This window comes from Comamonas sp. SCN 65-56, from assembly GCF_001724135.1.
Taxonomy (GTDB): domain Bacteria; phylum Pseudomonadota; class Gammaproteobacteria; order Burkholderiales; family Burkholderiaceae_C; genus Comamonas_C.
The window spans coordinates 392,023-610,097 of record NZ_MEDS01000025.1 but is presented as its reverse complement, the minus strand read 5'-3'; the positions used below and the strand labels follow the sequence as shown (position 1 = coordinate 610,097).

Below are 218,075 nucleotides of genomic sequence, written 5' to 3'. Positions count from 1 at the left end.
TTGCTTGAGCTTGTCGCTCTTCATGGCGGCGGCCAGCACCGCTCTGGCGCCCAGCACCAGCAGGCTGCGCAGGTAGGCGTCGCCCGCCTTGGTGATGCGTCCCAATCTCTGCTTGCCACCGGAGCTGTATTGCCCGGGCACCAAGCCCAGCCAGGCGGCAAAGCTGCGCCCGCAGGCGAAGTCGCGGTCATTGCCCACGGTGCTGATGAGTGCCATGGCCATGGCGGTGGTCTGACCGATGCCGCCCAGGTGCATCAACCGTTGCGCCTGCGTGCTGTGGCGGGCCATGAGGGCGATGTGGCGGTCGTACTCGGCAATCCGAGCTTTGCCACTGTCAGCAAAGTTGCGCATGCCCTCGGCTTAAAAATCACGGTAGTCCCCGCCTAACTGCTCGTCGCAGCCGTTCGCTTGGCGTCGGCTGAGCTCATTCGTCAGGCGTAGAGTAGATCCCATGCTTGCAGTACCGCGCGTCAAGATTTGCTGCATTTCCAGTGTTGAAGAGGCTCGATTGGCAGTCCGGATGGGTGCATCCGCGCTGGGTCTGGTTTCGCACATGCCCAGCGGGCCAGGTGTCATTGCGGACGAACGCATTGCCGAAATCGCCCGTTCGGTTCCTCCGCCGGTGGCGACCTTTCTTTTGACGTCTCTGCGAGAAGCCGATGCCATCGTGCAGCAACATGCCGTCTGCCAGACTTCAACGCTTCAACTCGTTGATTCGGTGGCCATCCCCGAGATCCGGAAGCTGCGCCGCCAGCTTCCCTCCGTGAAGCTCGTTCAGGTCATCCATGTGATGGGTGAAGAGTCGCTGGAAGAAGCCAAGGTCGTTGCAGGGTTTGTCGATGCACTTCTTCTTGATTCCGGCAACCCGACCTTGGAGATCAAGGAGCTGGGCGGCACCGGGCGAGTGCATGACTGGGAAGTCAGCCGAAGAATCTGCCAGCAAGTGGATTGCCCCGTCTTTCTGGCAGGCGGCATTCGCGCCTCCAACGTCCGTGAGGCCATCCAGGCAGTCCAGCCCTTTGGCCTGGATTTGTGCTCCAGCGTGCGCAGCGACGGCCAGCTCAGCGAAGAGCGGCTTGGCGAGTTCATGCAGGCGGTGCGCAGCGCGGCCTGATTTTCAACCTGCGGGTCTCGCATTCGTTGGGTCGTAGATTCCGGTGATCGGCTGCCACAATCCGGCCATGCTTGCGCGCTTGATCTCGTACTGGGTTTATGGCGGGCTGCTCGCCGGGCTCTTGCTGCTGGTGTTGTCGCCGCTTCTGCTGGCGGGCTGGCCGGGGCCATTGGCGGCGGCCTTTTTTCTGCTGCCGACGTACATGATTCATCAGTACGAAGAGCACGATGACGACCGCTTTCGGCGGTTTTTCAATGCCACGATCGGCCAGGGGTTCGATGTCCTGTCGCCGTCGGTGGTGTTCATCACGAATGTGCCGGGCGTCTGGGGTGTCATTGCCCTGTCTTTGTATGGCGCAGCTCATCTCGGCCTCGGGTGGGCGCTGGTGGCGGTGTATCTGGCGCTCGTGAATGCCTTCATGCACGTGGTTCATGCCATCGTCTTCAGGCGCTACAACCCGGGGCTGGCCACGGCCGTGGCGGTGTTTCTGCCGCTGGGCTTTCATGTGCTGCATTTGATTGATGAGGCTGGCGCCGGCACGGTGGCGAGCCACGCCATCGGCCTGGTCATTGCGATCGCGATTCATGCGGCACTTCTTGTGCTGGTACGGCGCAAACTGGCAGTCATGCGACGCGCCCAGCTCGGCATGGCTGCCCCTTCTTTCGAGACGGGCGGGGGCAATTCATCATGATTGGAGCGATCGCGGCGCTGTTGCTGATGCAACTGGCGGGCACCTTGCTGGTGCAGTTCCTGCGCCTGCCTCTGCCGGGGCCGGTGCTGGGCATGTTCCTGCTCTTCGCCTGGCTGGCGTGGCGACGCCGCGTGCCCGAGGCGCTGTCGGGCACGGCGCTGACGCTGCTGGAAAACCTCTCGCTGCTGTTCGTGCCTGCCGGGGTCGGCATCATTGCCCATTGGCACGAGGTGGCGGGGCAGACCGGGCGGATTGCGGTGGTCTTGGTGCTGGGCGCAGCGGTGACGCTGGTGGTGACGGCGTACACGCTGCATTGGCTGCTGGCGCGTGCCGACTCGCGTGCGGCGGGGAATTAGGCCATGCGGCTGAATGCGATCTGGGTCTATCTGGCCAGCCAGCCGCTGCTGTGGCTGGCCGTGACCGTCACGGTGTACTGGCTGGCCCGGCGCTTGTACCTGGCCACGGGCGGCCTGGCTGCGTGCAATCCGGTGCTGGTGTCGATTGCGGCCATCGTCGGCTTGCTGCTGCTGACGGGCACCGACTACCAGACCTATTTCGACGGCGCGCAGTTCATCCACTTTCTGCTGGGGCCGGCCACGGTGGCACTGGCGGTGCCTTTGATGCAGCAACTGCCGGTGCTCAGGCGCAGCCTGCTGCCGCTGTCGGTGGCGCTGCTGGTGGGTGCGCTCACGGGCATCTTGTTGACGGTGGCGCTGTGCTGGGTGATGGGGATCGAGGGCCGCACGCTGCTGTCGCTGCTGCCGCGCTCGATCACCACGCCGATCGCGATGGGGGTGTCCGATCAGATCGGCGGCAGCGCCGAGCTGACGGTGGTGTTCGTCGTGATCACCGGCGTGCTGGGCGCGGCCTTTGGCGTGCCGCTGCTGGGCCGCTTGATGCGCAAGGACGCTATCGCCACCGGTTTTGCGTTGGGGGTGACGGCGCACGGCATTGGCACGGCGCGCGCCTTCGAGGTCGACGAGCAGGCAGGGGCCTTTGCCGGGCTGGGCATGGGGCTCAATGGCGCCTTGACGGCGGTCCTGATTCCGCTGCTGGTGTGGGCGCTGAGTTTGTGACCCCGCCAGTGCAACGGGAACGGTGACCAGCGATGTCTGGTCGCCATCCGCTGGTCGTCTATGGCCTGGTTATCCAGGGTTTGTGCATCGACCGAGCACTCACTTGCCAGGCAACACCAACGTCGTGAAGTTTCTGGCTTCGCGCACGCCTGGGCCCAGACCGATCTGCCCCGAGCCATTGCTGCCGGCAGCCCGAACGCTGCCGTCATGCCCCAGCAGCAGCGTGTGCGAGCCGCCGGCGGCGATCTGCGCGACGCCGCTGGCCACCTGCCGGGGCGCGTGCTGATCGAGCGCATCGCCCGTGCCCAGGCGGCCGCTGTCGTTGTAGCCAAAGGCCCAGACCGTGTCATCTTGCGCCAGCAGCAGGCTGTGCAATTCGCCCGCGCTTACCGCCGCAACGCCGCCCTCGCGCAGTTGGAAGGGTGCATTGCGGTTGGTGTTGCCGCCATCACCCAACTGTCCGCCACCATCAAAGCCGAAGGCCCAGAGGCTGCCATCCTGGTTGCGCACCAGGCTGTGCGCGCCGCCAGCGCTGATTTGCGCGACGCCGTCCATGATCTTCACCGGCTGGCTGCGGTCGTTTCTGTCCCCCGTGCCGAGCTGGCCGTTGCGGTTCTGGCCCACGCTCCATAGGCCGCCGTCGCGCTTGAGGATGAGGCTGTGCGAGCCGCCCAGTGCCACGGCCTGCACGTCGGCCATCACCTTGACCGGCGTGCGTTTGGCTGTGGTGTCGCCATCGCAAAGCTGGCCGTAGGAGTCGTGGCCCATGGCCCAGAGTTCTCCGCTTTCGGTGATCAGCATGCTGTGCATGCCGCCGGCGGCGATGGCGGTGATTTTCATGGCAGGGGCCTGAGCCGAAGAGACTGCGGCAGTGCCCAAAGTGCACAGCAGCACAAGGGCGCGCAAGGCGGTGCGGCGGGGTGGATGCATGGTGGTTTTCTCATGGTTTGCACGGGACACGTTGTCTTCCCTGCTCTACAGTTCGTTCAAAATGGTCGCGCGCTTGGCTTCGTATTCGGCACTGCTGATGAGGCCCTGATCGCGCAGCGCTTGCAGTGCCCGCAGGCGGCTGGCGGCATCCGGCGCGCCGCCCGTGATGATGTGCGTGCCGCCGTCGATCACGATCGGCTTGCCGTTGCGTGGTTACTTTTTCGCCTGCTCCAGCGCCACGCCCACCATGCCGGCCATTTTGCCGCCCAGGGTCTGGCGCAGCACATCGCTCAGGTCTGCCAAGCCTTGCAGTTTCACCGCATCATCGACGGAGACCGTCGTGCGCGTGGTGGTGAAGACGCCGGGTTCGCGGGCGCCGGTGGATGGCGAACCGGTGAACATGGGGCTGAAGGGTGCGGCCGGTGGAGTGCCTGCGCCCGGCAGGCTGAAATCCTGCGCGCCGTCGCCCTTGCGCGCGATGGCGCCGCTGAGCAGGTGCCACAGCGAAAGCGGCACGAAGATGAGGGCCGAATACAGTAGCCAGGCCACGCCCATGGTGGCCAGCGTGATGGACTCACGGCTGCCATCAGCCCGGGTGCAGGAAATCAGATGACTCACGCCGCGCTGGCCGGGTTTGTATGAATAGCTTTGCGATTGCAGCTCGACGCTGCCGTCGCAAATCAGCGATGCGGCGGGCAGGACGACGGGCGGGAACACCGCGCCGACGGCGGTGGCGATCATCAGCCCGGCAAACAGGCTCAGGCCCGCGCGCATCACCCAGCGCCATTTCGGAAACAAGTTGCCGAGCAGCGAGCCACCGGTGCGCAAACCCGAAAAGCCGAATACGCGACCGAACACGCGCCGCATCACCAGCGCGATGACGAGCCAGATCAGCACTGGCATCACCAGGCCGATGAGGCTGAGCCATTCAAAGAGGTTGCTGTCGCCCATCTCGTCCTTTCCTTGTCAATGCTCAGCGGCGCGGCATGTCGAGCACTGCGCTGCACTGCTGCGGGCCCAGCTGGTTGCCGCCTTCGGTAATGCCGCACAGGCGCGGGCTGCTCCAGGTCAGCAGCCGGGTGGCCGGGTTCCAGGTCAGAGGCAGATCGGCCATCGCGGTCTGGCGAATGCGGTGCGCGCGACCACTGGCCAGATCGAGGAGCATCAGCCCGTCATCGCTCGGGTAGATCAGGTGGCCCTCGTCGTGCAGCAGGTGCACCAGCTCCCAACTGCCGCGCTGCACATCGAGCGTGCCGGGCGTGCCCTGCAAGTGGGCGCGCAAGATGACGTTGCCCCGGCCCTGGTCGCTGAGCCAGACGAGGTGCTTGCCCAGTTGCAGCGCGGTGCCCGCGATCAGGCCTTCGTCGCCCAGCGCCTGAACGGCGGCATAGGCTTGCGGGGTGCCGAAGCGCGGCGGCAGGGCGTCGTCGGGTGTGGCGGCATGGGCGCTGCGGCCTTGCAACTGCGTGAGGTGGATGTCGGGCGCCACCTGACCGCGCAGCAGGCGGATGCGCGCGCCGTAGCGCTCGCGCAGGCAGGTGTCCACGGCCAGCTCCGCGCGTGCTTGCATCAGCGTTCGGCCTGCGGTGCAGTCCTGGTCGCGCTGGCGCAGCCAGTCAAGCTGCTGCTTTTTCAGCGCGCCGGGGTTGGCGCTGCGCTCCAGCGCCTGGCGGTACAGCCCGGCAAGCTCCACGTCGAGCGCAGCCAACGGCACGCGCGCGCACAGCAGTTGTTCGGTGATGCCGCGTGCCTTGGCGCAGTCAAAGCTCGGTTGGGCCGACACTTGGGCGGGAGAAGGTGCGGGAGGGTCGTCCGCCACTGCGGGCAGTTGCATCAGGCAAATGTATTTGTCGGGGATCTTGGCCGTGGCACGGTCGCACCCGCCCAGAACGCGACGGACCACGAGCCAGCGGCTGGCAGCGTCGAAGGGCATGGCCTGATCGCCGTCTTTCGTACCGGCTATGGGCTGGGGTTCGCCCCCTTCCAGCGGGTGCATGATGAGGCCGTCAAAGCTCGCGTAGATCATGCGCGAGGCCGCGTAGTCAAACACGGCTCCCGCCAGTTCCCAGTTGCCCGCAACCAGCACGCGCGGCTTGCCTTGGCGCGTGGCGGTCATCAGCGCAATGTCGCCATGGCCGCGGTTTTGCCACCAGACGATGTGGCGCGCGTTGGCGTGGATTTCGTCGGCGTAGTCACGGTCGGGGATGGTGTAGTCGGCAGCCCAGGCGGCGTTGTCGTCCGGCCAGTGCTGCGGCACCTGGGTGCCCGAATGTCGGGGGCCAGCGCCTTGATCGATCGCGGCCCCGTGGCCAGCGTGGCCGCGTAGTGGCGCGGCTCCCAGGCGGGGTCGATATCGGCTTGCTTTTTCCTGCCTTGCTCGGTGGTGAACACGTAAAGCGTGTCGGCCACCCAGAGCAAATCGGTGCCGGAGCTGAACACGGCTTCTGCATTCGGGTCGCTGGCGTCCAGCTCGGGCGTGGCCGCGACTGCGTGCTCGCCACGGCCGAGCAGCCACACGCGCCGCCCCCGGCCTGCGGCTTCGCAGTTGACTTCAATGGCCAGGGTTTGGCCGGTGGCATCAAAAGCCGCTTGGGGTGCGTTGCAATCGGGCTTGTCCAGGCCGATCTGCGCGAGCAGCGCGGGCGCAGTGTCTTGCACGTCGGTGAGTGCGGGTGGCGCGGCCTGTGCAGGCAGATTCAGCCAGAGGAGGCTGGCTGCAAGCAGCGCGCCGGGAAGAAGGGGAAAGCGTTTCATTCGTTCTCGGGCTCGCTCTCGCGCTCTTGCACGGTGCAGGTGGCCTGGCCGGGCGTGAGGTCAATGAAACTGGCAATCGCCGCGCTCTGCCCGCAAAAGCTGCTGATCAGCATGTGCGCCATGTTCAGCGCGTAGGCCCTGCCCTCGCGCGTGAGGCGCAGGCTGGAGGCGCTGTCTGCCACGCCGGCCTCGCCATCGGGCCAGGTGATGGTGGTCGCATCCGGCGCATCGCGCCAAGTGGTGGCGCCGTCTTTGCGGTCGGCGTCCACGCTGCAATTTCCGCCGGGCGTCGCGGCGGTGTAGCTCAGGGCTTGCACGCGCTCTTGCGCATCCACCTGCAAGGTGAGGAAGTGCGCGTTGCCGGTCTCCTCCAGCTTGCATTCCAGCGTCTTGGCGCTGGCCGTGGCGCTTGCTGGCGCGTCAGCCAAAACCGGCACGGCGGGCACGGCAGGAAGGCTCTTGAGCGCCACCGCCTTGCCCGTGCTGCTCACGAGCACCGGCCCGCCCTCGCCCCAGGCGATGCGCATGCTTTCTTCATCGCCGCTTTCGTAGCTGCGCACGCTCAGGCGCAACTGGCCGTCGGCAAGCTCGCCGCTGACGAGGCTGCCGCCGCGCTCTTGCGCCAGATCCTGGATGAACCAGCGGTTGGCACAGACCTGGGTTTGCGCCGGGTTTTCGCCCAATTCGTTGACGATGGCCTGCGCCATGTCGGGCGGCAGGCGCACCGCTTCGGAAAACGTCTGACCGCGTAGCGTGAGGGTGAAACGCAGCTCATAGCGGCGATCGTCGGCGCTGTCGGTGACTTTGAATTCGCCCTTGCCTTGTGCCTGCCAGTCGCGGGCCGACAGGCAGGTGGCCTCGGCCTCGGATGCGGTCGGGGCCGCAGGTACGGGTGCAATGGCGGTGGCAATCGGGGGCTCGGCCGGTTTGCCGCAGGCGCTCAGGGCCAGCGCGGTGGCGACAAGGCCAAGGCCAAGGCCAAGGCCAAAGAGGCGGGGCATGGGCAAGGTGTTTCCCTTCAAACCCGTATCCTAGGCAACCTCGCCGGGGTGCACCAGTGACTTTGGTCACTGCCTCTACGCCTCAGTCGTGCGGCGTCAACAAACTCAGCCACTGGTGCCCGAGTGCGCGCATGCCGCGCACCTTGCCCAGCTCGTCGACTGCCAGCGCCAGGCCCACTTGCCCCGAAGAGCGCGCCGGCGCGCCAAAGCTGATGCGCCAGCACGCCTCGCGGGCATGCACAACCAGTCCACCCTTGAAGTAGTACCACGGGCTGTGGATGCGCAGCAGGGCCAGCGGCTGGCTGAACACCACGGCGGGTCTGCCGTCGGCCAGGCATTCAAGAAATTCGTCCGGCGCCGGTGCCAGCCGCGCGAGCTTGCGTAGCTGCCAACCCCAGGCCGATCCGGTGTCGCTGGCGGCAAACGACAGCACGCCATCGCGCAGCCGCAGCGTGCCGGGCAGGCTGCTGATGCCGCGCAGCAGCCAGGCGCGAGAGTGAAACCGCGGCGTGATCCGGGCACCCGCCGGCGCCGTGCTGGCAGCGGGTGCCAGGGCGCGCTGCAGTGCGCGCGCCGCCTCGCGCTGGCGCATGCGGGCGGCTTGCTTGATGGCGTTCAGCGGTTTCATCGGTGGGCGCTGCAGGGGCGGGCGGGGCTTGCATCGTAGGCGGCCAGCGCCCGCGGCTCAAGCGGGGGCGCTCATTGCACGCCCAGCCAGCGGCTTCGCGCCGCGGAGTCGGAGACGAAATCGGCCATTCGGGCGTGGTGCACCACGCGGCCCTGCTCCAGCACCACCACGCGATCGGCGACGGCCTGTGCGAAGGCGAGGTTCTGCTCCGAGAGCACGATGGCCAGGCCCTGGCGCTTGAGCTGACGCACCGCGCGCGCCATCTGCTGCACGATGACGGGCGCCACGCCCTCCGAGGGTTCGTCCAGCAGCAGCGCCAGCGGCTGACCCATCAGGGTGCGCGCGACGCTGAGCATCTGCTGCTCGCCGCCGCTCATGCGCGCGCCCAGGCGATCGGGCATCTCGCGCAGGTTGGGAAAGAGGGCGAACAGGCGCTCGACGCTCCAGGGTTCGATCGGCGTGCCGTTCGAGCGTGCGCGGGGGTGCTGGCGGCCGGTTTCCAAGTTTTCCAGCACCGTCAGGTCGCCGAAGATGCGCCGCTCCTCCGGCACGTAGCCTACGCCCGCGCGGGCGATGCGGTGGGCGGGCCAGCCATTGATCGCCCGGCTGTTGAAGACGACTTCGCCCGTGGTGCGCGCGAGCAGCCCGGCGATGGCCTTGAGCGTGGTCGATTTGCCCGCGCCGTTGCGCCCCATCAGTGCCAGTACCTCGCCGGGTGCGACGGCGAGCGAGACGCCGTGCAGGATGTGGGCGCCGCCGTACCAGGCGTGCAGGTTTTGCACATCCAGCAGCGCTACCTGAGGGGCGCCGTCTGGCTCCTTCCCCCGCTGGGGGAGGGCGGGGATGGGGGCGGCTTGTGCGTGCACAGGCTCTGGCGGGTGTGGTGTCGGCTGGCCCCCACCCCCGCCCTCGATTTCAAGTGTTTTTGGCCTCTCGCCCTTGTCTGGCAAGCGCGGGCAGATCTCATTTTCAGCATCATCAAACCCGCTGCCCAGATACGCCCGCTGCACCCGTTCGTCCTCGCGGATGGTCTCGGGCGTTCCTTCGGCTAGCAGCTCGCCGCGCACCATCACCGCGATGCGGTCGGCCTGGCCGAAGACCACATCCATGCTGTGCTCGGTGAAGAGCACGGCCATGCGCCGCTCCTGCGCGAGCTGGCGCGTGAGCTGCATCAGCGCGATGCGCTCGGCGCTCGCCATGCCGGCGGTGGGCTCGTCCATCAGCAAGAGGCGCGGCTCGCCCGCCAGCGCCAGCACCAGCTCCAGGCGCTTGACGTCGCCGTAGGCGAGCTCGCTGCATGCGCGCGCCGCCTGTTCAGCCATGCCGACCTGATCCAGCAGAGCCTGTGCGTCGCTCGCCCGGTAGTGGCGCGCGCCGCGCCAGGCGCGCCAATGGCGGCCGTCGTGTGCCAGCAGCGCCATCTGCACGTTTTCCAGCGCGGTGAAGCTGGCGAAGGTCTCGGCGATCTGGAAGGTGCGCCCCACGCCCAAGCGGGCGAGCGCGCGCGGCGTGCGGCCCGTCACGTCCTGCCCATCGAGCAGCACCTGCCCCGCATCCGGGCGCAACTGCCCGCCAAGCATGTGAAAGCTCGTCGTCTTGCCCGCGCCGTTGGGGCCGATCAGCGCCAGCAGCTCGCCCGGCGCGACGGTGAGCGACACGCCCTGCACCGCATGCACGCCGCCAAAGGATTTGCGCAGCCCGGTCACGTCCAGCAAGTTCACCGCACGCCTCCAAAAACCCTTGTTTTGATAGCTGCCAGCGCTTGCCGGTATTGCGCCAAACCCGAAATTCCTTGTGGAAATGCCAAAATCAAGAGCAGCATCACGCCGCCCAGCAGCGCACGCCAGTAGTCGGTCGATCGCGCCAGGCTGTCGTGCAGCCAGGTGAAGGCCGCCGCGCCCGCCACCGGCCCGGCGAGCGCGTGCACGCCGCCCAGCAGCACCATCACCAGCGCATCGACCGAGCTGCTGACCGACAGCGCATCGGGTGCGACGCCGCCCTTGGAATACGCAAACAGCGCGCCCGCCAGCCCGGCGATGAGCCCCACGATGACGAAGGCCGCCCACTGCACGCGGCGCACCGGCAGGCCGATGGCCTCGGCCCGGGGGCTGGAGTCGCGCGCCGCGCGCAGCGCCCAGCCCAGCGGCGCGTGCAGCAGGCGCCGCAGCCCAAACAGGCCGAGCGCGCACAGTGCCAGCACCAGCCAGTAAAAACCCGCGCCGCTCGCCAGCCCCTCGGGGGGCCAGACACCGGTCAGGCCATTGCTGCCGCCCGTCACGCCATCCCACTGGAACGCCACCGCCCAGGTGATCTGCGCGAACGCGAGAGTCAGCATCGCGAGATAAATACCCGTCAGGCGCATGCAGAACCAGCCATAGACCAGCGCTCCGGCAGCGGCCACCAGCGGCGCGAGCAGCAGCACCGCCGCCATCGGCAGTCCGCTGGCGCGCGCCAGCAGCGCCGCCGCGTACGCGCCCAGGCCAAAGTAGGCCGCATGGCCGAAGGAATGCAAGCCGCCCGGCCCGACGATGGCCTGCAGGCTGGCGGCAAAGAGCGCGGCGATCGCGATCTCGGCGAGCAGCACGGTGGCGTAACTTTGCGCGCCCAGCGCCACGGGCACGAGCGCCAGCAGCGTCAAGAGCGCGAGCCACGCCCGCACCGTGAATCGCGTGCCGACCTTGAGCCCCGGCGCCGCCAGCGCATCGCCGCGCCCGAGCACCGGCGCGCGCCCCATCAGCCCCCAGGGCCGCCAGATCAGCACCAGCGCCATCACCAGAAATTCAGCCACCAGCGTGAGCTTGGGAAAGGCAACCGTCAGCGCCCCGACCTGCACCACGCCCAGCCAGATGCACACCGCCTTCAGCTCGGCGATGAGCAGCGCCGCAACGAAGGCGCCGGGCAGCGACCCCATGCCGCCGACGACGACGATGACGAAGGCCGTCGCCACCATTGGCAGGTCGAGCTCCAGGCTGGCCGGCTCGCGCGGCAATTGCAGCGCGCCCGCCAGGCCCGCCAGCAACCCGCCGAGCGCGAACACCGCGGTGAACAGCCAGGCCTGGCGCACGCCCAGCGCCCCCAGCATCTCGCGGTCTTGCGTCGCCGCGCGCACCAGCGTGCCCCAGCGCGTGCGCGTGAGCAGCAACGTGAGCAGCGCCAGCACCACCGGGCCGACGGCGATCAGGAACAGGTCATAAGTGGGAAAGCGCCGCCCGAGGATCTCCACCGCCCCCGCGAGCCCCGGCGCGCGCGGGCCGAGCAAATCCTCCGCGCCCCAGAGCCAGAGCGCCGCATCGCGCAGGATGAGCACCAGCGCGAAGGTGGCCAGCAGTTGCAGCAGTTCGGGTGCGTGGTACAGGCGGCGCAGCAGCAGCACCTCGATCAGTGCCGCCAGCAGCGCGACGACCAGCGGCGCCAGCAACAGCGCGGGCCAGAAGCCGATGGCGCCACCCAGGCGATCGACGCAGGTGTACGCCACGTACAGCCCCAGCACATAGAGCGAGCCGTGCGCGAAGTTGACGATCCGCGTGACGCCGAAGACCAGCGACAGGCCGGCCGCGACGAGAAACAGCGTGGCGCCGCTCGCCAGACCGTTGAGCAACTGGACGAGCAGGCCCGAGAAATCCATGCGGCGCGGCGATTACGGCCCGGCCGGGCGCAGCTTCTTCACTTCTTCGTCGGAGGGCTGGAACTTCGCGCCATCCTCGTAGCGGAAGTCCACCATCACGCCCTTGCCATCCTTCACCGCCGTCGTGCCCACATAGGCGCCCATCGTCGATTGGTGGTCTTGCGCGCGGTAGGTGATGGGGCCGAACGGCGTATCGACCTTCAGGCCCTCGAAGGCCGCGATCAGCTTTTCGGTCTCGCTGCTGCCCGCCTTCTTCAGCCCTGCGGCGATCGACAGGATGGCGTTGTAGCCCACGACCGAACCGGCGCGCGGGTAATCGTTGAAGCGCTTCTGGTAGGCCTGCAGAAATGCCTGGTGCTCGGGCGTCTTGATCGCGTACCAGGGGTAGCCGGTGACGATCCAGCCCACCGGGGCCTCGGCCTTCAACGGGTCGAGGTAATCGGGCTCGCCGGTCAAGAGGCTCACCACCTTGCGGCCCTCGAACAGGCCGCGGGTGTTGCCCTCGCGCACGAATTTCGCCAGATCGGTGGCAAAGAGCACGTTGAAGATCGCATCCGGCTTGGCGTCGGCCAGCGCCTGCACCACGCTGCCTGCGTCCACCTTGCCCAGCGGCGTCGCCTGCTCGGCAACGAACTCCACATCCGGTTGCGCCGCTTTCAGAAGCTGCTTGAAGGTGGCCACCGCGGATTGGCCGTATTCATAGTTGGGATAGACCAGCGCCCAGCGCTTCTTGTTCAGCTTGGCCGCTTCAGGCACCAGCATCGCCACCTGCATCCAGGTCGAGGGGCGCAGGCGGAAGGTGTAGTGGTTGCCGTCCTGCCAGACGATCTTGTCGGTGAGCGGCTCGCTCGCCAGGTAAAAGCGCTTCTTTTGCTTGGCAAAGTCGGTCAGCGCCAGGCCCAGGTGCGAGAGAAAGCCGCCGGTGAGCACGTCCACCTTCTCGCGCGTGATCAGCTCCTCGGCCGCGCGCACCGTCTCGCCCGGGTTGGCGTTGTCGTCGCGCGTGATGAGCAGCAGCTTCTTGCCGTGGATGCCGCCTGCGGCATTGATCTGCTCCACCGCCAGCTCCATGCCCTGCTTGTAGGGCATCAGGAAGGCGGGCTGCGCCTTGTAGCTGTTGATCTCGCCAATGGTGTAGCTGCCTTGGGCATGCACCGATCCAGCCACCAGGGCCAATGACGCCAGCACTGCGGCCGTCCACTGCTTCATGTCAGCACTCCCTGTGTCTCTGCAAAAGTTGCGGGAGCGGTAATGTACCCCTTGACCACCGGAGGTGCTGCGCAGGTACTGCAAGCGCCGCATGCACGACAATCCGGGCTTTCCCGATTTCCCAGTCTGCTTGGCGACAGGGCGCGATGGCGCCCCTTTTGCCTTGCCCGGCTGCCTTGACCCAGACCACACGATGTTTTTCGAAGAGCGCGTCCTGACGGTGCACCACTGGACGGACAGACTGTTTTCCTTCACCACCACGCGCAACCAGGCCCTTCGCTTTTCCAACGGCCATTTCGTGCTGATCGGCCTCAGGGTCGACGGCAAGCCGCTGCTGCGCGCCTACAGCGTGGTGAGCCCGAACTGGGAGGAACAGCTCGAATTCCTCTCGATCAAGGTGGCGAACGGCCCGCTCACCTCGCGCCTGCAGCACATCGCACCGGGCGACACCCTGCTCATCGCCAAGAAGCCCACCGGCACGCTGGTGACCGACTACCTGCTGCCCGGCAGGCGCCTGTACCTGTTCTCGACCGGAACGGGGCTGGCGCCCTTCATGAGCATCATCCGCGACCCGGACACCTACGAGCGCTTTGAGCAGATCGTGCTGGTGCACGGGGTACGCGAAGTCTCTGAGCTGGCCTACCATGCCTACCTCACGCACGAGCTGCCCAAGCATGAAATCCTGGGCGACATGGTGCAAAAACAGCTGCTGTACTACCCGACGGTGACGCGCGAGCCCTTTGTGCACCAGGGGCGCATCAACGCATTGATCCACAACGGCACGCTCGCCGCCGACTTGGGCCTGCCAGCGCTCGATCCGCTGGAAGATCGCGTGATGCTCTGCGGCAGCCCGCAGATGCTGGTCACACTCACGCAGCTGCTGCAAAAGCGCGGCTTCGAGGAAGGCAGCACCAAGCAGCCGGGGGACTTTGTCGTCGAGCGCGCGTTCGTCGAGAAATAACCGGGGCGTTCGCGAAATCACCCGCTCGTTCCTTGTCAATTGTTGCCTTATGGGCAACAATCGTTGTCTTATGGGCAACGCTCAAAACGCGGTCGATCTGCTGTTCCCAGCCAACCGCCAGCAGGTTCTGGCGGCGCTGCTGCTGCAACCCGACCGCAGCCTGCATCTGCGGGAGCTGGCGCGCCTGACAGGAAGCAATGCCGGCACGCTGGCGCGCGAAGTGGACAAGTTGACACAAGCGGGTTTGCTGCTGCGCAGTGACCAGGGAAACCAGGCGCGCTACAGCGCGAACGTGCAACACCCGCTGCACGCCGAGCTGGCCGCGATCTTTCGCAAGACGCACGGCGTGCTGCCCGCGCTGCGCGCCGCGCTGGAGCCGCTGGACGGGCAGATTGACCTGGCCTTCGTCTACGGTTCCGTGGCCAGCGGCACGCACACCGACCACAGTGATGTGGACGTGCTGCTGATCGGCACGGCGGACTTCGTGGCGGTGGTGCAGGCGCTGTACCCGCTGCACGCATCCTTGGGGCGCGAGGTGAACCCGGTGGTGTGGGCCGCGAGCGAGCTGGCAGCCAGGGCGCGGGCGGGCGACGCCTTCGTGCGCGACGTACTGCGCAAACCCAAACTCTGGATCAAGGGGAGCGAACATGAGCTTGAGCAACTTGCAAGCCATTGGGCGCCTGCAAGCGCAAGCACCTGACCCGGCGAGCATCGTCAAGCTGTTGCAGGCCGCGCACCAGAATCTGGCCGACGCGCGGGTGCAGCAGATCAGCGCCACCAACCGCTTCGATGCGGCCTACAAGTGCATCATGCAGTGCGCCATGCTGGGGTTGTGGGCAAATGGCTGGCGCACCAGCACCAGCCAGCCGGGGCATCATCAGACGGCGATCCAGACGCTGGATCAGACCTTGGAGGTGGACAAGGCTGACTTGATCGTGCTTGACGCCCTGCGCCGCCAGCGCAACCTGAGCGACTACGAGGGCGATCCGATCACACAAACCACGCTGCTGGCGGGCCTGCAAGCGGCAGAAAAACTGTTGAGCCACACCGAGCGCTGGTTGCGTGAGCATCATCCGGAATGGAATCCGGCGTGGCCGACTTCTACATGGGAAAAATAAGGATGCGCACGCGGCCAAAGAAGCAAGACGAAGATGAGCGTGTACGAAACACGGTCCGCTAAGCTCGACGACAAGACGGCGTGCGCACCGGGATCATATCTGGCGATCTCAACTCAGACAGGGAGTGCCGCAATGACGATGCCGGACGACACCACCACGATTGGCGCGCTGATCGAAGCGGGCGCGGCGGGCCTGGCGGAGGCGGGCGTCGTCTTCGGTCACGGCACGACCAATGCCCGTGACGAGGCCGCGTGGCTGGTGCTGTGGAGCCTGGGCCTGCCGCTGGATAGTCCCTTGGGTGATGAAGTAAATTCAATAAAAAATCAGGCTTTAACGCCCGACCAGAAAGCGCTAGCAGCTTCTCTTTTTGAAGAACGCATCGCCACCCGCCAGCCCGCCGCCTACCTCACGCGTGAGGCCTGGCTGGCGGGCGTGCCGTTTTACGTCGATGAGCGCGCCATCGTGCCGCGCAGCTTTATCGCCGAGCTGATCGCCGATGCGACCATCGACCCCTGGCTGAGCGATGAAACCCGTCAGGTGCTGGACCTGTGCACCGGCAACGGCAGCCTCGCCATTCTCGCGGCCATGGCCTGGCCCGAGGTGCAGGTGTGCGGCGCCGATCTCTCGCCCGACGCGCTGGCGGTGGCGCGCATCAATGTTGAAAAGCACGGCCTGCAAGTGCGCGTGCGACTCGTCGAATCCGATGGCCTGGCGCGCTGCCCCGGCCCGTGGGATTTGATCCTGTGCAATCCGCCCTATGTGAATGCGCAGAGCATGGCGCGGTTGCCGCTGGAATACCGGGCCGAGCCCGCGCTGGCGCTGGAGGGCGGCTTGGACGGCATGGATTTCATCCGCCGCCTGCTGCATGACGCCCCGGCCTGCATGAGCGAGGACGCGGTGCTGGTGCTGGAGATCGGCAACGAGCGCGCGCACTTCGAGGCCGCATTCCCGCAATTGCCCGTGTTCTGGCTGCCCACCAGCGCAGGCAGCGATCAGGTGCTCCTGATCACGCGCGACGCGCTGCTGACGGCTTTTCCGCAGCGCTGAAAGGCACGTCTCGGCGGGCTGCTGCGCTGCACCGCACCCGCCGCTGCACTGTCCACTTCCGAGACACTTTTCCCGCCTGAGCCAAAACGATACACGCCGGTTGCGGACGTAGCACAATGGGCTGGACTGCGGCTCGGATGGGTCAAGGTAGCCAGAGAGCGAACACCGTCACCCGCGGTGTGCAACGGGTGGCACGGATTCTGCATATACCCCTCACCTGCTCCATCTGCACGGCTGCAGCACAAGCAAGGGTTTCACCTGTCGCAAGGTGGAGCATGTTGTTATCCAATGGTAGGGTTTCGCTTAGAAACTTCTGTTTTTCATAACGAGGAGACACTTCCGATGAAAGTCGAGCTCAAGGTCAATGGCCAGGCAGTCACTGCCGACGTGCCGCCCAACACACTGCTGGTGGAATACATCCGCGAGCATCTGCGCCTGACCGGCACGCACCAGGGCTGCGACACGGCCCAGTGCGGCGCCTGCACCGTGATCGCCAATGGCCGTTCCATCAAGGCCTGCAACACGCTGGTGGCGCAGATGCAGGGCGCAGAGGTCACCACCATCGAAGGCATCACGCCTGCCGATGGCTCGCTGCACCCGATGCAAGCCGCGTTCAAGGAGTGCCACGGCCTGCAATGCGGCTTCTGCACCCCCGGCATGGTGATGAGCTCGATCGACCTGATCAAGCACCACCCCAACGCCACCGAGCACGAGATACGCGACCTGCTCGAAGGCAATATCTGCCGCTGCACCGGCTACCAGAACATCGTCAAGGCCGTGCAGACCGCCCAGAAGACCATGACCGCCTGACGGCACGAAAGGAGACACACCATGGGTGCCAATGAATTTGCCAAGCTGCCGCATATCGGCGAATCCCTTTTGCGCAAGGAGGACGTGCGCTTCCTGACCGGCCAGGGCAACTACACCGACGACATCAACCTGAACCACCAGAAGTACGGCTACTTCGTGCGTTCCCCGCATGCCCACGCCAAGATCAAGAGCGTGGACATCTCGGCCGCCGCCAAGATGCCGGGCGTGGCCCGCATCTTCACCGGGGCCGACCTCGCCGGCAAGATGGGCGGCCTGCCCTGCGGCTGGCAGATCCACAACCCCGACGGCAGCCCGATGAAGGAGCCGGCCCACCCGGTGCTGGCCCACACCAAGGTGCGCTACGTGGGTGACCATGTTGCGCTGGTCGTTGCCGACTCGCATGTCAACGCCAGAAACGCCGCTGAAGCCGTGGTGGTTGATTACGAGCCCCTCGGCGCGGTGATAGACATGGCGACGGCCAAGAACGGCCCGGCGCTGCACGACGAAGCCCCCGACAACCATTGCTACAAGTGGACGCTGGGCGACAAGGCCGCGGTCGATGCCGCCTTTGCCGGCGCCGCGCATGTCACCAAGCTTGACCTGGTGAACAACCGCCTGGTGCCCAACGCCATGGAACCGCGCGCCGTCAACGCCTCCTACAACCGCGCCACCGACGAGAGCGAGCTGTACGTCTCCAACCAGAACCCGCACGTCGAGCGTCTCCTGATGACCGCCTTCGTGCTGCAATGGCCCGAGCACAAGGTGCGCGTGATTGCCCCCGACGTCGGCGGCGGCTTCGGCTCCAAGATTTATCTGTACGCCGAAGACGTGGCCCTGACCTGGGCCGCCAAGGAGCTCAACTGCGCCGTCAAGTGGACGGCCGACCGCAGCGAGGCCTTCGTCTCCGACGCCCACGGCCGTGACCACGTCACCCACGCCGAGATGGCGATGGACAAGGACGGCAAGTTCCTGGCGCTGCGCGTGCACACCAATGCCAACATGGGCGCCTACCTGTCGACCTTCGCTTCGGCGGTGCCGACCATCCTGTACGGCACGCTGCTGGCCGGTCAGTACACCACGCCGCAGATCTACGTCGAGGTCGATGCCTGGTTCACCAGCACTGCCCCCGTCGACGCCTACCGTGGTGCCGGCCGCCCCGAAGCCACCTATCTGCTCGAGCGCATGGCCACGCGCTGCGCCTGGGAGATGGGCCTGTCGCAGGACGAAATCCGCAAGCGCAATTTCGTCACCCAGTTCCCCTACCAGACGCCGGTGGCACTGCAGTACGACACGGGGGACTTCCACCAGGTGATGAACAAGGCCAATGATCTGGCCGACGTGGCCGGTTTCGCCGCGCGCAAGGCAGCGACCGAAGCCAAGGGTCTGCTGCGCGGCATCGGCTATTCCAGCTACATCGAGGCCTGCGGCTTGGCACCATCCAACATCGCCGGTGCGCTCGGTGCGCGTGCCGGCCTGTTCGAAGCCGGCGAAGTGCGTGTGCACCCCACCGGCAGCGTCACGGTGTTCACCGGCTCGCACAGCCATGGCCAGGGGCATGAGACCACGTTCGCGCAAGTCGTCGCCGCCCGGCTGGGCATAGACCCCAGCCAGGTCGATATCGTGCATGGTGATACCGGTCGCATCCCCTTCGGCATGGGCACCTACGGCAGCCGCTCGCTGTCCGTGGGCGGCGCCGCCATCATGAAGGCACTGGACAAAATCGAGGCCAAGGCCAAGAAGATCGCGGCGCACCTGATGGAAGCCTCGGATGCCGACATCGAGTTTTCCGGCGGCGAGTTCAAGGTCAAGGGCACCGACAAGAAGATTCCCTTCGGTCAGGTGGCGTTGACGGCCTACGTGCCGCACAACTACCCGCTGGACAAGCTGGAGCCCGGCTTGAACGAAACCGCGTTCTACGACCCGACCAACTTCACCTACCCGGCCGGCACCCACATCTGCGAGGTCGAGATCGATCCGCAGACCGGCGTGGTGCGCGTGGACCGCTTCACCTGCGTGGACGACTTCGGCGTGATCATCAACCCGATGATCGTCGAAGGCCAGGTGCATGGCGGCGTGGCCCAGGGCCTGGGCCAGGCGCTGCAGGAGGCTTGCGTGTACGACAAGGAATCCGGCCAGCTCCTGACCGGCAGTTTCATGGACTACACGATGCCGCGCGCCGCCGACCTGGTCAACCTCAAGATCGGCCATGTCTGCACCCCCTGCACGCACAACCCGATCGGCAGCAAGGGCTGCGGCGAAGCCGGCGCCATCGGCTCGCCCCCGGCCGCGATGAACGCCGTGCTCGACGCGCTCAAGTCGGTCGGCGTGCATGAACTTGACATGCCCGCCTCGCCCAGCCGCGTCTGGGAAGCCATCCAGAAAGCCAAAGCCTGATAGGAGACAGCACATGTACGCATTCACTTATGAGCGTCCCGCCAGCCAGGCCGACGCAGCCAAGCTGGCACAGGCCGGCGGCAAGCTGCTGGCCGGCGGCCAGACCCTGCTCGCCTCGATGAAGCTGCGCCTGGCGGCGCCCGAGCAAATCGTCGACCTCGGCGCGATTGCCGACCTCAAGGGCATCCGCCGCGACGGCAACGCCATCGTCATCGGCGCCATGACGCTGCATGCCGACGTCGCCGAAAGTGCCGAAGTCAAGGCCGCCATCCCCGCGCTGGCCGCCCTGGCCAGCGGCATTGGCGACAAGCAGGTGCGCGCCCGCGGAACGATCGGCGGCTCGGTCGCTAACAACGACCCGGCGGCCGATTACCCGGCGGCGCTGATGGCGCTGGGCGCCACCGTGCGCACCAACAAGCGCGAGATCAAGGCCGACGACTTTTTCCAAGGCTTGTTCACCACCGCGCTGGATGAGGGCGAGCTGATCACCGCGGTGAGCTTCCCGATCCCGAAGAAGGCGGCCTACGTCAAGTTTCCGCAGCCGGCTTCGCTGTTCGCGCTCATCGGCGTGTTCGTCGCGCAGACCGACGGGGGCACGCGTGTCGCCGTCACGGGTGCAGGCAATGGCGTGTTCCGCCATGCCGGCATGGAAGCGGCATTGAATGGCAGCTTCGCACCGGCGGCGGTCGCCAACGTCAAGACCGATGCGGGCGAGATGTCCAGCGACCTGCATGGCTCCAGCGCCTACCGCGCCCACCTCGTGGGCGTGATGACGCAGCGTGCCGTCGCCAAGGCCCTCGCCTGATGGCTCCTCCAACTCTTCCTCCGGGCGGAGGAGGGGTTCTTCAGGCGGCCCCTGCCGCCTGACTTTTTGAACAAGCCTTTTCAATGGGCCGCGAGCAGATAGAGTGGTTTTCGGCTTTTGCACCCGTCAATGCTGCGCACACAGCTCATGATTTGATAGTCGACTCGCTTCGGCCGTAATGTCCCATGAATGCCTCATCTGCCCCTCTGGATCCTTGTTCGTGCGATTCGATCGATGCATTGATCGCATCGCTGGAATCCGTCGGCTACTACGCCGACCGGCGCCTCGCCACCGCGGTCTTTCTGGCATTCAAGCTGCAGCGTCCCTTGTTGCTGGAGGGCGAACCCGGCGTTGGCAAGACCGAGCTGGCGAAAGCGCTTGCGCGCGTGCTGGGCCGGCAGATGCTGCGCCTGCAGTGTTTTGACGGCCTGGAGCAGCGCGAGGCACTCTACGAATGGAATTACGCCGCGCAGTTGCTACACCTGCGCGCGGCCGAAGGCACGGCGTCGACCTCCGAGCTGGAGCAGGAGGTCTACCAGCCACGCTACCTGGTGCGCCGTCCGCTGCTGCAGGCGCTGGAAACCCCCGAGCCCGGCGCACTGCTGTTGATCGACGAGGTCGATCGCGCCGATGAGCCGTTCGAGGCCTTTCTGCTGGAGTACCTGGGCGAATACCAGGTCAGCATTCCCGAGCTGGGCACGGTGCGCGCCAAGGTGCCGCCGGTCACCATCCTCACCAGCAACCGCACGCGAGAGCTCAATGACGCAGTCAAGCGCCGCTGCCTCTACCACTGGCTCGACTACCCCGAGCGCGAGCGCGAACTCGCCATCGTGCGCGCGCTGGTGCCCGAAGCCCCCAAGCGCCTGGCGGATCAGGTCGCGGGCTTTGTGCAGCAGCTGCGCGGCCAGCCCTATGGCGAACGCTTTCAGCGCGCCCCGGGCATTGCCGAGACCGTGGAGTGGGCGCGCGCCCTGGTGGCGCTGGACACCGTGGTGCTGGACCCCGAAGTGGCGGTGGAAACCGCCGGCATCCTGTTCAAGCAACGCGACGATGTCGCGGCGCTCAACCGCGAATTGGCCAGCGATGTCTTCCAGGCCGCCGAGCAGGCGGCGCAGCTGGCGCAGGCCGGCTGATCCGCCGCGCTGACGCCCCTGGACGCCACCATGAACGACGACGCGCTTGACGACAGGCTGGCCGAAGCGCCGGCGGCGGGGAAGGGCGTGTCGCAACTGGGTGACGCGCGCACCGGCAAGCTGGCGGGCAACCTGAGCGGCTTTTGCCGCACGCTGCGGCGCGCCGGCCTGCCCATGGACGCGGCGCGCATGGCGCTGGCGCAGCAGGCGCTCGACCTCGTGGGCGTGCGGCACCGGCAGGATTTCGCCGCGGCACTGGAGTCCGTGCTGATCAGCCGCGAGCAGGACCGCGGGGTGTTCCGCGAGCTGTTCGAGGCGTTCTTCAAAGACCCGCGCCTGGCCAACAAGCTGCTGGCGCAGATGCTGCCCAAGACCGAGGGCAAGGCCAAGGGGCCCAAGCAGCGCCCGCGCGTTTCCGAAGCCCTGGCGCCGCCCAAGCCCGAGGCCAAACCCAGGGACGAGCAAACCATAGACCTGGATGCGGCGATGACCGCCAGCGAGCTGGCGCGCGTCAAGGCGGCCGATTTCAACCAGCTCAGCGCCAGCGAATACACGTTGGTCGAGCGCTTGGTGCGCGACATTCCGCTGCCCCTGCCCACGGTGGCGGCGCGGCGCACCCAGTCCGGCGCGCGCGGCGCGCGCATTCACTGGCGCCGCACCATGGGCGCGGCCGCCCAGTGCGGCGGCGACGTGATGGCGCTGCACCGCCTGCAGCGCCGCCGCCAGCCGCTGCCCTTGATGGTGCTGGTCGACATTTCCGGCTCGATGGAGCGCTACACCCGCCTGCTGCTCGCGTTTTTGCACTGCGCCACCATGCGCACCCAGGTCGGCGGTCAGGCGCTGGCGCTGCGCCGCGACGTGTTCGCCTTCGGCACCGGGTTGACGGATCTGAGCCCCGCCTTTCGCCTCGCCGATACCGACGACATGCTGGTGTTTGCCGGCCACAGCATCCAGGATTTTGCCGGCGGCACGCGCATGGGCGCCTCGCTGGCCACGCTGCGCCAACACCACTGGCGGCGCATGGTGGGGCGGCGCACGCTGGTGCTGCTGGTGAGCGACGGTCTGGATACCGGGGAACCCGAAGAGCTCACACGCGAGCTCGACTGGCTCAAGCGCCACACGCGCAAGATTCTCTGGCTCAACCCGCTGCTGCGCTTTGACGCTTACCAGCCGATAGCGCGTGGCGCCGCCGTACTGCACAAGGCCACCGATGGCATGGTGGCCGTGCACAACATCACCCGTCTGCAGGAACTGGCAGGCGCCATTGCCAAGCTTTTGAAACAGTAACTACTGAAACCGAGGAGTAAACACATGGAAATGCAAGGCTCGCGGCAGCTCGCCGCCACCCAGCAGCAGGCCTGGGACGCGCTGAACAACCCCGACGTGCTCAAGGAGTGCATTCCGGGCTGCGACAGCATCACCGCCACGGGCGAAAACGCTTACGACGTGGTGACGGCGATCAAGATCGGCCCCGTCAGCGCCAAGTTCAAGGGCGCGATCCAGCTGTCGGACATCCAGGCGCCGAACAGCTATACGCTTACTTTCGAAGGCAATGGCGGCCCGGCCGGTTTTGGCAAGGGCACCTCCAAGGTTACTTTGACGCCCAAGGACGGCGGCTGCGAATTGGGCTATACCGTCACTGCCAGCGTGGGCGGCAAGATCGCGCAAGTCGGGCAGCGGCTGATCGACGGTGTAGCCAAGCAGATGGCTGAAAAATTCTTCGCCCGTTTCGATGAAGAGCTGCAGCGCCTGCACCCTGCGCCGGCACCGGCCGCAGGCGCGCCGGCCGCCGTGCCGGCACCGGCCGCACCGGAAAGCGGCGGCGGCATCCCGGCCTGGGTCTGGATCGTCATCGCGGTGATCGTGATCGGCGGCTATTTCGCGCTGCGTTGAAAGGCGGGTGAAAGGAGTGTTGCATTATGGAAAATCTTGACGTCACCGTCCTGCGCGCCGTGCACGACTGGCGCGAGAAGGGCCAATCGGCCGTGCTGGCCACCGTGGTGCACACCTGGGGCTCATCACCGCGGCCCGTGGGCTGCATCATGGCCATGCGCCAGGATGGCGCCGTGGTCGGTTCGGTTTCAGGCGGCTGCATCGAATACGATTTGATCGACCGCTACACCAAGCCCGGCACCGCCGACCCGCTGCCGCATGCCGGCCCGCCTCAGTTCGTCAAATACGGCATCTCCGCCGACGAAGCCCACCGCTTCGGCCTGCCCTGCGGCGGCACGCTCGAGGTGATGCTGGAGTTCGACCCCGACGGTGCCAAGGTGGGCGAGTTGCTGCAGTCGCTGGATGCGGGCCGCCTCATGCACCGGCGCGTCAGTCTGGCTGATGGCAGCGTGACGCTGGAACCCAGCGAGCACCCTGCCGACCTCATCGTCAATGACCACGAGTTGGTGAACACCTTCGGCCCCGGCTACCGCATGATCATCATCGGTGCCGGGCAGATGAGCGAGTACCTCGCCACCATGGCGCTGTTCTGCGGCTTTTCCGTCACCGTCTGCGATCCGCGCGAGGAATTCGCCGGCAGCTGGAGCGTGCCCGGTGCACGCCTCGTCAAGACCATGCCGGACGACACCGTCGCCGAGATGAAGCCCGACGGCCGCACCTGCGTGATCGCGCTCACGCACGACCCCAAGCTCGACGACCTGGCGCTGCTGCAGGCGCTGGAGACACCGGCCTTTTACATCGGCGCCATTGGCAGCCGGCGCAACAGCGCGCTGCGCCACCAGCGCATGATCGAGCACCTTGATCAGACCGAAGAAAGCATGCAAAACCTGCGCGGTCCGGTCGGCATCTACATCGGCAGCAAGACCCCGCCCGAGATCGCGGTGAGCGTGATGGCCGAAATTCTCGCGGTCAAGAACGGCGTGCCACTGCCACGTGACCTCGATGTGGCGCACGTGAAGGATTTGCAAGACATCACGCCCAACGACGCGGCCAACGTCTGTTTCGTCGTGCACGAGAACGCCTGAGCGCAGTGATGGACCCGTTCGGCGCCGTCGTGATGGCCGCCGGTGCCGGGCGGCGCATGGGAGTGCGCCCCAAATCGCTGCTGCTGCGGGGTGACGAGCCGCTGTTGCTGCGCCAGATACGGTTGCTGTCGCTGGCGGGTGCCAGCGCCGTCGTGGTCGTGCTCGGCCACCACCAGGAGGCGCTGCGCGCGGTACTGCAGCCCACGCAAGCCCGATTCCCGCAGCTGCGCTGGGCCGTCAATCCAGCACCCGACGACGGCCCCGCGTCCTCGCTGTGCCATGGCCTTGCGGCATTGCCGCCGTCGCTGCAGGCCATCGTCGTCACGCTCGGCGACCAGCCGCTGCTGGAGGCCGACGATTTCCGAGCCGTGCTGCAAGCCTGGCATGCGCGCGCCTCAGGCATCGACCTGGTCGTGCCCAGCTACCAGGGCCAGCCTGGCCACCCGCTGGTGTTGGGGGCCAGCGTGCGCGCGGCCATAGAGCACGGTCGCGGTGCCACAGGAGTGCGCGAATGGCGCCGCGCGCACGCCGGCGAAGTCCAGACGCTCACGCTCGATCATGGGCGCTGCACCACCGATATCGACACCCCGGACGATGTGGCGCGGCTTGCGCGCGAGCAGGGCGTGGCACTGCGCTGGCCGACACCCGTGCCCGGCGGCGGGTTGGGTGGCGGAGCTCCACCACCACCGCGCCAACCGCAGGGGTGATCCGCTTTGGCATAATGGCTCGCATCACGATGCGCCGATTTGCACCGCTTGCGGGCGCTTTACAAATCCTGCTAAAGACGTGACCGATCCGCAGCAAGCCCGGCCCCGTTTTTGGCGATGCCGGGTTTTTTCATGCCGCTGATTGCACAGTCCCAGTCCATGCACTTTGCCGAGGCGCTGGCGTTGACCTCGGGCGCGGTGCTGCGCGAGTACGACCTCGCCTTCGAAACCTACGGTGAACTCAACGCCGACAAGAGCAATGCCGTGCTGGTCTGCCACGCGCTCAACGCCTCGCACCATGTCGCCGGCAGCTACGCCGGCAAGCCGAAAAGCGAAGGCTGGTGGGACAACATGATCGGCCCGGGCAAGAGCGTGGATACCAACCGCTTCTTCGTGATCGGCATCAACAACCCCGGTTCGTGCTTTGGCTCGACCGGGCCGATGCACGTGAACCCCGATACCGGCCAGGTCTATGGCGCGGATTTCCCGGTGATGACGGTGGAGGACTGGGTCAACGCGCAGGCGCTGCTGCTCGAGCGCCTGGGCATCACGCAGCTCGCGGCGGTGATGGGCGGAAGCCTGGGCGGCATGCAGGCCTTGAGTTGGACGCTGCAGTATCCGGAGCGCGTGCGCCACGCCGTGGTGGTGGCCAGCGCGCCCAACCTGACGGCCGAGAACATCGCCTTCAACGAAGTGGCACGCCGCGCCATCGTCACTGATCCGGATTTTCACGGCGGCAATTTTTACCAGCATGGCGTGGTGCCCAAGCGCGGGCTGCGCATCGCGCGCATGATCGGCCACATCACCTACCTGAGCGACGACGTGATGAACGCCAAGTTCGGGCGTGCACTGCGCGAGGTGGTGGATGGCGTTGCGCGCGAGGACTACCACTACAGCACGCAGGAGGTGGAGTTCCAGATCGAGAGCTATCTGCGTTACCAGGGCGACAAGTTCAGCGACTACTTCGACGCCAATACCTATTTGCTCATCACCCGCGCGCTGGACTACTTCGACCCGGCGCGTGCGCACGGCGGCAAGCTGGCGCAGGCGCTCGCCGTGGCGCGCGCCAGGTTTTTGCTGGTGAGCTTTTCCACCGACTGGCGCTTCGCCCCGGCGCGCTCGCGCGAGCTGGTGCATGCGTTGCTGGAGAACCGCCGCGACGTGAGCTATGCGGAGATCGACGCCCCGCATGGTCATGATGCGTTTTTGCTTGACGACGCCCGCTACACGAGCGTAGTTCGCTCTTGTTTTGATGGCATCGCGAAGGAGCTGACATGAGCGACCACGCCACCATGCAGGCCATCGCCCAGCTGGTACCGGAAGGCAGCCGGGTCCTGGACCTGGGCTGCGGCGACGGCGCGCTGCTGGACTACCTGATCCGCCAGCGCCGCTGCAGCGGCTACGGCATAGAGATCGCGGATGCCAACGTGCTTGCCTGCGTGCGCCGCGGCGTCAACGTGATCCAGCTCAATCTGGACGAAGGCCTGGCGATGTTCGCCGACGACAGCTTTGACGTGGTGCTGCAGATTGACACGCTGCAGCACTTGCGCAACGCTGAAACCATGCTGCGCGAGACCGCGCGCGTGGGCAAGACCGGCATCGTGGCCTTTCCCAACTTCGCGCATTGGCCCAATCGCCTGTCCATCCTGCGCGGGCGCATGCCGGTCACGGCGCGCCTGCCCTACGAGTGGTATGACACGCCCAACATCCGTGTGGGCACCTTTGCTGATTTTGAGGTACTGGCGCGGCGCAACAAGCTGCGCGTGCTCGATGCCTTCGGGCTGGAGGGCGGGCGCGAGGTCCGGCATTGGGTCAATCTGATGGCCAGCACGGCGGTGTTTCGCTTTGAGCACGATTGAAGCGGTCTTGGCACAACGGCAAATGTCTTCGCCGCGCGGACATCCACATTCGCAAAGCGGATAGCGGCGCGCCAGCCGCGCGACGACACTGCCATACTGCATGGGTTCACGATAAAAGGAGACAGACATGCACGACATCAATCGGCGCGGCTTCGTCGCGCATACCGGCCTGAGCATCGCGGCGCTGGGCAGTTTCGGGCCGCTGCAGGCGCTGGCACAGACCAGCAACACCCTGACGATGGCCTACAACGTCGACTTGCCCACTTGGGACCCGACGGTCGGCCCCTCGGCGGTGAACCCCACGATCCAGTCGCTGTACAAGGCGGTGTTCGCGCAGTTCATCGACCAGAACCCCGACCTGAGCTTCAAGGGCGACCTGCTGACCGAGTGGGGCTGGAACGCCGACAAGACCAAGATCAGCCTGACGGTGCGCCAGGGCGCCAAGTGGCATGACGGCAGCCCGGTGACGGCCGAGGACGTGGCTTGGTCGCTGCAGCGCGCGGGCGATCCGGCCACCGGCAACCCGATCCAGTTCATGTGGGGCAAGATCACCAACATCAAGGCCGAGGGCAACAAGGTCACGGCCGATGTGAAGGAGTTCGATCCGGCCTTCTTCAAGTGGATGGGCTATCTCACCGGCTACATCCTGCCCAAGGCCTATTACGAGAAGGTCGGCAAGGAAGGCTTCGAGAAGAAGCCCGTGGGCAGCGGCCCCTACATGGTCGAGGAATTCGTGCAGGGCTCGCACATGAAGCTCAAGGCGTTCAAGGATTACTTCGGCCCCAAGCCGACGTTCGAGAACGTGGTGATCAAGTTCGTCACCGACCCCAGCGCCCGCGTGGCCGAGGTGGAGTCGGGCCGCTCGGACATGACGGTCGAGATTCCGATCGAGGAATACGAACGCCTGACGAAGAAGGGTTTTGGCGGCACCAACGCGCCGGTGACCGACATCGGCATGATTTTCATCACCAACGTCGAGCCGATGCTGGACGAGCGTGTGCGCAAGGCGCTGGCGTTCTCCATCAACAAGAAGGCGCTGACCGAGAAGCTGATGCGCGGCGCGGCGCGCCCGATCGACACGCTGGATGCGCCTGGCTACGCGGCCTACGACGCGAGCATCAAGGTGCCCTACGACCCGAAGAAGGCGGCGGCGTTGATGAAGGAAGCTGGCTGGTCCAAGGAAAAACCGCTCAAATTCCGTGTGCAAACCACGCGCGGCTTCAAGCCCAAGGACTACGAGGTGATGCAGGCCATCCTCGGCATGTGGAAGCCGCTGGGCGTCGAGGCCGATCTGGAGGTCTACGAGATTGCCAAGCACTTTGAGCTGCGCGCCCAGCACAAGCTGGCGCCGGCCGCTTTCTACAATTGGGGCGATGCGATCGGCGATCCGTCCACCTCCACCGGTTTTGCCATGTTCGGCCCCTCGCCGCACTCGGCCTGGAAGACCAAGGACCTGGACGACATGATCGCGCCGCTCTGGGGCGAGAAGGACGAGACCAAGCGCATTGCCGGCTACAAGGCGGTGAACCGCTACATCGCCGAGCACGCGCTGGTGATTCCGCTGTTCCAGTACTACCAGACGGTGGTGTTCCGCAAGGGCTTGAGCGCCAAGCCGCACGGCGCCGGCTTCGTGCTGCCGCAGGCGGTGCACAAGGCCTGATGGCAGGGCGGGGCAGGCGCCCCCTCTGCCCCGGTTGACTTTTCCGCATGAATCCGCGCTCCTTCCTGCGGCGCCTGCTGCTGGCCGTGCCCACGCTGTTTGGCGTGGCGCTGGTGGTCTTCGTGCTGATCCGCGTGGTGCCGGGCGATCCGGTGGCGATGATGATCCCGCCGGGCGCCACGCCCGAGGACATCGCGCGCCTGCGCGCGTTCTACGGCCTGGACAAATCCATCCCCATGCAGTTCTGGCTCTGGCTGCAGGCGGCGCTGACCGGGGAATTCGGCACCTCCATCACCTACAAGCAGGATGTGATGGACCTGATTGGCGAGCGCCTGCCGGTCACGCTGGAGCTGGGCATCGTCGCCATGCTGGTGGCCTGCCTGCTGGGCGGCGCGGCGGGCATCGTCTCGGCGGCGCGCCAGGGGCGCTGGCTCTCGACCCTGATCGACAACCTGGCGGCCGTGGTGCAGGCGATTCCGGATTTCCTCTGGGGTCTGATCTTCATCCTGCTGTTTGGCGTGGCGCTGCCGTGGCTGCCGATTTCCGGGCGCATCGACACCGCACTCAGCGAGCAGGCCGGCGGCGGCTTCGTGCTGCTGAGTGGTCTGCTGCACGGGCGCTGGCAGATCGTCGGCTCCGACCTGCTCTACATGATCGCCCCCGCACTGGCGCTGGCCTTGCCGGTGGCGGCCATGATCGCGCGCGTGCTCAAGGCCTCGATGCAAGAGGCGCTGGCGAGCGACTATGTGCGCCTGGCGCGCCTCAAGGGCCTGAGCGGCGTGCGCGTGCTGCTGGCCGAGGCACTGCCCAACGCCTTGATTCCGGCGGTCTCGCTCTCCGCCGTGCAGTTTGCCTTTCTGCTCGGCGGCACGGTGCTGGTGGAAAAGCTCTTCAGCTACCCCGGCCTGGGCAATCTCGCCATCAGCGCCGTCGTCGGGCGCGACCTGCCGCTGATCCAGGCCGTGGTGCTGACCTTTGCGGTGCTGTTCATCGCCATCAACCTGGCGGTGGACGTGCTGGTGCTGCTGCTCAATCCGCGCCTGCGCGGCGGGGGGCATTGAGGTGGCCGAACGCCAGAATGTCTCTACGGCGCAGCGCCTGCTGCGCGATCCGCGGGTGCTGATCGGTGGCGCGATCTGCGTGCTGCTGCTGGTGCTGGCGCTGTTCGCAGGCTGGATCGCGCCGCTCGATCCCGAAGACCAGGACCTGGGGGCGTCGTTCGCGGCGCCGCTGCTCTGGAGCGGCGGCGACGCGGCGGCCGCCGACGCTGATGCCATGGACCCCGACGCACCGCGCCACTGGCTGGGCACGGACAATCTCGGGCGCGACGTACTCTCGCGCCTGGTGCATGGCGCGCGCACGGCGGTGATCGTGGCCACGGTCTCGGCGCTGCTGGCAGGCGTCGCCGGCACGCTGCTGGGGTTGCTGGCGGGCTACTTCGGCGGCAGAGTGGATGCACTGATCTCGCGCATCGTCGATGTCTGGATGTCGTTTCCGCCGGTGCTGCTGGCCATCGTGCTGGTGTCGCTCATCGGCACCGGCCTGACCTCGGTGATTGCCGCCATCGTGATCGTCGACTGGACGCGCTTTTGCCGCGTGGTGCGCGCCGAGGCGCAGGCGCAGACGGCACTGGATTACGTCACTTCGGCGCGCATGCTGGGGCTGCCCGCGCGGCGCATCCTGCTGAGCGAAATCCTGCCTAACGTGGCGCCGCTGCTCATCACGCTGGTGACGCTGGAGATGGGCATCGCCGTCGTCGTCGAGGCCATGCTGAGCTTCGTCGGCCTGTCGGTGGCATCGGGCGCCACCACCTGGGGCGGCATGATCGGCGAGGGGCGGCTGTACATCAACCAGGCGCCCTGGCTCATGCTGCTGCCCATGGTGGCGATGATCGTCTCGGTGCTGGGGCTCAACGCGCTGGGCGACGGCCTGCGGCGCCAGCTTGATCCGGTGGTGCGGCGATGAACGGCACCAGCCCGGCCGAAGTGCTGCGGGTCCAGGACCTGCATCTGGAAATCCGCCAGGCGGGCCGCGCCTCCGTCATCCTGCGCGGGGTGGATCTGGCCGTCACGGCCGGACGCATCCACGCGCTGGTGGGCGAGTCGGGCGGCGGCAAATCCATGGTGACCAAGGCCGTGACCGGCCTGCTGCCAGAGACGGCGGTGATCACCCAGGGACGCATCGTGCTTGCCGGGCAGGAGGTGACGGCCTGGCCGCCGCGCCAATGGCGCAGCGTGCGCGGCACGGTGGTCAGCATGGTGTTGCAAGACCCGATGACCGCGCTCAACCCGGTGCGCCGCATCGGTGCGCAGCTCGCCGATGTGCTCAAGCTGCACCGCGGTCTGCGCGGCGCGGCGCTGCAGCAGGAATGCCTGCAGCTGCTCGAACAGGTGCAGGTGCGCGATCCGCAGGCCGTGCTGCGCCAGTACCCGCACCAGCTCTCGGGCGGCATGCGCCAGCGCGTGGTGATCGCCATCGCCTGGGCCTGCAAGCCACGGCTCATCATCTGCGACGAGCCGACCACGGCGCTGGACGTGACGGTGCAGAAACAGGTGCTGCGACTCATCAGGCAGCTGGCGCAGGCCGGTCAGGGGGTGCTGATGGTGACGCACGACCTGGGCGTGGTGGCCAAGCTCTGCGACACCCTGTCGGTGATCCACGGCGGGCGCATCCTGGAGAGCGGCACGGTGGCCGAAGTCTTCGCCGCGCCGCGCCATCCGTACACGCGGGCATTGATCGCCGCCGCACCGCGCTTTGACCAGCCCGGTGAAACGCTCACGCCGGTGGACGATGCGCTGCTCGAACAGCTTGACCAGGAAGAACGCGCCTACGACGCGCAACGCAAAAAGGTGAGCGCATGACGCATGCCCAGCCTGCGCTATTGGCCGCAAATGGCCTGCATCTGGCACTGCCGGACAGTGCACGCAAGCCGCTTCTGGGCGCCGCGCCGCTCAAGCCCATCCTGCGCGACATTTCACTGGCGCTGCCCGCTGCCGGCGCGCTGGGCGTGATCGGTGAATCGGGCAGCGGCAAATCCACGCTCGCGCGGGTGCTGACCCTGCTCACCGCGCCGCAGCAGGGACAGGTGCTGTACCGCGGGCAGGATGTGGCGCGGTTTTCCGCGCAGCAACTGGTGGAGTACCGCACCCAGGTGCAGCTGGTGTTTCAGGACCCGATGTCCTCGCTCAACCCGCGCCGCAGGGTGCAGGCCATCATCACCGAGCCGCTGCGCGCGCGCGGCAAGCTCGCGGGGCCTGCCGATGCCGCGCGCCAGGCCGCCGCGCTGCTGGAGCGCGTGGGTCTGAACCCCGCGCTCGCAGCGCGCTATCCGCATGAACTCTCGGGCGGTCAGCGTCAGCGCGTGGGCATCGCTCGCTCGCTGGCATTGCAGCCCGCTGCCTTGATCGCCGACGAGATCACCTCCGGGCTGGACGTTTCCGCGCAGGCGCGCATCGTCGCGCTGCTGCAGGAGCTGCGCCGCGATACCGGCCTGGCGTTGATCTTCATCAGCCACGATCTGTCGCTGGTGCGCAGCCTGTGCGATGAGGTGCTGATCCTGCGCCGCGGCGTGGTGGTCGAGCAGGGCGCATCGGCGCAGATCTTCGCCCAGCCGGCGCACGACTACACACGCGCCCTGCTGGATGCGATCCCGCTGCCGGTGCCCGATCCGCAGTGGCTGGCGCAAGGCGCGCTGGAGGCTGCCGAGGAATAGCGGCCCGCGTCGGCCGGCCGTTCAGGCGCCCGCCAGGTCGCGCGCCAGCATGAAGCCCGACGCAGCGCCCGTGCCCGCGCCCGGCCAGGTGCTGGCACCGACGTGGTAGAGCTGGCTCACCGGCGTGCGCCAGCGCGACTGCCCAAAGGCCGGGCGAAATAGAAAGAACTGATCCAGATGGTGGCTGCCCGAAAGGCTGTCACCGCCGATGAGGTTGGGATTGGCGCGCTCCAGATCGAGCGGCGAGACGACATGGCGCGCGAGGATGTGGGACTGCAAACCCGGTGCGTGGCGTTCCAGCAGCGCCAGCGCCCGATCGGCGTAGGCGTCCTTGATCTCGTCCCAGTGGCGTCCCTGGATTTGCCCAGCGGCATCGCCCCGGATATCGGCGGGCAGCACGCGCACCTGCACCCAGAGCACATGGCTGCCCTCGGGCGCGCGGCTGGCATCATGCGCCGTGGGCTGGCCCACCACCAGCACCGGCTCGGCTGGCAGCAGGCCGGCCATCGCCTCGGTATAGGTGCGCGCCATGGCGTCCAGCGACGGCGCCACGTGCACATAGGCAAAGCGCTGCAGCTCGTCGCTCGCGCGCCACTGCGGCAGTGCATCGAGCGCGAGGTGAATCATCATCGTCCCCGGCCCGGGGCGCAGCCGGGCGGCTGCAGCCGGCGGCGAGGTCCCGCCGCTCAGCAGGGCGCCGTACAACTGGCGTGGATGCACATTGGCAATCACCGCCCGACGGGCGCCGAGCTGGCTGCCGTCCGCCAGCGTCACTGCGCTGGCGCGGCCTTGTGCTACGTCGATGCTGCGCACGGCGCTGCCGGTGCGCACTTCGCCGTCGGCCTGTGTGATCGCCTTCACCATCGCATGGATGACGGTATCCGCACCGCCCTGGCCCAGCGCCATGCCGAAGTTCTGGTTGGCCATGGATTCAAGGTAGGGGAACAGCGCACCGCCAGCCACATCGGGACCGAAGTCCAGATGCAGGCCCCAGGCTCCCATCAGCGCGCGCACGCCGTCGTCCTCAAAATGCGCGCTCAGCCAGTCGCGCGGGCTGGAGAGCAGCATGCGCGCGGTCTGCATGCACCACGGCAGGCCCTTGGCGCGCCACATGCGCCAGAGCGCGCGCGCGAGCTGCCATGAGGGCATGGGTGAGCCCATGAGGGCGAACAGGTGCGGCGCATCGGCGGCAAATGCGCGCGCCATGGCCTGCCAGGTCTGTGCATCCTCCTCGCTGCGCGCCGCGATGCGTGCCGTGGTGGCGGCCAGATCGGTATCCACACCGAGCCAGCCGCCATCGGCCAGCACGGAAGAAAAGCTGTGCGTGACGGGCACCAGCGCCAGCCCGGCCTGCAGCAGCCGCTCCTTGTGCGTGGCAAAAAAGGGCGAGCCCGCGAACATGCTGAGGTTCATCGCGCACAGATCGTGGCGAAAGCCCGGCAGCGTCACCTCGGCGGTCTGCACCGCGCCGCCGGGTACGGCCGCCTGCTCCAGCACCAGGACCTTCCAGCCCTTGGCGCTCAGGTGCACGGCGGCGGCCAGGCCGTTGATGCCGCTGCCGACGACGATGGCATCCCAGCTCATGCGACGCTACCTGGCAAGCCCATCATTTCTTCGCGAGAGAATTGGCGACGTGAAAGCCCGACGCCCCGCCCAGGCCCGGCCCGGGGTGCGTGGAGGCACCGATGTGAAACAGGTTTTTCACCGGCGTCGCGTGGTCCTTGGTGCCGCGCAGCGGGCGCCAGAACATGTACTGGTCGACGCTGCATTCGCCGGAATACGGGTCGCCGCCGACGAGATTCATGTTGAGCTTTTCCAGGTCGCCGGGCGAGATCACCGTGCGCGCGACGATGCTTTGCTGCAGATTAGGGATGAATTTGCCCAGGCGCTCCATCACCCGGTCGGCGTAGCGTTCGCGAATGTCAGCGTTCCATTGGCCATCGGCGGGTGCGGCAATCTGTCCCAGCGCGTCGCCCTTGACCTGGCGCGGGCATTCGGGCAGCTGGATCCACAGCACCGCGCCACCCGCCGGCGCGCGTGAGGCATCGAGTTGCGTCGGGTTGCAGACGACGATGGTGCCCTCGGCAGGCAGCAGCCCGCGTTCGGCCTCGTTGACCGCGCGCGAGACGCCGTCCATGCCCGGCGTCAGGTGCAGGTAGACCACCTCGTCCAGCGCCTTGTTGGCCCATTGCGGCGCCGCGGACAGCGCCACATGGATTTGCATGTTGCCCTTGCCGTAGCGGTACTGCGCCGCCTGCTGGCGTATGGTGTCCGGCGTGCTGCTGGCGGGGATCAACCGGCCATAGAGCTGCGTCGGCGTGACGTTGCAGATGACGTTCTTGGCCTGCCACTGGCGGCCATCGGCGCAGCGCACGCCTTGCGCCTTGCCGCCCTGGATCAGGATTTCGGCCACATCGGCGTTGGTGTGGAATTCGCCGCCGGCCTTCTCGACCACGGCCTTGAATGCATCGACGGTGCGCGCGTTGCCACCCTGCACCAGCGGCAGACCGACGCCTTCCAGCGTGAAGGCGATCACCTGCGCCATCAGGGCCGACATGGGCGACTCGGGCCCGAGGCCCGTGTGCAGCACCCAGGGCGCGAGCACCGCCTTGACCAGGTCGGATTTGAAACGCGTATCGAGCCAGGCACGTGCGCTCTGCATCGCGGGGCTGAAGAAACCCACGGTTTCGTGCGCGCCCTGCTTCCAGACGCGGCCCAGCATCATCTTGCCGATCTGCGAGCTCCACAGCTCGTTGCCCAGCAGCGCGAAGATCAGCTCGGCATTTTTCTCGACGAAGGACAGGCCCTCCTGATAGGCATCACCATCGCCCTGCGCCAGTGCATTCATGGCGCGCACGTTTTCCTCGCGTGAGCGGCGCAGCACGAAGGAGCGGCCGTCGCTCAGCAGCACGCCGGTGGGCGCGTCGCTGTTCACGTAGGTCAGGCCGTTGGCATGCAGCGCGTCCTTGAGCTCGGCATAGCCCGGCGAGGTGACGAACAGCGGGTGCGCGGTGGACATCGTGTCGTGCAGATAGCCCGGTGCGGTGAGCGCCTCGGTGCGGATGCAGCCGCCCAGCACCGCCTCGCGCTCCAGCACGCAGACCTTTTTGCCGCGCTGGGCCATGACGGCGGCGCAGACCAGCGAGTTGATGCCGCTGCCGACGATGATGGAATCGAACTTGCTCATGGCGTTGACGTGGTTTCAGGTATCGAGGGTGAGTTTCACGCGCTTGTGTTCGGCCGACTGCTCGTACTCGGGCACGGCGTAGCGTCCGCGGTAGAACAGCAGCGGTGCGGTGCTGCGCGTGGTGAGATGTTCGACGCGGCCGACCAGAATGATGTGGTCGCCGCCGTCGTAGCGGTGCTCCACCGAGCACTGGAACACCGCCATGCAGCCGGGCAGCAGCGGAGTGCCGCCCACGCCTTCGCTGATCTCCACGCTGGCGAACTTGTCCTCGCCTGCCTTGGCGAAGCGATCGGACAGCGCCTGCTGGTCGTGCGCCAGCACATGGATGCAGAAATGCCCCGTCGCCTCAAAGGCCGGCAGGCTCCAGGATTTCTTCGCCAGGCTCCAGAGCACCAACGGAGGATCGAGCGAGAGGGCCGCGAAGCTGTTCACGGTCACGCCGATGCGCTCGCCCGCCGGGCCCAGCGTGGTGACCACGGTGACTCCGGTGGCGAAGTGCCCCAGCGCGTTGCGCAGCTCGCGGGCGTCTATCACTTGCTGCCCTTGGCCGCGGCTTCGGCGATGGCGCGCTTGTTCGATTCTTCATCGAACCAGTAGTTGGCGTAGTCGCGCGGGTCGTTGAAGCCGTTGGCCAGGCGCGAGGCCAGTGCCGGGATTTGCGTGGCGGCGCCCATCATGTTCACGATGTACTCGGGCGGCGGGAACAGCATGCTGTTGGTCCAGCGCGTGACCTTCTCGGCATAGCCGTTGTACAGCGCATCAAAGGTCTGGTTCATCCAGGCCTCGTCGAACGGCTGGTTGCCGCGCGCCATGATGGCATCGAAGTAGTGCTTGGCGCCCATGGTGGCGTTGTTGGAGCCCTGGCCGGTGATCGGATCGTTGACGATCACCGCGTCGCCCAGGCCCATCACCTTGCGGCCGGACGGCAGGTGCAGCACCGGGTTGCGGATGCAGGGGCGGAAGCGCCCGGCCAGGATGCCGTTGTCGTCGGTCAGCTCGCAGTCCTTCATGCGCTCGTATTCCCAGGGCAGGAACTGCTTCATGATGTCGCGGCTCATCTGCAGGTGGTCGGCTGCGTCCTTGCACTCGTGCCAGCGGTCCATCGGGCCGCCAGGGACGCCTTCCATCACCATGATGTCGCAGGGCTTGGTCTTGCCCGAGCCATAGGGACCGTCGACGGTGAGCGAGGGGAAGACGAAGTATTCGCCCACGCCGGGAATCAGGTTGAAGTTGACGCACTCGATGTAGTCGTGGCGCTTCATGCCCGTGAGGTAGGTCAGCGCCAGGCTGCGCATGGGCTGCTTGACCGGCGAACGCTCTTCGTTCACCGTGAGCATCTTGACGATCTCGCCCTTGCCGCCGGCCAGCAGCACCAGGTCGTGCGTGCCAGCCAGCTCTTCCATCTCGGCCACGCCCACGTCCACGATGTGCAGCTTGCCGCCGCGGCGCACGAACTCGTCCATCCAGCCGGGGTACTTCAGGCGCTGGTCTACCGCCTGGCCGGGCTTTTCCAGCGCCGCATACCAGTGGATAGCCTTGGTGCCCGAGCCGTCGGGGTTGGGAATCACGAACGAGATGCCGTTGGTGTTGGGGCAGTCCTTTTCCCACTGGTTCATGTTCCAGTCGCGCTCGATCTGCAGCTTCATGTCGAAGATGAACTGCGAGGACATGACCTTGCCGTTCCAGAAGCTGGCCTGATCGCGGTTGGTGTAGATGGTGACCTGATGGCCTTGGTCGAGCAGGCCGGCGCCCAGCAGCAGGCCGGCCTGGCCGCCGCCGATGATGGCAATGGTGCGAGGGGTTTGTGTCGTCATGGTGTTGTCTCCGAAAATTGGATGAAAACGGCTGCAGCGCCCGCCACGCAAACGGGAGCCACTATGAAAATCAGCTCATCAGGCGACCGATGGCGGCGGTACGCGCCTCCGGGCCCAGCGCCTGGTAGCCGCCGTCACAGGCGTAGGTGGCGCCGGTCACGAAGCTCGCCTTGTCCGACAGCAGGAAGCTGACCACGTTGGCCACCTCCGCCGGCATGCCCAGGCGCCCGAGCATGTGAAAGTCCGCCGCCACGCCATCGGCCTTGGCCTTGTCGCCGCCGGCCATGCCTTCGATCACCGACGACCAGGTCCAGCCCGGCGAGACCGCGTTGACGCGGATGTTCTGCGGCGCCAGGTCGAGCGCGGCATTGCGCGTGAACTGCACGATGGCGGCCTTGCTGATGGGATAGAGCCAGCGGCCGGTCTGCGCGGCAAAGGCCGAGATCGAGGCGAAGTTGACCACCGCACCGCCGCCGCGCTTTTGCATCTCGGGCGTTGCCGCCTGCAGCATCATGGCGGCACCGATCAGGTTGACGTTCAGCGTCGTGTTCCACTCGGCGCGGGTCGATGCGGCGCCGTTGTCCACGTAGGAGGCGGCGCAGTTGACCAGGTAGTTGATGCCGCCGAATGCGGCGACGGTGTCCTTGATGCAGGCGGCGATGGAGGCATCATCCGACACATCGGTGCGGATGAAGCGACTGCCCGCATGGCGGGCCTCAACCTGCGGGCCCTTGGTGGTATCGATGTCGGCAATGACGACCTTGCAGCCTTCGGCCACAAGCGCCGCGACCACGCCCTCGCCGATCATGGTGGCGCCGCCGGTCACGATGGCGATCTTGTTGTGCATGCTCATATGTCTCCTGTCTGTGGATTCCGGGACGCCGGAACGGGAGCCCTCAGTATGCGAAACCGCCGCAGAGAGTGATGTCCGGAATGCGCGGCCGTGCTATCCGTCATGCGCAAGCCCATGCTGCATCGCAATATGGGCACCGACGTTCAGCGGCGTGCCAGGGTGGCCGAGGGAGGCTCGCCGAAGCGCTCGCGGTAATAGGCCGAGAAGCGGCCGAGGTGAAAAAAACCGTAGCGGTAAGCTTCTTGCAGCACGGTGATGGCCTCGCCATTGGCGGCTGCCTGCCGCAGTCGCTCATGGATGCGCTGCAGCCGGACCTCGCGCAGGCAGGCATTGGGGGTGGTGTCCAGATGCCGCCGAAAACCCTCTTGCAGCGTGCGCTCGCTGACGCAAGCCGCCCCTGCAATGTCGGCCAGCGTCAGCGCCTGCTCGGCATGGGCCTCGATGAATTCGCGTGCGCGCTGTACATGCCGGGGCAGCGCTGGCTGGGCATCCGTCGGCAGCAAGGCGCTGCCACTGTGCGGCTGCAGGCTGAACAGGCTCTGGAGCAGGAATTCCTGCATGGCCCCTGCAGCGACTCCCATGCTCAGCCAGGCGGCGCCGTTGGCATTGATGTTGCGCGCCAGATCCAGCACCGCCTTGCACCAGGCCGCGGCCGGGCCCGATTGCTGTGCCAGCGCTAGCGCAAAGTCCAGCGGCGCGCTCGGCGCGCCTGCGCTGGCCGCCAGGCGTTGCTCCATCAGCGCCCGCGGTATGTGCAGCAAGAGCTGCGCGCAGCCGGTGTACCAGCGCATGGTGACCGGCTGATGCGGCGAGAGCACCACCGCGGTGCGTGGGTCGGATTGCACCTGCTCATGCCCGTACCGGATGTCGGCCTGCCCGGCGACCGGAATCTGCACCAGATAGAAATCCTGCAGGCAGCCGGGCGTGATCCGGACATCCGCCCCATAGGCCAGGTAGTTCAGTGACAGCGCGCCCACGCGCACGCTGTGCATGTGGCAATCCATGCGCTCGCCCGCCGTGAGCTGCTGCAGACCATGCGCGCAGAAGACCCGCGCGACCTCGTCGCGTGCCTGCTCGACATCATCGCTGGCAAAGACAGGGTGCCGCCCGAGCCATCGGGCAGGTGCGTGCAACATGGTGCAAGGTGGCGCGGACCCTGCGGTCCGCGTTCATCGTTCGGAAACCTTTACTGTGCACGCTTGCCGACATTTTGACAACCGCACGCCCACCGGTGAAAGGGGTAGAGCGTGCAGCTCCCGATCAGGCGAGTCGTTACGCCGCGACCTTGGTGCGCAAGCCGAGCGCCATCTCCTGCTCGCCCAAGGCCTTGCCCTTGGGGTCCAGCAGTGCCGCAGCCCGCAGGCCGGCCAGCTTCACGCCCGCATCCGGCTGACCTGCGAGTTGTGGCACGGCGTACATCAGGCGGTCGAATTTGCCTTCGCCGCGCGCATGGGTATCGCTGTAGCCCTTGATGAGCTGGCGGCAACGCAGGATTTCCGCCGCCAGAGCAGCATCTCCGGCGTCGAGCGCCCGCTCGGCCACCGCCATCCATGCCTGCCAGTGCGCCTGCTCCTCGGCGTGGCGGCGATTGCCCCGGCGCCAGCGCACCAAGCCGGCCACCATGTGCAATTGCAGGTGGCCGCGCAAAGTGTGGGTGTGGATGCGCCGCCCCTTGTCCAGGCGCGGAGCGAGCCAGCCCTTGACGCTGGGCGAGCGATCCAGCCAGTTGGCCCATTTCACCGGCATCAGACCCATGATCTCTTCGAGCCGCGGGTGGAAGAACTCTTCCATGCCAAAGACGTCGCCGTCCTTGCCACCGACTTCACCGCGGATGCGCGCAAAGCGGTCGGACCGGGTCTTGAGATTGGCCACGCGGATCACGTCGTCGTAGGACATGGCCACGGCGATCCAGTGCGCCGCCGCAATCGTCAGCGTCGCTTCCTGCGGCTGCGGATCGCGCTTGGCAAAGCGCGCCACATTGTCCAGATAGTCGTTGCCATAGGTCGCGTCCTGCCAATCGACCACGCGCGCCAGGCCTTCGCCGAGCCAATTCCAAGCCGCCTGCGGAAAATCACTGCGGATGCGCACCAAAAGCGGCGCCAGCGCCGGGCTGGCCGCCTTCTCGGGCAGCGCGCGCGGTGCAGTCTTCATGGCTTCGGCCTTGGCCACCAGTGCCGGCGGCATGGTGCGCGTGCGCGCCAGCTCGGCCGCGGCGCGCAGCGCCTTGAGGCTGGCTTCCACGCCCTTGCCGCTGTGCTCCACCACCTTCTCGAACGCCTGCTGGTGAAACGGCAGCACATCGCAACCGGCCAGCGCGCCAAACAGGCTGGATGAAATCACGCTGCCGTTGGCGATCGCCAGTTGCTGCATGTCGTCCGCCACCAGTTTGCGCGAAGACTTGCGCACCAGCGCCAGCACCTCGGCGCTGTCGGCTGCGCCGTCGCCCGGGACGACCTTTTCCTGCACCGCAAAGGTGCGGTGGGTGCTGGTGATGACGGTGGTGCGATTGGGCGTGACCAAGCCGCGCGCCACGGCGCGGCCGGCTTCCATCAGTTCGGCGGAGATCAGGATGTCCACCTCGCCGGGAATCGGCATCTGCGCCAGCACCGGCGTTTTGCCTGGCGTGGGCTCGACCATCTCGACGTAGTAGATGGTGGCGCCGGTGCGCTGTGCCACGCCCGCCACGGACGTGGCCTGCGCGGTCCAGCCGGCGTCTTCGGCGAGCGTGACGATCCAGTCCTGCAGCACACCGCCGCCCTGGCCGCCCAGGGCCATGATGGCCACGGTAATCATGCGGGGTTTCATGCGAGCACCTCATCGATGGTTGCGGCGTAGAGCTGCTTGGCGGCGCGCTCTCGGTCGCGCCTGCCTTGCAGCCAGCCGACGGCGCTGGTGCGCAGGCCTGCCAGCCACTTGTCCCAGCCGGTGGGGTTGTTGACCTTGTGCGCCTTGTAGAACGATGGGCAGAGCACGGCGGCGTCGGCCACCTCGCCGCAATGGCCGCAGGCGACGCAGTCTTCATCCACGCGCGCCACCGGGTCGGGCTTGAGCGCATCGCCGCTGGGCGCCAGCGTCAGGCTGGGGCAGCCCGAGACACGCATGCAGGCATGATCGCCCGAGCACACCGCGGCGTCGACGCCGAAGCGCTCCTTGAGGATGCGCTCTCCGTTTTTGATAGCTGCTCGCGCAAGTGGTTTCTCGCGCCGTTGGCGATTGAGCATGCATTCGCTCTGCGCGATCACCACCTTGGGGCCGGGCTCCTCGGAAGTGAGCGCATCGTGCAGCGCCTGCTTCATCGCGTTGACGTCGTAGGTACGGCCGACGAAGCGCACCCAGGTGACGCCCACGCCGCGCACCGCCGCCTCGATCGGGTGCAGGGTACTGCGGTTGGGATTGGTGTTGCGCGACGAGAGGAGGTCCTGCCCGCCGGTGGCCGCCGAGTAGTTGTTGTCGACGATGACGAAGACGTTGTTCTGCTTGTTGAACACCGCGTTGCCTATGCCGGAGGTGAGGCCGTTGTGCCAGAAGCCGCCGTCGCCCATGAAGGCCACGGCCTTCTTGCTCGCGCCCAGCTGCCCGCCCGCATTGAACGCCGAGGCGCTGCTCACCCCCAGGCCGTAGCCCATGGTGGTGGCGCCGATCTCAAAGGGCGGCATGATCTGGAACAGGTGGCAGCCGATGTCCGACGAGACATGGTGCACGCCCAGTTCCTGCTCGACCAGCTTGTAGGCCGAGAAGATCGGCCGCTCGGGGCAGCCCACGCACAGGCCGGGCGGGCGCGGCGGCAACAGCTTGCCGATGGCGGCGGCAATCTCGGGCACTTCGACCTTGTCCTGCTCGGCCTGGGCGGCGGCCTGCGCCGCCAATTCCTCCGCGCTTGGCGCTGCAGCGGCCGCGGCGGCAGGGGCGGGCTCATCCTTGCGGCGCGTGACCGTGGCCGAAGTCTTGCGCTCCAGCAGGTCGGGGCGCTGGCGCTGCAGGAAGGCGCGCACGCCCTTGCGCAGCACGTCCACGGTGTAGTCGCCGCCCATGGGCAGCACGTCCTTGCCGTGCACCTTGGTGTTCAGATTCAGGCGCGCCAGAATGGTGTTCAGGTGCTGCTCGTGGTAGTCGGGCTGGCCTTCCTCGACCACCAGCACCGCCTTCTTGCCTTCGCAAAAGCGCCGCACCTCTTCTTCCACCAGCGGGTAGGCGACGTTCAGGATGTACAGCGGCACGCGCGATTCGCCGAACAGGTCGGCCAGATCCAGCTGCATCAGCGCGCGCAGCGTGTTGTTGGTCATGCCGCCGAGCATGATGATGCCGACGTCCTTGATCTCGCCGTCGCCATCGTGCAATTCGTTGAGCTGGCGTTCCTGGATGAATTTCACCGCGGCCGGCCAGCGCTCGTGGATTTTTTCCTTCTCGTGCAGAAAGGAGGCCGGCGGCAGCACGATGCGGTTCACGTCGCGCACCGGGTTTTCCAGCGCCTGCTTGAGCGTGAAGGCGGGGCGGCGGTTTTCCTCGGTGATGAAGCTGCCGTGCAGGTGGCAGGAGCGGATGCGCAGCTCCAGCATCACCGGCGTGTTGGTGGCTTCCGAAAGCTCGAAGCCGTCGTGCACCGCCTTGACGATGGCGGGCAGGTTGGGCTGCGGATCGAGCAGCCACATCTGCGATTTCATGGCAAACGCGTGCGTGCGCTCCTGCATGATGGAGGAGCCCTCGCCGTAGTCTTCGCCGACGATGATGAGCGCGCCGCCCGTCACCCCGCCCGAGGCGAGGTTGGCCAGCGCGTCTGACGCCACGTTGGTGCCGACGGTGGACTTCCACGTCACCGCGCCGCGCACCGGGTAGTTGACCGATGCCGACAGCGCCGCGGCTGCGGCCGCCTCGCTGGCGGCCGGCTCGAAGTACACGCCCAGCTCCTTGAGGATGGGCTGCGCGTCCGAGAGCACATCCATCAGGTGCGAAATCGGCGAGCCCTGGTAACCGGTGACGTAACCGACACCCGCCTCCAGCAGCGCCTTGGTGACGGCGAGAATGCCCTCGCCACGGAACACGGTGCCGGCGGGCACCCTGAGTTGTTCAACTTCCTTGACGAAGGAACGCTCTGCCATGTTTGCTCTCCTGCACGCGCGCGCCCGGCGCCCGGGCGCGGACGGCTCCTATACGCTAATCCGCCAGAACGGCGGTGGCTTCAATCTCGATCAGAAAATCCGGCAGGGCCAGCGCCTGCACACCCAGGAAAGTGTTGGCGGCTGGCTCTGCCCCGGCGTAGAACGCCACGATTTCGGCGCTCACCGGCCCGAGCTTGTCGGGGCTGTGGTTGACCACATAGGTGCGCAGTCGCACCACATCGGCCGGCGTGGCGCCGCAGGCGGCCAGCACCTCGCGCAGATTGGCCAGGGCTTGGCGCGTCTGCGCGACCAAGTCGCCTGCGCCGACCAATTCGCCCTTGGCATTCCAGGCCACCTGGCCGGCCAGGTGCAGCGTGCGGCCACCGCTTTGCTCCACCGCATGGGAGAAGCCAAACGGCACCGAGGCGTACATGGATGGCGGATTGACCGCCTTGCGCCGCGTCGTCATTGCACTACCCCTCAAGGCACCAGGGCCAGCACGCGCAGCGGGCTGCCCGAACCGTTCTTGAGCTTGAGCGGCGCGGCCAGGATGACGGCGCCGGTGGCTGGCAGCTGGTCCAGATTGTTCAGGCACTGCAGGCCGTATTTGTTGGCACCGTGCATCAGCGTGTGGCAGGGATAGGCCACGGGCCAGGCATAGGACTGGCCGGCGTCGGTGTTGATGGTTTCCACGCCAAAGCCGCGCACGTCGCGCTTGACCAACCACTCCACCGCCGCCTGGGTGGGGCCGGGGGTATGGGCGCCGTCTTCCTTCAGGTTGACGTAGGAGGCCGGGTTGGAAAGGCGCTTGGCCCAGCCGGTACGAAACAGCACCCAGGCGCCTGCCGGGAAGCGCCCATGCTTGGCTTCCCAGGCCTCGAGGTGGTGCACGTCAAGGTTGAAGTCCTCATTGGCTGCCACCTCGGCCGTGCAGTCGATCACGCAGGCCGGGCCGATGAACACCTTGGGGTCCAGCGTATCCACCGTGTTGTGCGGATAGTCCTTGCCGGAAATCCAGTGCGCCGGGGCGTCGAAGTGCGTGCCGGTGTGCTCGCCGCAGGTGAAGTTGTTCCAGTACCAGCCCGGGCCTTTGTCGTCGTAGTGGCTGATCTGCTCCTGCTTGAACGCCGCCACCTGGCCGAACTGGGGCGGCAGCACCAGCGGCGGAAAGTCTTCCGACAGAACATGTGTCAGGTCAACGATGCGCAGGGCGCCAGAGGCGATGTCCTGCGCGAACTGGGCGAGGGAAGTGGTCATGAAATGCTCCTTGAATGCTGGCAGATGGGGGCTCAGGCGGCAAAACCCGGGCAACGGACTGCAGGACGCACCGCCGAGCGCCTTGCCATATGCTGCGGCAAAACCCCTGTTCATCGCAAGCCATTTGGCGCATGCCCCTATCCACTTTGCGATCAAACCGGTGGCTTTCAGGGGAAACCAAGGGAAAGCCCTATGGACGGGCACACTGGGATATCAGATACTTCAAGCCTAAACTATTTATTTGCCGGTCATGTTCATGCCTTCGCCTGCCACATCCGACATCCGCTTGCTGGATTCCTTTCCGCTGATCCGCTCGCGCTCGATCGAAGAGGCACAACAGCGCGTGGGCGACGTGTTCTCGCGCCATCGCCTGCAGGTGCAGGGCCGGACGCGGGGGCTGGATCTGTGGCACAACCGGGTGACGCTGGGTCAGTCCTCGCTCAACGTGCTGCACTACGGGGCCGAAGTGGACATTGACCCGGGCGAGCGCGGCGACTTCTATCTGGTGCAGTTGCCACTCACCGGCTGCGCGCGCATCACCAGCGGCAGCCACGACGTGGATGTCAACGAAAACGTGCTCAGCGTGCTGCAGCCACGCACGCCCAGCCGCATGCGCTGGGGCCCCGACTGCACCATGCTGCTGCTGCAGACCCCCAGCCATGTGGTGCAGGAATACGTCGGCGAGGGCGAGCGTCCGCGCATGGCGCTATCGCGCCGCCGGGGCGAGCCCGAAGTGGCCGCCTGGTGCCAGGCCATGCTGGACATGGCGCGCAACATCGACCAGTTCGCCGCGCAATGGCAAGCCCATCCCACCGCCACCGCAGCCATGGAGGGCTTTCTGCTGACGGCCTTCTCCTGCCTGCTGCACCAGCCCGATGCCGCCGCCGCGCCCGATGCCCCGGTGCAAGCCCGCAGCCTGCGACGTGCCAAGGAATACATCCACGCGCACCTGGACCGCCCGCTCACGCTCGCGGACATCGCGCGCCATGCCTGCGTGAGCCCGCGCACGCTGGAACTGGTCTTCAAGCGCCATGGCGAGCCGACACCGCTCGCCTACGCCCGCCAGCAGCGCCTGCAGGCGGCGCACGTCATGCTCAGAAGCGCTGCCCGAGATGGCCAGGCCGTGGGCGTGACCGATGTCGCGCTGGCCTTTGGCTTCGTGCACATGGGCCGCTTCAGCGCCCAGTACCGCGCGCAGTTCGGCTGCCTGCCCTCGCAGACGCTCAAGGCGGCTTGAGCCCATGCAGGCAAAACCTGCGTGCGTCGTGCTGGTTTGACGCGGCTGCACCCTGCAATCGCAGTCGCGTGCATAGACTGGGCGTTTTCCCGGAATCGGGTTTACGGAGAACACCATGCACGAACAACGGCTTTCCTACAAGGAAGCATCACCCGAGGCCTTCAAGGCGCTGCTGCATACCGAGATGCAAGTGCACAAGACGGGCATCGAGGAATCGCTGCTGGAGCTGGTGAAGATGCGCGCCTCGCAGATCAACGGCTGCGGCTATTGCCTGGACATGCACAGCAAGGACGCGGTGGCGCAGGGCGAGAGCCTGCAGCGCCTGGTGCTGCTCTCGGCCTGGCGCGAGGCGCCCAGCTTCTACACCGAGCGTGAGCGCGCCGCGCTGGCGTGGACCGAAGCCATCACGCAGATTTCCACCCATGGCGCGCCCGACGACTTGTACAACGAGGTGCGCAAGCATTTCGACGAGAAAGCCCTCGTCGATCTGACGCTGGCGGTGATTGCCATCAACAGCTGGAACCGCATGGCGATTGCGTTTCGTTCCACGGTGGGCGACTACGTCAGCCCGCACCCCAAGAAGTAGTTGCCGGCGTGTGTTCAGGGCGAAGCATCGCCCTGAGCCTAAATCCGGCAGTCGACCGCTTGCGAGCCTCTGGAAGTTGTTGTGAATACTGATTTTTGTGACTTCGGCACAGTTCACCGGGAAGGTGAGAGCGCTATGCACCTGCCAGCACCATGCTCGACACGCCATGCGGCGTTGTTCGTCCTTGCGCACAGGAGTGCGCTGCGTTCTCACGCCTTGCCTGGCATGCCGATCACGGTACTGGCAGGCGCATCCGACTGCCGGATTTAGGCTAAGCAAACAGCGTGCACTCGGCGCGCAGCTTGTGTTTGTCGCCGACGCGCCGGGTAAAGCCGATGCGATCGAAGTACTCCAGGATCTGGATGGCGCGCTTGCGCCCGAGGCCAGTCGCATCGCGAAAATCGGCCGCCAGCGCCACGCCCTCGTGGGCCGCGCCCACCGTGCGCGCGATCCGTGCCAGTTGCTGCATCGCAGCGGGCGGGTAATACAGGTCCTTGACGATCTGATGAAGCTCGCCGCGGCGCGCCAGGCGCGCCAGCGTGGTGCGCACCAGCGGCTCGGGCTCCTGCGCATGGCGCGCGATGTCGCGCGCCCAACTGCCTTCAAAGCCGGCGGCGGCCAGCAGCGGCGCGATCTTCTGGGCAATGCGCGTTTCCGTCTCCGACAACTGCGCGCCATGGGCTGGCAAATGCGCTACGGCGCCCTGCAGCACGAGCTGGCCGGCGGCCGCCAGCCGCGCCAGCAGCGCCTGCCACAGTGCGGCGGGCAGGCGCGGTGCCGTCAGGCGGCGCAGACGCGCGCTGTCGGGGCCGAGCTCATCAGGCTGGCGCGCATGAAACGCCTCCAGCGCCTGCAGCACGGCAGCGCTGATAGCTTCTGTTTGCATAGCGCCCAGCGCTTGATTTGTCTGCGTCAAAGCGGTGTTTGGCACGTATTCATGAGGCAAGGCCCGCAGACCCTGGGCCGCGGTAAAGCGGGTGAGATCGACCCCGTAGGGCGCGACGGCGAGCAGGGCTGATAGCCGCGCCGCCGGGCTGGCTTGCTGCAGCGCGGCCAGCTCGGCCAGCCGCTGCGGCGTGCGGCGGAAGCGCGTGGGGGCCAGCGGGTCGATCACCCGACCGCCCGCGAGCGTGCGGCTGGCCGCGCTGTTGCGCAGCAGTACGCGCTCGCCATGCCAGGCGCCGACGGGCGCCTGCAGCACCAGCTGTGCCAGCGCGCTGGCGCCCGGAGCCAGCAGATCGGTATCCAGCAGCGCAACGCTGGCACTCACCTGCGCGGCGCCGATATGCGCCAGCACATGCGCGCCGGAGCGCAGCGCCTGCGCCTCGCCGCGCCAAAGCGTGAGCTGCACGTCCAGGCGCTGCGTCGCCACCGCCATGCCGGGCGCTGTCAGCCACTGCCCGCGGCCGACCGCCTCGCGCGCGACGCCGGCCAGCGCCACGGCGCAGCGCTGGCCCGCATGGGCGCTCTGCACCGCCTGGTTTTGCGCATGCAGGCCGCGCACGCGGACCGTGGCAGGCGTGCCGGCGGCGGCGGGGACCAGCGCAAGCTCATCGCCCACGCGCACGCTGCCGGCGTGGATGGTGCCGGTCACCACCGTGCCCGTGCCTGCCAGCGTGAAGGCGCGGTCAATCGCCAGCCGAAAACCTTGAGCGTCCAAACCATCAACAGCGCATGCTGCGTCTGCGGTGGCAGCTTCGAAAAGCAGAGTGCGCAGGGCGTCGATGCCAGCGCCAGTCTGGGCCGAGACGGTGACGACCGGGGAATGCTCAAGACAGGTGCCTGCCAGCAGTGGCGTGATCTCGCCGCGCACCTGCGCCAGGCGATCGGCGTCCGCGCGGTCGGCCTTGGTGATGACGACCGCGCCGCGCGCAATGCCCAAGAGCGACAGCACGGCCAGGTGCTCGCATGTCTGCGGCATCACGCCGTCGTCGGCTGCCACCAGCAGCAGCGCGTAATCCACCCCGCTGGCGCCCGCCACCATGGTGTGCACCAGGCGCTCGTGGCCGGGCACATCGATGAAGCCGATGCGCGCGCCGCCGGGTGCGTCCAGGTAGGCGTAGCCGAGCTCGATGCTGATGCCACGCTTTTTTTCCTCGGGCAGGCGATCGGTGTCCACGCCCGTCAACGCGCGCACCAGTGTGGTCTTGCCGTGGTCGATGTGGCCGGCGGTGCCTACTATCATGGAGATAGCTGTTCGCGCATGTCTGTCAAGCGCAAATGGCCAATTTGACTGATGAAATCCTGCACCTCTTCCAGGCAGCGCATGTCCAGCAGCAGCCGGTCTTCATGGATGCGGCCTATGACTGGCAGCGGCAGATTGCGCAGCGCCGTGCACAGCGCCTCCAGCGCACGTCCGCTGCCTTTTTTGTCCACCGGCGCCAGAGCCAGACCGCTGGAAGGCAGGCGCTCCACCGGCAGCGAGCCGGAGCCGATCTGCCCTTGCAGCGCCACCGACTCGACCGTGTAGCGCGGCGCCAGTGCCCGATGCAGCACCGGCAGCACGGTGCGGGCGGTGGCCTCGATATCGGCCAGCGGGCGGGTCAGCAGTCGCAGCGTGGGCAATTCCCTTGCCAGGTGCTCGGGGCGCACATAAAGCTGCAGCGTGGCTTCGAGCGCCGCCAGCGGCAGCTTGCTCATGCGCAGCGCCCGCTTCATCGGGTGCGCCTTGATGCGCGCCACCAGCGCCTTGCTGCCGACAATCAGCCCGGCCTGCGGGCCGCCGAGCAGCTTGTCACCGCTGAAGGTGACGAGATCGCAGCCATCCTGCAGCATCTGGCGCGGCGTGGGCTCCGCAGGCAGGCCATGCAGGGTCATGTCGATCAGCGCGCCGCTGCCCAGGTCGGTCACCAGCGGCAGGCCGTGGGCGTGCGCGATGGGCGCAAGCTGTGCCTCGCTCACCGCGCTGGTGAAGCCCTGCACGCGGTAATTGCTGGTGTGCACTTTCATCAAGAGCGCGGTCTGCGCGTTGATCGCGGCTTCATAGTCGCGCGGATGCGTGCGGTTGGTGGTGCCGACTTCCGCCAGGCGCGCGCCGGCGCTCGCCATCACGTCGGGCATGCGAAAGGCCCCGCCGATCTCCACCAGTTCACCGCGCGAGACGACCACCTCGCGCCCCGGTGCCAGCGCCGCCAGTGTGAGCAGCACGGCGGCCGCATTGTTGTTCACCACCGTGGCCGCCTCGGCCCCCGTGAGCTCGCACAGCAAGCCTTCGACGAGGCTGTCGCGATCGCCGCGGCGCCCGGTCTGCAGATCGAACTCCAGGTTGTTGGGCGCGGCCATCAGGGCCTGCACCCGTGCGATCGCCGCCTGCGGCAACACCGCGCGGCCCAGGTTGGTGTGCAGCACCGTGCCCGTGAGATTCAGCACCTGGCGCATGCGCGGCGCCAGGCGCTCTGCCACGCGCTGCGCGAGCTGCGCGCTCAGTGCATCTGGTGTGATGGCCGGGAATGGCAAAGTGCCTGCCAGCGCCTGGGTGCGCAGCGCCGCCAGCAGCGCACGCGCCTCGCCCGCGACCAGGGTGTGCCCCTGCTCGGCAATCAGTGCCGCTACGCCGGGCACGTGCAGCAGTCTGTCCAGTGCGGGCAGGTCTTTGGGGGTGGCGGTATCGGAGCTGTTGGAAGCCGACGAACCGCGCACCGCGGATTCCTCTGGCGCGCTCATCAGGCGCCTTCAGGTTCGGCTTCGGGGTCGCCAAACAGCAACAGCAGGTTGGTGCCGCTGCGGATGTAGCCCTCCTCGGACACCAGCAGATCCAGCGTCAGCGAGGCCAGGTCGTCAGCCACCGGCTCCACGTGCACCTCGCGCGCCATGTGCATGGTCTTGAGGTAGTGCTTGCATGCGTCGCAGGTCTCGGCCTCGATCGCCGGGGCCTTCTCGGGGTCGGCGACGGCATCCGCCGGCTGCAGGCCGCGGTAGCGCACCGATTTGTCCGAGAGGCAATGCGTGCATTGCACGCGCTCCATCAGCCACTGAGTGCCGCACAGGCTGCAGCACAGGTAGCGCTGGCCCTCCTGCTTGCCGCCCACGCGCGTGAGGCTGGCGGTGGGTGCACTGTTGCAGCAGGGGCAGCGGTTGCTGTTTTCGCGCGGCCTGAACACCGTCGGACCGAGTTGGCTGGTGCTCGTCACCAGGTGCACCCAATAGAGCTGCAGCCCGGCCGCGATCAGCGGTGCGGCCGCCAGATCCAGGCCCAGCGTGATGCCGGCCAGCAGCCGGTCGGCCTGCTGCTCCAGCATGTCATCGGAAATATCCATGACCGCCTGCACGCCCGCGCGTGCCGGGCTGTCGGCAGGCAGCTTTTGCAGCACCTGCGCGAGCAACGCGCGCAGCTCGCCGCGCCACGCCGGGTCGCGCGGCCAGCGGTCGGTGGCCAGCAGCGCCGTGCCCTCGTGCGCCGCCGCATCGATCTGCGCCTGCGTCGGGATCGGTACCTGGGGGAACTGCGGCAGGCGCGCGTGCTGCGCCTCGCAGACCACGGCCATGAACATCAGATAGTCGCGCATCGCGTGGTCTGCGGCCTTCTGGCGCAGGCGCAGTGCGCGATCGGCAAACACGCTGCCGCGCTTGGGCAGCAGCAGCAGCGGCACGTCGAGCGAGGAACGCAGCGCGATCTCTTCCGGCGTGTGCTGAAACGGTTGGTATTCGGGCGAGTTCAAGATCGGTCAGCCTAAAAACGGCAGTTGGATGCGCCCGCCAGCGCCGCGATCGGCGCGTCAGGCAAGGCGAGAGGACGCAGCGCACTCCTGTGCGCAAGGACGAACAACGCCGCATGGCGTGTCGAGCGTGGTGCTGGTGGGTGCATAGCGTGGTCACCCCATAGGTGAACCAGGCGAAGGGCAAAAAACACAACCTTCATAAGACCTTATCGAAGATAACAAGCGGTCAACTGCCGTTTTTAGGGCCAGCTTCTCAGTGAGAAAAAACAGGGCGAAAAAAGGCCGCCTCGGTGCAGAACACCCGCAGGCGGCCCGGATTTCAGAAAGACAAGCTCACTTCTTGCCGGCCACCTGGTCGCGGTACCAGAGCGGATGGTGGTGCTTGGCCCACGCGGCGCTGACGGTACCACGCACCATGGCGCCCAGCGTGCCCTTGACCCAGATGGCCGCATAGGCATGCACGATCACGCCCAGCACCAGCACGAAGGCGGCAATGGCGTGCAGCAACACGGCAATGCGCTGCAACGGGATGGGCACGCTCGCGGCAAACCATGCCTGCCAGAACAGCAGCCCGGTGGCCAGCAGCACGATGAGGCAGAGCGTGAACACCCAGAACACCAGCTTCTGCCCGCCGTTGTACTTGCCCACGGCCGGCATCTTCGCGGCGTTGCCCTCGGAGATCAGCCGGCTCGCACTGCCCAACCACGCCGAATCCTCCTTGCGCCAGACGTTGGCGCCCACGAACATTAAGAACATGCCGAGGAAGAGGATGAACATCGCAATGCCGATGTAAGGGTGCAGGATGCGCGTCCACTGCGGTCCGCCCAGCAGGTTGGTCAGCCAGAACAGCGCCGGGTGAAAGAGCGCGAAGCCCGATACCCCCGCGAGCACGAAGCAGGTGACGACCGCCCAGTGGTTGGAGCGCTGGCCCGCGCTGTAGCGTTGCAATTGCGGTGATTTCATTGCTGCTCTCCTTCGGTTGCATCCTCAGGCGCTTCCAGCGGACCCTTGCGCAGGTAATGGAACCACCCGGCAAACGCCGCCCCCGCCATGATTGCCAGGCCGATCGGCTTGGCCAGGCCCTTCCACAGGCCGACCGCCGCGCTGATGTGCGGATCACGCGGCAGGCCGGTCAGCTCGGGCTGGTCGGCATGCTTGAGCACGTACATCACGTGCGTGCCGCCCACGCCCGCCGGGTTGTAGACCCCGGCATTGGCATAGCCGCGCTCCTTGAGCTCCACGGTGCGCTGCTCGGCATGCTCCAGCATGTCCTCCTTGGTGCCGAAGGTGATGGCGCCGGTCGGGCAGGTCTTGACGCAGGCCGGCTCGATGCCCTCGCTCACGCGGTCGGAGCACAACGAGCACTTGTAGGCCTTGTTGTCCTTCTCGCTGATGCGCGGGATGTCGAACGGACAGCCCTTGACGCAGTAGCCGCAGCCTATGCAGTGCTCGCTGATGAAGTCGACGATGCCGTTGGCGTACTTGACGATGGCGCCCGGCGAGGGGCAGGCCTTCAGGCAGCCCGGGTCTTCGCAGTGCATGCAGCCGTCCTTGCGGATCAGCCACTCCAGCTTGTCCTTCTCGGGCTCGACCTCGAAGAAGCGCATCAGCGTCCAGCTCTGCGGCGAGAGGTCCGCAGGGTTGTCGTACACGCCCAGGTTGCTGCCCACGTCGTCGCGCAGGTCGTTCCACTCCGAGCATGCCACCTGACAGGCCTTGCAGCCTATGCACTTGGAGACATCGATCAGCTTGGCGACCTCGGCGACGTCGTGGCCGAGCGGGCGACCACATCCAGTGATTGCAGACTCGACATGGCTACACCTTTTCAATGTTGACGAGGAAGGCCTTGAACTCCGGCGTCTGCGAGTTGGCGTCGCCCACGAACGGCGTCAACGCGTTGGCCAGGTAGCCATTCTTCGTCTGTCCCTTGAAACCCCAGTGGATGGGGATGCCCACCAGGTGCACCGGCTTGCCATCGATGATGAACGGCTTGATGCGCTTGGTGACCACGGCCTTGGTGACGATCGAGGCGCGGATGCTGCTGACCTTCACGTTGTCGCCCTTCTTGATGCCCTTCTCCTTGGCCAGCTCCTCGCTGATCTCGACAAACGCCTCGGGCTGCATGATGGCATTGAGCTTGGAGTGCTTGGTCCAGTAGTGGAAGTGCTCGGTCAGGCGGTAGGTGGTTGCGGCATAGGGGAACTTGTCCTTGGTGCCGAACTTGCCCTCGTCGCTCTTGAATATCCGCACGGCCGGATTGTTCAGCGCCTTGGGGTTGTCCGGGTGCAGCAGATTCACACCCACCGGCGTCTCGATCGGCTCATAGTGCTCGGGGAAGGGGCCGTCCGCCATGCCGATGGCATGCAGGTGCGCCACCCCCTCGGGCGTCATGATGAACGAACCCATGCCGATCTCCGGCTTGGCCGTGGGCAGCATGTCGGGCACGTCGGCGCCGGTCCAGACCGAGCCATTCCAGTACTCGTACTTCTTGTTCGGCGCCCAGGGCTTGCCATCCTTGTCCGCGCTTGCGCGGTTGTAGAGGATGCGCCGGTTGGCCGGCCAGGAAAAGCCGAAGTTCTGGTAGACGCCCCAGCCCGTCGGGTCGGACAGGTCGCGGCGCGCCGTCAGGTTGCCGGCCTCGGACCAGGCACCCGCATACAGCCAGTTGCCGCAGGCGGTGGAGCCATCGTCGCGCAGGAACGCGAAACCCGCCACCTGCTGCCCGGCCTTCACCAGCACCGCGGGCGGTGCATCCGGCTTGGCTGGGTCTGCGGGCGCATGCACGTCGCTGATCGCCCGTCCGCTGATCTCGCGCAGCAGCTCGGCCGATGTCGGCTTGTCCGGGATGACGTAGGGCCAGTCCAGATTCAGGATGGGGTCGGGGAAGGCGCCACCATCCTTGGCATACATCGCACGCAGGCGCACGAAGAGCTCGGCAATGATTTCCGAATCCACCTTGGCTTCGCCTGGGGGCTCGACCGCTTCTTCCTTCCAGATCGCGACGCGGCTGGAGTTGGTGAAGCTGCCCTCTTCTTCAGCGAAACAGGCGCCTGGCAGGCGGAAGACCTCGGTCTGGATTTCTTCCGGCTTGACGTCGTTGAACTCGCCGAAATTGCGCCAGAACTCGCTGGTTTCGGTTTCCAGCGGGTCGATCATCACCAGGTACTTGAGCTTCTTCAGGCCTTCCAGCAGCTTGGGTTTGTTGGACACCGTCGCCAGCGGGTTGAAGCCCTGCGAGATGAAGCCCCCCATCTTGCCCTGGTTCATCAGCTCGAACATGTGCATGATGTCGAACGCGCCGGGGAACTTGGGCACCCAGTCGTAGCAGAAATTGTTGTCCTTGGTGGCAGCCTTGCCGTAGTAGGACTTCATCAGGCTGTTGAAGAAGCGCGAGAAGTTGCTCCAGTAATTGAACTGGTTGGGTCGCAGCGCCTTGGGCGTGAGCCGCTTGATGTAGCCCTCGTAGGTGGTGTCGCTGTCCATCGGCGCGCCCAGGTAGCCCGAAAGCACCTCGGCATACGCGTTCATGTCCGTCACGCCCTGCACGTTGGAGTGCCCGCGCAGCGCGTTCACGCCGCCGCCCGGCCGGCCCATGTTGCCCAAGAGCAGCTGGATCATGGCCATGGTGCGGATGTTCTGGCTGCCCACGGTGTGCTGCGTCCAGCCCAGCGCATAGCAGATGGTGCTGGTCTTGTCCGGCGCCGACATCTCGCCCAGCATCGCGCAGATCTTGAGGAACTTGTCCTTGGGCGTGCCGCAGATTTTCTCCACCATCTCCGGCGTGTAACGGCTGTAGTGGTGCTTGAGCTGCTGGTAGACGCACAGCGGATCCTGCATCGTCTCGTCGACCTTGACAAAGCCGTCCTCGCCCAACTGGTAGCCCCAGGTGGACTTGTCGTACTTGCGCTTGGCCTCGTCATAGCCGCTGAAGATGCCGTTTTCCAGCTTGAAGTCAGGCTTGAGCAGGAAGGTGGCGTCGGTATTGAATTTGACGTACTCGTGGTGGATTTTGTCGTTGCTCAGCAGCCAGTTGATGACGCCGCCGAGGAAGGCGATGTCACTGCCATTGCGAATCGGCGCATACAAATCCGCCACCGCGGAAGTGCGGTTGAAGCGCGGATCCACCGAGATCAGCTTGGCCTTGCGTTTCTGCATGGCCTCCACCACCCATTTGAAGCCAACCGGGTGGGCTTCTGCGGCATTGCCGCCCATCACGAGAATCAGATCGGCATTGCGAATGTCGGTCCATGAATTGGTCATCGCTCCGCGACCGAATGTCGGGCCCAGACTGGTCACCGTCGGTGCGTGTCAAACGCGTGCTTGTGTATCGATTCCTACCATGCCAAGGGCGCGCGCGACCTTGACCGAGATATAGCTGGATTCATTGGAAGACGAGCTGCAGATCAGGAAACCGGTGGACAGCCAGCGGTTCACCGTCGTGCCGGCATCGTTCTTGAGCTGGAAGTTCGCATCCCGGTCCGCCTTCATGTGCTTGGTGATGCGATTGAGCGCGTCCTCCCAGGAAATGCGCTTCCATTCCTTGGTACCGGGCTCGCGCACCTCGGGGAACTTGACGCGTCCCGGGGAGTTGATCATGTCCATCACGCCTGCGCCCTTGGGGCACAGCGAGCCGCGGCTCACGGGGTTGCTCGGGTCGCCCTCGACGTGGATCACCTTGCGTGTCGCATTCTTCGACTTGTCGCCCAGGGTGTAGATCAGCATGCCGCAACTTACCGAGCAGTACGGGCAGGTACTGCGGGTGACCGTGGCGGCGGTCAGTTTGTAGGCGCGTGTCTCGGCCAGTGCGGCGGTGGGCGAAAAGCCCAGGGCCACCATGCTGGAGCCGAGCAGTCCCGCCCCGCTGACGCGGAAGAACTGTCTGCGGTGCATGTCCATCGGAAACTCTCCTTTCGGTTGTGGAGAAAAGCCATGCTCGCGATGACAGTAAAAAACCCTGCCATCGAAAGATGCAAGGCCAGTCTAGGTATTTGGTGATGTTTGTTACATCAGGTAAACCCTGATGCAAAGTCGCGCAAGTGCCTGCGGGATGACTTTCACGGCATTTCGGCTGCGAGCTGCACGCGGTGGCCGGCAGCAGTCGCGGCCAGGCCCGGGTTCACGCCGCATCCGGCACTGGACGGCGCACCATGCGTATCGCATCGAACGGGCAGCGCAGCGCACACAGCGCGCAGCCGGTGCAGTCCGGCGCGTCGTCAAGCACCGAATGCTTGCTGGCGCCGGGCGCGTCGCGGTCCGCATGCAGCGAGAGTACATGCGGCGGGCACACCGCCACGCACCAGCCGCAACCGGTGCAGCGGCCGAGGTCGATGGCGGGGATGGCCTTGTGCGCAGCGTGCATGCGCGCAGCATGCCATGCGACGCGATGGCTGCTCGCGGCAATGGTTATCGTGATCGCCCCTGTGCGCTCGGCATTTCGCGAGCGGCGACAATCGGCGCATGCCAGATCTGACCATCCTCGATTCCGCTCCCGACAAACGTGAAGTCCTGCGCCGCGCCGCGCTGGAATACCACGAACACCCCCGGCCCGGCAAGATTGCCATCCAGGCGACGAAATCCATGGCCAGCCGCCACGAGCTGGCGCTGGCGTATTCGCCGGGTGTGGCGGCGCCCTGCGAGGAAATCGTCAAGGACCCGGCGGCGGCCTTTCGCTATACCGCGCGCGGCAATCTGGTTGGCGTGGTCACCAACGGCACCGCGGTGCTGGGCCTGGGCGATATCGGGCCGCTCGCCGGCAAGCCGGTGATGGAAGGCAAGGGGGTGTTGTTCAAGAAGTTCTCCGGCATCGACGTGTTCGATATCGAGATCGCCGAGAAGGACCCAGACAAGCTGGTCGAGATCATCGCGGCGCTGGAGCCCACCTTTGGCGGCATCAACCTGGAAGACATCAAGGCGCCCGACTGCTTCTATGTCGAGCGCAAGCTGCGCGAGCGCATGAAGATTCCGGTGTTTCACGATGACCAGCACGGCACCGCCATCGTTGTTGGCGCGGCGGTGCTCAACGCACTGGCCGTCGCCGGCAAGGACATCAGCCAGGTCAAGCTCGTCGCCTCGGGCGCCGGGGCGGCGGCGCTCGCCTGCCTGGGCCTGCTGGTCAAGCTCGGCCTGCCGCGCGAACACATCTGGGTCAGCGATATCGCCGGCGTGGTTTACCAGGGCCGCATCGAGCTGATGGACGAGGCCAAGGCGGCCTTCGCGCAGCAGACCGATGCCAGGACGCTGGCCGACATCATCGACGGCGCCGATATTTTCCTGGGCTTGTCCGCCGGCGGCGTGCTCAAGCAGGACATGGTGCGCAAGATGGCGGCGCACCCGCTGATCTTCGCGCTGGCCAACCCCAACCCGGAGATCACGCCCGAGGAAGTGCAAGCGGTGCGCGGCGACGCCATCATCGCCACCGGGCGCAGCGACTATCCCAACCAGGTCAACAACGTCCTGTGCTTTCCCTATGTCTTCCGCGGGGCACTGGACAGCGGTGCCACGACCATCACCACCGAGATGGAGATTGCGGCAGTGCGTGCGATTGCCGAACTGGCGCGGGCCGAGCAAAGCGAGGTGGTGGCGGCGGCCTACGCCGGCGAGCAACTCTCGTTCGGTCCCGAATACCTGATTCCCAAGCCCTTCGATCCGCGCCTGATGATGAAGATCGCGCCGGCGGTGGCGCAGGCGGCGATGGCCAGCGGCGTGGCCAGCCGCCCCATCGTCGACATGGCGGCCTACACCGACCATCTGCAGACCTTGGTCTACGCCTCGGGCACCATGATGAAGCCGGTGTTCATGGCCGCGCGCCAGGGCGAGCTCAAGCGCGTCGCCTTCGCCGAGGGCGAGGAAGAGCGCGTGCTGCGCGCCGCGCAAATCGTGTTTGACGAGCATATCGCCCGCCCGACGCTGATCGGGCGGCCGGCGGTGATCGCGCAGCGCATCGAAAAATTCGGCCTGCGCCTGAAGGAAGGGCAGGACTACGATGTGGTGAACGTCGAGCACGACGAGCGCTACCGCGGCTTCTGGCAGACCTACCATCGCATGACCGAACGCAAGGGCGTGACAGTGCCGATCGCCAAGATCGAGATGCGCCGGCGCCTGACGCTCATTGGCTCGATGCTGATGCACACCGGCGAGGTGGACGGCCTGATCTGCGGCACCTGGGGCAGCACCCAGCACCACCTGCAGTACATCGACCAGGTCATTGGCAAGCGCGAGGGCGCCAGGACCTACGCCTGCATGAACGCGTTGCTGCTGCCCGAGCGCGAGGTGTTCATCGTCGATACCCACGTCAATTACGACCCCAGCGCCGAGCAGCTGGCCGAGATCACCGTGATGGCGGCCCGGGAGATTCTGCGTTTTGGCATCAAGCCCAAGGCGGCGCTGCTGTCGCATTCCAACTTTGGCTCCAGCCAGCAGCCCAGCGCCGTCAAGATGCGCCAGGTGCTGGAGTTGCTGCAGCAGCAGGCGCCCTGGCTCGAGGTGGAGGGCGAGATGCATGGCGACGTGGCGCTAGACGCCAAGGCGCGCAAGGCGCTGATGCCCAACAGCGCGCTGACGGGCAGCTGCAACCTGCTGGTGATGCCCAACATCGACGCGGCCAATATCGCCTACAACCTGCTCAAGACGGCGGCGGGCGGCGGCATCGCCATCGGCCCGATGCTGCTGGGCGCGGCGGCGCCGGTGCATGTGCTCACGCCCAGCGCCACGGTACGGCGCATCGTCAACATGGTGGCGCTCACGGTGACCGATGCCAACGCCGAGCAGGCTGCAGCACAGACGTGAATTTTGTGCACCTGCACAAAACCCCGGGTAAACCCTGGGGCTCTGCCCATTTTTTCAGCACAGACTTGCATTTTCAGGCCGTTTTTGTCACACTAGTGCGTTTTGATTTCGGGTAAACCCTAGTTTGGCGCTGCCGACGGGTTGCTTGTGATTGCTTGTGTAAGGCGGTTGCCAATGGGAATTTCACTTGCCGGGGGCGCGCGCCAGTGGCTTGCCGCGGGGCTCGTCGGCATGGTGTGCATGCTGGCCCTGCCCGCAGCTGCGCGGGGAGTGGCAGAGCCGACCGCCGCAACGTCGATCAGCGTCGAGCAGCTGCCCGCCAACGGGCGCGCGACCTATGCGCTGATCCGGCAAGGCGGCCCGTTCCCGTACGACAAGGATGGTTCGGTGTTCGGCAATTACGAGCGGCAGTTGCCCGTGCACAAACGCGGGTATTACCGCGAATACACGGTACGGGCGAAGGGTCAGCGCGGGCGCGGAGCGCAGCGCATTGTTTGCGGCGGAGCGCCGCGCACGCCCGATGCCTGCTATTACACGAGCGACCACTACACCAGTTTCAGGGTGATCACGCCGTGATGCCGTCTGCCTTTGATCGCGATCGAACGGCTGGCGCCGCGGACACCCAAGCCTTGTCGACATGGGGCGACAAGACCAATGCTTTTGATGAACTTTTGACAGAAAGAGTTGCGGAGATGGACATGCCACTTCGTCAAGACGATGAAAACCTGCTGCGCAACGTGCGCGCCAACATCGTGCAGTCGATTCGCGCCTTCAGCGTGAACGACCTGCAGGAGACGGCCGCGCGGCTCGGCCACCACTTCCTGTACGCCAACCTCGCCCATGCACAGACCAAACAGGATGTGCTGGACCTGCTGGCGCAGCAGTTTCTGTTTCCGGCGCATTTCGGCAAGAACTTCGATGCGCTCTACGATTGCATGACCGATCCGCTGCACAAGGCCGGGCCGCAGCCGGGCTTTGTCGTGGTGCTCGAGCAGATTCCTGCGACCGTGAAGTTCGACAAGGAAGCGCGCGAGCAACTGCTCGACATCTTCCGCGATGCCGCGGAATATTGGGGCGACCGGCGCATTGCGTTTCGCTGCTTCTATTCTTTTCTGTAGCCCGTTCCGCGACTTTTGGCCCTGCGGAACGGGCTGATGAGGCCGAGCAGCTCCAGGCTGCCCAGTCTCTGGCCGTGCACGGCGTGCAAATCGACGCCGAATCCGGTGAGCGCATGCCCACCGACAAGCTGCTGGATGTCTCGCCGCTGGCGCTGCGCATGAGCAGCCCCTTCAACAGCGCCTACTGGCTGGCGGACGCCGCCTGATACGACTTCGCCTTCAAACGCATCACTGCGTTGGTTCGCCTTGCCGTGCCAGAGCACTGTCTACGGCTTCCCGCCTTGTTCTGCGCTTGAATGCAAAGTCGTATGAGCACGAGCGTCAGGCGCTGGCGGCGGTCAGCGCCTGCGCCAGCTGTACGTATTCCTGCACCGGCACTTCCTGCGCGCGCCGCTGCAGATCAAAGTCCCCGCCGTAGCCGTGCGTCGCAAGCCAGGGCGCGAGCGGATGACGCAGCAGCTTTCTGCGCTGGCTGAACGCGGCCTGCACCAATTGCGAGAGCAGCGCCGCATTGACCGGCGCCGGCGTGGCCAATGGCAGCATGCGTACCACGCTGCTGTCCACCCGCGGCGGCGGATCAAAGCTTGCTGGCGGCACGAAGAGCACATCTTCCATCGCATAGCGCCATTGCAGCATCACCGAAAGCCGCCCGTACGCGGCACTGTCGCAGGGCGCCACCATGCGATCCACCACCTCTTTCTGCAGCATGAAGTGCTGGTCTTCGATCACTTCGGCAAACGCCAGCAGGTGAAACAGGATGGGTGTGGAGATGTTGTAGGGCAAGTTGCCGCAAATTCTGATTTTGATAGCTGCTAGCGCGCTTGCAATCTGCGCAAAATCCACTTTCAATACATCGGATTCGATCACCGATAGTTGTGGGTTGCGGCGCAGTTGCGCGGCAAGGTCGCGGTCCAGCTCGATGACGGTGAGTGCCCCCAGGCGTTCGAGCAGCGGCTGGGTGAGCGCCGCCAGGCCCGGGCCGATCTCCACCATCACCTGGCCCGGCCGCGGCTGAATAGCGCGCACGATGGCGTCGATGATGGCCGCGTCCCGCAGGAAATGCTGGCCGAAGCGCTTGCGCGGGATGTGCTGCATGCCAGCTTTATTGCGGCGGCTCGCGCATCTCCACGTAGGCGCGCGCGCGCTCCTCGCGCATCCAGTTGGCGTAAGCCTCGTCCAGCTTCTTCGAGCGCACTGCGTCGCGCACCAGGTCACGCTGCTCGCGCTGCGTGAGCTTCACCTTGCGCCGGCCTTCGAGCTGGATCAGGTGCACGCCAAAGCGGGTGACGACGGGCTGGCTGACTTCACCGGGTTTGAGCTGGTCCAGCGCCTGCTGGAACTCGGGCACGTAGCGGCCGGGGTAGGACCAGCCGAGGTCCCCGCCCTGGCTGCTGCTGCCGTCTTGCGAGTATTCGCGCGCGAGCGCTTCGAACGAGCCCTGCCCGCTCACGATGCGCTGGCGCAGCTCCTCGAGCTTGGCGGCCGCCTGGGCCTCGGTCTGGTTGGGGCCGACGCGCAGCAGGATGTGCCGCGCATGTGTTTGCACCGCCATGGTGGGCAGGCCGTTTTTGGAGCGCTCGATCACCTTGAGAATGTGGAAGCCCGCCGACGAGCGCACCGGCCCGACCACGGCGCCGACGGCTGTCTTGGCGGTGGCCTCCAGGAACAGCTCGGGGTAGCGGTCCTCGGGACGCAGGCCGAGCTCTCCGCCGGAGCGGCCCTCGGGGGCGTCGGAGTATTCCCGCGCCAGCGCGGCGAAGTCCGCGCCCGCCTTGAGCTTGGCCGCGACTTCGTCGGCACGGGCCTGGCGTTCGGCCACCTGCTGCGGGCTGGCGTTCTCCGGCACCTCGATGAGGATGTGGCCGAGATTGATGGCCTGCGTGGCCTGGTCCGCGCCTTGCGCCTGCTCCTGCATGAACTGGTCTACGTCGGCGTCGCTGACCTTGACGCGTGACTCGACGTCGCGCTCGCGGATGCGCAGCGTCAGCAGCTGGTTGCGCAGCTCGCGGCGAAAGCGTTCGACGGAGATTCCCTCCTGTGCCAGCTGGCGGTGCAGCTGCTGCAGCGAGACATCGTTTTGCTGGGCGACGGAGCGTTCCGCCTGATCGATGGCGTAATCGTCCACCTTGATGCCGGATTCCAGCGCCAGTTGCACCTGGATGTTCTCGGAAATCAGGCGCTCCAGCGCTTCATGCAGCAGCTGTTCGCGCGGCGGCATGGCGGCGCCCTGGGCCTGCATCTGGTCGGTGATGCGGGCAGCGCGCGCGCGCACTTCGTTGTTGGTGATGGGCTCGGAGTTCACCACGGCGACGATGTAATCCGCCGACCGCGGCGCCAGCGCCTGTGGGCTGGCGCTGGCCGCAGCCGCGGCGGGCACCGCAGCCGCGGCGGGCACCGCCGCCGGTGCTGGCGTTGCAGGCACGGCAGCGGCCGCTGCCGCCTTGGGCGGTGCGACGGATTTGCGCGCAGCGGGCGCCGCGGCCTTGCCCGACGGTTTCTGGCTCTGGGCGTGGCTGGCCGGCGCGGCAAGCAGCGCCAGGGCCATCAGGCTGGCGAGGGCGGAGTATCGGGCGCGTGGTGTCATGGCGGATAAAGGGTTGGCACTCAATCGTAGCGGGTGAAGCGGCTGGGGACGGGTTGGCGGCTCTCGAGCGTCTGGTAACCCGGCACGTTCTGTTGCAGGCTGGCCAGCGGATTGTTGCCGAACGACAGGCGCGACAGGCCCTTGAGCTCAAGTTGCAGCAGGATGCGCGTGTTCGAGGTGGTGGCGCCCATCTGCAGGCGCTCCAGCACCACGCGGCCGGTCCAGCAGCAGCTGTCGTATTCGGCGCCGATGATGGCATCCGTCAGCTTGCGATCCATCAGGCTGTAGTTCAGGCGTCCCACGCTGTACCAGCGCCCGTCCCGCCCGGTCGGGCTGCCGCCGGACGATCCGAACACATCGGACAGCGGCCATTGCCAGCCCAGGTCCAGCTGCTTGCTGGCCACGGTGAAGGGGCCGGTGACATCCTGCTTGCGGTAGGCCACGCTGAGCGTGTGGTACTTGGCCGGGGTGTAGCGCGCGGCGATGGTGGCGCGCAGCGACTTGCCCTGCTTGGGGTTGTACTGGAGGGTGGAGTCAAAGCTCCATTGCGGCACCCAGTGGATGCCGGCACCGAGCAGGATGTCCGACAGGTGCTCGCTCACCATGGGCTGGCCGGGCATGGTGACGGTCTGGTCGGAAAAGCGCAGGCGCTGCGCCAGGCCCAGGCGCACGGCCTCGGCGCCGCTGCCCGGGTCCAGCAGCCGCGTGGTCACGCCCAGCGTCAGCAGGTTGTTGTCGGCGATGCGATCGTTGCCGCCAAAGGAGTTCTCGGTGTAGATGGAGGCGAAGTTGAAGTCGGTCTGCGCCGTGTCGTAGACCGGCAGCATGCTCTGGTTGTGGTGCGGCGTGAAGGTGTAGAAGGCGCGCGGCTCCAGCGTCTGCACGAAGCCGCGGCCGAAATACGCCGCGTCGCGCTCGAACACCAGGCCACTGTCGAGGCTGAAGGTGGGGAGCACGCGGGTGATGGCGGTCTGCCCGGTGGCGAGCGGTGTATCGAACTGGTAGCGCGTGGCATGCAGCTGCAGGCGCGGCGTGATGAAGCTCGCCGGCGTGAGCCAGGGGCGGCTGAGCTGGGCGACGAAGTAGCTGCGTGCGGCATTGGGCTGGGTGTAGAAGCTGCGATCGCCGCGGAAATGCGTGTAGTCGCCATCCAGGCGCAGATCCAGCCCCGAGCCGACGCTGTCGGGCGTGTAGGCCCAGTGCAATTGCGGCAGCAGGTCGTAGGGCGGGGTGATCGGCGACGTCACGTCCTGCAGCGTCTGCCACTTGAGCGTGCGCAGGCTGACCGCGTGGTTGCCCCGGGACCAGCGCAGGCTGCCATCGGCCGCCAGCAGCCGCTGCGCGGTGGTGTCCAGCGGATTGGTGTTGCTGGCACCGCGCTGGGGGAAGTCGCGCCAGTAGTTGTCGTCGCTGGCGCGGCGGATGCTGAGCCCCAGGCCCAGGTCACCCAGGGGCGAGGCGATCTGCGCGTTGTGCTGGATGCGGCCCAGCCAGCGGCTGCGATCGCGCAGCCGGTCCGCCGGCATGTAATTGAGCCCCAGCTCGCCGTTGTAGCGCGGCTCCAGGTAGCGAAACTCCGAGTTGAGCGCGACGCCGCGGCGCGACATCAGCATCGGCGTGAAGGTGGCGTCGCGGTTGGGCGCGATGTTCCAGTAATACGGCTGGGCGTAGACGAAGCCGCTGGTGCTGTCCAGCGCCAGCGTGGGCGGCAGCAGCCCGGACTTGCGCTGGTTGGACAGCGGGAAACTGACCCAGGGGGTTGCCAGAATGGGCACGCCCTTGAATTCCAGCACGGCATTGGTGGCCACGCCTTCGTCCTGCACCTTGTCTATCGTCAGCGTCTGGGCGCGCAGCACCCAGTCGGGCTGCCAGCTGGCTTCGTTGTCTTTTTCGCAGGTGGTGTAGGTGGCGTCGTGCGAGACCGAATGGTCGTGGTCGATGAAGTCCACGCGGCTGGCCACACCGTGGCCGCCCGTCTGCAGCAGCCGGTAGTCGATCTGCGTGAAAAAGCCGTTGAAGGCGTTGACCTTGAGATCGAGCAGCTGGCCGTCGTAGAGGTTGCCGCCGCGGTTGATGCGCACATGGCCGCTGGCGCGCGCGCGGTCTTCGGGGATGTCGTAGTCCATGCGGTCCGCATGGATCACGGTGTCGCCGCGGCGCAGCTCGGCATCGCCCTGGATGTTGATCTGCACGTCGGTCTGCCCCTCGATGCGCTCGCCGCGCACAAAGGTGGGCAGGGCGGAAGGCGGCGTAGGCGCCTTTTCGGCCAGCTGCGGCGAGGTTTGCAGCGTCGGGGCGGGCAGCGGTGCCCCATCCTGCTGGGCGAGCGCCTGGGCGCAGACCAGCAGCCCGGCGCAGACCAGCAGCCCGGCGCAGACCAGGCTCGGCAGGCGGCAAAGCGGCAGGGACAGGGGTGGTGGCACGGATGGAGTATTCAGGCGCCCTGGGCGGCTGGCGCACCGGCCCGGCACAGGTCTATGGGGAAAATCCGGCAGACCCGGCCCCTACAATTGCCATTATCCATGAGCACTGTGCCCCATTCCCCCAGCCCGCCCGCGGTGGCCTGGGACGACCCTGCCCGCGAATCGGTGTTCCAGGCCTGGCTTGCTCCGCTGGCGCAAAGCCAGGGCCTGCAGCCTTCCTCCTTGCGCACCGCCAGCAGTGATGCGAGCTTTCGGCGCTACCTGCGCATTGATGCCGCGGATGGCGCGGCCCGCATCATCATGGATGCGCCGCCCGAGAAGGAAGATTGCCGCCCCTTTGTCGCCGTGCAGGCGCTGATGCAGACCGCCGGCCTGCGCGTGCCGAAGATTCTGGCGTGGGATGAGGCGCATGGCTTCATGCTGCTCACCGACCTGGGCGCCCCAACGGCGATCGAAAACCTCGACCCCGCCCAGCCGCAGGCGGCGCATGCCTGGTACCTGCAGGCGATCGACATCCTCATCGACTGGCAGAAGGCCAGCCGCCCCGGCGTGTTGCCGCCGTATGACGAGGCGCTGCTGCGCCGCGAGCTGCAGCTCTTTCCTGACTGGTATGTGGCGCGCCACCGGCAGACCGTGCTGGATGAAAAGCAGCAGGCGGTGCTGGCCAAGGCGTTCGACGCCATCGTCGCGCAGAACCTGGCGGCGCCCCCGGTCTTCGTGCACCGCGACTACATGATGCGCAATCTCATTGTGGGCGGCGATGAACAGCTCGGGGTGCTGGATTTTCAGGATGCGGTCTACGGCCCCATCACCTACGACATCGCCAGCCTGATGCGCGACGCCTTCATCAGCTGGGAGGAAGACTTCGTCATCGACCTCACCGTGCGCTATTGGGAGAAGGCCAGAAAGGCTGGGCTGCTGGGCGCTGTCAGCGGGAGTGGCTGGGGTGCGGACTTCGGTGAGTTCTACCGCGCGGTGGACTGGATGGCACTGCAGCGGCACCTGAAGGTGGCCGGCATTTTTGCCCGCATCACGCTGCGCGACGGCAAACCGAAGTACCTCGCCGATGCGCCGCGCTTCATCGCCTATATGCGCGCCACCTGCGCGCGCTACCGCGAGCTGGGGCCGCTGTTGCGCCTGATCGATCAGATCGAAGGCACGCAGGCTGCCCAAGGCTATGCCTTTGGCAGAATTTGAATGAAATCGGCCTTCAGCCCTTGCTGAACAAGCGCGAGGAGCTCTCTTTTTGCATATGCCCCGGGTCTATTGCGCTGAACCGCTGAGCGTGGGCGAGCGCGAGCTGCCCGGCGAAGCCGCGCGCCACGTGCAGGTGCTGCGGCTGCAGCCGGGCGATGCGCTCACGCTGTTCGACGGGCGCGGCGGCGAATGGGCCGCCCGCGTCACGCGCATGGGCCGAAGCGAGGTGGTGGTGCAAGTGGGCGAATGCGTACCGCTGGAGCGCGAAGCCGCGCGCGCCGTACACCTCATCGTCGGCATGCCGGCCAACGAGCGCATGGACTGGCTGGTGGAAAAGGCCACCGAGCTGGGCGTGGCGAGCATCCAGCCGGTGCTGACGGCGCGCAGCGTGCTCAAGCTCGAAGGCGATCGCGCGGCCAAGCGCCAGGCGCGCTGGCAGGCGATTGCGGTGGCCGCTTGCGAGCAGTGCGGACGCAACCGCGTGCCGGCTGTTGCCGCGCCCCTGGCGCTGCAGGCCGCCTTGCGCGATGTCGGCCCGGGCGGGCGAGTGCTGCTTTCGCTGCGCGCGGGCAGCAGGCCGCTGCGCGATGTGGCGGGCGATGCGTCCACCGTCTGGGTGTTGCATGGTCCTGAAGGGGGCCTGGCCCCGCAGGAGGAAGATGCCGCGATCGCTGCCGGCTTTGCGCCGGTGCACCTGGGCGCGCGCGTGCTGCGCAGCGAGACGGCGGCCATTGCCGCGCTGGCCCTGCTTGGTTCCTCCTGAAAAAAGAGCTGTCAACGCTTGTGGAGCAAGCGTCAAGGCCGTATTTGTTTCAAATAATCCTGCAACCACTGGCCCAAGGCGGCAAACACTGGCGCGGGATCGGCTTCGTTGAAAATCTCGTGGTACAGCCCGGCAAATTCCTGCGCCGTGACGACTCCGGGCGGGACGCCCGCGGCCAACTGGCGGCAGCCCGCGGGGTTGACCATGCGGTCGCTGCTGCCCCACAGCAGCAGCGTCGGCACGCGCCAGTGCGCCGCCTGCGCCAGCGTATCGGCACCCGTGAACGCCAGAAAATGCGCCAGCCGGGTGCTGATGCGGTCGTGGCACAGCGGGTCGGCCACATAGGCTTGCACCACGGCGGCATCGTGCGAGAGTTGCTGCGGCTTCAGCCCATTGCCCACGCGCAGGTTCGGCAGCAGAGCGGGCAACGTCGCCAGCAGCAGTTTCTGCACCGGGTTGGTGAAGATCGCGAGCGCGGGGGCAGACAGCACCAGCGCATCGATGGGGCGAATGCCGCGCGCGACGAAAGTGGCCGCCACCAGGCCGCCCATGCTGTGCCCCAGCAAAATCAAGGGTTCACCAGCGGGCAGCGCGGCGCGCGTGGCGTCCACCACGGCGGCCAGGTCGGTTAGCAAACGGTCTTCGCTGGGCAGCGCGCCGCGCGTGCCGCTGGAGCCGCCATGCCCGTAGTGGTCGTAGGCCTGCACCGCGCAGCCCCAGCTGTTGAGGTGCTGTGCCACGCTGGCGTAGCGTCCGCTGTGCTCGCCCAGGCCATGCACCAGCAGCACGCTGGCGCGGCGCTCGGCCTCAGGCAGCGGCCATGCGCGCAGCCACAGGGTGGCGCCATCGGGGCGGGTGAGTTCACGGGTGTCCATGCGGGCTCCTGACGAGTCGCGCCATCGTAGCGCGCTGGCACAATCGGCTGCTGATCCAACACCGTTTTTGCAGCATGTTCACAGGCATTGTCCAGGCCGTCGCCAGCCTTGATGCAATCGAGGAGCGCACGGGGCTGCGCAGCTTCACCATCGAATTCCCGGCCGGCTTCTGCGAAGACCTGGCGATTGGCGCGAGCGTCGCGGTCGATGGTGTGTGCCTGACCGTCACGCACATCGAATCCGCCACGCGTGCGCGCTTTGACGTGATGCAGCAAAGCCTGGCCATCACCACGCTGGGCGCCGCCGTGCAGGGCCAGCGCGTGAACGTCGAGCGCGCCGCCAGGGAGGGCGCGGAGATCGGCGGCCATCCGCTGTCGGGCCATGTCGACTGCGTGGCGCGGCTGCTGCAGCGGCGGGTGCTGGAGAACAACCTGGTCTGGCGCATCGCCGTGCCCGCCAGCCACATGCGCTATGTGTTTGCCAAGGGCTATATCGCGGTCAACGGCGCCAGCCTCACCATTGCGGAGTGCGACCGGGCGGCGGGCTGGTTCGAAGTCTGGCTGATCCCCGAGACGCGCCGCGCCACGGTGTTCGAGGACAAGCGCGAGGGCGATGCACTCAACATCGAGATCGAGCGCCAGACGGCCGTCATCGTCGATACCGTGCGCGCGGCAGTTGATGAACGCCTGGCGCCGCTCACCGGCGCGATCCATGCGCTGCTCAAGGACAAGGGTCAGTCGCTGGACGACTTTTTGCCGTGATCGCCACGAATGCCGTGCTGCGCCCCTTGGGCCTGGGCGACATCGACGGCTTGCTCGCGCGGCTGCTGGCGCAGGCCAGCGACGAGGCTCTGGCGCATGCCGCGCTGGTGGCGCTGCAGGGGGCGCAGCGCTACTGGCAGCGCCACGGCTTTGAAGCACGATCGCTGCAGGACGCCGCCGAGCGTGAGCGGCTCGCAAGTTATGGCGCGGGCGCGCTCTACATGGCGCGGCCCGTGTCCGTTCATTGAGCGTAGAAATGCGCGAGGAATTGGGCGCGAAAGCTGTTGTGGCAGCCGTCGCAGCTTTGCTGCATGCGCGCCAGATCGCGGCTGGCGGCGGTGGTGTCCTTGTGCTGCGCGGCGGTGGCCAGCTCGGCGGCCGCGGCCTTGACCTGCAGGTCGTAGTTGCGAAACGTCATGGCATCCGTCAGCAGCCAGCTCAGGATACGCACTTTCTCCAGCGCTGGCGGCTCGGCGTGGTGCGCCAGCCGGTCCGCGTGGCTGGCGACGCTCGCCCAGTCCTGGCGAGCGATGGCATCGGCCGCGGCTTGCGTATCTGCCTGCATCTGCACCATCACGCTGCGCAGTACCAGCGGCTCGCTGGCGCTTTGCGCCAGTGCCCCCCCGGTCAGCGTGGCCAGCGATAGAGAGATCAGGATTTTTTTCAGCTTCATGCGGCCTCCGAGGGCTGCATGGTACGACTGCAGGGATGGGCCTGGTGCCGGTGCCGGCTATTGCGCCATGGCCTGCAGCGGCAGGCGCAGCACGAAACTGGCGCCCGGCCCGCCATCGGGGCGGCTCTCGCAGACCACCTCGCCCCCATGGCGTTGGGCAATCGAGCGCACCAGCGCCAGCCCCAGGCCGACGCCGCCGCTGCGCTCGCTGGCACCGGGCAGGCGGTAGAAGGGCTCGAAGATGCGTTCGCGCTGTGGCGGCGGCACGCCTGGCCCGTGGTCGTTCACGCGCACCAATACCGCGCCCTCCTCGCATGAGAGCTGCAGCGTGACATCGCCCGCGCTGTAGCGGCGTGCGTTTTCCAGCAGATTGCGCACCGCGCGGCGCAGCAGCCTGACGATGCCGGGCAGTTCGGGGATGGCACGGCCCTCGGCGAGCTCCAGATCGGCATCGACGCGCGCGCATTCCTCGGCCGCCAGACCGACGAGATCGACCATTTCCACGCTGCCGACGTTGGCCGCGCCGGCATCCAGCCGGCTGGCCAGCAGGATTTCATCGACCAGCTGGTCCAGCTCGGCAATGTTGCGCTGCAGCTCGGCCTGTGTGTCGGCCGAGAGCATGCCGCCTTCCAGCAGCCCCAGTCCCATGCGGATGCGCGCCAGCGGCGAGCGCAGTTCATGCGAGGCATTGGCCAGCAGCGACTTGTGCGACTGCACCAGCGCCTGCACGCGCGCCGCCGCGGCGTTGAACTGGCGCGCCAGCTGCGCCACCTCGTCCTGGCCCTGCTCGGGCACGCGCACCGCCAGATCGCCTTCGCCAAAGCGCTGCACGCTGCGCTGCAACCGCTCCAGGCGCTGCAGCAGCTTGCGGATGATGGGAAACACCCCGAGCGTGACCGCCAGCCCCACCAGCCCCAGGATCCACAGAAAACCATAGGGCGGAGCGAGCCAGAACGGGCCGTCGCGGCGGCTGCGCATGGGGCTGCCCGCGGGCCGCGGGCGCGGTGCCATCTTCAGCGTGTAGTTGCTGCCGTCGGGCGTTTCGATCTGGTAAGTCACGCCGTTTTCCCACGGGCCGGGATCGCGCGTGGCCAGGCCTTGCAGCAGCGGCGTGCCGTCCTCGGCCGTGATCTGCAGCTCGCGCGGCGGCGGCGCGTTCAGCGCCTGTGCGTTGTGCTCGGTCGCGATGCGCCAGGCCCAGCCGACGACGAGCGCAAACACCAGTACGCCGCCGACGGTGGCGAGCCAGATGCGCAGGTACAGGCGGCGGGAAAAGGGACCAAGCATGGGGGAGGTTGAACGTGGGAAGAGGTTGAGCGTTGAGCGTTGGGCGAGGCAGAGGCGCGGTTTTCACGCTGAACGCCCAACGCTCAACGCTGAACCTTCAATCCTGGTGTTTGGCAAAGACGTAGCCCACGCCGCGCACGGTGAGGATGCGCTTGGGGTTCTTCACATCCTGCTCTATGGCGGCGCGGATGCGGCCCATGTGCACGTCGATGGAGCGGTCGAATGCCTCCAGTTCGCGGCCGCGCACCGCTTCCATGATCTGGTCGCGCGTGAGCACGCGCCCGGCGCGCTCGGCCAGCGTCACCAGCAGATCGAACTGATAGGAGGTGAGGTCTGCAGCCTGCCCGCCCACGCTGACGGCACGCGCGTCGCGGTCGATCTCCAGGCTGCCGAAGCGCATCACGTTGGTCGCCGCCTGCGCGCCGCCGCCTTCGCGCCGGCGCAGGATGGCGCGGATGCGCGCCAGCAGCTCGCGCGGCTCAAACGGCTTGGGCAGGTAGTCGTCGGCGCCCACTTCCAGGCCGATCACGCGGTCCATCGGGTCGCCCTTGGCGGTCAGCATCAGGATCGGCACCTTGCCCGCCGCGCCCGGCAGTGCGCGCACGCGCCGGCAGACTTCCAGTCCGTCCAGGTCGGGCAGCATCAGGTCCAGGATCACCAGGTCCGGCAGCGGCTGGCTTGCGGGCGCCTCCAGCCGCGCGAGGCCGGCGCCGGCGTGGTCCACATGCTCGACCTGCAGTGCCGACTGCTGCAGGTACTGCACCACCATCTGCGCCAGACGGTGGTCATCTTCGATCATCAGGATCTGGGCGTTCATGCTGCCATCCTGCCTGCGTGCGGCTGCACGCTGTTGAAGCCGGTGTAAAGCCGGGGTAAATGGCACCCCCTGAATAGATAGCTGACAGCGCAGGCTGGATGCGCGCTGCGGACTTTTTTCTATCGATATTCAGGTCGGGCGCAGCGGCGGCGTTTCAGCCCGGGATGCCCATGCTGTCCAGCGCCTTGACGAGCTGCGCCACGCTGCGGTCCGGGTCGGCCCATTTGTCCAGGCCGAACAGACCCAAGCGAAAGGTGCTGAAGTCCGCCCCTTCGTCGCACTGCAAGGGCACGCCCGAGGCGGTCTGCAGCCCGACCTGCAGGAATTTCTTGCCGCTCTTGATGTCCGGGTCGGTGGTGTAGCTCACGACCACGCCGGGCGCTTCCCAGCCTTGGGCGGCGACGCTGGGAAAGCCGCGGCCTTGCAGCAGCGCGCGCACCTTGGTGCCGAGCGCCATCTGCTGCTCGCGCAGCGTGGCAAAGCCGCGCGCGCGCGCTTCCAGCATGGTGTCACGCAAAGCCACCAGCGGGTCGGTCGGCATGGTGGTGTGGTAGGCGTGCTCGCCTTTCTCGTAGCCTTCGGCGATCTGCATCCATTTCTTCAGGTCGCAGGAGAAGCTGGAGCTCCTGGTCGATTCGATCGCCTCGCGCGCGCGCTCGGACAGCATCACCATCGCGCAGCAGGGCGAGCTGCTCCAGCCCTTTTGCGGCGCGCTGATGAGCACGTCCACGCCGGCGGCCTGCATGTCCACCCACATCGCGCCCGAGGCCACGCAATCGAGCACGAACAGCGCGCCGACTTCGTGCGCCGCGCCGCTGATGGCGCGCAGGTAGTCGTCGCTGAGCATGATGCCGCTGGCGGTCTCCACATGCGGCGCGAAGACCACCTTGGGCTTCTCGCTGCGGATGGCCTGAACGACTTCATCGGCCGGGCAGGGCGCCCACGGTGCCTGCGGGCCAGAGTCCTGGCGGCGCGCCTTGCAGACCACGGCGCCGCCGCCCAGGCCGCCCTCTTCGAAAATCTGCGTCCAGCGGTAGCTGAACCAGCCGTTGCGCACGATCAAGACCTTTTCGCGGTTGGCGAACTGGCGCGCCACCGCCTCCATGCCGAAGGTGCCGCTGCCAGGCACCAGCACCGCCGTATGCGCGTGGTAGACCTCCTTGAGCGTGGCAAGAATGTCCTGCATCACGCGCACGAAGCGCTGCGACATGTGGTTGAGCGAGCGGTCGGTGTAGACGACGGAAAATTCGAGCAGGCCGTCGGGGTCGACGTCGGGCAGAAGTCCGGGCATGGGGTGTCTCCTGAAGGGGGGTGGTGTGCGATCGGCGCCGCGAGCCGGGCGCCATGGATGGATTTCAGCTTAGCACGGCGCTGCCTGCGGCGCGGGCGTGGGGCTTTCAGGGCGCTTCAGCCGCCCGGCGGGTAGTGGCGCGCGCCAAAGACGCCGCTGCCCACGCGCACCAGGGTGCTGCCGGCGCAGATCGCGGCTTCCAGGTCGGCCGTCATGCCCAGCGACAGCGTGTCAAAGCCGCTGTGGTTCGCGGGCAACGCCGCGGCGATGGCGTCGAACGCGGCGCGCACGCGCTGGTGCACGGCCAGTTGCGCGTCAAAGTCGGGCAGCGGGTCGGGGATGCTCATCACGCCGCGCAGCCGCAGCCGCGGCAGCTGCGCCGCCTCGCGGGCGAGTGCTACGGCCTCCTGCACCGGCAGACCGGATTTGGTCGCGCCGCCATCGACATTCACCTGAATGCAGACCTGCAGCGGCGGCAGCTGCGGCGGGCGCTGGTCGTTCAAACGCCTGGCGATCTTGGCCCGGTCCACGGTGTGCGCCCAATCAAAGTGCTGCGCCACCAGCTGTGTCTTGTTGCTCTGGATCGGGCCGATGCAGTGCCAGACCAGCTGCGGCGGATGCTGCAAGGCCACATCCGCCATTTTCTGCACCGCCTCCTGGATGTAATTCTCGCCAAACAGACGCTGCCCCGCGCGAGCGGCGTCCAGCACCGCATCGGCGCCAAAGGTTTTGGACACTGCCAGTAGTGAGACGCTATCAGGATTGCGTGCACACATGGCGCAGGCGCGTGCAATGCGGTCCTTGATGGCTTGTAGATTTGCGGCGATCGTCGTCATAATGCTTGGCAAAGCGTACTCCAAACACCGCCGTCAAACACCGCATTCAAGAGGGACTCTCGTGGATATCACCCAGCTTCTGGCCTTCAGCGTGAAAAACGATGCCTCGGACCTGCACCTGTCGTCCGGCCTGCCGCCGATGATCCGCGTGCATGGCGACGTGCGCCGCATCAATGTCGACGCGCTCGATCACAAGACGGTGCACGGCATGGTGTATGACATCATGAGCGATTCGCAGCGCAAGACGTACGAGGAGTTCCTGGAGGTCGATTTCTCGTTCGAGATTGACGGTCTGGCGCGCTTTCGTGTCAATGCCTTCAACCAGAATCGCGGCGCGGCGGCGGTGTTCCGCACCATTCCGAGCAAAATTCTGACGCTGGAGCAGCTCAATGCGCCCAAGATCTTTGCCGACCTGGCGCTCAAGCCGCGCGGGCTGGTGCTGGTGACCGGGCCTACCGGCTCGGGCAAGTCGACGACGCTGGCGGGCATGGTCAACCACCTGAACGAGACCGAATACGGCCACATCCTCACCATTGAGGACCCGATCGAGTTCGTGCATGAATCGAAGAAATGCCTGATCAACCAGCGCGAGGTCGGGCCGATGACGCTGTCGTTCAGCGCCGCGCTGCGCTCGGCGCTGCGCGAGGACCCGGACGCGATCCTGGTGGGCGAAATGCGCGACCTGGAAACCATACGCCTGGCGATGACGGCGGCCGAAACCGGCCACCTGGTGTTCGGCACGCTGCACACCTCGTCGGCCGCCAAGACGATTGACCGCGTCATCGACGTCTTCCCGGCCGAGGAAAAGGACATGGTGCGCGCCATGCTGTCGGAATCGCTGCAGGCGGTGATCTCGCAGACCCTGTGCAAGAAGAAAGACGGCAAGGGCCGGGTGGCGGCGCATGAAATCATGCTCGGCACCAGCGCCATCCGCAACCTGATCCGCGAGGCCAAGGTGGCGCAGATGTATTCCACCATCCAGACCGGCAACAGCGTCGGCATGCAGACGCTGGACCAGAACTTGACCGACCTCGTGCGGCGCAACGTGATCAGCCCGGCAGAGGCACGCAGCAAGGCCAAGATTCCGGAGAATTTCCCCGGTTGATGTGTTAACGGTGCGGGCGGCTTTCGCCACCGGTGCCACGAATCAGCCCTGGCGACAGGGTCATGCATATGGGAGTGGTTGCCATGAAAGGCATTCTCGGCCTGCTCAGGTCCAGGTACGGAAAGACGCAGGAGGAGCCGCCGGAGTCGGCGTTCTTCACCACCGCGTTTGTCGGCCAGGGGGTGGATGACGCCTTGCTCATTCCGTGGGAGGCCCGCGCTACCGAAATCGGCGCCAAGCGCCTGCCCAAGAGCCGCGGCGGCAAGCTGCTGGAGGCGCTGTGGGCCAAGGACAAATACATGTCGCATCTGGACAAGGATGCGGTCGAGCGCCTGGAGCGGTTCTTCCAGTTCGCCTCGGTGCCGCCCAACCGCGACGTGATCCGCCAGGGCGAGTACGGCAACTTCATGGTGGTGCTGCTCAATGGCACGATTGCCGTCGACCGCCTGCAGCCCTGGGGCGAACAGTTGCGCCTGGCCGAAACGCGGCCCGGTGACATTCTGGGCGAGATGTCGCTGCTCGACAGCGGCATCCGCTTTTCCTCGTGCACCACGCTCACGGATTGCGAGCTGGCGGCGCTCAACGCCGAAGCCATGGATGAAATGATGGCCAAGGACCCGATGCTGGCCGCCAGCCTCGTGGCGCTGCTGGCGCGCAAGCTCTCGCAGCGCCTGCGCGTGGTCAGCGCGCGTCTGAGCGACCACCAAGGTTGAGTCATTGTCCAACGGGATGCACAGCTGAGGGGGAATGGGCATGGAACGCGATCAGGCCAGCAAATTCATCAACGACCTGCTCAAGCTGATGGTCAGCCGCGGCGGCAGCGATCTGTTCATCACCGCCGACTTTCCGCCGGCCATCAAGGTCGACGGCAAGATGACCAAGGTCTCGCCGCAGCCGCTCACGCCATCGCACACCTTGACGCTGGCGCGCTCCATCATGAGCGACAAGCAGGTGGCGGACTTCGAGCGCACCAAGGAGTGCAACTTCGCCATCTCGCCAGCGGGCATAGGGCGGTTTCGCGTCAATGCCTTTGTCCAGCAGGGCAACGTCGGCATGGTGCTGCGCACGATTCCGCTGACGTTGCCGACCATCGATGGCCTGGGCGTGCCGCAGATCCTCAAGGAAGTGGCGATGACCAAGCGCGGTCTGTGCATCATGGTCGGCGCCACCGGCTCGGGCAAATCGACCACGCTGGCGGCCATGGTGGACTGGCGCAACGAGCATTCCTACGGTCACATCATCACGGTGGAAGACCCGGTCGAGTTCGTGCATCCGCACAAGAACTGCGTCGTGACGCAGCGCGAGGTGGGGCTGGATACCGACAGCTGGGAAGCGGCGCTCAAGAACACGCTGCGTCAGGCGCCCGACGTGATCCTGATGGGCGAAATCCGCGACCGCGAGACCATGGAGCACGCGGTGGCCTTTGCCGAAACCGGCCACCTGTGCCTGGCCACGCTGCACGCCAACAGCGCCAACCAGGCGCTGGACCGCATCATCAACTTCTTCCCCGAGGAGCGGCGCGCGCAGCTGCTGATGGATCTGTCGCTGAACCTCAAGGGCATGGTCTCGCAGCGCCTGCTGCCCAAGCAGGATGGCAAGGGCCGCATCGCCGCGGTCGAGGTGATGCTCAATTCGCCCCTGATCGCCGACTTCATCTTCAAGGGCGAGGTGACCAACATCAAGGAAACGATGAAGAAGAGCCGCGAACTGGGCATGCAGACCTTTGACCAGGCGCTGTTCGACCTCTACGAGGCCAATCTCGTCACCTATGAAGATGCGCTGCGCAATGCCGATTCGGTCAACGACCTGCGACTGCAGATCAAGCTGACCAGCCAGCGCGCAAAATCGGGCGATCTGGCCGCGGGCACCGAGGCCTTCGCCATCGTTTGAGGATTGCAGCAATGACAGCAGGGTTGGAGGCGCGCGCGTACGCCGCGGTCGCGCCGCACAAGGTGGCGTTTCTCGGGCTGGGCGTCATGGGCTATCCCATGGCAGGCCACCTGGCACTGGCCGGGCATGCGGTGACGGTCTACAACCGTACCGCTTCAAAATCAGAAGCATGGTGCGCAGAATTTGCGGGCGCTGGAGCTGTAAAAAAGGCACAAACCCCGCAGGCAGCGGCGCAGGGCGCGGCGCTGGTTTTCTGCTGCGTCGGCAATGACGACGACCTGCGCAGTGTGGTGCTCGGGCCCGATGGCGCGTTTGCCGGCATGCAGCCCGGCGCCGTCTTCGTCGACCACACCACCGCCTCGGCGGCGGTGGCGCGCGAGCTGCATGCGCTGGCGCTGCAGCAGGGGCTGCAGTTTGTCGATGCACCGGTCTCCGGCGGCCAGGCGGGCGCGCAGAAAGGCGTGCTCACCGTGATGTGCGGCGGCGACCCCGCGGCGTTTGAGGCGATGCAGCCGGTGGCGATGGCCTATGCCCGCGCCTGCACGCGCATTGGTGCCAGTGGCAGTGGCCAGTTGGCCAAGATGGTGAACCAGACCTGCATCGCCGGCATGGTGCAGGGTCTGGCGGAGGCGATCGCCTTCGGTCAGCAGGCGGGCCTGAACATGCCGCTGGTGCTTGACGTCATAGGCAAGGGCGCGGCGCAGAGCTGGCAGATGGACAACCGCGGACGCACCATGATCGAGGGGCGCTTTGACTTCGGCTTTGCCGTCGATTGGATGCGCAAGGACCTGGGCCTGGTACTGGCCGAGGCCCAGCGCAACGGTGCGCTGCTGCCGGTCACCGCGCTGGTGGATCAGTTCTACGCCGAGGTGCAACGGGACGGTGGCCGGCGCTGGGACACCTCCAGCCTCATCACGCGGCTCACGCCGCGTTCCTAGGCTTATCGGGTGACGGTGGCCGGCTGGGCGCCGCTCTTGGCCGGCGCCGGGTCGGGGATGATCTCGAATACCCGGATCACCTTGCGCACGCCATCGATGCTGCGCGCCGCGTCGGTCAACTGGTTGGCCTGGTACTGCGTCACGCGGCCCAGCATGTAGACCTCGGAGCGCTCGGTGACGATCTTGAAGGCGTTGGTGGCGATGGGGTCGCCGAAATCGACCAGTTTGGCGCGCACCTTGCCGGTGATGTAGGTGTCGTTGGAGCGCTCGGACAGCGTGGAGTTGGGCATCACGCCGAGCGCATTGACCACCGACTTGACGTTCTGCACGCCCTGCACGATCTCCTGCACGCGCTGGCTGTCGGCGGCGGTGGGCACTTCACCGGTGATGAGCGCCTGGCGGTTGTAGCTGGTGATGTTCACATGCACCTTCTCGCCCAGGGCTTCGGTGATGCGGCTGCTGGCGCGCAGCTCTATGCCTTCGTCGTCCACCTGCGTGCCGGTGGTGCGCGGGTCGGTCGCCACCATGGCACCGACGGCCGCGCCCGTGCCCACGACCAGCGGGACACAGGCGCTCAGGCCGCCGACAAGCGCTGCGGCGGCGATCGCGACACGAAGGATGGAGGCGGTAGGGGTGGTCATGGGCGGGGCAATTCCTGCGAACGTTCGTGTGGGAGAGGACAAGATGCAAATGATACCCAGCCGCTTTGCGCAGGCAGGGCAAGGGGTGATCCGGGGTGTATCAAAAATCCAGCAGGCTCAGGCCCACGCTGAACACCGTGCGCCGGCGGTTGTAGTCGATCAGGCTGTCCCCGTAGCCTGAGAACAGCGCGGTGTGCAGGCGCAGGTTGGAGTCGTCGCCCAGGCGGTGCAGCCACTCCAGCCGCAGCGAGCCGTGCGCCGGCCGGCGCAGCGCGTGGCGAGCGGTCAGCGCCAGGGTGTCGTCGCGATTGAGGTTCCACGCCAGGCCCAGCTCGGCGCGGCCCACATAGTCGCTGATGCGCGGGTTGTCATCGTTGGCCGCGCTCTCGTGCAGGCGCTGCCACAGGCGCGCCGTGATGCGCCAGCTGTCGCCACGTTCCAGCCCGGCCATCAGGTAGACCCGGTTCCAGCTGCGCGACAGCGGCCGGCTCTGGCCGTTGGACTGGTGCACCAGTCCGATGCCGCTGTAGCGCAGGCGCCAGCCCCAGGGCAGGTCGGCCGTTGTGGGGTAGACGTAGACCAGCTCCGGCTCGTGGTCGGTGTTGCGAAACGGCCGCGAGATGGCGGGCGAGAACAGCTGCCAATACGACTGCTGGGTGTAGCCCGCCCAGAGTGAGTCGCGCTCGCCCCCGCTGCCGCTGGTGAGCAGCCCCTTGGCGAGCTTGGTGCGCACCGACAGCTGCACCCGCATCTCGGTGCGCCTGTAATCCACCGCCGTGCTGGCGTTGTTCAGCGGGTTGTCCGACGTCGGCTGGCGGTTGACGGTGTTGGCCTGCACCACCGATAGGCTGAGGGGCCGGTAGCCGCGAAAGCGCAGCGTGCCGCAGTCGCTGCCCGCTTCCAGCTCCCAGAAGCGTGAGAGCGTGGTGTAGCGTTCATCGTGGCAGCCGCCGCCTGCCGACTGCGGCAGCTCGGGCAGGTCTGGCGCGTGGTTGGCCATGGCGGCGATAGCTGCCGGGGTGGGCTGCGGCGCATGCGCGGGTGCAACGGCTGCGGCGGCGCTTCCCGCCTGCTGCCCGGCCCATTGGTCGAAGCACGCCAGCCGTGCGGCGGCGTCGGTCTGGAGCGCGGCGCAGGCCTGCCAGCCGGGTTCGGCGGCAAGCGCCGGCAGCGCCCAGGCGGTGCCCAGGATCAGCGCCAGCCCGGTGGCGCGCAGGGTACGGATGCAATGCATGAAAACCTCTGAAAGCGCAGGCTACGGCGCCGCCTGGGCGGCCTTGCGGGCGAATTCCGCACGCAGCTGGCGCAGTTTTTCGCGCGGATCTTCGCGGCTGGTGGTGGCATCGAGCTGCATTTCGGCAATGAAGCGGCTTGGTTGGCAGGCCACCATCTCGCGGCCCTTCTTGCGCTTCTTGGTCCAGCTCACCACCAGCGTGCGCTTGGCGCGCGTGATGCCGACGTACATCAGGCGGCGCTCTTCCTCCAGGCGGGTCTGTGTCTGCGCTTCGTCCTGGCTGTCGTCCAGGCGAAACGGCAGCATGCCTTCGCTGACACCGGCGAGCACCACATGCGGCCATTCCAGCCCCTTGGCGGCGTGCAGCGTGGAGAGCGTCACCATGTCCTGCTCCTGCTCGCGTTCGGAGATGGTGGAGAGCAGCGCGATATTGCGCGCCACGTCCAGCAGGCTGCGCTCCTCGGTAGCAGTGGTGGTGCCCGCCGCATCGGCCAGCTGCCCGCCGGCGCGCTGCGCCATCCAGTCGCAGAATTCCAGCACATTGCTCCAGCGCGCCTGCGCCACCTTGTCGCTGTCTTCAGCGTCCATCAGGTAGCGTTCGTAGGCGATCTCCTGCAGCCAGTCGGTCAGAAAGCCGCGCGCCGCCTGCGCGCCCAGGGTCTGGCGGGCGCGGTATTCCTGCTCGTTGACCGCACGCCCGAACTCCATCAGACCATCGAGCGCCTTGCGCGGCAGCGCGGCCGCGAGCGTGGGGCTGAACAGGCTCTCGAACAGGCTTTCCTTGCGCTGGCTGGCAAATTCGCCCAGTTTGGCCAGCGTGGTGTGGCCTATGCCCCGGCGCGGCGTGGTGATGGCGCGCACAAAGGCCGGGTCGTCGTCCGGATTCGCCCAGAGGCGAAACCAGGCGCAGAGATCACGGATTTCCGCGCGGTCAAAGAAGCTGGTGCCGCCCGAGACCTTGTAGGGAATCGCCGCCTTGCGCAGCGCTTTTTCCAGCGGCTTGGCCTGGTGGTTGGCGCGGTAGAGGATGGCAAAGTCCTTCCACGCCGGCGGTGGGTTGCTCGCGGCGCGCAGGCTCTGGATGCGCGCGACGGCGCGCTCGGCCTCGTGCTCCTCGTGGTCGCAGGCCAGCACGCGCACCGGCTCGCCTTCGCCGAGTTCGCTGAACAAGGTCTTGGGATAGAGCTTGGGGTTGGGCGCAATCACATGGTTGGCGGCGCGCAGGATGGCCGAGGTGGAGCGGTAGTTCTGCTCCAGCTTCACCACCTTGAGCCGCGGGAAATCCTGCGGCAGGCGCTTGAGGTTCTCCAGCGTCGCGCCGCGCCAGCCGTAAATGCTTTGGTCGTCATCGCCCACGGCGGTGAAGATGCCCTCGCCACCGACCAGGAGCTTCAGCAATTCGTACTGCGTGGCGTTGGTGTCCTGGTATTCGTCCACCAGTACATGGCCCAGCTGGCGCTGCCATTTGCCCCGCACTTCGGCGTGCTCGCGCAGCAGGCGCATCGGAAGACCAATCAAATCATCGAAATCCACGCTCTGGTAGGCCACCAGCCGCTCTTCGTAACGTAGCATCAGGGCAGCCAGCTGGTGCGCCGATGCGTCCTGCGCCTGGGCCATCGCCTGGTGGGCATTCAGCCCCGCGTTCTTCAGCGCGCTGATGCCCCACTGCCATTGGCGCGCGGTGGCCAGATCGGTCGTGCCTCCGGCGCAATCCTTGAGGATGGCGGTCACGTCGCCGGTATCGAGGATGCTGAAGTGGGGCTTGAGGCCCAGCGCCGCGCCGTCTTCGCGCAGCAGCTTGACGCCGAGCGCGTGGAAGGTGCAGATCAGCACCTGCCGGGCGGGTTTCCCGATGAGGCCGCCGGCGCGCTCGCGCATCTCGGCCGCAGCCTTGTTGGTGAAGGTGATGGCCGCAATCCGGCCGGGCGCCAGGCCTTGCGTGATCAGGTGCGCGATCTTGTGCGTGATGACCCTGGTCTTGCCCGAACCGGCGCCAGCCAGCACCAGGCAGGGGGCTTGGGTGGCGTGCACCGCCTGGAGCTGGGCGAGATTGAGACCGGACATGCTGGCAAAAACGCTCAATCATACGGCGCCGCGCTGCTGCGACAATCCGACGCTTCGCACGACGGTTGAACCTAAATCCGGCAGTCGACCGCTTGTGAATCTTGGAAAGCTCTTGTGAACATTGCATTTTGTGATTTCGGCATATTTCACCTGGAAGGTGAGAGCGCTATGCACCCGCCAGCACCCTGCTCGACACGCCATGCTGCGTTGCTCGTCCTTGCGCACAGGAGTGCGCTGCGTTCTCACGCCTTGCCTGGCATGCCGATCACGGCACCGGCAGGCGCATCCGACAGCCGGATTTAGGTTGAATCTGGATGCAGGCTTCCTCCCCCCTTATTCCCGCGCCCTCGCCGGCACGGGTCCTGGCGTGGATGGCTGCCGCGGCGCTGGTCTGGGCCTGGGCCGCGTGGGTCGGCAATGCCAACCTCGATGGCTACCACGACATGCTGGAGAACTATGCCTGGTCGCAGCCGCTGCGCTGGGGCACGCACAAGCATCCGCCTTTCTTTGGCTGGGTCACGGGCCTGTGGTTCGCCGTTTTTCCGCAGAATGATTTTTTCTACCGCCTGCTGTCCTACACCAATGTGCTGGCGGGCCTGCTCGGCGTCTGGGCGCTGGGGCGGCGGCTCGCGCTCGGGCTGCTGGCGCCCTGGGGTGCGCTGCTGCTGCTGTGGGCGCTGCCCTATACCAACCTGGCCGGGAAGTTCAACGCCAACACCCAGCTGCTCTCACTCTGGCCTTGGGCGGCGGCGCTGCTGCTCGCAAGCTGGCAGGAGCGCGGCTGGCGCGGCGCCTGGGTCAGCGTCTGGCTGGGGCTGGTGGCGGCGGCCTGCATGTTGAGCAAGTACTACAGCGGGCTGATGCTGGCGGGCCTGTTGCCGGCGGTGTTCCTGCATGCCGACGGCCGGCGCTGGCTGGCCTCGCCGCGGCCCTACCTGGCACTGGCGGTGTTTGCGCTGGCGCTGTGGCCGCACCTGGCTTGGGTGGCGAGCCACGACTGGGCGCCGCTGACCTACGCGCTGGACCAGGGCGGCGGCGAGGTCTCCTGGCACTACATCGTGCGCTTTGCGCTCTCGCCGCTGTTTTACTGGCTGCCGGCCTGGCTGGCGCTGTGCCTGACCTGGGCCTGGCTTGCCTCGCGCCAGCGCGCAAGCGCCTGGCTGCCCTGCGCCGCGCGGCTGCTGCTGCGCAGCTGGCTGCCGCAGGGGCGCGATGATGTGCTGTTCTGGCTGGCTTTCATGCCCTGGCTGCTGTCGCTGGGGGCTGCGCTGGCCGAGATCGTGGCGCTGTCCACGCCTTGGTCCATTCCCATAGGCTATGCCTTCGCTCTGCTGTGGCTGCGCAACCTGCAGCGGCTGGAGCCACGGGTGGCGCCGCAGGTGCTGCAGCGCCTCGCGCGCGCTTGGTGGCCGGTGCTGGGTTTGGTGGCGATGATGGCGGTGGTCGTCGCGGCCGCGAACGCGCTGGGTGGCAATCTGGGCTATTACCGCCCGACGCAGGCGGCCGCTCAGGCCATCGTGCACGACTGGCAGCAGCGCCACCCGGGCCAGCGGCTGGCCTGGGTCGGTGGCGACTGGGCCGGCAATGCGATGCTGGCGTTCTATGCGCAGCCGCATTTGCTGACGGTGCCGGGCGCACCGGACAGCGTGGCCGCGCGCCTGTCGCAGATGGGCGACTGGCGCGCCGGCAACGGCCTGCTGCTGTGCCTGCGCGGGCCGGTGCAGCAGGTGCAGACGCAGGACACCGAATGCGACATCGAGGCGCAGGAATGGCTGGCCGCGCACGGGCTGCCACTGCAGGCGCATGTGCTGCAGGCGCGGCGCAGCGGCTGGCGCTTTCCCAAACCGCAGACCTGGGTTTACGCCGTGTACGACGTCGATGCCGTCAGGCGCTGACTGCACGGCCGAACGCACGTGCTTTCCGTCCTCGCCGTCACCTTTCCGTTCTTTGCGCTGGTGCTGTGCGGCTGGCTGGCGGCGCGCGTTGGCGTGGTGCCGCTGTCGGCGATCGGCGGGCTCAACACCTTTGTGCTGTACTTTGCTCTGCCCTGTCTGCTGTATCGCTTTGGCGCCGGCACGCCGCTGGCGCAGCTGCTCGATCCGGTGGCAGCCGGGGTCTACTTCGGCTGCGCGCTGGTGCTGGTGGGCACCGTGGTGCTGTTGCGCTGGCGCCGCTGGGGCTGGAGCGATGCCTCGTTTGCTGCGCTGGTGACGGCGTTTCCGAATTCGGGCTTCATGGGCGTGCCGCTGCTGGTGGCGCTGCTGGGCGATGCGAGCGCCGGGCCGGTGATTCTCACCATCGCCATCGACATGTGCCTGACCTCGTCGCTGTGCGTGGCGCTCTCGCGGCTGGATGCGGGTGGTGCTTCGGGTGCGGGAGCGGCGCTGCGCCAGGCCGTGCGCGGCATGGCGGTGAACCCGATGCCGATCTCCATCGTGCTCGGCGGCCTGGCCTCGGCGTTTGGCTGGCAGCTCTGGGGCCCGGTCGATCGCACGGTCGCAATGCTGGCGGATGCGGCCTCGCCGGTGGCGCTGTTCACCATAGGCGCGGTGCTGGCGCGCTCGCAGCGCAACCAGCATGAGGCCGTGGCCGTGGGTGAGTACCTGCCGCTGGCGCTGGCCAAGCTGCTGGCGCACCCGGCACTGGTCTGGGCCGCCGGGACGCTGGCCATGCGACTGGGCCTGCCGCTCTCGCCCTTCACGCTGAGCGTGCTGGTGCTGGTGGCGGCGCTGCCCAGCGCCAGCAACGTGGCGATGCTGGTCGAGCGTTTCGGCGCCCACACGGGCCGGGTGGCCTACATCATTCTGGCGAGCACGGTGCTGGCGTTCTTCAGCTTTTCGGCGCTGGTGGCTTGGATGGTTTGACAGATGCTGCGCCGAAATTTTCATCGGATGCTGCTCTTGCCGAGCGCGCCCCTGATGTCCCGGCTCGCCTGGGCGCACCCTGCGGATGCCATCCGGGAGGCTGGCCCCTGGCCGGCGATCGAAGTCGCGGGCCAGGGCCGCCTGGGCGTTGCCGTGCTGGATATTGCGAGCCAGGCGCTTTCCGGGCACCGGCTCGATGAGCGCTTTCCAATGTGCAGCACCTTCAAATGGCTGGCGGCGGCGCATGTGCTGCAGCGCGTGGACCTGGGGCATGAGCGGCTGGAGCGGCGCGTGCGCTTTGGCAAGGAGGTGCTGCTGCCCTGGTCGCCGGTGACCGAGCACCATGTGGGCGACGGCATGACCGTGGGCGAACTCTGCCAGGCCGCCGTCACCATGAGTGACAACGCCGCCGCCAACCTGCTTTTGCAATCGCTGGGTGGGCCGCAGGGGTTGACCCGGTTCGCCCGGGAGCAGGGTGACGGCGTGACACGGCTTGATCGCTGGGAGCCCCAGCTCAATGCATCGACGCCGGGCGACCCGCGCGACACCAGCAGCCCGCGCGCCATGGCGGGGTTGTTGCAGCGCTGCGTCCTGGGGCAGGCTTTGTCCCCGGGCAGCCGCGCGCAGTTGGTGCGGTGGTTGCGGGCATCGCAGACCAATGCCCAACGTCTGGGCGCTGGATTGCCCGCCTCGTGGCGCGTGGGCAGCAAGACCGGAACCGGCCCGCATGGAACCACCAACGACGTGGGCGTCTATTGGCGCGAGGGGCGTTCACCCATCGTGGTGGTGGCGTTCCTGACGCAATCCGGTGCTAGCCTGGCGCGTCGCGAAGCGGCCATCGCGCAGGTGGCGAAAGCGGTTTTCACCCTGGGTGGAGACTGACGGCTGACGCCTGGGCAGCGCCGGTGCTTTGCTGCCGCGGCTGTCAGATCGCCTGCGGGTCCACATCCACCAGCCAGCGCAGCAGGCCCTTGTGGCGGTGGCGCTCGTCGTGCAGCAGCGGCTGCCAGGCGGCCAGGAACTGCTGCAGCGCGCCGCGGTGGGCGCTTTCGATCAGCATCTGCGCGCGCTCCACGCCCGCCACTCGCTGCACCGCCAGCGGCACCGGCGGGTAGAGCTGCACGTAGTCGGTGCCGGGCAGCCGGGCCGCGCGCGCGGCGTCGCTGGCGGCCTGCAGAAAACCCTGGGCGGTTTCCTGCGTGCGCGCATCGGCGCGCAGCAGCGCCTGGTGCGAGAACGGCGGCATGGCGGCGGCCTCGCGCTCGGCCAGCTGCTGCGCGGCAAAGCCGGGGTAGTCGTGGCGGCGCAGCGCGGCAAACAGCGGGTGGCCGGGGTGCCAGGTCTGCACCCAGAGCTCGGGCGCGCTCTGGTGCGCTGCCATGTAGTGCGCGTCGCGCCCGGCGCGGCCCGCGGCCTGCATCAAGAGGGCAAACAGGCGCTCGGGCGCGCGAAAGTCGCTGCTGAAAAGCGCGCTGTCGGGCTGCACCGCCGCCACCAGCGTGACGCGGCGAAAGTCGTGCCCCTTCGCCACCATCTGCGTGCCCACCAGCACGTCCACCTCGCCGGCGTGGACCTGGGCCAGCTGCTCCTGCAGCGCCCCCTTGGCGCGTGTGGTGTCGGCGTCTATGCGCGCCACGCGCGCGGCGCGGCGCTCGGGCGTGATGACGTTGCGCAGCAGGGCGGCGAGCTGTTCCTCCAGCTGCTCGGTGCCGCGCCCGACCGGGGCGATGTCCGGGTTGCCGCAGCCCGGGCAGGCGCGCGGCACGGGCGCGCTGCAGCCGCAGTGGTGGCAGCGCAGCGTGCGGTCGATCTTGTGGAACACCTGCGCCGCCGAGCAATGCGGGCAATCGCTCTTCCAACCGCAGGCGTGGCAGTGCAGCACCGGCGCGAAGCCGCGGCGGTTGAGCAGCACCAGGCATTGCTCGCCCTTCTCCACGCGTTCGGTGATCGCGGCGATGAGCGGCGGCGCAAACACCGTGCGCCGCGGCTGCTGGCCCATGTCGACCAGGCGCAGGCGCGGCAGCGCGGCGGCGCCGATACGGCTCGGCATCGCCAGGCGCTGGTAGCGGCCCACCGCCGGGTCACTGGCGTGCCAGCTCTCCAGCGACGGCGTGGCGCTGCCCAGCAGCACCTTGGCGCCGCAGTCGCGACCGCGCCACAGGGCCAGATCGCGCGCCGAGTAGCGCGCACCCTCCTGCTGCTTGTAGCTTGCGTCGTGTTCTTCATCCACCACGATGAGCGCCAGATGCGGCAGGCTGGCGAAGATCGCCATGCGCGTGCCCAGCACGATGCGGGCCTGCCCGGTGTGCGCCGCCAGCCAGCTTTTCAGGCGCTGCGCCGGCGTCATGCCGCTGTGCAGGCTGACGATGGCCTGGTGGCCCACCAGCGGTTCAAAACGGGCGCGAAAGCGCTGCTCCAGCTGCGGCGTCAGGTTGATCTCGGGCACCAGCACCAGCGCCTGCGCCTGCGGGTTGGCGGCCAGCGCCGCCTGCACGCTGTGCAGATAAACCTCGGTCTTGCCGCTGCCGGTGCTGCCAAACAGCAGAAAGGGGCCGGTTTCTGCATCAATTTGGCCTGCAGCCCTTGTCTGCTCTGCGCTGAGTGCTATTGAAACAGGGAGCGCTTGGTCCCCCGCCGCAGCGTTGGCCGCCACCGCTTTGCGCCGCAGCCGCCGCTCCAGCTGCTCGGCCGTCAGCTCGCGCAGCGAAGGCGGCAGCGCCGCCAGCGCCACCTCGCCCAGGCCGCGCTGGTAATAGCGCGCGGCAAACGCCACAAGCTGCCGCCAGGCCTGGCCCAGCGGCGGCAGGCCGGGTAGCACGCTGGCGATGGCGCGCAGCTCGCCGGCAGCAGGCGACGCGTCAGCAGGGGCGTCCCAGACGATGCCCAGCACCTCGCGCCGGCCCAGCGGCACGCGCACCAGGGTGCCGGCGGGCAGGGCGCTGTCGTGCAGATAGCTCAGCGGGCCGCCGATGCTGCTGTGCGCCGGGGTCTGCACCGCGACGTGCAAGGAAATTATTTGCGAGGACAAGGACTTGCGGCTGGTTGTCGGGCAATGGCTTCAATTTCGGCGCCAAGTCGCTGCCAGCACCTGCATTTTTGACCTATCCACGGATCCTGTGGATAACTTTGTGGGTATCTTGGGCTCAAGCGGGTACAAGCCGCGTATTTGCTGGGTTTGTGCGCGCTGCATGCAAAAACGGCAAAACCAAAAAACCCTTGCAAATCAACGGATTGTGATTTTTCACCGTGCTGCGTTTTGTTGCGCTGCACACACCGTTACCGATCGGCCGCTCCCATTTTTTTGTGCATAAGTCAGTTGCCGCGGCCTGTCAATACCCTGTTTCGGGACCGGCGCATTCACCGCCAGACTACGCACGTATCCGCCTGCCATGCGCGTGCACCGCCTCCACCAGCGCGCTCACATGCTCGGGCGGCGTGTGCTGGCTGATGCCGTGACCGAGGTTGAAGACATGCGTAGCCCCGGTGCTCGCCGCATCGGTGTGCGGCCGGCCGAAACTCTCCAGCACCGCGCGCACCTGCGCCTCGATCGCGGCCGGCGGGGCAAACAGCACGTTGGGGTCGATATTGCCCTGCAGCGCCTTGGTATCGCCCACCAGCGCGCGCGCACGGCCCAGGTTCACCGTCCAATCGAGCCCCAACACCTCGCAATCGAGCGCGCCCATGTCCGAAAGCCACAGCCCGCCGCCCTTGGTGAAGACGATGCGCGGCACATCCTGCCCATCCACCCCGGTGCGCTTGAGCTGCGCCAGCACGCGGCGCGTGTAGGCCAGGCTGAAATCCTGAAAGCAGCCATCGGCCAGCACGCCGCCCCAGCTGTCAAACACCATCACCGCCTGCGCGCCGGCGTCGATCTGCGCGTTCAGGTACTGCGCCACCGCGTCGGCGTTCACCGCCAGCAGCCGGTGCATCAGGTCCGGGCGGGCGTACATCAGCGTCTTCACCTGGCGGTAGTCGTCGCTGCCCTTGCCCTCCACCATGTAGCAGGCCAGGGTCCAGGGGCTGCCCGAGAAGCCGATCAGCGGCACGCGGCCGTTCAAGGCGCGACGAATGCTGGTGACGGCGTCAAACACATAGCGCAGCTTGTCCATGTCGGGCACCGCGAGCCTCGCCACCGCCGCCTCGTCGCGCACCACCTGCGCAAAGCGCGGGCCCTCGCCCTCTGCAAACGACAGGCCCAGACCCATCGCATCGGGCACGGTGAGGATGTCGCTGAAGAGGATCGCCGCGTCCAGGTCAAAGCGCTCCAGCGGTTGCAGCGTCACCTCGGTGGCGTAATCCACGTTGGTTGCCAACCCCATGAAGCTGCCCGCCCTGGCGCGCGTGGCCTTGTACTCGGGCAGGTAGCGCCCGGCCTGGCGCATCAGCCAGACGGGGGTGGTGTCGCTCGCCTGGCGGCGGCAGGCGCGCAGGAAGCGGTCGTTGGCGAGGGGGGCAAAAGAGGCGGTCATGGGGGGATTGTCGCCTCGTCTGCATGGCCGCTTGTGGCGAGTGCCCGCCTCGGCACCGCCCCCCGGGGCAGGGCATGGCTCAGGCAAAAATTTCCTGCAGTGTCTTGAGCGTCATGGCCAGCGTGCCGGCCGGCAGCGCCCCGAGCTTCTTCACCAGGCGAATCTTGTCCACCGTGCGCAACTGATCCAGCACGATCAACCCGCGCCGGCCCGCGTGCGTCACCGGCACGCGAAAGGGCGCGGCAAAACCCTTGGAGGTCATGGGTGCCACCATCACCGTACGCAGATGCTCGTTCAACTCGGGTGGCGAAACGACGACGCAGGGGCGCGACTTCTTGATCTCGCTGCCCACCGTCGGGTCCAGGTTCACGCGCCAGATCTCGCCGCGCTTCACCAGGCCAGCTCCGCATCGTCGGCGTTGCCGAACTCGCCCATCAGCAGCGCATCGTCGCCCTTTTCGGCCAGCTTGCGCGCGGCCTCGGCCCAACCTTCGCGCGGCGCGGCTGCCGGGCGGCGCAGCACGATGGCGCCGTCTTCCACGCTGACCTGCGCGACCGCGGCGTCGTCCAAACCAACCTGCGCCAGCAGCGGCTTGGGCAGCACCACGCCCTTGCTGTTGCCGATGTTGCGGATCGCGATGTCCATGGAACGCTCCTTCAAAGTGACAACAATGTTATCACTTCGACGCTGGGGCAAATGGCGTGAAGACAGCGGCCCGTGCGCGGGCGGCCCATGACACTCAAGCCACGGCACGCGGCCAATCGATCTTGACCTTGCGGTGCTGGGCCACGCAGTCGCGCAGATACAGGTTGATCAGGCTTTGATAGGGCACGCCCGAATCCTCGGCCATGGCCTTGAAGTACTCAACCACGTCCGCAGACAAGCGCATCGAAACAGGTGTTTTCAGCTTCGACGCATAGGGGTTCTTGCGCGACTTCATCGTGGACAGGTCGTATTCGGCTTTCATGTCATGCACCTCGGTAAAGCTTGCTCTCACGCGCAGTGGCCTTGCGGGCGGAGATGATGCGCAGCACCTCGCGTTGTTCGCGCTCGCAATGGCAAACCAGCAGCAGCCTGGCTTGCGCGCTCAGGCCCAGCATCAAAAAGCGATCCTCGCTGGACGAGTTCTCTGCGTCAAAAAACTGCACGGCAAACTCGTCGTAGAAGATCGACTCAGCTGCTTCGAACGAGACGCCGTGCTTCTTGAGGTTGGCCGCCGCCTTGACGGGATCCCATTCAAATCGAATCATCCATACATTGTATGGATGGGTGGTGCCGAATCAAGTTCCCCGCCACGCCGCCTCATCACCCAGCGCCACCGTCTGCGCGCGGCCCAGGGCTTCCAGGGTGGCCAGCAGGGTGGGCAGGCTTTTCTTCCAGGGGCCGCGGCCCTTGAAACGCGCCTCGATGGCGGGCAGGGGCAGCGGGGCCTTGGCGGCGGCCAGCACGGCGGCCACGGCGCGCACCTGCTCGGGCAGGGTGGGCGGCCAGGCTTGCGGGGTGAATTGCTCTTGATTTGATAGTGATTTTTCAGTGCCTGAATCGACTTCTTGCGCGCCATCATTCAGCGCAAACAGCCCTTGTTTCGATAGTGATTTTTCAGGATGCTGGAAGGCCGGGCGCAGCCAGCGCACCTGGCCCTGGGCCTCTTCCTGCGCGCGCTGGGCGTTCAGCTGCACCAGGCGCGTGAGCACGGCCTCGCTGTCGGCGGTGGGCGCCAGGCCGTAGGCCGCCAGCACGGCGGCGTCCAGCTCGTCGTGCAGTTCGCGCAGCACGCCGACCAGGCCGGCGGTGTGGATGGCCTGCTCCTTGGGGCTCAGGGCGCGGCCTTCGCGCAGGGCGGTCAGCACGTTGTACAGGCCGGTCAGGGTCAGGGCGGTTTGCTCTCGCCCCCGCTGGGGGAGAAACGTCTCCGGCTCCCTCCCCCGCTGGGGGAGGGCTGGGGTGGGGGCCGCTGGCGCACCCTCGGCGTCGGCGGTGGCGCTGGCGCCGCTGGCCCCCATCCCTGCCTTCCCCCAAAGGGGGAAGGAGTCGTGGCCCAGCACGCGCTTGCGGTGCGCGTCGATCTGCTCGGCCAGATGGGCGATCTGTTCGCGCAGCGCGGGCGTGAGGCCGGTGTCGGTGTCGGGGAAGGGGAAGGTTTCGAAGCAGCGAGAAGTGTTGTAGACGGGGCGATCTTCCAGAGTCCCACCCGTCGCCAGCGCCCAGGCGACATGTAACTGACTGGAGAGAACGCCCAAGACGTAGGCACTGTCGTGTACGACCGAGCGGACTTTCTGATCGGGAAGCACGTCACCGTCGATGAACGAAAAGACGCGGTGCTTTGCCGTCTCGGCCGTTCCGATGTAGCGCCGCAGTCCTTCTGCCGCAATCCTGAACTTGGGAACCGACTCGCCCCAGAGCCACCAGTTGTTGCGGCGGCTGGCGCGTTTGTCTTGATCGCGCTGGGGTTTAACGCGCTCTTTCAACCACTGATACGCGGCTGGGAACTGTTGTCTGAGTTCTTCGGAGGACAACCCAAAGAAATCCAGTGCCAAGATTCCCCTGGGCCTGTCCATCAAGTCTTTGCCATTGAGGTACCTTCTGACGTGCTTGTCAAAGCCTGGTACCGATCCATAGCCCAGTTGGACCGCTTCGTCCGTCGTGACCCAAAACCCGGCGCCAAGTGGAATCATTCCCATGAACGAGATGCCGCGGTTTGAAATCAGCTTGCTTGCCGCGGCCACGTTGGCACCGATGCTCAGATCGGCGTGGATCAAGCCAACTTGTTCTGTGAAGCTCACGACTTGCTCACCGTGCTCGCCTGGCACCTCGTCAGTTACGGTGAGTAGATCGCCTTCGCCTGGCCCCTTGGCCAGCACTGTCATTGCGATGCGCACGGCGGCGTTGCCGGCGCCGTCAACCCAGGGGTGATCGGCAATCGCCATCTCCAGATGTATTCCAGCGTCCAACGCGGCCTGGACGACCCGGCGGTTGAAGATCATGGTCAGGCTGTTGGTGGTGATCAGGCCCATGCGCTGGGCGTGGCCCGCCGCCACCTGCGCGGCGGCGTGCTGCCACCAGTGCATGACGAAGTCACAGCTTTCGGGCACCTCGGGCCAGGCGGCGCGCAGCGCTTGCACGTAGCCTTCCCCCAAGGCGTCGCTCATTCTTTGCTTGCCGATGAAGGGCGGGTTGCCGACGATGAAGTCGGCGGGCGGCCACGAGCTCTTCCTCGCGCCGAGGTAGCGCCACTGCGGCACCTGCGCGGCTTCGTCGGGCACCGGCTGGCCGGTGGTGGGGTGGCTCTTGAAGGTGCGGCCGTCCCAGCGCGAGAGCAGTTGACCGTTGTCATCCAGCGCGGGCTCTTGCGCGTCCCAGGCCAGCACGGCGTCGCGGCATTCGATGTTGCCGTAGTTGTGCACCACGGGCTCGGCCACGCTGGCCAGGCCGCGCGTGCGCACGTGCCACTGCAGCCAGCCGATCCACAGCACCAGCTCGGCGAGAGCCGCGGCGCGCTCGTTCAGCTCGATGCCGCGCAGCTGCTGCAGGGTCACCGTCTCGCCCTCGAAGCCGAGCGCGTCTTGCGCGTGGCCCAGGTCCTGCAGCTGGTTGATGACTTCGCCTTCCAGGCGCTTCAGGTGCTCGAGCGTGACGTACAAGAAGTTGGCGCTGCCGCAGGCCGGGTCGAGCACGCGCACCGTGCACAGGCGGTGGTGAAAGGCGCGGATGTGGGCGCGGGCGTCGGCCAGCTTGTCGTCCTGCGCCTTGCCTTGCAGGGTGGCGGCCTCGCGCGCCAGCACCAGGGCGGCCGCGCGGGCGTCGGCCCAGTCGGCGCGCAGGGGCTCGATGACGGTGGGCAGCACCAGGCGCTCGACGTAGGCGCGCGGGGTGTAGTGCGCGCCCAGGGCGTGGCGCTCGGTGGGGTCGAGCGCGCGCTCGAGCAGGGTGCCGAAGATGGCGGGCTCGACCTCGCGCCAGTTGCAGCGCGCCGCCGCAATCAAGAGCTCGATCTGCTCGGGCGTCAGCAGCAGGCTGTAGCCGGCGTCCTGCGCGCCCTTGAACAGCTTGCCGTTGAAGTGCAGCACCTTGCCTGCCAGCGCGGCACTGAAGCCGCCGTGGTCCATGTCGGCCCACAGGATGCGCAGCATGTGCTGCAGGGTTTCGGGATCGGCGCGGTGGGTTTGCAGCAGCTGGGTGAAGGCGCCCTTAGGCAGCAGCTCCACGTCTTCGGCAAACATGGAAAAGAGGCAGCGGGTGAGGTAGTTTGCTACAACTTCAGAAGCTGTTTGCGCTTGATGGGTAGGCGCTGCAGCCTTATTTGGCTTGAAACCCACGCTGGACTCGAGCGACTGCGACAGGCGTGCCAGCAGCGCCGCCACCTCGCGCGTGACCTGGGCGCTGATGCGCGCGGGGTTGAGGCTGGCGGGGTCTTGCCAGATTTGCACCAGGCGCTGGCGCAGCTCGGGGCGGGCCAAGTCGGCCAGCGCGATGCGGTGGCTGCGCGGGTCGGGATACGGCGTGTAGGTGGCGCCGCTCTGGCTGAACTCGGCATACAGCTCGATCACGTTGCCCACGTCCACCACGATCAGGAAGGGCGGGCGGCCCTCCAGCGCGGGCAGGGCGCGCGCGTAGCCCTCGGCCTGGCTGCGGGCGCGCAGCAGGCCGTCGTCGAAACCGCGGGTAGTGGCAGCGGCCTTGAGCTTCTTGGCCTCCAGCACGAAGCAGCCGCGCCGGTAGCAGTCGATGCGCCCGGCGCTGGTGCTGCCGTCGCCATGGGCAAAGGTGACGGGGCGCTCGAACATGTAGTCCTGCGCCGGCGTGGGGTGGGGCTTGGCCACGCCCAGCAGCTCGCACAGCTCGATGACGAAGCTTTGCGCGGTGGCGAGTTCGCTAGCATGCACGCCGGACCAGCGGGTGATGAAGGCGTGGGCGGCGCTGTCGTTGTCAGGGGCTTCGGCGGCGGGGCTGAGGTCGGGCATGGCGGTCAATGATAGGGGCGGGCTGCTGGATTGCCCGCTGGATGACCCGTGGTGGGCCACGCACCGCCCACCGATGAAAAAGACGGCCCCCGACACCGGCGGCGCAGCCTGGCAGCCTTGGGCGGAACGCACCCGCGAGAACGACCCCACCCCGGAATCAGCGTGCAGTGTTCAGGCGCGCCTGTTCGGGACTGGCCATAAAACCATAGCGTTTGGATAAATCGGCCGCCAGCACCGGCTGTGGCGACCACAGGCCCTGCTCGACGGCGCTCGCCGCCAGCAGCATGTCGCGGCTGTGGACCAGGCCCAGGCCGAGGTCGGTCGCCAGGTACAGCAGGCCGGATTCGTCCAGCAAGACCTCGCGCACACTCGCCGCGAGCCCGGTGTGCGAGAGCACCGCGCCGTCCGCTTCGATGCGCCAAATCCACGGCGTCGCCTGCAACTCGACGAAGACGCGCTGCGGGCCGTTCTGAAAGAACCAGCGTCCACCCGCATCGCAGGCGTAGTTGCGGCCGATGAAGGCGATGAGGCCGGCATGTTCGATGCGGCTGCCGCGTGCGCCTGGCTGGCCGCTGGCAAAGCCGCCGCAAGCCTGGGCCTGCGCGTCACGCAGATACCAGTCACCCTGCGCGCTCAGGCCCAGCCAGCCGTGGCACTCGGGCACGTTCGGCCATTTGGCCATGGCTTGCAGGACGATGGCATCCACGGCGTGCGTGCCTCAATGCGCGGACGGCGGCGCGCGGCGCGGCCACGCGGGTCGCCGCCCGGTGAGCTGGGCCACGATGGCCGCCTTGAGGGGCGGGAAATTCTCCGACGCCGCCAGCACCGCGCGGCGCAACAGGCGCGCCGGGGAGCGCTCGTCGGTGTAGAGCTGCACGATGGCATTGGTGCCGGCGAAGATGGGCCAGGCGTGCAGGCGGTGCAGCCGCTCGTAGCGCGCGAGCTGGCGCAGCGCGCCGATGTCGTGGCCGCGGCGGCGGGCCAGGCTCAGGGTCTCGGCCAGCGCCTGGATGCCGGCCAGGCCCAGGTTGAAGCCGTGCGCGGTCACCGGATGCGTGCCGACGGCGGCATCGCCCGCCAGCGCACAGCGCGGCCCGACGAAGTGGTGCGCCCAGACGGCCACCAGTGGATAGCTCACGCGCTCGCTCACCAGCCGCATGGCGCCCAGGCGGTGGCCGAACTGCGCCGCGATGCGCGCCGCATAGTCTTCGGCGGGCAAGGCCAGCAGTCGCTGGGCCTGCGCGCCTTCCACGGTCACCACGGCGGAAATCCGGCGGCTGCCGTCGTGTGGGTCGGGCGGCAGCGGCAATATGGCGAGCGTGCTGTGGTGGTCAAAGCATTCGTGGGTGATTTCGCCGTGGTCCCGCTCCACGCGCATGCGGCAGACGATGACGCTGCGCCCGAAATCGTGCATGGATGCGCCTATGCCAAGCTGCCTGCGCACGCCGGAAAAGCGGCTGTCGGCCGCGACGACCAGCGGCGCATGCTGGCTCTGGCGGCTGCCCTCGTGCGTGAAGTGCACGCTGGCCTGCCTGGCGCTGGTGCCCACGCTCTCCACGCGCGCACCGGCGATGATCGTTACGCCGGGCGTGGTGCTGGCCACGGCCCAGGCGGCACGCCGCAGCGCGTGGTTGGGAACGATCCAGCCCAGGTTGTCCATGCCGGTGCCGCCGGCATGCAGCTGCATGGCGCGGTGGCTGCCCAGGGGGCCGTCGTGCACCTGGGCCTCGCGCAGCATGCCGATCTCGTGGGGCGCCAGGTGCTGCCAGGCGCCCAGCTGCTGCAGCACGCTGCGGCTGGGATGAGTCAGGGCGATCTCGCGGCCGTCGAACGGCGGGTCGGCCAGTACCTGCGTGTCCTGCAGCTCCAGCACCGTGGCGCTGAAACCCGACTGGGCCAGGGCGACGGACAACAGCAGGCCGACGGGGCCCGCGCCGACGATGAGGACATCACTGCGGTGCTGCATCAGGAAGTACTGCCTGGGAACTGGACGAGGCTCCGATTGTGACCCCGCGGCAAGCCGACACGGATGGCGCACCAGCGTCCCCGCATTTTGCAAATGGCCATGGGACCAAGAGCGTTGCAAGTAGGGGCATGCGTGGCCAGCGCGCCATCCGATCGGCCGGCTGCCTATAGTCGCTGCGTACTTGGTCTTGAAAAAGGGGATAGGCAATGCAACAGAAAAAATTCGTGGCGCTTGCAGCAGCGGCTGGCAGCTTGGCGCTCCTGGCGGGCTGCGCCAGTACACCGGCAGGCACGACCCGCTACGTGGCGCAGTTGCAGCCGATGAACGCGGCGGCGGCCGGCGGCTCCACCACCGGGCAGGCGAGCTTTGCCGAGCACGCCGGTGAGCTCGTCATCGACCTGCAGGTGAAAGGCGCACCAGCCGGCATGGAGCACTGGCAGCACTTTCACGGCTTCAAGGATGGCCAGCCGGCCACCTGCCCGACGGCGACCAGCGACGCCAACCACGACGGCATCGTCGATCTGATCGAGACCGGTCCCAGTTCGGGGACGACCATGGTGCCCTTCATCACGCACCCGGCGAGCATGAACATCCCGCACGGCACCTACCCCGTCGCCGATGCCAGCGGCGCCTACCATTACCACGTGACAGTGCCGGTCGCCGAGTTGCAGGCGGCGTTCGCCAAGCAGTTCCCGGGGCAGAAACTGGATCTGGACAAGCGCGTGGTGTTCATCCACGGCGTACCGGCAGCGACCAAGTTGCCCGCGAGCGTGCAGTCGCTCGGACCGATTCCGGCACAGGTCACGCTGCCGATTGCGTGCGGCGTGATCCGCAAGGCAGGTTGACGGGCGCGCGGAAAAGCACCCAGGGCTGATCCGGCTGCCCGGGGTGGTCCAGAACCTGCGCCGGGAGCCCGTACACCGCTTGCAGGTTGGGCTCGGTCAGCACCTCGCGCGGTGTACCCAGAGCCCGCGCCTGCGCTTGGCCCAGCAGCAGGATGCGGTCGGCGATGGGGCGCAGCTGTTTTCACGCAGGCACGGGCAGGCGCTGCCCGCTGGCGCCCAGCAGCGCGGCAAGCTCGCGCACGCTGGCTTCCAGCGTCTGGCGCAGCGGCCGCCACGCCAGCCAGCTCAGGTGGGCCTCCAGCGTCGCCGGACAGTCGTTCTGCGCCGCAGCCACCAGCGTCAGCATGCGCACCTCGTCGGTGGTGAGTGCGTGCCGGCCCGGCGGGTTGACCGTCAGACGTCGGCGCTGCGCCACGGCCAGCGCGCACAGAAAGGTGCAGAACGCGGTGAAAACGTCGCGCCCCTCGGCACCGCAGCTGCAGCGAAACTGCTGCGCGATCAAGGGGCAGTCGATGCCATGCACCATGGTCTGGCGCCAGGCGTTGACCAGCAGCTGCGCGCAGTCGTTGAATCGGGTTTCCTCGTCGTGCGTCGGCATGGTCTGCATGGGCTTGACTCTGATAGTGGGGCAATGCCTAACTATAAATGAGAATGATTCTCGTTTCAATATGAAAATCCATCGTGCCGTCCACCACCTGGTCGCCAGCGCATCACGTTCCATTGGCAAGCACGGGTCTGCTGCTGATAATGAAACCATGACTTCCAGCACCCATCGCTCCCCCGGCACCCCCCTCATCCGCCTCTACCAGGACTGGCTGCGCGAGCAGCGCGGCCTCAGTTTTGCCGACTACCGCGCGCTCTGGCAGTGGTCGGTCACGGACCTCGAAGCCTTCTGGCAAAGCATCTGGGATTACTGTGATTTGCGCTCGCCCACGCCACACCGCGCGGCGCTGGGCAAGAACGTGATGCCGGGCGCCGAGTGGTTCCCCGGCGCGCAGGTGAACTACGCCCAGCAGGTGCTGCGCCACGTGCAGCCCGCGCATGCGGCGGGGCTGCCCGCCGTCATCAGCGAAGACGAGCGCGGCCGCGTGCGCGAGCTCTCCTGGCCCGAGCTGCGCCGCCAGGTGGCGTCGCTCGCGCTGCATCTGCAAGAGATCGGCGTGCGCCCGGGCGACCGCGTGGCGGCCTACCTGCCCAACATCCCCGAGACCATCGTCGCCTTCCTTGCCTGCGCCAGCGTCGGCGCGGTCTGGAGCGTGTGCGCGCCCGACATGGGCACCAACGCGGTGCTCGATCGCTTTCGCCAGATCGAGCCGGTGGTGCTGATCGCCATCGACGGCATCACCTGGGCCGGGCGCGCGATCGACCGCGCCGAGGTGGTGGCCGAGCTGCGCCGCGCGCTCCCCAGCGTGCGCCACGTGATCGCGGTGCAGTATCTGAACGATACGCAAACCATAGCTGACAGCGCAGACTGGGCAAGCGCCACAGGCCGAAATAATGCTCAAGCCACGACGTTCGAGCCCGCCTGGCTGGCGTTCGACCATCCGCTGTGGATCGTCTATTCCAGCGGCACCACGGGCTTGCCCAAGCCCATCGTGCACTCGCATGGCGGCATCCTGGTTGAATCCATGGTCACCACCATGCACAGCGACATCGGCTGCAGCTACGCGCCCAACAACTTCGGCGAGCGCTTTTGCTGGTACTCCTCCACCGGCTGGGTGATGTGGAACATCCAGGTTGGCGGCCTGCTCAGCGGCACGACCTGCGTGATTTTCGATGGCAGCCCCGGCGGCTCCAGGGACGCGCCCGACTGGGGCACGCTCTGGCGCTTTGCCGCGCGCCACCGCGTCAGCTTCCTCGGCTCGGGCGCGGCGTTCTACGCCGGTTGCGCCAAGGCCGGGGTGGATCTCGCCGCCTGCGGCGACCTGTCGCGCATCCGGGCGCTGGGCAGCACCGGCTCGCCGCTTTCGCCCGAGGTGCAGCACTGGGGCACGGAGCAATTGCGGCGCATCGCCAAAACCCCGGCGCAGCAGGACATCTGGTGGTTCAATGTCTCGGGCGGCACCGACTTTGCCGGCGGCTTCATCGCCGGCACGCCCGAGTTGCCGCAACAACCCGGCGTGATGCAGTGCCGCATGCTGGGCGCGGCCGTCGAAGCCTGGAACGAGGCCGGCTCGCCGGTGCTCGGCCAGGTCGGCGAGCTGGTCTGCACCCAGCCCATCCCCTCCATGCCGCTGCACTTCTGGAACGACCCCGGCAACGCGCGCTACCTCGCCAGCTACTTCGAGATGTACCCGCCCGGCCACGGGCGCAAGCCCGGCGGCGGCGATCTGGACGCCAGCGCCGGCAGCGTCTGGCGCCACGGCGACTGGCTGCGCGTGGGCGACGAGCACGGCGCGGGCGAGTGGTGCGTGATCTACGGCCGCTCGGACGCCACCATCAACCGCCACGGCCTGCGCATGGGCACGAGCGAAATCTACAGCGCCGTCGAGGCGCTGCCCGAGGTGCTCGATTCCATGGTGGTCGATCTCGAATACCTGGGGCGCGAGAGCTACATGCCGCTGTTCGTCGTGCTGCGCCCCGGCGTGGTGCTGGATGAGGGGCTCAAGCAGCGCCTGAACGACGCGATTCGCAAGGCACTCAGCCCGCGCTTCGTGCCCAACGCGATCTTTCAGGTGCCCGAAATCCCGCGCACGCTCTCGGGCAAGAAGCAGGAGCTGCCGATCAAGAAGCTGCTGCTGGGGCAAAACATCGACAAGGTGGTCAACAAAGAGGCGATGGCCAATCCGGGGGCGCTGGCGTGGTACGTGGATTTCGCCGCCCACCGGACGCAATGAACGGCGCTGCGCTCCACCCCGGGGCGCAGCACCACCCACTCAAAGCCAGGTGCCCGAGCCCTGCGGCATCTGTATCTCCATCGCCGGATTGCCGCCGGTGACGACGGCGCTGATCAGCACGCTGAGCACCGAGACAAACAGGCTGGCAAACAGCGCAGTCCAGAAGCCGGAGAGCCGGAAGCCCTTGACCAGCGCCGACACCAGCAGAATCACCAGCGCATTGACGACCAGCAGGAACAGGCCGAAGGTGACGAGCGTGAGCGGCAGCGTCAGCACGATGAGCAGCGGCCGCACGATGGCATTGGCAAAACCCAGCAGCAGCGCCGCGACGATGAGTGCGCCGGTGCTGTCGAACTTCACGCCCTTGAAGATGTAGCTGGCCACCCAGAGCGCGAGCGCGGTGATGGCCCACTGGGTGAGAAACGGGCCGATATTGGAAAGCATGGACCCATGATAGCGGTTGCGGCAGTCTGGCTGGTGCCCGGCCTGGCCGCCCGCACGACGGCATGCGATGCACCGGCACCCGGTTTTATTGTTTCCATTTGCGAAACAATCAAATTCGTAAAACTGGCTTTTTTAAACTAGGGTAAACCCGCACAATACAAGCCATCGAAGGACATCAACCGATGCACCTCCGGTAAGGAAAGTGGCTCAGGCCACCTGTTTACCAACCAGGTTTTGTTTGTATTTGCTTTACCGCTCTGAAAGGAAAAAATCATGATCCGCAAGAATTTCGCTTTTGCCGCCGTTGCCGCCGCCCTGCTCGTTTCAGGCACCGCCTTTGCGGCCGACACGCAGCCCGCCGCCGGCGCGTTTCCGCTGTTCCAGCCGCAAGACATCGTGGTGAATCAGGCGCAGCGCGCGGATGTGCAGGCCCAAGCCATCGCCCAGGCACCCGAGGCAGGCAACATGCCGGTCGCCCAGGCAGTGGTCAAGAGCGATCTGACCCGTGCCGAAGTGCGCGAAGCCACGCGTGAAGCCTTTGCGCAGGGCTTCCGCCCGGCCGTCGGCAATCTGTCGTAATCGCGCAAGCGGGCCAGCCGTACTGGCCGCTGCCCATCGGGACACAAGGTTTTCGCCTTGTGTCCTTTTTGCTTTTGCTCCTCAAAAACGATAGCGCGCATCGAAAACGAAGCGCGGCTTTTGCCGCTCACTCTGGCGCCACAAATCGAGCGCGGCGAAACCCGCGATCCAGCGCTTGTCCTCGGACTCCCAGAACGCCACCGCGTCCAGGCTCCAGCCTGCAGCGCGCGGGGTGAGGTTCTCCTGGTCTTCAAAGCGCTGGCTGCGGTACACCGCGCGGGCGCTCACGTACCAGCGCGCGCTGCTCGCCCAGGTGCTGCCCAGCGCCAGCGTGTGGCGCGCAATGTAGGGAATCCTGAGCCCGGCCACGCGCTCTGCGCCCGCGCCGTGGCTGGCCTCGCTGTGCTGATGCAGGTATTTGGCATAGCCCGACCACTGGCGCGAGAACATGTGGTTGATGCCCGCGCCCAGTACCTTGAGCGTGCCGCGTTCATAGCTCGGCGTGTCTTCCAGCAAGTCCAGACCCGAGAGATTGACCATCTGCGTGTTGCGCAGCTCTTCGAGAAACGGCAGGCTGGGCGTGCGCAGATCCACGCCCAGGGTGCCGGGGTTGCTCAGGCGCAGGTGATCGGCGCGCAGTTGCACAAAGGTGCTCGGCCCCAGGCTTTGGCCCCATTCGACCGCCAGGCGCTTGTGCCGGCCACCGGCTTGCAGCAGCTGATCCTGCACCGCGATGCCAGCGGTCTGCACGCTGGCGAGCGTGGAGGTGGACAGCGGCCGCACCCAGTCTTGATAGGCCAGGCGCAAGGTCTGGCCCGTCGCCGGCTGCCACACCAGCCCCAGGCGCGGCGTGAGCACCGCCGCCGTGTCGTGGCGCCGCACGTCCTGGCGGGTTTCCTCGGCAAAGCGTTCCAGCAGCGTGTGGTTTTGCCCGTCGATGCGCTCGCGCAGCTGCTGCCAGGCCAGCGCACCGTCCAGACTCAGGCGCGGACTCAGGCGGTGGTTCATGTCCAGCGTCAGCACGGTCTGGCGCCGGCGGATGTCGTTGCCGCCGACAAACAGCAGGGTGTCGTCGACCACGCTGCCATCGTCCAGCGCGACCGAGACAAGGCCATAGCCGGCCGTCGCGCCAAACTGCTTTTCGCGCACCTGCACAAGCGTTGCGCTCAGGCGCGTGTCGGGCGACGCGTCAAAGATGTGGCGCAGCTGCAAGTCATTGAAGCTCTTGTCGGCCTGCACGCTGGTGCCGACGATGCCGAATGCCGAGGGCAGGTTGAACACCGTGGGGTAGGCGTAGCTGAGCACGCTGTCCAGACTGCGCCCGAGCGTGAGCCAGGTCTGCGCTGCCGGCCCCCAGCGCCAGGACAGGCCGAGGGCGCCCTGTGCCTGGCGCTTGGCCACGGTGGTGGCCAGGTGGTTCTGCCCGGTCATGTGGACGTCGAAGTAGTTGCCGTAGGCAAACAGCTTGAGCCGCTCGTTCGGCTGTGCGCCCAGACCCAGCGTCACCACCTTGCCATCGACGTCAAAGCCACCCGTCGGCACGCGCGTGGCAGGGAAGTTCACCACTGCCATGTCGATGGGGAAGCCGCTGCCGCGCACCGGCTGCGCCTTGACGAACCAGGAAAGCGGCATCTGGCGGTTGCTCATGCCGTTGAGCGTGGCCGACGGCGCGGCCAGGTGGTAGAACTCGCGCTCCTGGCGCCAGCCCAGCGCGCCGTGGCTGCCCGGTTGCTGCAGCAGCGTGCTGTAGCGCTGGCTCGCGCCAAAGGCCATGGGGTCGGTCAAAAAGCCCTGGAAGAGTGCGGAATTCTTGTTGAACTCGCCCGGGTAGCGATCGGCCAGAAACAGGTGGCTCGCGCCCCAATAGGGCGAAAAACTCTCGCGCGCCAGCTCCAGCGCCCAGTCTTCCATGCCGAAGAAGGCCAGCGCCGCACCCAGGTTGGCGCTGCCCTTCTGGTCGTTGGCCAGCTGGTTGAGCGACTTCAGATAGGGCATGCGGGTGAGCGCCGCGCGCGCCGCATCCACCGCCTCGCCCAGTTGGAACAGGTCGGTATGAATCTGCGCCAGCAGCATCCAGGGCACCGGGTCCTTGTCGTCGAGCTGCGCCGCCTGCTCCAGCGTGACGATGGCATCCTGCCTGCGGCCGAGCTGGTAGTAGGCCACCGCCGTCCAGGTCTTGGCGCGGGCATAGCGCGGCTCCATCACCCCGGCGCGCAGAAAGGCATCGAGCGCCGCTTCGGGCTCACCACGCTTCAGATGCAGCAGGCCCAGACCGGTCAGCGCCACATAGTCGGCCGGGTTGTCCTGCAGCGCGGCATCAAACGCCGCTTGTGCCTCGGGGAAGCGGTTGGCGTAGGTCTCCAGCGTGCCGCGCTCGCCCTGCGCGCCGGGCAGGTGCGCATCGAGCGCAAGTGCCTGCTGCAGATGCTGGCGCGCGGGCGTGCTGTCCTCGCGCTCGGCCTGCGCGCTGCCCAGGCCGAGCCAGCCACGCGCATCCTGCGGGGCCTGCCGCGTGGCCTCGGCGTAGGCGGCGAGCGTGGCGGGGGCATCGCCTTCGCGCCTGGCCAGCGCCGCGCGCACCAGGGTCAGATCGACGCTGTTCTGTGCGGCAGCCGTGCTCAGCGTGGCGCGGGCAGCAGGCAGATCGTCGGCCAGCAACTGCACGCGGGCACGCTGGGCGAGCAGCGCCGGGTGCTGCGGCGCACGTTGCAGGGCGGTGGCCAGCGTTTGGAGCGCGGCGGCATGCTCGCCGTCCATCCATTGCAAATCCGCGAGCATCAGCGCGGCGGCGGGCGGCGCATCGCCGGCTTGCAGCAGCGTTTGCAAGCGCGTGCGCGCCGCCGCCAACTGCCCATCCTGCAGCGCGATGGCGGCATGCAAGCTACCACGCCAGGCGGGTGAAACACCGCTGCCCGCCTGCGTCAGCGCAGCGCTGGCGGCAGCCCCATCGCGCCGGGACAGGGCATCGAGCACCGGCAACAGACCATCGGGCGGAGGGGCGGCGCGCAGGTGCGCCAGCGGCTCGGCCTGCAGCGCGTTGACCCACTGCACGCGCTCGCGCGGGTTGGTGAGGTGCAGCTTGACCGGTGCCTTGCCCACCTCGGCGACGGCCGCCTCGTTGGCCGCGATGCTGACTGCGCCCTGCGCATTGGCCAGCTCCACGGTGCCCGAGAGCACCGTGAGCAGCGTGCGCCCGTCGGCCGCCACACTGATATCCCAATCGGTGCCGCGAATCGCCGCCGTGGCAGAGGGCGTGTGCATGAGCAGCGTGCTGGCACCGGGGCGGCGCGTCTGCGTCCAGGCGCGCCCGGCCTCCAGGCGCAGCTCGGTGCTGCCCTGGCCTGCGGCGGCCAGCGCCTTGACCTGCAGCACGCTGTCCTGGTTCAGGCGCAACTGGGTTTGATCGGCCAGCAACAGCGCCATGCGCGCCTGCGCGCGCGTGCGCACATAGTCGCCGGGTGCCAGTGTTTGCTGCGTGCGCGCCGCTTGCCAATCGGGTGCGTCGGTGCCGCGTTGATCGCCCTGACCCTGCAGGCTGACGATTTGCGCCGCCGCACCCGGAGGAAGTTCACTCAGCGCCGCGAGCGGCAGGATCGCCAGCGCGGCGCTCAGGGCCGCGGCGTGCAGTCGGTGGTGCATGGTCTTCCCTCTCGGTACATCGTGATGAATCGATCGGGCCGGCACCGCAGCGCAGGCAGCCCCTCAGTGCGCAACCCCGTTATGGTGGCGCATGGCGCGCGCGGCGACAAGAGGGTTTGGCAGCGACATCGGCGCTGCGGGCTGCAGACCCGCCGTGGGTGGGAATCGCTTCAGTGATGGTGCCCGTGGCCGCCGTGCACATGGCGGTGGGCAATTTCCTCGGCGGTGGCAGGACGCACCTCGGTCACCTTGCAGGCAAAGCGCAGCGCCTTGCCGGCGAGCGGGTGGTTGCCATCCAGGTGCACCTCGGGGCCCTTGATCTTCACCACGTTGTAGACGCGGGGCTGGCCATCGTCACCCAGACGCTGCAGCCGCCCGCCCACTTTGACGCCGGGCGGAAATTCGCTTTTGGGAATGCTGAGCACCAGGCTCTCGTCGCGCGGCCCGAAGGCCTCCTCGATTGCCAGCTCGATCGCGGTGGCGTGGCCGACGGCCTGGCCTTCCAGCGCCAGCTCCACCTTGGGAAAAATGTTGTCATAGCCGCCATGCAGGTAGGCTGTGAGTCCGGAATCCAGCGGCTTGCCGGTGGCGGCATCCGCCAGGGTGTAGCGCAAGGTGACAGCGGTGTCTTTGGCGATGGTCATACGGATTGCAATGAGAAGAGGTCGGGGCGCATTGTCTCAGCAAGACCGCTGAATCATTCGCGCGGCAAGCCGGATGCGGCATGGCGCATGGCGGCCGCCAGCGCCTCGTTGCCGCGCGCCTGCACGGCCTGCGCCGCGCCCGCCTGATCGGCTGCGCTGCGGTTCTGGCTCAATTTGCGCTTGCCCTCCAGACGGGTGATCTGCACCTCGATGCCGACGATGGCGTGCAGCATCTGAGCCAGGTAATCGGCCGGCGCATCACCCATCTTCCAGGGGGTGGGCTCCCCGGCCTCGTGCACCTGGGTCAGCCGTGCGACGGCGGTGCGCACGAATTTTTCGTCGTCATGCACCACCAGCGTGCCATGCACATGCACCACCTCGTAATTCCAGGTTGGCACAGCGCGGTGCGTCTCGTGCTTGCTCGGGTACCCGTTGGGCGAGACATAGCCCTCGGCGCCGCGGAACACCACCAGCACCGGCTGTGACGCACCGACCTGCTGCCACAACGGGTTGGCTCGCGCCACATGGCCGATCAACCGACCTTGCCCACCAGCGCTGGCGTCAAGCCAGAACGGCAGGTGATTGGCGTCCAGCCCTTGCGGGCCCTGGGTGCACAACATGCCCAGCGGGTGGGCGCGTAGCAGGCGGTGCAGTTCGTCGGTGCGGGTTTCGGCAAAAGCGGCGGGGATGTACATGACGGCGGTGCAGCGGCAATGAAACAAGGAAACGCGAGCCCCGCATTCTGCCCATCCTGCGGGTTTGGCTACGGACGCTCCGCCCAACCCTGCAAAACCGCAGTGATAGCTGCAGCAGAGAGGAACTCCTGCTCCAGCCGCCCCTTGTCCAGCGAGCGCAGGTGTGCGTCCAGCGCCTCTTCAGCACCAGGCAGTGCGCCGGGCCCGGGCGCGGGCACCAGGCTGGGCTCGGTCACGGCGGCGTGGGCGTGGGCGTCAAAGGTGGCTCGATCCATCAGCAGTGGCTGCATTTGCGGCAAATAGCCGCGTGCGCGCGCCGCAGTTGGCCAATGCAGGCTGAAGCAGGCCGTCAGCCGCGCGGTGCGCCGTGGCGGCGCAGCCAGTCGGCGAGCGCGTCCTCTTTGAGGGTGCCGGCGGCGACGCCGAGCATGGTGCGCGTGGTCTCGGCCTGGCCGGCAGTCAAACGCCAGCCGTTCAGGTGCAGGAACAGACCGATGCTGAGCAACGCGGCGCGTTTGTTGCCGTCAATGAAGGGGTGGTTGCGCGCCACGCCGACACCGTAGCTGGCGGCCAGCGTGGCCAAGTCGGGCTCGCCGTAGGCCAGCAGGTTTTGCGGGCTCGCCAAGGCAGAGTCGAGCAAACATTCGTCTCGGATGCCGGCGCTGCCGCCGTGCTCGGCCAGGCTTTCAGCGTGCAAAAGCAGCAGCGCCTGCTTGGTGATCCAGCGCCAGCTCATTTGGCGAGCTGGTGGAAAGTGTCGCGGTATTCGCGCATGAACTCGCGCCCGGCGTTCAGTTCCTCTTCCAGCGCCGGGTCGTAGGGCGTGAGGATGAAGCCCTCGGCGCATTCGGTCAGGAACACCGATTCGCCTTTTTGCACCTTCAGCGTCGACAGCGCCTCCTTGGGCAGGATCACACCAATTGAATTGCCGATCTGGGTAAGTTTGAGGACGTGCATGAAGAACCCCGCGTTATTACGAACGTAATAATACTCAGGATGGCACTGCCAGACCAGCGCGCGCTGGCTCGGATTCAGCGTGGAAACTGCTGGCGCAGCTTGAGCTTGTAGAACTTGCCGGTGGAGGTGCGCGGCACGGCATCGGTGAATTCATAGCGCTCGGGCAATTGCCATTTGGCAAAACCCTTGGTGAGCAGCAAGGCGTTGAGCGCATCGGGCGTGGCCTCTTCGCCGCGCTTGGGCACCACGCAGGCCAGCGGACGCTCGCCCCATTGCTCGTCCGGGATGGCGATGACGGCGGCCTCGGCCACGGCCGGGTGCGCCATCAGGGCGTTCTCCAGATCGACCGAGCTGATCCACTCGCCGCCGGACTTGATCAGGTCCTTGGTGCGGTCGCTGATCCTGACGAAGCCCAGCGCGTCCACACTGGCCACGTCGCCGGTGCGCAGCCAGCCGTCGTCGCTGAACTTGTCGGGGGGTGATCCTGCCTCGTGGTAGCCGCCGGTGATGAAGGGCCCGCGCACCTGGATCTCGCCCACGCTGTGGCCGTCCCAGGGCTGGTCCTGGCCGCTGTCGCCCCGCGCGCGCAAGTCCACCAGCGGCACCGGCACGCCGGCCATGGCCGCGCGTCGGTATTTTTCGTCGGCTCCGGCGCCACGCAGCTCGGCGCGCGGGTAGCTGATGGTGGCCACCGGGCTGGTTTCGGTCATGCCCCAGCCTTGCAGGATCCAGATGCCGTGCGCGTCGAAGGCGCGGATCAGGCTCTCGGGCACGGCCGCGCCGCCGACCAGAGAGCGCATGCCGCTGGGCAGCTTCCAGCGACCGCGGTTCGGCGAGTCGGGTTTCAGCGAGGCATCGTAGGCCTGGATCAGCGTCATCCAGATGGTCGGCACGCCCAGCGCCAGCGTCGGCGACTCGGTGGTCATCAGGTCGAGCAAATCATCGGGGTGCATGTGCGGGCCCGGAAACACCAGCTTGACGCCCATCATCACCGCGCCGTAGGGCATGCCCCAGCTGTTGGCGTGGAACATGGGCGTGACGGGCAACACCACGTCGGTGCCGCGCAGACCCCAGAAGTCCCCCAGACTGGCCACCAGCGTGTGCAGGACGGTGGAGCGGTGCGAGTATGCCACGCCCTTGGGGCGACCGGTGGTGCCGGAGGTGTAGCACATCGACACCGGGTCGTTTTCGTCGTGCGGCGCATAGACGAAGCCGTCCGGATCGGCCCCCGCCAGGAGCGCTTCGTAATCGGTGAACCCGGCCGGCACCGGCGCGCCGGAAAAAGGAAAGACGATGACTTTCTCGAACTGGTGCAGGTGCTTGAAGCGCTCATACAGCGGCAGCAGCACGTCGTCGATCACGAGGAACCGGTCCTCGGCATCGCCCGCGATCCAGCCGATGTCTTCCGGCGACAGGCGCAGGTTCAGCGTGTGCATGACCCCGCCGACCGCGGGAACGCCGAAGTAGCACTCCAGGTGGGCGTGGTGGTTCCAGCACAGCGTGGCCACGCGATCGCCCTTCTTCAGGCCCAGGCCCTGCAGCGCGCAGGCCAGCGCCCGCGTGCGGCGGTAGATTTCGCCGTAGTTGTGGCGTCTGAGCGATTTGTCCGGCAGGCGCGAGACGACTTCATTGCCGGCAAACAGGGTGCCTGCGCGCTCCAGCAGGTGATTGAGCGACAGGGGCACGTTCATCATGGTGCTTTGCATGGAGTCTCCTTGGAGTGTCCTGCATCGCTGCCCGCGGTTCGTGACAGCGCAGCCTCGGGTGGTCTGCGGCGTTGCTGTTTCAGGAGCCTGTCGGACTCGCTGCGGCCGATTTGCAGCCGGCGAGTTCCAAATCCGAAAGGCTCCGAGACGCTCAGACGTGCTCGCGCCGCTGCACCACCACAAAGCGATCGGCCACAAACGCCAGCGTGGTGTAGCTCGTCGTTGCGGCCGGGTTGCCGCCGGTGGCGTGGTAGTCCGAAAAGCCGGCGGACTGGTTGACGTACACACCTTGCGTCAGATTGATCGAGAGCGCGACGCGCGCGCGCAGGCTGAGCTGCACGGTGCGATCGACGACTGCACGGTCGGTGGAATAGACGCCGAGCGTCAGCGCGCCCTGCTCGCGCACGATGGATTCGGCGGCCTGCAACGACGCATCGCGCGAGTCGGTGGCGACGACGAAGGCGACCGGGCCGAAGCATTCGCTGCCCCAGGTGGCGCGATCGGCCTGCGTGAGCGCGATGAGGGCCGGGGTGTGGATGCGCGCCTGCGGGTACTCGGGGTTGTCCAGCGGGCGTGAGGCGAGCAGCAACTGGCCCTTGGTGCTGGCCTGGCGGATGCGCTCCACCGTCTCGGGCGCGCAGACGGCGCCGAGCACCGCGGTGGCGACCTTGGGGTTGCTCAGCAACTTGTCCACCGCGGCGGCCAGATCCTGCCCCACCTGCGCGAAGCTCTTGTGGCCTTCGTCGGTCGCGATGCCGTCCCTGGGCACATAAATCGTTTGCGTGGTGGTGCACATCTGGCCGCTGTAGAGCGTGAGCGTGAACGCCAGGTTGTTCAGCATCGCGGCGTATTGGTCGGTGGAATCGACGATGACGCTGTTCACGCCCGCCATCTCGGCGTACAGGCGCGCCTGCGGCGCGTGGTCGCGCAGCCAGTGGCCGAAGGTGGTGCTGCCGGTGAAGTCGATGCTGGCGACGGCCGGGCTTTGCGCTAGTGCCTGGGCGTGCTTGGGGTCGTTGCTGAGCGCAAGCGTCACCAGGTTTTGATCCAGGCCCTGCTCGGCGAGTACCTCGCGCAGGATGCGCACGGTGAGTGCGGCGGGCAGCACCGCGTTGGGGTGGGGCTTGACGATGACCGGGTTGCCGGTGGCGAGCGCGGCAAACAGCCCGGGGTAGGTGTTCCAGGTCGGGAAGGTGGCGCAGCCGATCACCAGCGCGACGCCGCGGCCGACGATCTCGAAATGTTTTTGCATCACCAGCGGCGGGTTCTTGCCCTGCGGCTTTTCCCAGCGGGCCTGTTCGGGCACATCGGCCATGGCTTTCCAGGCGTAGGCGATGGCTTCGAGCGCGCGGTCCTGCGCATGCGGGCCGCCGGCCTGGAATGCCATCATCGGGCCCTGGCCGGTGGTGAGCATCACCGCATGGGCGATTTCATGCGAGCGCTTGTGAATGCGCGTCAAGGCTTCGAGCAGCACGCCGACGCGAGCCTTCGCGCCCAGCGCCTGCCAGCCGGGCTCGGCCGCCTGGGCGGCGGCGATGAGCGCATCGGGCGCGCATTCGGGGTAGTGCACATCCAGCGCCACGCCATAGGGCGATTGCTCGGTGGCGATGCGGCCGACCTCGCCCGGTTGCTCCAGCGCGAAATCCTTGCCCAGCAGCGCGTTGGCGGCGGCAATGCCGTCGGCCTGCGCGGTCTCGCCGTAGACCTTGGGCGAGGGCATTTCGGGGAAGGGCGTCCAGAACGCGCGCGTGGCCAGGGCATTGAGCGCGCCATCGAGCAGCGCGCGGTGGGTGTCAAACAGCGACATGGGAACCGTCTCCTAGGGTTTTTACGGGGATGAGGGGGCTTGCGCCAAGGCAGCCTGCGAGTTTATGATTTACCGACCGATCGGTCAATTATGTTTTCCTGATCGGTTTTCTTTTTTTTTTCGGTCCTCCGCACCCGTATCGCCCATGTCCGACCCCCTGGTTCTTGTCTCCAATGAGGCCGCCGTGCGCACCATTGCGCTCAACCGGCCAGCGCAGCTCAACAGCTTTACCGGCGAGCTGCATGTGCAGCTGCTGGCCGCGCTCAACGCCGCGGCGGACGACGCCAGCGTGCGCTGCGTGGTGCTCACGGGCGCCGGGCGTGCATTTTGTGCCGGGCAGGATCTGGCGGATCCTGCGGTTGCGCCCGACCCGGCACCGGGCGCCGCACCCAAGGATTTGAGCGTGGTGATCACGCAGCACTACGCACCGCTGTGCCTGCGCCTGCGCAGCATGCCGGTGCCGGTGGTGGCCATGGTCAATGGCGTGGCGGCGGGCGCGGGCGCCAGCATTGCGCTGGCCTGTGATCTGGTGGTGGCGGCGCGCTCGGCCAGCTTCATTCAGGCGTTTGCCAAGATCGGGCTGGTGCCCGACAGCGGCGGCACCTGGCTGCTGCCGCGCCTCGTCGGCCGGGCGCAGGCGCTGGGCCTGGCGCTGCTGGGCGACAAGCTGCCGGCGGAAGAGGCGGCGCGCATGGGCCTCATCTGGCGCTGCGTGGACGATGCCGAGCTGGCCGCCCGGGTGCAGGCGCTGGCCGCGCGCCTGGCGGGCATGCCGACCCGGGCGCTGGTGGCGATCCGCGGCGCGCTCGATGCCGGCGCGCACAGCGGCTTTGCCGACACCTTGGCGCACGAGGCCGAGCTGCAGCGCACGCTCGGCTTTGCACACGATTACCAGGAGGGTGTGCAGGCGTTTGCCGAGAAGCGCGCCCCGCAATTCACCGACCGCTGAGCACTCGCCGATGACAAACACCCTGGAGCCGCAGCAGCTTGCCGAGCAGGTGCGCGCGCTGATGCTTGAAAACGACCGCGCCACGCGCGCCCTGGGCATGCAGGTGACGGCGATCGCGCCAGGCCGCGCGACGGTGACGATGACGGTGCGCGCCGACATGCTCAACGGCCATGCCACCTGCCACGGTGGCCTGATCACCACGCTGGCCGATTCGGCGTTTGCCTTTGCCTGCAACTCGGGCAATGAGCTGACGGTGGCTTCAGGCCTGTCGATCGACTTTGTCGCCCCGGGGCGCGAGGGCGACCTGCTCACCGCCGAGGCGCATGAGGTGCAGGCCGCCGGGCGCACCGGCGTGTACGACGTGAACGTGCACAACCAGCGCGGCGAGCTGGTGGCGGTGTTCCGCGGCCGCTCTTACCGCATGAAGGGCCGGCCGGCGGTGAATCTGCCTGCCGACCGCTGAACCCTGCGCTGTACCGAACCCCATTCAAGGAGACACGAGATGACCGTTTATCGCCCCGAACCCGGCGACCTCGAACCGATTGAAACCGCCAGCCGCGACGAGATCGCCGCGCTGCAGCTCACGCGCCTGCGCTGGTCGCTGCAGCACGCTTATGACAACGTGCCGCATTACCGCGCGGCGTTCAAGGCCAAGGGCGTGCATCCGGGCGACTTGAAGCAGCTCAGCGATCTGGCGAAGTTCCCCTTCACCACCAAGAAGGATTTGCGCGACAACTACCCCTTCGGCATGTTCGCCGTGCCGCGCGAGAAGATCACGCGCATCCATGCCTCCTCGGGCACCACGGGCAAGCCGACGGTGGTGGGTTACACCGCCAAGGACATCAGCACCTGGGCCGACCTGGTGGCGCGCTCCATCCGTGCCTCGGGCGGGCGACCGGGCGACATCGTGCATGTGGCCTATGGCTATGGCCTGTTCACCGGCGGCCTGGGCGCGCACTACGGCGCCGAGCGCGCGGGCTGCACCGTCATCCCGATGTCCGGCGGACAGACCGAAAAACAGGTGCAGCTGATCAACGATTTCCGCCCCGACATCATCATGGTCACGCCCTCGTACATGCAGGTGATCATCGAGGAATTCACGCGCCAGGGGCTGGACGCGAGGAAGAGTTCGCTCAAGGTCGGCATCTTCGGCGCCGAGCCCTGGACCGAGGGCATGCGCCAGGAAGTCGAGAAGACCTCCAGCCTGAAGGCGGTGGATATCTACGGCTTGTCGGAAGTGATGGGCCCGGGCGTGGCCAACGAATGCATAGAGACGCAGGACGGCCCGGTGATCTGGGAGGACCATTTCTACCCCGAGATCATCGATCCCGATACCGGCGAGGTGCTGCCCGACGGCGAGGAGGGCGAGCTCGTGTTCACCACGATGACCAAGGAAGGCCTGCCCATCGTGCGCTACCGCACGCGCGACCTCACGCGATTGCTGCCGCCGACGGCACGCAGCTTTCGCCGCATGGGCAAGATCGTCGGCCGCTCGGACGACATGCTCATCATCCGCGGCGTCAACATGTTCCCCACGCAGATCGAAGAGATCGTGCTGCAGCACGAGAAGCTCTCCGGTCAGTACCAGATCACCGTCTCGCGCGACGGCAACCTTGACGAGGTGCAGGTGTCGTGTGAACTGCATACCGAGACCAGCAATGCCCCGGCCCAGGAGGTCAAGGACATCGCGGCCTGGGTGCAGCACCGCATCAAGACCCTGGTCGGGGTGTCCACGCGCGTGACGGTGCTGCCCTCGGGCTCCATAGAGCGCACGCTTGTCGGCAAGGCCCGGCGTGTGATCGACAAGCGCCCACATTGACTTGCCATCACACCCTCTTCTGAAGGAAGCATCACCATGCACAAGGAAAAACTCGCCCACACGATGGGGTTCCCGCCGGCCATCGAGCAGCCCAACGTCTACCCGCTCTCCTGGCAGCAGCACACCAAGAAGCTCGAGGACATCTGGGATGCCTCGCGCCGCGAGGTCTGGGACGTGAAGAAGCTCCCCTGGGACACCTTCAAGGTCGAGAAATACACCTGGGAGCAGCGCGAAGCCATCGCCTACTGGTGGACGTTGCTGTCGGTGTTCGACGCGTCGGCGCCGCCAGTGTTTGCCACCGCCATGATCAAGACCTACGAGGCGCATGAAGAGGATGCGGTGCGCCGCTGCTTCTTCAGCGTGACGCAGGATGAGCAGGGTCACGAGCAGATGTGCGGCATGGCCATCACCAAGCTGCTCGAGCACCCCGATCCGCTCACCTACCAGCCCAAGACCGAACTCGGCAAGCGCCTGCAAAAGAACGCCAAGTGGCTCTACCACAACGGCGCGCGCTATTGGACTGGTTACAAGCAGGCGGTGCCCAAGTACAGCCTGGCGGTGCTGTTCAGCAGCTTCCTGATGGGCGAGATCGCCGCCGCCACCATCTTTCACCAGATGGCCGCAGGCTGCACCGAGCCGGTGTTCAAGGAGGCGTTTCGCAACATCGGCAAGGACGAGGGCCGGCACATGGGCATCTGCCTGGCGCTGATGGAGCGCGACTACCCCAAGCTCGATCTCTCGGACAAGCCGCTGATCACCAAGCAGATCCGCGCCGGTTACCTGTTCCTCTCGGCCGTGCTGTTCGAGCCGCCGATGGACTTCTGGGACCTGCCGGCCGACTTCATCGAGAACCAGCGCGCGGGCGAGGCGGTGGCGCGGACCGCGGGCTTTGCCATTCCCGAGTACGAGGCCAAGAAGGCCAACTGGCGCGCCGCCATCATGAATCTCAAGGGTGCGCTGGACAAGTACGACATTCCCTTCCCCGCGATCCCCGAGGTGGGCATCACCGGGCAGGAAGTCACCGACGTGGACATGCAGGACATCATCCCGGTGTTCTGACGACGCACGCGCATGGATCACAAGATCAAGCTGCACCCCTCGGGCCAGGCCGTGCCCTGGGCCGAGGGGCTCACCGCGCTCGAAGCGCTCGAGCGTGCGGGCTACGCGCTGCCCAACAACTGCCGCGCCGGTGCCTGCGGCGAGTGCAAGGTCAAGGTGCGCTCGGGCGAGTTCGACCAGGGCTTCGTGCTCGACATGGCGCTGTCGCAGGAAGAGCGCGCCGCCGGTTGCGGCCTGATGTGCATGGCCAAGCCGATCTCCGAAGAGCTGGAGATCGAATGGGGCACCGAGGACGCCAAGCCGCTGCTGTTTCCGACGCGCGACGGCCAGTACGCGGTGCTGGTCGATCGCATTCCTCGCACGCCGCGCATCACCGAATTCGTGCTGCGTCCGCTGGGCGAGGCCATGCGTTTCTGGCCCGGGCAGTTCATCAAGCTCGGCGATGCGGCGCGCGGCATCCCGTCGCGTTCGTATTCGCTGGCCGGCGCGCCGCAGCACGACGGCGAGCTGCGCCTGCAGGTCACGCGTGTGGAGGCGCTGGCGCCCGATTCGCCCGAGGGCCGCACCAGCCGTTGGCTGCACGACGAGGTGCAGCTGGGCGATCAGCTGCGTTTTTCCGGCCCGCACGGCACCTTCATCGGCGACCCTTCGGTCGACACGCCGGTGCTGTGCCTGGCCGCGGGCTCGGGGCTGGCGCCAATTCTTTCGCTCACCGAGGCAGCGCTGCGCCGTGGCTACGCGCAACCGGTCACCTTGGTGTTCTCGGCGCGCGAGGCAGCCGATTTGTACGACGTCGGCCTGATGCGCTACTGGGAGGCACGTTATCCCAATTTTCATTACCTGCCCACGCTCACGCGCGAGCACAAGGCGGGCGTGCTGCAGGGCCGCATCCCGACCATCCTCGGCCAGCAGTTCCCCGACCTGAGCGGCTTCAGCGTCTTCGTCGCGGGCACGCCCGGCTTCGTCGATGATTGCGTGGTCGCGGCCAAGGCCCTGGGCGCGACCGATGCACTGATCCACACCGAAGGCTTCTTCGAGCAACTTTGAGGCGAACGAAACAGATGTACACCCAAGCCATGGACACCATGGGCAAGACGCTGCAGGCTGCAGCGCCCGCCAGCCCGCAGGAAGAGGCGCTGCAACAGCGTTTTGATGCACGCATCGATGCCGGTGAGTTCATCGAGGCCAAGGACTGGCTGCCCGAGCACTACCGCAAGACGCTGGTGCGCCAGATCAGCCAGCACGCGCATTCCGAATACGTCGGCATGCTGCCCGAGGGCAACTGGGTGACGCGCGCGCCCACGCTCAAGCGGAAGGCCATCCTGCTGGCCAAGATCCAGGACGAAGCCGGTCACGGCCTGTACCTGTATTCCGCCGCCGAGACCCTGGGCACCAGCCGCGACCAGATGCTGGGTGCGCTGCACAGCGGGCGCGCCAAGTACAGCTCGATCTTCAACTACCCCACGCTCACCTGGGCCGACGTAGGCACGATAGGCTGGCTGGTCGATGGCGCGGCGATCATGAATCAGGTGCCGCTGTGCCGCTGCTCCTACGGGCCGTATGCGCGCGCCATGGTGCGCATCTGCCGCGAAGAGAGCTTTCACCAGCGCCAGGGCTTTGATGCGCTGCTGGTGATGATGCAGCAGGGCACGGATGCGCAGCGCGCGATGGTGCAGGACGCGGTCAACCGCTGGTGGTGGCCGTCGGTGATGATGTTCGGCCCGCCGGACGACCAGTCGCCCAACAGCGCGCTGTCGATGCGCTGGGGCATCAAGCGCAACTCCAACGACGAGCTGCGCCAGAAGTTCATCGACGCCTGCGTCGATCAGGCCAAGGTGCTGGGCGTGAGCCTGCCCGATCCCGACCTGAAGTGGAACGAGGCGCGCCAGCACCACGACCACGGCGTGATCGACTGGGACGAGTTCTGGCGCGTGGTGGGCGGCGACGGCCCCTGCAACCGCGAGCGCCTGGCGGCGCGCGTCAAGGCCTGGGACGACGGCGCCTGGGTGCGCGAAGCGGCGCTGGCGCATGCGGGCAAGCAGGCGCAGCGTGAACGCGCGGTCGCATGAGTGCCTTCGCTCCCTTCCCCGCTGGGGGAGGGTTGGGGTGAGGGCTCGCAGCGCCTGCCGTGGAGACAAAGCCCCCATCCCTGCCTTCCCCCAAAGGGAGAAGGAGTACAAGCAAAAACAGCCTGCGACGCTTGATTGGTGTGCGCGAGGCGCTATTTATTGGAGAGTAAATCGATGACCACGCCAGATACCACCGCCACCGAATGGCCTCTTTGGGAAGTGTTCGTGCGCTCGCGCGCAGGGCTGGACCACAAGCATTGCGGCAGCCTGCATGCCTCGGATGCCAGGATGGCGATCCAGATGGCGCGCGACGTCTACACCCGGCGCCAGGAAGGCACCAGCATCTGGGTCGTGCCATCGAGCGCGATCGTCGCCAGCGACCCGGCCGACAAGGACATGTACTTTGACCCAGCCGAGGACAAGGTCTACCGCCATCCCACCTTCTTCACGCTGCCCGCAGCCGTGAACCACATGTGAGCGGAGGGCATTGACGTGCAAAGCATCCGCATTGGCAAGGAACCCCAGGTGCAGTATTTGCTGCGCGTGGCCGATACCTGTTTGATCCTCGCGCAGCGCATCACCGAATGGTGCGGCCACGCGCCGATTCTGGAGGAAGACATCGCGCTGTCCAACATGGGGCTGGACCTGCTCGGCCAGGCGCGCGGCGTGCTCACGCGCGCCGGTCAGGTGGATGGCCGCGGGCACGATGAAGACCAGCTCGCGTTTTTGCGCGGCGAGGGGGATTTCCTGAACGTCACCATGGCCGAGCTGCCGCGCGGCGACTTTGCCTTCACCTGCCTGCGCAACGCCATGCTGGCCACGCTGCTCAAGCTGCTCTGGCAGCGCCTGGAGAGCTCCAGTGACCGCGAGCTGGCCGCGATCGCCGGCAAGGCGGTGAAGGAAGCGCGCTACCACCAGCAGCATGCGGCCGATTGGGTGGTGCGCCTGGGCGATGGCACTGATGATTCGCGCCAGCGCATGCAGGCGGCGTTGGCGCAGCTCTGGCCCTACACCGCCGAGCTGTTCGAGCCCGATGCGGTGGACGACGCCGCGCAGGCTAGCGGCCTGGGCCCGCGCTGGGCCGATCTGCAGGCCGAGTGGCAGCAGGAGATGGCGCCGATTCTGGCCGCCGCCGATCTGGCCGTGCCTGAAGGCGACATCAAGTTCCGCAGCACGGGCAAGCACGGCGTGCACAGCGAGCACATGGGTTTCATCCTCGCCGAGATGCAGTACCTGCAGCGCAGCTACCCGGGAGGGGTGTGGTGAACGCTCTCGAAAAAGAAGCTGTCAGCGCCCGCGTGCAGGCCGCATGGGCCGTACTGGAGCAAGTGCAAGACCCGGAGATTCCGGTGATCTCGCTGTGCGACCTGGGCGTGGTGCGCGAGGTGCGCGAAAGCGGCGCGCTGCTGGAAGTGGTGCTCACGCCAACCTACTCCGGCTGCCCCGCGACCGAGGTCATCGCGCACGATGTGAAGACCGCGCTGGAGGCCGCGCAGCTCGGCCCGGTCGCCACCGTGCTGCAGCGCGCCCCCGCCTGGACCACCGACTGGATCAGCGCCAAGGGCAAGGCGGCCTTGCGTGAATACGGCATTGCGCCGCCCGGTCCGGTGCCGCTGGCAGATGCCCAACCGATCTGCATCACCCGCCGCCGCCAGCCGCCCGTGCCCTGTCCGCGCTGCGAAAGCACGCGCACCGAGCGCATCGCGCCGTTCGGCTCCACGCCGTGCAAGGCGCTGTACCGGTGTCTGAGCTGCCACGAACCGTTTGAACATTTCAAGCCGATATGAGCGTCATCTTCCACCCCTTGCGCGTGCGCGCGATCGAGCCCGACACCAGCGAGGCGGTCATCGTCTCGTTTGACGTGCCGCCTGATTTGCGCGAAGTCTTCGGCTTCATCCAGGGCCAGTACCTCACGCTGCGCGCCCAGGTCGATGGGCAGGACCTGCGCCGCTCCTACTCGATCTGCGCCGGTGCGGACGATGGCGAGCTGCGCGTGGGCGTGCGCAAGGTCCACGGCGGGCAGTTCTCGCACTGGATCAACACGCATCTGAAACCCGGCGACACGGTGCAGGTGATGGCGCCGCAGGGGCGCTTTTACGTGCCCACCGATCCGCAGGCGCGGCGCCACTATGTCGGCGTGGCCGGCGGCAGCGGCATCACGCCCATCCTCTCGATCATGAAGACCGTGCTCGGGCGCGAGCCCGCGAGCCGCTTCACCCTGCTCTACGCCAACCGCAGCCTGCAGTCCACGATGTTCAAGGAGGAGCTGGAAGACCTCAAGAACCGCTACCTGACGCGCGTGGCGCTGCACCACGTGTTCTCGGGCGAAGATACCGACGCGCCCATCAACATGGGGCTGATGGACCGCGCCAAGCTCGGCGATTTTCTGCAGCGTCTGGTGCCTGCCAGCAGCATCGACGAGGTCTTCGTCTGCGGGCCGTTCCAGATGAACGACGAGGCACAGGCCGCGCTGCTGGCGGCCGGTGTGCCAGAGGAGCGCATCCACATCGAGCGCTTCGGCGTGGCGCTGCAGGCGGGCGAGAAGGTCGGCGCGGTCGAGCACCGCGCGGCTGAGGGCGATGCCGAGCGCGCCAGCATCACCATCATCCGCGATGGTCTGAAGCGCGAATTCGCCTTCAGCAAGGAGCAGGCGAGCATCCTCGACGCGGCCTCGGCCGCCGGGCTGGAGGTGCCGTTTTCCTGTACCTCGGGCGTCTGCGGCACCTGCCGCGCCAAGCGCATCGAAGGCGAGGTGCGCATGGAGCGCAACTTCGCGCTGGAGAAGGCCGAGGTCGAGGCCGGCTTTGTGCTCACCTGCCAGTGCCGCCCGCTCACGCCGCGTGTCGTGCTCTCGTTTGATGAGCGTTAGACGCATACCAAACAACCGTTTCAGGCATCAATCACCACAATGGCACGGGGCCGCGCACCAGGGTATGAGGAGCAGCGCGAGCTGATCCTGCGCGAGGCCGCGCGTCTGTTCGCCGAGCTGGGCTACCCTGGTACCTCGATGAACCAGGTGGCGCAGGCCTGCGGCCTGTCCAAGCCCGCGCTCTACCACTACTTTCGCGACAAGTACGACCTGCTGGTGCAGATCGCCGAGGGCCACATCGCGCGGCTGCAGGTGCTGGTCGACGAGGTCGGCGCGCAGGCGCTTGCGCCGCCAGAGCGCTTGCGCGAGCTGATCGGGCGCTTCGTGCGCGAATACGCCCAGGCGCGCGACGCGCACCGCGTGCTGACCGAGGACGTGAAGTTCCTGCGCCCGGAGGATGCCGAGCGCATCCTCGGCACCGAGCGCGCGGTGGTCGCGGCGTTTGCCGACACGATTGCCGAGCAATGGCCGCAGGTCGGCCAGGCGCACCTGGCCAAGCCCACCACCATGCTGCTGTTCGGCATGATCAACTGGATGTTCACCTGGTTTCGTCCCGATGGCTCGCTCGACTACGACGCGATGGCACCTGTTGTCGCCGATCTGTTTTGCGGCGGCGTCACCGCCGTCAAGCCGCCCCAAGGCATGCCGGCCAAACGACGCGCCCGCATCAGGGTAGTTCCGACTGGCGCATCGTCCTGATTCGCCCCTCCATCACCCACCCCGCGAAAACTCGCACTCACTTCAACCACTGACTCAGAGGAGACTTTTCATGAAAAAACGCTGGACCGCCCTTGCCCTGGCCGCTGCCGGACTGATCGCCGCCAGTGGCGCCGCGATGGCCGACGTCAATGTCGGCGTGACCATCTCGGCCACCGGGCCCGCGGCTTCGCTCGGCATTCCGCAGAAGAACACCATCGCGCTGATGCCGCACACCATTGCGGGCGAGAAGATCAATTACATCGTGCTCGACGACGCTTCGGACACCACGCAGGGCGTCACCAACACGCGCAAGCTGATCAGCGAGAACAACGTCGACATCATCCTCGGCTCCAGCACCACGCCGGTGTCGCTGGCGATGATCGACATCGTTGCCGAAGCCAAGACGCCGATGATCTCGGTGGCCGCCTCGGCCAAGATCGTCGAGCCGGTCGATGCCAAGCGCCACTGGGTTTTCAAGACACCGCAAAACGACATCATGATGTCGCTCGCCATCGTCGAGCACATGGCCAACAACGGCGTGAAGACGGTGGGCTTCATCGGCTTCTCGGACGCCTATGGCGAGGGCTGGGCGCAGGAATTCGCCAAGGCCGCGGCGCTCAAGAAAATCAACATCGTGGCCAGTGAGCGCTACGCTCGCACCGATACCTCGGTGACCGGCCAGGCCCTGAAGATCAAGGCCGCCAACCCTGATGCGGTGCTGATCGCCGGCTCGGGCACGCCGGCCGCGCTGCCGCAGACCGCGCTCAAGAAGATCGGTTACGCCGGCAAGTACTACCAGACCCACGGCGTGGCCAACAACGACTTCCTGCGCGTTGGCGGCAAGGATGTCGAGGGCACCATCCTGCCGGCCGGCCCCGTGCTGGTGGCCGATCAACTGCCCGCGACCAACCAGGTCAAGGCATCGGCGTTGGCCTACGTGCACGCCTACGAAAAAGCCTACGGCAAGGGCAGCGTGTCGACCTTCGGTGCGCATGGCTGGGATGCGGGCGTGCTGATGACCGCCGCCGTGCCGGTGGCGCTCAAGAAGGCCAAGCCCGGCACGCCGGAGTTCCGCGTCGCGCTGCGCGATGCGATCGAGGGCCTGAAGGAAGTGCCCGGCGCGCACGGCATCTTCACCATGTCGCCGACCGACCACCTGGGGCTGGACCAGCGCGCGCGCGTGATGGTGACGATCCAGAACGGCAAGTGGAAATACATCGGCAACGATTGATCCGCCTGCCGCGGCAAACGCCTCCTGAGCCGCGTTGGCCCAGGGGGCGTTTGCTTTTCAGCGCGCGATCGTCACCCTGCCTTGCAGCGTCGTCTGCGTGAACGCATCGAGCAGCAGTTCGGCGCGCACCGTCCAGTCGCCCGCGGCCGGGATCAGCACCGCGTCGGCGCGCCAACGCCCCGGCGCCACGGCATGCGCCTGGGCGTGCAAGGCCTCCATGCCCAGCGCCGGGTTGGCCAGCACGAACGCCACTTCCTGGGGCGTGACCGAGCCTGGGTCCAGCGTTGCCGTGATCGTGACCGGCCCGGTGGCGGCCGGCGTGATCACCAGAGCCATGCGCGTTTGCCCGTTGTCCAGGAAGAGGCGCGCCGGCTGTGCCTTTGCCGCCGTGGTTGCTGGCGGCGCCAGGCTGCGCGGCGGCGGCGTGAAGCGCCAGAGTGCGACGACCGCCAGCACGGCCACGAGCATCCCGGTTTCGATGGCGATGGAGCGCGCCATGCGCTGCCCGGCGCCATTTTGCAACTGCAGGACGGCCGGCGTGAGCCGCCAGCGGTTCCAGGCCGCCAGCAGCAGCACCAGCGCGACCAGCGCGAGCTTGGCCAGCAGCACCCGCCCATAGCCTGTGCCGGTGAGCGCCCGCGGATCGCCGAGCTGGATGCTGGCCAGCGCCAGCCCCGCCAGCACCAGTGCCGCCAGCACCCACGGGATGGCGCGCGAGAAGCGTGCCAGCAGCCGCAGCGCGTCCGTCCCCGGCTGGCGCAAGCTGGTGGCCAACGGAATGAGCGCCCCCAGCCACAGCGCCACGGCGCAGACGTGCACGAGCACCGCCGCGCGTGCCCACGGGTACGGTGCCGTGCTGGCGTGGCCGCTGGCGCTCAGTGCCGCGCCGCTGCCCAGCAGTGCCAGCAGGCCCGCGCTGCGCGCAAGCCAGCTGCCGTGCCCACGCAGGGCGCCCAGCGCCAGCAGCAGGCTGACGCCAGCCAGCGCCAGCGTGGCGCCCAGGCTGCTCTGGGCACCCGTGCGCCATGCCTGCCAGCGGGCGCTCTCATGCAGCGCGAGACCCAGCATGTCCGCGCCCTGCAGCGCCGGAGAGAGCACTGCCGAGACCAGCCCGATGGCCAACAGTGCGCTGCCGAGCCGCCGCGCGGATGGCGTGCATGCCGATGCATTCCAGGCACACCAGAAGGCCGTACCCGCGCCCAGGAAGAGGCCCAGGTACAAGGCCCATTTCGCCAGCCAGATGGCGGTTTTCAAAGGCGCGGTGCTGACCGCCACGGCAGGCGCTACAGGTGCAGCACCAATGCCAACGGACCAGCGCAGCACGCCGCTCACCGGATGACCGTCGGCAGAGATGACATGCCAGACCAAGGCGTGGTTGCCGTCGGTCAACGCCGGTAGTGGCACCTGGACCTGCGCGCCTTCGGTGCGCGCCCCCGGCACGGGCAGCGCCGAGCCATCGGGCTCGATGATCTGCAAACGCGTCACGGTCACTGGCTCGCCGAAGGTGAGCAGCGCCTGGCGGGGCGCCTGCGCCAGCACGCTGCCATCGGCCGGTTCGGCATGCAGCAGCGCGGTGTGCGCCCAGGCCGCGCTGCCCAGCAGCAGCGTGCCCAGCAGCAGCGCCAGCAGCAGCGGGTACAGCCACCGTAGCGGCGCCGGTTTCATGATTTGCGCGCAGGCAGCAGCGTGAGGGTCGGCGCGGGTTTCTCTGGGTGCTTCTGATCGGCGGAGGGCCGCTCGATCCAGCGTTCCACCCCCTGCTCACAGGTCTGCACCGTGGGAAAGGCCAGCGTGCTGCCCGGCGCGAGCGTGGACGCGATCTGGCTGCTGAAGGCGAACTCGTCGTAATACGCATCGGGCAAGGTGCCACCCGACCAGGTGATGGTGCGCACCCCCTCGCTGACCTGGTTGCCGTGGAAGGTATAGGGCCGGGCGTATTTCTCGTGCGTGGTTTCTATCGTCCAGCCGGGCTTGACCTGCGGCTTGACGGCGATGACCCCGTCCGGGATCTGCACGCTGAGCTTGACGGTGGCTGAACCCGTGCAGCCATGCGGCACCGTGAGTACCGCTTTGTAGCCTGCGCCCACGGACGCCTGTGGCACCTGCAGGCTGACATGCGCATGGGCCGCACCGGCGACCAAGCAAACAAGGGCGATGAGTGATGGGCTGTGGGCGGCATGGTTGGGGATATTCATGAAAGACCTCGTGTGAAATTCAAAATTGATAGCGTAAACCGGCATGAATACTGCGTCCGGTGCCAGGGTAGAAAGTGCTGGGCGGGGCGCCAACACTGGCGTTGAGCACGGTGCCAAAATCGGCCACATAGCGCTTGTTGGTCAGGTTGCGGAGATCGACGAAGAAGCTCAGGCCGCTGCGCAGTGTGGCACCGACCTTCAGGCCGAGCAGCGCGTAGCGCGGTGTCCTGGCGGTGTTGGCATAGTCCACCCAGGCGCCGACGGGAACCCAGTCCAGCGTCGGCGTGACGTAGAAACCATTGGCCTGCGTGTAGATCAGCGCGGTGCGCAGCAGGTGCTTGGGCAGCCCGGGAATCGCGTTGTTGCCGTACTGCGGATCACTGCGGAAGCTGAAATCGCTCCAGTTCCATAGCTGGCTCAGGACCAGCGTGTCCCCCGTAGCCGGGACCAGGTTGCGCGCCAGTTCCAGCGACGCCCCCAGCTCGATGCCTTGGTGCAGCGTGCGACCGGCGTTGAAGGTGGAGGCCGGTATCGCCGGATTGACGGTGTATTGCAGCAGCTCGCCGCGCACCCGGGAGCGGTAATAGGTGGCATCCCAGCGCCATGGCCCGCTGCTGCCGCGCGTGCCGATCTCCATCGTCCAGGCGCGCTGCGAAGCCAGTGGCACGAAGCGGCTGCTGGCGCCGAAGGTCTGCGTCAGATCGGTGAAATCCGGTACATCCTGGCTGCGGGTGATGTTGGCGAACACCTGAACGTCGCGTTGTGGCTGCCAGAGCAGGCCCAGTCGGGGGTTGAGTCCGTTGAAGTTCGCCTGGTCCGTGCGCGCACCGGGCTCGGCGGACAGGCCGTGGTCCAGATAGCGGCGCTCGTTGCGCAGCGTCTTGAGCCCGGCAATCACGGCCAGTTCGGGTGAGACGTGCCAGTGGTCTTCAACATAGACCTCGGTGTTCTGCGCCTTCTGGCGCGCGTTCAGCGTCGGCGCGGCCGCCACGCCAGCGTTGTTGACGAAGCGCAAGGCCTCGTAGTCGCCACTGGTGATGCGTGCGCCCAGCGTCAGGTCATTGCGGTGATCGCCGACCTGCCAGGAGCGGTGGTAGCGCGGCGCCAGGCCCCAGGTGTTGCCGTTGAGCGTGAGTACCTGAAAGATGGGGTGGAACATGTCGGTATGGATCAGCCAGCTGTCCAGCTCCAACTGCCCGTCGCCCAACGCCACGGTGGTGCGATTGGCCAGGCGCTGCACGCGCATGTCGCGCGCCTGGTGCTGCGCCACGATGCCGGCGCCGGCCTTGCGTGGATCGGCCAGCGCATCGGCCAGCGTCAGCGTGCCGGGCAGCTGCTGGTTGGTGGCGTAAATGCCCAGGTAAAACCGGGTCTCGGCCGACGGCCCGAGGCGGTAGCCGAGATTACCGTTGAACTGGCCGTAATTGCCGGTTTCGTGGGCGCGCCAGCCGTCGGCGTGCGAGGCGGTGATATTGGCCAGCAGATCCACATCGCCCAGCACCCGCGACACCTGGCCGCTGGTCTGCAGCGTGCCGAAGCTGCCGCCCGAGAGCTGGATGATGTTGGGCGACAGCGCCGTGCGCGCCGTGGGCGTGACGAAATTGATTGCACCGCCCAACGTCGACGCGCCATAGCGCAGTGCGTTGCCGCCCTTGTAGATTTCGGTGCTGCGCAGCCCCATGGGGTCAATTTCGTAGAAATCGCCGCTGCCGTCAGCCAGGTTGGTCGGGATGCCGTCTTGCAGCAGCTCGATGCCGCGCATGTGGAAGCTGCGCGCGATGCCCGAGCCGCGCACCGACAGGCGCAACTCCTGCCCGTAGCGGTTTTGCGTGAACACGCCGGGGGCCTCCTGCAGTACGTCGCGCAGATTGCTTTGGTAGCGATCGAGCAGCGTGGCGTTGTCGATGAAACCCACCGAGCCCGCGGTTTGCTCGATAGCCTGGCGCTGGCGCACGACACTGGGCCCGGTGAGTGAGTCGGGTTCGGGCTCGCTCACGGTCAGCGTAGGCAGCGCGGGTGCAGGTGCATCGGCCTGCGGCGCCGCAGCCGCCGTTTGCGCGTGTGCGCCCAGGCCCAGCAGTGCCGAGATCAGCATCGCCAGCGAGGCGTCGCGCCGCGCGGCCCGGCGAGGCCGGGCGATAGATTGAATCCACATGAAAAACTCCCGCCAAGATGGTCGGCTGCCGATGGCAGCCCATTGGCCTGTATGAATCGAACGCACGCATGCGCCCATGACAGGCGCAGGCATGCAATGCATGGCGACGGCCGCAGCAGCCTGCGGGCCGTACCGTTCAGGCGTGGGTGTGTGGGGGAGCCCGCGGATCGGGGAGCAATGCGCGCCGCGCGGACGGCCGCTGGGCAAGCTCCACGGGCAAAGCGTGCGCGGTCTGAGAGGCCCGCATCGCCACCGTGACAGGCGTGGGTGGTGGCGCAGGCGTGTGGTGCTGCCCATTGCAGCCCAGCAGGCAGCACAGCGCATGGGTGCAACTGTCTTTATCGGGTTGCGATTGCCCGCCGCCATGGCTTTGCGAGCAGATGTCCGTGGCCCAAGGTGGCAGCTGTGTCTGGGCCACTACCGGCAGCGGCGCGAGCGCAATCGCCAGCACATGCAGCAGCCATGCGCAGGCCAGCACGGAGGAAATCCACCGCCGTTGTCTGCCGCGTATGGGCGTGCTGTATTTCACCCTGTCTCCGTGTGGTTGTCCGCTGTTGGATGGGGGCATTGTCACGTACGTTCCAGTCGGCATGCAGTACGAGGGGCGCCGCGACCACTTTGCGGTAAGGTAGCCCCATGCAGCACGACAGCCCCCTCCCCGAGCACCTTCAGCCCACCGCGGCGATCGACAGCGACCACCCTGCGGTGATGGCCTTTGCGCGCGAACACGCCCAAGGCCATGACGAGCGCGAGCGCGCCGTGGCGCTCAACCTGGCGGTGCGCGACGGTTTTCGCTATGACCCGTATCGCATCGATTTGAGTCTGCCCGGCATGCGCGCCAGTGGAGTGCTGGAGAAGGGCTATGGCTGGTGCGTGCCCAAGGCGGTGCTGCTCGCCGCAGCCGCGCGCGCGGCCGGCATTCCCGCGCGCCTGGGTTTTGCCGACGTGCGCAACCACCTGAGCACCGAGCGCATGCGGCGCACCATGCAGACCGATACCTTTTACTGGCATGGCTACACCGAGCTGTGGCTGGACGGTGCCTGGCGCAAGGCCACGCCGGCCTTCAACATCGAGCTGTGCGAGCGCTTCGGCCTGCTGCCACTGGAGTTCGATGGCGTGCACGACTCGCTCTACCACGCGTTCGACAAGTCCGGGCACCGCCACATGGAGTATCTGAATCAGCGCGGCAGCTTCAGCGATTTGCCGCTGGCCGAGTTGCGCGCCGATTTCGAGCGCCTCTACCCCAACTGGACACAGATGCAGTCCGCCGATTTCGAGCACGAGGTGCGGCAGGAGACGCGCAAGTGAACACCGCGCAGGAAATCGGCGTGCCCGAGGGCTTCGAGCCCTTTCGCATCGGCGGCAACTTCATGGCTGTCAACGGCCCGCTGCATATCCGCTGTGCCGGGGCGGATAGCCGCCTGGGACTGCGCGTCGAGGCGCGCCATGTGAACCCGATGGACAACCTGCACGGCGGCATGATGGCGAGCTTTTGCGACATGCTGCTGGTGGTCGTTGCCTACGCGCAGAGCTCCGAGGTGCATGGACATTTCCTGCCGACCGTGAGCCTACAGATGGATTACCTCGCGCCCGCGCCGCTGGGCTGCTGGATCGAGGGCTCGGGCCAGCTCTTGCGCAGTACGCGCTCGCTGGCCTTCGTGCAGGCGCTGGTCACGGCCGATGGCACGCCCTGCGTGCGCGCCAGTGGCGTACTCAAGCTCGGGCCGCAGATGCCCGATGCGCTGCTGCCTTTCTGACACCTTTCTTGTTGACTCGCGGAGACTTTCATGCCCGATCTGAACACGCTGTTCGAGGCCGCCGTCGCCAATTCCAAGACGCTCAGCGAGCGCCCGGACAATCCGACGCTGCTCAAGATCTATGCACTTTACAAGCAGGCGACGCAGGGCGACAACGCCGACAAGAAGCCCAGCCTGACGGACCTCGTGGGCCGTGCCAAATGGGATGCCTGGAACAAGCTCAAGGGCACGGCGCAGAATGCGGCGCGCCAGCAGTACATCGATCTCATTGCGTCGCTGCGCGGCTGACGTCACCCTGCAGGCGCTGCAGGCGTTCGCTGGCGGGCAGTTGCGCCAGCGCCTTCACGGCGGCGTGAAAGCGCGGCCAGTCGCGTCCTTCGCGCTCGAACAGCGCGGTGAACGCAGGCACCAGGTCCTCATACGCCGCTTGCGTGCCAAAGCTGGCGTTGTTGGCGTCCTGCACCCAGCGGTCCAGCGCGGCGAGTTGCCCCGCGGTGCTACCCTGTGCCTGCCAGTGCGCGCGCAACCCGGCATAGGCGGTGCGGAAGCTGGCGAAAACTTCGTTTTTCATAGCTAATAGCGCTTGATGGTCATGCGCTACAGCCGAATTTGATGCATAAAGCAGCGCCAGCTGCTCGCGCGTGCTGCGCGTGAGTGCGCGCCACTCGCGTCGGCGTGTTTCGCTCGCTTCGTAGGCCTGCAGCGCCGCGGGCGTGGCGTAGTGTTTGAGCCATTGCAGCGTGCCCAGCCGCCCCACGGCGGTGGCGTAGGACTCGTTGAAGGCGGTGTCGCCGCTGGCATAGACCTCCTGGTGCGCGAGCTCGTGCAGCATCAGCTGGACGAAATCGCCCTCGGGCCAGGTGATCCAGGTCGAGAGCAGCGGATCGCCGCCGAGCCAGTTGCTGTAGCCCAGCGTCGAGTAGGCGGGCACGCCGTAGACGCTGACTTCCAGCCCGGTGGCGGCCAGGCGTGCGGCTTCTGCGCGCGCCTCGGCCTCATTGAAATAGCCGCGGTAGCCTATGCAGCCGGTGACGGGGAAGCACCAGCGATGCAATTGCAGTGAAAACGGCGGCGCGGCCACCACATTCCAGACCGCGGCGCTGCGGTCGATGGCGGCGTAGCGCGTGTAGCTGGCGTTGTCCGGCAGCGCCAGCTCGGTGACGCCAAAGCGCCGTGCGCGCTCGGCCAGTTCCAGGCGCTGGCGCAGCGGCGGCGGGGTGTGCGGCTCGGCGATCCATTCGGGCAACGGTCGCGCGGCGTTGAGCAGGGCCAGATGCCCCTGCAGCGATTGCCAGTAGTAGCCGGTGCCAGCGCAGCCGACCAGTGCCAGCACGGCCAGGGCAGCCAGCACCAGGCGCAGCAGGGAATGTTTCATGCAGCAAGAGCGAAGGCGCGCACAATCGCGCGATGCCTGAGACTGCAGAACCTGCCGGCCTGTTCCACGATGGCGCCGGGCACGCACGCTGCGCCTGGTGCGCGGCAACGCCGCTGTACCAACGCTACCACGACGAGGAGTGGGGCTATCCGGTGGCCGACGAGCGGCGGCTGTTCGAAAAACTCTGTTTGGAAGGTTTTCAGGCAGGCTTGAGCTGGCTCACCATCCTGAACAAGCGCGAGGCCTTTCGCGCCGCGATGGCGAATTTCGAGGCCGAGACGCTGGCGCATTTCGGTGATGCCGAAGTGACGGCGCTGCTGGCCAACGCCGCCATCGTGCGCCACCGCGGCAAGATTGTCTCGGCGATCGGCAATGCCGCCCGCATGCTGGAGTTGCGCCGCGAATTCGGCTCCTTCGCGCACTATGTCTGGCGCCATGCCGATGCGGCGCAGCAGGGGCGGCCGCAGACGATCACCGCGCAGGCGCTGCGCAACATGACCACTTCGCCGGCCTCGCACGCACTCTCGCGCGATCTGAAAAAGCGCGGCTTCACCTTTGTCGGCCCGACGACGATGTACGCCTTCATGCAGGCGATGGGTCTGGTCAATGACCATGTGCAGGGCTGCGCTGCGCGCGCCAAGGCGGACGCGGCACGCGCCGCCTTTGTGCTGCCCTGAAAAAGTGCGCGTTCGGGGCTCAGCTCCCGCCGCTGTGGGTGCGCTTGCCGGGGTTCTTCTTGTAATGGGTGTGCGAGCCGCGCTCCAGGCTGCTGCGCTGGCCGCCGCCGTTGCGCGTCAGCGGCATGCCGGGCATGGGAGTGGGGCGCGGCGTGCGCTTGCGGTCGGCTTCGGTAACGATCTTGTTGCCCATGGTGATGGTTTCCTGGTGCGAATGATGGGATGAAAACCCTCTATTAGGCCACAGTCGCTGCCACAGATCGCCAGAGCGCGGTTTGCGCCAATAATGGCGCATGCCCCGCACCCCTGCCACCGCATCGGCGCACGACAGCGCCGAACCCTCCACGCCGTCGTCCAAGCCCCAGCGCCGCATCCAGTCCATCGAAGTCGGCGTGCGCGTGCTGCAGGCGCTGGTGGAGCAACGCCGCGCGCTGCCGCTCAAGGAGCTGGCGGCGCTGGCCGACATGCCGCCGGCCAAGGCGCACCCGTATCTGGTGAGTTTCATGAGCGTCGGCCTGGTCAAGCAAAACCCCGCCACCAGCCTTTACGGCCTCGGCCCCATGGCGTTGCAGATGGGCCTGGCGGCACTGCAGCAGCTCGATGCGCTGACCGAAGCCAGCGACGAGGCCGTGCGCCTGTGCACCGAGGCCGACCTGAGCGTGGCGCTCGCCGTCTGGGGCCACCTCGGCCCCACCGTGGTGCGCCTGGATGAGCCGCGCTACCCGCTGCATGTGAACCTGCGCGTGGGCACGGTGATGTCGGTGTTCAACACCATCACCGGGCGGGTGTTTGCCGCCTACCTGCCCGAGAAAATGGTGCGCTCGGTGCTGGAAGACGAACACCGGCGCGTGGTCGGCGGCGCCTCGCTGGCGTTCGATGTGCCCGAGGTGCAGCAGATGCTGGCCGAGATCCGCGCCGCCGGCATGGGGCGCGGGCTGTCGCAGCCGCAGCCGGGCATCAACACGCTGAGCGCCCCGGTGTTCGATGCCGATGGCAAGGTGGCGCTGGTGCTGACGGTGTTCGGCCCCCAGGGCGTGTTCGCCGCCGACATCGACGGCAAGGAAGGCCAGCTGCTGCGCACGCATGCCGAGGCCGTGTCGCGCCGCCTGGGGCATGATCCCGGCATCAAAATTCAACAATAACAAATTAATTGACATTAGACTAATTTTGTCCGACAATCCGTGCATCAACAACGCAACGGAGCAAACGGACATGACCGAAAAGAAATTCGCCTCGCAGGCCGATCTCGAAGAAAAAAAGATCAGCTGGGACAAGCTCAGCGACAACGCCTACGCCTACACCGCCGAGGGTGATCCGAATACCGGCGTGATCATTGGCGACGACGGTGTGATGATCATCGACGCCACCGCCACCCCCGTGGCAGCCCAGGGCGTCATCAAGAAGATCCGCGAGATCACCGACAAGCCCATCAAGTACGTGGTGCTCACCCACTACCACGCCGTGCGCGTGCTGGGCGCCAGCGGCTACAAGAACGAGGGCCTGGAGCAGATCATCGCCAGCCAGGACACCTGGGATCTGATCGTCGAGCGCGGCCAGCAGGACATGGACTCGGAGATCGGCCGTTTCCCGCGCCTGTTCCAGGCGGTGGAGAGTGTGCCGGGCCTGACCTGGCCGACGCTGACCTTCCAGGGCGAGATGACGCTGTGGCTGGGCAAGCTCGAAGTGAAGATCAAGCAGGTCGGGCGCGGCCACACCAAGGGCGACACCATCGTCTACCTGCCTTCGCAAAACATCTGCTTCTCAGGCGACCTGGTCGAGTTCGAAGCCGCCTGCTACACCGGCGACGCCTACCTGGCCGACTGGCCGCAGACGCTGGACAACCTGGCCGCGATGAAGTTCGACCAGCTCGTGCCCGGCCGCGGCCCGACCTTGACGACGCCCGAACAGGTCAAGCAAGGCCTGGCCTACACGCGCGATTTCGTCAGCACGCTCTACAAGAGCGCGCAGGAGGCGGTGGCCCAGGGCATGGATTTGAACGCGACCATGAAACACACGCGCAAGGCCATGGACCCGAAGTTCGGCCAGGTGTTCATCTACGAGCACTGTCTGCCGTTTGACGTGACCCGCGCACACGACGAGGCCAGCGGCATTCGCGACCCGCGCATCTGGACCGCCGAGCGCGACCAGCAGATGTGGCATGCGCTGCAGCAGGCCTGACCGGATGTGACGGCGCACAAGGAGACAAGACCATGAACCAACCCGATTCCCAAGCGGCCACGGCCCGGCACCAGACCCAGGTGGCGGTCGTGGGCAATGGCCCCGTCGGCCAGACCGCCGCCCTGCTGCTGGCGCGCTGGGGCATTGACTGCATCGCGCTCGATCGCCGGCCGCAGCGCGACGTGATCGGCTCCAAGGCCATCTGCCAGCAGCGCGACGTGCTGGATGTGTGGGAGTCGGTCGGCGTGGGCCACAAGATCGCCGCCGAAGGCGTCACCTGGGACCGCGCCACCACCTTGTACAAGGACGCCACGCTGTTCACCCAGCCCTTCGTCGACACGGGTCGATCGGTGTTCCCGCCCTTCGTCAACATCTCGCAGACCCGCACCGAAGAGCTGCTGGACGAGCAGATCGCGGCGACGGCGCACATCACGCCACTGTGGGACCACGGCGTCGAGCAGATCGAGCAGGATGCGGATGGCGTCACCCTGCACTGCCGCCGCGCCGACGGTACGCCGGTGGTCGTGCAGGCCCAATACGCCATCGCCGCCGCCGGCTCGGCGCCGCGCGAGCTGCGCCACCAGCTCGGCGTCAGCTTCAACGGCCGCAGCTTCGACGACAAGTTCCTGATCTGCGACATCCGCGCCGACCTGCCGGGCTGGGAGCGCGAGCGGCGCTTTTACTTCGATCCCGAGTGGAACCCGGGCCGCCAGGTGCTGATCCACCCCTGCCCCGATTCGACCTTCCGCATCGACTGGCAGGTGCCCGGCGACTACGACATCGAGCAGGAAGAAGCCAGCGGCGCGCTGGACGCGCGCATCCGCCAGATCATCGGCGACAAGCCCTACGAAATCGTCTGGAAGTCGGTCTACCGCTTTCACTCGCGCATGGTCGACCGCATGCGTGTGGGGCGGGTGCTGCTGGCCGGCGACTTTGCCCACATCGTCTCGCCCTTTGGCGCGCGCGGCCTGAACACCGGCGTGATGGACGCCGAAAACGCCGCCTGGAAGCTGGCCTTCGTGCTGCGCGGCTGGGCGAGCGACGCGCTGCTGGACAGCTACGACAGCGAGCGCTGCGCGGCCTCGCGCGAGAACATCGAGGTCACCGGCCACACCATGGACTTCCTGGTGCCGCACACCGAGGAGCAGCACCGCATCCGCGTCGAACGCCTGACGGCCGCGCTGACCGATCCGTCGGTGCACCCGCAGATCGACTCGGGCCGCCTGTCCGAGCCCTTCTGGTACGTCGACTCGCCGCTGACCACACCCGATGCCAAGCACCCGTTTGCCGGCCGCCCGCCACGCGGCCACGTGCCGCCGCCGGGGCCTGGCGTGGCGCTGCCCGACGTGCCGGTGCGCATCGAAGGCACCGACTGCACGCGCCTGCGCCAGGTGGCGCGCGACGGCCTGCTGCTGCTGGCCGGCAGCGCGGTGGACCTGGCAAGGCTGCGCGAGCAGGCGCAAAACGCCAGCGCCGCGCCGCTGCGCGTGCTGCGCATTGCCGACATCGATGCCGAAGGCGCGCTGCAGCAGGCGCTGCATGCCGGCCCGGATGAGGTCTGGCTGGTGCGCCCGGACGCGCATATCGCCGCGATTTGCGCCAGCGGCGATGCCCAGGCTGTGCGCGCCGCGTTGCAGCGTGTCGTCGGCCACTGATTCCATTTCCAGATCAACCGATCACTTTGTCAGCTTCGCTTGCCGTGCGACAGCACTGTCTGCGCTTCGCCTTCGCGTGCTCGATCGATCTGGAGTTGGAATGAGCCACTTTTCACCCCCCCGTTCCCCATTCCCACGGAGACCTTCCCATGGCCAACCTCAATGGCGTGCACCACGTCGCCTACCGCTGCAAGAACGCCAAGCAGACCGTCGAGTGGTATCAGAAGTACCTGGACGCCAACTTCATCCTGGCGATTGCCGAAAACGAAGTCCCCTCCACCAAGGAGCCGGACCCCTACATGCACATCTTCATCGACATCGGCGGTGGCAACATCCTGGCCTTCTTCGAGCTGCCCACCAAGCCGGAGATGATCGCCCCGTCGGATGCCAACACCCCCTCCTGGACCCAGCATCTGGCGCTCAAGACCGATTCCATCGACACCATGATGAAGGTCAAGGCCCGCATGGAGGCCGACGGCATCGAAGTCATCGGCCCCACCGACCACACCATCTTCAAGTCGATCTACTTCCGCGACCCCTCCGGCCACCGGCTGGAGCTGGCCGTCAACGCCGCCACGCCGACGATGGACAAGGCGCTGGACGAGGTCAAGTGGGAGATGCTGAACGAGTGGGACCGCACCAAGAAAGCGCCCACCCACGCCCGCTGGATGCACGACGGCAGCGGCCGGATCGGCGCGCACTGAGCGCCTGAGCGCTCAATCGCCGGGAGCCACAGGCAACGCTCCCGGCGCCGACAGTGCCCGTGCAGGCCTGTCCCCCGCGGCCTCGCCAATGGCCGCTCTCCTGCTTTCACCTTCACCAACCATGCGCCCGGCGCATGCAGGCCCCTGCCTTGCCCTTTTTCCGGAGACAGACATGAACACCGCCACCCTGGCCCCCGCCGCCGCTCCCACGACGGCCCCGTCCGCCCCGCCCGGCGCGCATGAACAGCGCCGCGTGCTTGCCGCCACGCTGGTCGGCACCGCCATCGAGTGGTACGACTTCTTCATCTACGCGCAGGCCGCAGGCCTGTACCTGGCGGCGGTGTTCTTCACCGGTCTGGCGCAGGACAACCCGGGCCTGGCGCTGATTCTGTCGTTTGGCACGGTCGGCATCTCCTTCTTGTTCCGCCCGCTCGGGGCCATCGTCGGCGGCGCCCTGGGCGACCGCTACGGGCGCAAATTCGTGCTGGTGCTCACGCTGCTGCTGATGGGCGGCTCCACCACTCTGATCGGCATGCTGCCCGGCTATGCCTCCATCGGCCTGTGGGCGCCGATCGCGCTGATCCTGCTGCGCATCGTGCAGGGCTTCTCCGCCGGTGGCGAGTGGGGCGGCGCCGCGCTGCTGGCGGTGGAGCACGCACCCAAAAACAAGCGCAGCCTGTTCGGTGCCTTCCCGCAGATCGGCGTGCCGCTGGGGCTGATCCTGGCCACGGGCGTCACGCTGCTCATTACCCTCGTCATCGGCAAGCAGGCCTATGCCGAGTGGGGCTGGCGCATCCCGTTTCTGCTGTCCTTTGTGCTGATCGTCGTTGGCGTGCTCATCCGCCGCGGCGTGCAGGAGTCGCCGGTGTTCACGCAGCTGCATGAGCGCCGCGCGCAGGGCTCGGCGCCGCTGGCGGACCTGGTGCGCCAGCACCCGCGCACCGTGTTCAAGGCGGCGCTGATCTTCATCGCCAACAACGCCGCCGGCTACCTCCTGATCGCCTTCCTGATCAGCTACGGACAGCGCTCGCTGGGCTTTTCCAGCACCGAAACCCTGCTCAGCGGCGTCGTCGCCGCCGTCGCCTGGCTTGCGTTCACGCTCTGGGGCGGCCACCTGGGCGACCGCATCGGCCGCGTGCGCACCTTCCAGATCGGCTACGTGCTGCTGGCGCTGTGGGCCATCCCGATGTGGTTCGTCTTCAACACCGGCAGCATCGCGCTGTTCCTGCTCGGTCTCGTGGTGCTGGCGCTGCCGCTGGGCCTGACCTACGGGCCGCAGGCGGCGCTGTACGCCGAGATGTTCCCGGCCAGGGTGCGCTACTCGGGCGTTTCGGTGGGCTACGCGCTGGGCGCGATCCTCGGTGGTGCGTTCGCGCCGATGATCGCGCAGACCATCATTGCCGAGACCGGGACGCCCTGGTTCATCGGCCTGTACATCGTCGTGCTCTGCGTGGTCTCGCTGTGGGCGGTGTCCCGCGTGAAGGAGCGCAAGGAGGTCGACCTGAATACCTGATCCCCGCCCTGCAGCGCGCACCATCCACCCGAGGAGCACCCGATGATTGAACTCAATGCCACCCACGACCCTGCGCTCACCAGCTGGGTTGCCAGCGCCAATGGTGGCGCGACCGATTTTCCGATCCAGAACCTGCCGTTTGCGGTGTTTCGCCGCCGGGGCAGCCAGGAGGGCTGGCGCGGCGGCGTGGCCATCGGCGAGCAGATCGTCGACATGGCGGCCGCCGTGGCCGCGGGCGTTTTCGCTGGCGACGCGCTCGCACCCGCCCGGGCGGCGGCAGAGCCGACGCTCAATGTTTTGATGAAAATGGGTCCAAAGCCCTTGTCCAGTCTGCGCAAGGCGCTATCGCAAGCATTGCAAACCGGCGCTGCAGAGCAGGCGCTGCTGCAAGAGTGCCTGGTGCCGCAGAGCCAGGCCGAGTACGGCTTACCGTGCCAGATCGGCGATTACACCGATTTCTACACCTCGGTGCACCACGCGACCAACATCGGGCGCCTGTTTCGCCCCGACAACCCCTTGATGCCCAACTACCAATGGGTGCCGATCGGCTACCACGGGCGGGCGTCCTCGGTGATCGTCTCGGGCCAGGACTTTCATCGTCCGCGCGGGCAGGTCAGGGCGCCGGATGCGGATGCACCCGTTGTCAAACCCAGCGCGCGCATGGACATCGAGCTGGAGCTGGCGGTGTTCATCGGTCAGGGCAATGCGCTGGGCGATCCTATCGGCATCGATGCGGCCGAGGAGCACATCTTCGGCCTGGCGCTGTTCAACGACTGGTCGGCGCGCGACATCCAGCCCTGGGAATACCAGCCGCTGGGGCCGTTTCTGTCCAAGAACTTTGCCTCCAGTGTCTCGCCTTGGGTGGTGACGCTGGAAGCGCTGGCGCCGTACCGCGCGCCGTTCACGCGGCCGGCGGCCGATCCACAGCCTCTGCCCTATCTGGCGAGCGCGGCGCACAGCGCAAGCGGCGGCTTTGATATCCAACTGGAGGCGCTGATCGAGACCCCAAAGATGCGGCAAACCCGGAGTGCCCCCGCGCGCCTGGCGCTGACCAACTACCGCCACGCCTATTGGAGCGCAGCGCAAATGGTGGCGCACCACACGGTGAACGGCTGCAACCTGCAAGCCGGTGATTTGCTGGGTACCGGCACGCTGTCGGGGCCGACGCTGGACGCGGCCTGCGCGCTGATCGAGCTCACAAGCGGCGGCAAGAACCCGATCCGGCTGCCCAACGGCGAGCAGCGCACCTGGGTCGAGGATGGCGACACCATCAGCCTGCGCGGCTGGTGCGAGAAGCCGGGCGCGGCACGCATCGGCTTTGGCGAATGCGTCGGCACGGTGCTGCCGGCCAAGGCCTGATCTCGGGCCCGGTGCCCTGCGCGCGTGGCGGGGGAAGCGGTTAAGCTAGCCGCATCCCATTCTTCACGGGTGCTGCCATGCTGTACAAATTCAAATCCCGCGCCACCGCAGATCTCATCATGCTCGAACCGATCGGGCGCCGCGTGCTGCAGATCTTGGGCAAGGACGCAGACCAGGCGCAAGGCATCATCACCGTCGAGCAGATTCCGGCCGCCATTGCCGCGCTGCAAAAAGCCGTGGCACAGGAAGAAGCCGCCGCGGCGGCCGCACCGCCGCCACAGGCCGACGAGGGCGCAAGCACCGACGACATCAAGGATCCGAGCGAGCGCGTCTGGCTGCGCCAGCGTGTCGTGCCCTTCATCGAGATGCTGCAAGACAGCGCAGCTGCCGGGCGCGAGGTGACTTGGTAGGCTGGTGCCGCAGCAGCATCAGCGTTGGCCCGCCGCGGGTTGGGGTGGGTGCGCCTGCCACTGGCGGCGCAGCGCCGCGCAATGGTCCTTGGGCGCCAGCGGTGCTGTGCGGTAAAGGTAATCCGCCTCAATATTGATAGCTGATGATGCGCTTGCAGCCTGCGCAATCGCCACTTTATGCTCAAAATTGGCGGGCAACCAGGTAGGGATGCCCAAGGTCGGCCGGACGTGGCCGTTGCCCGCCACCAGCAACACCGTCTTGCCGGGCTGCTGCGCCGCGAGTGCCACCTTCGCCAATTGCTCGTCACGCGCCAGTTGCACGCGCGTCATGGGGGCGATCTGGCGCTCGGGCAGCAGGTCGCAGTGGCCTTCGCGCACGGCGGCCTGCTGCTGCGCCAGCCGATCTGCGCTCAGGTGGGCGTCGAGCTGGGTGTCCTGCATCGCGCCACGCATCCGCTCGCGCGGCAGGTTGCCGCCGCGCACCGGCACACCGGCGCGCACCGCGGCCATCACCATGGGGCCGTAGCGCTTCCAGGGCCAGCCGGTGTCCTGCCAGTGCAGCGCGGCTTTCACCGCATCTTCCCCGGCCTCTGGAGGCAGACCGTCGGTCTGGTGGCCGGCTTCTGCCATCTCGATCACCAACGCCGCCAGTCTGTCGCTGGCCGCAAGCTGTGCCGTCGTATCGCGCTCCCACTGCTGATGGGCGCTGGCGTCGTGTTCCTCACCCAGCAGCAGCAGCGGCACGCCCTGCCAGTGCGCCAGCTGCGCCTGCCAGGCGGCTTTCGTCGCGGCGTCGGCAGGTGCATCGGCGGGCGCGCTGGCGCAACTGGCCAGCGCCAGGGCCAGCACCAGCGCGCCCATGATTTTGAAACGTGATGTAACCAAATCAACCATGCCAATCCTTGGAATGAAGCGCCAGCCAGCCCGCAGGCATGCGAAGGCCATGCTACAGGAAGCAGCGCAAAGGCGGCGATGCGGTCGTGCGGCGGTGCCTGCCGCGGGCGGGGCGGGGGCATACACTTGACCGATTGACGACTGTATAAAAAATCAGAGGACACCCGCATGCAACGCGAAGCCGCCGACCTTGCCCCCCAACTCCCGGTGCAGTCCATCAGCCTGGATGTGCTGCGCGAAAAGTATTTCAAGGGCGATGAAACCAGCGTGGAGGCGCTGTACGCGCGCGTAGCGCGCGCGCTGGCCTCGGTGGAAAAGCCGGAGCTCCGCGAGGCGATGCAGGCGCGCTTTGAGGACAACCTGCGCGCCGGTGCCATCGGCGCCGGGCGCATCATGAGCGCGGCGGGCACCGACATCCAGGCGACGCTCATCAACTGCTTCGTGCAGCCAGTGGGCGACTGCATCCAGGGCGTGGACGACGAGGGCTTTCCCGGCATCTACGAGGCGCTGCGCGAGGCCGCCGAGACCATGCGCCGCGGCGGCGGCGTGGGCTACGACTTCTCGCGCATCCGCCCGCGCGGCGCCGAGGTCAAGGGTACGCATTCGATGGCGTCCGGCCCGTGCTCCTACATCAATGTGTTCGATCAATCGTGCTCGACGGTGGAGAGCGCCGGCAGCCGCCGCGGCGCGCAGATGGGCGTGCTGCGCATAGACCACCCTGACGTGCTGGACTTCATCACCGCCAAGCGCACGCCCGGGCGCTGGAACAACTTCAATGTCTCGGTCGGCGTGCCGGATGCCTTCATGCAGGCCGTGGTGGAAGACGGCAGCTGGGAGCTGGTGCACAAGGCGCGTCCCGGCAAGGATGGCTTGCAGGCGGGCGCGCGCCAGAGGGCCGACGGCCAGTGGGTCTACAAGACGCTGCGCGCGCGCATGCTGTGGGACATCATCATGCAATCGGCCTATGACTTCGCCGAGCCGGGCATCCTGTTCCTGGATCACATCAACACCGACAACAACCTGAGCTACACCGAGCGCATCAATGCCACCAATCCCTGCGTGACGGCGGACACCTGGGTGATGACGGAAGACGGCGCGGCTCAGGTGGCTGATCTGGTGGGGCAGCCGTTTGGCGCGATCGTCGATGGCCGTGTTTACGCGACCGAGAGCCGGGGCTTTTTCGAGACCGGGCGCAAGCCGGTGCTGCGCCTGCAAACGCGTGAAGGCCATGCGCTCAGGCTCACGGCCGACCACCGCCTGCGCAAGGTGACGCGCAAGACCCGCTACACGCTGCAAACCGATTGGGTGGCGGCAGCGCAGTTGCAGCCAGGCGACGAAATCCTGCTGGGCGACCATCGCAGCTTGCAGGGCTGGGCCGGTGAGGGCCGCGAGGCCGAGGGTTATCTGCTGGGGCTGCTGGTTGGCGACGGCACGCTCAAGGCGGACAAGGCGGTGCTCAGCGTCTGGGCGCCCGAGCTGCGTGCCGTGGGTGCGGACAGCACGGTGGCTTATGCGGCGACGGGGGCCGCCGGCATCGTGCGCGCGGCCGAGGCGGCGGCGGCCACGCTGCACCATCGCGCTGACTTCCGTGGTTTTCAGCGTCCCGTCGCGGGACGTGGCGAGGCGCGCCTGGCGAGCGCCGCGCTGCGTGACCTGGCGTTTGCCATGGGCATGACGGTGGGCCACAAGACCATCACGGCGCGCATGGAGCGCGCGTCTTCGGAATTCACGACGGGCGTGCTGCGCGGTCTGTTTGATGCCGACGCCAGCGTGCAGGGCGCTCAGGACAAGGGCGTGAGCCTGCGCCTGGCGCAAAGCGATCTGGATCTGCTGCAATCCGCCCAGCGGATGTTGCTGCGCCTGGGCATCGCCAGCACGCTGTACCCCAACCGGCGGCCCGCCCAGGCACGCGCGTTGCCGGACGGCCATGGCGGGCAGCGTGGTTACGCGACGCGAGCGCAGCACGAGCTGGTCATCAGTGGCGACAACCTGGCCTGGTATGCCGAACGCATCGGATTTGCCGACGATGAAAAGGCCGACAAACTGGCGCAGGCGCTTTCCAGCTACCGGCGCGAACTCAACCGTGAGCGCTTCACGGCCACCGTCGCCCGGTTGGAGGACGATGGCGAAGAAACCGTCTACGACGTCACCGTGGCGGACGTGCACGCCTTCGACGCCAACGGCCTGCATGCGCACAACTGCGGCGAGCAGCCACTGCCCTCCTACGGCTGCTGCGATCTCGGGCCCATCATTCTGACGCGCTTCGTGCGCCATCCGTTCGGCTTCTCGGGCGAGGCCAGCTTTGACTTTGAGCGCTTTGCGCAGGTGGTGGCGACGCAAGTGCGGGCGCTGGACAACGTGCTCGACGTGACCTTCTGGCCGCTGCCGCAGCAGCGCGCCGAATCGGCCGCCAAGCGGCGCATCGGCGTGGGCTTTACCGGCATGGGCAATACGCTGGCGATGCTGAAATTGCGCTACGACCGCGAGGAGGGGCGCGAGGTGGCGGTGCGCATTGCCGAGTGCATGCGCGACGCGGCGTATCGCGCGTCGGTGGCGCTGGCCCGGGAGAAGGGAGCGTTTCCCAAGTTCGATGCCGATGGCTATCTCGCCAAGGGCACCTTCGCCAGCCGCCTGCCGCAGGACATCCAGGCCGACATTCGCCAGCACGGCATTCGCAACAGCCATCTGCTGTCGATCGCACCGACGGGTACGGTGAGCCTGGCGTTTGCCGACAACGCCTCCAACGGCATCGAGCCGCCGTTCTCGTGGACCTACACGCGCAAGAAGCGCGAGGGCGACGGCACGATGAGCGAGTACACCGTCGAGGACTACGCCTGGCGGCTGTACTGCACACTGGGCGGCAACGTCGATCAGCTGCCCGGGTATTTCGTCAACGCGCTGGAGATGTCGGCGCTGGACCATGTGGCGATGATGGAGGCGGTGCAGCCCTATGTGGACACGGCGATTTCCAAGACCGTGAACATTCCGGCCGATTACCCCTACGACGATTTCAAGGGCCTGTACCTGCAGGCCTGGCGCTCGCACCTCAAGGGTCTTGCGACCTACCGGCCCAACAGCATCCTCGGCGCGGTACTGCAGGCGCCCGCCAAGGAAGTCGCCCAGGCGCCTGTGACCGCCGTTGCCGAACCTGCGGCACCGGTGGACCCGATGCGCACGGTGATCGAAAGCCGGCCCCAGGGCGGTCTGGCCGCGGTGGCCGAGAAGGTCGAGTACTGGACGCAGGAGGGGCACAAGCGGCTGTACATCATCGTCTCCTTCCTGCCGGTGCCCGATGGGCATGGTGGCATGGTGGACCGGGCGATCGAGTTCTTCATGCCGGTGGGGCAAAGCGGCGAATCGCAGCAGTGGATCACCTCCAGCATGCGCCTGCTGTCGCTGGCGGCGCGCGGCGGCTTCCTGGAGCGGGCGCTGTCGGACATGCGCAAGGTGGCCTGGGACCGCGGCCCGGTGCGCCTGGGCCACCATGCCAAGGACGATGGCACCTTGGTGCCGATGTGGCATGACTCGGAGGTGGCGGCGCTGGCCTACGCGATTCAGCAGATCTTGACGCGCCGCCGCGGCGCGGCGCGGCAGCAGGAGTTGCCGCTGGAAGAGCCCGAGGCACCACGCAGCCTGCCGCCCGCGATGGCGGGCAAAAAATGCTGGGAATGCGGCGCGCACGCGGTCATCCGCAAGGACGGCTGCGACTACTGCACGCAATGCGGCGCGCTGGGCAGTTGCGGTTGAGCGTGGCGCGCGGGCGGCATCCCTGACAGGGATGGGGCTGCTTGCGCTGCGCTATCGTCAGGGCATTGTCATTTTCAGTCTTGACCCATGAAAACTCTGCTGAGTGCCGCTGGCGGCATGAACCGTGAGGCGGCGCGATGAGCAGCGCCGCACCCCTGGACCCGCATTGGCGCCTGCGCTACATCCTGCTGGCACCGCACCGCCTCGGCTTTTCGCTCGCGGCCGCGGTGCTGATTGCCGCCAGCCTCTGGTGGGCGCTGGTGCAGGTGGACCGCGCCACCGGCGCCTTCGGCCTGCCGACGGACGGCACACCGCCGCTCATCACCCATGCGGCGCTGATGAGCTTTGGCTTCATACCGCTGTTTTTCTCCGGCTTTCTGTTCACCGCCGGGCCGAAGTGGCTGGATGTGGAGCCGCTGTCGGTGCGCCAGATACAGACGCCGCTGTTCATGCAATGCGCCGGCTGGCTGGTCTGGCTGCTGGGCGGCCTGTTCAGCGAACCCCTGGGGCTGCTGGGCCTGGCCGTGGCGTGGCTGGGGCTGGTGTGGATGTCCTGGCTGTACGCCGGTCTGGTGCGCGCCAGTCGCGCTGCCAACCAGATGCACGGCAAGATGGTGCGCGCGGCGTTTGTCGTCGGCTGCGTCAGCGTCGCCGGCTTGGGCCTGAGCCTGCTGCTGCAGCGCTACGACCTGGCTCTGGCTTGGGTGCTGACCGGCTTGTGGGGCTTTGTCGGCGTGGTCTTCATGACGGTGGCGCACCGCATGATTCCGTTCTTCACGCATGGCAAGCTGCCGGGCGTGGAGGCTTGGCGCCCCGCCTGGGTCATGGGCGTGCTGGCGCTGGCCGTGGGGGCGCAAGCGGTGTTCGTCTGGTTGTCCATGGTGCAGTGGCCAGTCTGGCTGGCGATGGTCGGGTTGATGCTGCGCACCTGCTTTGAGCTCTTGATCGGCGTCTGGCTCATCTGGCTCACGGTGCGCTGGGGGTTGATGACGGCCATCAAGATCCCGTTGCTGGGCATGTTGCACATCGGCTTTCTCTGGCTGGGACTGACCCAGCTCATCGCTGCCGCCACCGACGCCTGGAGTGCGGTCGCACCGGGGGCGCCGGTGTGGCATCTGGCGGCGCTGCATGCCTTCACCATGGGATGCCTGGGCTCGCTGATGGTGGCCATGGTCTCGCGCGTCGCCGCCGGGCACAGCGGCCGGCCGCTGGAGGCCGGGCCGTTCTTCTGGGGTTTGTTCCTGCTGCTGCAGGTGACGGTGGTGATCCGCGTGGTCGCCGCGCTGCCGATGGCCGCGAGCACCAGTCTGCTGGCGCTGGCCGCCGTGCTGTGGCTCGCCATCATGGCGGCCTGGGGCGGGCGCTTGCTGGGCTGGTGGGGCCGGGTGCGCATCGACGGCCACCCGGGATGATGCTCTTTATTTTATAGCTCTCAGCGACCGTCCATTGGGCGCTGGAGCCAAAAATCACCAAGATTTCAGTGCAGGACGACCGGGTTCTGCGCCAGCCCCGCGTAGCCTTCGAGCGTGGCCTCGACTTCTTCCTGCGAAGGGGTGTTGCGCTGCCAGGCGATGATCTGCTGCTGGAACAGCTCGGCCCAGGAGCCATCCAGATACACCTCCTTGCCCGAGCGCTTGTCCACGATCTCGAAGCCGTGGCGCAGCAGCTGGGGCACGGGCTTTTCGTCGGCCTGCGTGTCGTCCTGTCCGGGCTGGGGCAGCATGTGCACCACCACAAAGGATTCGGAGTCGTAGAGCATGTGCATGGTGGTCCTCCCGTTGCTGTCGCTGGCAGATGGTGGCAGGGCGCCCGCGTTCAAGACCGTCACAGTATTCCATGAATCGGCTGCCGGGGCGCTGACTCAAGGGCTTTCGTGGCCTGAAAGCCGCAGATCGACGAAATCCCCGCCTGCTTCCGCCAGCCGGATGCGCACCGGCAGGTAGTGCAGTTCGGTGCCCAGCCACAAGGTGTCCCTGCGCTCGTCGCCACCGCGCGGCAGGCGCTGCAGTTTCAGGGCCGGGATGTCGCCCGCCGGCAGGTGCAGCACCTCAGGCCCGGCGACGGTGAAGGTCCAGGGGTCGATGCGCCTGGGGCCGACGGTGGCAAAGGTGATGGATGTGCCGCGCGGGTAGCGTTCGGGCGCGGCAGCCATCAGCGCACCGAGCTGGATGAAGATGCTCAGCCGATCCTGCGTGCCGTCGGCGAGGGCGGTGGTGGCGATTTCGCCGTCGCTGAATCGGGCCTGGTGCGCCTGAAAGTCGAGTTCGGCGCGGCGTGTCTTGCCGGCTTCATCGACAAACTGCTCAGGCTGCAGACCCTGGGCGGTGATCCGCCCGCGGCTCTCCTGCGCGCGCGAGCCCAGCAGAAAGAGGCGAATCTGCTGGCGCAACTGGTAGTGGCTGGCGTCGCTCTGCCAGGTGAGTGTCGCGCGCGCCTGGTAATTGAAACCCTTGACATGGCCCGCTACGTCAAACGACAGCACCGTGGAGGGCGGCAGCACGAGCGGCGCGGCGGCCGGCTTGGGTGCGAGCGGCGCCTTATTTGCCAAGGGCGCCTGGGGCTCGGCCGGTGGCGCTGCCGGGGCGGGGGCTTCAGCGGCCGCTGGCACGGGTTCGGCGCGCGCAGCGACGGTGGGCAAAGAAGCGGGTAATGGGGTGGGTAAGGATTCGGTTGGCGGCGCGTGTGGGGTGGCGGCCGGATCGGTGGCGGCCTGCTGCGCCTGCCAGCTTGCGTAGGCCGCCTGCAGACGTGCGGAGCGGTCCGGTGTCGCAGGCGCGGGCGCGATGGCTGCGGTGGCGGTATCGGTGCTGGCGACCTTCGAGGCCGGCCGGGCGGGCGCGGGGGCTGCCTTCCTGACGAGCGCCGGACGCTGCGCGGCCTTGGACTGTGGTGCTGGCTGCGGCGCGGCGGCGCGGGGAGGTGGTGTGGTTGCGGGCGGCTCGGGTGGCGCCAGAACCCGGGTCTGCAGCGCGCCGGGCGGTGCGGCCGCCGACGCCACCGGGGGCAGCGACATGCGGGCAAGCAGCAGCAGATGCAGCGCCAGCACGGCAAGGCCCAGCAGCCAAAGGCTGCGCCGGGCGGCGGGCGCTACCATGCGCGGTTGCTGCATCAGTCGTCAAGCCGTGCCGCAAGGCTGTTGCGCACGCACATCAAGGAAGGTTTGCTATGAAATTGGCTACGCTGCGCGACGGTTCGCGCGATGGCCAGCTGGTGGTGGTCTCGCGCGATCTGGCGCAGGCGCATTATGCGGGCGCGATCGTGAGCCGGCTGCAGCAAGCGCTGGAGGACTGGAACTTCTTCGCACCGCAACTGCAGGATCTCTGCGACGAGCTCAACGCCGGCCGTGCGCGCCATGCGTTCGTGCTCGACCCGGCGCATTGCCTGGCACCGCTGCCGCGCAGCTACCTCTGGGCGCATGGCAGCGTCTACCCGTCGCATGCGCAGCGCTGCCCGCAGGCGGCGCTGGCGTTCCAGACCAGTCCGGCGGACCATCTGCTCGCGCCGCAGGCGCGGTGGCCGGCCGGGGGCGAGCCGGCGCTGGATTTCGCCGCCGGCGTGGCGGTGGTCACGGGCGAAGTGCCGCGGGCGGCGGCGCCCGAGCAGGCTGCCGAGGGTGTGCGGCTGCTGATGCTGGCACTGACGCTCGGCCAGCCTGACGCGCCAGCCAGCCTGGCGACGGCATTCGCGCCTGTCGCCCTCACGCCCGACGAGCTGGGCGAGGCCTGGCGTGGTGCACGCGCGCAGTGCACGCTGCAGGTGCAGCTCAATGGGCGCAAGTTCGGGCTGTGCGAGAGCGGGCCGGAAATGGCGCTGGACTTTGGCGCCTGCATCGCGCAGTGCGCGCGCTGGCGCGGTGTGGGGGCGGGCAGCATCGTCGGCGCGCTGCCGGTGAGCAATGCGGATGCGACGCGCGGCTTCTGCAGTCTGGCAGAGCGGCGCAGCGCCGAGCTGGCGCAGGATGGCGAGGCCAGGACCCCATGGCTGCGTGCCGGCGATGCGCTGCAGGTGCAGGCGCGGCTGGCGTCCGGCAGCCAGAGCCTGTTCGGCGCCATCGAGCTTCAACTGGACTGAACCCGGCGGTCAGCGTCCGTGGCGGTCGTGGCGATCGCGCCGCCCGCGGTCGTGGTGCCCACGCTCATCGCCCCAGCGGCCGGCGATGAAGACCCACTGCGGCCCTTGCTGTACCCATTGCGGCTGCTGCCAGGCATGGCCCCGGCGCACGCGCACCCACTGGCCGGGTACCCAGACGTAGGCGCGGTGGCGCCACTCCCAATGTCCTTGCGACCAGACCATGCCGCGGCGAGCGCGCGGCACGGCCTCGTAGCGCGGTGGTGGCGGGGGCGGTTGAACCATCACCGGCGCGACGATGGCAGGCTGCGGCCCGGCCTGGATGACGACGGTGGCGCTGGTGGCGGCCTGCGCGCCTGTGGCAAGCCCAAGGCCCAGGGCGGCGGTCAGGAGGATGCGGTACATGTGCTTTCCCTTGGTGTGTGGTGCATGGCGCCATGCTCGCCGGGCATTGTCAATTGGGGTCGCCGCGCGTGTGTCCGTTGGCTGAAGAGTTGTCACCAAGCGTCACGGCCCGGGGCTCAGCCGGTGGCGGCTGTGCGCGCGGCCAGTTGGGCCAGGTAGCGTTCGGTCGCGTCGCGCGCCATCGCCACCGAACCCAGCGCCTGCCCGCCGCCGTCGGTGACGATGGCAAAGCTCATGTCCACATACAGCTTGCGCCCGGTCTTGTGCACGCCGCGCGTGGTGCGCACCTCCCGGCTGCCGGTGTGGCCATTGGCCATGGCGCGGTTGAAGCCGCGCCAGTGCGCTTCACGCAGGTGCGCGGGGATGATGAGGTCCACGCTCTGCCCCAGCGCTTCTTCGGCGCTGAAGCCGAAGAGCGCCGCTGCGCGTGCGTTCCAGATGCGGATCACGCCTTGTGCGTCGATGAAAATCAGCGCATCGCCGGCGTCGGCGATGATGCGCTCCCAGGGTAGAGATTCAGAGCTTGCGTGCGTCATGGATCGATTGTCCTCCTGGTGACAATACCCGTGTTGTCCAAGACCAGATTCGGCTTTTGCGCTTGTGAAAAAAGCGCGGATAGCTATTGTTTCAGTAGAAGCGGAGCACCGTCGTGAGCAAAGCATTGCGTTTGTCGGAAAAGTGGTTTCGCCGCGGCCTGTGGCTGGTGGCGCTGGTTTTCGCCAGCTTTCTGATCGGGCTGGGCGGCACCATCGTCGGCGATCTGCCACAGGTGGAAAGGGCGCTGCAGCTCGACGATTTTCTCGACATGGCGCAGGTGGCGCCGCTGCGTGCGCAGGCACGCGTGGCACGCGAGGCGCAGGAGACGGCGCGCAACGCACTGGAGCAGGCCGAGCTGCAGGCCGGCAAGGCGCGCTCCAGCACCCAGGCCGAGCGCGAGAGCCTGAATGCCTGGCTTGCCACGCGCAGCGCCACCCAGCGTTCGGAGCAGGATCCGGAGGTGATCGCCCGCACCCATGTGCTGAATGCACTGCAGCAGCAGGAATTGAAAGCGCGCCAGGCGGTGCAGGCCCAGCAGCAGGCGCTGCTGGATGCGCGCCAGCAGGCGCAGGCGCAGCAGAAGCGCTTGTCGGAGCTGGAGCGCGGCGGGCGCGAGCGCATGGCCAGCGCCGAGCGGGCGCAGGAGCTGCGCGTTTTTCTCTATCGCCTGGCGCTGACGCTGCCGCTGCTCATCATTGCCGGCTGGCTGTTCGCGAAAAAGCGCAAGAGTACCTGGTGGCCCTTCGTTTGGGGCTTCATCTGGTTTGCGCTGTTTGCCTTTTTTGTCGAGCTGGTGCCTTACCTGCCGAGCTACGGCGGCTATGTGCGCTATGCGGTCGGCATCGTCGTCACGGTGCTGGTCGGGCGCTTTGCCATCCAGGCGCTCGGTCGCTACCTGGAGCAACAGAAGCAGGCCGAGGCGCGGCCCGATTCCGAGCGCCGGCGCGAGCTGGGCTACGACGTTGCGCTCACGCGCCTGGCCAAGGGCGTATGCCCGGGTTGCGAGCGTGCGGTGGACCTCAAGGACGGCACGACGGATTTTTGCCCGCACTGCGGCATCGGCCTGTTTGCCCGCTGCGGCCACTGCGGCACGCGGCGCAGCGCGTTCGTGCATTTCTGCCCTTCGTGCGGGACGACGGCGCAAAAGCCCTGAGCCTGTCGCTCCTAGGCCCTGATCTCGCCGTGGCGCAGCGGCGTCATCGCGGTGGGGTCGAAGCTTTGTACCTGGTTGCGGCCGCTCGTCTTGGCGTGGTAGAGCGCGGCGTCGGCGCGCGCCAGCAGTTCGTTCATGGCGTAGGGCGTGTCGGCGGGCGTGCCCGCGTGCAAGCCCACGCTCATGGTGACGCCGAAGCTCTCGCCGCCGTCGGTGGTGAAGCGGTGTTCGCGCAACTGGGCGCACAGGCGCTCGCTCACCGCCTGGGCAGCGGCATGCGTGGCATGCGGCAGCAGCAGCGCGAATTCCTCGCCGCCGATGCGCCCGAACAATTCGCCGGGGCGCAGATTGCGCTGGATGAGCTGGGCAAACTGCTGCAGCACGATGTCGCCCTGGGCATGACCCCAGCGGTCGTTGACCTGCTTGAAATAGTCCATGTCAAACATCAGCACGGCGACGGGTGTGTTCTCGCGCTGCAGGCGTTGCAGCTGCTGCGCGCCGCGCTCCATCAGGGCGCGGCGCGACAGCGCACCGGTGAGGAAATCGTGGTTGACAGCGCGGTGCAGGATTTGCAGTGCCTGTGCGTGCAGCGCGTGCGCGGTGGCCACCGCCAGCGGCGCCAGCGACAGCAAGGCCACGCCGACGCGAAACGATATGGTGTCCAGCAATTGCTCCGGCGTCAGGCTCAGACCCAGCAGCACCAGTGCGGCGGTACTCCACAGGCCGACCAGCAGGTTCAGCACCGACACGAGAAACACGCCATACGTCATCGCGCACCACACCAGCGCGGGGACGGCAAACACCAGCGCACCTGGGCCCTGGAGCGCAAACGCCGCCGCTTCGGAGGCGATCAACGCCAGCAGCGGCAAGCCCCGGAATCTGCCCAGCGGCTGCAGAACCCGGCTGCCGCGCCACTGCCAGATCCAGCCGCGCGGCGCCGCCAGCACCACGGGCAGGCACAGGACCAGGTTGTAGAGCTCGCCGCTGCCCCAGATGGCGAAGGTCTGCCAGCCTGTGGTGGAAAAAAATAGATCGCGATTCAGACTGCTCAGCAGCGCTCCGGTGATGGCGGCAAGCACGCAGCCGACCAGGATGATGAGGACCGAGCGCTGGCGACGAAAGCCCAGCGTGGCCGGGCCCTGGCGCACCAGGAACAGCCAGCCGACGAGCACTGCCACCAGGTTGATGGTGTTGATCACCAGGTTGCGTTCCAGACTGGCGCCGGTGAGGGCATCGGCGGCAATGAAGCCCAGCCACGCTGACAGCCATGCCAGGGGCGTCTTGCTCCAGGTCGGATTGCGCAGCATCAGCCCCAGCAGCAGGCCATTGGCCGGCCAGAAGCTGGCCATGAAGGCGACGGGCCGCGTGGCGATGCCTGCCAGGCAGGCGGCGAACATGAACGCAAACAGCAGCCCATGCTCGTGCACGAGCATGGGTCTGGTGGTCATGGGAGCGGGCCAAAAAGACATTTGCGCGTGCAAATCGCAGTAGAGGGTGTGGGCGCCAAGGGCGCGCACGGTGGGCATGGCAGTGCGCAGCCTTGGGGGCTACACAAGTTTGCCATTGTCTGCTGTTTGCACCTGAAAGCCCAGACAAAATGTCAAGGATTGCCAATCTGGAGGGATTGGCGCGCCTTCTTTACACCCCGTGCGCGCGCTCCTGCGCAAACCGGGCGCGGAACCGGGGGTATTCACCGGCATCCAGCGCGTCGCGGATCTCCTGCATCAGGTTCAGGTAATAGTGCAGGTTGTGGATGGTCGCGAGCATGGGCCCGAGCATCTCGCCGCAGCGGTCCAGATGGTGCAGGTAGGCGCGCGAGAAGCCGCCACGCCCTCCGTCGTTCCAGCTCACGCCTTCGCTGCCCGCGCAGGCGTGGCAGGTGCAGCTCGGGTCCAGCGGCTGGTGGTCGTCCTTGTGGCGCGCGTTCCTGATCTTCAGGTCGCCAAAGCGCGTGAACAGCGTGCCGTTTCTCGCGTTGCGCGTCGGCATGACGCAATCGAACATGTCGACGCCGCAGGCCACGCCCTCCACCAGGTCCTCGGGCGTGCCCACGCCCATCAGGTAGCGCGGTTTGTGCGCGGGCAGGCGGTGCGGCGTGTGCCCCATGATGCGCAGCATGTCTTCCTTGGGTTCGCCCACGCTCACGCCGCCAATCGCATAACCGGGGAAATCCATGGCCGTCAGCGCCTGCAGTGATTCCTCGCGCAGGTGCTCGAACATGCCGCCCTGCACGATGCCGAAGAGCGCATTGGGGTTGGCCAGACGCGCAAATTCCGCTTGTGAGCGGCCAGCCCAGCGCAGGCTCATCTCCATGCTCTTGCGCGCCTCTGGCTCGGTGGTGGCGTGGCCGTCGGTTTCATACGGCGTGCATTCGTCCAGCTGCATGACGATGTCGGAATTGAGCACCGTCTGGATCTGCATGCTCACTTCGGGTGAGAGGAACAGCTTGTCGCCGTTCACCGGGCTGGCAAAGTGCACGCCATCCTCGGTGATCTTGCGCATCGCGCCCAGGCTCCAGACCTGAAAGCCACCCGAATCGGTCAGGATGGGCTTGTGCCACTGCTCAAAGCCGTGCAGGCCGCCAAAGCCCTTGACGATGTCCAGACCCGGGCGCATCCACAAATGAAAGGTGTTGCCAAGGATGATCTGCGCGCCCATCTCATGCAGGCTCCTGGGCATCACGCCCTTGACGGTGCCGTAGGTGCCCACGGGCATGAAGATCGGAGTCTGGATCACGCCGTGGTTGAGCGTGAGGCGGCCGCGCCGGGCGTGGCTGGCGGGGTCGGTGGCGAGCAGGTTGAATTGCAGCATAGGGGCGCGATTGTCCCAGAGAGCATGCAGATGAGCGCTGCCCTACACTGGCATCAACCGACAAGCGATGGAGATGGCGATGCTGAGAATTCTGGTGGCGGTGGATGGCTCTGAACTCGCGCTGGACGCGGTGCACCATGCGATTGCCCTGGTGCGCGAGCATGGTTTGCAGGCCACGCTGGTGCTCGGTCATGTGCAGGAGGAGGCGTCCTTTCTGGAGCTGGCGACGCGCGATGCCGACGTGATTGCGCAGGCGAGCGTGGAGGCCGGGCAGCACTTGATGGCGTCGGCGCTGACGCTGGCCAAGAGTGCGGGGATGGCATGCGAGACCGAAATCGCACTCGGTTCGCCCGCGGCCACGCTGGCGGACATGGCCGACGACTGCGGCTGCGGACTGATTGTGGTGGGCGCCCGCGGCATGAGCGGCCTGCGCGGCGCCCTGCTGGGCTCAGTCTCCCAGGCGCTGGTGCGTGATGCGACGGTGCCGGTGACGGTGGTCAAGCATGAACAGGCTGCCCGGGAGGGTGACGAGGGCGACGCGTGAGCGGGTAGTGCTTACGCCGCCTTCTTCCAGTCGGCCGGCTTGCGCTGCAGTTTGCCGTGTGGCAGTGTGGCCAGGCGTTTGAGCAGGCGCCGGCAGTAGCCGTGGATGCCCAGGCATTTGTTGAGTTCGTCCACCGGCAGCGGGCCGGAGACGACGACGATGTCGTTGGCTTGCAGCAGGGCTCCGGCAGCGCGCAGGCGCCGGCGCTGGGTCTGTGCCCAGGACTGGATGCGCGTGGGGTTGCCGTGGCGGTGCACTTCGCCCGTCTGCACGTCAAAGGCAATGGCGACCATGTCCGTCTTGAGCTTGAAGCGGCGCTCGCCCGTCACCTTGCTCGGTGCCTCGCGCATGTCGTAGAGGTAGTAGCTGCCTGCCTTGAGCTGGTATTGCAGATTCATGGTGGTGAGTCTCCTTGTCTGAATTGTGCTTACGGCGGCGCCCGGGGAAGGCCGGTGAAGCACGAGGAAACTCCGGCTTTTCCATGGCTTGGGCTGCGGTCCCTTCCATCGAGCGCCGAGCGCCATTGTCCAGCATGCGCTGGCGGCGATCAATGGTTTTGCTTTGTCTGGACCGCACGAGCGGCGGTGATGCCAGAATCGACCCCTCCCATGCCTTGGCATGCACCTGCCGTGGCCTCTTTGGATGGCCCTCGCATGGCTGCGTGTGCCTGGAACGATTGACTGGTGAATGGACCCACGATGGATGTGCAACAGGCCCTGAGGGCGCGTCGCTCGGTGCGCGCGTTTCTGTCTACCCCCTTGCCTGCGCAACTGGTGCAAGACCTGCTGGAACAGGCGGCGCGCGCCGCCTCGGGGGGCAATCTGCAGCCCTGGCGCGTGCTGGCGCTGACGGGCGAACCCCTGGCCGCGGTGGTGGCCACTGCCGCGCGCTCTGACGGGGAAGATGGTGGCCACTACCCGCCCAGCCTGTGGGAGCCCTACCGCACGCGCCGTTTTGCCAATGCCGAGGCGATGTACGCCACCGTGGGCCTGGCGCGCGAGGACAAGGCCGGGCGCTTGGTGCACTTTGGCCGCAATGCCGCCTTCTTTGGCGCGCCGGTCGGGGTGCTGATCTGCGTGGACCGTCGCATGGGGTTGCCGCAGTGGACGGACCTGGGCATCTATCTGCAGTCGCTCATGCTGCTGGCGGTGCAGCATGGACTGGCGAGCTGCCCCCAGGGTTTCTGGCGGCGCTATCGCAGCGTGCTGGCGCCCGTGCTGCAGTTGCCCGAGCCTTATGAAATCGCCTGTGGCCTGGCGCTGGGCTACGAGGACACGGACGCGCCCATCAACACCCTGCGCACGCCGCGTGCGCCGTGGCAGGAGTGGGGGCAATTGCGGGGCTGGGTGGCCTGAAAAAAATGGCGGCCATTGGCCGCCACTTTTTTGGCGAGTTGCGCGGACTATTGCAGCGTGACTTCGACGCGCCGCGCCTCGGCCGGGTTGCCTGCGACCGCCGTGTTTTCAGGCTTGCGCAGCTCTACGCTGCTTTCCTGCACACCCAGCGCCAGAAGCGCATCACGCACGGCAATGGCGCGCTGCTTGCTCAGCTCTTCATTGACTTGCTGGCTGCCGGTGGTGTCGTGAAAACCGCTGACGACGGCCGTCTTGCCTGCCTTGACGCCTTCGACGATCACGGCCAGCGCCTGTGAGCCGCCATCGGCCACATCGGCCTTGCCACTGGCAAAGTAGAACTTCACCACGCCGTCCTGCACCACCACCTGGGCGGCATCGTCGGCAATCACCACGGCCACGGGCGCGGCGGCGACTGCTGGCGCGCTGGCCTTGTGGCCGATGCGGGTGAAGACGATGGAGAAGACAAACAGGAGCACGAACAACACCAGCGCCACCAGCAGCGCGAGGACAAAGCCTTGGTGTTCGTCGTTTTGATTGGACATGGTCAGTGTGCGAAGTGTGCAAAACCCGCCATTTTACAGAACTGTCACTTGTAGCTGCGCGCGTCCTCGATCACCTTGCCGTCGTTGGCCAGGCTGCCGGGCGCGACCATCGCCACCTCGCCGCGCAGCTTGGTGACTTCGCGCAGCGTATCGGCGAGCTGATCGGCCAGGCCCGCAGCGGTCTCGCGGGTTTCGACGTGCAGGGTCATGTCGTCGCGCCCCATCTCGCCGCTGACCACCAGGCGCGCCTTGAGAACCTGGGGAAAGCGCTTGGCGACCTCGGCGATCTGCTCAGGGTGCACGAACATGCCGCGCACCTTGGTGGTCTGGTCCGCGCGCCCCATCCAGCCCTTGATGCGCGTGGCGCTGCGCCCGGTGGGGCAGGGGCCGGGCAGAACGGCGGAGAGGTCGCCCGTGGCAAAGCGGATCAGCGGGTAGTCGGGGTTAAGCGTGGTGACGACCAGCTCGCCCACCTCGCCCTCGGGGACCGGGTCGCCGGTGCCGGGGCGCACGATTTCGACGATCACGCCTTCATCGAGCACCAGACCCTCGCGCGCCTCGGTCTCATAGGCGATCAGGCCCAGATCAGCGGTGCCGTAGCACTGATAGCCCTGCACGCCCTGCTGCGCCAGCCAGTCGCGCAGTGAGGGCGGGAAGGCTTCGGCCGAGACCAGTGCCTTGGTCAGGCTGGGCAGCGCGACGCCCATCTCGGTGGCTTTCTCCAGGATGATCTTGAGAAAGCTCGGCGTGCCGATGTAGCCCGCAGGCTTGAGATCGGCGATGGCCTGCACCTGCTGCTCGGTCTGGCCGGTGCCGCCGGGAAACACCGTGCAGCCGAGCGCGTGCGCGGCGGTTTCCATCATCGAGCCGGCCGGCACGAAGTGGTAGGAAAAGCAGTTGTGCACGAGCTCGCCGCGGCGAAAGCCGGCCGCGAAGAGGGCGCGGGCCATGCGCCAGTAGTCGCGCGCCGTGCCTTCGGGTTCGTAGATCGGGCCGGGGCTGGCGAAGACGCGCGGCATGTGCTCGCCCCAGCCGTGCGCGGCAAAACCGCCGAAGGCGTCGGCGCCGGCGGCGCGGGCGGTGTGCTGGCGTTGATGCAGTTCGGATTTGCGCGTGACGGGCAGATGGGCCAGGGCGGCGCGACTGGTGACGGCTCTGGCGTCGACCCCCTGCAGGATTTGTGCGAAGGCGCTTGAATGCTGCTGCGCGTGCGCCACCTGCCGTGCCAGCGCGGCCATGTGTGCGGCTTCGCGCTCATCCTGCGAGCGGGTTTCGAGCGCGTCGTAAAACTCGGTCATGGCGCGGGTCTTTCCATTGGTTGTTTGAGGTCAAACTGGCTGTAAACCCTTGCTGTATAAGCGTTTGCAGCTATTGAAATGATTCATGCAAGCCAGCGTTTGCGCCGCTTGTAGCTCTTGACGTCGCGAAAGCTCTTGCGCTCGGCGCCGCCCACGCCGAGATAGAACTCCTTGACGTCCTCGTTGCTCGCCAGCTCGCTCGCCGAGCCATCCATCACCACGCGACCGCTTTCCATGATGTAGCCGTAGCTGGCGTATTTCAGCGCCATGTGGGTGTTCTGTTCGGCCAGCAGGAAGGTCGTGCCTTCCTTGGTGTTGAGGTCGCGCACGATGTTGAAGACTTCCTCGACGAGCTGGGGCGCCAGGCCCATCGAGGGCTCATCGAGCAGCACCAGCGTCGGGCTACTCATGATCGCGCGCCCGATCGCGCACATCTGCTGCTCGCCGCCCGAGGTGTAGGCCGCCTGGCTCTTGCGCCGCTCTTTCAGGCGCGGAAAGTAGGCGTAGACCTTCTCCAGGCTGGCCGCGATCTCGGCGCGGCTGGTGCGCGTGTAGGCGCCGGTCAGCAGGTTCTCTTCGATCGTCAGGTGGGCGAAGCAGTGGCGCCCCTCCATCACCTGCACTACGCCGCGCTTGACCAGCTCGGACGGGGTGAGGTTTTCGATGCGCGCGCCCTGGTATTCGATGCTGCCCTTGGTGACCTCCCCGCGCTCGCCCTTGAGCAGGTTGGAGACGGCGCGCAGCGTGGTCGTCTTGCCCGCGCCGTTGCCGCCGAGGATGGCGACGATGGCGCCCGCGGGCACGGTGAGCGAGACGCCCTTGAGCACCAGGATCACGTGGTTGTAGATGACCTCGATGCCGTTGACGTCGAGCAGGGTGGGGGTTTCAGGCATGGTGCGTGCTTCTGGCGAGGCCGGCCGCCCGCCGCGGCACCGGGCCACGGGCGGGGCGCCGGTGCTCACTGGCAGGTGCGGGGCGTGATCTTGTGCTCGGCCGCGTACTTGGCCGAGGACTCGTTGTCCACGCCGTCGACGATCCCGCGGTCGGCTTCGATCCAGTCACTGGAGAGCTTCCACTCCTTGCCGTCCCAGGTGGAGATGCGCGCCTTGTACGAGCCCATGTGGTCGGCGCAGCTGGTCTTGATCGGCAGCAGAATGCCGTTGAAACCGAGCTCGTCGATGCGCGCCTGCGTGATGTCCAGGTTCTCCAGCGCCCAGCGCACTTCCTCACCGGTCACGCGCTGGCCCTTCTTGTTGAAGTGCTCCTGCGCGGTGCGGATGGCTTCCGACGAGAACAGCGCCGCCAGCAGACCGCGTACGTAGAGCACGTCGCCCACCTCGCTCTTGTTGCTGGCCGTGCCCTGCCCCTTGGCGTAGAGCTCGGAGAGGATGTCCTTGATCACCTTGGCGTCGCGGTTGGCGGTGCTTTGCAGCACCACCGCGTTGTAGCCCTTGGCACCGTCGGCCACGTCCTTCACGTCGGTCTCGGCGCCGGCCCACCAGGAGCCGTACATGCGGTCGCGTGCGAAGCCTACGCCCTGCGCCTCCTTGAGCGCCGTGGGCGTCATCACGCCGTAGCCGCGCAGGATGATGTAGTCTGGCTTGTCGCGACGCACCTGCAGCCAGGTGGCCTTCTGTTCCAGACCTGGCGGCGTCACAGGCAGCTCGATCAGGTTGAAGCCGTGTTTTTGCGCGCGCACCTTGATCAGCGGAATCGTTTCCTTGCCGTAGGGGCTGTCGTGGTAGACGAGGGCAATTTTCTTGCCCTTGAGCTTGTCCATGCCGCCCTCGCGTTTGCCGATGGCTTGCAGGATCACGTCGTCGCCCACCTCGTAGTTGCCGCCGACCGGGAAGACCCAGTTGAACACCTTGCCGTTGGCCGAATCGCCGCGCCCGTAGCCGAGGATGAGCAGCGGGATCTTGTCGGTATCGGCCTTCTCGGTGATCGCGAAGGTGGCACCGGTGGACCAGGGCTGGAACACCACCGCACCGCCGTTCTTGGTTTTCATGCGTTCGTAGCACTCGACCGTCTTGGCGGTGTCATAGCCGGTTTCGCATTCTTCGTAGTCGAGCTTGACGCCGTTGATGCCCCCGCGCGCATTGATGAGCTTGTAGTAATCGTCCAGGCCGTTGGCTGCGGGCGTGCCGCTCGGTCCGTAGGGGCCGGTGCGGTAGGTCACCAGCGGCATGTACTGCGACACGCCCTGCGCCAGCACCGGCGCGCCGGTGAGGGCAATGCCGGCCGCCGCCAGCAGCGTGCCTGCCAGCTTGGTAAGAATCCTCGTATGGTGCATGTCAGTCTCCTTGGGAATGAGCGAGGGTGAAGGGAAAAGGCCGGGAATTGGTGTCAATGCGGGAACGGCCATAACCGCATTTTCTGCTTGCCCGTGGACCACAGCCGCGCCAGGCCATGCGGCTCGACGATGAGGAACCAGACGATCAGCATGCCGAAGATGATGAACTCCGCGTGCGTTGCAGCGGTGGTGGTGATCTCCACGTGGAAGATAGACGCCAGCCAGGGCAGCAGGCGCGTGAGCACGATGGGCAGGATGATGATGAAGGCCGCGCCGAACAGGCTGCCCATGATCGAGCCCAGGCCGCCGATGATGATCATGAACAGCAGCTTGAGCGAGACGTCGAGCGAGAACGCCGCCGGCTCCCACGAACCCAGGTAGAAAAAGCCCCAGAGCACGCCGGCCACGCCCAGAATGAAACTGCTCACGGCAAACGCCGTGAGCTTGGCGTACATCGGGCGGATGCCGATCACCGCGGCGGCCACGTCCATGTCGCGGATCGCCATCCACTCGCGCCCGATGGCGCCGCGCACCAGGTTCTTGCTGGCCAGCGCCAGCAGCGCCAGCACCGTCAGGCAGAACAGGTATTTGGCCGGGCTCGATTCCAGCGGGATGCCCATGATCGAAAGATTGGACATTGCCACCGCGCCCGAGGCGCTGTCCAGCGTGAACCAGCGCACGCGCAGGAACAGCCAGTCGGCGAAAAACTGTGCCGCCAGCGTCGCCACCGCCAGGTACAGGCCCTTGATGCGCAGGCTGGGCAGGCCGAACGCCACGCCAAACGCCGCCGCACACGCGCCGCCCAGCAGCATGGCCGGCACCAGCGGCATGCCCGGCACCCGCATGATGAAGTTGTACGCGCCGTAGGCCCCCACCGCCATGAAGGCTGCGCCGCCGAGTGAAATCTGGCCGCAGTAGCCCACCAGGATGTTGAGTCCGAGCGCCGCCAGCGACATGATGACGAAGGGAATCAGGATGGCGGCGAACAGGTATTCGCTGGCGATAAAGGGCACGACGGCGAAGGCGAACACCACGACGGCGAGCACTGCCACGCGGTCCTGCAGGATGGGAAAGATCTGCTGGTCAGCGCGGTAGCTGGTCTTGAATTGGCCGTTTTCGCGGTAGAACATCTTGTGGTTGAGCGTTAAGCGATGAGCGTTGAGCGTGTGAACAGGCGGGGCGTTGACGAGATTGCACGCTGAACGCTGAACGCCCAACGCTGAACTTCTTCTTCACACCCGATCAATGATCTTCTCCCCGAACAGGCCCTGCGGGCGAAACAGCAGGAACACGAGGGCGAGCACGTAGGCGAACCAGATCTCGATGCCGCCGCCGACAAACGGCCCGAGGAAGACCTCGGAGAGCTTCTCGCTTGCGCCGATGATGAGTCCGCCGACGATGGCGCCGGGCACCGACGTAAGCCCCCCCAGAATCACCACCGGCAGCGCGCGCAGCGCCAGCGTGGAAAGCGAGAACTGCACGCCGAGCTTGCTGCCCCAGACCATGCCCGCTACCAGTGCCGCCACGCCCGCCACGCACCAGACGATGACCCAGATGCGCGACAGCGGAATGCCCACCGACTGCGCCGCCTGGTGGTCGTCGGCCACCGCGCGCAGCGCGCGCCCGGTGGTCGTCTTTTGAAAGAACAGCGCCAGGGCGGCAACCAGCGTGGCGGCAATGGCGGCGGCAATCAGGTCTTCGGGGTCGACCAGCAGGCCACCGTCAAAGAGGTTGCCCAGAATGAACATCGGGTCCTTGGGCATGCCGATGTCGATCTTGTAGATGTCGCCGCCAAACACCGTCTGGCCGACGCCTTCGAGGAAGTAGGCGATGCCCAGCGTCGCCATCAAGAGCGTGGTCTCGGACTGGTTCACCAGGTGGCGCAGCGCCAGGCGCTCGATCAGCCAGGCGACAAGAAACATCAGCAGCGCCGCACCGATGAAGGCGAGCACGTTGGCCAGCACCTTGCTCTCGATGCCCGTCCACTGTGGTATCCACTCGGCCAGGCGTGCCATCGCCAGCGCCGCGAACAGCACCATCACGCCCTGCGCGAAGTTGAACACGCTCGAGGCCTTGAAGATCAGCACGAAGCCCAGCGCGACGAGCGCGTAGAGCATGCCGGTCATCAAGCCGCTGATCAGGGTTTCGAGAAAAAAGCCCATGTCTGGATTCGGTTCAGCGTTGGGTGTTCGGCGTTGGGCGTGGGGGCCGTGCCGTGCATCGTTGTTTCATGAATGCCATCGTTGTCTCCAGTTTGCCTCGCTCAACGCCGAACGCTCAACCTCTTCACGCTGCCGCGCCCAGGTAGGCGCGGATCACGTCTTCGTTGGCGCGCACCTCGTCCGGCGTGCCGTCGCCTATCTTCTTGCCGTAGTCCAGCACCACCACGCGATCGGAGATATCCATCACCACGCCCATGTCGTGCTCGATCAGCACGATGGTGGTGCCGAACTCGTCGTTCACGTCCAGGATGAAGCGGCTCATGTCCTGCTTTTCCTCGACGTTCATGCCCGCCATCGGTTCATCGAGCAGCAGCACCTGCGGCTCCATCGCCAGCGCCCGGCCCAGATCGACGCGCTTTTGCAGGCCGTAGGGCAGTTGGCCCACCGGCGTCTTGCGGTGCGCCTGGATTTCGAGGAAGTCGATGATGTGCTCGACGAATTCGCGGTGATGCACCTCTTCGCGTTCAGCCGGGCCGATGCGCAGCGCCTGCAGGAACAGGTTGCTTTTGATCTTGAGGTTGCGCCCGCTCATGATGTTGTCCAGCACGCTCATGCCCTTGAAGAGCGCGAGGTTCTGGAAGGTGCGCGCCACGCCCATCTCCGCCACCTGGCGGCTGTTCATGTGGCTGAAGGTGCGCCCGCGAAAGGTGATGGCGCCCTCCTGCGGCGTGTAGACGCCGTTGATGCAGTTGAGCATTGAGCTCTTGCCCGCGCCGTTGGGGCCGATGATGGCGCGCACCTCGTGCTCGCGCACGTCGAAGCTGATGTCGGTGAGCGCGCGCACGCCGCCAAAGCGCAGGCTGATGTGCTTGACCTCCAGAATCACGTCGCCTATAGTTCTTGAGCCATTTTTGCCTGTGGCGCCCGTCTGTTGTGCGCTGACAGCTATGGTTGGCGTAGCAATTGAGGTCATGCGGCCTTCCTCGCCGCAGGGTGGCGCGTGGCATCCAGAATCTTGAGCGTGGCAGATACCGTGCCGCTGCGCCCGTCCTCGAACTTGACCTTGGTCTCGATGAACTGCTCGCTGCGGCCCGCGTACAGCGCATCGATCAGCACCGCGTATTTCTCGGCGATGAAATTGCGGCGCACCTTGCGCGTGCGCGTGAGCTCGTCATCGTCCGGATCGAGCTCCTTGTGCAGCACCAGAAAGCGCGCCACCTGCGTCGCGGCCATGCCTTCTTCGGCGGCGAGGTCGGCGTTCACCTGCGCCATGCATTCACGCATCATCTCAAGCACCTCGGGTTTGCCCGCCAGGTCCACATAACCAGCGTAGGGCAGCCCGCGGCGTTCGGCCCAGTTGCCCACCGCGTCAAAGTCGATGTTGACGAAGGCGCAGACCTCATCGCGGTCGTGGCCAAAGCACACCGCCTCCTTGATCTGCGGATAGAACTTGAGCTTGTTCTCGATATAGTTGGGCGCGAACATCGCGCCGCCCTTGAGCTTGCCCACGTCCTTGGCGCGGTCGATGATGCGTAGCTGCCCGGCGGCGTCGATCAGGCCGGCGTCGCCGGTGTGAAACCAGCCCTCGCCGTCCAGCACCTCGGCGGTCGCGTCCGGGCGCTTGTAGTACTCCTTGAGCAGCGCGGCGCTTTTCACCAGCACCTCGCCGCTATCGGCAATGCGCACCTCAACGCCCGGTGCGGGCTGGCCCACGGCGGCCAGCTCCACCTGCCCGTCGCGCTGGATGCAGACGTAAGCCGAGGTCTCGGTCGAGCCGTAGAGCTGCTTCAAGTTGACGCCGATCGAGCGAAAGAAGCGAAACAGATCGGGCCCGATGGCCGCGCCTGCGGTGTAGGCGACGCGGATGCGCGAGAGGCCCATGACGTTGCGCAACGGCCCGTAGATCAACAGATCGGCCGCGCGGTATTTGAGGCGATCGAGTGCGTCCACCGGCTTGCCGTCCAGGATGTCGGCGCCCACGCGCTTGGCTAGTTGCATGCAGCGCTCGAACAGCCAGCGCTTGGGGCGGGCCGCGTCCTCCATGCGGATAGAGACCGAGGTCAGCAAACCTTCGAAGATGCGCGGTGGCGCGAAGTAATACGTCGGTCCGATCTCGCGCAGGTCGATCGCCACCGTGCTCGCGTCCTCGGGGCAGTTGATGGTGAAACCCACGGCAATCCACTGCGCGAACGAGAAAAGATGATCCCCGGCCCAGGCGGGCGGCAGGTAGGAGACCACGTTTTCCAGGGGCGTGAGCTGGTCCACTTCCTGCCCGCCCCGAGCCGCGATCACGAAACCCTCGTGCGAAAGGCACACGCCCTTGGGACGGCCCGTCGTGCCCGAGGTGTAGAGAATGATCGAGGTGTCCTGGGGTGTGAGCCGTGCCAGCCCGGCCTGCCACTGGCCCGGGTGCGCCGCATCCCAGTCGCGGCCCTTGGCCAGCAATTGCTCCATGCTGATCAACCCGGGCTGGGTGTAGTGGCGCAGACCGCGCGGGTCTTCGTAAATGATGACTTCCAGCTGCGGATGGCCCTCGCGGATCTCCAGCAGCTTGTCCACCTGCTCCTGGTCTTCGGCGTAGGCAAAGCGGATTTCGGCATCCTGCAGCACAAAGCTCATCTCGGCCGCGACCGCATCCTGGTAGAGCGGGATAGGCACCGCCCCCAGGCTTTGTACGGCGGCAAATCCAAGATAGCAGTACGGGCGGTTGCCGCTGACAAAGGCCAGGTTCTCACCGCGGCGCAGACCCAGCGCCGCCAGGCCGCAGGCCATGCGACGCATGTCGTCGGCGGCCTCTTGCCAGCTCCAGATCTGCCAGATGCCGTACGCCTTCTCGCGCAGCGCAGGCGCTCCCGGGCGCTCTTGTGCTTGCTGCAGCAGCAGGTGGGGGAAGGTGCTGGTCATTCCGGTGGGGGAGTGCGTTCCTGTGAACGATCAGGCATCGTGCGCCATGGTTTGACGTAATTTTGTCTTTTCAACGACAATTTAAGGGTTTTCCATTATTGGGGGAAACCCTTGAACGTTGGCCCAGTGGTCGCCCGCTATCCTCCTGCCATGTACGCCGCCTACTTCGGCCTTGAGCACCCGCCCTTCTCGATTGCCCCCGATCCGCGCTATCTCTTTCTGAGCGAGCGCCACCGGGAGGCACTGGCGCATCTGCTCTACGGGCTTGATGGCGGCGGTGGTTTCGTGCTGCTCACGGGGGAGGTGGGGACGGGCAAGACCACGGTCTGCCGCTGTTTCCTGCAGCAGATGCCGCCCAACTGCACGGCGGCCTACATCTTCAATCCCAAGCTCAGCGCGCAGGAATTGCTGGCCACCATCTGCGACGAGTTTGGCATCGCCCACCCGGCGAGCGATCCGGCGCGGCCCAGCATCAAGGAATGCGTCGACCCCCTGAATGCCTGGCTGCTCGCCCAGCATGCCGCGGGCAAGAACGCCGTGCTCATCATCGACGAGGCACAAAGCCTTTCGGGTGACGTGCTGGAGCAGTTGCGCCTGCTGACCAACCTTGAGACCGACGAAAAAAAGCTGCTGCAGATCGTCCTGATCGGCCAACCCGAGCTGCGCGAGCTGGTGGCGCAGCCGCAATTGACGCAACTGGCCCAGCGCGTGATTGCGCGCTACCACCTCGGCGCGCTCACGCGCGGGGAAACGGCGCAGTACATCGCTCACCGCATGGCCGTGGCGGGCTGCAAGGGGCCGACGCCGTTTGCGCAGCGGGCGCTGGCACGCGTGCACCAGCTCTCCGGCGGGATTCCCCGGCGCATCAATCTGTTGTGTGACCGCGCGCTGTTGGCCGCCTATGCAACCGGGCAACGCACGGTGGATGCAGCCCTGGTCACCCGCGTGGCACACGAAGTGTTTTCTCATGCGCCGGCACGCTCCGTTGGGCGCAGCCGCTGGCTGGCGGCTTTGCTGGGCGCGATCGCGGGGGCGGCTGTCGTGGCTGCGTTGCTGGCCTTCCCCGCGTATTGGTCCGGGGCCTTGGTGCGGATGCAAGGCGCGGTGTCCAGTCCGGGCTCTGGTGTGGCACAAGCGCCTGCAAAGGCACCAGCCGGCGCCGCCAAGGAGCGTTGATTCCCCATGTCCACCATTCTCGAAGCCTTGCGCCGTGCCGAGCAGGAGCGCAACCGTGGCAAGGTGCCAACCTTGCATGGCCCTGCGTCGGTGTTGGCGGGTGCACCTGCGCCTGCGCCATCCGGCAGTCCGCATGCGGCGCGCTGGCTGTGGGGCACAGCGGGGCTGGCCTGCGCCGCTGCGATTGCCGCCGCGCTCTGGTGGTTGCAGCGGCCGCAGCCGCAGCGGCTCGCAGCCATCGCGCCCACACCGGTGACCACTGCGGCGGTGGCTGTGGCCGCCGCGCCGCCCGAGATGCCGGCGCAGACGGTGCAGAAGAAAGAGCCGCCGCGTGCCGCAGAGCGCGCGCCGCAGCCGTCCTCGACGGCCCACAAGCGGGCGCAGGCACCGGAGAAGGCTGCGCCGGCCAAGGCAAGGCATTCGGAGGCACCTGCCCAAAAGCCGGCTGCCAAGGCCACGCCTGCGCCTGCCAAGACGCAGGCATCGGGCCCGGTGTTCGCGCCGGCGGATCTGCCGGCCTCCGTGCGCGCCGAGCTGCCCAGGCTGCATCTGGCAGGCATCACCTATTCCACCAACGCCAAGCTGCGTATGGCCATCGTCAACGGCCAGGTGCTGCATGAAGGCGAGAGTGCGATTCCGGGCCTGGTGCTCGAACGCGTGGAGCCAGGGCGCACCATCTGGGCGTTTCGCGGCTACCGCGTCGCGCTGACGTCGGAGTGAGCGGACGTGGCGTGTGAATCACCGATCTACCGGCGCCGGCGCCCGCCGTTGGCACATGAGTTGGCTGATATCCCCTGGGTGGGGGTGCTGGAGCCAGAGCATCGAGAGCGCGCCATTGCCGGCATCGTGGTCGGCGTGGCCATACCCGGCGACTATGTTTGCCGCACGGGCCGACCCGTGACCTACTGGTTCGGCGTCATCGATGGCCTGCTCAAGATGACCATAGACAGCGCCCAGGGCGATGCAGTCACCATCATCGGCGTGCCGCCGGGCGGCTGGTTCGGTGAAGGCACGGTGCTCAAGCGCGAGCCCTACCGCTACAACATTCAGGCGCTGCGCAAGAGCCTGGTGGCGGGCCTGCCGATAGCCACCTTTCACTGGCTGCTTGACCATTCGATCGGCTTCAACCGATTCATCATGGATCAGCTCAACGAGCGCGTGGGCCAGTTCATTGCCGCGCGCGAGACCGACCGGCTACACAACCCGGAGGCACGCGTGGCGCTGAGCCTGGCGGCGCTGTTCAACCCGGTGCTCTACCCCGGTGTGGGCAAACTCCTGCGCATCACGCAGCAGGAGCTGGCCTACCTGGTAGGTCTGTCGCGCCAGCGCGTCAACGAGGCGCTGGCGCAGCTGCAGGCGCGGGGCGCGATCCGCGTGGAGTACGGGGGCTTGCGGGTGCTCGATGTGCAGGCGCTGCGCGCGCCGTGGCAGCCGCCCGCACGTGGAAGCGGCGAGAGCGCGTTGCAACCGTCACACAGCCGCTGAGAAGCGACGCGGCCGGGGCGGACACAAGGCTGGCTGCGCTGAAAGTGTGCGTGAGTCAGGGCGATATTCAGCCAAAAATATGGCTTTGGCGCATGTACAGCAAGCGCTATAAGCTATTATTTTGATATATTTTTGACAGAGCGCAGCCACGCTGCACCTCGGCGTTGAAATCGCGCCAAGCGCCCCTATCTGCCATTCGCCGTGTCCGCTTGATCGCCGCTTTGCCGTGCGCCGGGCATTTTCTGGTCTATCCAACCCTGTCATCCATGAGCAAACAACACCATTCCTTCCAGGCCGAAGTTGCGCAACTGCTGCACCTGGTCACGCATTCGCTGTATTCCAACAAGGAAATCTTCCTGCGCGAACTGGTTTCCAACGCGTCGGACGCCTGCGACAAGCTGCGCTTTGAAGCGCTGAACAACGCCGCGCTGTACGAGGATGCGCCCAATCTGGAAGTGCGCGTGTCGTTCGACAAGGAAAAACGCACCATCACGATCCAGGACAATGGCATCGGCATGAGCGCGCAGGAAGCCATCGACAATCTGGGCACCATTGCCAAAAGCGGCACGCGCGACTTCCTGAGCCGCCTCAGTACCGAGCAAAAGGCCGACGCCACCGAGCAAGGCCAGCTCATCGGTCAGTTTGGCGTGGGCTTTTACTCGGGCTTCATCGTCGCCGACAAGATCACGGTGGAAAGCCGCCGCGCCGGCCTCAAGCCCGAGGAAGGCGTGCGCTGGGTGAGCGGCGGCGCGGGCGACTTCGACGTCGAGACCATCACCCGGCCTGAGCGCGGCAGCGCCGTCATCCTGCACCTGCGCGCTGACGCGGATGAGTACCTCAACGCCTGGAAGCTCAAGAGCGTGATCGGCAAATATTCCGACCACATCAGCCTGCCCATCCTGATGGAAAAAGAGGAATGGAAAGAGGGCGAGAAAGAGGGCGAGCCCGGCAGCATGGTCAAGACCGGCGAGTGGGAGACCATCAACAAGGCCAACGCGCTCTGGGCCCGAGCCAAGAAGGACATCAGCACCGAAGAGTACGAAGAGTTCTACAAAGCCATCTCGCACGACTTCGAAAAGCCCCTGACCTGGGCGCACAACCGCGTCGAGGGCAATACCGAATACACGCAGCTCTTGTACATCCCCGCCAAGGCGCCGTTTGACTTGTACCAGCGCGACAAGCACGCGGGCATCAAGCTGTACGTGAAGCGCGTCTTCATCATGGACGACGCCGAGGCGCTGATGCCCGGCTACCTGCGCTTCGTCAAGGGCGTGATCGATTCGAGCGACCTGCCGCTGAACGTCTCGCGCGAGCTGTTGCAGGAAAGCCGCGACGTGCGCCTGATCCGCGACGGCAGTGTCAAGCGCGTGCTCTCCATGCTCGAAGACCTGGCGAAGAACGACAAACACGAAGCCGGTGAAGCCAAGGACGGCGTGACGGATGTCGTCAGCGACGAAGACAAGGCCAAGGAAGGCAAGTACAGCCGGTTTTACGCTGAGTTCGGCGCCGTGCTCAAGGAAGGCCTGGGCGAGGACTTCGCCAACCGTGAACGCATTGCCAAGTTGCTGCGCTTTGCCTCGACCACGCACGAGGGCGTCTCGTTTTCCGACTACAAGGCGCGCATGAAGGAAGGCCAGGAGGCCATCTACTACATCACCGCCGACACGCTCGCCGCCGCCAAGAACAGCCCACAACTTGAAGTCTTCAAGAAGAAAGGGATCGAAGTGCTGCTCATGGCCGATCGCGTCGATGAATGGGCGCTGGGCTACCTGCAGGATTTCGACGGCACGCCGCTGCAGTCGGTCGCCAAGGGCGCGGTCGATCTGGGCAAGCTGCAGGACGAGGCCGAAAAGAAGGCGGCAGAGGAAGCCGCCGAGGCCTTCAAACCGCTGCTCGCCAAGCTCAAGGAGGCGCTCAAGGACAAGGCCGAGGACGTGCGCGTGACTACGCGTCTCGTCGATTCACCGGCCTGTCTCGTCGTGAAGGAAGGCGACATGAGTGGCCAATTGGCACGGCTTCTGAAGCAGGCGGGTCAAAATGCGCCGGATGTGAAGCCTGTGCTGGAAGTGAACCCCGAGCACCCGCTGGTCAAGAAGCTGGACGGCAGCGTGCATTTCAACGACTTGGCCAATATCCTGTTCGACCAGGCATTGCTGGCCGAGGGCGGGCTGCCGGAAGACCCGGCGGCGTATGTCAAGCGGGTGAATGCGCTGCTGGTGTAGGGGTGGCATTGCGCGGCGGAATCCGTCGCGCGCGTCCGTTGTGTGTGGGCATCGGTAAGAATACGCGCATGTTCCGGTTCTTTCTGCTGTTTCTCGGTATCCAGCTCTCTCTGTTCGGCATCAACCTGTTGCATTGGGTGCAGGACCATGCCGTTTTACCGTGGACCAAGCTGCTGGCGCAAATCAGCGCTGGCTTGGTCACCTGGTTTGATGCCACCGCCGCAGCCCAAGGCAAGGTACTTTGGAACACCACGACGGGCTTTGGCGTCTCTATCGAGCCTGGTTGCAATGGCATAGAGGCCTGCATCGTGCTGTGCGCAGCAGTACTGGCGTTCCCGGCTTCGTGGCGGCAAAAAATCAAGGGGTTGATCCTTGGCTGCGTGGCGGTGCAGGCGCTCAACGTGGTGCGCGTCATCAGCCTGTATTACCTGGGCCAATGGGATGCGACGGCGTTTGATTTCGCACACCGTTTCCTTTGGCAGGGCCTGATCATGCTGGACGTACTCGTGGTGTGGCTCTTTTGGGTGCGGCGCGTCAGTGGGGGCACGCAAACGGCCCCAGACCATGCTCCGGCTCCCGAGGTGGTGCACGGTTGATGGGCATACAGCGCCTGTCCGCGGCGTGGCGCAACGCTGTGGTGTTGCGTTTTGCATTCGTGGCCACTGTCTGCGTCGTAGTACTGATGGTGGCGTGGACCAAGGCGGCGCCCTGGCTTTCCTACCCGGTCGCCATGCTGACTGAAGAGGTCTTGAAGCACGGTGCGCCACAGTGGACCGGAACAATGCGACGGGACGTCGGGCGCCTCTCGGTAGAGTTCGCCCACGAGGTGGTGCGCCCCAACTCTGGCGGGCAGCGCGCGCGGCCTACCTTCAATGCCGACCCGAAGCGCTATGCCTATGGATTGCCGATCTTTCTCGGGCTTTTGCTCGCCGCCTGGATAACGCACCGCGCGCCAGGAAGACATTGGCGTGCGATGCTTGGTTATCTGCTGCTGCTGCCATTGCAGACTTTCAGTCTGGTCATGCTGTTTCTGATTGGCATGGTGCGAGCAGCCCAGTTCGATCAAAAAATGCTGGCCGTTGCTCCCTGGCAGCTGGATGCAATTGCCTATTGCTTTCAACTGGGGGTGTTGGTTGTACCTACCCTGGGGCCGGTGCTGGTGTGGTTGCTGCTTGACCAGCGCTTTTTCAAAGAAGTGATCATCCCGGGCTGGAAGAGTTCAGGCGGCACCCGGCAATGAGTGCAGCACCACCGGATTTTTTCCATCCGCATCCGCGCTTTCTATCCGCACGCCAAACCCCCACAGCCGCGCCACGTGCTTGAGCACCTCCAGCGTATCGTCGGCCAGCGGCCTGCCCTGCACCTGGGTGTGGCGCAGGGTCAGCGTGCGGTCGCCGCGGCGGTCCACGTTCCAGACCTGGATGTTGGGTTCGCGCATGCCGATGTCGTACTGGCGTGAGAGCGCCTGGCGAAGCAGGCGGTAGCCATCCTCGTCGTGGATGGCGCTCACCAGCAGTTCCTTTTCCCGGGCATCGTCGTGGATGGCAAAGAGGCGCATCTCGCGCATCAGGTGCGGGCTCAGGTACTGGCCGATGAAGCTCTCGTCCTTGAAGTTGCGCATGGCGTGGTGCAGCGCCGGCAGCCAGGGCGTGCCCGCCAGCTCGGGGAACCAGCGGCCGTCTTCCTCGGTGGGCTGCTCGCAGATGCGCCGGATGTCGCGGTACATCGCAAAGCCCAGGGCGTAGGGGTTGATGCCGCTGTACGCGGGGTGGCCGACCGGCGGTTGATAGACCACATTGGTGTGTGACGAAAGCCATTCCAGCATCACCGCGTCGGTCAGCCAGCCATCGTCGTAGAGCTGGTTCATCAGCGTGTAGTGCCAGAAGGTGGCCCAGCCTTCGTTCATGACCTGGGTCTGGCGCTGCGGGTAGAAGTATTGTGCGATCTTGCGCACGATGCGGATCACCTCGCGCTGCCAGGGCTCGAGCAGCGGCGCGTGCTTTTCGATGAAATAGAGAATGTTTTCCTGCGGCTCGCTCGGAAAGCGCTCCTGCTGCGCCTGCTGCGCTTCTTTCTCGGGCGCGGCGGGCAGGGTGCGCCAGAGCTCGTTGACTTGCTGCTGCGCATGCTCCTGGCGCTCGCGCTGCTCGGCCTGCTCGCGCGCCAGCGACTTGCGCGAGGGCCGCTGGTAGCGGTCCACGCCCACCGTGGACAGCGCGTGGCAGGAATCGAGCAAAGCTTCCACCGCCTCGTAGCCGTAGCGCTCTTCACATTGCGCGACGTAGTCGCGCGCGTAGACCAGGTAGTCGATGATCGAACCCGCATCGGTCCACATGCGAAACAGATAGTTGCCCTTGAAGAAGCTGTTGTGCCCATAGGCCGCGTGGGCGATCACCAGCGCCTGCATCGCGGTGGTGTTTTCTTCCATCAGGTAGGCAATGCAGGGGTTGGAGTTGATGACGATCTCATAGGCCAGGCCCATGTGCCCGCGCCGGTAGCGCCGCTCGGTCGCCAGAAACTCCTTGCCGTAGCTCCAGTGGCGGTAGTTCACCGGCATGCCGACGCTGGCGTAGGCGTCCATCATCTGTTCGGCACTGATGATTTCGAGCTGGTTGGGGTAGGTATCGAGGCCGAAGCGCTCGGCGGTGGCGGCGATCGCGGCGTGGTAGCGTTCGATCAGCTCGAACGTCCAGTCACTCGGGTCGGGCAGCGGCGCGTCGGGGCGCTGTGCCATCGGCAGCGGGGTGTCGGGAACCAGAGGATGGCGCCGCTCGCCGGTGGTAGGCAGCTTCCAGGCGTTGTCGCCGTGGCGCCGTTCGAGCACCGGGTAGTGCGTCGGCATTTGCGACGGATGCTCAGGTGGCGGAAAGGCCATTGGCGTGCTCATGCCTGTACCCCTTCCTTGCGAAACAGCTCGCGAAAGACCGGATAGATCTCGCTCGCCTGCGCTACCTTGCGCATCGCGAATTCCGGGTGGGTGATGAGCAGCTGGCTGTATTCCTGCCAGAGGTTCTGCTCTTCCTCAGCTACCTGCAGGTAAGCGTAGTAACGCACCAGCGGCAGGATCTTGTCTTCCAGCAGCGTGCGGCAGTTGCCGCTGTCGTTGCTGAAGTTGTCGCCGTCGCTTGCCTGCGCGACGTAGATGTTCCAGTCACCCGCCGGGTAGCGGGCGCGGATGATCTCTTCAAGCAGCACGAGTGCGCTGCTCACCACTGTGCCGCCACTCTCCTGCGAATAGAAAAATTCCTGTTCATCCACTTCCGCGGCCTGCGTGTGGTGACGAATGAAGACGATCTCCACCTGCCGGTAGTGGCGCGTGAGAAACAGGTGCAACAGGATGAAGAAGCGCTTGGCCAGGTCCTTGCGCTCCTCGTCCATCGAGCCCGAGACATCCATCACGCAGAACATCACGGCGCGGCTGAAGGGCTCGGGCACCCTCTGGTGCGCGCGAAAACGCAGGTCGATGGGGTCCAGCCACGGCGTCTTGCGGATGCGTTTCTCCAGCCGCGCGATACGCTCGCGCAGTTCGGCCGCTTCGGCTTCGTCATGCAGCGGCTGCAGCAGCAGCACGGCCAGTGCGTCCTTGAGCCGGTCGAGCTCGCGCTGCGGCCCGCGCGTGAGCGCGATGCGCCGGCCCAGCGCGCCGCGCATGCTGCGCACGATGGCCAGGTTGTTGGGCGTGCCGTCCTCGCTGTAGCCCGAGCGGCGCAGCTTGTACGTCGGGTTCTCGGCGATATGCGTGCGCAGCAGACGCGGCAGCGCCAGGTCTTCGAAGAAGAGCTGCATGAACTCTTCGCGCGTGAGGGTGAAGGTGAAATCGTCCTGTCCTTCGCCGCTGTCGCTCGCCTGCGAGCCGCCACCACCGCCGCCGCGTTCGGGGCGCTCGATGCGGTCGCCCGTCACGTATTCGCGGTTGCCCGGGTGCACGGTGTCGCGCACACCGCCCTGGCCGTGGTGAAAGCTGGGCTCGCTGATGTCCCGTTTCGGAATCGTGATGTTCTCGGCCTGCTCGATCTCGCGAATGCCGCGGGTGGAGACGGCGCGGCGCACCGCCTCGGTGATCTGCTGCTTGTAGCGGCGGATGAAGCGTTCGCGGTTGCCCACCGACTTGTTCTTGCCGGAGAGCCTGCGGTCGATGATCTGAAGTGCCATGACGCTCGCCCTGCCGCCTGGCTGTCAACTGCTTTTGCGCACCCTGAGGTACCACTCGCACAGCAGTCGCACCTGCTTTTGCGTGTAGCCCTTGGCGACCATGCGGGTGACGAAATCCTCGTGTTTGCGTGCATCCTCGGTGCTGGCCTTGGCGTTGAAGCTGATCACCGGCAGCAGCTCCTCGGTATTGGAGAACATCTTCTTCTCGATCACCAGACGCAGTTTTTCGTAGCTGGTCCAAGCCGGGTTCTTGCCCTGATTGTTGGCGCGCGCGCGCAGCACGAAGTTGACGATTTCATTTCGGAAATCCTTGGGATTGGCAATGCCCGCGGGCTTTTCGATCTTCTCGAGCTCGGCGTTCAGCGCGTTGCGGTCAAAGACTTCGCCGGTATCGGTGTCGCGGTACTCGCTGTCCTGAATCCAGTAGTCGGCATAGGTCACGTAGCGGTCAAAAATGTTCTGGCCGTACTCGCTGTAGCTCTCCAGGTAGGCGGTTTGAATTTCCTTGCCGATGAACTCGGCATAGCGCGGCGAGAGGTATTCCTTGATGAAGCCGATGTATTTCGTCTCCGCGTCACCGGCGAACTGCTCGCGCTGGATCTGCTGCTCCAGCACATACATCAGGTGCACCGGATTGGCCGCCACCTCGGTGCTGTCGTAGTTGAAGACCTTGGAGAGAATCTTGAAGGCAAAGCGCGTGGAAATGCCGCTCATGCCCTCATCCACCCCGGCGTAGTCGCGGTACTCCTGGTAGCTCTTGGCGCGCGGGTCGGTGTCCTTCAGATTCTGGCCGTCGTAGACCTTCATCTTGCTGTAAAGACTGGAATTCTCGGGTTCGTGCAGGCGCGTGAGCACCGAGAACTGTGCCATCATTTTGAGAGTGCCTGGCGCACACACCGCTTGCGCCAGCGACGATTCTCGTATCAGTTTTTCGTAGATCTTGATCTCTTCGGAAACGCGCAGGCAGTAGGGCACCTTGACGATGTAGATGCGGTCCAGAAAGGCCTCGTTGTTCTTGTTGTTGCGAAACGCCTTCCACTCGCTCTCGTTGCTGTGCGCCAGCACGATGCCGTCAAACGGGATCGCGCCAAAGCCCTCGGTGCCCTTGTAGTTGCCCTCCTGCGTGGCCGTGAGCAGCGGATGCAGCACCTTGATGGGTGCCTTGAACATCTCCACAAATTCGAGCAAGCCTTGGTTGGCCAGGCACAGGCCGCCGCTGTAGCTGTAGGCGTCGGTATCGTCCTGCGCGAAGTTTTCCAGCTGGCGGATGTCGACCTTGCCCACCAGGCTGGAGATGTCCTGGTTGTTCTCGTCGCCCGGCTCGGTCTTGGCGATGCCGATCTGCTTGAGCACGCTGGGGTAGCGCTTGACGACGCGGAATTTGCGGATGTCGCCGCCGAATTCCTCCAGGCGTTTGACGGCCCAGGGTGAGAGCACGCGCTGCAGGTAGCGCTGCGGAATGCCGAATTGCTCCTGCAGGATGGGCCCGTCTTCCTGCGGGTCGAACAGGCCCAGCGGCGATTCGTTGACCGGCGATCCCTTGAGCGCGTAGAACGGCACCTTCTGCATCAGCGCCTTCAGGCGCTCGGCGATCGAGCTCTTGCCGCCGCCCACCGGCCCCAGCAGATAGAGAATCTGCTTGCGCTCTTCCAGCCCCTGCGCCGCGTGGCGAAAGAAACTCACCACCTGCTCTATGGCGTCTTCCATGCCGTAGAACTCGGCAAAGGTCGGGTAGCGGCGGATGACCTTGTTGGCAAACAGGCGCGAGAGCGTGGGGTCGTCGCGCGTATCGACCATCGTCGGCTCGCCAATCGCGGCCAGCATGCGCTCGGAAGCCGTGGCATAGGCGCCAGGATCGCGCTTGCACAGTTGCAGATAGTCGTCGATCGACATCTCCTCTTCACGTTCGCGTGCGTAGCGTGCGGCGAAGTTGCTGATGGCGTCCATGTGAGACCTCCTGTGACAAGCCCTTCTTTTCGGAGTCGGGCCATGCTGCAAAGTTGCAGCGCCGTGGCTGTGTTGTAGCACCAACGACGTGCATGCGGCCGGGCAATAGCGGACTTCGCAACACTCTTTTTCAGCAATCGCCCGGCCCCGCCCAATGCGTGATACGGTTCATCCTTTCCGTGTTGTCATGCGAAAGCTGCCGCCCGTACCCAGAGCCCTTGACCGGATGACGCCGCGGCGCTGGCTGCAGGTCTCTGTCGTGGTTGCCGTGCTCACCATCGTGCTCAAGACGCTGGCATGGTGGATCACCGGCTCGGTCAGCCTGCTGTCGGATGCGCTGGAGTCGTTCGTGAACCTCGCGGGTGCCATGTTTGCCCTGGCGATGGTCACTGTCGCTGCGCGCCCGGCCGATGCCGAGCATCCGTTCGGGCACCACAAGGCCGAGTATTTCTCCTCGGGTTTCGAGGGCATCCTGATCGTTGGCGCGGCAGCGGCGATCTTCTGGGCAGCGATCGTGCGGCTGGCGTCCCCGCAGCCGCTGGAGCAGCTGTCCTGGGGGCTGGGGCTGGCGGTCCTGAGCTCGGTATTCAACGGCCTGCTCGCGTGGGGCATGTTGCACGCGGCGCGATCGCGCCGCTCCATCGCGCTGGAGGGCGATGCGCGCCATTTGTTCACCGACGTGTGGACCTCCGCCGGTGTGGTGCTGGGTCTGTTGCTGGCCTGGGCCACGGGCTGGCACTGGCTCGATCCGGTGGTGGCGCTGTTGGTGGCGCTGAACATCCTCAAGGAGGGTGCCTCGCTGGTGTGGCAGGCTTCGCAAGGCCTGATGGACGAGGCACTGCCGCCGCAGCAGCTGGCCACGGTGCAGGCGGCGCTGGACCAATTCGCGCAGGCGAGCCACGGCGCGGTGCGGTTTGACGGCCTGGGTTCCCGGCGTGCCGGCAGTCGCAGTTTCGTGCAGCTGCACATGCATGTGCCGCAGAATTGGACGCTGGGTCACGCTGCGGCGCAGCGCGCCGCCGTGGAGGCGGCGCTGATGGCGGCCGTGCCGGGGTTGGTGGCGGTCATCGAGCTGCTGCCCACGGGGGCCAGCACGGTGTTCGAACAGACGGAAGGCGCACAGGACCTTGCCGCGCTGTGAGGCGGCTGTCCGCAGGCCGCCAGCAGGGTCAGCTGGCGCAGGCGTCCGCCGCGAACTCCGGCATGCCCCGCATCTGCTCGTAAAGCGGGGTGAAATCGCCCGCCGTCATCTCGAACAGCTGCTCGAAGCTGTCGATCACGAAGTAGGTCTGCTGGTAGCTGTCGATCTTGTAGCGCGTGCGCATGGTACGCAGCAGATCAAGCGGGCGGCGCTGTGGTTCGGGGCTTTGCACCGAATAGGGCAGCTCACCCGCCGAGCTCAGGATGCCGGCGCCATAGGCGCGCAAGCCACCGGCCTCGCGGATGAGGCCGAATTCGATGGTGTACCAGTACAGGCGCGAGAGCATCTCGCACGAACCCAGGCGCGCCGCCTTCAGGCCACCCTCGCCATAGTTCTGCATGTAGTCCGCGATGTGCGGGTTGAACAGCATGGGTACATGGCCGTAGAGGTCGTGGAACACGTCGGGCTCGACGATGTAGTCGAATTCCTCGGGCTTGCGGATCCAGTCCGTGACCGGGAACTTGCGGTTTGCCAGCAGCGAGAAGAAGGGCTCTTCCGGAATCAGCCCCGGCACCGCGACCAGCTCCCAGCGCGTGGCCTTGTGCAGTTGCTCGTTGATGTCGTCGAAGCGCGGGATGCGGTCCTTGGCGCCCAGGCGTGGCAGCGCATCAATGAAAGCCTGGCTTGCCAGCCCCGGCAATTGCGCGGTCTGGCGCTCGTACAGGCGCCGGTAGGTGTCATGGTCCTGCCCGGTGTAGGCGGACCAGTCTTGCGCGCAGGTGTAATCGTCGTTGGCGCGGGCGTAGTCCCCACGCGGCGGGCGCGTGCCTTCTCCGTAAACGACGGGTTGGACGGCCATCTCAGGCGTCCTTGCCGCCGACCACGCCGCGCTGCACTTGGTCGCGCTCTATCGATTCGAACAGCGCCTTGAAGTTGCCCTCGCCAAAGCCCTCGTCGCCCTTGCGCTGGATGAATTCGAAGAACACCGGCCCCATGATGGGCGTGGAGAAAATTTGCAGCAGCAGCCGCGGCTGGCCGCCCGCGGTGGAGCCATCGAGCAGGATGCCGCGCGACTGCAGCTCGGCCACCGGCTGGCCGTGGCCTGGCAGGCGATCTTTGAGCATGTCGTAGTAGGCCTGGTTGGGCGCGGGCGGCGTGGGCACGCCGGCCATCTGCAGACGGTCCACCACCTCGATCAGGTTGTCGCAGCTCATCGCGATGTGCTGGATGCCCTCGCCATTGAACTGCATCAAAAATTCTTCGATCTGCCCGCCGCCCTGGCGCGCCTCTTCGTTGAGCGGGATGCGAATCTTGCCGTCGGGCGCGGTCATCGCCTTGCTGGTCAGGCCCGTGTACTCGCCCTGGATGTCGAAATAACGGATTTCGCGGAAGTTGAACAGGTGCTCGTAGTACTTGGCCCAGAAGCCCATGCGACCGCGGTAGACGTTGTGCGTCAGGTGGTCGATTTCCTTGAGGCCGTGGCCGCGCGGGTGCGGATCGACGCCTGGCAGCCATTCAAAGTCGATGTCATAAATCGTCTCGCCGTCGCGAAAACGATCGATCAGGTACAGCGGCGCGCCGCCAATGCCCTTGATCGCGGGCAGGCGCAGCTCCATCGGGCCGGTGGGAATCTCGATGGGCTGTGCGCCCAACTCCAGCGCGCGCTTGTAGGCGTAGGGCGCGTTTTCCACGCGAAACGCCATGCCGCAGGGCGAGGGGCCGTGCTCGGCGGCGAAGTAGCCGGCCTGGCTGTTTTTCTCGCGGTTCAGGATGAAGTTGATGCCGCCCTGGCGGTACAGCACCACGTCCTTGGAGCGGTGCCTGGCCACCGGGCTGAATCCCAGCTTTTCGAACAGCGGCTCGATCACGCCGGCCGTGGGTGAGGCGAATTCGACGAACTCGAAGCCCATCAGCCCCATGGGGTTCTCGCGGCTGGCGGTTTCGTGGATGGTGCTGGCAGGCATGGCGGCAGTCATGAAGGTCTCCTGTTGATTGGTAGGTGCAAACCTTTGACTGTAGGCGCGTGTGCGATCAATTTTTGTGCAAACATTGCAATGCAGTAGCCGAAATGCGCAACAAAATTGCATCAACCCGCTGGTTCGCGCCGCAAATGCCGAAAGACAAGCATGACAGATTCGCCGATTGCCCTGGACAAGCTCGATCGCGCCATCTTGCGTCGCCTGCAGGACGACGGTCGCGAGACCTATGAATCGATCGGCGAGCAGGTGGGTCTGTCGGCCAGCGCCGTGCTGCGCCGGGTCAAGCGCCTGGAAGAGGTGCGAGCCATCGCCCGCTACGTGGCGCTGGTGCGTCCCGAGGCGGTGGGGTTGGGGCTGACGGCCTATCTCAACGTGCGGCTCGAAAAGAACACCGAGACGCACAAGCGCAACCCCATGGATCTGTTTCGCGCCGCGGTGCAGAGCTGGCCGGAGGTGGTGGAATGCGCCTCGCTCACCGGCGAGATGGACTACCTGCTGCGCGTGGTGGTGCGCGACATGGCGCACTACAGCCGCTTCGTGATGGATACCCTGCTTAAGCACCCCAGCGTGCAGGACTGCAAGACCAGTTTTGTGCTCGATACCGTCAAGAGCACCACGGCGATGCCGGTCTAGCGCGGTGGCTGGCGCAAGGGTGCGCGGCTTGGGGTCTGGCGGCCAATCCGCTATCCTTGTCCCTCTATCGACTTTTGCACGCCCTACGTGTCCGACCCCAACCCTGCGCAGGCGCCCGACAAGGACGACAAGCGCACGCTGCTGCAGCGCCTGGTGGAATTCCTCCACCCCCGCCCCGAAACCACGGACGAGCTGATTGCCACGCTGGCCGAAGCGGAGGACAACGCGGTCATCCACACCGATTCGCGCGTCATGCTCGAGCGCGTGCTGCAGATGGCCGAGATGACGGCGGCCGACATCCTCGTGGCCGCGCCGCGCATGGACGTGCTGGACATCGACACCGACCGCGAAGCCCTGGTGATGCAGGTCATCCGCACCGCGCACTCGCGCTTCCCGGTGGTGCAGGGCACACGTGACAACATCATCGGCATTCTGCTGGCCAAGGATTTGCTCAAGCTGCAGCGCGCGCCCGATCTCAGCTTGCGCACGCTGGTGCGCCCGGCGCTCTTCGTGCCGGAGAACAAGGATTTGCAGGCGCTGCTGCGCGAGTTCCGCGCCACGCGCAACCACATGGCCATCGTGGTCGATGAATTTGGCCGCACCGCGGGGCTGGTCACGTTTGAGGATGTGATCGAGCAGATCGTCGGCGAGATCGAGGATGAATTCGATACCGAAGACGAGCCCGAGGGCGACATCTTCGCGCTGGCCGACGACAGCTGGCGCGTGAGCGGCGACACGCCGATCGAGCGCGTGGCCGAGAGTTTCGAGTGCACGCTCCAAGGCTCCGATCCGGACGAGGCGTTCGACACCATCGGGGGTCTGATTGCGCACGAACTGGGCCACATGCCGCGTCGCGGTGAGTCGCTGGCCTTGGGCGGCCTGTTGTTCACCGTGCTGCACAACAAGGGCGGCGCGGTGCGCTGGTTCAAGGTCACGCGCACCGCCCAGGGCGTGGCAGCCGACGCAGCGCAGGGCGGATGAAGGCGCTGCTGGCGGCGCTGCTGGCCGGGCTGGCGCAGGCGGCATCGATCGCCTGGCCCGGTAGCGGCGAGCCCGCGTGGTGGCTGCAGATCGCATCGCTGGCGCTGCTGGTGCATCTGCTGCTCGCGGCGCCGGGCTGGCGCGCCGCAGCGCTGCGCGGCTGGGTGTTTGCTACTGCCTGGCTTGCGGGCGTGTTCTGGTGGCTGTTCATTTCCATGCACACCTATGGCGGCCTGGCGGCGCCGCTGGCGGTGCTGGCGGTGCTGGGTCTGGCGGCCTTTCTTGGCAGCTATTACGCCATTGTTGCTGGCTATTTTCAGGCTGTAGCGCCCGCCAAAAAAGAGCTGTCAGCTCTTGTTTTTGCATTGCTCTGGCTGCTGGCGGAGCTCGCGCGAGGGCAGTGGTGGACGGGCTTTCCCTGGGGTGCGGGCGGCTATGCGCAGATCGATGGCCCGCTGGCCCGGCTGGCGCCCGCGGTGGGGATGTATGGCATCACGGCGGTGGCGGCAGGGCTTGCCGCGCTGCTGGCGCAGGTGCGAGCAGCGGACGGGCGCAGGCTGCGTTGGTGGGGCGGCGCGGTGGCCCTGGTGTTGGTCTGGCAGCTGGCCGGGTGGGCGCAGCATGCCGGGGATGAGGGCCTTGACGTGCACAAGCCGATCAGCCTGGCGCTGCTGCAGGGCAATATTCCGCAAGACGAAAAATTTCAACCCGGCAGCGGTGTGCCGCTGGCGCTGGCCTGGTATGGCGCGCAGATCCGCTCGGCCACGGCGCAGCTGGTGGTGGCGCCTGAGACCGCGATCGCGCTGCTGCCCCAGGAGCTGGAGCCCGGCTATCTGGAGGGCGTGACGGCGCGCTACCGCGAAGGCCGGCAGGCCTTGCTCGTGGGCATTCCGCTGGGCAGTCTGCGTACGGGCTATACCAATTCCGTGCTCGGCTTTGCCGCCGGTCGGCAGGCGCCGTATGAGTACGACAAGCACCATCTGGTGCCGTTTGGCGAATTTATCCCGCCGTTTTTCCGCTGGTTCACCCAACTCATGCACATTCCGCTCGGCGACTTCAATCGCGGTGCCGTGGGCCAGGCGCCGTTTGACTGGGCGGGTGAGCGGCTTGCTCCCAACATTTGTTACGAAGATCTCTTCGGCGAAGAGCTGGCGCAGCGCTTTCGTGACCCGGCGCAGGCGCCGACCATCATGGTCAATGTCAGCAACATCGGCTGGTTTGGCGATACGGTGGCGATCGCGCAGCACCTGACCATCAGCCGCATGCGCGCGCTGGAGTTCCGGCGGCCGATGGTGCGCGCGACCAACACCGGTGCGACGGCCGTCATCGATCATCGCGGACAGGTGATCGCGCAACTGCCTGCCATGACGCGGGCGGTCCTCGACACCACGGTGCAAGGCGTGACAGGCAGTACGACCTTCTATGCCTTCTGGGCCGGTCGCTGGGGATTGGCGCCGCTGTGGGTGCTCGGTTTGACAGCGGCGCTGGCCGCCTGGTGGGGTTGGCGCCGGCGGGCACTGGCGCAACTGTGAGAAAAATGCCACGCCAGGGCTGCAGGCTGCGCCGGGGCGATTGCTGTGGACGGCGTGCGTTCGTTATTCCGCAATAGAATGGCCCTTCATGATTTTTTGTCAATTGGAGAATCCGATGCAGTACCGCCACGCCCTGGGCGCCCTTGCCGTTCTGACCGCAGCCATGACCGGCAGCGCCGCGTTTGCCCAATCCAACGTCACCCTGTATGGCATCGCTGACGCCGCAATGGGCAAGGTGGCCGGTGGCAAATTCGGCATGATCAGTGGCAGTGGCCTGATGGCCAACACCCCGAGCCGCGTCGGCGTGCGCGGGACCGAAGACCTGGGCGGTGGTCTGAAGGCGGGTTTCCAACTGGAGACGGGCATCAATCTGAAGGACGGTGCGCAGCAGAGCATTGGCCCGACGTTCTGGGGCCGCCAGTCGCACATGTGGCTGGCCGGTGGCTGGGGCACTTTCGACATGGGCCGCACGTTCGCGCCGACGTTTTCTGCGATCTCGGCCTGGGAGTTGACGAGCATGGCCAACTATTCGCCGGTTCGCAAAACCTATGCAGACATCGGCGCGTCGCGCAACAGCAACCAGTTCAGCTACTCCACGCCCAATTTCAGCGGTTTGTCGGCAACTGGCGGTTACATCCTGAAGAACGACAACGGCGGCAAGGCCAAGTGGGACATCAACGTCATCTACCGCCAGGGGCCGTTGACTGCCTCGCTGGGCGTCAACAAGCAGCAAACCGAGAAGACCGGCTACGTCGTCGGCGGCCGCTACAACTTTGGCAACTATGCTCTTGTGGCCTCGTACAGCGACAACCACGGCAAGCGCGCCGGACTTTCCATCGGCGGACAAATGCGTATGAACGCCTGGACCCTGACGGCCGACCTGGTACGCGACACCAAGAACAACGCGGGTCCCAAGAAGTACACCAATGCGCTCCTGGAGGCCAAATACGCGTTGTCCAAGCGCACCTTCATGTACGCGGCCTACCTGCGTCTGGATGGCGGCAACAACTACGGCTTGGGTCTGCGCCACAATTTCTGATAGCAGGCGAGACCGGTTGCATGGCGCCAGTTGTGGCGCCATGCGCTTGACAGAAGGAGCGCGGGACGGAAATGGTTGGGGTGGGGGGGCTACTACACTAGTGGCTCTGCGAGACGGATGCAAGCGCAGATAATTGGCGGTTGACCATCGCACCGCGTATACGCCCCTCAAAATTACCATGGCCGAATCCTTCTCCTACGACCAGCTCATCGCCTCGGGCGAAGGGCGCCTCTTTGGCCCCGACGCCGGACGACTGCCGCTGCCGCCGATGCTGATGTTCGACCGCATCACGCATATCGACAACGAAGGTGGCATGCACAACCAGGGGAGGATCGTGGCGGAACTGGACGTCCGCCCCGACCTCTGGTTTTTTGACTGCCATTTTCGTGGCGATCCCGTCATGCCGGGCTGCCTCGGGCTGGACGCGATGTGGCAGCTCATCGGCTTTTATCTCACCTGGCTGCGCCTGCCGGGGCGTGGCCGCGCGCTGGGTGCGGGCGAGGTGAAATTCACCGGCGAGGTTGGCCCCGACGTGAAGCTGGCCACCTACGAGATCGACATCAAGCGGGTGATCAAGCGCAAGCTGAACATGGCGATTGGCGATGCGCGCCTGCTGGCCGATGGCAAGGAAATTTACGTTGCCCACGATCTGCGCGTTGGTCTGTTTCTGCGCGACGGGGGCGACAAGGACGCAGCATGAACACAAAGCGCGTGGTGATCACCGGCGCGGGCATTGTCTCGTGCATCGGCAACGACCTCGGTGCGGTGGAGGCGTCGCTGCGCGCGGGGAAAAGCGGCATTGAAGCCGTGCCCCAGTTCACCGAGCTGGGCTTGCGCAGTCAGGTGGCGGGTGTACCGCATGTCGACATCGAGGCGCGCATCGATCGCAAGCAGTTGCGCTTCATGGGCGATGCCGCGGCGTATGCGCAGATTGCGCTGCAAGACGCGATAGCGCAGGCGGGTCTGGCACCGCAGGAGGTAAGCCATGCGCGCACCGGCCTCATCATGGGCTCGGGCGGCGGTTCGCCCGCCAACCAGATCGAGGCGGCCGACACTTTGCGCAGCAAGGGCATCCGTCGCGTCGGCCCCTACCAGGTCACGCGCTGCATGAGCTCGACCGTATCGGCCTGCCTGGCAACGAATTTCAAAATCAAGGGCATCAACTACTCCATCACCTCGGCCTGCTCCACTTCGGCACATTGCATAGGTGCGGCGGCGCAACAAATCGCATGGGGCATGCAGGACGTGATGTTTGCTGGCGGTGGTGAAGAGTTGTCCTGGGGCATGGCGCTGTTGTTCGATGGCATGGGCGCAATGTCCAGCAAATACAACGCCACACCCGACAAGGCCTCGCGTGCCTACGATGCCAATCGCGACGGCTTTGTCATCGCCGGCGGCGGCGGCGCGGTGGTGCTCGAAAGCCTGGAGCACGCGCAGGCACGCGGCGCCACCATCCTGGCCGAGGTGGCGGGTTTTGGTGCCACCAGCGATGGCGAGGACATGGTTGCGCCCTCGGGCGATGGCGCCATTGCCTGCATGCGCCAGGCGATGGAATCCCTGGATGCACCCATCGATTACATCAACACCCACGGCACTTCCACCCCCGTGGGTGACATGCAGGAAGTGCGCGCCATGCGCAGCGTGTTTGGCGACAAGGTGCCGCCGTTTTCCAGCACCAAGTCGCTGACCGGCCATTCGCTGGGCGCCACCGGCGTGCAGGAGGCCATCTACTGCATGCTGATGCTGCAAAAGGGTTTCATCGCCGGTTCCGTCAATGTCGAAACGCCCGACCCCGAGCTCGATGGCATGCCGCTGGTCACCGCCACGCGCGATGCGCAGCTCACGACCGTGCTGTCCAACAGCTTTGGCTTTGGCGGCACCAACGCCAGCCTGGTCCTGCGCCGCTGGGGCGGTTGAGCCGAGGTTCAGCCCTCGGATTCGCCCAGGCCGATCGGGCTCGGCGCGATGCGCACGATGCGATGAAACAGCTGCTCGTATTCGGGTGACAGCTCTGCGCCCTTGGCCAGCGGGTCGCGGTTTTTGGCAAATGCGGCATCGATGGCAGCCCAGTCGTCGGTGGTGAAGACCTTCAGCGCAGCGGGAATGATCACGGTTTCCTCCAGCCGCATGTGCTCGAGGTAGAAGGTGATGTAGCTGTTCAGGTTCTTGGCGAACACCTCGCGCCGCCCCTCGCCCATCAGCTCCCAGGCCAGCAGCTGGTGCTGCAGCTCGCGCACCGCGCGCTCGCCGTTGGCGTGATCGCTCTCGAGATGCTCGAGCACCTGCGAGTGCTCCGACATGCGCGCAAGCAGCGGCTTGAACAGCAGTTCGGTTTCCTTGGGGTGGTGCTCTTTTTCCGGCACCTCGTCGATGTAGAACAGCATCGCCCGCATGGCGTCGAAAAACGGCTGCGGGTCATCTCCCGGGCCGCGCTGCAGCATCAGGCGCAGCGAGCGCAGTACGGCGGCGATGGAAAAGTGTTCTTCGCGAATGATGCGCAGGGCGGTCGATTCCATGGTCAGGCCCCAAAGGATTTTTACAGGCTGCCAGCGTGACAGCATCGATGGCCGGCGTCCATGATCCAGGTCAAGAAGCGCTTGCATTGCATTGGCTGCGACCGGATGCGCCAGCGCCTGGTGTCCGCGTCTGCGTGCTGGGGCCGCCGCCGTCATGACGCTGTCACAAAGCGCTTCTAGAGTAGGCAGCGTTGTTCAACTCTGCACGCTTCGTGCTTTTCATGATGCAATCGATGCGACTGATTCTGGTTTGGGCCATGGCGACGGCCGGGATGGCTTCTCCGGCACTGGCACAGCAGGAGGCCACCGGCGCTGGCGCGAGTTTCCCGGCGCCGCTGTACGCCAAGTGGGCGGCGGATTACCACAAGGCCACGGGCGTGAAGATCAATTACCAATCCGTGGGCTCGGGCGCGGGCCTGCGCCAGATCGAGGCCAAGACGGTGGATTTTGGCGCGTCCGATGCGCCGCTCAAGGACGCAGACCTGGCCGCCAAGGGTCTGGTGCAATTTCCCACGGTGATTGGCGGCGTGGTACCCGTGGTCAACATCAAGGGCATTGCCCCGGGGCAACTCAAGCTCAGCGGCCCCGTGCTGGGGGACATCTATCTGGGCAAGATCACCAAGTGGAATGACGCGGCGATTACCGCGCTCAACCCCGGGGTCGCCCTGCCCGATGCCGATATCGCCCCCGTGCGCCGCGCCGATGGCTCGGGCACGAGTTTCATCTTCACCAATTACCTGAGCAAGGTGAATGCCGAGTGGAAAGCCAAGGTGGGTGAGGGCACGGCGGTGAACTGGCCGCTGGGCGCGGGCGGCAAGGGCAATGAAGGCGTGGCGGCGTTCGTGGGCCGCCTGGCGAATTCGATCGGCTACGTCGAGTACGCCTACGTCAAGCAGAACAGGATGACCTTCGTGCAGATGCAAAACGCCGAAGGCCAGTTCGTCGCGCCGGAGGACGAGGCATTCAAGGCCGCGGCTGCCGGTGCCGACTGGAACAAGAGCTTCTACCAGATTCTGACCAATCAAGGTGGCAAGGCCGCCTGGCCCATCACCGGCGCCACCTTCATCCTGATGCACAAGGTGCAGGACAAGCCGCAGCAGGCGGCCACCGCGCTTCAATTCTTCGAATGGGCCTACAAGGGCGGCGACAAGACGGCGGCCGATCTGGACTACGTGCCCATGCCCGAAACGGTAAAGGGGCAGATCGCCAAGTCCTGGGGGCAGATTGTGGACGGTGCGGGCAAGCCGATTGAACTGAAATAATCGAGCGCTTGTTGCTTCCCCGCCTCCACCCCCTCCCGCGCGCGGGAGAGGGCGGGGGCGGCTCCTCGCCATGCATCAAAGAAGCCCGACTGTGTCCACTACCTTGACTTCCGCGGCGCCGTCCCGGGTGCAGCCGGTGCGCCCGCCTGGGTCGCGCCCCTGGCTGCCCGCGCAGTGGGCGGATCGTTTGTTTGCGCTCTCGGCCCGTGGCGCCGCGCTGCTGACCCTGGCGCTGCTGCTGGGCGTGCTGGTGTCGCTCGTCATCGGCGCCTGGCCTTCCATCGCGCATTACGGCCTGGGCTTTTTGACCAGTGCTACCTGGGACCCGGTGCAGAACGATTACGGCGGCCTGGTGATGATCTACGGCACGCTGATGACCTCGGCCATCGCCCTGGTGATCGCCGTGCCGGTGAGCTTCGGCATCGCGCTGTTCCTGACCGAGCTGTCGCCCGCCTGGCTCAAGCGTCCGCTGGGCACGGCCATCGAGCTGCTGGCCGCCGTGCCGTCCATCGTCTATGGCATGTGGGGGCTGATGGTGTTCGGCCCCATCCTGGCCGCCTGGGTGCAGCAGCCGCTGCAGGCGCTGTTCAAGGGCGTGCCCTTTCTGGGTGCGCTGGTGTCCGGCCCGCCGGTGGGCATCGGCATTTTGTCGGCGGGCATCATTCTGGCGATCATGGTGATCCCCTTCATCGCCTCGGTCATGCGCGACGTGTTCGAGGTCACGCCCGCTCTGCTCAAGGAATCGGCCTACGGCCTGGGGGCGACCACCTGGGAGGTGGTGTGGAAGGTGGTGCTGCCCTACACCAAGACGGGCGTGCTCGGCGGCGTGATGCTGGGCCTGGGCCGCGCGCTGGGCGAGACCATGGCCGTGACCTTCGTCATCGGCAACATGAACCAGCTGAACTCGCTCTCGTTGTTCGAGGCCGCCAACAGCATCACCTCGGCGCTGGCCAATGAATTCGCCGAGGCCGGGGAGGGCCTGCACCAGGCCTCGCTGATCTACCTGGGGTTGGTGCTGTTTGGCATCACCTTTATCGTGCTGTCGCTGTCCAAGCTGCTGCTGAGCCGCCTGCAAAAGGGCGAGGGAGCGCGCGCATGACGACCTCGCAAAAACTCATTTCGGCCGCCGAACTGGCGCGCACCCGCCAGGCCCGCTTTGCGGCGCGCAAGCGGATGAACCAGATCGCGCTGGCCCTGTCGCTCGCCGCCATGGCCTTCGGCGTGTTCTGGCTGGTGTGGATTTTGTGGGAGACGATACGCCTTGGCATCGGCGGCCTGTCGCTGTCGCTGTTCACCGAGATGACGCCGCCGCCCAACGACGCTGGCGGCCTGGCCAATGCGATCTGGGGCTCGTTCATCATGGTGCTGCTCGCGACCTTCGTCGGCACGCCGATCGGCATCCTCGCCGGCGTCTATCTGGCCGAATACGGGCGCCAGGGTGCTCTTGCGGCCAGCACGCGCTTTGTCAACGACATCCTGCTGTCCGCGCCCTCCATCGTGCTGGGCCTGTTCGTCTACACCGTGGTGGTGGCGCGTTTCAAGAGCTTCTCCGGCTGGGCGGGCGCTCTGGCGCTGGCGCTGATCGTCATTCCGGTGGTGATCCGCACGACGGAAAACATGCTGCTGCTGGTGCCCGCCAGCCTGCGCGAAGCCGCCTACGCCCTGGGAGCGCCCAAGTGGAAGGTCATCATCCTGGTGACGCTGCGGGCCGCGCGCGCCGGGGTCATCACCGGCGTGCTGCTGGCCGTGGCGCGCATTGCGGGCGAGACGGCGCCGCTGTTGTTCACGTCGCTGAACAACCAGTTCTGGAACGGCGACCTGGACAAGCCCATGGCCAGTCTGCCGGTGACCATCTTCAAATTTGCCATGAGCCCGTACGAGAACTGGCAGCAGCTCGCCTGGGCCGCCGTCTTCCTCATCACCGCCGCGGTGCTGGGCCTGAACATCCTGGCGCGCGTGCTGACACGCCAAAAATGACACCATGACCACCGTATCATCCCCTCCCGCCATGCCTGCCAAGCTCGCCGTGCGCGACCTGAACTTCTACTACGGCAAGTTCCACGCCTTGAAGGGCATCAACCTCGACATTCCGGCCAACCAGGTCACGGCCTTCATCGGCCCCTCGGGCTGCGGCAAATCGACGCTGCTGCGCACCTTCAACCGCATGTTCGAGCTCTACCCGGAGCAGCGCGCCCAGGGGCAAATCCTGCTCGACGGCGACGACTTGCTCACCAGCAAACAAGACGTGGCGCTGATCCGCGCCAAGGTCGGCATGGTGTTCCAGAAACCCACGCCGTTTCCCATGTCGATCTACGACAACATCGCCTTTGGCGTGAAGCTGTTCGAGAGCCTGAACGCCAGCGACATGGACGAGCGCGTGGAATGGGCGCTGCGCAAGGCCGCGCTGTGGGCCGAGGTCAAGGACAAGCTGCACCAGAGCGGCAGCGGCCTGTCGGGCGGGCAGCAGCAGCGCCTGTGCATTGCGCGCGGCATTGCCATCAAGCCCGAGGTGCTGCTGCTGGACGAGCCCTGCTCGGCGCTGGACCCCATCTCCACGGCAAAAATCGAAGAATTGATTGCCGAGCTCAAGAACGACTACACGGTGGTCATCGTCACGCACAACATGCAGCAGGCGGCGCGCTGCAGCGACTACACGGCGTACATGTACCTGGGCGATCTGGTGGAGTTTGGCGCCACGCAGACAATGTTCTTCAAGCCGCAGCGCAAGGAGACCGAGGACTACATCACCGGGAGATTCGGATGAGCGACAAACACCTTTCCACCCAATTCGACAGCGAACTCAACCAGGTATCGGCCCGTGTGATGGAGCTGGGCGGGCATGTGGAATCGCAGATCCGCCAGGCGATCGCCGCGCTCTCGCAGTTCAGCCTGGAGGCGGCGGCGCAGGTGGAGGCGATTGAAAACCGCGTCAACCAGATGGAGGTCGAGATCGACCACGAGCTGACCACCATCATCGCGCGGCGCCAGCCCACGGCGCGCGATCTGCGCCTGCTGATGGCGTTTTCCAAGGCGACCAACAACCTGGAGCGCATGGGCGACGAGGCCACGCGCATGGCTCGCATGGTGCGTTCCATCATCGAAAGCGGCGCGGCGCGCTCGCTGCCCAGCAACGAACTGCGCGTGGCCGCCGACCTGGCATCGGGCCTGCTGCGCAAGGCGCTGGACGCCTTTGCCCGGCTCGACACCCAGGCGGCGCTGGCCATTTTGAGGGAGGATGACCTGATTGACCAGGAGTTTGACGGCTTCGTGCGCAAACTCATCACCTACATGATGGAAGATGCGCGCACCATCTCGGCCAGCCTGGATCTGCTGTTCCTGGCCAAGGCGATCGAGCGCATCGGCGACCATTCCAAGAACATCGCCGAGCTCATCATCTACCTGGTCGAGGGCAAGGACGTACGCCACACGGCGCTGCAGGATATTGAAACCGCTCTGCGATGAACCACTGCCCCCACACTCCCTGGCTTCGCGCAGTCCGCTGCCCCCCGGAAGGACCGTTTTTTCATCTGGGGGCGGCCCGGCGATGAAGCATTTGCCACGTGTGCTGGTCGTTGAAGACGAATCGGCAATTGCCGAACTGATCGCCGTCAACCTGCGCCATAACGGGTTCGAGCCGGTGCTGGCCGAGGACGGTGCGGCCGCCCAGCGCGAACTGGACGCCGTGCTGCCCGACGTGGTGCTGCTCGACTGGATGCTGCCGGGCCAGAGCGGCCTGCAGCTGGCGCGCAAATGGCGTGCCGACCCGCGTACCAAACCCGTTCCCATCCTCATGCTGACCGCGCGTGGCGACGAACCCGACAAGGTGGCGGGGCTGGACGCCGGCGCCGACGACTACATCACCAAGCCCTTTTCCCCCCAGGAGCTGCTGGCGCGCATCCGTGCCGTTTTGCGCCGGCGCGCGCCCGAGCAGGTGGCCGATGGCGTGGTCCTGGGCGGGTTGGAACTGGATGCGGGCACCCGCCGCGCGAGCTGGCACGGCGAGCCGCTCAAGCTGGGACCGGCCGAATTCAAGCTGCTGCACTACCTGATGAAGCACGCCGAACGCGTGCACAGCCGCGCGCAGCTGCTCGACAAACTCTGGGGCGACCACGTCTGCATCGAGGAGCGCACGGTGGACGTGCACGTCAAGCGCCTGCGCGAGGCACTGGGTGCCGCCAGCCCGATGCTGGAAACCGTGCGCGGCGTGGGCTACCGGCTCACGGCGCAGGGTGAACTATTAAAATAAATAGCATGCCGCGCTTTGCATGAAAGCGTTTCAGCCGCTTTTCTTTCAATAATCCGAATGTCCCCGTGATGTGGCCGTGGTTCGTTCTGCTGGGTCTGCTGCTGGCCGTCGGGGCGTGGCAAGCCCGGATCGCCTGGCAGGCCAGGCGCGTCATCCGCTGGCTGCGCCAGGGTGCCGACCCGGCGCAGGCGCCGGTGCTGCGCGGCGCCTGGGGCGAGGCGGCGCAGCGCCTGCGCCGCCTGCTGCGCCAGCACAATCAGCGCGCGGCAGCCAGCGAGGCGCGGTTGCAGGATTTCCTTGCCGCGCTGCAGGCATCGCCCAACGGCGTGGTGCTGCTGGATGCGCAGGGGCACATTGAATGGTTCAACCAGCAGGCGGCGCAGCACTTCGGCCTGGAGGCCGAGCGAGACCGGCAGCAGGCCATCGGCAACTTGCTGCGCGAGCCGGCCTTTGCCGCCTACTGCGCGCAGGGCGACTTCACGCAGGATCTGCTGCTGCCGGGGCGCGACAGCACGCCCACGCACCCGGTGCGGCTGGCGCTGCGCCTGCACCCCTATGGCGAGGGGCGGCGCCTGATGCTCGCGCGCGACGTCACCGCCATCGAGCAGGCCGATGCGATGCGGCGCGATTTCGTCGCCAACGTCTCGCATGAAATCCGCACGCCGCTCACCGTGCTCGCCGGCTTCGTGGAGACCCTGCAGACCCTCGAACTGACGCAGGACGAACGCGCGCGCTACCTGGGCCTGATGGCACGGCAGGCCGCGCGCATGCAGTACCTGGTGCAGGACCTGCTGACGCTTTCGCGCCTGGAAGGCAGCCCGTTGCCGGACAGGGCCGAATGGACGCCAGTGCGGCGACTGCTGCGGCATGTGGCGGATGAGGCGCGCACGCTGTCGGTGGCGCTGAGGCCGGAGAACGCAGCGCCCCAGACCCTGGAGTTTCCGGCGGACGCTGCGCTGCAGGCGGCCGGTGAGCTGGCCGGCAGTGCCTCCGAACTGCAGAGCGCACTGTCCAATCTGGTGACCAATGCCGTGCGCTATACCCCTGCGGGCGGCCGCATCAGCGTCCGGTGGCAGCCTTTGGCGCGCGGCGGTGCGCGCTTCGTGGTGCAGGACACCGGCCCCGGCATCGCCGCCGAACACCTGCCGCGTCTGACAGAGCGCTTCTATCGCGCCGACCCTGGCCGCTCGCGCGAAAACGGTGGTACCGGCCTGGGCCTGGCCATCGTCAAACATGTGCTGCAGCGCCACGGTGCGCAACTGCACGTCGCGAGCATCGTTGGTCAAGGTTCGACGTTTTCCGTGGATTTCCCGGTCGACCGGTGGCGCGCTGCCTGCTCGCCGTTACTCTAGAATTCGCCCGTCATTGGGGAGTAGCCGCTCTCGCGCCGCGAGAGGCCGACGTCAACACGCTTGGTCCGCTCCTGGGCCATGGCGTCGGCAGCAACCATGCCTGGCAAGACCTTTGGCCACCATGCCTGCCGTTCGGCTGGACGGGCGTGGTGGTCAATCGTCTTTTATCCGGCCCGGACTTTGCATATGGAAGCCCTCCTCGTCTCCACCGGCGTCGTCGCCCTGGCCGAAATCGGCGACAAGACGCAGCTGCTCGCCTTCATCCTCGCGGCGCGCTTCAAGAAGCCGCTGCCCATCATCCTGGGCATTCTCGCCGCCACCTTGGTCAACCATGGCCTGGCCGGCGCGCTGGGGGCCTGGATCACCGCGGTGGTGCAGCCCCATGTGCTGCGCTGGGTGCTGGGCCTGTCCTTCATCGCCATGGCGATCTGGACGCTGATCCCCGACACGATGGACGAGGATGAGGCCAGGGTCACGCAGCACCTGGGGGTTTTTGGCGCCACGCTGGTCACCTTCTTCCTTGCCGAGATGGGCGACAAGACGCAGATCGCCACCGTGGCCATGGCCGCGCATTACGGCACGCCGCTCGTGGTGGTGATCGGCACCACGCTGGGGATGATGGTGGCCGACGTGCCGGCGGTGTTCATTGGCGGCAAGCTGGCCGGACGCATCCCGATGAAGCTGGTGCACTCCATTGCCGCCGCCGTTTTTGTGGCGCTGGGCGTGGCGACGCTGCTGGGCGCGGGCGCGGACTTCGGCTTGTGAGGGGGCGGGCGCCGGGCAACGCCGTCAGCGCCGCAGCTCCAGCAGCAGCGGCAGCAGCACGCTGATCCCGCGCACCAGGCGCCTGGGTCCGGCCAGCACGGCAGCGCCCAGGCCCAGCGCCACCACCAGAGGGTGGCGGCGGGCGAACGACCAGAGCTGCTCCGGCAATGGGCCTTTCTCATCCATCACGCCGCGCGGCCGGCTGCGGTAAGCACGCAGCCGCTCGCGCTGCGCCGCGATGCGCTCCAGCAGTTGCTGCTGCCCGGGCGAAGGCGGGCGCGCCGGCATCAGAGCTGCCCCCGGAGCAGGCGCCAGTCCTCGGCCAGCTCGCGGCGGGTCAGCGCAAACAGGCCGCGGGCTTCGCGTGCCAGGCGCATCAGCCATGCGATGGCCACCGCGCTGGCCGCGCACCAGACCGCCGCCAGCGTCCAGGCGGCGGTGATGCGATACGGCGTATCCCAGAACTGCACCAGGACGGCGATGGACAGCAGCAGCAGCGCCACGAGCACCAGCGCACCGGAGAAGATCAGCAGCAGCGCGAGCTGGAACAGCCGGTGGCGGTGCTCTTCCCATTCCATGCGCGCCAGCGCCAGGCGGTCCTCGGCCGCCTGCGCGCCTTCCGCCACGGCGCTGCGCCAGCGTTCGCTGACGCCGCTCCAGCGCAGCAGGGACGAAAAATCCAGACGCGCCATGGCGTGCAGCGGCAGGCTCAGCGCCGCGCGAGCAGGAAGCCGACGAGGGCGCCGACGGCCAGCGCCGCGCCCGCCACGCGCCAGGGGTCGTCGTGTGCGTAGCTGTCGGCCGCGCGGGCGGCATCCCTGGCGCGCTGGGACGCGTCCTGGGCGGCGCGTGCAGCGGCGTCGCGCATGGTCTGCACGCCACCGTCCAGGCGGTCGCGCAGCTGGCGGATTTCGGGAATGCTGTCCAGCTCCCGGTTGGCCAGCAGCTTGCGCAGATCGCCCACCAGGCGGTCGATTTCACCCGTTACGCCTGGAATGTCGGAGGATTCGGTCATCGGTTCGCCTTTCATCGGTGATTGCAGGGGCGCCGCGGTCGTTGCGTGCCGGGGCAGCCATCTTAAGACAAGGGCCATGCATGGTGTCCCGGGGCGGCAGAGCCGTACCGCCAGATGCGCAGGGGGTATCCGCTTCACAACCGCGCTGACCGTCCTAGAATGGGCCCAGGCGCGATCGCGTCCAAGGGCGGGTGCACCACGATCTGGTGCGTCCGCCCGCCACCAACCGCGCCAGACACCATCCGGCGCAAGGAGACTGTGGATGACTACCCCTGAAGCCCTCAGGCTGCATATACCTGAGCCCACGGGTCGGCCTGGCGGCACGACCGATTTTTCCTATCTTCTGCTCTCCAGGGCGGGCGAGGTTCCCCGGCCGTCGCCGGATGTGCCCGCATCGGCGACGGCCCCCATGGCCAAGAGTCTGGTGCGCGTGCTGGACGATGACGGCAAGGCGCAAGGCCCCTGGGCCCCTGCGTTGCATCCTGCGCCGCGGCCTGCGCGCCATGGTCAAGACGCGCTTGTTCGATGCCCGCATGCTGATCGCACAGCGCCAGAAAAAGCTGTCGTTCTACATGCAGTGCCTGGGCGAGGAGGCGATCGCCATCGCCCATGCGGCGGCGCTGCGCGAAGGCGACATGAATTTCCCGACCTATCGCCAGCAGGGTCTGGTGCTGTGCCGCGACGACATCTCGCTGGTGGAGATCATCTGCCAGCTGATGAGCAACGCGCGCGATCCGCTCAAGGGGCGCCAGCTGCCGGTGCTCTATTCCTACAAGCGCGCGGGCTACTTTTCCACCTCGGGCAATCTGGCCACCCAGGTGCCGCAGGCCGTAGGCTGGGCGATGGCGTCGGCGATCAAGGGCGATACCAAAATCGCGTCGGCCTGGATAGGTGACGGCTCCACGGCGGAAGCGGACTTTCACACCGCGCTCACCTTCGCGCACGTGTACCGCGCGCCGGTGATCGTCAACGTGGTCAACAACCAGTGGGCGATTTCCTCGTTTCAGGCGATTGCGGGTGGCGAAGGCACGACCTTTGCCCAACGCGGCGTGGGCGTGGGTCTGGCGTCGCTGCGCGTCGATGGCAACGATTTCCTGGCGGTGTACGCCGCCTCCAGCTGGGCCGCCGAGCGTGCTCGCAGCAACCACGGCGCGACGCTGATCGAATGGGTGACCTATCGCGGCGGCGCGCACTCCACGTCGGACGATCCGTCCAAGTACCGGCCGGCCGACGACTGGCAGCGCTTTCCGCTCGGCGATCCGATTGCGCGCCTGAAGCAGCATTTGATCGTCACCGGCGAGTGGAGCGAGGCGCAGCACGAGGCCATGACCAAGGAGCTCGAAGCTCAGATCATCGCGGCGCAGAAGGAGGCCGAGAGCTACGGCACGCTGCTTGATGGCCGCGTGCCCAGTGCTGCGACCATGTTTGAAGATGTCTTCAAGGACATGCCGGAGCACCTGCGCCGGCAGCGCCAGCAACTGGGGGTGTGAGCCATGAGCACACAAGATCAAGCCCAGGGCACCAGCGTGCCCATGACCATGGTGCAGGCGCTGCGTTCGGCGCACGACGTGATGATGGCGCGCGACGAGAACGTCGTCGTCTACGGCGAGGACGTAGGCTATTTCGGTGGCGTGTTTCGCGTCACCGAGGGCCTGCAGGCCAAGTATGGCAAGACGCGCTGCTTTGACGCGCCGATTTCCGAATCCGGCATCGTCGCCACCGGCCTCGGGATGGCGGCCTACGGTCTCAAGCCCGTGGTCGAAATCCAGTTTGCTGACTATTTTTACCCGGCGATGGATCAGATCGTCTCCGAGCTGGCGCGGTTGCGCTTTCGTTCCGCGGGTGATTTTTCCGCGCCGATGGTGATCCGCATGCCCTGCGGCGGCGGCATCTACGGCGGGCAGACGCACAGCCAGAGCCCCGAGGCGGTGTTCGCACACATCTGCGGCATCCGCACCGTGATGCCGAGCAACCCCTATGACGCCAAGGGTCTGCTCATCGCCTCGATCGAGTGCGAGGACCCGGTGATCTTTCTGGAGCCCAAGCGCCTGTACAACGGGCCGTTCGATGGCCGACACGACCAGCCCGTCGTTCCCTGGTCCAAGCACGACATGGGCAAGGTACCCGAGGGCTATTTCAAGGTGCCGCTCGATAGCGCGGCGATCTTTCGCCCCGGCAAGGCGGTGACGGTGCTGACCTACGGCACCATGGTCTGGGTGGCCGAGCGCGCGGCGATCGACACCGGCATCGACGCCGAGATCATCGATCTGCGCTCGATCTGGCCGCTCGATCTGGAGACCATCGTCAACTCGGTGAAGAAGACCGGGCGCTGCGTCGTGGTGCACGAAGCCACGCGCACCGGCGGCTTTGGCGCCGAACTGACCGCGCTGGTGCAAGAGCATTGCTTCTACCACCTGGAGGCGCCGATAGCGCGCGTCGCCGGCTGGGACACGCCGTATCCGCATGCCCAGGAATGGGCTTATTTCCCCGGCCCGGCGCGTGTTGGCGCCGCCCTCAAGCGCACCGTGGAGGCATGAACATGGGTATCTACATCATCCGCGTGCCCGACATTGGCGAGGGCATTGCCGAAGTGGAAATCGCCGGCTGGCATGCGCAGGTGGGCGATGCGGTGGCCGAAGACCAGATCATCGCCGACATCATGACCGACAAGGCGACGGTGGAAGTGCCCTGCCACGTGCACGGCAAGGTGGTGGCGCTGGGCGGCAAGGTGGGCGACGTGCTCGCCGTCGGTGCTGAGCTGGTGCGCCTGGAAGTCGAGGGCGAGGGCAACTTCAAGGAGGGCGCTTCACCCCTTCCCCCCGTGGGGGAAGGCAGGGATGGGGGCGCGGTGCCTGCGGGGGCGACGGCGAAAGTTGCTGCTCCGGCGGCCAGCCCCCACCCCAACCCCGGTGCTGGCGGCGAGACGCCGCCGCCCTTCAGGCTGTCCAATTCCGCGCAGGCGGAATTGGAGCCGCAGCCTTCAGCCCCAGCGGGGGAGAGAGCGACGGCACCCGCTTCTGTAGCTGTGCACGCGCCAAAGAAGAGCGCCGCCGCGCCTGCCAAGGCCCCTGTGCACGCAGTGCGCAAGGAGGGCGAACGGCCTCTGGCCGCGCCCTCGGTGCGCCAGCGCGCCCTCGGCATGGGCATCGAGCTGCGCTTCGTTGCGGGCAGCGGCCCGGCCGGGCGCATCCTGCACGAAGACCTCGACGCCTTCGCCACGCGTGGCGGCGCGCCCGTCGCGGGTGGCTCGATCTATGTCGAGCGCCACGGTGAGCAAGACATCCCCGTGATCGGCCTGCGCCGCAAGATCGCGCAGAAGATGCAGGAGGCCAAGCGCCGCATCCCGCACTTCAGCTATGTGGAAGAGGTGGACGTGACCGAGCTCGAAGCGTTGCGAGCGCGCGTCAACAAGCTGCATGGCGACACGCGCGGCAAGCTCACGCTGCTGCCCTTCCTGATCCGTGCGATGGTGGTGGCGCTACGCGACTTCCCGCAAATCAACGCGCGCTATGACGACGACGCGGGCGTGGTCACGCGCTACGAGGCGGTGCACCTGGGTATCGCCACGCAGACCGATGGCGGCCTGATGGTGCCGGTGCTGCGCCATGCCGAGGCGCTCGACCTGTGGCAGTGCGCCGGCCGCGCGAGGAGCTGTCGGGTTCGACCATCACGCTCACCAGCCTCGGGCCGCTGGGCGGCATCGTCAGCACGCCGGTGATCAACCACCCCGAGGTGGCGATCGTCGGCGTCAACCGCATCGTCGAGCGCCCGATGATCCGCGAAGGCCAGGTGGTGGCGCGCCAGTTGATGAACCTGTCTTCATCGTTCGACCACCGCGTGGTCGATGGCATGGATGCGGCGCGCTTCATCCAGGCCGTGCGCGGCCTGCTGGAAGCGCCGGCGCTGCTTTTCATCGAATGATCGCGGGAGGCAAGAGAACATGAAGGAAATCACAACCAAGCTGCTGGTCATCGGCGGTGGCCCCGGCGGCTACGTCGCGGCGATCCGTGCCGGGCAACTGGGCGTGCCCACGGTGCTCGCCGAAGGCGCGAGCCTGGGCGGCACCTGCCTGAACATCGGCTGCATTCCATCGAAGGCGCTGATCCACGCCGCGCACGACTTCGAGCAGGCGCGCGCGCAGGCGGCGGGCACTTCGCCCATGGGCATCCACGTGAAGGAGCCGACGCTTGATCTGGCGCATGCGCTCTTGCGCAAGGCGGGCGTGCAGGTTCTGAATGGCTGGGCCACGGTCGAGGATGGCAAGACCGCCGTCGTGCAGGTGGGTGGCGAAACGGTACGCGTGCGCTGCGAGCATCTGCTCATCGCGACCGGCTCGGAGCCCGTTGCGCTGCCCAACATGCCCTTCAGCGGTGATGCGGGCGGCGCCATCTGGTCTTCGACCGACGCACTTTCGCCGACGGAGCTGCCCAAGCGCCTGGTGGTGGTGGGCGCGGGCTACATCGGCCTGGAGCTCACCTTCGCCTATCGCAAGCTGGGCACCGAAGTCACCGTGGTCGAGGCCGCCAGCGACATCCTGCCGCGCTATGACGAGGCCTTGACCAAGCCGGTGCTTGACGCGCTCAAGAAGGCGGGCGTGGTGCTGCACCTGGGTTGCAGCGTCGCGGGCTGGGACGCCAAGAGCGGCGTGCACGTGAGGAACGCCCGCGCCGACGAGTTCGCGCTGCCCGCCGACAAGGTGCTCGTCGCCGTGGGCCGCAGGCCGCGCGCCACCGGCTTTGGCATCGAGGGCCTGCAACTCACGATGAACGGCCGCGCGATCGCGATCGACGCGCACTGCGCCACATCCATGCGCAATGTCTGGGCCATTGGTGACGTCACCGGCGAGCCGGTGCTCGCGCATCGCGCGATGGCGCAGGGCGAGTGCGTGGCCGAGCAGGTCGCGGGCAAGCCGCGGCGCTTCGAACCGATGGCGATCCCGGCCGTGTGCTTCACCGACCCGGAGGTCGTGGTCTGCGGCCTGACGACGGCCGAGGCCAAGGCGGCGGGCATCGAGACCATCGAGGCGAGCTTCCCCTTCGCCGCCAACGGCCGCGCAATGACGCTGGGCGCCGAGGGCGGCTTCGTGCGCGTGCTCGCGAGGAAGAGCGACCATGTCATCATCGGCTGGCACGCGGTCGGAAGCAGCGTCTCCGAGCTGTCCGCAGCCTTTGGCCAGTCGATCGAGATGGGCGCGCGGCTGGAAGACGTGGCGGGCACGATCCACGCGCACCCGACGCTGGGCGAGGCGGTGCAAGAAGCGGCGCTGCGCGCGCTGGGGCACGCGCTGCACATTTGACTTCGGCCTCTGCGCGACGGGCCTTTTTCCCCCTCCCCCTCTGGGGGAGGGGGGGTGGGGGCCAGCGGCGCTGAAAATTTCAAAACCGCTTGACCTGCACGCGCTGCTGGCCGGGTCTCGCCCCGGCAGCCTGCCAGGCTTTGGTTCAGGCCGCGCGGCGTTGGGGCGTCGCTTCGGTCAGGTCTGAGCGCTGCGCAACGACACTCTGGTCGTCGCCAGTTTCGAGGTCACCGATCGACTTCGACGTGCGCAGCATCACCCGGTCGCCGGGCGTCTTGTTGAGCAGCAGGCGCGTGACGTCTGGGCGTGAGTAGTGCCCTGCCGGGTCGGCCGCTGCCTTGGCCAGCGAGATCATGCCGAGGTCGATGTCGGCATACACCAGCCCTTCCTCGGTCTCGGGCAGCGGGGCGTGCATCAACTGCCCGTCAGGCGCGTAGATGCGAGCGGCACCACCCCCAGCCAGCAGCAATTGGCGTTTGGTGGCGTCGTCACCGCAAAGCGTATCCAGCATGTCTTGCGACACAGTGGCGCACGGTGCGACGACAAAGCACTGACCCTCGACGGCATAGATCTGGCTGGCCGCGTTATTCACTTCGATGCCCAGCGCATTGGCCGCGCCGCGGTACACCGAGAAGCTGGGCCAGGAAGCGATGTGCACCTGTTCGTTTTGCGCGTACATCGCGTACTTGGACAGCGGCTACAAGTGCTCCCAGCAGCACAGCGCGCCGATGCGCCCCAGCGAGGTCTCCCACACGCTCAGATCGCTGCCGTCCCCTTCGCCAAACACGGTGCGCTCGACGTGCGTGGGCTTGAGCTTGCGCCGCTGCGCGACGGTCTCGCCGTTCTCGTCGATGATCCACTGCGCGATGTAAAGGCTGCCAGCTTGACGCTCGCTGTTGACCCATGACAACCATGATTTTGTTTTGCTTGGCGGCTTGTGCAAGGCGATCGGCCTGGGGCGTGCCGTAGACCAGCGAGTTGTCGTGGTAGCGCTGCACGAACTGCATGCCCCAGGCGGGCGAGTCCAGCCAGATGAACCAGGGGTAGCCTGGCAGCCAGGTTTCGGGGAAGGCGATCAGCTTGGCACCATTTTGGGCCGCCTGCTGGATCAGGTGGATCGCCTTGTCGACGTCGGCATCCAGATCGAGAAACGCCGGTGCGGCTTGCACGGCGGCGGCGCGGAACTTGGGGTGATCAATGGGCATGTGGGTCTCCTGATGGTCATTGGAATGGGGAAGTCCATCGTAGACAGGCCGTGCCCCTCGCGCTTGTCTGCGCGTCGCACGAATCTTGACCCAGGCGCTCGCGTCTCTTGTGCCAGGCGCTCGGCTGATGTAGTGTCCGGTCATGTCACAGCGCCTGAGCACCGCATCGGTTGCGCCACGCGACCGCCTGGCCTACTGGGCGGACGCGGTGTGCAGCACCTATGTCCAGCTCGATTGCGAGACCCCGGTTGGCGAGCCATCCATCGAAGGCGAAATCTGCGTCAACCGCTTGGCCACGCTGGAGCTCACGCGTGTCACCGCCAGCGCGCAGCGCGTGCGACGCACCCCGGCACGGATTGCCGCCGCCACCGAAGACCGTTTTCTGGTCAGCGTTCAAACGCAGGGCATTGGCGCCGTGGTTCAAGACGGGCGCTGCGCCGTGTTGCACCCGGGCGACTTTGCGCTGTACGACACCACGCGGCCCTATGAGCTGATCTTCGAGCAAGCTTTTCAGCAGTACGTGCTGGTGCTGCCCGGCGGCGCGTCGCGTATCCGGCGCGCGTGGCGCCGGACAGATCATGATCAACATGATCCGCACGCTGGGCGCGGAGATCGATACCCTGGAGCCTGCCTCCGCCTCTGCCGTTGCCGACGGCGTCAACCACATCCTGTTGGCGGGCCTGAGCACGCTGGGTTGCGCCACGCCGCTGCCCGAGGCGCGTCTCATGGCACTGCACCGCGAGCAAATCAAGCGGTACGTGCGCGAGCACCTGCGCGATCCCTTGTTGGGCGTGGCGCGGATCGCAGCCGATTTGCGATTGTCGACCAGCACCCTGCACCGTGTGTTTGCCGATTAACCGTGTTCGCTGTCCAACTGGATCTGGGGGCAGCGGCTGGATGCGATCCAGCGCGAGCTGTGCGATCCGCGCGCCAGCGCGCGCAGTGTCAGCGAAATCGCATTTGCCTGGGGCTTCAACGATGCGGCGCATTTCAGCCGTGCGTTCAAGAATCGCTTTGGCTGCTCGCCACGGGACATGCGCGCCCGCGCCTTGCCATTGCAGCCGGGGTGAGCGGTGCGCCGCCGGGCGCATGTCCCGGCCGGCAACATCAGCAAGACAAACGACTTTGAAATTTTCATCACCGCCGGCCTCCACCCCTGCCCCGGTGCTGGTGGCGAAACGCCGCCGCCCCTCAGGCTGTCCAATTCCGCGCAGGCGGAATCGGAGCCGCAGCCTTCAGCCCCAAAGGGGGAGGGAGAAAGAAACTACCCCACCGCCTAAAATCCCTCTTTCCGCGTGCGCCCGCCGCGCCCACCCACCGCCATGCAGACCTTCCAAGACATCATCCTCAAGCTCCAGACCTACTGGGCCGCGCAAGGTTGCGCGCTTTTGCAGCCCTATGACATGGAGGTCGGCGCGGGTACCTCGCACACAGCTACTTTTTTGAGAGCGCTCGGTCCCGAACCCTGGAAGGCCGCATACGTCCAGCCCAGCCGCCGCCCCAAGGACGGGCGCTATGGCGACAACCCCAACCGCCTGCAACACTACTACCAATACCAGGTGGTCTTGAAGCCCGCCCCGGCCAATATCCTCGATCTGTACCTGGGCAGCCTGAAGGCGCTGGGGTTCGATTTGCAAAAGAACGACATCCGCTTCGTCGAGGACGACTGGGAAAACCCCACGCTCGGCGCCTGGGGGCTGGGCTGGGAGGTCTGGCTCAACGGCATGGAGGTGACGCAGTTCACCTATTTCCAGCAGGTCGGCGGCATCGAGTGCCGACCCGCGACGGGCGAGATCACCTACGGGCTGGAGCGCCTGGCGATGTACCTGCAGGGCGTGGACAACGTCTATGACCTGGTCTGGACGCCGGGCCTCACCTACGGCGATGTTTACCATCAGAACGAGGTGGAGCAGTCCACCTACAACTTCGAGCAGTCCGACGCCGCGTTCCTGTTCACCGCCTTTGACGCGTACGAGCAGCAGGCGCAGCACCTGGTGCAGGTGCAGCTCGCGCTGCCCGCCTACGAGCAGGTGCTCAAGGCCGCGCACACCTTCAACCTGCTCGATGCGCGCGGCGCGATTTCCGTGACCGAGCGCGCGGCCTACATCGCGCGCATTCGCAACCTGGCGCGCGCCGTGGCCAAGAGTTATCTGGACAGCCGCGCGCGCCTGGGCTTCCCCATGGCTGCGAAGGCGCATGCCGATGAGGTGCTGGCGGAGCTGGCCAAGGCGAGCGAGAAGCGCCAGAAGCAGGCCGCCTGATCTTTTTTCTCCCTCCCCCTCTGGGGGAGGGCAGGGGTGGAGGCCAGCGGCGCTCGCACAGGCACGCAGCCCCCATCCCCACCTTCCCCCAGAGGGGGAAGGAGTCACATACCGAAGCAAGAACCATGAATACCGCCTCTTTGCTTGTTGAACTCTTCGTCGAGGAACTGCCGCCCAAGGCGCTGCGCCATCTGGGCGAGGCCTTTGCCGATGTGCTCTTTGGGCAGTTGGTGGCGCAGGGCCTGACCGAGCCCGCGTCACAGCACGTGGCCTACGCCAGTCCGCGGCGCCTGGCCGTGCACGTGAGCCAGGTGCGCGTGCAGGCCGAGGATCAGGCCGTCTCGCACAAACTCATGCCGGTGGCGGTGGGCCTGACGGCCGACGGGCAGGCGACGCCCGCGCTGCTCAAGAAGCTGGCGGCGCTGGGGGCCGACGCATCCGCCATCGCCACGCTGGAGCGCGTGCACGACGGCAAGGCCGAGGTGCTGCATCTGCACAGCATGGTGCGCGGCGCGACGCTTGCGCAGGGGGTGCAAAAAGCGCTCGATGACGCCATTGCCAGGCTCCCCATCCCCAAGGTGATGCGCTACCAGCTGCAGGATGGCTGGAGCAGCGTGCACTTCGTGCGCCCGGCGCACGGCCTCGTCGTGCTGCATGGTGCCGACGTGGTGGAGGGCGTCTCGGCGCTGGGCCTGATGGCGGGGCGCGCGACGCACGGCCACCGCTTCGAGGCGCGCGTCGATCCTATCGATTTGCGCGACGCCGACAGCTACGCCGAGCAGTTGCGCAGCGAGGGCGCGGTGATCCCGGGCTTTGCCGCGCGCCGCGCCGAGGTGCAGCGCCAGCTGGCTGCAGCGGCCGCCAGCGTGGGCGGCGGCGTGCACGCGATCGACGATGCGGCTTTGCTCGATGAAGTGACCGCGCTGGTCGAGCGCCCCAAGGTGCTGGTCTGCCAGTTCGAGGCGCAGTTCCTCGCGGTGCCGCAGGAGTGCCTGATCCTCACGATGAAGGCCAACCAGAAGTACTTTCCGCTGCTGGACGCCGAGGGCAAGCTCACGCACCGCTTTCTGATCGTCAGCAACATCAGCCCCGAGGACGCGAGTGCGGTGATTCAGGGCAACGAGCGCGTGGTGCGCCCGCGCCTGGCGGATGCCCAATTCTTCTTCGACCAGGACCGCAAGAAAACGCTGCTCTCGCGCGTGCCGCAACTGGCCAAGGTGGTCTATCACAACCAGCTCGGCACCCAGGGCGAGCGCGTCGAGCGCGTGCGCGCGATTGCCAAGGCCATAGGCACGCAACTGTTCGATGCGATGAGCGCGAATAACGACACGCTGCAAACGCCCGAGGGCGAGATCGCGCGCGACTGGCTGCTCGAGTGCGTGGACAACGCCGCGCACCTGGCCAAGGCCGATCTCCTGACCGACATGGTGGGTGAATTCCCCGAGCTGCAGGGCATCATGGGCGCGTACTACGCGGTCAACGACGGGCTGCCCGATGAAGTCGCGCACGCCATCGAAGACCACTACAAGCCGCGCTTTGCCGGCGACAGCCTGCCGCGCGAGACGGTGGGCGTGGTGGTGGCGCTGGCCGACAAGCTTGAAACGCTGGTCGGGATGTTTGGCACCGGCAACCCGCCCACCGGCGATCGCGACCCGTTTGCGCTGCGCCGCCATGCGCTGGGCGTGATCCGCATGCTGGTCGAGAAGGACTTGCCGCTATCGTTGTCAGAGCTTCTAGCGCATACTCAGCCTGCGTTCGAGGCCAATATCACTGATATTTCTGCAGTGTTGTCCGACTTCATCTACGAGCGCCTGGCGGGCAGCCTGCGCGAGCAGGGTTACAGCGCGCAAGAGGTGGATGCGGTGCTCGCGCTGCGCCCGTCGCTGCTGGCGCAGGTGGCGCCGCGCCTGGCGGCGGTGCGCGCCTTTGCCGCATTGCCCGAAGCGCCCGCGCTGGCGGCGGCCAACAAGCGCGTGACCAACATCCTGAAAAAAGCGGGCGAGGTGCGCTCGCAGGTCAGGCCCGAGCTGCTGCGCGAGGCAGCGGAAAAAGACCTCTACAGCGCACTGCAAACCATCGCGCCCAAGGCTGATGCGCAGTTCGGGCACGGTGACTACACCGCCAGCCTGCAAACCCTGGCCGCGCTGCGCGCGCCGGTTGATGCCTTCTTCGAGCACGTGATGGTCAACGCCGAAGAGGCCGAGTTGCGCGCCAACCGACTGGGGCTGCTGCAAACGCTGCACGACGCGATGAACCGCGTCGCCGATCTTTCGAGGTTGGCGGCGTGAGGCGCATGCTGCCCCGGTTTGACTCCCTCCCCCGCTGGGGCAGGGTGGGGTGGGGGCCAGCGTCGGCAAAGAGAGTGTGCCCAGGCTCAGCCCCCATCCCTGCCTCGGTGCTGGCGGCGAGACGCCGCCGCTCTTCGGGCTGTCCATCTGCGCGCAGGCGCAGATGGAGCCGCAGCCCTCAGCCCCAAAGGGGGAAGGAGCAACTCACGGGGTGGGGGCCGGCAGCACCTCTTCATCCACTGGTTGACCCATGCCCCTGATCCGCTCCATCCTCTACATGCTGTGGCTCATCGTCACGGTCATACCCTACACGCTCGCGGTGCTGCTGGCGCGCTTGTTCGGCGGCGGTCCCAGCGGCAGCTATGTGCCGGCGCGTGCCTGGCTGGCGCTGGCCGCCAACAGCGCCAACCCGCTGCTGGGCATCAAGCGCCGTGTGGCCGGGCTGGAGAATCTGCCGACCGACCCCAAGCAGGGCGCGGTGATCCTCGTCAAGCACCAGTCGGCCTACGAGACCTTCATGATGCCCGCCATCCTGCCGCGGCGCGTGGCCTACGTGTTCAAGCGCGAGCTGCTGCACATTCCCTTCTTCGGGTGGTCCATGGCCTGCATGGACATGATCCACATCGACCGCGGCCACCCTACGCGCGCCTTCGTGCGCGTCATCAAGCAGGGCCGGCGACTGCTGGGGCAGGGCATCTGGGTGGTGATGTTCCCCGAGGGCACGCGCACGCCGCGCGGGCAGGCGGGCAAGTACATGGTGAGCGGCGCGCGCCTGGCGATCGACGCGGGCGCGCCCGTGATTCCGGTGGCGGTCACGTCCGGGCGGGTCTGGCCCAAGAGCGGCTTCATCAAGCGCCCGGGGCTGGTCGATGTCTCCATCGGCGCGCCGATCGCCAGCACCGGGCGCAAGGCCGACGAGCTCATGGCCGAGGTGCAGGCATGGATAGAGGCCGAGATGCAGCGCCTGGACCCGGACGCCTACCCGGCGGATGCCGCCGCTGGCGCGGGCGCCGCTTCCTGATGGCGGGCACCGCAGCGCGCCAGGTGGTGCTCGGTGGCGCCGCCGTGCCGTATCGACTCGAGCGCGCGCGCCGGCGCAGCATAGGGTTCATCGTCGGCGATGCCGGGCTCGTCGTGCGCGCTCCGGGCTGGGTGACGCTGGCCGCGATCGAATCCGCGTTGCAGGAGAAATCCGACTGGATCGTGCGCCACCTTGCCCGCCACGCGCAGCGCGCCCGTCAGCAAGAGGCCGCGCGCATCGCCTGGCGCGATGGCGGCACGCTGCCCTGGCTGGGCGCGCCGCTCACGCTGCGCCTAGATGGGATCGGCCACGCGCCGCTGCGCATAGGCGCAGCGCTGCATCTGCCGCCGGCGTTCGGTGGTGCGCCCATCGCATTGCGCGCCAGCGTGCAGGCCTGGGCCCAGCGCGAGGCGCGGCGCCACTTCGCCGAGCGCCTGGCGCACTTCGCGCCGCAGCTGGGGGTGCGCTGGCAGCGGCTGGTGCTCTCCAGCGCCGCCACGCGCTGGGGCAGCGCCTCGGCCAGCGGCACCATACGGCTCAATTGGCGCCTGATGCACTACCGCGAGACGCTGATCGACAGCGTGGTGGTGCATGAGCTCGCCCACCTGCGCGAGATGAACCACAGCCCGCGCTTCTGGGCCATCGTCGCCACCGTGGTGCCGGAGCATGCCGCGCTGCGACGCGAGCTGCGTGAGCTCGCCGCGCCGCTGTGGGATTGACGGCGCAAAAAAAGTGGCCATCGGCGCTTGCGCACCGACGGTCACCACCTTGGAGCTTTCCTGATTACTTTGCCAGCGCAGGAATGCGCAGCTTCTGCCCCGGATAGATCTTGTCCGGGTGCGTGAGCATGGGCTTGTTGGCCTCGAAGATCACCGGGTATTTGTTGGCGTCGCCGTAGAACTTCTTGGCAATCGCGCTCAGCGTGTCGCCGCGCACCACGTCGTGGTACTGCGCCTCGGGCTCGGGGTTGGTCACCGCCATCTGGTTGTCCACGCTGGTGACGCTGGAGACATTGCCGCAGCACAGCGTCACCTTCTCCTTGACCGCCTGCGTCGGCGCGGTGCCGGTCACCGTCACCTTGCCCTCGGGGCCGGCAAACGCCACCTTGATGTCATTCACGCCCAGGTTTTGCGTCGCGATGTAGGCCTCGATCGCCTGGCCTGCCTTGGCATTCAAGTCGGCTTGCGAAGGTGCGGCAGCTTCGGCGGCGTGCGCCGTGCCGAACAGCTTTTCTCCGGCTTCCTTGATGAAACTGAACAATCCCATGCTGTGGTCCTCCTCGGGTTGAAAGGGGCTCACTATAGCGGCGCGGCAGCCGTGCGCCGTTTTTGATCGGGCCAGGACACCATCCTTGACAATGCTGCCTCGCTGGCCGGGCAGGCCCGGTTTTTCTACATAATCCGCCCCATGAGCATCCTCGCCATCGACGTCGGTAATACGCGCCTGAAGTGGGCGCTGTTCGATGCGCCGCGCGCCGGCGCGCAGATGCTGGCGCATGGCGTCGAGTTTCTCGACCATGTGGACCGCCTGGCCGATGGCGCCTGGGCGGCGTTGGCCGCGCCTGCGCAGGTGCTGGGCTGCGTGGTGGCGGGAGACGCCATCAAGCGCCTGGTGCAGGAGCAGATGGACGCCTGGGATGTGGCGCCGCAATGGGTGGTGCCGGGCACGGAAGAGGCGGGCGTCGTCAACAGCTATGACCACCCTGCGCGCCTGGGCGCCGACCGCTGGGTGGCGATGATAGGCGCGCGCCACCACATGCTGGCGCAGGGCGCGGCGCGGCCCATCGTGCTGGTGATGGTGGGCACGGCGGTGACGGTCGAGGCGATCGATACGCAGGGCCGTTTTCTCGGCGGCTTGATCCTGCCGGGCCACGGCATCATGCTGCGCGCGCTGGAGGCCGGCACCGCCGGCCTGAGCGTGCCCACCGGTGAGGTGCGGCCGTTTCCCACCAACACCAGCGATGCGCTCACCAGCGGCGGCACCTACGCCATCGCCGGCGCGGTGGAGCGCACCTGGCAGCATCTGCGCGAACACACCGGCCTGGAGCCGGCCTGCATCATGACGGGCGGCGCCGGCTGGAAAATGATGCCCAGCATGACGCGGCCTTTTGAACTGGTGGAAAACCTGATCTTCGATGGCCTGCTGGAAATCGCGGTGCGGCGCTGGCCCGCGGAAAAGGTTGGGCGTTGAGCGTTGAGCGTTGAGCGTTGAGCGTTGAGCGTTGAGCGTTGAGCGTGCGAAGAGGAGACGCGTTTGCGGGAAGTTCACGCTGAACGCCAACCGCTCAACGCCCAACCTCTTCAAACACCCAACCTCTCCCATAATCACGCCATCGCCCGCAGTGGCGCAGCACTGATTTCACCCCCATGATTCTTGTCACCGGCGGCGCCGGCTTCATCGGCGCCAATTTCGTTCTCGACTGGCTCGCACGCAACGAGGAAGGCATCGTCAACCTCGACAAACTCACCTACGCCGGCAATCTGCACAACCTGGACAGCCTGCACGGCGACGCGCGCCACTGCTTCGTGCAGGGCGACATTGGCGACAGGGCGCTGCTGGATACGCTGCTGGCCGAGCATCGGCCGCGTGCCGTGGTCAACTTCGCCGCCGAGAGCCATGTCGATCGGTCGATTCATGGCCCCGAGGATTTCATTCAGACCAACGTCGTCGGCACTTTCAGGCTTTTGGAGGCTGCAAGGCACTACTGGAGCGCGCTGCCAGCTACCGGAAAAGAAGCGTTCCGCTTTCTGCACGTCAGCACCGACGAGGTCTACGGCACGCTTGCGCCCAGCGACCCGGCCTTTACCGAAGGCAACCGGGTCGAGCCCAACAGCCCGTATTCCGCCAGCAAGGCCGCCAGCGACCATCTGGTGCGCGCCTGGCACCACACCTACGGCCTGCCGGTGCTGACCACCAATTGCAGCAACAACTACGGCCCGCTGCACTTCCCGGAAAAGCTCATCCCGCTGGTCATCGTCAACGCATTGGCTGGCAAGCCGCTGCCGATCTATGGCGACGGGATGCAGGTGCGCGACTGGCTCTACGTGCGCGACCACTGCAGCGCCATCCGCCGCGTGCTCGAAGCGGGCCAGCCGGGCGAGACCTACAACGTCGGCGGCTGGAACGAGATGCCCAACATCGCCATCGTCAACACCGTTTGCGCCCTGCTCGATGAACTGCGCCCACGCGCCGACGGCCAAAGCTACGCCACGCAAATCACCTACGTCACCGACCGCCCCGGCCACGACCGGCGCTACGCCATCGACGCGCGCAAGCTCGAGCGCGAACTCGGCTGGAAACCGGCGGAGACCTTTGCCACCGGCATCCGCAAGACCGTGCAGTGGTATCTGGACAACCCCGAGTGGGTGGCGCAGGTGCAGTCTGGCGCTTACCGCGACTGGGTGGCCAAACACTATGTCAGCTGAATCTGCGCTTTACTCCCTCCCCCTCTGGGGAAGGGTTGGGGTGGGGGCTGGCAGCGCTGGAAAAACCCCACACCCGTGCTGGTGCGAGCCGCCCCCATCCCCACCTCGGTGCTGGCGGCGAGACGCCGCCGCTCTTCGGGCTGTCCATCTGCGCGCAGGCGCAGATGGAGCCGCAGCCCTCAGCCCCAAAGGGGGAAGGAGTTAAAGACCACCCATGAACATCCTGCTCTTCGGCAAATCCGGCCAGGTCGGCTGGGAGCTGCAACGCAGCCTGGCCTTGCTCGGGCACGTCATCGCGCTGGACTTTGACAGTGGCGATCACTGCGGCGACTTCTCCAACCCCGACGGCATCGCCGACACCGTGCGCAAGCTCCAGCCCGATGTCATCGTCAACGCCGCCGCCCATACCGCCGTCGACAAGGCCGAGAGCGAGCCTGACTTTGCCCGCCTGCTCAACGCCACCACGCCCGGACGCATCGCCCGGGAGGCCAAGGCGCTGGGCGCTCTGCTGGTGCACTACAGCACCGACTACGTCTTCGACGGCAGCGGCGATGCGCCGCGCAGCGAAGAGGCAGCCACCGGCCCGCTGTCTGTCTATGGTGCCACCAAGCTCGAAGGCGAGCAGCTGATCCGGCAATCGGGCTGCCAGCACCTGATTTTGCGCACCAGCTGGGTCTACGCCGCACGCGGCGGCAATTTCGCCAAGACCATGCTGCGTTTGGCCCAAGAGCGCGAGCGCCTGACCGTGATCGATGACCAGTGGGGCGCGCCCACCGGCGCCGACCTGCTGGCCGACGTGACGGCGCACGCCATCCGCCACCTGCAAACACACCCCGACGATGGCGGCCTGTACCACTGCGTCGCCGGCGGCGAGACCAACTGGTTTTCGTATGCAAATTACGTGATTGCGCAAGCCAGACAATCGCAACCAGCTATTCAAATCAAAGCAACAGACATCGCCCCCGTGCCCACCAGCGCCTACCCCACGCCCGCCAGGCGCCCGCTCAATTCACGCTTGGACTGCTCCAGGCTGCAAGCCACCTTCGGCCTGACGCTGCCGCATTGGCAGCAGGGCGTGGCGCGCATGTTGGCGGAGATTTTGTAATCGTCTGAATGACGATGCGGTTGTAAAATGCAACCGAAACGGTTTCATTGAGGCGAATCCACCATGTCCACCACCTTGACCCTGAAAAACATCCCGGCGTTGGTCTACGAGCGTTTGAAGATGTCGGCCAGGATCAACCGCCGCAGCCTCAACAGTGAAGCCATCGTGTGCCTGGAAACCGTGCTTGTGGCCACCGGCAACCAACCCGCTGAACGCCTGGCGCGTGCGCGGGCTTTGCGTGCGGGCCTTGCTCCCCGGTTTGCTGCTGCGGATATCGATGCCCTCAAGCGCGAAGGGCGCGCGTGATCGTTGTCGACACCAACGTTCTGGCCTACCTGTATTTGCCCGGTGAGCACACCCAGGCGGCCGAAACCCTGCTGGCGCAGGATGCCGATTGGCTTGCTCCCGTGCTTTGGCGCAGCGAATTTCGCAACGTTCTGGCAGGCAGCCTGCGCCGTGGCTGGTTGACACTGGCGCAGGCCAGCGCCATCCAGCGAGAAGCACAAGACCTGATGCATGGCCATGAGCATGAGATCGATTCCGATCAGGTGCTGCAGCTGGTGCAGCGCAGCGACTGCTCGGCTTATGACTGCGAATTCGTCGCTCTGGCGCAGCAATGGGGCGCTCCCATGGTGACGATGGACAGCAAGATCCTGCGCGCCTTTCCCGAGACCGCCCGTTCCCTGACCTCGCCCCTTCCGTGAAAGCACGCCCCACCATGACCCTGCAACGCAAAGGCATCATCCTCGCCGGCGGCTCCGGCACCCGGCTGCACCCCGCCACACTGGCCATCAGCAAGCAGCTTCTGCCGGTGTACGACAAACCCATGATCTACTACCCGCTGAGCACGCTGATGCTCGCGGGCATCCGTGAGATTCTCATCATCAGCACCCCGCAGGACACGCCGCGCTTCGCGCAACTGCTGGGCGATGGCAGCCAGTGGGGGCTGCACCTGAGCTACGCGGTGCAGGAGAGCCCCGACGGCCTGGCGCAGGCCTTTCTGATCGGCGAGCATTTCCTCGCGGGCGCCCCGAGCACGCTGGTGCTGGGCGACAACATCTTCCACGGCCACGATTTGCAGCCGCTGCTGGTGCGTGCAGACGGCCAGGCGCAGGGTGCGACCGTCTTCGCCTACCACGTGCAGGACCCGGAGCGCTACGGCGTCGCGGAATTCGACGGCACCGGCCGCGTGCTCTCGATCGAGGAAAAGCCCAAGGCACCCAAATCCAACTACGCCGTCACCGGCCTGTATTTCTACGATGCCCAGGTGGTCGATCTCGCCAAGAGCCTCAAACCCTCGGCGCGCGGCGAGCTGGAGATCACCGACCTGAACCGCCTCTATCTCGATCAGAAGCAACTGAGCGTTCAGCTCATGGGCCGCGGCTATGCGTGGCTCGATACCGGCACGCACGAAAGCCTGCTCGAAGCCAGCCAGTTCATCGCCACCATCGAGCGCCGCCAGGGCTTGAAGGTGGCCTGCCCCGAAGAGATTGCCTGGCGCCAGCGCTGGATCGATTCGGCCCAGCTTGAAAAACTCGCCCAGCCGCTGCTCAAGAATGCCTACGGGCAGTATCTGCGCGGCTTGTATGGCGGTTCAACTCCCTCTCCCTCTGGGGGGAAGGGGTAGGGGCCCGCAGCGCTGGCAGAGCAAACCGGCCCCCATCCCCGCCTTCCCCCAGAGGGGGGAAGGAGCCACAGTCCGATAGCGTCAAGAGTCCCATGCAAGCCACCCCCACCGCCATCCCCGACGTCCTGTTGATCCAGCCCCGCGTCTTCGGCGACGCGCGCGGTTTTTTCTTCGAGAGCTTCAACCAACAGGCCTTCGACGAAGCCACCGGCAGCCATCACAGCTTCGTGCAGGACAACCACAGCCGCAGCGCGCGCGGCGTGTTGCGCGGCCTGCATTACCAGTTGCCGCCGCACGCCCAGGGCAAGCTGGTGCGCGTCACGCGCGGGTGCGTGTGGGATGTGGCCGTCGATATCCGGCGCGGCTCGCCCACCTTCGGGCAGTGGGTGGGTGAAGAGCTCTCCGAGGACAACCAGCGCCAGCTCTGGATTCCGCCGGGCCTGGCGCACGGCTTTCTGGTCTTGAGCGAAAGTGCCGATTTTCTCTACAAGACCACCACCTATTACGCACCGCAGGCCGAACGCTGCATCGTCTGGAACGATGCCCAACTGGCGATCGCCTGGCCCGACGTGGGCGAGCCGCTGCTCTCGCCCAAGGATGCGCAGGGCGTGCCTTTCGCGCAGGCCGAGCTTCCCGTGTTGGCTCCCTCCCCCTTTGGGGGAGGGCAGGGGTAGGGGCCGGCGGCGCAACCGTGCCCACCGCAGTTGTCAGGCAGCCCCTCTCCCAACCTCTCCCCAAAGGGGCGAGGGTGAAAACCCGCCCCGGTATCGCTCCCTCTCACTCTGGGAGGGCAGGAGTGAGGGCCAGCGGCGCCGCTCACCGCACCGGCGCCGGCTGCAGCAACTCCTGCATCGATCGATACAGCGCTGCCGAGCCGAACTGCGGGTTGTCCGGATCGAAGGAGAACGCGTTGTGCGCTTGCTCCACCGCCTGCCCCTGCCAGGTGGGCTCCAGAAAAAATGACAGAAACTTCGCGCCCCGGCGCCCGTGCAGCGACAAGGTCCGGCGCAGCTCGCTGGCATTCATCGCCCGCAGCGGGTGAAATTCCGTGATGCCGTATGCGTGCTGGCCGTTGCTGCCCAGCCACTTGGCCGTGTCCGGGTCGTAGCTCGCGTTGCCGTACAGGCTCACGCCCAGGCGCAGGTCGCCCTGTGTGCGCAGCGTGTCGCCGACGGCAAACTTGTTTTGGTCCCAACCCGGGTTGGCCTGCGGCAGGATCTGGTGCGTGTAGCGCGGCGTGTCTCTCAGGCACGACTGCGCCACCACCTGATCGAAGTAGTGCAGATACTGCGCCACCTGCTGGCGGCGAAATGCCAGCCAGAGCGGCGCCAGCGGGTTGTAGTAGTAGGACTGCAGCTGCTCTGGTATGTCCACATGCCCCTGCAGTCCTGCGGGCGCCGCCGCGGAGGGTGGCAGCGGCTGCTGCGCCTGCGGCTGCGGCGTGCGCTGCGTCCGGTCCATGATGGCGATGTCGCGCGAACCCAGCGGCACCAGCTGCCCTGGCGCCAGCTCCAGCATCGCGGTGATGCGATGGAGGCCCACCGGCAGCTTGCGAAAATCCATGTCCAGGCGCCAGCCGGTGTTCGCGTCGTGCAATTCCGGTTTGGCCTGAAGCACGTCTTGGCGCCCCTGGTTCACCTTCACGCGGCCGAGGAACCCGCCATTGCGGTACACCTGCACCCACAGATCGTTCGTGCGCTCCGGTACCCAGGCCCAGCCCGAGATTGGCAGGATGCCGTGCGCCCATGAATCCATGTGCTCGGTGTAGTGCGCAAGGCGCTCGCTGCGAATGTCGCGCGACGGCGGTTGCACCTCGTCAAAACTCGCGTAGGCCGCGCCCGTGGCCTGGTTGAGTCGGGCCACGTCGGCAAACTGCGCCCGCAGATAGTCGCGAAAGCCGGCTACCGAGGATGCACTGTAGTCGCTCACGCGGTAGGGCAGCGCGAACCCCCTGCCGGTTTCAAAATGCGGAAACATCTGCTGCAACTCGCCCAGCAGCGTCACGCCGCGGATCTTCGTGCGGTCGCCAGGCGGCAGCTCGCACACCGCGCCCAGCACAGCCCGCGCGGCCTGCACGCGTCGCGCGGTCAAGGTGTTGTCGGTGCGCGCCAGCGTCCAGGGGTAGAGCGGCTCGCCGTGGTAGCGGTCCACGGGCAGCGGTCCGTCGCGCGTTTGCGCCAGGTTGTCCGGGTCACGCGCCAGCACCGGCTCGATGGGCGCATGTGCTGAAACATGCGTGGCAAAGAGATACAAAATCAAGGGTCGCGCACTCTCATGGATGGTGCGCGCCACGCGCTGCACGCGCTCTTCGTCGATCACCCAGTCTTGTCCTTGCGCCTTGAAGAGCTGGAGCAGCGGCACCGGCAAGGTGTAGCCCAGCGGGTAGCCGCTGTCCTCGGGCGGCGCCAGCGGCTGCAGTTGCGCGAGCGTGGCTTCCACCAGCGCCGCCGCCGAACCGGTCTTGCCGGTGCAGTCCTCACGCAAGCGTTGCGCGCCGGGCGCGCTTGCGGCTGGCTCGGGCTCCGTGTGCCCGGGCAGGGCGATGCAGGGTTCGACCACCCCGATCATCGGTGCCAGCAGCATCGCGCCGGAGCCTTGCCCTTCCTGCCTTACCAGCGGTTGCCAGTGCAATCGCAGGCCTAGCATGGCCAGCATCAGCAGGGCGAACAGCGCCAGCAGCAGGCGGGTGAAAGTGCGGCGTGGCAGGGGCATGGCGGACAAGCGTACGTACGTGAACCCACCCGAGTATCCCGGATTGGAAGCGCTGCCTTACACTCATACCCACGCGCGCAGCGTGCCGCATTGTTCGCGTTATTCTCCACGCACGACGCCACCGTGACAGCACTCTCACGCCAGTTTTCTCTTCGTATTGCGATCTTGGGCGCACGCGGCATACCGGCAGACTATGGGGGGTTCGAGACCTTTGCCGAACAGCTTGCGACACGCTGGGCCGCCCGTGGTCATGCGGTGACCGTCTACGCCGAACATGGTGGTGCGCGCCCTCCCGATCATGAATATTGCGGGGTACATGTGCGCTACCGTCGGCGCCCATCCTGGGGCAGTGCGTCCGTGCTTGCCTACGACTGTGCCTGCCTGTGGGATGCGCGCCGAGGCTACGACCTCGTGTACATGCTCGGCTACGGCGCCGCCTGGGCCTGCTGGTGGCCGCGCCTTTCGGGCACGCCGGTGTGGATCAACGTCGATGGTCTCGAATGGGCGCGCAGCAAGTGGAGTCGGCTGGCGCGTACCTACTTGCGCCTGATGGAATGGGTCGCCACTCGCAGCGCCACGCGCCTGATCGCCGATGCGCAGGCCATCGCCGAGCACTTTCGCCAGCGCTATTCGCGCGGCGCGCCGTGCAGCTTCATCGCCTACGGCGCCGAGCCGGTGCGGGCCGACGAGTGCGATGCGTCCACGCTGACGCTGACGCGCTGGAATCTTGAACCCGGGCGCTACCTGCTGGTGGTTGCCCGCCCCGAACCCGAGAATCACCTGCTCGAAATCATTCTGGGGTATCTGCAGCAGCCGATGGATTGCCCCTTGATCGTCGTTGGCGCGGTGACGGGCGCCACCGGCTATCAGCGTGCGTTGCTCGAGCATGCCAGCGTGCGCGTGCGCTTCATCGGCGGCGTGTACGACCCCGGCCTGTTGCGCTGCCTGCGGGTGCATGCGGCCTGTCATCTGCACGGGCACAGCGTGGGCGGCACCAACCCCTCGCTGCTCGAGGCCATGGCCTGTGGCAACTGGATCATCGCGCACGACAACCCGTACAACCGCGAGGTCGCGCGCGATGCCGCCAGCTATTTCTCCACGCCGGACGAATTGGCCCGGTGCTTGCAAGCGTGGCGCGAGCGCACCGCGGCAGAGCAGGCGCGCCGTGCCGCCCGGGCGCGCCAGATCGTGGCGCAACACTACGACTGGGAGCGCATCGTTGATGCGTACGAGGCGCTGGCACTCGAGCAGTGCGCAAGGGGCACGCAGTGAGCCAACCCCTCGGAACGCAGCGCGCCTTGGTCGACATCCTGCTCGCCACCTGCAACGGCGAACGCTATTTGCCTGCGCTGCTTGATTCGCTGCTGGATCAGAGCCACCAGGACTGGCGGCTGCTGGTGGGCGACGACGCATCGACCGACGCCACACTCGACATCCTCGAGACTTATCGCCCCCGGCTGGCCGGCCGTCTGCAGGTCTTGCCCGCGCCAGCGCGGCAGGGTGTGGTGCGCAATTTCGAACGCCTGATGCGGGCAAGCCAGCGCGATGGCGCGGCATCGTTCATGTCCTTTTGCGACCAGGACGACGTCTGGCTGCCCTCCAAGCTCGCCACGCTGCTGGCCGCGATGCGCCAGCTCAAGGCCAGTGCGGGAGCGCAGACGCCCTGCCTCGTGCACTGCGACCTGCGCGTCGTCGACGAGGCGCTGGCGCTCATCCACCCATCCTTCATCCGCCACCAGCGTTACGACCCGGCGCGCTGTTCAGCCACTGCGCTGCTCAGCGTCAACCAGGTGACGGGCTGCGCCATGATGATCGATGCTGCGTTGCTGGAGCTGGCCTTGCCCATCCCGGATGCCGCTCTGATGCACGATTGGTGGTGTGCCCTGCTTGCCGCGCGCGCGGGCCTGCGCTTTGTCGATGAGCCGCTGGTCCTGTACCGCCAGCATCGCGCCAACCAGCTTGGCGCCAAGGGGCGCGGCGCCTGGGCGCGCCTGGTGCGCCTGTGCCGCGATGCACCGGGCGTGATCCGGCGCGTTCGCGGTCTGGGTACGGGCACTCGGGCGCAGGCCGGTGCACTGGCGACCCGGCTGGCCGAGCGCGGGCTGGATAATGCTTGGGTGCGTGACTATCTTGCATGGCGCGAAGCCCCCTTGTGGCGCCGCGTCATGAACTACAGAAGCCATTACACCGGCCCGGAACTCGACCGCTGCGCCCGGCTGTGGTGGTGGTGACGCATGCCCCCGCCACACGACCCATGACCAAGGACGATATGACCGAGCAGGATGCCCCGTTGAAGCTGGGCGAACTCCTCATCCGTGCCCACAAGCTCTCCGCCAGCGACCTGGAGCGTGCGCTGGAGGTGCAGCGCTCGCTGGGAGGGCGCCTGGGCAAGCTGTTCATCAGCCTGGGGTTGGTGTCCGAGGCAGATGTCTACACCGCGCTGGCGCAGCAGGCGCGCCTGCCTCTGCTGCGCGCGGCCGATTTCCCGTCGGCACCGCCCGATGGCCTGGCGCTCAACGCCGGGTTCCTGCTGGCGCACCACCTGCTCGCGCTGCCGACAGAGACCGGGGCGCGGGCGCAGCTGCGCTTTGCCTGTACCGACCCCTTGAGCCCTGAAGTGCGCGCTGCGCTGCGCCTCGTGTTTGGCCGTGTGCCGGATCTGTGCTTCGGCCTCGAATCCGAGATTGACAGTCGCCTGGCCGAGTGGTACCTGCATGAAGAGGAGTCGGGCGAAGAAGGCCCGGGCGCCGGCCTGGAGGCCTCGGAATTCATCGAGCACCTGCGCGACATGGCCTCCGAGGCGCCCATCATCCAGCGCGTCAACCAGATCTTGGCGCAGGCCGTCGCGGCCAAGGCGTCGGACATTCACATCGAGACCTACGAAGACAAATCCGTCGTGCGTATCCGGGTCGATGGCGAGATCTTCCCGATCGACGAGATCGACAACCAGGATGCACCGGCCATCGTCTCGCGCATCAAGATCCTCTCGCAGCTTGATATCGCCGAGCGCCGCCTGCCGCAGGACGGCCGCACCCGCATCCGCGTCAGTGGCAAGGAGATGGACGTGCGCGTCTCCACCGTGCCGACGGCGTTTGGCGAATCGGTGGTGCTGCGCCTGCTCGAGAAAAACCTCGACTTGCTCTCGCTTGATCGCCTGCAGTTCTCCCCCGCGGTGCTGGCGGCGCTGCGCGCGCTGCTGGCGCTGCCGCACGGCATCCTGCTCGTCACCGGGCCGACCGGCTCGGGCAAGTCCACCACGCTGTACGCCTCGCTGCAGCAGCTCGAGGGTCAGAACCTCAAGATCCTGACCGTCGAAGACCCGATCGAATACCGCCTGCAGTGGCTCAACCAGGTGCAGGTGCAGCCGCAGATCGGCCTGAACTTCGCCCAGGTGCTGCGCTCCTTCCTGCGTCAGGACCCCGACGTCATCATGATCGGTGAAATGCGCGACGGGGAGACCGCGGAGATCGCCGTCCAGGCCGCGCTCACCGGCCACCTCGTGCTGTCCACGCTGCACACCAACAGCGCCATGGGCGCGGTGGTGCGCCTCATCAACATGGGTGTCGAACCCTATCTCATCACCGCCTCCGTCGTCGCGGTGCTGGCGCAGCGCCTGGTGCGCCAGTTGTGCGCCGAGTGCAAGGCGCCGCTGACCGAAGTGCAGGCGCGGATGGCGGCCTCCACGCTGGGCCAACCCTTGATCGAAGGCGCCACGCTGTACCGCCCCGTCGGCTGCGCTGCCTGCCGCAACACCGGTTACCGTGGCCGCCTCGCCATCCACGAATTGTTGCAAATGACCGACGACGTCAAGCAGCAGGTGCTGGCGCACGGCACCGCGCTCCATCCGGTGCACGGCGCCTACGTTGCCGGGAACTTGCTGCACGATGGCGCCACCAAGGTGTTCTCCGGCCTGACGACGGCCGAGGAAGTCCTGCGCGTCGCGCGTCAAAATGACTGAATTTCACTACTCCGGCACTCTGGCCGACGGCAAGGCCTGCCAGGGCTCGGTGCGCGCCGCCGACGCCCAGGCTGCGCGGCTGCGCCTGATGGGGCAGGGCATCGCGCCGGTGCGCCTGACGCGCGCCGACGCTGCCGCGGTGCGCGAGGGCGGTGACGCGGCCCAGGGCCCGGTGGTGCGGCTCAAACGCGCGCAGGTGCTGCAGTTCACGCGCGAGATGGCGCATCTCAAGCAGGCCAACATGCCGCTCGATCGGGCGCTCGCCATCCTGCGCGAGACCGTGACCGATCCGCGCGTGGACGCTTTCCTCGCGCAGGTGCAGGCGGGGGTGCGCGGCGGCAAGTCGCTGTATCTGTCGCTGCTGCCGTTCGAGCGCGATCTGGGGCGCCAATACCTCGTGCTCATCCGCGCCGGCGAGGCCTCGGGCGCGCTGCACACCATCCTGCAGGAACTCACCACCCAGCTCGAGGCCGACGACAAGCTGCGCAACTACATCGCCGCGTCCATGACCTACCCGCTCATCCTCATGGTGGTCGCGGTGCTCTCGGTCATCATCCTGCTGGCCTTCGTGGTGCCGCAGTTCCGGCAGATTTTCGACTCGATGGGCGACAAGCTCCCCTACACCACCCAGCTCGTGCTGCAGCTCAGCGATTTCGTGCGTGGTCACTGGATGGCCTTGATGCTGTCGCTGCTGGCGCTCGGGCTGCTGATCCGGCGCTGGGCCGTCAGCGCGGGCGGTCGCCAGGCAATCGACAGTGCGCTGCTCGGTATCCCGCTCATGGGCAAGGTGCTCGAGAACCTGCAGTTTGCGCTGTACTTTCGTACCTTCGGCACGCTGCTGCAGCGCGGCGTGCCCATGGTCGATGCCCTGCGCATCGCCGTCGATACGCTCACCAACGCCGCGCTGCGCGAAGAAATGCTGCCCCTGACGGACAAGGTCAAGAGCGGTCAGCGCCTGTCCGAGGGTTTTGCCACGCCGCGCTTCGCGCGCACCAGCACACGCCAGCTCGTGCGCGTGGCCGAGGAGACCGGCCAGCTCGATGCCACGCTGCTCAGCCTCTCCAGCCGTTGCGAGGACGAAGGCCGCCGCGTCATGGGGCGCGTGCTCGCCGCCATGGAGCCCGCCATCATCATCGTGCTGGGCATGGTGGTGGCGTTCATCATCGTCGCCATCCTCGGTGGCGTGCTCTCCATCAACGACACTATCTGACATACCGTTTCAGGGACTTTGCATGTTTTTCTCTCTCAACCGTTGCCGTATCGCGCGGCCCCGGGCATCCGCCAGCCGCGGCTTCACACTCATCGAACTGCTGGTGGTGCTGGTCATCCTGACCCTGCTGGCCGGCCTGGTCGGCCCCAAGGTGCTCGATCAGCTCAGCGGCGCCAAGGTCAAGACCGCGCGCGTGCAAATTGGTGAGCTCGAGCAGGCGGCCGACCTCTTCAAGCTCGATGTCGGTCGCTACCCGACGGATGCGGAAGGCCTGCGCGGGCTGGCCGAGCGCCCGGCCACCGCCAGGGGCTGGAATGGCCCATACCTCAAGAAAGGCCTGCCCGAGGACCCCTGGGGCCATGCGTACCAGTACAAATTCCCCGGCCGCGGCGGCAACCCGGACATCTTCACGTTTGGCGCCGATGGTCGCCCCGGCGGAGACGGCGAGAACGCCGACGTTTACAACTGACGCACCAACTGCTCGGGTTCGTCATGGGGTGCTCCGTGGCTGAGCAGGCTTGGTCATCGGGCAGGGCGACGCAGCGTACCCTTCGGGGCTTCACCCTGATCGAACTGCTGGTCGTGCTCGTGATCGCGGCCGTCGCGGTAGGTGTCGTCGGTGTCAGCGCGCAAGCCTATCTGGATCGCGCGCGCTACCACCAGACCGTACTCGACCTGGCCACGCAACTGGGCCGCGCCCGCGGCCTCTCGCAGCAAGAGGGGAAACCCGTCGTCGTCTCCTATCTGCCGCAGACCCGGCAGCTCGCCATCGACGGGCAGGCGGTGCTGGACATCGCGCCCGCGCTGGAATTCACGTACACCCCCATGCCCGCCGCCAGCGCGGACCGTGCCGCGGTCGGCGAGCCGATCTTTTCCTTCAACGCCGACGGGCGCGCGCGCGGTGGACAACTGGCGCTGGCGCGCGGCGCGCGCGTTGTGCTGTTTCGCATCAACTGGTTGCTCGGCACCGTGCAGCTAGCCGAGGCAGCGTCCCCATGAGGCCCCGCCTGCCGTGGCGACGCGCCCCGCGGGGCTTCAGCCTGCTGGAGGCGCTGGTGGCGCTTGCCATCGCGTCCATCGCCTTCGTCGCGCTCTACCGCACGGTGGGGCAGAGCGCCTTCAACGCCTCGGCGCTCGACGAGCGCATCCAGGCCAACCTGCTGGCGCGGTCGATCTTTGCCTCTGCCACCTTTGCCGAGGACATGGTGCGCAAGCCCGCTGGTACCGATGGCGATTGGCAGTGGACGTTGCAGGTGGTGCCGGAGCAGACTGTCCTGCGTGAGGTCGGCGGTGCCCAGGCCACGGTGCCAGTGCGCGTTGCGCGCGTGCAACTCGTCGTCGCACACCTTGGCCGCCCGGTGCTCACCTGGGTCGGCTTCAAACCCTATGGGGCAGCGCCGTGAAGCCGCGCTCGTCTTCACGCCAGCGCGGCTTCACGCTGATCGAGTTGCTGATTGCGCTGGCCGTCACCGTCGCGGTGATCGCGCTGCTGTTCTCGGGCTATGCGCTCATCGGGCGCACGCAGGAGCGCGGCCAGCAGACC

Annotated in this window: 206 protein-coding genes, 7 pseudogenes and 1 riboswitch (1 of these 214 running past the window's edge); of the genes and pseudogenes, 119 read left to right on the top strand and 94 right to left on the bottom strand. The window is 66.7% G+C overall.

The window, feature by feature from the left end:
* Positions 1 to 321, bottom strand: a pseudogene (locus ABS45_RS15805) (transposase); the annotation flags it as partial.
* Positions 322 to 451: 130 nt separating this feature from the next.
* On the opposite strand from ABS45_RS15805, the gene ABS45_RS15800 reads away from it, so the two are divergent.
* The 4 genes from ABS45_RS15800 (at position 452) to ABS45_RS15785 (ending at position 2,881) form a co-directional block, all read left to right on the top strand.
* Positions 452 to 1,114 carry a phosphoribosylanthranilate isomerase gene (locus ABS45_RS15800; protein WP_291557218.1) on the top strand — a complete coding sequence of 221 codons (663 nt, stop codon included), beginning with the start codon at positions 452 to 454 and terminating at the stop codon, positions 1,112 to 1,114.
* A 67-nt stretch (positions 1,115 to 1,181) separates the two neighbouring features.
* Positions 1,182 to 1,805, top strand: a complete 624-nt coding sequence (locus tag ABS45_RS15795; protein ID WP_291557215.1) for an HXXEE domain-containing protein — start codon at positions 1,182 to 1,184, stop codon at positions 1,803 to 1,805.
* Complete coding sequence (locus ABS45_RS15790) at positions 1,802 to 2,161, top strand: CidA/LrgA family protein (RefSeq protein WP_291557212.1); 360 nt, start codon at positions 1,802 to 1,804, stop codon at positions 2,159 to 2,161. Before ABS45_RS15795 ends, ABS45_RS15790 begins: the two co-directional genes overlap by 4 nt.
* Positions 2,162 to 2,164: 3 nt before the next feature.
* The gene (locus tag ABS45_RS15785; protein WP_291557209.1) at positions 2,165 to 2,881 is read left to right on the top strand and encodes an LrgB family protein; all 717 of its coding nucleotides are present in this window, start codon (positions 2,165 to 2,167) and stop codon (positions 2,879 to 2,881) included.
* A gap of 99 nt (positions 2,882 to 2,980) precedes the next feature.
* Here ABS45_RS15785 and ABS45_RS15780 read toward each other — a convergent pair whose 3' ends face one another.
* The 10 genes from ABS45_RS15780 to ABS45_RS15735 all read right to left on the bottom strand — a co-directional run bounded on the left by ABS45_RS15780 (position 2,981) and on the right by ABS45_RS15735 (position 13,028).
* Positions 2,981 to 3,721 (bottom strand): hypothetical protein, encoded by a 741-nt coding sequence (locus ABS45_RS15780; protein ID WP_291557206.1) that lies wholly within the window; start codon positions 3,719 to 3,721, stop codon positions 2,981 to 2,983.
* A gap of 135 nt (positions 3,722 to 3,856) precedes the next feature.
* The gene (locus tag ABS45_RS15775) at positions 3,857 to 4,003 is read right to left on the bottom strand and encodes an SHOCT domain-containing protein (RefSeq protein ID WP_291557203.1); all 147 of its coding nucleotides are present in this window, start codon (positions 4,001 to 4,003) and stop codon (positions 3,857 to 3,859) included.
* Positions 4,004 to 4,024: 21 nt separating this feature from the next.
* The gene (locus ABS45_RS15770) at positions 4,025 to 4,762 is read right to left on the bottom strand and encodes a hypothetical protein (RefSeq protein WP_291557201.1); all 738 of its coding nucleotides are present in this window, start codon (positions 4,760 to 4,762) and stop codon (positions 4,025 to 4,027) included.
* A 22-nt stretch (positions 4,763 to 4,784) separates the two neighbouring features.
* Positions 4,785 to 5,645 (bottom strand): lysozyme inhibitor LprI family protein, encoded by an 861-nt coding sequence (locus ABS45_RS15765; protein ID WP_291557301.1) that lies wholly within the window; start codon positions 5,643 to 5,645, stop codon positions 4,785 to 4,787.
* 281 nt (positions 5,646 to 5,926) lie between these two features.
* Positions 5,927 to 6,565 (bottom strand): hypothetical protein, encoded by a 639-nt coding sequence (locus tag ABS45_RS15760; RefSeq protein ID WP_291557198.1) that lies wholly within the window; start codon positions 6,563 to 6,565, stop codon positions 5,927 to 5,929.
* Positions 6,562 to 7,566, bottom strand: a complete 1,005-nt coding sequence (locus ABS45_RS15755) for a hypothetical protein (RefSeq protein ID WP_291557195.1) — start codon at positions 7,564 to 7,566, stop codon at positions 6,562 to 6,564. Before ABS45_RS15755 ends, ABS45_RS15760 begins: the two co-directional genes overlap by 4 nt.
* A gap of 82 nt (positions 7,567 to 7,648) precedes the next feature.
* Positions 7,649 to 8,194 carry a hypothetical protein gene (locus tag ABS45_RS15750; protein ID WP_291557192.1) on the bottom strand — a complete coding sequence of 182 codons (546 nt, stop codon included), beginning with the start codon at positions 8,192 to 8,194 and terminating at the stop codon, positions 7,649 to 7,651.
* A 71-nt stretch (positions 8,195 to 8,265) separates the two neighbouring features.
* Positions 8,266 to 9,915: an ATP-binding cassette domain-containing protein gene (locus ABS45_RS15745; RefSeq protein ID WP_291557189.1), complete on the bottom strand. Its 1,650-nt coding sequence runs from the start codon at positions 9,913 to 9,915 to the stop codon at positions 8,266 to 8,268.
* Positions 9,912 to 11,819: an ABC transporter permease gene (locus tag ABS45_RS15740; RefSeq protein ID WP_291557186.1), complete on the bottom strand. Its 1,908-nt coding sequence runs from the start codon at positions 11,817 to 11,819 to the stop codon at positions 9,912 to 9,914. The genes ABS45_RS15745 and ABS45_RS15740 overlap by 4 nt, the downstream gene beginning before the upstream one ends.
* A 12-nt stretch (positions 11,820 to 11,831) precedes the next feature.
* Positions 11,832 to 13,028, bottom strand: coding sequence for an ABC transporter substrate-binding protein (locus tag ABS45_RS15735; RefSeq protein ID WP_291557183.1), 1,197 nt, complete (start codon positions 13,026 to 13,028; stop codon positions 11,832 to 11,834).
* A gap of 193 nt (positions 13,029 to 13,221) precedes the next feature.
* Here ABS45_RS15735 and ABS45_RS15730 point away from each other — a divergent pair, with 193 nt between their 5' ends.
* From ABS45_RS15730 to ABS45_RS15640, 19 genes are all read left to right on the top strand, one after another.
* The gene (locus ABS45_RS15730) at positions 13,222 to 13,989 is read left to right on the top strand and encodes a ferredoxin--NADP reductase (RefSeq protein ID WP_291557180.1); all 768 of its coding nucleotides are present in this window, start codon (positions 13,222 to 13,224) and stop codon (positions 13,987 to 13,989) included.
* A 70-nt stretch (positions 13,990 to 14,059) separates the two neighbouring features.
* Positions 14,060 to 14,689: a nucleotidyltransferase domain-containing protein gene (locus tag ABS45_RS15725; protein WP_291557176.1), complete on the top strand. Its 630-nt coding sequence runs from the start codon at positions 14,060 to 14,062 to the stop codon at positions 14,687 to 14,689.
* Positions 14,637 to 15,107 carry a DNA-binding protein gene (locus tag ABS45_RS15720; protein WP_291557173.1) on the top strand — a complete coding sequence of 157 codons (471 nt, stop codon included), beginning with the start codon at positions 14,637 to 14,639 and terminating at the stop codon, positions 15,105 to 15,107. The genes ABS45_RS15725 and ABS45_RS15720 overlap by 53 nt, the downstream gene beginning before the upstream one ends.
* A gap of 132 nt (positions 15,108 to 15,239) precedes the next feature.
* Positions 15,240 to 16,154 (top strand): 50S ribosomal protein L3 N(5)-glutamine methyltransferase, encoded by a 915-nt coding sequence (gene prmB, locus ABS45_RS15715; RefSeq protein ID WP_291557170.1) that lies wholly within the window; start codon positions 15,240 to 15,242, stop codon positions 16,152 to 16,154.
* Positions 16,155 to 16,496: 342 nt separating this feature from the next.
* Positions 16,497 to 16,964: a (2Fe-2S)-binding protein gene (locus tag ABS45_RS15710; protein ID WP_291557167.1), complete on the top strand. Its 468-nt coding sequence runs from the start codon at positions 16,497 to 16,499 to the stop codon at positions 16,962 to 16,964.
* Positions 16,965 to 16,985: 21 nt separating this feature from the next.
* Complete coding sequence (locus ABS45_RS15705) at positions 16,986 to 19,358, top strand: xanthine dehydrogenase family protein molybdopterin-binding subunit (protein WP_291557164.1); 2,373 nt, start codon at positions 16,986 to 16,988, stop codon at positions 19,356 to 19,358.
* A gap of 13 nt (positions 19,359 to 19,371) precedes the next feature.
* Positions 19,372 to 20,163, top strand: coding sequence for a xanthine dehydrogenase family protein subunit M (locus ABS45_RS15700; RefSeq protein WP_291557162.1), 792 nt, complete (start codon positions 19,372 to 19,374; stop codon positions 20,161 to 20,163).
* Positions 20,164 to 20,348: 185 nt separating this feature from the next.
* Positions 20,349 to 21,296 carry a MoxR family ATPase gene (locus tag ABS45_RS15695; RefSeq protein ID WP_291557160.1) on the top strand — a complete coding sequence of 316 codons (948 nt, stop codon included), beginning with the start codon at positions 20,349 to 20,351 and terminating at the stop codon, positions 21,294 to 21,296.
* Between the two features lie 30 nt (positions 21,297 to 21,326).
* The gene (locus tag ABS45_RS15690) at positions 21,327 to 22,583 is read left to right on the top strand and encodes a VWA domain-containing protein (protein ID WP_291557157.1); all 1,257 of its coding nucleotides are present in this window, start codon (positions 21,327 to 21,329) and stop codon (positions 22,581 to 22,583) included.
* A gap of 24 nt (positions 22,584 to 22,607) precedes the next feature.
* Positions 22,608 to 23,189 (top strand): carbon monoxide dehydrogenase subunit G, encoded by a 582-nt coding sequence (locus ABS45_RS15685; RefSeq protein ID WP_291557154.1) that lies wholly within the window; start codon positions 22,608 to 22,610, stop codon positions 23,187 to 23,189.
* Positions 23,190 to 23,215: 26 nt separating this feature from the next.
* The gene (locus tag ABS45_RS15680) at positions 23,216 to 24,274 is read left to right on the top strand and encodes an XdhC family protein (protein WP_291557150.1); all 1,059 of its coding nucleotides are present in this window, start codon (positions 23,216 to 23,218) and stop codon (positions 24,272 to 24,274) included.
* Positions 24,275 to 24,282: 8 nt separating this feature from the next.
* On the top strand, positions 24,283 to 24,981 hold the full coding sequence (locus tag ABS45_RS15675) for a nucleotidyltransferase family protein (protein ID WP_291557148.1): 699 nt from the start codon (positions 24,283 to 24,285) through the stop codon (positions 24,979 to 24,981).
* A gap of 132 nt (positions 24,982 to 25,113) precedes the next feature.
* On the top strand, positions 25,114 to 26,259 hold the full coding sequence (locus tag ABS45_RS15670; protein ID WP_291557146.1) for a homoserine O-acetyltransferase: 1,146 nt from the start codon (positions 25,114 to 25,116) through the stop codon (positions 26,257 to 26,259).
* Positions 26,256 to 26,840 carry a methionine biosynthesis protein MetW gene (gene metW / locus ABS45_RS15665; protein ID WP_291557143.1) on the top strand — a complete coding sequence of 195 codons (585 nt, stop codon included), beginning with the start codon at positions 26,256 to 26,258 and terminating at the stop codon, positions 26,838 to 26,840. Before ABS45_RS15670 ends, metW begins: the two co-directional genes overlap by 4 nt.
* Before the next feature lie 127 nt (positions 26,841 to 26,967).
* Positions 26,968 to 28,500, top strand: a complete 1,533-nt coding sequence (locus tag ABS45_RS15660) for an ABC transporter substrate-binding protein (protein WP_291557141.1) — start codon at positions 26,968 to 26,970, stop codon at positions 28,498 to 28,500.
* A 47-nt stretch (positions 28,501 to 28,547) separates the two neighbouring features.
* Positions 28,548 to 29,561, top strand: a complete 1,014-nt coding sequence (locus ABS45_RS15655; RefSeq protein ID WP_291557139.1) for an ABC transporter permease — start codon at positions 28,548 to 28,550, stop codon at positions 29,559 to 29,561.
* Between the two features lies 1 nt (position 29,562).
* Positions 29,563 to 30,465 (top strand): ABC transporter permease, encoded by a 903-nt coding sequence (locus tag ABS45_RS15650; RefSeq protein WP_291557136.1) that lies wholly within the window; start codon positions 29,563 to 29,565, stop codon positions 30,463 to 30,465.
* Positions 30,462 to 31,361 carry an ABC transporter ATP-binding protein gene (locus ABS45_RS15645; RefSeq protein ID WP_291557134.1) on the top strand — a complete coding sequence of 300 codons (900 nt, stop codon included), beginning with the start codon at positions 30,462 to 30,464 and terminating at the stop codon, positions 31,359 to 31,361. The genes ABS45_RS15650 and ABS45_RS15645 overlap by 4 nt, the downstream gene beginning before the upstream one ends.
* Entirely contained in the window at positions 31,358 to 32,212 is an 855-nt protein-coding gene (locus ABS45_RS15640; protein WP_291557132.1) for an ABC transporter ATP-binding protein, read from the top strand. The genes ABS45_RS15645 and ABS45_RS15640 overlap by 4 nt, the downstream gene beginning before the upstream one ends.
* Positions 32,213 to 32,233: 21 nt before the next feature.
* Here the strand turns inward: ABS45_RS15640 and ABS45_RS15635 are convergent, their stop codons facing one another.
* From ABS45_RS15635 to ABS45_RS15590, 10 genes are all read right to left on the bottom strand, one after another.
* Positions 32,234 to 33,796, bottom strand: coding sequence for an NAD(P)/FAD-dependent oxidoreductase (locus ABS45_RS15635; RefSeq protein ID WP_291557129.1), 1,563 nt, complete (start codon positions 33,794 to 33,796; stop codon positions 32,234 to 32,236).
* Between the two features lie 22 nt (positions 33,797 to 33,818).
* Entirely contained in the window at positions 33,819 to 35,399 is a 1,581-nt protein-coding gene (locus ABS45_RS15630) for an NAD(P)/FAD-dependent oxidoreductase (protein WP_291557126.1), read from the bottom strand.
* A 15-nt stretch (positions 35,400 to 35,414) separates the two neighbouring features.
* Positions 35,415 to 35,933 (bottom strand): flavin reductase family protein, encoded by a 519-nt coding sequence (locus tag ABS45_RS15625; protein WP_291557123.1) that lies wholly within the window; start codon positions 35,931 to 35,933, stop codon positions 35,415 to 35,417.
* Positions 35,930 to 37,213, bottom strand: a complete 1,284-nt coding sequence (locus tag ABS45_RS15620; RefSeq protein WP_291557120.1) for a styrene monooxygenase/indole monooxygenase family protein — start codon at positions 37,211 to 37,213, stop codon at positions 35,930 to 35,932. The genes ABS45_RS15625 and ABS45_RS15620 overlap by 4 nt, the downstream gene beginning before the upstream one ends.
* Positions 37,214 to 37,283: 70 nt before the next feature.
* Positions 37,284 to 38,066, bottom strand: a complete 783-nt coding sequence (locus ABS45_RS15615) for an SDR family oxidoreductase (protein WP_291557117.1) — start codon at positions 38,064 to 38,066, stop codon at positions 37,284 to 37,286.
* A gap of 143 nt (positions 38,067 to 38,209) precedes the next feature.
* Entirely contained in the window at positions 38,210 to 39,202 is a 993-nt protein-coding gene (locus ABS45_RS15610; protein ID WP_291557114.1) for an AraC family transcriptional regulator, read from the bottom strand.
* 136 nt (positions 39,203 to 39,338) lie between these two features.
* Complete coding sequence (locus ABS45_RS15605; RefSeq protein WP_291557111.1) at positions 39,339 to 40,871, bottom strand: indolepyruvate oxidoreductase subunit beta family protein; 1,533 nt, start codon at positions 40,869 to 40,871, stop codon at positions 39,339 to 39,341.
* Entirely contained in the window at positions 40,868 to 43,162 is a 2,295-nt protein-coding gene (locus ABS45_RS15600) for an indolepyruvate ferredoxin oxidoreductase subunit alpha (protein ID WP_291557108.1), read from the bottom strand. Before ABS45_RS15600 ends, ABS45_RS15605 begins: the two co-directional genes overlap by 4 nt.
* Positions 43,163 to 43,217: 55 nt before the next feature.
* Positions 43,218 to 43,631, bottom strand: coding sequence for a RidA family protein (locus ABS45_RS15595; protein WP_291557106.1), 414 nt, complete (start codon positions 43,629 to 43,631; stop codon positions 43,218 to 43,220).
* Positions 43,632 to 43,642: 11 nt separating this feature from the next.
* Positions 43,643 to 44,419: a cyclase family protein gene (locus ABS45_RS15590; RefSeq protein WP_291557103.1), complete on the bottom strand. Its 777-nt coding sequence runs from the start codon at positions 44,417 to 44,419 to the stop codon at positions 43,643 to 43,645.
* A 256-nt stretch (positions 44,420 to 44,675) separates the two neighbouring features.
* Here ABS45_RS15590 and ABS45_RS15585 point away from each other — a divergent pair, with 256 nt between their 5' ends.
* The gene (locus ABS45_RS15585; protein WP_291557100.1) at positions 44,676 to 45,656 is read left to right on the top strand and encodes an AraC family transcriptional regulator; all 981 of its coding nucleotides are present in this window, start codon (positions 44,676 to 44,678) and stop codon (positions 45,654 to 45,656) included.
* Positions 45,657 to 45,771: 115 nt separating this feature from the next.
* Positions 45,772 to 46,242, top strand: a complete 471-nt coding sequence (locus tag ABS45_RS15580) for a carboxymuconolactone decarboxylase family protein (RefSeq protein WP_291557097.1) — start codon at positions 45,772 to 45,774, stop codon at positions 46,240 to 46,242.
* Between the two features lie 271 nt (positions 46,243 to 46,513).
* On the opposite strand, the gene selB is transcribed toward ABS45_RS15580, so the two are convergent.
* The 7 genes and pseudogenes from selB to ABS45_RS15545 all read right to left on the bottom strand — a co-directional run bounded on the left by selB (position 46,514) and on the right by ABS45_RS15545 (position 56,259).
* A complete protein-coding gene (gene selB, locus ABS45_RS15575) occupies positions 46,514 to 48,427 on the bottom strand; it encodes a selenocysteine-specific translation elongation factor (RefSeq protein WP_291557094.1) in 1,914 nt (637 codons plus the stop codon).
* On the bottom strand, positions 48,424 to 49,905 hold the full coding sequence (gene selA, locus ABS45_RS15570; RefSeq protein ID WP_291557091.1) for an L-seryl-tRNA(Sec) selenium transferase: 1,482 nt from the start codon (positions 49,903 to 49,905) through the stop codon (positions 48,424 to 48,426). The genes selB and selA overlap by 4 nt, the downstream gene beginning before the upstream one ends.
* Positions 49,905 to 50,900: a formate dehydrogenase accessory protein FdhE gene (gene fdhE, locus ABS45_RS15565; protein ID WP_291557087.1), complete on the bottom strand. Its 996-nt coding sequence runs from the start codon at positions 50,898 to 50,900 to the stop codon at positions 49,905 to 49,907. Before fdhE ends, selA begins: the two co-directional genes overlap by 1 nt.
* 333 nt (positions 50,901 to 51,233) lie before the next feature.
* Entirely contained in the window at positions 51,234 to 51,863 is a 630-nt protein-coding gene (locus tag ABS45_RS15560) for a formate dehydrogenase subunit gamma (RefSeq protein WP_291557084.1), read from the bottom strand.
* Positions 51,860 to 52,713: pseudogene (gene fdxH, locus ABS45_RS15555) on the bottom strand (formate dehydrogenase subunit beta). The gene ABS45_RS15560 and the pseudogene fdxH overlap by 4 nt, the downstream one beginning before the upstream one ends.
* A gap of 2 nt (positions 52,714 to 52,715) precedes the next feature.
* Positions 52,716 to 55,796 (bottom strand): formate dehydrogenase-N subunit alpha, encoded by a 3,081-nt coding sequence (gene fdnG, locus ABS45_RS15550; protein WP_291557081.1) that lies wholly within the window; start codon positions 55,794 to 55,796, stop codon positions 52,716 to 52,718.
* 220 nt (positions 55,797 to 56,016) lie between these two features.
* Positions 56,017 to 56,259 carry a 4Fe-4S binding protein gene (locus ABS45_RS15545; RefSeq protein WP_291557078.1) on the bottom strand — a complete coding sequence of 81 codons (243 nt, stop codon included), beginning with the start codon at positions 56,257 to 56,259 and terminating at the stop codon, positions 56,017 to 56,019.
* Between the two features lie 98 nt (positions 56,260 to 56,357).
* Between ABS45_RS15545 and ABS45_RS15540 the strand changes: the two genes are divergently transcribed.
* The 4 genes from ABS45_RS15540 to ABS45_RS15525 all read left to right on the top strand — a co-directional run bounded on the left by ABS45_RS15540 (position 56,358) and on the right by ABS45_RS15525 (position 60,009).
* Positions 56,358 to 58,685 (top strand): NADP-dependent malic enzyme, encoded by a 2,328-nt coding sequence (locus ABS45_RS15540; protein ID WP_291557075.1) that lies wholly within the window; start codon positions 56,358 to 56,360, stop codon positions 58,683 to 58,685.
* A 240-nt stretch (positions 58,686 to 58,925) separates the two neighbouring features.
* The gene (locus tag ABS45_RS15535; RefSeq protein WP_291557298.1) at positions 58,926 to 59,261 is read left to right on the top strand and encodes a ribonuclease domain-containing protein; all 336 of its coding nucleotides are present in this window, start codon (positions 58,926 to 58,928) and stop codon (positions 59,259 to 59,261) included.
* Between the two features lie 116 nt (positions 59,262 to 59,377).
* The gene (locus ABS45_RS15530; RefSeq protein ID WP_291557072.1) at positions 59,378 to 59,803 is read left to right on the top strand and encodes a barstar family protein; all 426 of its coding nucleotides are present in this window, start codon (positions 59,378 to 59,380) and stop codon (positions 59,801 to 59,803) included.
* A 74-nt stretch (positions 59,804 to 59,877) separates the two neighbouring features.
* Positions 59,878 to 60,009: a hypothetical protein gene (locus tag ABS45_RS15525; protein ID WP_291557069.1), complete on the top strand. Its 132-nt coding sequence runs from the start codon at positions 59,878 to 59,880 to the stop codon at positions 60,007 to 60,009.
* 115 nt (positions 60,010 to 60,124) lie between these two features.
* Here ABS45_RS15525 and rsmA read toward each other — a convergent pair whose 3' ends face one another.
* From rsmA to ABS45_RS15510, 3 genes are read right to left on the bottom strand one after another with little or no spacing between them, the layout of a single operon-like run.
* Complete coding sequence (rsmA, locus tag ABS45_RS15520; protein WP_291557067.1) at positions 60,125 to 60,898, bottom strand: 16S rRNA (adenine(1518)-N(6)/adenine(1519)-N(6))-dimethyltransferase RsmA; 774 nt, start codon at positions 60,896 to 60,898, stop codon at positions 60,125 to 60,127.
* Positions 60,899 to 60,905: 7 nt separating this feature from the next.
* The gene (locus ABS45_RS15515) at positions 60,906 to 62,387 is read right to left on the bottom strand and encodes a peptidylprolyl isomerase (protein WP_291557064.1); all 1,482 of its coding nucleotides are present in this window, start codon (positions 62,385 to 62,387) and stop codon (positions 60,906 to 60,908) included.
* A gap of 20 nt (positions 62,388 to 62,407) precedes the next feature.
* On the bottom strand, positions 62,408 to 64,810 hold the full coding sequence (locus tag ABS45_RS15510) for an LPS-assembly protein LptD (protein ID WP_291557060.1): 2,403 nt from the start codon (positions 64,808 to 64,810) through the stop codon (positions 62,408 to 62,410).
* Positions 64,811 to 64,909: 99 nt separating this feature from the next.
* On the opposite strand from ABS45_RS15510, the gene ABS45_RS15505 reads away from it, so the two are divergent.
* Both ABS45_RS15505 and ABS45_RS15500 read left to right on the top strand, forming a co-directional pair.
* The gene (locus ABS45_RS15505) at positions 64,910 to 66,007 is read left to right on the top strand and encodes a phosphotransferase (protein ID WP_291557056.1); all 1,098 of its coding nucleotides are present in this window, start codon (positions 64,910 to 64,912) and stop codon (positions 66,005 to 66,007) included.
* A 55-nt stretch (positions 66,008 to 66,062) separates the two neighbouring features.
* Complete coding sequence (locus ABS45_RS15500; protein ID WP_291557053.1) at positions 66,063 to 66,770, top strand: 16S rRNA (uracil(1498)-N(3))-methyltransferase; 708 nt, start codon at positions 66,063 to 66,065, stop codon at positions 66,768 to 66,770.
* 32 nt (positions 66,771 to 66,802) lie between these two features.
* Here the strand turns inward: ABS45_RS15500 and ABS45_RS15495 are convergent, their stop codons facing one another.
* Positions 66,803 to 67,645 (bottom strand): alpha/beta hydrolase, encoded by an 843-nt coding sequence (locus tag ABS45_RS15495; protein ID WP_291557050.1) that lies wholly within the window; start codon positions 67,643 to 67,645, stop codon positions 66,803 to 66,805.
* A gap of 74 nt (positions 67,646 to 67,719) precedes the next feature.
* Here ABS45_RS15495 and ABS45_RS15490 point away from each other — a divergent pair, with 74 nt between their 5' ends.
* Both ABS45_RS15490 and ABS45_RS15485 read left to right on the top strand, forming a co-directional pair.
* Entirely contained in the window at positions 67,720 to 68,406 is a 687-nt protein-coding gene (locus tag ABS45_RS15490) for a riboflavin synthase subunit alpha (protein WP_291557047.1), read from the top strand.
* Positions 68,403 to 68,654: a hypothetical protein gene (locus ABS45_RS15485; protein ID WP_291557043.1), complete on the top strand. Its 252-nt coding sequence runs from the start codon at positions 68,403 to 68,405 to the stop codon at positions 68,652 to 68,654. Before ABS45_RS15490 ends, ABS45_RS15485 begins: the two co-directional genes overlap by 4 nt.
* Here ABS45_RS15485 and ABS45_RS15480 read toward each other — a convergent pair.
* The 5 genes from ABS45_RS15480 to ABS45_RS15460 all read right to left on the bottom strand — a co-directional run bounded on the left by ABS45_RS15480 (position 68,648) and on the right by ABS45_RS15460 (position 73,310).
* Complete coding sequence (locus ABS45_RS15480; protein ID WP_291557039.1) at positions 68,648 to 69,079, bottom strand: cytochrome c; 432 nt, start codon at positions 69,077 to 69,079, stop codon at positions 68,648 to 68,650. The genes ABS45_RS15485 and ABS45_RS15480 overlap by 7 nt on opposite strands.
* Positions 69,080 to 69,136: 57 nt before the next feature.
* Positions 69,137 to 70,366 (bottom strand): ATP-binding protein, encoded by a 1,230-nt coding sequence (locus tag ABS45_RS15475; RefSeq protein WP_291557036.1) that lies wholly within the window; start codon positions 70,364 to 70,366, stop codon positions 69,137 to 69,139.
* Positions 70,367 to 70,463: 97 nt separating this feature from the next.
* Positions 70,464 to 71,183, bottom strand: coding sequence for a response regulator transcription factor (locus tag ABS45_RS15470; RefSeq protein WP_291557033.1), 720 nt, complete (start codon positions 71,181 to 71,183; stop codon positions 70,464 to 70,466).
* A 154-nt stretch (positions 71,184 to 71,337) separates the two neighbouring features.
* Positions 71,338 to 72,474, bottom strand: coding sequence for an aminotransferase class V-fold PLP-dependent enzyme (locus ABS45_RS15465; RefSeq protein ID WP_291557030.1), 1,137 nt, complete (start codon positions 72,472 to 72,474; stop codon positions 71,338 to 71,340).
* Positions 72,475 to 72,590: 116 nt separating this feature from the next.
* Complete coding sequence (locus ABS45_RS15460; protein WP_291557027.1) at positions 72,591 to 73,310, bottom strand: YggS family pyridoxal phosphate-dependent enzyme; 720 nt, start codon at positions 73,308 to 73,310, stop codon at positions 72,591 to 72,593.
* A 61-nt stretch (positions 73,311 to 73,371) separates the two neighbouring features.
* On the opposite strand from ABS45_RS15460, the gene ABS45_RS15455 reads away from it, so the two are divergent.
* The 4 genes from ABS45_RS15455 (at position 73,372) to ABS45_RS15440 (ending at position 77,243) form a co-directional block, all read left to right on the top strand.
* Entirely contained in the window at positions 73,372 to 74,415 is a 1,044-nt protein-coding gene (locus ABS45_RS15455; protein ID WP_291557023.1) for a type IV pilus twitching motility protein PilT, read from the top strand.
* 83 nt (positions 74,416 to 74,498) lie between these two features.
* Positions 74,499 to 75,128, top strand: coding sequence for a cyclic nucleotide-binding domain-containing protein (locus ABS45_RS15450; RefSeq protein ID WP_291557020.1), 630 nt, complete (start codon positions 74,499 to 74,501; stop codon positions 75,126 to 75,128).
* A gap of 40 nt (positions 75,129 to 75,168) precedes the next feature.
* Entirely contained in the window at positions 75,169 to 76,305 is a 1,137-nt protein-coding gene (locus tag ABS45_RS15445) for a PilT/PilU family type 4a pilus ATPase (protein WP_291557017.1), read from the top strand.
* Positions 76,306 to 76,316: 11 nt separating this feature from the next.
* A complete protein-coding gene (locus tag ABS45_RS15440; protein WP_291557014.1) occupies positions 76,317 to 77,243 on the top strand; it encodes an NAD(P)-dependent oxidoreductase in 927 nt (308 codons plus the stop codon).
* Between the two features lie 2 nt (positions 77,244 to 77,245).
* On the opposite strand, the gene ABS45_RS15435 is transcribed toward ABS45_RS15440, so the two are convergent.
* The 3 genes from ABS45_RS15435 to ABS45_RS15425 all read right to left on the bottom strand — a co-directional run bounded on the left by ABS45_RS15435 (position 77,246) and on the right by ABS45_RS15425 (position 81,182).
* Entirely contained in the window at positions 77,246 to 77,884 is a 639-nt protein-coding gene (locus ABS45_RS15435) for a BON domain-containing protein (protein ID WP_291557009.1), read from the bottom strand.
* A 100-nt stretch (positions 77,885 to 77,984) separates the two neighbouring features.
* Positions 77,985 to 79,118 carry a phospholipase A gene (locus tag ABS45_RS15430; protein WP_291557005.1) on the bottom strand — a complete coding sequence of 378 codons (1,134 nt, stop codon included), beginning with the start codon at positions 79,116 to 79,118 and terminating at the stop codon, positions 77,985 to 77,987.
* 21 nt (positions 79,119 to 79,139) lie between these two features.
* The gene (locus ABS45_RS15425) at positions 79,140 to 81,182 is read right to left on the bottom strand and encodes a UvrD-helicase domain-containing protein (protein WP_291557002.1); all 2,043 of its coding nucleotides are present in this window, start codon (positions 81,180 to 81,182) and stop codon (positions 79,140 to 79,142) included.
* Positions 81,183 to 81,496: 314 nt separating this feature from the next.
* Between ABS45_RS15425 and ABS45_RS15420 the strand changes: the two genes are divergently transcribed.
* Genes ABS45_RS15420 through bla form a run of 3 tightly spaced genes read left to right on the top strand, consistent with a single transcriptional unit; the run spans position 81,497 to position 84,928 of the window.
* Positions 81,497 to 83,077, top strand: a complete 1,581-nt coding sequence (locus ABS45_RS15420; protein WP_291557001.1) for a glycosyltransferase family 39 protein — start codon at positions 81,497 to 81,499, stop codon at positions 83,075 to 83,077.
* 18 nt (positions 83,078 to 83,095) lie between these two features.
* Positions 83,096 to 84,046, top strand: coding sequence for an AEC family transporter (locus ABS45_RS15415; RefSeq protein ID WP_291556997.1), 951 nt, complete (start codon positions 83,096 to 83,098; stop codon positions 84,044 to 84,046).
* Positions 84,047 to 84,073: 27 nt separating this feature from the next.
* Positions 84,074 to 84,928 carry a class A beta-lactamase gene (bla, locus tag ABS45_RS15410; RefSeq protein WP_291556995.1) on the top strand — a complete coding sequence of 285 codons (855 nt, stop codon included), beginning with the start codon at positions 84,074 to 84,076 and terminating at the stop codon, positions 84,926 to 84,928.
* A 43-nt stretch (positions 84,929 to 84,971) separates the two neighbouring features.
* Here the strand turns inward: bla and priA are convergent, their stop codons facing one another.
* The 9 genes from priA to ubiM all read right to left on the bottom strand — a co-directional run bounded on the left by priA (position 84,972) and on the right by ubiM (position 95,442).
* Positions 84,972 to 87,059: a primosomal protein N' gene (priA, locus tag ABS45_RS15405; protein ID WP_291557296.1), complete on the bottom strand. Its 2,088-nt coding sequence runs from the start codon at positions 87,057 to 87,059 to the stop codon at positions 84,972 to 84,974.
* A 355-nt stretch (positions 87,060 to 87,414) separates the two neighbouring features.
* Positions 87,415 to 88,515 carry a uroporphyrinogen decarboxylase gene (gene hemE, locus ABS45_RS15400; protein ID WP_291556993.1) on the bottom strand — a complete coding sequence of 367 codons (1,101 nt, stop codon included), beginning with the start codon at positions 88,513 to 88,515 and terminating at the stop codon, positions 87,415 to 87,417.
* A 79-nt stretch (positions 88,516 to 88,594) separates the two neighbouring features.
* A complete protein-coding gene (locus tag ABS45_RS15395) occupies positions 88,595 to 88,912 on the bottom strand; it encodes a type II toxin-antitoxin system PemK/MazF family toxin (protein WP_291557294.1) in 318 nt (105 codons plus the stop codon).
* The gene (locus tag ABS45_RS15390; protein ID WP_291556990.1) at positions 88,906 to 89,160 is read right to left on the bottom strand and encodes an AbrB/MazE/SpoVT family DNA-binding domain-containing protein; all 255 of its coding nucleotides are present in this window, start codon (positions 89,158 to 89,160) and stop codon (positions 88,906 to 88,908) included. Before ABS45_RS15390 ends, ABS45_RS15395 begins: the two co-directional genes overlap by 7 nt.
* A 94-nt stretch (positions 89,161 to 89,254) precedes the next feature.
* Positions 89,255 to 89,482 carry a BrnA antitoxin family protein gene (locus tag ABS45_RS15385; RefSeq protein WP_291556988.1) on the bottom strand — a complete coding sequence of 76 codons (228 nt, stop codon included), beginning with the start codon at positions 89,480 to 89,482 and terminating at the stop codon, positions 89,255 to 89,257.
* A gap of 1 nt (position 89,483) precedes the next feature.
* Positions 89,484 to 89,765 (bottom strand): BrnT family toxin, encoded by a 282-nt coding sequence (locus ABS45_RS15380; protein ID WP_291556985.1) that lies wholly within the window; start codon positions 89,763 to 89,765, stop codon positions 89,484 to 89,486.
* 30 nt (positions 89,766 to 89,795) lie between these two features.
* Positions 89,796 to 93,476: a DNA methyltransferase gene (locus ABS45_RS15375; protein WP_291556982.1), complete on the bottom strand. Its 3,681-nt coding sequence runs from the start codon at positions 93,474 to 93,476 to the stop codon at positions 89,796 to 89,798.
* A 157-nt stretch (positions 93,477 to 93,633) separates the two neighbouring features.
* On the bottom strand, positions 93,634 to 94,182 hold the full coding sequence (locus ABS45_RS15370; protein ID WP_291556977.1) for a DUF2946 family protein: 549 nt from the start codon (positions 94,180 to 94,182) through the stop codon (positions 93,634 to 93,636).
* Positions 94,183 to 94,194: 12 nt separating this feature from the next.
* Positions 94,195 to 95,442: a 5-demethoxyubiquinol-8 5-hydroxylase UbiM gene (ubiM, locus tag ABS45_RS15365; RefSeq protein ID WP_291556975.1), complete on the bottom strand. Its 1,248-nt coding sequence runs from the start codon at positions 95,440 to 95,442 to the stop codon at positions 94,195 to 94,197.
* A 206-nt stretch (positions 95,443 to 95,648) separates the two neighbouring features.
* On the opposite strand from ubiM, the gene ABS45_RS15360 reads away from it, so the two are divergent.
* On the top strand, positions 95,649 to 96,287 hold the full coding sequence (locus ABS45_RS15360) for a hypothetical protein (RefSeq protein WP_291556972.1): 639 nt from the start codon (positions 95,649 to 95,651) through the stop codon (positions 96,285 to 96,287).
* A 181-nt stretch (positions 96,288 to 96,468) separates the two neighbouring features.
* On the opposite strand, the gene ABS45_RS15355 is transcribed toward ABS45_RS15360, so the two are convergent.
* The gene (locus ABS45_RS15355) at positions 96,469 to 96,894 is read right to left on the bottom strand and encodes a hypothetical protein (RefSeq protein WP_291556970.1); all 426 of its coding nucleotides are present in this window, start codon (positions 96,892 to 96,894) and stop codon (positions 96,469 to 96,471) included.
* Between the two features lie 148 nt (positions 96,895 to 97,042).
* Here ABS45_RS15355 and ABS45_RS15350 point away from each other — a divergent pair, with 148 nt between their 5' ends.
* A complete protein-coding gene (locus ABS45_RS15350) occupies positions 97,043 to 99,124 on the top strand; it encodes an acetoacetate--CoA ligase (protein WP_291556968.1) in 2,082 nt (693 codons plus the stop codon).
* 39 nt (positions 99,125 to 99,163) lie between these two features.
* Here ABS45_RS15350 and ABS45_RS15345 read toward each other — a convergent pair whose 3' ends face one another.
* A complete protein-coding gene (locus ABS45_RS15345; protein ID WP_291556965.1) occupies positions 99,164 to 99,568 on the bottom strand; it encodes a phage holin family protein in 405 nt (134 codons plus the stop codon).
* Between the two features lie 273 nt (positions 99,569 to 99,841).
* On the opposite strand from ABS45_RS15345, the gene ABS45_RS15340 reads away from it, so the two are divergent.
* Positions 99,842 to 100,147 carry a hypothetical protein gene (locus ABS45_RS15340; protein WP_291556962.1) on the top strand — a complete coding sequence of 102 codons (306 nt, stop codon included), beginning with the start codon at positions 99,842 to 99,844 and terminating at the stop codon, positions 100,145 to 100,147.
* Between the two features lie 81 nt (positions 100,148 to 100,228).
* On the opposite strand, the gene ABS45_RS15335 is transcribed toward ABS45_RS15340, so the two are convergent.
* From ABS45_RS15335 to paaN, 8 genes are all read right to left on the bottom strand, one after another.
* Positions 100,229 to 103,786, bottom strand: coding sequence for a TonB-dependent receptor (locus tag ABS45_RS15335; RefSeq protein WP_291556959.1), 3,558 nt, complete (start codon positions 103,784 to 103,786; stop codon positions 100,229 to 100,231).
* A 170-nt stretch (positions 103,787 to 103,956) separates the two neighbouring features.
* Positions 103,957 to 104,430 (bottom strand): peptidylprolyl isomerase, encoded by a 474-nt coding sequence (locus ABS45_RS15330; protein ID WP_291556956.1) that lies wholly within the window; start codon positions 104,428 to 104,430, stop codon positions 103,957 to 103,959.
* 53 nt (positions 104,431 to 104,483) lie between these two features.
* On the bottom strand, positions 104,484 to 105,125 hold the full coding sequence (locus tag ABS45_RS15325; RefSeq protein ID WP_291556953.1) for an FMN-binding negative transcriptional regulator: 642 nt from the start codon (positions 105,123 to 105,125) through the stop codon (positions 104,484 to 104,486).
* A gap of 68 nt (positions 105,126 to 105,193) precedes the next feature.
* Positions 105,194 to 105,460 (bottom strand): Wadjet anti-phage system protein JetD domain-containing protein, encoded by a 267-nt coding sequence (locus ABS45_RS15320; RefSeq protein WP_291557292.1) that lies wholly within the window; start codon positions 105,458 to 105,460, stop codon positions 105,194 to 105,196.
* A gap of 14 nt (positions 105,461 to 105,474) precedes the next feature.
* Complete coding sequence (locus tag ABS45_RS15315) at positions 105,475 to 105,861, bottom strand: type II toxin-antitoxin system death-on-curing family toxin (protein ID WP_291556950.1); 387 nt, start codon at positions 105,859 to 105,861, stop codon at positions 105,475 to 105,477.
* The gene (locus tag ABS45_RS15310) at positions 105,858 to 106,082 is read right to left on the bottom strand and encodes an AbrB/MazE/SpoVT family DNA-binding domain-containing protein (RefSeq protein ID WP_291556947.1); all 225 of its coding nucleotides are present in this window, start codon (positions 106,080 to 106,082) and stop codon (positions 105,858 to 105,860) included. The genes ABS45_RS15315 and ABS45_RS15310 overlap by 4 nt, the downstream gene beginning before the upstream one ends.
* A 74-nt stretch (positions 106,083 to 106,156) precedes the next feature.
* Positions 106,157 to 107,788, bottom strand: a complete 1,632-nt coding sequence (locus ABS45_RS15305) for a long-chain fatty acid--CoA ligase (RefSeq protein ID WP_291556943.1) — start codon at positions 107,786 to 107,788, stop codon at positions 106,157 to 106,159.
* A 151-nt stretch (positions 107,789 to 107,939) separates the two neighbouring features.
* A complete protein-coding gene (gene paaN, locus ABS45_RS15300; protein ID WP_291556940.1) occupies positions 107,940 to 109,595 on the bottom strand; it encodes a phenylacetic acid degradation protein PaaN in 1,656 nt (551 codons plus the stop codon).
* A 145-nt stretch (positions 109,596 to 109,740) separates the two neighbouring features.
* On the opposite strand from paaN, the gene ABS45_RS15295 reads away from it, so the two are divergent.
* The 12 genes from ABS45_RS15295 (at position 109,741) to ABS45_RS15240 (ending at position 120,290) form a co-directional block, all read left to right on the top strand.
* A complete protein-coding gene (locus ABS45_RS15295) occupies positions 109,741 to 110,544 on the top strand; it encodes an enoyl-CoA hydratase-related protein (RefSeq protein ID WP_291556937.1) in 804 nt (267 codons plus the stop codon).
* Between the two features lie 10 nt (positions 110,545 to 110,554).
* Complete coding sequence (gene paaI / locus ABS45_RS15290; protein ID WP_291556934.1) at positions 110,555 to 111,007, top strand: hydroxyphenylacetyl-CoA thioesterase PaaI; 453 nt, start codon at positions 110,555 to 110,557, stop codon at positions 111,005 to 111,007.
* A 39-nt stretch (positions 111,008 to 111,046) separates the two neighbouring features.
* Positions 111,047 to 112,363 (top strand): phenylacetate--CoA ligase PaaK, encoded by a 1,317-nt coding sequence (gene paaK, locus ABS45_RS15285; RefSeq protein WP_291556931.1) that lies wholly within the window; start codon positions 111,047 to 111,049, stop codon positions 112,361 to 112,363.
* Between the two features lie 36 nt (positions 112,364 to 112,399).
* Complete coding sequence (locus tag ABS45_RS15280) at positions 112,400 to 113,422, top strand: hypothetical protein (RefSeq protein ID WP_291556928.1); 1,023 nt, start codon at positions 112,400 to 112,402, stop codon at positions 113,420 to 113,422.
* Positions 113,423 to 113,434: 12 nt separating this feature from the next.
* Positions 113,435 to 114,469 (top strand): 2Fe-2S iron-sulfur cluster-binding protein, encoded by a 1,035-nt coding sequence (locus tag ABS45_RS15275; RefSeq protein ID WP_291556925.1) that lies wholly within the window; start codon positions 113,435 to 113,437, stop codon positions 114,467 to 114,469.
* Between the two features lie 14 nt (positions 114,470 to 114,483).
* Positions 114,484 to 115,491, top strand: coding sequence for a 1,2-phenylacetyl-CoA epoxidase subunit PaaA (gene paaA, locus ABS45_RS15270; RefSeq protein ID WP_291556923.1), 1,008 nt, complete (start codon positions 114,484 to 114,486; stop codon positions 115,489 to 115,491).
* A 174-nt stretch (positions 115,492 to 115,665) separates the two neighbouring features.
* On the top strand, positions 115,666 to 115,968 hold the full coding sequence (paaB, locus tag ABS45_RS15265) for a 1,2-phenylacetyl-CoA epoxidase subunit PaaB (RefSeq protein ID WP_291556920.1): 303 nt from the start codon (positions 115,666 to 115,668) through the stop codon (positions 115,966 to 115,968).
* Between the two features lie 15 nt (positions 115,969 to 115,983).
* A complete protein-coding gene (gene paaC, locus ABS45_RS15260) occupies positions 115,984 to 116,757 on the top strand; it encodes a 1,2-phenylacetyl-CoA epoxidase subunit PaaC (protein WP_291556917.1) in 774 nt (257 codons plus the stop codon).
* A complete protein-coding gene (gene paaD, locus ABS45_RS15255) occupies positions 116,754 to 117,278 on the top strand; it encodes a 1,2-phenylacetyl-CoA epoxidase subunit PaaD (protein WP_291556913.1) in 525 nt (174 codons plus the stop codon). Before paaC ends, paaD begins: the two co-directional genes overlap by 4 nt.
* Positions 117,275 to 118,360, top strand: coding sequence for a 1,2-phenylacetyl-CoA epoxidase subunit PaaE (gene paaE, locus ABS45_RS15250; RefSeq protein ID WP_291556910.1), 1,086 nt, complete (start codon positions 117,275 to 117,277; stop codon positions 118,358 to 118,360). Before paaD ends, paaE begins: the two co-directional genes overlap by 4 nt.
* Before the next feature lie 39 nt (positions 118,361 to 118,399).
* Positions 118,400 to 119,059, top strand: a complete 660-nt coding sequence (locus ABS45_RS15245) for a TetR/AcrR family transcriptional regulator (RefSeq protein WP_291556907.1) — start codon at positions 118,400 to 118,402, stop codon at positions 119,057 to 119,059.
* Positions 119,060 to 119,129: 70 nt separating this feature from the next.
* Positions 119,130 to 120,290 (top strand): ABC transporter substrate-binding protein, encoded by a 1,161-nt coding sequence (locus tag ABS45_RS15240; protein WP_291556902.1) that lies wholly within the window; start codon positions 119,130 to 119,132, stop codon positions 120,288 to 120,290.
* A gap of 57 nt (positions 120,291 to 120,347) precedes the next feature.
* On the opposite strand, the gene ABS45_RS15235 is transcribed toward ABS45_RS15240, so the two are convergent.
* The 4 genes from ABS45_RS15235 to ABS45_RS15220 all read right to left on the bottom strand — a co-directional run bounded on the left by ABS45_RS15235 (position 120,348) and on the right by ABS45_RS15220 (position 125,118).
* Complete coding sequence (locus ABS45_RS15235; protein ID WP_291556900.1) at positions 120,348 to 121,955, bottom strand: CopD family protein; 1,608 nt, start codon at positions 121,953 to 121,955, stop codon at positions 120,348 to 120,350.
* Positions 121,952 to 122,485, bottom strand: coding sequence for a YcnI family protein (locus ABS45_RS15230; RefSeq protein ID WP_291556897.1), 534 nt, complete (start codon positions 122,483 to 122,485; stop codon positions 121,952 to 121,954). The genes ABS45_RS15235 and ABS45_RS15230 overlap by 4 nt, the downstream gene beginning before the upstream one ends.
* 19 nt (positions 122,486 to 122,504) lie before the next feature.
* Positions 122,505 to 124,640, bottom strand: a complete 2,136-nt coding sequence (locus ABS45_RS15225; RefSeq protein ID WP_291556894.1) for a TonB-dependent receptor — start codon at positions 124,638 to 124,640, stop codon at positions 122,505 to 122,507.
* Positions 124,641 to 124,776: 136 nt separating this feature from the next.
* Entirely contained in the window at positions 124,777 to 125,118 is a 342-nt protein-coding gene (locus tag ABS45_RS15220; RefSeq protein ID WP_291556891.1) for a DUF2946 family protein, read from the bottom strand.
* 158 nt (positions 125,119 to 125,276) lie between these two features.
* On the opposite strand from ABS45_RS15220, the gene ABS45_RS15215 reads away from it, so the two are divergent.
* Genes ABS45_RS15215 through ABS45_RS15205 form a run of 3 tightly spaced genes read left to right on the top strand, consistent with a single transcriptional unit; the run spans position 125,277 to position 126,685 of the window.
* Entirely contained in the window at positions 125,277 to 125,948 is a 672-nt protein-coding gene (locus tag ABS45_RS15215; protein ID WP_291556888.1) for a transglutaminase family protein, read from the top strand.
* A complete protein-coding gene (locus ABS45_RS15210) occupies positions 125,945 to 126,397 on the top strand; it encodes a PaaI family thioesterase (protein WP_291556885.1) in 453 nt (150 codons plus the stop codon). Before ABS45_RS15215 ends, ABS45_RS15210 begins: the two co-directional genes overlap by 4 nt.
* 30 nt (positions 126,398 to 126,427) lie before the next feature.
* Positions 126,428 to 126,685 (top strand): acyl-CoA-binding protein, encoded by a 258-nt coding sequence (locus ABS45_RS15205; protein WP_291556882.1) that lies wholly within the window; start codon positions 126,428 to 126,430, stop codon positions 126,683 to 126,685.
* Here the strand turns inward: ABS45_RS15205 and ABS45_RS15200 are convergent.
* Positions 126,663 to 127,772 carry an aminopeptidase gene (locus tag ABS45_RS15200; RefSeq protein WP_291556879.1) on the bottom strand — a complete coding sequence of 370 codons (1,110 nt, stop codon included), beginning with the start codon at positions 127,770 to 127,772 and terminating at the stop codon, positions 126,663 to 126,665. The genes ABS45_RS15205 and ABS45_RS15200 overlap by 23 nt on opposite strands.
* Before the next feature lie 32 nt (positions 127,773 to 127,804).
* Here ABS45_RS15200 and ABS45_RS15195 point away from each other — a divergent pair, with 32 nt between their 5' ends.
* Positions 127,805 to 128,449: a DNA-3-methyladenine glycosylase I gene (locus ABS45_RS15195; RefSeq protein ID WP_291556876.1), complete on the top strand. Its 645-nt coding sequence runs from the start codon at positions 127,805 to 127,807 to the stop codon at positions 128,447 to 128,449.
* Positions 128,450 to 128,468: 19 nt separating this feature from the next.
* Here ABS45_RS15195 and ABS45_RS15190 read toward each other — a convergent pair whose 3' ends face one another.
* Positions 128,469 to 128,642, bottom strand: a complete 174-nt coding sequence (locus ABS45_RS15190) for a hypothetical protein (protein WP_291556873.1) — start codon at positions 128,640 to 128,642, stop codon at positions 128,469 to 128,471.
* Between the two features lie 100 nt (positions 128,643 to 128,742).
* On the opposite strand from ABS45_RS15190, the gene ABS45_RS15185 reads away from it, so the two are divergent.
* From ABS45_RS15185 to ABS45_RS15155, 7 genes are all read left to right on the top strand, one after another.
* Positions 128,743 to 129,591 (top strand): IclR family transcriptional regulator, encoded by an 849-nt coding sequence (locus ABS45_RS15185; protein ID WP_291556870.1) that lies wholly within the window; start codon positions 128,743 to 128,745, stop codon positions 129,589 to 129,591.
* Positions 129,592 to 129,661: 70 nt separating this feature from the next.
* Positions 129,662 to 130,627, top strand: coding sequence for an MBL fold metallo-hydrolase (locus tag ABS45_RS15180; RefSeq protein ID WP_291556867.1), 966 nt, complete (start codon positions 129,662 to 129,664; stop codon positions 130,625 to 130,627).
* Between the two features lie 32 nt (positions 130,628 to 130,659).
* Positions 130,660 to 132,282 (top strand): FAD-dependent monooxygenase, encoded by a 1,623-nt coding sequence (locus ABS45_RS15175; RefSeq protein WP_291556862.1) that lies wholly within the window; start codon positions 130,660 to 130,662, stop codon positions 132,280 to 132,282.
* Positions 132,283 to 132,431: 149 nt separating this feature from the next.
* Positions 132,432 to 132,986 (top strand): VOC family protein, encoded by a 555-nt coding sequence (locus ABS45_RS15170; protein ID WP_291556859.1) that lies wholly within the window; start codon positions 132,432 to 132,434, stop codon positions 132,984 to 132,986.
* A gap of 172 nt (positions 132,987 to 133,158) precedes the next feature.
* The gene (locus ABS45_RS15165; RefSeq protein WP_291556856.1) at positions 133,159 to 134,499 is read left to right on the top strand and encodes an MFS transporter; all 1,341 of its coding nucleotides are present in this window, start codon (positions 133,159 to 133,161) and stop codon (positions 134,497 to 134,499) included.
* 45 nt (positions 134,500 to 134,544) lie between these two features.
* Positions 134,545 to 135,858 carry a fumarylacetoacetase gene (fahA, locus tag ABS45_RS15160; RefSeq protein WP_291557290.1) on the top strand — a complete coding sequence of 438 codons (1,314 nt, stop codon included), beginning with the start codon at positions 134,545 to 134,547 and terminating at the stop codon, positions 135,856 to 135,858.
* 77 nt (positions 135,859 to 135,935) lie between these two features.
* Complete coding sequence (locus ABS45_RS15155; RefSeq protein WP_291556853.1) at positions 135,936 to 136,268, top strand: DUF1840 domain-containing protein; 333 nt, start codon at positions 135,936 to 135,938, stop codon at positions 136,266 to 136,268.
* A gap of 18 nt (positions 136,269 to 136,286) precedes the next feature.
* Here ABS45_RS15155 and ABS45_RS15150 read toward each other — a convergent pair whose 3' ends face one another.
* Positions 136,287 to 137,162, bottom strand: a complete 876-nt coding sequence (locus tag ABS45_RS15150; RefSeq protein ID WP_291556850.1) for a ChaN family lipoprotein — start codon at positions 137,160 to 137,162, stop codon at positions 136,287 to 136,289.
* 168 nt (positions 137,163 to 137,330) lie between these two features.
* Between ABS45_RS15150 and ABS45_RS15145 the strand changes: the two genes are divergently transcribed.
* Positions 137,331 to 140,909, top strand: coding sequence for an LAGLIDADG family homing endonuclease (locus ABS45_RS15145; protein WP_291556847.1), 3,579 nt, complete (start codon positions 137,331 to 137,333; stop codon positions 140,907 to 140,909).
* A 137-nt stretch (positions 140,910 to 141,046) separates the two neighbouring features.
* Complete coding sequence (locus ABS45_RS15140; RefSeq protein WP_291556844.1) at positions 141,047 to 142,321, top strand: NnrS family protein; 1,275 nt, start codon at positions 141,047 to 141,049, stop codon at positions 142,319 to 142,321.
* 65 nt (positions 142,322 to 142,386) lie between these two features.
* Here ABS45_RS15140 and ABS45_RS15135 read toward each other — a convergent pair whose 3' ends face one another.
* Complete coding sequence (locus ABS45_RS15135) at positions 142,387 to 142,674, bottom strand: DUF3567 domain-containing protein (RefSeq protein ID WP_291556841.1); 288 nt, start codon at positions 142,672 to 142,674, stop codon at positions 142,387 to 142,389.
* Between the two features lie 96 nt (positions 142,675 to 142,770).
* Positions 142,771 to 144,003, bottom strand: a complete 1,233-nt coding sequence (locus tag ABS45_RS15130) for a DUF3108 domain-containing protein (RefSeq protein WP_291556839.1) — start codon at positions 144,001 to 144,003, stop codon at positions 142,771 to 142,773.
* A 71-nt stretch (positions 144,004 to 144,074) separates the two neighbouring features.
* Here ABS45_RS15130 and ABS45_RS15125 point away from each other — a divergent pair, with 71 nt between their 5' ends.
* The gene (locus ABS45_RS15125; protein WP_291556836.1) at positions 144,075 to 144,980 is read left to right on the top strand and encodes a fumarylacetoacetate hydrolase family protein; all 906 of its coding nucleotides are present in this window, start codon (positions 144,075 to 144,077) and stop codon (positions 144,978 to 144,980) included.
* Positions 144,981 to 144,989: 9 nt separating this feature from the next.
* Here ABS45_RS15125 and ABS45_RS15120 read toward each other — a convergent pair whose 3' ends face one another.
* Together ABS45_RS15120 and ABS45_RS15115 are read right to left on the bottom strand one after the other, a co-directional pair.
* The gene (locus tag ABS45_RS15120; protein WP_291556833.1) at positions 144,990 to 145,382 is read right to left on the bottom strand and encodes a YXWGXW repeat-containing protein; all 393 of its coding nucleotides are present in this window, start codon (positions 145,380 to 145,382) and stop codon (positions 144,990 to 144,992) included.
* Between the two features lie 116 nt (positions 145,383 to 145,498).
* Positions 145,499 to 145,918: a PAS domain S-box protein gene (locus tag ABS45_RS15115; RefSeq protein WP_291556830.1), complete on the bottom strand. Its 420-nt coding sequence runs from the start codon at positions 145,916 to 145,918 to the stop codon at positions 145,499 to 145,501.
* 113 nt (positions 145,919 to 146,031) lie between these two features.
* Between ABS45_RS15115 and ABS45_RS15110 the strand changes: the two genes are divergently transcribed.
* A complete protein-coding gene (locus tag ABS45_RS15110) occupies positions 146,032 to 147,072 on the top strand; it encodes a serine endopeptidase (RefSeq protein WP_291556827.1) in 1,041 nt (346 codons plus the stop codon).
* A gap of 11 nt (positions 147,073 to 147,083) precedes the next feature.
* Here the strand turns inward: ABS45_RS15110 and ABS45_RS15105 are convergent, their stop codons facing one another.
* Both ABS45_RS15105 and tgt read right to left on the bottom strand, forming a co-directional pair.
* Positions 147,084 to 148,520 (bottom strand): sensor domain-containing diguanylate cyclase, encoded by a 1,437-nt coding sequence (locus ABS45_RS15105; protein ID WP_291556824.1) that lies wholly within the window; start codon positions 148,518 to 148,520, stop codon positions 147,084 to 147,086.
* A gap of 190 nt (positions 148,521 to 148,710) precedes the next feature.
* The gene (gene tgt, locus ABS45_RS15100) at positions 148,711 to 149,883 is read right to left on the bottom strand and encodes a tRNA guanosine(34) transglycosylase Tgt (protein ID WP_291556819.1); all 1,173 of its coding nucleotides are present in this window, start codon (positions 149,881 to 149,883) and stop codon (positions 148,711 to 148,713) included.
* Between the two features lie 79 nt (positions 149,884 to 149,962).
* On the opposite strand from tgt, the gene ABS45_RS15095 reads away from it, so the two are divergent.
* Positions 149,963 to 150,427 carry a universal stress protein gene (locus ABS45_RS15095; protein WP_291556816.1) on the top strand — a complete coding sequence of 155 codons (465 nt, stop codon included), beginning with the start codon at positions 149,963 to 149,965 and terminating at the stop codon, positions 150,425 to 150,427.
* Positions 150,428 to 150,438: 11 nt separating this feature from the next.
* On the opposite strand, the gene ABS45_RS15090 is transcribed toward ABS45_RS15095, so the two are convergent.
* Positions 150,439 to 150,825, bottom strand: a complete 387-nt coding sequence (locus ABS45_RS15090; RefSeq protein WP_291556811.1) for a hypothetical protein — start codon at positions 150,823 to 150,825, stop codon at positions 150,439 to 150,441.
* 300 nt (positions 150,826 to 151,125) lie between these two features.
* On the opposite strand from ABS45_RS15090, the gene ABS45_RS15085 reads away from it, so the two are divergent.
* Complete coding sequence (locus ABS45_RS15085) at positions 151,126 to 151,782, top strand: nitroreductase (RefSeq protein ID WP_291557287.1); 657 nt, start codon at positions 151,126 to 151,128, stop codon at positions 151,780 to 151,782.
* Positions 151,783 to 151,829: 47 nt separating this feature from the next.
* On the opposite strand, the gene ABS45_RS15080 is transcribed toward ABS45_RS15085, so the two are convergent.
* The 8 genes from ABS45_RS15080 to ABS45_RS15045 form a co-directional block, all read right to left on the bottom strand.
* A complete protein-coding gene (locus ABS45_RS15080) occupies positions 151,830 to 152,324 on the bottom strand; it encodes an OmpA family protein (protein ID WP_291556808.1) in 495 nt (164 codons plus the stop codon).
* 44 nt (positions 152,325 to 152,368) lie between these two features.
* The gene (locus ABS45_RS15075) at positions 152,369 to 153,622 is read right to left on the bottom strand and encodes an AMP-binding protein (RefSeq protein WP_291556805.1); all 1,254 of its coding nucleotides are present in this window, start codon (positions 153,620 to 153,622) and stop codon (positions 152,369 to 152,371) included.
* 83 nt (positions 153,623 to 153,705) lie between these two features.
* Positions 153,706 to 154,515, bottom strand: coding sequence for an ABC transporter ATP-binding protein (locus ABS45_RS15070; protein ID WP_291556801.1), 810 nt, complete (start codon positions 154,513 to 154,515; stop codon positions 153,706 to 153,708).
* 65 nt (positions 154,516 to 154,580) lie between these two features.
* Positions 154,581 to 155,915: an ABC transporter substrate-binding protein gene (locus ABS45_RS15065; protein ID WP_291556798.1), complete on the bottom strand. Its 1,335-nt coding sequence runs from the start codon at positions 155,913 to 155,915 to the stop codon at positions 154,581 to 154,583.
* Positions 155,916 to 155,968: 53 nt separating this feature from the next.
* The gene (locus ABS45_RS15060) at positions 155,969 to 157,045 is read right to left on the bottom strand and encodes a branched-chain amino acid ABC transporter permease (protein WP_291556795.1); all 1,077 of its coding nucleotides are present in this window, start codon (positions 157,043 to 157,045) and stop codon (positions 155,969 to 155,971) included.
* 102 nt (positions 157,046 to 157,147) lie between these two features.
* The gene (locus ABS45_RS15055) at positions 157,148 to 158,077 is read right to left on the bottom strand and encodes a branched-chain amino acid ABC transporter permease (protein WP_291556792.1); all 930 of its coding nucleotides are present in this window, start codon (positions 158,075 to 158,077) and stop codon (positions 157,148 to 157,150) included.
* A 124-nt stretch (positions 158,078 to 158,201) separates the two neighbouring features.
* Positions 158,202 to 159,050 (bottom strand): ABC transporter ATP-binding protein, encoded by an 849-nt coding sequence (locus ABS45_RS15050; protein ID WP_291556789.1) that lies wholly within the window; start codon positions 159,048 to 159,050, stop codon positions 158,202 to 158,204.
* Positions 159,047 to 160,981 (bottom strand): AMP-binding protein, encoded by a 1,935-nt coding sequence (locus tag ABS45_RS15045; protein ID WP_291556786.1) that lies wholly within the window; start codon positions 160,979 to 160,981, stop codon positions 159,047 to 159,049. Before ABS45_RS15045 ends, ABS45_RS15050 begins: the two co-directional genes overlap by 4 nt.
* Positions 160,982 to 161,131: 150 nt before the next feature.
* Here ABS45_RS15045 and ABS45_RS15040 point away from each other — a divergent pair, with 150 nt between their 5' ends.
* The 6 genes from ABS45_RS15040 to ABS45_RS15015 all read left to right on the top strand — a co-directional run bounded on the left by ABS45_RS15040 (position 161,132) and on the right by ABS45_RS15015 (position 167,104).
* Positions 161,132 to 162,157: an AAA family ATPase gene (locus ABS45_RS15040; RefSeq protein ID WP_366246638.1), complete on the top strand. Its 1,026-nt coding sequence runs from the start codon at positions 161,132 to 161,134 to the stop codon at positions 162,155 to 162,157.
* A gap of 6 nt (positions 162,158 to 162,163) precedes the next feature.
* On the top strand, positions 162,164 to 162,877 hold the full coding sequence (locus ABS45_RS15035) for a general secretion pathway protein GspB (RefSeq protein WP_291556783.1): 714 nt from the start codon (positions 162,164 to 162,166) through the stop codon (positions 162,875 to 162,877).
* Positions 162,878 to 162,883: 6 nt separating this feature from the next.
* A complete protein-coding gene (locus ABS45_RS15030; protein WP_291556780.1) occupies positions 162,884 to 163,642 on the top strand; it encodes a Crp/Fnr family transcriptional regulator in 759 nt (252 codons plus the stop codon).
* A gap of 266 nt (positions 163,643 to 163,908) precedes the next feature.
* The gene (htpG, locus tag ABS45_RS15025; RefSeq protein WP_291556778.1) at positions 163,909 to 165,864 is read left to right on the top strand and encodes a molecular chaperone HtpG; all 1,956 of its coding nucleotides are present in this window, start codon (positions 163,909 to 163,911) and stop codon (positions 165,862 to 165,864) included.
* A gap of 68 nt (positions 165,865 to 165,932) precedes the next feature.
* Positions 165,933 to 166,460 carry an exosortase H gene (gene xrtH / locus ABS45_RS15020; RefSeq protein WP_291556775.1) on the top strand — a complete coding sequence of 176 codons (528 nt, stop codon included), beginning with the start codon at positions 165,933 to 165,935 and terminating at the stop codon, positions 166,458 to 166,460.
* Positions 166,460 to 167,104, top strand: a complete 645-nt coding sequence (locus ABS45_RS15015) for an exosortase H-associated membrane protein (RefSeq protein WP_291556770.1) — start codon at positions 166,460 to 166,462, stop codon at positions 167,102 to 167,104. Before xrtH ends, ABS45_RS15015 begins: the two co-directional genes overlap by 1 nt.
* Here the strand turns inward: ABS45_RS15015 and ABS45_RS15010 are convergent.
* The 3 genes from ABS45_RS15010 to ABS45_RS15000 form a co-directional block, all read right to left on the bottom strand.
* Complete coding sequence (locus tag ABS45_RS15010) at positions 167,084 to 168,598, bottom strand: SpoVR family protein (protein ID WP_291557284.1); 1,515 nt, start codon at positions 168,596 to 168,598, stop codon at positions 167,084 to 167,086. The genes ABS45_RS15015 and ABS45_RS15010 overlap by 21 nt on opposite strands.
* A gap of 149 nt (positions 168,599 to 168,747) precedes the next feature.
* A complete protein-coding gene (locus ABS45_RS15005; RefSeq protein WP_291556767.1) occupies positions 168,748 to 170,016 on the bottom strand; it encodes a YeaH/YhbH family protein in 1,269 nt (422 codons plus the stop codon).
* A 24-nt stretch (positions 170,017 to 170,040) separates the two neighbouring features.
* Positions 170,041 to 171,963: a PrkA family serine protein kinase gene (locus ABS45_RS15000; protein WP_291556765.1), complete on the bottom strand. Its 1,923-nt coding sequence runs from the start codon at positions 171,961 to 171,963 to the stop codon at positions 170,041 to 170,043.
* 187 nt (positions 171,964 to 172,150) lie between these two features.
* Here ABS45_RS15000 and ABS45_RS14995 point away from each other — a divergent pair, with 187 nt between their 5' ends.
* Positions 172,151 to 173,104 carry a cation diffusion facilitator family transporter gene (locus ABS45_RS14995; protein WP_291556762.1) on the top strand — a complete coding sequence of 318 codons (954 nt, stop codon included), beginning with the start codon at positions 172,151 to 172,153 and terminating at the stop codon, positions 173,102 to 173,104.
* Positions 173,105 to 173,132: 28 nt separating this feature from the next.
* Here the strand turns inward: ABS45_RS14995 and phhA are convergent, their stop codons facing one another.
* Together phhA and hppD are read right to left on the bottom strand one after the other, a co-directional pair.
* A complete protein-coding gene (gene phhA, locus ABS45_RS14990; protein ID WP_291556759.1) occupies positions 173,133 to 173,963 on the bottom strand; it encodes a phenylalanine 4-monooxygenase in 831 nt (276 codons plus the stop codon).
* Position 173,964: 1 nt separating this feature from the next.
* Positions 173,965 to 175,080, bottom strand: coding sequence for a 4-hydroxyphenylpyruvate dioxygenase (gene hppD / locus ABS45_RS14985; protein ID WP_291556756.1), 1,116 nt, complete (start codon positions 175,078 to 175,080; stop codon positions 173,965 to 173,967).
* Positions 175,081 to 175,230: 150 nt separating this feature from the next.
* Between hppD and ABS45_RS14980 the strand changes: the two genes are divergently transcribed.
* The 6 genes from ABS45_RS14980 to fabB all read left to right on the top strand — a co-directional run bounded on the left by ABS45_RS14980 (position 175,231) and on the right by fabB (position 181,185).
* A complete protein-coding gene (locus tag ABS45_RS14980; protein WP_291556753.1) occupies positions 175,231 to 175,716 on the top strand; it encodes an Lrp/AsnC family transcriptional regulator in 486 nt (161 codons plus the stop codon).
* An 87-nt stretch (positions 175,717 to 175,803) separates the two neighbouring features.
* Positions 175,804 to 176,697, top strand: a complete 894-nt coding sequence (locus ABS45_RS14975) for a transporter associated domain-containing protein (protein ID WP_291556750.1) — start codon at positions 175,804 to 175,806, stop codon at positions 176,695 to 176,697.
* Positions 176,694 to 178,229, top strand: a complete 1,536-nt coding sequence (gene lnt / locus ABS45_RS14970) for an apolipoprotein N-acyltransferase (RefSeq protein WP_291556747.1) — start codon at positions 176,694 to 176,696, stop codon at positions 178,227 to 178,229. The genes ABS45_RS14975 and lnt overlap by 4 nt, the downstream gene beginning before the upstream one ends.
* Before the next feature lie 88 nt (positions 178,230 to 178,317).
* Positions 178,318 to 179,268, top strand: coding sequence for a porin (locus ABS45_RS14965; RefSeq protein ID WP_291556744.1), 951 nt, complete (start codon positions 178,318 to 178,320; stop codon positions 179,266 to 179,268).
* Between the two features lie 178 nt (positions 179,269 to 179,446).
* Complete coding sequence (gene fabA, locus ABS45_RS14960) at positions 179,447 to 179,968, top strand: 3-hydroxyacyl-[acyl-carrier-protein] dehydratase FabA (RefSeq protein WP_291556741.1); 522 nt, start codon at positions 179,447 to 179,449, stop codon at positions 179,966 to 179,968.
* Positions 179,965 to 181,185, top strand: a complete 1,221-nt coding sequence (gene fabB / locus ABS45_RS14955) for a beta-ketoacyl-ACP synthase I (RefSeq protein ID WP_291556738.1) — start codon at positions 179,965 to 179,967, stop codon at positions 181,183 to 181,185. The genes fabA and fabB overlap by 4 nt, the downstream gene beginning before the upstream one ends.
* An 8-nt stretch (positions 181,186 to 181,193) precedes the next feature.
* Here fabB and ABS45_RS14950 read toward each other — a convergent pair whose 3' ends face one another.
* Positions 181,194 to 181,784, bottom strand: a complete 591-nt coding sequence (locus ABS45_RS14950; RefSeq protein WP_291556735.1) for a hemerythrin domain-containing protein — start codon at positions 181,782 to 181,784, stop codon at positions 181,194 to 181,196.
* Between the two features lie 233 nt (positions 181,785 to 182,017).
* On the opposite strand from ABS45_RS14950, the gene pstS reads away from it, so the two are divergent.
* From pstS to ABS45_RS14910, 8 genes are all read left to right on the top strand, one after another.
* Positions 182,018 to 183,046, top strand: coding sequence for a phosphate ABC transporter substrate-binding protein PstS (gene pstS, locus ABS45_RS14945; protein ID WP_245593841.1), 1,029 nt, complete (start codon positions 182,018 to 182,020; stop codon positions 183,044 to 183,046).
* 127 nt (positions 183,047 to 183,173) lie between these two features.
* Positions 183,174 to 184,145, top strand: a complete 972-nt coding sequence (pstC, locus tag ABS45_RS14940; RefSeq protein ID WP_291557278.1) for a phosphate ABC transporter permease subunit PstC — start codon at positions 183,174 to 183,176, stop codon at positions 184,143 to 184,145.
* Positions 184,142 to 185,023 (top strand): phosphate ABC transporter permease PstA, encoded by an 882-nt coding sequence (gene pstA, locus ABS45_RS14935; protein WP_291556732.1) that lies wholly within the window; start codon positions 184,142 to 184,144, stop codon positions 185,021 to 185,023. The genes pstC and pstA overlap by 4 nt, the downstream gene beginning before the upstream one ends.
* A 4-nt stretch (positions 185,024 to 185,027) precedes the next feature.
* Positions 185,028 to 185,810 carry a phosphate ABC transporter ATP-binding protein PstB gene (gene pstB / locus ABS45_RS14930; protein ID WP_291556729.1) on the top strand — a complete coding sequence of 261 codons (783 nt, stop codon included), beginning with the start codon at positions 185,028 to 185,030 and terminating at the stop codon, positions 185,808 to 185,810.
* Positions 185,807 to 186,508: a phosphate signaling complex protein PhoU gene (gene phoU, locus ABS45_RS14925; protein ID WP_024538135.1), complete on the top strand. Its 702-nt coding sequence runs from the start codon at positions 185,807 to 185,809 to the stop codon at positions 186,506 to 186,508. The genes pstB and phoU overlap by 4 nt, the downstream gene beginning before the upstream one ends.
* An 82-nt stretch (positions 186,509 to 186,590) precedes the next feature.
* A complete protein-coding gene (phoB, locus tag ABS45_RS14920; protein ID WP_291556722.1) occupies positions 186,591 to 187,292 on the top strand; it encodes a phosphate regulon transcriptional regulator PhoB in 702 nt (233 codons plus the stop codon).
* Between the two features lie 65 nt (positions 187,293 to 187,357).
* Positions 187,358 to 188,644 (top strand): phosphate regulon sensor histidine kinase PhoR, encoded by a 1,287-nt coding sequence (gene phoR, locus ABS45_RS14915; RefSeq protein ID WP_291556719.1) that lies wholly within the window; start codon positions 187,358 to 187,360, stop codon positions 188,642 to 188,644.
* 3 nt (positions 188,645 to 188,647) lie between these two features.
* Positions 188,648 to 188,824, top strand: a riboswitch (yybP-ykoY riboswitch).
* A 6-nt stretch (positions 188,825 to 188,830) separates the two neighbouring features.
* Positions 188,831 to 189,409: a TMEM165/GDT1 family protein gene (locus tag ABS45_RS14910; RefSeq protein ID WP_291556716.1), complete on the top strand. Its 579-nt coding sequence runs from the start codon at positions 188,831 to 188,833 to the stop codon at positions 189,407 to 189,409.
* A gap of 24 nt (positions 189,410 to 189,433) precedes the next feature.
* Here the strand turns inward: ABS45_RS14910 and ABS45_RS14905 are convergent, their stop codons facing one another.
* The 3 genes from ABS45_RS14905 to ABS45_RS14895 are packed head-to-tail and all read right to left on the bottom strand — an operon-like array spanning position 189,434 to position 190,424.
* Positions 189,434 to 189,697: a hypothetical protein gene (locus ABS45_RS14905; RefSeq protein WP_029695897.1), complete on the bottom strand. Its 264-nt coding sequence runs from the start codon at positions 189,695 to 189,697 to the stop codon at positions 189,434 to 189,436.
* On the bottom strand, positions 189,697 to 190,101 hold the full coding sequence (locus ABS45_RS14900) for a phage holin family protein (RefSeq protein ID WP_051384865.1): 405 nt from the start codon (positions 190,099 to 190,101) through the stop codon (positions 189,697 to 189,699). The genes ABS45_RS14905 and ABS45_RS14900 overlap by 1 nt, the downstream gene beginning before the upstream one ends.
* A gap of 17 nt (positions 190,102 to 190,118) precedes the next feature.
* Entirely contained in the window at positions 190,119 to 190,424 is a 306-nt protein-coding gene (locus ABS45_RS14895; RefSeq protein WP_291556710.1) for a DUF883 family protein, read from the bottom strand.
* Between the two features lie 262 nt (positions 190,425 to 190,686).
* Between ABS45_RS14895 and ABS45_RS14890 the strand changes: the two are divergent.
* The 4 genes and pseudogenes from ABS45_RS14890 to lpdA all read left to right on the top strand — a co-directional run bounded on the left by ABS45_RS14890 (position 190,687) and on the right by lpdA (position 195,720).
* Positions 190,687 to 191,914 (top strand): annotated as a pseudogene (locus tag ABS45_RS14890) (thiamine pyrophosphate-dependent enzyme).
* Positions 191,915 to 191,917: 3 nt separating this feature from the next.
* Positions 191,918 to 192,961 carry an alpha-ketoacid dehydrogenase subunit beta gene (locus ABS45_RS14885; protein ID WP_291556707.1) on the top strand — a complete coding sequence of 348 codons (1,044 nt, stop codon included), beginning with the start codon at positions 191,918 to 191,920 and terminating at the stop codon, positions 192,959 to 192,961.
* 2 nt (positions 192,962 to 192,963) lie between these two features.
* Positions 192,964 to 194,345, top strand: a pseudogene (locus tag ABS45_RS17655) (dihydrolipoamide acetyltransferase family protein).
* A gap of 19 nt (positions 194,346 to 194,364) precedes the next feature.
* The gene (gene lpdA / locus ABS45_RS14865) at positions 194,365 to 195,720 is read left to right on the top strand and encodes a dihydrolipoyl dehydrogenase (protein ID WP_291556704.1); all 1,356 of its coding nucleotides are present in this window, start codon (positions 194,365 to 194,367) and stop codon (positions 195,718 to 195,720) included.
* Between the two features lie 145 nt (positions 195,721 to 195,865).
* Here lpdA and ABS45_RS14860 read toward each other — a convergent pair.
* Both ABS45_RS14860 and ABS45_RS14855 read right to left on the bottom strand, forming a co-directional pair.
* Positions 195,866 to 196,630, bottom strand: a pseudogene (locus ABS45_RS14860) (carbon-nitrogen hydrolase family protein).
* A gap of 88 nt (positions 196,631 to 196,718) precedes the next feature.
* A pseudogene (locus tag ABS45_RS14855) lies at positions 196,719 to 196,925 on the bottom strand (nitrilase-related carbon-nitrogen hydrolase); the annotation flags it as partial.
* 142 nt (positions 196,926 to 197,067) lie between these two features.
* Between ABS45_RS14855 and ABS45_RS17650 the strand changes: the two are divergent.
* The 7 genes and pseudogenes from ABS45_RS17650 to ABS45_RS14820 form a co-directional block, all read left to right on the top strand.
* Positions 197,068 to 197,589: pseudogene (locus ABS45_RS17650) on the top strand (hypothetical protein); the annotation flags it as partial.
* The gene (locus tag ABS45_RS14845) at positions 197,504 to 197,782 is read left to right on the top strand and encodes a hypothetical protein (RefSeq protein WP_291556698.1); all 279 of its coding nucleotides are present in this window, start codon (positions 197,504 to 197,506) and stop codon (positions 197,780 to 197,782) included. The pseudogene ABS45_RS17650 and the gene ABS45_RS14845, both read left to right, overlap by 86 nt.
* 9 nt (positions 197,783 to 197,791) lie before the next feature.
* On the top strand, positions 197,792 to 197,995 hold the full coding sequence (locus ABS45_RS14840) for a helix-turn-helix domain-containing protein (protein WP_366246640.1): 204 nt from the start codon (positions 197,792 to 197,794) through the stop codon (positions 197,993 to 197,995).
* Positions 197,996 to 198,247: 252 nt separating this feature from the next.
* Complete coding sequence (gene glyQ / locus ABS45_RS14835) at positions 198,248 to 199,186, top strand: glycine--tRNA ligase subunit alpha (RefSeq protein WP_291556696.1); 939 nt, start codon at positions 198,248 to 198,250, stop codon at positions 199,184 to 199,186.
* A 125-nt stretch (positions 199,187 to 199,311) separates the two neighbouring features.
* Positions 199,312 to 201,474, top strand: a complete 2,163-nt coding sequence (glyS, locus tag ABS45_RS14830; RefSeq protein WP_291556693.1) for a glycine--tRNA ligase subunit beta — start codon at positions 199,312 to 199,314, stop codon at positions 201,472 to 201,474.
* 250 nt (positions 201,475 to 201,724) lie between these two features.
* The gene (locus ABS45_RS14825) at positions 201,725 to 202,495 is read left to right on the top strand and encodes a lysophospholipid acyltransferase family protein (protein WP_291556690.1); all 771 of its coding nucleotides are present in this window, start codon (positions 201,725 to 201,727) and stop codon (positions 202,493 to 202,495) included.
* Positions 202,495 to 203,214, top strand: coding sequence for a SprT family zinc-dependent metalloprotease (locus tag ABS45_RS14820; RefSeq protein WP_291556687.1), 720 nt, complete (start codon positions 202,495 to 202,497; stop codon positions 203,212 to 203,214). The genes ABS45_RS14825 and ABS45_RS14820 overlap by 1 nt, the downstream gene beginning before the upstream one ends.
* A 64-nt stretch (positions 203,215 to 203,278) precedes the next feature.
* Here the strand turns inward: ABS45_RS14820 and lysM are convergent, their stop codons facing one another.
* Positions 203,279 to 203,761, bottom strand: coding sequence for a peptidoglycan-binding protein LysM (gene lysM / locus ABS45_RS14815; protein ID WP_291556684.1), 483 nt, complete (start codon positions 203,759 to 203,761; stop codon positions 203,279 to 203,281).
* A gap of 141 nt (positions 203,762 to 203,902) precedes the next feature.
* On the opposite strand from lysM, the gene ABS45_RS14810 reads away from it, so the two are divergent.
* The 7 genes from ABS45_RS14810 to rfbC all read left to right on the top strand — a co-directional run bounded on the left by ABS45_RS14810 (position 203,903) and on the right by rfbC (position 209,326).
* Complete coding sequence (locus ABS45_RS14810; protein WP_291556682.1) at positions 203,903 to 204,685, top strand: type III pantothenate kinase; 783 nt, start codon at positions 203,903 to 203,905, stop codon at positions 204,683 to 204,685.
* Positions 204,686 to 204,861: 176 nt separating this feature from the next.
* Positions 204,862 to 205,920, top strand: a complete 1,059-nt coding sequence (rfbB, locus tag ABS45_RS14805) for a dTDP-glucose 4,6-dehydratase (protein WP_291556679.1) — start codon at positions 204,862 to 204,864, stop codon at positions 205,918 to 205,920.
* 214 nt (positions 205,921 to 206,134) lie between these two features.
* A complete protein-coding gene (rfbD, locus tag ABS45_RS14800) occupies positions 206,135 to 207,025 on the top strand; it encodes a dTDP-4-dehydrorhamnose reductase (protein ID WP_291556676.1) in 891 nt (296 codons plus the stop codon).
* Between the two features lie 63 nt (positions 207,026 to 207,088).
* A complete protein-coding gene (locus ABS45_RS14795) occupies positions 207,089 to 207,331 on the top strand; it encodes a hypothetical protein (protein ID WP_291556673.1) in 243 nt (80 codons plus the stop codon).
* Entirely contained in the window at positions 207,328 to 207,729 is a 402-nt protein-coding gene (locus ABS45_RS14790; protein ID WP_291556670.1) for a type II toxin-antitoxin system VapC family toxin, read from the top strand. The genes ABS45_RS14795 and ABS45_RS14790 overlap by 4 nt, the downstream gene beginning before the upstream one ends.
* A 14-nt stretch (positions 207,730 to 207,743) precedes the next feature.
* Positions 207,744 to 208,652, top strand: coding sequence for a glucose-1-phosphate thymidylyltransferase RfbA (rfbA, locus tag ABS45_RS14785; RefSeq protein ID WP_291556667.1), 909 nt, complete (start codon positions 207,744 to 207,746; stop codon positions 208,650 to 208,652).
* A gap of 92 nt (positions 208,653 to 208,744) precedes the next feature.
* Positions 208,745 to 209,326, top strand: coding sequence for a dTDP-4-dehydrorhamnose 3,5-epimerase (gene rfbC / locus ABS45_RS14780; RefSeq protein WP_291556664.1), 582 nt, complete (start codon positions 208,745 to 208,747; stop codon positions 209,324 to 209,326).
* A 142-nt stretch (positions 209,327 to 209,468) separates the two neighbouring features.
* On the opposite strand, the gene ABS45_RS14775 is transcribed toward rfbC, so the two are convergent.
* On the bottom strand, positions 209,469 to 211,364 hold the full coding sequence (locus ABS45_RS14775) for a hypothetical protein (RefSeq protein ID WP_291556660.1): 1,896 nt from the start codon (positions 211,362 to 211,364) through the stop codon (positions 209,469 to 209,471).
* 123 nt (positions 211,365 to 211,487) lie between these two features.
* Between ABS45_RS14775 and ABS45_RS14770 the strand changes: the two genes are divergently transcribed.
* The 8 genes in view from ABS45_RS14770 to ABS45_RS14735 are tightly spaced (at most 35 nt apart) and all read left to right on the top strand, a layout consistent with a single transcriptional unit that may run on beyond the window.
* A complete protein-coding gene (locus ABS45_RS14770; protein WP_291556657.1) occupies positions 211,488 to 212,636 on the top strand; it encodes a DUF1972 domain-containing protein in 1,149 nt (382 codons plus the stop codon).
* Positions 212,633 to 213,595, top strand: a complete 963-nt coding sequence (locus tag ABS45_RS14765; protein WP_291556654.1) for a glycosyltransferase family 2 protein — start codon at positions 212,633 to 212,635, stop codon at positions 213,593 to 213,595. The genes ABS45_RS14770 and ABS45_RS14765 overlap by 4 nt, the downstream gene beginning before the upstream one ends.
* Positions 213,596 to 213,618: 23 nt before the next feature.
* Entirely contained in the window at positions 213,619 to 215,322 is a 1,704-nt protein-coding gene (locus ABS45_RS14760; RefSeq protein ID WP_291556651.1) for an ATPase, T2SS/T4P/T4SS family, read from the top strand.
* On the top strand, positions 215,315 to 216,532 hold the full coding sequence (locus ABS45_RS14755; RefSeq protein WP_291556648.1) for a type II secretion system F family protein: 1,218 nt from the start codon (positions 215,315 to 215,317) through the stop codon (positions 216,530 to 216,532). The genes ABS45_RS14760 and ABS45_RS14755 overlap by 8 nt, the downstream gene beginning before the upstream one ends.
* Before the next feature lie 22 nt (positions 216,533 to 216,554).
* On the top strand, positions 216,555 to 217,001 hold the full coding sequence (gene gspG, locus ABS45_RS14750; protein ID WP_291556646.1) for a type II secretion system major pseudopilin GspG: 447 nt from the start codon (positions 216,555 to 216,557) through the stop codon (positions 216,999 to 217,001).
* 35 nt (positions 217,002 to 217,036) lie between these two features.
* Complete coding sequence (locus ABS45_RS14745) at positions 217,037 to 217,531, top strand: prepilin-type N-terminal cleavage/methylation domain-containing protein (protein ID WP_291556643.1); 495 nt, start codon at positions 217,037 to 217,039, stop codon at positions 217,529 to 217,531.
* Positions 217,528 to 217,935 (top strand): prepilin-type N-terminal cleavage/methylation domain-containing protein, encoded by a 408-nt coding sequence (locus ABS45_RS14740; protein ID WP_291556640.1) that lies wholly within the window; start codon positions 217,528 to 217,530, stop codon positions 217,933 to 217,935. Before ABS45_RS14745 ends, ABS45_RS14740 begins: the two co-directional genes overlap by 4 nt.
* Positions 217,932 to 218,075, top strand: the 5' end (the start) of a protein-coding gene (locus ABS45_RS14735; RefSeq protein WP_291556637.1) for a prepilin-type N-terminal cleavage/methylation domain-containing protein. Its footprint extends 468 nt past the window's final position; 144 of the gene's 612 nt are visible here — the first part of the coding sequence; its start codon is at positions 217,932 to 217,934; its stop codon lies beyond the right edge, outside the window. The genes ABS45_RS14740 and ABS45_RS14735 overlap by 4 nt, the downstream gene beginning before the upstream one ends.

Coding starts and splice junctions, on each gene's coding strand:
- ABS45_RS15600 (WP_291557108.1), bottom strand. CDS start 43,162: ATGGCAGAGCGTTCCTTCGTCAAGGAAGTTGAACAACTCAGGGTGCCC.
- ABS45_RS15445 (WP_291557017.1), top strand. CDS start 75,169: ATGGAACGCGATCAGGCCAGCAAATTCATCAACGACCTGCTCAAGCTG.
- ABS45_RS15720 (WP_291557173.1), top strand. CDS start 14,637: ATGAGCTTGAGCAACTTGCAAGCCATTGGGCGCCTGCAAGCGCAAGCA.
- ABS45_RS15655 (WP_291557139.1), top strand. CDS start 28,548: ATGAATCCGCGCTCCTTCCTGCGGCGCCTGCTGCTGGCCGTGCCCACG.
- ABS45_RS15495 (WP_291557050.1), bottom strand. CDS start 67,645: ATGGACACCCGTGAACTCACCCGCCCCGATGGCGCCACCCTGTGGCTG.
- paaN (WP_291556940.1), bottom strand. CDS start 109,595: ATGTCGCTGTTTGACACCCACCGCGCGCTGCTCGATGGCGCGCTCAAT.
- ABS45_RS15695 (WP_291557160.1), top strand. CDS start 20,349: ATGAATGCCTCATCTGCCCCTCTGGATCCTTGTTCGTGCGATTCGATC.
- ABS45_RS15130 (WP_291556839.1), bottom strand. CDS start 144,003: ATGGTAGCGCCCGCCGCCCGGCGCAGCCTTTGGCTGCTGGGCCTTGCC.
- ABS45_RS15710 (WP_291557167.1), top strand. CDS start 16,497: ATGAAAGTCGAGCTCAAGGTCAATGGCCAGGCAGTCACTGCCGACGTG.
- ABS45_RS15795 (WP_291557215.1), top strand. CDS start 1,182: ATGCTTGCGCGCTTGATCTCGTACTGGGTTTATGGCGGGCTGCTCGCC.
- hemE (WP_291556993.1), bottom strand. CDS start 88,515: ATGACCGCCTCTTTTGCCCCCCTCGCCAACGACCGCTTCCTGCGCGCC.
- ABS45_RS15355 (WP_291556970.1), bottom strand. CDS start 96,894: ATGCAGACCATGCCGACGCACGACGAGGAAACCCGATTCAACGACTGC.
- ABS45_RS14950 (WP_291556735.1), bottom strand. CDS start 181,784: ATGGAATCGACCGCCCTGCGCATCATTCGCGAAGAACACTTTTCCATC.
- ABS45_RS15075 (WP_291556805.1), bottom strand. CDS start 153,622: ATGACCGAGTTTTACGACGCGCTCGAAACCCGCTCGCAGGATGAGCGC.
- ABS45_RS15390 (WP_291556990.1), bottom strand. CDS start 89,160: ATGGACATCGCGATCCGCAACATCGGCAACAGCAAGGGCGTGGTGCTG.
- paaA (WP_291556923.1), top strand. CDS start 114,484: ATGTACACCCAAGCCATGGACACCATGGGCAAGACGCTGCAGGCTGCA.
- ABS45_RS15115 (WP_291556830.1), bottom strand. CDS start 145,918: ATGACGCACGCAAGCTCTGAATCTCTACCCTGGGAGCGCATCATCGCC.
- ABS45_RS15185 (WP_291556870.1), top strand. CDS start 128,743: ATGCCCCGCACCCCTGCCACCGCATCGGCGCACGACAGCGCCGAACCC.
- ABS45_RS14820 (WP_291556687.1), top strand. CDS start 202,495: ATGGCGGGCACCGCAGCGCGCCAGGTGGTGCTCGGTGGCGCCGCCGTG.
- ABS45_RS15560 (WP_291557084.1), bottom strand. CDS start 51,863: ATGAAATCACCGCAATTGCAACGCTACAGCGCGGGCCAGCGCTCCAAC.
- ABS45_RS15155 (WP_291556853.1), top strand. CDS start 135,936: ATGCTGTACAAATTCAAATCCCGCGCCACCGCAGATCTCATCATGCTC.
- ABS45_RS15035 (WP_291556783.1), top strand. CDS start 162,164: ATGTCCACCATTCTCGAAGCCTTGCGCCGTGCCGAGCAGGAGCGCAAC.
- ABS45_RS15145 (WP_291556847.1), top strand. CDS start 137,331: ATGCAACGCGAAGCCGCCGACCTTGCCCCCCAACTCCCGGTGCAGTCC.
- ABS45_RS15700 (WP_291557162.1), top strand. CDS start 19,372: ATGTACGCATTCACTTATGAGCGTCCCGCCAGCCAGGCCGACGCAGCC.
- ABS45_RS15760 (WP_291557198.1), bottom strand. CDS start 6,565: ATGAAACGCTTTCCCCTTCTTCCCGGCGCGCTGCTTGCAGCCAGCCTC.
- prmB (WP_291557170.1), top strand. CDS start 15,240: ATGACGATGCCGGACGACACCACCACGATTGGCGCGCTGATCGAAGCG.
- paaE (WP_291556910.1), top strand. CDS start 117,275: ATGAGCGTCATCTTCCACCCCTTGCGCGTGCGCGCGATCGAGCCCGAC.
- ABS45_RS15195 (WP_291556876.1), top strand. CDS start 127,805: ATGCCTGAGACTGCAGAACCTGCCGGCCTGTTCCACGATGGCGCCGGG.
- ABS45_RS15325 (WP_291556953.1), bottom strand. CDS start 105,125: ATGTACATCCCCGCCGCTTTTGCCGAAACCCGCACCGACGAACTGCAC.
- ABS45_RS15800 (WP_291557218.1), top strand. CDS start 452: ATGCTTGCAGTACCGCGCGTCAAGATTTGCTGCATTTCCAGTGTTGAA.
- ABS45_RS15450 (WP_291557020.1), top strand. CDS start 74,499: ATGAAAGGCATTCTCGGCCTGCTCAGGTCCAGGTACGGAAAGACGCAG.
- paaI (WP_291556934.1), top strand. CDS start 110,555: ATGACAAACACCCTGGAGCCGCAGCAGCTTGCCGAGCAGGTGCGCGCG.
- fabA (WP_291556741.1), top strand. CDS start 179,447: ATGGCCGAATCCTTCTCCTACGACCAGCTCATCGCCTCGGGCGAAGGG.
- ABS45_RS15080 (WP_291556808.1), bottom strand. CDS start 152,324: ATGTCCAATCAAAACGACGAACACCAAGGCTTTGTCCTCGCGCTGCTG.
- ABS45_RS15140 (WP_291556844.1), top strand. CDS start 141,047: ATGAGCAGCGCCGCACCCCTGGACCCGCATTGGCGCCTGCGCTACATC.
- ABS45_RS15480 (WP_291557039.1), bottom strand. CDS start 69,079: ATGAAGCTGAAAAAAATCCTGATCTCTCTATCGCTGGCCACGCTGACC.
- rfbA (WP_291556667.1), top strand. CDS start 207,744: ATGACCCTGCAACGCAAAGGCATCATCCTCGCCGGCGGCTCCGGCACC.
- ABS45_RS14905 (WP_029695897.1), bottom strand. CDS start 189,697: ATGCCGGCGCGCCCGCCTTCGCCCGGGCAGCAGCAACTGCTGGAGCGC.
- ABS45_RS15375 (WP_291556982.1), bottom strand. CDS start 93,476: ATGCCCGACCTCAGCCCCGCCGCCGAAGCCCCTGACAACGACAGCGCC.
- htpG (WP_291556778.1), top strand. CDS start 163,909: ATGAGCAAACAACACCATTCCTTCCAGGCCGAAGTTGCGCAACTGCTG.
- ABS45_RS15675 (WP_291557148.1), top strand. CDS start 24,283: ATGGACCCGTTCGGCGCCGTCGTGATGGCCGCCGGTGCCGGGCGGCGC.
- ABS45_RS15015 (WP_291556770.1), top strand. CDS start 166,460: ATGGGCATACAGCGCCTGTCCGCGGCGTGGCGCAACGCTGTGGTGTTG.
- ABS45_RS15750 (WP_291557192.1), bottom strand. CDS start 8,194: ATGAAACCGCTGAACGCCATCAAGCAAGCCGCCCGCATGCGCCAGCGC.
- ABS45_RS15275 (WP_291556925.1), top strand. CDS start 113,435: ATGGATCACAAGATCAAGCTGCACCCCTCGGGCCAGGCCGTGCCCTGG.
- paaB (WP_291556920.1), top strand. CDS start 115,666: ATGACCACGCCAGATACCACCGCCACCGAATGGCCTCTTTGGGAAGTG.
- ABS45_RS15755 (WP_291557195.1), bottom strand. CDS start 7,566: ATGCCCCGCCTCTTTGGCCTTGGCCTTGGCCTTGGCCTTGTCGCCACC.
- fabB (WP_291556738.1), top strand. CDS start 179,965: ATGAACACAAAGCGCGTGGTGATCACCGGCGCGGGCATTGTCTCGTGC.
- xrtH (WP_291556775.1), top strand. CDS start 165,933: ATGTTCCGGTTCTTTCTGCTGTTTCTCGGTATCCAGCTCTCTCTGTTC.
- ABS45_RS14740 (WP_291556640.1), top strand. CDS start 217,528: ATGAGGCCCCGCCTGCCGTGGCGACGCGCCCCGCGGGGCTTCAGCCTG.
- ABS45_RS15725 (WP_291557176.1), top strand. CDS start 14,060: ATGGGCAACGCTCAAAACGCGGTCGATCTGCTGTTCCCAGCCAACCGC.
- ABS45_RS15740 (WP_291557186.1), bottom strand. CDS start 11,819: ATGGATTTCTCGGGCCTGCTCGTCCAGTTGCTCAACGGTCTGGCGAGC.
- phhA (WP_291556759.1), bottom strand. CDS start 173,963: ATGGCCGTCCAACCCGTCGTTTACGGAGAAGGCACGCGCCCGCCGCGT.
- ABS45_RS15735 (WP_291557183.1), bottom strand. CDS start 13,028: ATGAAGCAGTGGACGGCCGCAGTGCTGGCGTCATTGGCCCTGGTGGCT.
- ABS45_RS15435 (WP_291557009.1), bottom strand. CDS start 77,884: ATGACCACCCCTACCGCCTCCATCCTTCGTGTCGCGATCGCCGCCGCA.
- ABS45_RS14995 (WP_291556762.1), top strand. CDS start 172,151: ATGCGAAAGCTGCCGCCCGTACCCAGAGCCCTTGACCGGATGACGCCG.
- lpdA (WP_291556704.1), top strand. CDS start 194,365: ATGAAGGAAATCACAACCAAGCTGCTGGTCATCGGCGGTGGCCCCGGC.
- ABS45_RS14895 (WP_291556710.1), bottom strand. CDS start 190,424: ATGACCGAATCCTCCGACATTCCAGGCGTAACGGGTGAAATCGACCGC.
- ABS45_RS15605 (WP_291557111.1), bottom strand. CDS start 40,871: ATGAAACCCCGCATGATTACCGTGGCCATCATGGCCCTGGGCGGCCAG.
- ABS45_RS15630 (WP_291557126.1), bottom strand. CDS start 35,399: ATGAGCAAGTTCGATTCCATCATCGTCGGCAGCGGCATCAACTCGCTG.
- ABS45_RS15530 (WP_291557072.1), top strand. CDS start 59,378: ATGGACATGCCACTTCGTCAAGACGATGAAAACCTGCTGCGCAACGTG.
- ABS45_RS15240 (WP_291556902.1), top strand. CDS start 119,130: ATGAAAAAACGCTGGACCGCCCTTGCCCTGGCCGCTGCCGGACTGATC.
- ABS45_RS15670 (WP_291557146.1), top strand. CDS start 25,114: ATGCCGCTGATTGCACAGTCCCAGTCCATGCACTTTGCCGAGGCGCTG.
- ABS45_RS15215 (WP_291556888.1), top strand. CDS start 125,277: ATGCAGCACGACAGCCCCCTCCCCGAGCACCTTCAGCCCACCGCGGCG.
- ABS45_RS15540 (WP_291557075.1), top strand. CDS start 56,358: ATGCCAGATCTGACCATCCTCGATTCCGCTCCCGACAAACGTGAAGTC.
- ABS45_RS15425 (WP_291557002.1), bottom strand. CDS start 81,182: ATGTCCGGTCTCAATCTCGCCCAGCTCCAGGCGGTGCACGCCACCCAA.
- ABS45_RS15045 (WP_291556786.1), bottom strand. CDS start 160,981: ATGACCAGCACCTTCCCCCACCTGCTGCTGCAGCAAGCACAAGAGCGC.
- ABS45_RS15125 (WP_291556836.1), top strand. CDS start 144,075: ATGAAATTGGCTACGCTGCGCGACGGTTCGCGCGATGGCCAGCTGGTG.
- ABS45_RS15040 (WP_366246638.1), top strand. CDS start 161,132: ATGTACGCCGCCTACTTCGGCCTTGAGCACCCGCCCTTCTCGATTGCC.
- ABS45_RS15460 (WP_291557027.1), bottom strand. CDS start 73,310: ATGACGACGATCGCCGCAAATCTACAAGCCATCAAGGACCGCATTGCA.
- ABS45_RS15470 (WP_291557033.1), bottom strand. CDS start 71,183: ATGAACGCCCAGATCCTGATGATCGAAGATGACCACCGTCTGGCGCAG.
- rsmA (WP_291557067.1), bottom strand. CDS start 60,898: ATGCAGCACATCCCGCGCAAGCGCTTCGGCCAGCATTTCCTGCGGGAC.
- ABS45_RS15515 (WP_291557064.1), bottom strand. CDS start 62,387: ATGACACCACGCGCCCGATACTCCGCCCTCGCCAGCCTGATGGCCCTG.
- ABS45_RS15010 (WP_291557284.1), bottom strand. CDS start 168,598: ATGGCACAGCGCCCCGACGCGCCGCTGCCCGACCCGAGTGACTGGACG.
- rfbD (WP_291556676.1), top strand. CDS start 206,135: ATGAACATCCTGCTCTTCGGCAAATCCGGCCAGGTCGGCTGGGAGCTG.
- ABS45_RS15245 (WP_291556907.1), top strand. CDS start 118,400: ATGGCACGGGGCCGCGCACCAGGGTATGAGGAGCAGCGCGAGCTGATC.
- ABS45_RS15345 (WP_291556965.1), bottom strand. CDS start 99,568: ATGCTTTCCAATATCGGCCCGTTTCTCACCCAGTGGGCCATCACCGCG.
- ABS45_RS15780 (WP_291557206.1), bottom strand. CDS start 3,721: ATGAAAATCACCGCCATCGCCGCCGGCGGCATGCACAGCATGCTGATC.
- ABS45_RS15095 (WP_291556816.1), top strand. CDS start 149,963: ATGCTGAGAATTCTGGTGGCGGTGGATGGCTCTGAACTCGCGCTGGAC.
- ABS45_RS15465 (WP_291557030.1), bottom strand. CDS start 72,474: ATGCCCGGACTTCTGCCCGACGTCGACCCCGACGGCCTGCTCGAATTT.
- ABS45_RS15640 (WP_291557132.1), top strand. CDS start 31,358: ATGACGCATGCCCAGCCTGCGCTATTGGCCGCAAATGGCCTGCATCTG.
- ABS45_RS15135 (WP_291556841.1), bottom strand. CDS start 142,674: ATGCACATGCTCTACGACTCCGAATCCTTTGTGGTGGTGCACATGCTG.
- ABS45_RS15065 (WP_291556798.1), bottom strand. CDS start 155,915: ATGCACCATACGAGGATTCTTACCAAGCTGGCAGGCACGCTGCTGGCG.
- ABS45_RS15635 (WP_291557129.1), bottom strand. CDS start 33,796: ATGAGCTGGGATGCCATCGTCGTCGGCAGCGGCATCAACGGCCTGGCC.
- glyS (WP_291556693.1), top strand. CDS start 199,312: ATGAATACCGCCTCTTTGCTTGTTGAACTCTTCGTCGAGGAACTGCCG.
- ABS45_RS15055 (WP_291556792.1), bottom strand. CDS start 158,077: ATGGGCTTTTTTCTCGAAACCCTGATCAGCGGCTTGATGACCGGCATG.
- ABS45_RS15615 (WP_291557117.1), bottom strand. CDS start 38,066: ATGAGCATGCACAACAAGATCGCCATCGTGACCGGCGGCGCCACCATG.
- ABS45_RS15190 (WP_291556873.1), bottom strand. CDS start 128,642: ATGGGCAACAAGATCGTTACCGAAGCCGACCGCAAGCGCACGCCGCGC.
- ABS45_RS15235 (WP_291556900.1), bottom strand. CDS start 121,955: ATGAAACCGGCGCCGCTACGGTGGCTGTACCCGCTGCTGCTGGCGCTG.
- ABS45_RS15535 (WP_291557298.1), top strand. CDS start 58,926: ATGCTGGCCCTGCCCGCAGCTGCGCGGGGAGTGGCAGAGCCGACCGCC.
- ABS45_RS15305 (WP_291556943.1), bottom strand. CDS start 107,788: ATGCAAAGCACCATGATGAACGTGCCCCTGTCGCTCAATCACCTGCTG.
- ABS45_RS14760 (WP_291556651.1), top strand. CDS start 213,619: ATGACCAAGGACGATATGACCGAGCAGGATGCCCCGTTGAAGCTGGGC.
- ABS45_RS15620 (WP_291557120.1), bottom strand. CDS start 37,213: ATGACGACACAAACCCCTCGCACCATTGCCATCATCGGCGGCGGCCAG.
- ABS45_RS15090 (WP_291556811.1), bottom strand. CDS start 150,825: ATGAATCTGCAATACCAGCTCAAGGCAGGCAGCTACTACCTCTACGAC.
- selA (WP_291557091.1), bottom strand. CDS start 49,905: ATGAGCGCGCCAGAGGAATCCGCGGTGCGCGGTTCGTCGGCTTCCAAC.
- ABS45_RS15330 (WP_291556956.1), bottom strand. CDS start 104,430: ATGACCATCGCCAAAGACACCGCTGTCACCTTGCGCTACACCCTGGCG.
- hppD (WP_291556756.1), bottom strand. CDS start 175,080: ATGACTGCCGCCATGCCTGCCAGCACCATCCACGAAACCGCCAGCCGC.
- ABS45_RS15785 (WP_291557209.1), top strand. CDS start 2,165: ATGCGGCTGAATGCGATCTGGGTCTATCTGGCCAGCCAGCCGCTGCTG.
- phoU (WP_024538135.1), top strand. CDS start 185,807: ATGAGCGACAAACACCTTTCCACCCAATTCGACAGCGAACTCAACCAG.
- phoB (WP_291556722.1), top strand. CDS start 186,591: ATGAAGCATTTGCCACGTGTGCTGGTCGTTGAAGACGAATCGGCAATT.
- tgt (WP_291556819.1), bottom strand. CDS start 149,883: ATGCTGCAATTCAACCTGCTCGCCACCGACCCCGCCAGCCACGCCCGG.
- ABS45_RS14965 (WP_291556744.1), top strand. CDS start 178,318: ATGATTTTTTGTCAATTGGAGAATCCGATGCAGTACCGCCACGCCCTG.
- ABS45_RS15660 (WP_291557141.1), top strand. CDS start 26,968: ATGCACGACATCAATCGGCGCGGCTTCGTCGCGCATACCGGCCTGAGC.
- ABS45_RS15230 (WP_291556897.1), bottom strand. CDS start 122,485: ATGAATATCCCCAACCATGCCGCCCACAGCCCATCACTCATCGCCCTT.
- ABS45_RS15765 (WP_291557301.1), bottom strand. CDS start 5,645: ATGCAACTGCCCGCAGTGGCGGACGACCCTCCCGCACCTTCTCCCGCC.
- ABS45_RS15500 (WP_291557053.1), top strand. CDS start 66,063: ATGCCCCGGGTCTATTGCGCTGAACCGCTGAGCGTGGGCGAGCGCGAG.
- ABS45_RS15340 (WP_291556962.1), top strand. CDS start 99,842: ATGATCCGCAAGAATTTCGCTTTTGCCGCCGTTGCCGCCGCCCTGCTC.
- ABS45_RS14825 (WP_291556690.1), top strand. CDS start 201,725: ATGCCCCTGATCCGCTCCATCCTCTACATGCTGTGGCTCATCGTCACG.
- ABS45_RS15360 (WP_291556972.1), top strand. CDS start 95,649: ATGCAACAGAAAAAATTCGTGGCGCTTGCAGCAGCGGCTGGCAGCTTG.
- ABS45_RS15335 (WP_291556959.1), bottom strand. CDS start 103,786: ATGCACCACCGACTGCACGCCGCGGCCCTGAGCGCCGCGCTGGCGATC.
- ABS45_RS15705 (WP_291557164.1), top strand. CDS start 16,986: ATGGGTGCCAATGAATTTGCCAAGCTGCCGCATATCGGCGAATCCCTT.
- ABS45_RS14810 (WP_291556682.1), top strand. CDS start 203,903: ATGAGCATCCTCGCCATCGACGTCGGTAATACGCGCCTGAAGTGGGCG.
- ABS45_RS15645 (WP_291557134.1), top strand. CDS start 30,462: ATGAACGGCACCAGCCCGGCCGAAGTGCTGCGGGTCCAGGACCTGCAT.
- lnt (WP_291556747.1), top strand. CDS start 176,694: ATGAAGGCGCTGCTGGCGGCGCTGCTGGCCGGGCTGGCGCAGGCGGCA.
- selB (WP_291557094.1), bottom strand. CDS start 48,427: ATGATAGTAGGCACCGCCGGCCACATCGACCACGGCAAGACCACACTG.
- ABS45_RS15170 (WP_291556859.1), top strand. CDS start 132,432: ATGGCCAACCTCAATGGCGTGCACCACGTCGCCTACCGCTGCAAGAAC.
- ABS45_RS15000 (WP_291556765.1), bottom strand. CDS start 171,963: ATGGACGCCATCAGCAACTTCGCCGCACGCTACGCACGCGAACGTGAA.
- ABS45_RS15165 (WP_291556856.1), top strand. CDS start 133,159: ATGAACACCGCCACCCTGGCCCCCGCCGCCGCTCCCACGACGGCCCCG.
- ABS45_RS14755 (WP_291556648.1), top strand. CDS start 215,315: ATGACTGAATTTCACTACTCCGGCACTCTGGCCGACGGCAAGGCCTGC.
- rfbB (WP_291556679.1), top strand. CDS start 204,862: ATGATTCTTGTCACCGGCGGCGCCGGCTTCATCGGCGCCAATTTCGTT.
- ABS45_RS15280 (WP_291556928.1), top strand. CDS start 112,400: ATGCACAAGGAAAAACTCGCCCACACGATGGGGTTCCCGCCGGCCATC.
- ABS45_RS14885 (WP_291556707.1), top strand. CDS start 191,918: ATGAGCACACAAGATCAAGCCCAGGGCACCAGCGTGCCCATGACCATG.
- ABS45_RS14775 (WP_291556660.1), bottom strand. CDS start 211,364: ATGCCCCTGCCACGCCGCACTTTCACCCGCCTGCTGCTGGCGCTGTTC.
- paaK (WP_291556931.1), top strand. CDS start 111,047: ATGACCGTTTATCGCCCCGAACCCGGCGACCTCGAACCGATTGAAACC.
- ABS45_RS15595 (WP_291557106.1), bottom strand. CDS start 43,631: ATGACGACGCGGCGCAAGGCGGTCAATCCGCCATCCATGTACGCCTCG.
- lysM (WP_291556684.1), bottom strand. CDS start 203,761: ATGGGATTGTTCAGTTTCATCAAGGAAGCCGGAGAAAAGCTGTTCGGC.
- ABS45_RS15545 (WP_291557078.1), bottom strand. CDS start 56,259: ATGCACGCTGCGCACAAGGCCATCCCCGCCATCGACCTCGGCCGCTGC.
- ABS45_RS15730 (WP_291557180.1), top strand. CDS start 13,222: ATGTTTTTCGAAGAGCGCGTCCTGACGGTGCACCACTGGACGGACAGA.
- ABS45_RS15685 (WP_291557154.1), top strand. CDS start 22,608: ATGGAAATGCAAGGCTCGCGGCAGCTCGCCGCCACCCAGCAGCAGGCC.
- ABS45_RS15180 (WP_291556867.1), top strand. CDS start 129,662: ATGACCGAAAAGAAATTCGCCTCGCAGGCCGATCTCGAAGAAAAAAAG.
- ABS45_RS14980 (WP_291556753.1), top strand. CDS start 175,231: ATGACAGATTCGCCGATTGCCCTGGACAAGCTCGATCGCGCCATCTTG.
- ABS45_RS15200 (WP_291556879.1), bottom strand. CDS start 127,772: ATGAAACATTCCCTGCTGCGCCTGGTGCTGGCTGCCCTGGCCGTGCTG.
- ABS45_RS15790 (WP_291557212.1), top strand. CDS start 1,802: ATGATTGGAGCGATCGCGGCGCTGTTGCTGATGCAACTGGCGGGCACC.
- ABS45_RS15070 (WP_291556801.1), bottom strand. CDS start 154,515: ATGCCTGAAACCCCCACCCTGCTCGACGTCAACGGCATCGAGGTCATC.
- ABS45_RS15590 (WP_291557103.1), bottom strand. CDS start 44,419: ATGACCACTTCCCTCGCCCAGTTCGCGCAGGACATCGCCTCTGGCGCC.
- ABS45_RS14795 (WP_291556673.1), top strand. CDS start 207,089: ATGTCCACCACCTTGACCCTGAAAAACATCCCGGCGTTGGTCTACGAG.
- ABS45_RS15505 (WP_291557056.1), top strand. CDS start 64,910: ATGAGCACTGTGCCCCATTCCCCCAGCCCGCCCGCGGTGGCCTGGGAC.
- ABS45_RS15350 (WP_291556968.1), top strand. CDS start 97,043: ATGACTTCCAGCACCCATCGCTCCCCCGGCACCCCCCTCATCCGCCTC.
- ABS45_RS15295 (WP_291556937.1), top strand. CDS start 109,741: ATGTCCGACCCCCTGGTTCTTGTCTCCAATGAGGCCGCCGTGCGCACC.
- ABS45_RS15060 (WP_291556795.1), bottom strand. CDS start 157,045: ATGTTCTACCGCGAAAACGGCCAATTCAAGACCAGCTACCGCGCTGAC.
- bla (WP_291556995.1), top strand. CDS start 84,074: ATGCTGCTCTTGCCGAGCGCGCCCCTGATGTCCCGGCTCGCCTGGGCG.
- pstA (WP_291556732.1), top strand. CDS start 184,142: ATGACGACCTCGCAAAAACTCATTTCGGCCGCCGAACTGGCGCGCACC.
- ABS45_RS15120 (WP_291556833.1), bottom strand. CDS start 145,382: ATGTACCGCATCCTCCTGACCGCCGCCCTGGGCCTTGGGCTTGCCACA.
- ABS45_RS15475 (WP_291557036.1), bottom strand. CDS start 70,366: ATGCTTGGTCCCTTTTCCCGCCGCCTGTACCTGCGCATCTGGCTCGCC.
- metW (WP_291557143.1), top strand. CDS start 26,256: ATGAGCGACCACGCCACCATGCAGGCCATCGCCCAGCTGGTACCGGAA.
- ABS45_RS15690 (WP_291557157.1), top strand. CDS start 21,327: ATGAACGACGACGCGCTTGACGACAGGCTGGCCGAAGCGCCGGCGGCG.
- ABS45_RS15005 (WP_291556767.1), bottom strand. CDS start 170,016: ATGGCACTTCAGATCATCGACCGCAGGCTCTCCGGCAAGAACAAGTCG.
- gspG (WP_291556646.1), top strand. CDS start 216,555: ATGTTTTTCTCTCTCAACCGTTGCCGTATCGCGCGGCCCCGGGCATCC.
- ABS45_RS15490 (WP_291557047.1), top strand. CDS start 67,720: ATGTTCACAGGCATTGTCCAGGCCGTCGCCAGCCTTGATGCAATCGAG.
- ABS45_RS15585 (WP_291557100.1), top strand. CDS start 44,676: ATGCCTTCGCCTGCCACATCCGACATCCGCTTGCTGGATTCCTTTCCG.
- ABS45_RS15175 (WP_291556862.1), top strand. CDS start 130,660: ATGAACCAACCCGATTCCCAAGCGGCCACGGCCCGGCACCAGACCCAG.
- ABS45_RS14845 (WP_291556698.1), top strand. CDS start 197,504: ATGATCAACATGATCCGCACGCTGGGCGCGGAGATCGATACCCTGGAG.
- ABS45_RS15385 (WP_291556988.1), bottom strand. CDS start 89,482: ATGAAAGCCGAATACGACCTGTCCACGATGAAGTCGCGCAAGAACCCC.
- ABS45_RS15205 (WP_291556882.1), top strand. CDS start 126,428: ATGCCCGATCTGAACACGCTGTTCGAGGCCGCCGTCGCCAATTCCAAG.
- pstB (WP_291556729.1), top strand. CDS start 185,028: ATGACCACCGTATCATCCCCTCCCGCCATGCCTGCCAAGCTCGCCGTG.
- ABS45_RS15430 (WP_291557005.1), bottom strand. CDS start 79,118: ATGCATTGCATCCGTACCCTGCGCGCCACCGGGCTGGCGCTGATCCTG.
- pstS (WP_245593841.1), top strand. CDS start 182,018: ATGCGACTGATTCTGGTTTGGGCCATGGCGACGGCCGGGATGGCTTCT.
- ABS45_RS15050 (WP_291556789.1), bottom strand. CDS start 159,050: ATGACCTCAATTGCTACGCCAACCATAGCTGTCAGCGCACAACAGACG.
- ABS45_RS15380 (WP_291556985.1), bottom strand. CDS start 89,765: ATGATTCGATTTGAATGGGATCCCGTCAAGGCGGCGGCCAACCTCAAG.
- rfbC (WP_291556664.1), top strand. CDS start 208,745: ATGCAAGCCACCCCCACCGCCATCCCCGACGTCCTGTTGATCCAGCCC.
- ABS45_RS15580 (WP_291557097.1), top strand. CDS start 45,772: ATGCACGAACAACGGCTTTCCTACAAGGAAGCATCACCCGAGGCCTTC.
- ABS45_RS15105 (WP_291556824.1), bottom strand. CDS start 148,520: ATGACCACCAGACCCATGCTCGTGCACGAGCATGGGCTGCTGTTTGCG.
- ABS45_RS15315 (WP_291556950.1), bottom strand. CDS start 105,861: ATGAGCTGGCGCTGGATCACCAAGCAGGCGCTGCTGCTTTTGCACGCT.
- ABS45_RS15680 (WP_291557150.1), top strand. CDS start 23,216: ATGGAAAATCTTGACGTCACCGTCCTGCGCGCCGTGCACGACTGGCGC.
- ABS45_RS15440 (WP_291557014.1), top strand. CDS start 76,317: ATGACAGCAGGGTTGGAGGCGCGCGCGTACGCCGCGGTCGCGCCGCAC.
- ABS45_RS15150 (WP_291556850.1), bottom strand. CDS start 137,162: ATGGTTGATTTGGTTACATCACGTTTCAAAATCATGGGCGCGCTGGTG.
- ABS45_RS15310 (WP_291556947.1), bottom strand. CDS start 106,082: ATGCACGTCCTCAAACTTACCCAGATCGGCAATTCAATTGGTGTGATC.
- glyQ (WP_291556696.1), top strand. CDS start 198,248: ATGCAGACCTTCCAAGACATCATCCTCAAGCTCCAGACCTACTGGGCC.
- ABS45_RS15610 (WP_291557114.1), bottom strand. CDS start 39,202: ATGTTGCACGCACCTGCCCGATGGCTCGGGCGGCACCCTGTCTTTGCC.
- ABS45_RS15085 (WP_291557287.1), top strand. CDS start 151,126: ATGGATGTGCAACAGGCCCTGAGGGCGCGTCGCTCGGTGCGCGCGTTT.
- ABS45_RS14910 (WP_291556716.1), top strand. CDS start 188,831: ATGGAAGCCCTCCTCGTCTCCACCGGCGTCGTCGCCCTGGCCGAAATC.
- ABS45_RS14900 (WP_051384865.1), bottom strand. CDS start 190,101: ATGGCGCGTCTGGATTTTTCGTCCCTGCTGCGCTGGAGCGGCGTCAGC.
- ABS45_RS15770 (WP_291557201.1), bottom strand. CDS start 4,762: ATGGGCGACAGCAACCTCTTTGAATGGCTCAGCCTCATCGGCCTGGTG.
- ABS45_RS15420 (WP_291557001.1), top strand. CDS start 81,497: ATGCAGGCTTCCTCCCCCCTTATTCCCGCGCCCTCGCCGGCACGGGTC.
- ubiM (WP_291556975.1), bottom strand. CDS start 95,442: ATGCAGCACCGCAGTGATGTCCTCATCGTCGGCGCGGGCCCCGTCGGC.
- ABS45_RS15225 (WP_291556894.1), bottom strand. CDS start 124,640: ATGTGGATTCAATCTATCGCCCGGCCTCGCCGGGCCGCGCGGCGCGAC.